General features: G+C 72.4%; 197 protein-coding genes, 1 tRNA gene and 5 pseudogenes (1 of these 203 running past the window's edge). 100 read left to right on the top strand and 103 right to left on the bottom strand.

Annotated elements, in window-relative coordinates:
• Positions 1–107: 107 nt before the first annotated feature.
• From OG245_RS34880 to OG245_RS34855, 6 genes are all read right to left on the bottom strand, one after another.
• Entirely contained in the window at positions 108–1,391 is a 1,284-nt protein-coding gene (locus OG245_RS34880) for an MFS transporter (RefSeq protein ID WP_371627332.1), read from the bottom strand.
• Between the two features lie 6 nt (positions 1,392–1,397).
• Positions 1,398–2,075 carry a pyridoxamine 5'-phosphate oxidase family protein gene (locus OG245_RS34875; protein WP_371627331.1) on the bottom strand — a complete coding sequence of 226 codons (678 nt, stop codon included), beginning with the start codon at positions 2,073–2,075 and terminating at the stop codon, positions 1,398–1,400.
• A 175-nt stretch (positions 2,076–2,250) separates the two neighbouring features.
• Positions 2,251–4,485 (bottom strand): BTAD domain-containing putative transcriptional regulator, encoded by a 2,235-nt coding sequence (locus OG245_RS34870; RefSeq protein WP_371627330.1) that lies wholly within the window; start codon positions 4,483–4,485, stop codon positions 2,251–2,253.
• A gap of 110 nt (positions 4,486–4,595) precedes the next feature.
• Positions 4,596–4,835: a hypothetical protein gene (locus tag OG245_RS34865; RefSeq protein WP_371627329.1), complete on the bottom strand. Its 240-nt coding sequence runs from the start codon at positions 4,833–4,835 to the stop codon at positions 4,596–4,598.
• A complete protein-coding gene (locus OG245_RS34860) occupies positions 4,817–5,005 on the bottom strand; it encodes a hypothetical protein (protein ID WP_371627328.1) in 189 nt (62 codons plus the stop codon). Before OG245_RS34860 ends, OG245_RS34865 begins: the two co-directional genes overlap by 19 nt.
• Positions 5,002–5,961, bottom strand: a complete 960-nt coding sequence (locus OG245_RS34855) for an EamA family transporter (RefSeq protein ID WP_371627327.1) — start codon at positions 5,959–5,961, stop codon at positions 5,002–5,004. Before OG245_RS34855 ends, OG245_RS34860 begins: the two co-directional genes overlap by 4 nt.
• Positions 5,962–6,160: 199 nt before the next feature.
• Between OG245_RS34855 and OG245_RS34850 the strand changes: the two genes are divergently transcribed.
• Together OG245_RS34850 and OG245_RS34845 are read left to right on the top strand one after the other, a co-directional pair.
• Complete coding sequence (locus OG245_RS34850) at positions 6,161–7,036, top strand: LysR family transcriptional regulator (protein ID WP_371627326.1); 876 nt, start codon at positions 6,161–6,163, stop codon at positions 7,034–7,036.
• Between the two features lie 279 nt (positions 7,037–7,315).
• Complete coding sequence (locus OG245_RS34845) at positions 7,316–8,023, top strand: 2-phosphosulfolactate phosphatase (RefSeq protein WP_371627325.1); 708 nt, start codon at positions 7,316–7,318, stop codon at positions 8,021–8,023.
• A gap of 42 nt (positions 8,024–8,065) precedes the next feature.
• Here OG245_RS34845 and OG245_RS34840 read toward each other — a convergent pair whose 3' ends face one another.
• Positions 8,066–8,476, bottom strand: a complete 411-nt coding sequence (locus OG245_RS34840; RefSeq protein WP_371627324.1) for an arsenate reductase ArsC — start codon at positions 8,474–8,476, stop codon at positions 8,066–8,068.
• Positions 8,477–8,580: 104 nt separating this feature from the next.
• Here OG245_RS34840 and OG245_RS34835 point away from each other — a divergent pair, with 104 nt between their 5' ends.
• Complete coding sequence (locus tag OG245_RS34835) at positions 8,581–8,889, top strand: ArsR/SmtB family transcription factor (protein WP_371627323.1); 309 nt, start codon at positions 8,581–8,583, stop codon at positions 8,887–8,889.
• Positions 8,886–10,001 (top strand): ACR3 family arsenite efflux transporter, encoded by a 1,116-nt coding sequence (gene arsB / locus OG245_RS34830; protein ID WP_371627322.1) that lies wholly within the window; start codon positions 8,886–8,888, stop codon positions 9,999–10,001. Before OG245_RS34835 ends, arsB begins: the two co-directional genes overlap by 4 nt.
• Positions 10,002–10,056: 55 nt before the next feature.
• On the opposite strand, the gene OG245_RS34825 is transcribed toward arsB, so the two are convergent.
• Positions 10,057–10,563, bottom strand: coding sequence for an N-acetyltransferase family protein (locus tag OG245_RS34825; RefSeq protein WP_371627321.1), 507 nt, complete (start codon positions 10,561–10,563; stop codon positions 10,057–10,059).
• A gap of 16 nt (positions 10,564–10,579) precedes the next feature.
• Positions 10,580–10,963, bottom strand: a complete 384-nt coding sequence (locus tag OG245_RS34820; protein ID WP_371627320.1) for an ArsR/SmtB family transcription factor — start codon at positions 10,961–10,963, stop codon at positions 10,580–10,582.
• 241 nt (positions 10,964–11,204) lie between these two features.
• On the opposite strand from OG245_RS34820, the gene OG245_RS34815 reads away from it, so the two are divergent.
• Positions 11,205–12,599, top strand: a complete 1,395-nt coding sequence (locus tag OG245_RS34815; protein ID WP_371627319.1) for an NAD(P)-binding domain-containing protein — start codon at positions 11,205–11,207, stop codon at positions 12,597–12,599.
• A 26-nt stretch (positions 12,600–12,625) separates the two neighbouring features.
• Here the strand turns inward: OG245_RS34815 and OG245_RS34810 are convergent.
• Together OG245_RS34810 and OG245_RS34805 are read right to left on the bottom strand one after the other, a co-directional pair.
• Positions 12,626–13,363, bottom strand: a pseudogene (locus tag OG245_RS34810) (APC family permease); the annotation flags it as partial.
• Between the two features lie 45 nt (positions 13,364–13,408).
• Positions 13,409–13,984, bottom strand: a complete 576-nt coding sequence (locus OG245_RS34805; RefSeq protein WP_371627318.1) for a rhodanese-like domain-containing protein — start codon at positions 13,982–13,984, stop codon at positions 13,409–13,411.
• Positions 13,985–14,066: 82 nt separating this feature from the next.
• Here OG245_RS34805 and OG245_RS34800 point away from each other — a divergent pair, with 82 nt between their 5' ends.
• Positions 14,067–14,354 carry a metal-sensitive transcriptional regulator gene (locus OG245_RS34800; RefSeq protein ID WP_371627317.1) on the top strand — a complete coding sequence of 96 codons (288 nt, stop codon included), beginning with the start codon at positions 14,067–14,069 and terminating at the stop codon, positions 14,352–14,354.
• Positions 14,355–14,374: 20 nt separating this feature from the next.
• On the opposite strand, the gene OG245_RS34795 is transcribed toward OG245_RS34800, so the two are convergent.
• The 3 genes from OG245_RS34795 to OG245_RS34785 are packed head-to-tail and all read right to left on the bottom strand — an operon-like array spanning position 14,375 to position 16,859.
• Positions 14,375–15,118: a sulfite exporter TauE/SafE family protein gene (locus tag OG245_RS34795; protein WP_371627316.1), complete on the bottom strand. Its 744-nt coding sequence runs from the start codon at positions 15,116–15,118 to the stop codon at positions 14,375–14,377.
• A complete protein-coding gene (locus OG245_RS34790) occupies positions 15,115–15,486 on the bottom strand; it encodes a rhodanese-like domain-containing protein (protein WP_371628072.1) in 372 nt (123 codons plus the stop codon). Before OG245_RS34790 ends, OG245_RS34795 begins: the two co-directional genes overlap by 4 nt.
• A gap of 8 nt (positions 15,487–15,494) precedes the next feature.
• The gene (locus OG245_RS34785) at positions 15,495–16,859 is read right to left on the bottom strand and encodes a rhodanese-like domain-containing protein (RefSeq protein WP_371627315.1); all 1,365 of its coding nucleotides are present in this window, start codon (positions 16,857–16,859) and stop codon (positions 15,495–15,497) included.
• 271 nt (positions 16,860–17,130) lie between these two features.
• Here OG245_RS34785 and OG245_RS34780 point away from each other — a divergent pair, with 271 nt between their 5' ends.
• Positions 17,131–17,310 (top strand): hypothetical protein, encoded by a 180-nt coding sequence (locus OG245_RS34780; RefSeq protein ID WP_371627314.1) that lies wholly within the window; start codon positions 17,131–17,133, stop codon positions 17,308–17,310.
• Positions 17,311–17,480: 170 nt separating this feature from the next.
• On the opposite strand, the gene OG245_RS34775 is transcribed toward OG245_RS34780, so the two are convergent.
• Complete coding sequence (locus OG245_RS34775) at positions 17,481–18,926, bottom strand: NAD(P)/FAD-dependent oxidoreductase (RefSeq protein WP_371627313.1); 1,446 nt, start codon at positions 18,924–18,926, stop codon at positions 17,481–17,483.
• A 125-nt stretch (positions 18,927–19,051) separates the two neighbouring features.
• Between OG245_RS34775 and trxA the strand changes: the two genes are divergently transcribed.
• Positions 19,052–19,450: a thioredoxin gene (gene trxA / locus OG245_RS34770; protein WP_371627312.1), complete on the top strand. Its 399-nt coding sequence runs from the start codon at positions 19,052–19,054 to the stop codon at positions 19,448–19,450.
• A 142-nt stretch (positions 19,451–19,592) separates the two neighbouring features.
• On the opposite strand, the gene OG245_RS34765 is transcribed toward trxA, so the two are convergent.
• Both OG245_RS34765 and OG245_RS34760 read right to left on the bottom strand, forming a co-directional pair.
• Complete coding sequence (locus tag OG245_RS34765) at positions 19,593–19,865, bottom strand: hypothetical protein (protein ID WP_007451487.1); 273 nt, start codon at positions 19,863–19,865, stop codon at positions 19,593–19,595.
• Positions 19,866–19,920: 55 nt separating this feature from the next.
• Positions 19,921–20,943, bottom strand: coding sequence for a LacI family DNA-binding transcriptional regulator (locus tag OG245_RS34760; protein ID WP_371627311.1), 1,023 nt, complete (start codon positions 20,941–20,943; stop codon positions 19,921–19,923).
• 145 nt (positions 20,944–21,088) lie between these two features.
• Here OG245_RS34760 and OG245_RS34755 point away from each other — a divergent pair, with 145 nt between their 5' ends.
• Entirely contained in the window at positions 21,089–21,556 is a 468-nt protein-coding gene (locus OG245_RS34755; RefSeq protein WP_329162407.1) for a type II toxin-antitoxin system PemK/MazF family toxin, read from the top strand.
• A 30-nt stretch (positions 21,557–21,586) separates the two neighbouring features.
• Here the strand turns inward: OG245_RS34755 and OG245_RS34750 are convergent, their stop codons facing one another.
• Positions 21,587–22,408 carry a TIGR02452 family protein gene (locus tag OG245_RS34750; protein WP_371627310.1) on the bottom strand — a complete coding sequence of 274 codons (822 nt, stop codon included), beginning with the start codon at positions 22,406–22,408 and terminating at the stop codon, positions 21,587–21,589.
• Positions 22,409–22,553: 145 nt separating this feature from the next.
• Here OG245_RS34750 and egtA point away from each other — a divergent pair, with 145 nt between their 5' ends.
• The 4 genes from egtA to egtD are packed head-to-tail and all read left to right on the top strand — an operon-like array spanning position 22,554 to position 27,074.
• Positions 22,554–23,960, top strand: a complete 1,407-nt coding sequence (gene egtA / locus OG245_RS34745; protein ID WP_371627309.1) for an ergothioneine biosynthesis glutamate--cysteine ligase EgtA — start codon at positions 22,554–22,556, stop codon at positions 23,958–23,960.
• Positions 23,957–25,360: an ergothioneine biosynthesis protein EgtB gene (gene egtB, locus OG245_RS34740; protein ID WP_371627308.1), complete on the top strand. Its 1,404-nt coding sequence runs from the start codon at positions 23,957–23,959 to the stop codon at positions 25,358–25,360. Before egtA ends, egtB begins: the two co-directional genes overlap by 4 nt.
• Positions 25,360–26,115: an ergothioneine biosynthesis protein EgtC gene (gene egtC / locus OG245_RS34735; protein WP_371627307.1), complete on the top strand. Its 756-nt coding sequence runs from the start codon at positions 25,360–25,362 to the stop codon at positions 26,113–26,115. Before egtB ends, egtC begins: the two co-directional genes overlap by 1 nt.
• Positions 26,112–27,074 carry an L-histidine N(alpha)-methyltransferase gene (gene egtD / locus OG245_RS34730; RefSeq protein ID WP_371627306.1) on the top strand — a complete coding sequence of 321 codons (963 nt, stop codon included), beginning with the start codon at positions 26,112–26,114 and terminating at the stop codon, positions 27,072–27,074. The genes egtC and egtD overlap by 4 nt, the downstream gene beginning before the upstream one ends.
• Here the strand turns inward: egtD and OG245_RS34725 are convergent.
• The 3 genes from OG245_RS34725 to OG245_RS34715 all read right to left on the bottom strand — a co-directional run bounded on the left by OG245_RS34725 (position 27,017) and on the right by OG245_RS34715 (position 30,246).
• Positions 27,017–27,898 (bottom strand): lysophospholipid acyltransferase family protein, encoded by an 882-nt coding sequence (locus OG245_RS34725; protein WP_371627305.1) that lies wholly within the window; start codon positions 27,896–27,898, stop codon positions 27,017–27,019. The genes egtD and OG245_RS34725 overlap by 58 nt on opposite strands.
• Positions 27,895–28,740, bottom strand: a complete 846-nt coding sequence (locus OG245_RS34720) for a GNAT family N-acetyltransferase (RefSeq protein ID WP_371627304.1) — start codon at positions 28,738–28,740, stop codon at positions 27,895–27,897. The genes OG245_RS34725 and OG245_RS34720 overlap by 4 nt, the downstream gene beginning before the upstream one ends.
• Before the next feature lie 249 nt (positions 28,741–28,989).
• A complete protein-coding gene (locus OG245_RS34715; RefSeq protein ID WP_371627303.1) occupies positions 28,990–30,246 on the bottom strand; it encodes an extracellular solute-binding protein in 1,257 nt (418 codons plus the stop codon).
• 202 nt (positions 30,247–30,448) lie between these two features.
• On the opposite strand from OG245_RS34715, the gene OG245_RS34710 reads away from it, so the two are divergent.
• A complete protein-coding gene (locus OG245_RS34710) occupies positions 30,449–30,664 on the top strand; it encodes a dodecin (protein WP_371627302.1) in 216 nt (71 codons plus the stop codon).
• On the opposite strand, the gene OG245_RS34705 is transcribed toward OG245_RS34710, so the two are convergent.
• Positions 30,665–31,153 (bottom strand): hypothetical protein, encoded by a 489-nt coding sequence (locus OG245_RS34705; RefSeq protein WP_371627301.1) that lies wholly within the window; start codon positions 31,151–31,153, stop codon positions 30,665–30,667. It abuts the gene before it with no gap.
• Positions 31,154–31,289: 136 nt separating this feature from the next.
• Between OG245_RS34705 and OG245_RS34700 the strand changes: the two genes are divergently transcribed.
• Positions 31,290–32,315, top strand: coding sequence for an MsnO8 family LLM class oxidoreductase (locus OG245_RS34700; RefSeq protein ID WP_371627300.1), 1,026 nt, complete (start codon positions 31,290–31,292; stop codon positions 32,313–32,315).
• A gap of 70 nt (positions 32,316–32,385) precedes the next feature.
• The gene (gene uvrA / locus OG245_RS34695; RefSeq protein WP_371627299.1) at positions 32,386–34,800 is read left to right on the top strand and encodes an excinuclease ABC subunit UvrA; all 2,415 of its coding nucleotides are present in this window, start codon (positions 32,386–32,388) and stop codon (positions 34,798–34,800) included.
• A 76-nt stretch (positions 34,801–34,876) separates the two neighbouring features.
• On the opposite strand, the gene OG245_RS34690 is transcribed toward uvrA, so the two are convergent.
• The 3 genes from OG245_RS34690 to OG245_RS34680 are packed head-to-tail and all read right to left on the bottom strand — an operon-like array spanning position 34,877 to position 38,239.
• On the bottom strand, positions 34,877–35,623 hold the full coding sequence (locus OG245_RS34690; protein WP_371627298.1) for a succinate dehydrogenase/fumarate reductase iron-sulfur subunit: 747 nt from the start codon (positions 35,621–35,623) through the stop codon (positions 34,877–34,879).
• A complete protein-coding gene (locus OG245_RS34685; protein ID WP_371627297.1) occupies positions 35,620–37,569 on the bottom strand; it encodes a fumarate reductase/succinate dehydrogenase flavoprotein subunit in 1,950 nt (649 codons plus the stop codon). The genes OG245_RS34690 and OG245_RS34685 overlap by 4 nt, the downstream gene beginning before the upstream one ends.
• Before the next feature lies 1 nt (position 37,570).
• Positions 37,571–38,239, bottom strand: a complete 669-nt coding sequence (locus tag OG245_RS34680; protein ID WP_371628071.1) for a succinate dehydrogenase — start codon at positions 38,237–38,239, stop codon at positions 37,571–37,573.
• A gap of 131 nt (positions 38,240–38,370) precedes the next feature.
• Here OG245_RS34680 and OG245_RS34675 point away from each other — a divergent pair, with 131 nt between their 5' ends.
• The gene (locus tag OG245_RS34675) at positions 38,371–39,267 is read left to right on the top strand and encodes a LysR family transcriptional regulator (protein ID WP_371627296.1); all 897 of its coding nucleotides are present in this window, start codon (positions 38,371–38,373) and stop codon (positions 39,265–39,267) included.
• 101 nt (positions 39,268–39,368) lie between these two features.
• Here OG245_RS34675 and OG245_RS34670 read toward each other — a convergent pair whose 3' ends face one another.
• Both OG245_RS34670 and OG245_RS34665 read right to left on the bottom strand, forming a co-directional pair.
• Positions 39,369–41,543, bottom strand: a complete 2,175-nt coding sequence (locus OG245_RS34670) for a putative bifunctional diguanylate cyclase/phosphodiesterase (protein WP_371627295.1) — start codon at positions 41,541–41,543, stop codon at positions 39,369–39,371.
• Positions 41,540–42,358, bottom strand: a complete 819-nt coding sequence (locus OG245_RS34665; RefSeq protein ID WP_371627294.1) for an SAM-dependent methyltransferase — start codon at positions 42,356–42,358, stop codon at positions 41,540–41,542. The genes OG245_RS34670 and OG245_RS34665 overlap by 4 nt, the downstream gene beginning before the upstream one ends.
• Before the next feature lie 1,277 nt (positions 42,359–43,635).
• Here OG245_RS34665 and OG245_RS34660 point away from each other — a divergent pair.
• Together OG245_RS34660 and OG245_RS34655 are read left to right on the top strand one after the other, a co-directional pair.
• Entirely contained in the window at positions 43,636–44,400 is a 765-nt protein-coding gene (locus tag OG245_RS34660) for a DUF4239 domain-containing protein (protein WP_371627293.1), read from the top strand.
• Between the two features lie 172 nt (positions 44,401–44,572).
• A complete protein-coding gene (locus OG245_RS34655) occupies positions 44,573–45,130 on the top strand; it encodes a hypothetical protein (RefSeq protein WP_371627292.1) in 558 nt (185 codons plus the stop codon).
• Between the two features lie 91 nt (positions 45,131–45,221).
• Here OG245_RS34655 and OG245_RS34650 read toward each other — a convergent pair whose 3' ends face one another.
• Entirely contained in the window at positions 45,222–45,704 is a 483-nt protein-coding gene (locus tag OG245_RS34650; protein WP_371627291.1) for a hypothetical protein, read from the bottom strand.
• 326 nt (positions 45,705–46,030) lie between these two features.
• On the opposite strand from OG245_RS34650, the gene OG245_RS34645 reads away from it, so the two are divergent.
• A complete protein-coding gene (locus OG245_RS34645; protein WP_371627290.1) occupies positions 46,031–46,693 on the top strand; it encodes a class F sortase in 663 nt (220 codons plus the stop codon).
• Positions 46,694–46,782: 89 nt separating this feature from the next.
• On the opposite strand, the gene OG245_RS34640 is transcribed toward OG245_RS34645, so the two are convergent.
• Positions 46,783–47,634 (bottom strand): polysaccharide deacetylase family protein, encoded by an 852-nt coding sequence (locus tag OG245_RS34640; RefSeq protein WP_371627289.1) that lies wholly within the window; start codon positions 47,632–47,634, stop codon positions 46,783–46,785.
• Positions 47,635–47,786: 152 nt separating this feature from the next.
• On the opposite strand from OG245_RS34640, the gene OG245_RS34635 reads away from it, so the two are divergent.
• A complete protein-coding gene (locus tag OG245_RS34635) occupies positions 47,787–48,248 on the top strand; it encodes a universal stress protein (RefSeq protein WP_371627288.1) in 462 nt (153 codons plus the stop codon).
• A gap of 7 nt (positions 48,249–48,255) precedes the next feature.
• Here OG245_RS34635 and OG245_RS34630 read toward each other — a convergent pair whose 3' ends face one another.
• Positions 48,256–49,455 (bottom strand): CapA family protein, encoded by a 1,200-nt coding sequence (locus tag OG245_RS34630; protein ID WP_371627287.1) that lies wholly within the window; start codon positions 49,453–49,455, stop codon positions 48,256–48,258.
• Positions 49,456–49,723: 268 nt separating this feature from the next.
• Between OG245_RS34630 and OG245_RS34625 the strand changes: the two genes are divergently transcribed.
• Positions 49,724–50,296, top strand: a complete 573-nt coding sequence (locus OG245_RS34625) for a sigma-70 family RNA polymerase sigma factor (RefSeq protein WP_371627286.1) — start codon at positions 49,724–49,726, stop codon at positions 50,294–50,296.
• On the opposite strand, the gene OG245_RS34620 is transcribed toward OG245_RS34625, so the two are convergent.
• The gene (locus tag OG245_RS34620; protein ID WP_371627285.1) at positions 50,230–50,427 is read right to left on the bottom strand and encodes a zf-HC2 domain-containing protein; all 198 of its coding nucleotides are present in this window, start codon (positions 50,425–50,427) and stop codon (positions 50,230–50,232) included. The two genes, OG245_RS34625 and OG245_RS34620, sit on opposite strands and share 67 nt — an antisense overlap.
• 112 nt (positions 50,428–50,539) lie before the next feature.
• On the opposite strand from OG245_RS34620, the gene OG245_RS34615 reads away from it, so the two are divergent.
• Positions 50,540–51,055 carry a hypothetical protein gene (locus OG245_RS34615; RefSeq protein ID WP_371627284.1) on the top strand — a complete coding sequence of 172 codons (516 nt, stop codon included), beginning with the start codon at positions 50,540–50,542 and terminating at the stop codon, positions 51,053–51,055.
• Positions 51,056–51,216: 161 nt separating this feature from the next.
• Here OG245_RS34615 and OG245_RS34610 read toward each other — a convergent pair whose 3' ends face one another.
• The 8 genes from OG245_RS34610 to OG245_RS34575 all read right to left on the bottom strand — a co-directional run bounded on the left by OG245_RS34610 (position 51,217) and on the right by OG245_RS34575 (position 60,968).
• Entirely contained in the window at positions 51,217–52,407 is a 1,191-nt protein-coding gene (locus OG245_RS34610) for a sensor histidine kinase (RefSeq protein WP_371627283.1), read from the bottom strand.
• Entirely contained in the window at positions 52,404–53,909 is a 1,506-nt protein-coding gene (locus tag OG245_RS34605) for a cation acetate symporter (protein WP_371627282.1), read from the bottom strand. Before OG245_RS34605 ends, OG245_RS34610 begins: the two co-directional genes overlap by 4 nt.
• Entirely contained in the window at positions 53,906–54,268 is a 363-nt protein-coding gene (locus OG245_RS34600) for a hypothetical protein (RefSeq protein WP_047180039.1), read from the bottom strand. Before OG245_RS34600 ends, OG245_RS34605 begins: the two co-directional genes overlap by 4 nt.
• An 86-nt stretch (positions 54,269–54,354) precedes the next feature.
• Positions 54,355–55,107 carry a LytR/AlgR family response regulator transcription factor gene (locus tag OG245_RS34595; RefSeq protein WP_371627281.1) on the bottom strand — a complete coding sequence of 251 codons (753 nt, stop codon included), beginning with the start codon at positions 55,105–55,107 and terminating at the stop codon, positions 54,355–54,357.
• Between the two features lie 158 nt (positions 55,108–55,265).
• Positions 55,266–56,126 (bottom strand): Fpg/Nei family DNA glycosylase, encoded by an 861-nt coding sequence (locus OG245_RS34590; protein WP_371627280.1) that lies wholly within the window; start codon positions 56,124–56,126, stop codon positions 55,266–55,268.
• 36 nt (positions 56,127–56,162) lie between these two features.
• Positions 56,163–57,530, bottom strand: coding sequence for a wax ester/triacylglycerol synthase family O-acyltransferase (locus OG245_RS34585; RefSeq protein WP_371628070.1), 1,368 nt, complete (start codon positions 57,528–57,530; stop codon positions 56,163–56,165).
• Between the two features lie 123 nt (positions 57,531–57,653).
• Complete coding sequence (locus OG245_RS34580; protein WP_371627279.1) at positions 57,654–59,717, bottom strand: SpoIIE family protein phosphatase; 2,064 nt, start codon at positions 59,715–59,717, stop codon at positions 57,654–57,656.
• A 126-nt stretch (positions 59,718–59,843) separates the two neighbouring features.
• Complete coding sequence (locus OG245_RS34575) at positions 59,844–60,968, bottom strand: DUF6777 domain-containing protein (RefSeq protein ID WP_371627278.1); 1,125 nt, start codon at positions 60,966–60,968, stop codon at positions 59,844–59,846.
• A gap of 163 nt (positions 60,969–61,131) precedes the next feature.
• Between OG245_RS34575 and OG245_RS34570 the strand changes: the two genes are divergently transcribed.
• From OG245_RS34570 to OG245_RS34560, 3 genes are read left to right on the top strand one after another with little or no spacing between them, the layout of a single operon-like run.
• Positions 61,132–61,992 carry a YndJ family protein gene (locus OG245_RS34570; protein WP_371627277.1) on the top strand — a complete coding sequence of 287 codons (861 nt, stop codon included), beginning with the start codon at positions 61,132–61,134 and terminating at the stop codon, positions 61,990–61,992.
• Positions 61,989–62,501, top strand: a complete 513-nt coding sequence (locus OG245_RS34565) for a DUF1990 family protein (RefSeq protein ID WP_371627276.1) — start codon at positions 61,989–61,991, stop codon at positions 62,499–62,501. The genes OG245_RS34570 and OG245_RS34565 overlap by 4 nt, the downstream gene beginning before the upstream one ends.
• A 57-nt stretch (positions 62,502–62,558) precedes the next feature.
• Complete coding sequence (locus OG245_RS34560; protein ID WP_371627275.1) at positions 62,559–64,013, top strand: lipase maturation factor family protein; 1,455 nt, start codon at positions 62,559–62,561, stop codon at positions 64,011–64,013.
• A 4-nt stretch (positions 64,014–64,017) separates the two neighbouring features.
• Here the strand turns inward: OG245_RS34560 and OG245_RS34555 are convergent, their stop codons facing one another.
• Together OG245_RS34555 and OG245_RS34550 are read right to left on the bottom strand one after the other, a co-directional pair.
• Positions 64,018–64,194 (bottom strand): hypothetical protein, encoded by a 177-nt coding sequence (locus OG245_RS34555; protein WP_371627274.1) that lies wholly within the window; start codon positions 64,192–64,194, stop codon positions 64,018–64,020.
• A 358-nt stretch (positions 64,195–64,552) separates the two neighbouring features.
• Entirely contained in the window at positions 64,553–66,037 is a 1,485-nt protein-coding gene (locus tag OG245_RS34550; RefSeq protein WP_371627273.1) for an SDR family NAD(P)-dependent oxidoreductase, read from the bottom strand.
• Positions 66,038–66,284: 247 nt separating this feature from the next.
• Between OG245_RS34550 and OG245_RS34545 the strand changes: the two genes are divergently transcribed.
• The 5 genes from OG245_RS34545 to OG245_RS34525 all read left to right on the top strand — a co-directional run bounded on the left by OG245_RS34545 (position 66,285) and on the right by OG245_RS34525 (position 71,256).
• Positions 66,285–67,181, top strand: a complete 897-nt coding sequence (locus OG245_RS34545) for an RNA polymerase sigma factor SigF (protein ID WP_371627272.1) — start codon at positions 66,285–66,287, stop codon at positions 67,179–67,181.
• Between the two features lie 208 nt (positions 67,182–67,389).
• Positions 67,390–68,625 carry a PP2C family protein-serine/threonine phosphatase gene (locus OG245_RS34540; RefSeq protein ID WP_371627271.1) on the top strand — a complete coding sequence of 412 codons (1,236 nt, stop codon included), beginning with the start codon at positions 67,390–67,392 and terminating at the stop codon, positions 68,623–68,625.
• A gap of 1 nt (position 68,626) precedes the next feature.
• Complete coding sequence (locus OG245_RS34535; RefSeq protein ID WP_371627270.1) at positions 68,627–70,246, top strand: ATP-binding protein; 1,620 nt, start codon at positions 68,627–68,629, stop codon at positions 70,244–70,246.
• Positions 70,243–70,686 (top strand): response regulator, encoded by a 444-nt coding sequence (locus tag OG245_RS34530; RefSeq protein ID WP_371627269.1) that lies wholly within the window; start codon positions 70,243–70,245, stop codon positions 70,684–70,686. Before OG245_RS34535 ends, OG245_RS34530 begins: the two co-directional genes overlap by 4 nt.
• A gap of 96 nt (positions 70,687–70,782) precedes the next feature.
• Positions 70,783–71,256 (top strand): ATP-binding protein, encoded by a 474-nt coding sequence (locus OG245_RS34525; RefSeq protein WP_371628069.1) that lies wholly within the window; start codon positions 70,783–70,785, stop codon positions 71,254–71,256.
• Between the two features lie 16 nt (positions 71,257–71,272).
• Here OG245_RS34525 and OG245_RS34520 read toward each other — a convergent pair whose 3' ends face one another.
• A complete protein-coding gene (locus OG245_RS34520) occupies positions 71,273–71,683 on the bottom strand; it encodes a RidA family protein (protein ID WP_371627268.1) in 411 nt (136 codons plus the stop codon).
• 142 nt (positions 71,684–71,825) lie between these two features.
• Here OG245_RS34520 and OG245_RS34515 point away from each other — a divergent pair, with 142 nt between their 5' ends.
• Positions 71,826–72,209, top strand: a complete 384-nt coding sequence (locus OG245_RS34515) for a winged helix-turn-helix transcriptional regulator (RefSeq protein WP_371627267.1) — start codon at positions 71,826–71,828, stop codon at positions 72,207–72,209.
• Here OG245_RS34515 and OG245_RS34510 read toward each other — a convergent pair.
• Positions 72,206–73,387 (bottom strand): PP2C family protein-serine/threonine phosphatase, encoded by a 1,182-nt coding sequence (locus OG245_RS34510; protein WP_371627266.1) that lies wholly within the window; start codon positions 73,385–73,387, stop codon positions 72,206–72,208. The two genes, OG245_RS34515 and OG245_RS34510, sit on opposite strands and share 4 nt — an antisense overlap.
• A gap of 86 nt (positions 73,388–73,473) precedes the next feature.
• On the opposite strand from OG245_RS34510, the gene OG245_RS34505 reads away from it, so the two are divergent.
• The gene (locus OG245_RS34505) at positions 73,474–73,989 is read left to right on the top strand and encodes a MarR family winged helix-turn-helix transcriptional regulator (RefSeq protein ID WP_371627265.1); all 516 of its coding nucleotides are present in this window, start codon (positions 73,474–73,476) and stop codon (positions 73,987–73,989) included.
• A 224-nt stretch (positions 73,990–74,213) separates the two neighbouring features.
• The gene (locus tag OG245_RS34500; protein ID WP_371627264.1) at positions 74,214–74,576 is read left to right on the top strand and encodes an STAS domain-containing protein; all 363 of its coding nucleotides are present in this window, start codon (positions 74,214–74,216) and stop codon (positions 74,574–74,576) included.
• Positions 74,577–74,603: 27 nt separating this feature from the next.
• Here the strand turns inward: OG245_RS34500 and OG245_RS34495 are convergent, their stop codons facing one another.
• On the bottom strand, positions 74,604–75,308 hold the full coding sequence (locus OG245_RS34495; protein WP_371627263.1) for a (2Fe-2S)-binding protein: 705 nt from the start codon (positions 75,306–75,308) through the stop codon (positions 74,604–74,606).
• Positions 75,309–75,552: 244 nt separating this feature from the next.
• On the opposite strand from OG245_RS34495, the gene OG245_RS34490 reads away from it, so the two are divergent.
• Positions 75,553–76,635, top strand: a complete 1,083-nt coding sequence (locus OG245_RS34490; RefSeq protein WP_371627262.1) for a DMT family transporter — start codon at positions 75,553–75,555, stop codon at positions 76,633–76,635.
• Here OG245_RS34490 and OG245_RS34485 read toward each other — a convergent pair.
• On the bottom strand, positions 76,605–77,969 hold the full coding sequence (locus OG245_RS34485; RefSeq protein WP_371627261.1) for a transglycosylase family protein: 1,365 nt from the start codon (positions 77,967–77,969) through the stop codon (positions 76,605–76,607). The genes OG245_RS34490 and OG245_RS34485 overlap by 31 nt on opposite strands.
• Positions 77,970–78,219: 250 nt before the next feature.
• On the opposite strand from OG245_RS34485, the gene OG245_RS34480 reads away from it, so the two are divergent.
• Positions 78,220–79,380 (top strand): LacI family DNA-binding transcriptional regulator, encoded by a 1,161-nt coding sequence (locus OG245_RS34480; RefSeq protein WP_371627260.1) that lies wholly within the window; start codon positions 78,220–78,222, stop codon positions 79,378–79,380.
• Between the two features lie 205 nt (positions 79,381–79,585).
• Positions 79,586–79,984 carry an NUDIX domain-containing protein gene (locus tag OG245_RS34475; protein ID WP_371627259.1) on the top strand — a complete coding sequence of 133 codons (399 nt, stop codon included), beginning with the start codon at positions 79,586–79,588 and terminating at the stop codon, positions 79,982–79,984.
• A 216-nt stretch (positions 79,985–80,200) separates the two neighbouring features.
• Here OG245_RS34475 and OG245_RS34470 read toward each other — a convergent pair whose 3' ends face one another.
• On the bottom strand, positions 80,201–81,535 hold the full coding sequence (locus OG245_RS34470) for an ROK family protein (protein ID WP_371627258.1): 1,335 nt from the start codon (positions 81,533–81,535) through the stop codon (positions 80,201–80,203).
• A gap of 142 nt (positions 81,536–81,677) precedes the next feature.
• On the opposite strand from OG245_RS34470, the gene OG245_RS34465 reads away from it, so the two are divergent.
• From OG245_RS34465 to OG245_RS34450, 4 genes are read left to right on the top strand one after another with little or no spacing between them, the layout of a single operon-like run.
• Positions 81,678–82,988 (top strand): sugar ABC transporter substrate-binding protein, encoded by a 1,311-nt coding sequence (locus OG245_RS34465; RefSeq protein WP_371627257.1) that lies wholly within the window; start codon positions 81,678–81,680, stop codon positions 82,986–82,988.
• An 11-nt stretch (positions 82,989–82,999) separates the two neighbouring features.
• The gene (locus OG245_RS34460) at positions 83,000–84,013 is read left to right on the top strand and encodes a carbohydrate ABC transporter permease (RefSeq protein WP_371627256.1); all 1,014 of its coding nucleotides are present in this window, start codon (positions 83,000–83,002) and stop codon (positions 84,011–84,013) included.
• Positions 84,006–84,899, top strand: a complete 894-nt coding sequence (locus tag OG245_RS34455) for a carbohydrate ABC transporter permease (protein WP_018955662.1) — start codon at positions 84,006–84,008, stop codon at positions 84,897–84,899. The genes OG245_RS34460 and OG245_RS34455 overlap by 8 nt, the downstream gene beginning before the upstream one ends.
• A gap of 47 nt (positions 84,900–84,946) precedes the next feature.
• Positions 84,947–86,305: a GH1 family beta-glucosidase gene (locus tag OG245_RS34450; RefSeq protein WP_371627255.1), complete on the top strand. Its 1,359-nt coding sequence runs from the start codon at positions 84,947–84,949 to the stop codon at positions 86,303–86,305.
• Positions 86,306–86,518: 213 nt separating this feature from the next.
• Here the strand turns inward: OG245_RS34450 and OG245_RS34445 are convergent, their stop codons facing one another.
• The 6 genes and pseudogenes from OG245_RS34445 to OG245_RS34420 all read right to left on the bottom strand — a co-directional run bounded on the left by OG245_RS34445 (position 86,519) and on the right by OG245_RS34420 (position 93,992).
• Positions 86,519–86,917, bottom strand: a complete 399-nt coding sequence (locus tag OG245_RS34445) for a DUF4344 domain-containing metallopeptidase (RefSeq protein ID WP_371628068.1) — start codon at positions 86,915–86,917, stop codon at positions 86,519–86,521.
• A pseudogene (locus OG245_RS34440) lies at positions 86,832–87,373 on the bottom strand (DUF4344 domain-containing metallopeptidase); the annotation flags it as partial. The gene OG245_RS34445 and the pseudogene OG245_RS34440, both read right to left, overlap by 86 nt.
• Positions 87,374–88,392: 1,019 nt before the next feature.
• Positions 88,393–89,154: an isocitrate lyase/PEP mutase family protein gene (locus tag OG245_RS34435; protein WP_371627254.1), complete on the bottom strand. Its 762-nt coding sequence runs from the start codon at positions 89,152–89,154 to the stop codon at positions 88,393–88,395.
• A 168-nt stretch (positions 89,155–89,322) separates the two neighbouring features.
• On the bottom strand, positions 89,323–91,089 hold the full coding sequence (locus OG245_RS34430; RefSeq protein WP_371627253.1) for a discoidin domain-containing protein: 1,767 nt from the start codon (positions 91,087–91,089) through the stop codon (positions 89,323–89,325).
• Positions 91,090–91,325: 236 nt separating this feature from the next.
• Positions 91,326–92,441 (bottom strand): DUF1996 domain-containing protein, encoded by a 1,116-nt coding sequence (locus tag OG245_RS34425; protein WP_371627252.1) that lies wholly within the window; start codon positions 92,439–92,441, stop codon positions 91,326–91,328.
• A gap of 405 nt (positions 92,442–92,846) precedes the next feature.
• Positions 92,847–93,992, bottom strand: coding sequence for a S1 family peptidase (locus OG245_RS34420; RefSeq protein ID WP_371627251.1), 1,146 nt, complete (start codon positions 93,990–93,992; stop codon positions 92,847–92,849).
• Positions 93,993–94,276: 284 nt separating this feature from the next.
• On the opposite strand from OG245_RS34420, the gene OG245_RS34415 reads away from it, so the two are divergent.
• Both OG245_RS34415 and OG245_RS34410 read left to right on the top strand, forming a co-directional pair.
• Positions 94,277–95,317, top strand: a complete 1,041-nt coding sequence (locus tag OG245_RS34415; RefSeq protein ID WP_371627250.1) for an SCO7460 family lipoprotein — start codon at positions 94,277–94,279, stop codon at positions 95,315–95,317.
• 169 nt (positions 95,318–95,486) lie between these two features.
• Positions 95,487–96,062 (top strand): GNAT family N-acetyltransferase, encoded by a 576-nt coding sequence (locus OG245_RS34410; RefSeq protein WP_371627249.1) that lies wholly within the window; start codon positions 95,487–95,489, stop codon positions 96,060–96,062.
• Between the two features lie 229 nt (positions 96,063–96,291).
• Here OG245_RS34410 and sigJ read toward each other — a convergent pair whose 3' ends face one another.
• Positions 96,292–97,194 (bottom strand): RNA polymerase sigma factor SigJ, encoded by a 903-nt coding sequence (gene sigJ / locus OG245_RS34405; protein ID WP_371627248.1) that lies wholly within the window; start codon positions 97,192–97,194, stop codon positions 96,292–96,294.
• Between the two features lie 96 nt (positions 97,195–97,290).
• Here sigJ and OG245_RS34400 point away from each other — a divergent pair, with 96 nt between their 5' ends.
• From OG245_RS34400 to OG245_RS34380, 5 genes are all read left to right on the top strand, one after another.
• A complete protein-coding gene (locus OG245_RS34400; RefSeq protein ID WP_371627247.1) occupies positions 97,291–97,653 on the top strand; it encodes a hypothetical protein in 363 nt (120 codons plus the stop codon).
• A 146-nt stretch (positions 97,654–97,799) separates the two neighbouring features.
• Entirely contained in the window at positions 97,800–98,618 is an 819-nt protein-coding gene (locus OG245_RS34395; protein WP_371627246.1) for an ABC transporter ATP-binding protein, read from the top strand.
• Between the two features lie 185 nt (positions 98,619–98,803).
• Positions 98,804–99,130: a PadR family transcriptional regulator gene (locus OG245_RS34390; RefSeq protein ID WP_371627245.1), complete on the top strand. Its 327-nt coding sequence runs from the start codon at positions 98,804–98,806 to the stop codon at positions 99,128–99,130.
• Positions 99,127–99,483: a DUF1048 domain-containing protein gene (locus tag OG245_RS34385; protein ID WP_371627244.1), complete on the top strand. Its 357-nt coding sequence runs from the start codon at positions 99,127–99,129 to the stop codon at positions 99,481–99,483. The genes OG245_RS34390 and OG245_RS34385 overlap by 4 nt, the downstream gene beginning before the upstream one ends.
• Before the next feature lies 1 nt (position 99,484).
• Complete coding sequence (locus OG245_RS34380; RefSeq protein ID WP_371627243.1) at positions 99,485–99,811, top strand: DUF1048 domain-containing protein; 327 nt, start codon at positions 99,485–99,487, stop codon at positions 99,809–99,811.
• 262 nt (positions 99,812–100,073) lie between these two features.
• On the opposite strand, the gene OG245_RS34375 is transcribed toward OG245_RS34380, so the two are convergent.
• Complete coding sequence (locus OG245_RS34375; protein ID WP_371627242.1) at positions 100,074–100,409, bottom strand: hypothetical protein; 336 nt, start codon at positions 100,407–100,409, stop codon at positions 100,074–100,076.
• 53 nt (positions 100,410–100,462) lie between these two features.
• On the opposite strand from OG245_RS34375, the gene OG245_RS34370 reads away from it, so the two are divergent.
• Entirely contained in the window at positions 100,463–101,194 is a 732-nt protein-coding gene (locus tag OG245_RS34370; protein ID WP_371627241.1) for a MerR family transcriptional regulator, read from the top strand.
• Positions 101,195–101,244: 50 nt separating this feature from the next.
• Here the strand turns inward: OG245_RS34370 and OG245_RS34365 are convergent, their stop codons facing one another.
• Both OG245_RS34365 and OG245_RS34360 read right to left on the bottom strand, forming a co-directional pair.
• Positions 101,245–102,864 (bottom strand): carboxylesterase/lipase family protein, encoded by a 1,620-nt coding sequence (locus OG245_RS34365; RefSeq protein WP_371627240.1) that lies wholly within the window; start codon positions 102,862–102,864, stop codon positions 101,245–101,247.
• 196 nt (positions 102,865–103,060) lie between these two features.
• The gene (locus OG245_RS34360) at positions 103,061–104,539 is read right to left on the bottom strand and encodes a UDP-N-acetylmuramoyl-L-alanyl-D-glutamate--2,6-diaminopimelate ligase (RefSeq protein WP_371628067.1); all 1,479 of its coding nucleotides are present in this window, start codon (positions 104,537–104,539) and stop codon (positions 103,061–103,063) included.
• Between the two features lie 966 nt (positions 104,540–105,505).
• Between OG245_RS34360 and OG245_RS34355 the strand changes: the two genes are divergently transcribed.
• From OG245_RS34355 to OG245_RS34335, 5 genes are all read left to right on the top strand, one after another.
• On the top strand, positions 105,506–106,045 hold the full coding sequence (locus OG245_RS34355; protein WP_371627239.1) for a DUF5709 domain-containing protein: 540 nt from the start codon (positions 105,506–105,508) through the stop codon (positions 106,043–106,045).
• 183 nt (positions 106,046–106,228) lie between these two features.
• Positions 106,229–107,668 (top strand): NADP-dependent phosphogluconate dehydrogenase, encoded by a 1,440-nt coding sequence (gene gndA / locus OG245_RS34350; RefSeq protein ID WP_371627238.1) that lies wholly within the window; start codon positions 106,229–106,231, stop codon positions 107,666–107,668.
• Positions 107,669–107,826: 158 nt separating this feature from the next.
• Complete coding sequence (locus tag OG245_RS34345; protein ID WP_371627237.1) at positions 107,827–108,900, top strand: Dyp-type peroxidase; 1,074 nt, start codon at positions 107,827–107,829, stop codon at positions 108,898–108,900.
• Positions 108,900–109,697: a family 1 encapsulin nanocompartment shell protein gene (locus OG245_RS34340; protein ID WP_371627236.1), complete on the top strand. Its 798-nt coding sequence runs from the start codon at positions 108,900–108,902 to the stop codon at positions 109,695–109,697. The genes OG245_RS34345 and OG245_RS34340 overlap by 1 nt, the downstream gene beginning before the upstream one ends.
• Before the next feature lie 91 nt (positions 109,698–109,788).
• A complete protein-coding gene (locus tag OG245_RS34335) occupies positions 109,789–111,195 on the top strand; it encodes a diaminopimelate decarboxylase (RefSeq protein WP_371627235.1) in 1,407 nt (468 codons plus the stop codon).
• A 150-nt stretch (positions 111,196–111,345) separates the two neighbouring features.
• Here OG245_RS34335 and OG245_RS34330 read toward each other — a convergent pair whose 3' ends face one another.
• Positions 111,346–111,558, bottom strand: coding sequence for a hypothetical protein (locus OG245_RS34330; protein ID WP_073742529.1), 213 nt, complete (start codon positions 111,556–111,558; stop codon positions 111,346–111,348).
• A gap of 224 nt (positions 111,559–111,782) precedes the next feature.
• Between OG245_RS34330 and OG245_RS34325 the strand changes: the two are divergent.
• Positions 111,783–112,553, top strand: a pseudogene (locus OG245_RS34325) (PIG-L family deacetylase).
• Positions 112,554–112,624: 71 nt separating this feature from the next.
• Here the strand turns inward: OG245_RS34325 and OG245_RS34320 are convergent.
• The 3 genes from OG245_RS34320 to OG245_RS34310 all read right to left on the bottom strand — a co-directional run bounded on the left by OG245_RS34320 (position 112,625) and on the right by OG245_RS34310 (position 115,137).
• Positions 112,625–112,978 (bottom strand): GNAT family N-acetyltransferase, encoded by a 354-nt coding sequence (locus OG245_RS34320; protein ID WP_371627234.1) that lies wholly within the window; start codon positions 112,976–112,978, stop codon positions 112,625–112,627.
• 61 nt (positions 112,979–113,039) lie between these two features.
• Positions 113,040–113,465 carry an aspartate 1-decarboxylase gene (gene panD / locus OG245_RS34315; protein WP_371627233.1) on the bottom strand — a complete coding sequence of 142 codons (426 nt, stop codon included), beginning with the start codon at positions 113,463–113,465 and terminating at the stop codon, positions 113,040–113,042.
• A gap of 331 nt (positions 113,466–113,796) precedes the next feature.
• A complete protein-coding gene (locus OG245_RS34310; protein WP_371627232.1) occupies positions 113,797–115,137 on the bottom strand; it encodes a GH1 family beta-glucosidase in 1,341 nt (446 codons plus the stop codon).
• A 61-nt stretch (positions 115,138–115,198) separates the two neighbouring features.
• Between OG245_RS34310 and OG245_RS34305 the strand changes: the two genes are divergently transcribed.
• The gene (locus tag OG245_RS34305) at positions 115,199–115,819 is read left to right on the top strand and encodes a TetR family transcriptional regulator (RefSeq protein WP_371627231.1); all 621 of its coding nucleotides are present in this window, start codon (positions 115,199–115,201) and stop codon (positions 115,817–115,819) included.
• 26 nt (positions 115,820–115,845) lie between these two features.
• Here the strand turns inward: OG245_RS34305 and OG245_RS34300 are convergent, their stop codons facing one another.
• The 3 genes and pseudogenes from OG245_RS34300 to OG245_RS34290 all read right to left on the bottom strand — a co-directional run bounded on the left by OG245_RS34300 (position 115,846) and on the right by OG245_RS34290 (position 119,931).
• On the bottom strand, positions 115,846–116,274 hold the full coding sequence (locus OG245_RS34300) for an MFS transporter (protein ID WP_371627230.1): 429 nt from the start codon (positions 116,272–116,274) through the stop codon (positions 115,846–115,848).
• A 94-nt stretch (positions 116,275–116,368) separates the two neighbouring features.
• Positions 116,369–117,706, bottom strand: a pseudogene (locus tag OG245_RS34295) (alpha-galactosidase); the annotation flags it as partial.
• A gap of 155 nt (positions 117,707–117,861) precedes the next feature.
• A complete protein-coding gene (locus OG245_RS34290; protein WP_371627229.1) occupies positions 117,862–119,931 on the bottom strand; it encodes a discoidin domain-containing protein in 2,070 nt (689 codons plus the stop codon).
• 794 nt (positions 119,932–120,725) lie between these two features.
• On the opposite strand from OG245_RS34290, the gene OG245_RS34285 reads away from it, so the two are divergent.
• Both OG245_RS34285 and OG245_RS34280 read left to right on the top strand, forming a co-directional pair.
• The gene (locus tag OG245_RS34285; protein ID WP_371627228.1) at positions 120,726–121,382 is read left to right on the top strand and encodes a fasciclin domain-containing protein; all 657 of its coding nucleotides are present in this window, start codon (positions 120,726–120,728) and stop codon (positions 121,380–121,382) included.
• 439 nt (positions 121,383–121,821) lie between these two features.
• Positions 121,822–122,937, top strand: a complete 1,116-nt coding sequence (locus OG245_RS34280; protein WP_371627227.1) for a M23 family metallopeptidase — start codon at positions 121,822–121,824, stop codon at positions 122,935–122,937.
• Positions 122,938–123,065: 128 nt separating this feature from the next.
• Here the strand turns inward: OG245_RS34280 and OG245_RS34275 are convergent, their stop codons facing one another.
• Positions 123,066–124,271: a PP2C family protein-serine/threonine phosphatase gene (locus tag OG245_RS34275; RefSeq protein ID WP_371627226.1), complete on the bottom strand. Its 1,206-nt coding sequence runs from the start codon at positions 124,269–124,271 to the stop codon at positions 123,066–123,068.
• A complete protein-coding gene (locus OG245_RS34270; RefSeq protein WP_371627225.1) occupies positions 124,268–125,875 on the bottom strand; it encodes an ATP-binding protein in 1,608 nt (535 codons plus the stop codon). The genes OG245_RS34275 and OG245_RS34270 overlap by 4 nt, the downstream gene beginning before the upstream one ends.
• Positions 125,876–125,987: 112 nt before the next feature.
• Between OG245_RS34270 and OG245_RS34265 the strand changes: the two genes are divergently transcribed.
• From OG245_RS34265 to OG245_RS34250, 4 genes are all read left to right on the top strand, one after another.
• Complete coding sequence (locus OG245_RS34265; protein WP_371627224.1) at positions 125,988–126,761, top strand: response regulator; 774 nt, start codon at positions 125,988–125,990, stop codon at positions 126,759–126,761.
• Between the two features lie 584 nt (positions 126,762–127,345).
• Positions 127,346–127,666, top strand: coding sequence for a hypothetical protein (locus tag OG245_RS34260; RefSeq protein ID WP_371627223.1), 321 nt, complete (start codon positions 127,346–127,348; stop codon positions 127,664–127,666).
• 388 nt (positions 127,667–128,054) lie between these two features.
• On the top strand, positions 128,055–129,704 hold the full coding sequence (locus tag OG245_RS34255) for a SpoIIE family protein phosphatase (protein ID WP_371627222.1): 1,650 nt from the start codon (positions 128,055–128,057) through the stop codon (positions 129,702–129,704).
• Positions 129,705–129,792: 88 nt separating this feature from the next.
• Positions 129,793–130,602, top strand: coding sequence for an SAM-dependent methyltransferase (locus OG245_RS34250; protein WP_371627221.1), 810 nt, complete (start codon positions 129,793–129,795; stop codon positions 130,600–130,602).
• Positions 130,603–130,973: 371 nt separating this feature from the next.
• On the opposite strand, the pseudogene OG245_RS34245 reads toward OG245_RS34250, so the two are convergent.
• Both OG245_RS34245 and OG245_RS34240 read right to left on the bottom strand, forming a co-directional pair.
• Positions 130,974–132,545: pseudogene (locus OG245_RS34245) on the bottom strand (SulP family inorganic anion transporter); the annotation flags it as partial.
• Between the two features lie 75 nt (positions 132,546–132,620).
• Entirely contained in the window at positions 132,621–133,010 is a 390-nt protein-coding gene (locus tag OG245_RS34240; RefSeq protein ID WP_371627220.1) for a DUF1269 domain-containing protein, read from the bottom strand.
• Between the two features lie 907 nt (positions 133,011–133,917).
• Between OG245_RS34240 and OG245_RS34235 the strand changes: the two genes are divergently transcribed.
• Entirely contained in the window at positions 133,918–135,048 is a 1,131-nt protein-coding gene (locus OG245_RS34235) for an EcsC family protein (RefSeq protein ID WP_371627219.1), read from the top strand.
• Positions 135,049–135,198: 150 nt separating this feature from the next.
• Here OG245_RS34235 and OG245_RS34230 read toward each other — a convergent pair whose 3' ends face one another.
• Complete coding sequence (locus OG245_RS34230) at positions 135,199–136,851, bottom strand: class I SAM-dependent DNA methyltransferase (protein WP_371627218.1); 1,653 nt, start codon at positions 136,849–136,851, stop codon at positions 135,199–135,201.
• Positions 136,852–137,111: 260 nt separating this feature from the next.
• Between OG245_RS34230 and OG245_RS34225 the strand changes: the two genes are divergently transcribed.
• Entirely contained in the window at positions 137,112–138,050 is a 939-nt protein-coding gene (locus tag OG245_RS34225) for an SDR family oxidoreductase (RefSeq protein WP_371627217.1), read from the top strand.
• A gap of 73 nt (positions 138,051–138,123) precedes the next feature.
• On the opposite strand, the gene OG245_RS34220 is transcribed toward OG245_RS34225, so the two are convergent.
• The 7 genes from OG245_RS34220 to OG245_RS34190 all read right to left on the bottom strand — a co-directional run bounded on the left by OG245_RS34220 (position 138,124) and on the right by OG245_RS34190 (position 155,711).
• A complete protein-coding gene (locus OG245_RS34220) occupies positions 138,124–139,401 on the bottom strand; it encodes a pyroglutamyl peptidase (RefSeq protein ID WP_371627216.1) in 1,278 nt (425 codons plus the stop codon).
• A 152-nt stretch (positions 139,402–139,553) separates the two neighbouring features.
• Entirely contained in the window at positions 139,554–140,744 is a 1,191-nt protein-coding gene (locus OG245_RS34215; protein WP_371627215.1) for a cytochrome P450, read from the bottom strand.
• Between the two features lie 64 nt (positions 140,745–140,808).
• Complete coding sequence (locus tag OG245_RS34210) at positions 140,809–141,864, bottom strand: NADP-dependent oxidoreductase (RefSeq protein ID WP_371627214.1); 1,056 nt, start codon at positions 141,862–141,864, stop codon at positions 140,809–140,811.
• Positions 141,861–143,585, bottom strand: coding sequence for a phytoene desaturase family protein (locus OG245_RS34205; RefSeq protein ID WP_371627213.1), 1,725 nt, complete (start codon positions 143,583–143,585; stop codon positions 141,861–141,863). Before OG245_RS34205 ends, OG245_RS34210 begins: the two co-directional genes overlap by 4 nt.
• A complete protein-coding gene (locus OG245_RS34200) occupies positions 143,582–145,264 on the bottom strand; it encodes a phytoene desaturase family protein (protein ID WP_371627212.1) in 1,683 nt (560 codons plus the stop codon). The genes OG245_RS34205 and OG245_RS34200 overlap by 4 nt, the downstream gene beginning before the upstream one ends.
• Positions 145,254–154,712: an amino acid adenylation domain-containing protein gene (locus OG245_RS34195; protein WP_371627211.1), complete on the bottom strand. Its 9,459-nt coding sequence runs from the start codon at positions 154,710–154,712 to the stop codon at positions 145,254–145,256. Before OG245_RS34195 ends, OG245_RS34200 begins: the two co-directional genes overlap by 11 nt.
• A 57-nt stretch (positions 154,713–154,769) precedes the next feature.
• Positions 154,770–155,711: a sterol desaturase family protein gene (locus OG245_RS34190; RefSeq protein ID WP_371627210.1), complete on the bottom strand. Its 942-nt coding sequence runs from the start codon at positions 155,709–155,711 to the stop codon at positions 154,770–154,772.
• A 607-nt stretch (positions 155,712–156,318) separates the two neighbouring features.
• Between OG245_RS34190 and OG245_RS34185 the strand changes: the two genes are divergently transcribed.
• Positions 156,319–157,518 (top strand): cysteine desulfurase-like protein, encoded by a 1,200-nt coding sequence (locus tag OG245_RS34185; protein ID WP_371627209.1) that lies wholly within the window; start codon positions 156,319–156,321, stop codon positions 157,516–157,518.
• Positions 157,519–157,618: 100 nt separating this feature from the next.
• Here OG245_RS34185 and OG245_RS34180 read toward each other — a convergent pair whose 3' ends face one another.
• Positions 157,619–158,590, bottom strand: coding sequence for a MerR family transcriptional regulator (locus tag OG245_RS34180; protein WP_371628066.1), 972 nt, complete (start codon positions 158,588–158,590; stop codon positions 157,619–157,621).
• Between the two features lie 213 nt (positions 158,591–158,803).
• Between OG245_RS34180 and OG245_RS34175 the strand changes: the two genes are divergently transcribed.
• Complete coding sequence (locus OG245_RS34175; protein ID WP_371627208.1) at positions 158,804–159,349, top strand: DUF4383 domain-containing protein; 546 nt, start codon at positions 158,804–158,806, stop codon at positions 159,347–159,349.
• Here the strand turns inward: OG245_RS34175 and OG245_RS34170 are convergent.
• On the bottom strand, positions 159,334–160,176 hold the full coding sequence (locus tag OG245_RS34170) for a DUF1206 domain-containing protein (protein ID WP_371627207.1): 843 nt from the start codon (positions 160,174–160,176) through the stop codon (positions 159,334–159,336). The genes OG245_RS34175 and OG245_RS34170 overlap by 16 nt on opposite strands.
• 153 nt (positions 160,177–160,329) lie before the next feature.
• Between OG245_RS34170 and OG245_RS34165 the strand changes: the two genes are divergently transcribed.
• The 3 genes from OG245_RS34165 to OG245_RS34155 all read left to right on the top strand — a co-directional run bounded on the left by OG245_RS34165 (position 160,330) and on the right by OG245_RS34155 (position 163,816).
• On the top strand, positions 160,330–160,908 hold the full coding sequence (locus OG245_RS34165; protein ID WP_371627206.1) for a fasciclin domain-containing protein: 579 nt from the start codon (positions 160,330–160,332) through the stop codon (positions 160,906–160,908).
• Positions 160,909–161,027: 119 nt separating this feature from the next.
• Complete coding sequence (locus tag OG245_RS34160; RefSeq protein WP_371627205.1) at positions 161,028–161,528, top strand: MarR family winged helix-turn-helix transcriptional regulator; 501 nt, start codon at positions 161,028–161,030, stop codon at positions 161,526–161,528.
• Between the two features lie 143 nt (positions 161,529–161,671).
• Complete coding sequence (locus OG245_RS34155; RefSeq protein WP_371627204.1) at positions 161,672–163,816, top strand: MMPL family transporter; 2,145 nt, start codon at positions 161,672–161,674, stop codon at positions 163,814–163,816.
• Here the strand turns inward: OG245_RS34155 and OG245_RS34150 are convergent.
• Both OG245_RS34150 and OG245_RS34145 read right to left on the bottom strand, forming a co-directional pair.
• The gene (locus OG245_RS34150; RefSeq protein ID WP_371627203.1) at positions 163,762–164,331 is read right to left on the bottom strand and encodes a hypothetical protein; all 570 of its coding nucleotides are present in this window, start codon (positions 164,329–164,331) and stop codon (positions 163,762–163,764) included. The genes OG245_RS34155 and OG245_RS34150 overlap by 55 nt on opposite strands.
• A 43-nt stretch (positions 164,332–164,374) precedes the next feature.
• Positions 164,375–164,902 (bottom strand): DoxX family protein, encoded by a 528-nt coding sequence (locus OG245_RS34145; protein ID WP_371627202.1) that lies wholly within the window; start codon positions 164,900–164,902, stop codon positions 164,375–164,377.
• A 201-nt stretch (positions 164,903–165,103) separates the two neighbouring features.
• Here OG245_RS34145 and OG245_RS34140 point away from each other — a divergent pair, with 201 nt between their 5' ends.
• Together OG245_RS34140 and OG245_RS34135 are read left to right on the top strand one after the other, a co-directional pair.
• Positions 165,104–167,119 carry an FAD-dependent oxidoreductase gene (locus tag OG245_RS34140; protein ID WP_371627201.1) on the top strand — a complete coding sequence of 672 codons (2,016 nt, stop codon included), beginning with the start codon at positions 165,104–165,106 and terminating at the stop codon, positions 167,117–167,119.
• An 88-nt stretch (positions 167,120–167,207) separates the two neighbouring features.
• The gene (locus OG245_RS34135; RefSeq protein ID WP_371627200.1) at positions 167,208–167,738 is read left to right on the top strand and encodes a PadR family transcriptional regulator; all 531 of its coding nucleotides are present in this window, start codon (positions 167,208–167,210) and stop codon (positions 167,736–167,738) included.
• Between the two features lie 74 nt (positions 167,739–167,812).
• On the opposite strand, the gene OG245_RS34130 is transcribed toward OG245_RS34135, so the two are convergent.
• Entirely contained in the window at positions 167,813–168,799 is a 987-nt protein-coding gene (locus tag OG245_RS34130) for a hypothetical protein (RefSeq protein WP_371627199.1), read from the bottom strand.
• Positions 168,796–169,770, bottom strand: coding sequence for a phosphatase PAP2 family protein (locus tag OG245_RS34125; RefSeq protein ID WP_371627198.1), 975 nt, complete (start codon positions 169,768–169,770; stop codon positions 168,796–168,798). Before OG245_RS34125 ends, OG245_RS34130 begins: the two co-directional genes overlap by 4 nt.
• A gap of 160 nt (positions 169,771–169,930) precedes the next feature.
• Here OG245_RS34125 and OG245_RS34120 point away from each other — a divergent pair, with 160 nt between their 5' ends.
• The 11 genes from OG245_RS34120 (at position 169,931) to vph (ending at position 178,579) form a co-directional block, all read left to right on the top strand.
• A complete protein-coding gene (locus OG245_RS34120) occupies positions 169,931–170,560 on the top strand; it encodes a TetR/AcrR family transcriptional regulator (RefSeq protein WP_371627197.1) in 630 nt (209 codons plus the stop codon).
• A 277-nt stretch (positions 170,561–170,837) separates the two neighbouring features.
• The gene (locus OG245_RS34115; RefSeq protein WP_371627196.1) at positions 170,838–171,632 is read left to right on the top strand and encodes an SDR family oxidoreductase; all 795 of its coding nucleotides are present in this window, start codon (positions 170,838–170,840) and stop codon (positions 171,630–171,632) included.
• 57 nt (positions 171,633–171,689) lie between these two features.
• Positions 171,690–172,703, top strand: coding sequence for an SPFH domain-containing protein (locus OG245_RS34110; RefSeq protein ID WP_371627195.1), 1,014 nt, complete (start codon positions 171,690–171,692; stop codon positions 172,701–172,703).
• Positions 172,700–173,599, top strand: a complete 900-nt coding sequence (locus tag OG245_RS34105) for a hypothetical protein (protein ID WP_371627194.1) — start codon at positions 172,700–172,702, stop codon at positions 173,597–173,599. The genes OG245_RS34110 and OG245_RS34105 overlap by 4 nt, the downstream gene beginning before the upstream one ends.
• Positions 173,600–173,700: 101 nt before the next feature.
• Entirely contained in the window at positions 173,701–174,201 is a 501-nt protein-coding gene (locus OG245_RS34100; RefSeq protein WP_371627193.1) for an NUDIX hydrolase, read from the top strand.
• 105 nt (positions 174,202–174,306) lie between these two features.
• The gene (locus OG245_RS34095; RefSeq protein WP_371627192.1) at positions 174,307–174,711 is read left to right on the top strand and encodes an SHOCT domain-containing protein; all 405 of its coding nucleotides are present in this window, start codon (positions 174,307–174,309) and stop codon (positions 174,709–174,711) included.
• Between the two features lie 89 nt (positions 174,712–174,800).
• The gene (locus tag OG245_RS34090; RefSeq protein ID WP_371627191.1) at positions 174,801–175,217 is read left to right on the top strand and encodes a hypothetical protein; all 417 of its coding nucleotides are present in this window, start codon (positions 174,801–174,803) and stop codon (positions 175,215–175,217) included.
• A 130-nt stretch (positions 175,218–175,347) separates the two neighbouring features.
• Positions 175,348–175,881: a hypothetical protein gene (locus tag OG245_RS34085; RefSeq protein WP_371627190.1), complete on the top strand. Its 534-nt coding sequence runs from the start codon at positions 175,348–175,350 to the stop codon at positions 175,879–175,881.
• Positions 175,882–175,940: 59 nt separating this feature from the next.
• The gene (locus OG245_RS34080) at positions 175,941–176,726 is read left to right on the top strand and encodes a DsbA family protein (protein ID WP_371627189.1); all 786 of its coding nucleotides are present in this window, start codon (positions 175,941–175,943) and stop codon (positions 176,724–176,726) included.
• Positions 176,723–177,616, top strand: coding sequence for a cytochrome c biogenesis CcdA family protein (locus OG245_RS34075; RefSeq protein ID WP_371627188.1), 894 nt, complete (start codon positions 176,723–176,725; stop codon positions 177,614–177,616). Before OG245_RS34080 ends, OG245_RS34075 begins: the two co-directional genes overlap by 4 nt.
• A gap of 96 nt (positions 177,617–177,712) precedes the next feature.
• Complete coding sequence (vph, locus tag OG245_RS34070) at positions 177,713–178,579, top strand: viomycin phosphotransferase (protein WP_371628065.1); 867 nt, start codon at positions 177,713–177,715, stop codon at positions 178,577–178,579.
• Positions 178,580–178,711: 132 nt separating this feature from the next.
• Here the strand turns inward: vph and OG245_RS34065 are convergent, their stop codons facing one another.
• The 6 genes from OG245_RS34065 to OG245_RS34040 are packed head-to-tail and all read right to left on the bottom strand — an operon-like array spanning position 178,712 to position 191,762.
• A complete protein-coding gene (locus tag OG245_RS34065; RefSeq protein WP_371627187.1) occupies positions 178,712–179,833 on the bottom strand; it encodes a cytochrome P450 in 1,122 nt (373 codons plus the stop codon).
• Entirely contained in the window at positions 179,830–180,813 is a 984-nt protein-coding gene (locus OG245_RS34060) for a class I SAM-dependent methyltransferase (RefSeq protein ID WP_371627186.1), read from the bottom strand. Before OG245_RS34060 ends, OG245_RS34065 begins: the two co-directional genes overlap by 4 nt.
• A 2-nt stretch (positions 180,814–180,815) precedes the next feature.
• Positions 180,816–188,246, bottom strand: a complete 7,431-nt coding sequence (locus OG245_RS34055) for an amino acid adenylation domain-containing protein (protein WP_371627185.1) — start codon at positions 188,244–188,246, stop codon at positions 180,816–180,818.
• On the bottom strand, positions 188,243–188,815 hold the full coding sequence (locus OG245_RS34050) for a DUF6875 domain-containing protein (protein ID WP_371627184.1): 573 nt from the start codon (positions 188,813–188,815) through the stop codon (positions 188,243–188,245). The genes OG245_RS34055 and OG245_RS34050 overlap by 4 nt, the downstream gene beginning before the upstream one ends.
• The gene (locus OG245_RS34045) at positions 188,809–190,086 is read right to left on the bottom strand and encodes an FAD-dependent oxidoreductase (protein ID WP_371627183.1); all 1,278 of its coding nucleotides are present in this window, start codon (positions 190,084–190,086) and stop codon (positions 188,809–188,811) included. Before OG245_RS34045 ends, OG245_RS34050 begins: the two co-directional genes overlap by 7 nt.
• Positions 190,083–191,762, bottom strand: coding sequence for a non-ribosomal peptide synthetase (locus OG245_RS34040; protein WP_371628064.1), 1,680 nt, complete (start codon positions 191,760–191,762; stop codon positions 190,083–190,085). The genes OG245_RS34045 and OG245_RS34040 overlap by 4 nt, the downstream gene beginning before the upstream one ends.
• A gap of 341 nt (positions 191,763–192,103) precedes the next feature.
• On the opposite strand from OG245_RS34040, the gene OG245_RS34035 reads away from it, so the two are divergent.
• Positions 192,104–193,159, top strand: coding sequence for a ParB N-terminal domain-containing protein (locus OG245_RS34035; protein ID WP_371627182.1), 1,056 nt, complete (start codon positions 192,104–192,106; stop codon positions 193,157–193,159).
• Here the strand turns inward: OG245_RS34035 and OG245_RS34030 are convergent.
• Positions 193,067–194,422, bottom strand: a complete 1,356-nt coding sequence (locus OG245_RS34030) for an MFS transporter (protein WP_371627181.1) — start codon at positions 194,420–194,422, stop codon at positions 193,067–193,069. The two genes, OG245_RS34035 and OG245_RS34030, sit on opposite strands and share 93 nt — an antisense overlap.
• Positions 194,419–195,573, bottom strand: a complete 1,155-nt coding sequence (locus tag OG245_RS34025; protein WP_371627180.1) for a sulfatase — start codon at positions 195,571–195,573, stop codon at positions 194,419–194,421. The genes OG245_RS34030 and OG245_RS34025 overlap by 4 nt, the downstream gene beginning before the upstream one ends.
• Positions 195,574–195,745: 172 nt before the next feature.
• On the opposite strand from OG245_RS34025, the gene OG245_RS34020 reads away from it, so the two are divergent.
• Genes OG245_RS34020 through OG245_RS33990 form a run of 7 tightly spaced genes read left to right on the top strand, consistent with a single transcriptional unit; the run spans position 195,746 to position 203,729 of the window.
• Complete coding sequence (locus OG245_RS34020) at positions 195,746–197,410, top strand: radical SAM protein (RefSeq protein WP_371627179.1); 1,665 nt, start codon at positions 195,746–195,748, stop codon at positions 197,408–197,410.
• 3 nt (positions 197,411–197,413) lie between these two features.
• The gene (locus OG245_RS34015) at positions 197,414–198,433 is read left to right on the top strand and encodes a sulfotransferase (protein ID WP_371627178.1); all 1,020 of its coding nucleotides are present in this window, start codon (positions 197,414–197,416) and stop codon (positions 198,431–198,433) included.
• Positions 198,430–199,173 (top strand): class I SAM-dependent methyltransferase, encoded by a 744-nt coding sequence (locus OG245_RS34010; RefSeq protein WP_371627177.1) that lies wholly within the window; start codon positions 198,430–198,432, stop codon positions 199,171–199,173. The genes OG245_RS34015 and OG245_RS34010 overlap by 4 nt, the downstream gene beginning before the upstream one ends.
• Before the next feature lies 1 nt (position 199,174).
• Positions 199,175–199,627 (top strand): rubrerythrin family protein, encoded by a 453-nt coding sequence (locus tag OG245_RS34005; protein ID WP_371627176.1) that lies wholly within the window; start codon positions 199,175–199,177, stop codon positions 199,625–199,627.
• Positions 199,624–201,555 (top strand): methyltransferase domain-containing protein, encoded by a 1,932-nt coding sequence (locus tag OG245_RS34000; RefSeq protein WP_371627175.1) that lies wholly within the window; start codon positions 199,624–199,626, stop codon positions 201,553–201,555. Before OG245_RS34005 ends, OG245_RS34000 begins: the two co-directional genes overlap by 4 nt.
• Positions 201,548–202,801 (top strand): sulfotransferase, encoded by a 1,254-nt coding sequence (locus tag OG245_RS33995; RefSeq protein ID WP_371627174.1) that lies wholly within the window; start codon positions 201,548–201,550, stop codon positions 202,799–202,801. The genes OG245_RS34000 and OG245_RS33995 overlap by 8 nt, the downstream gene beginning before the upstream one ends.
• Positions 202,802–202,850: 49 nt before the next feature.
• Positions 202,851–203,729 (top strand): dimethylarginine dimethylaminohydrolase family protein, encoded by an 879-nt coding sequence (locus OG245_RS33990; protein ID WP_371627173.1) that lies wholly within the window; start codon positions 202,851–202,853, stop codon positions 203,727–203,729.
• A gap of 67 nt (positions 203,730–203,796) precedes the next feature.
• Here the strand turns inward: OG245_RS33990 and OG245_RS33985 are convergent, their stop codons facing one another.
• Positions 203,797–204,207, bottom strand: a complete 411-nt coding sequence (locus tag OG245_RS33985; RefSeq protein WP_362366954.1) for a DUF6027 family protein — start codon at positions 204,205–204,207, stop codon at positions 203,797–203,799.
• A 74-nt stretch (positions 204,208–204,281) separates the two neighbouring features.
• Here OG245_RS33985 and OG245_RS33980 point away from each other — a divergent pair, with 74 nt between their 5' ends.
• The 3 genes from OG245_RS33980 to OG245_RS33970 all read left to right on the top strand — a co-directional run bounded on the left by OG245_RS33980 (position 204,282) and on the right by OG245_RS33970 (position 206,859).
• Complete coding sequence (locus OG245_RS33980; protein WP_371627172.1) at positions 204,282–204,413, top strand: hypothetical protein; 132 nt, start codon at positions 204,282–204,284, stop codon at positions 204,411–204,413.
• A gap of 129 nt (positions 204,414–204,542) precedes the next feature.
• Complete coding sequence (locus tag OG245_RS33975; RefSeq protein WP_371627171.1) at positions 204,543–204,770, top strand: MbtH family protein; 228 nt, start codon at positions 204,543–204,545, stop codon at positions 204,768–204,770.
• 232 nt (positions 204,771–205,002) lie between these two features.
• Complete coding sequence (locus OG245_RS33970; protein WP_371627170.1) at positions 205,003–206,859, top strand: KedN5 family methylcobalamin-dependent radical SAM C-methyltransferase; 1,857 nt, start codon at positions 205,003–205,005, stop codon at positions 206,857–206,859.
• Positions 206,860–206,998: 139 nt separating this feature from the next.
• Here the strand turns inward: OG245_RS33970 and OG245_RS33965 are convergent.
• Positions 206,999–207,072: transfer RNA gene (locus tag OG245_RS33965), tRNA-Pro, on the bottom strand.
• Positions 207,073–207,122: 50 nt separating this feature from the next.
• On the bottom strand, positions 207,123–209,777 hold the full coding sequence (locus tag OG245_RS33960; RefSeq protein WP_371627169.1) for an AAA family ATPase: 2,655 nt from the start codon (positions 209,775–209,777) through the stop codon (positions 207,123–207,125).
• Positions 209,778–209,887: 110 nt separating this feature from the next.
• On the opposite strand from OG245_RS33960, the gene OG245_RS33955 reads away from it, so the two are divergent.
• Both OG245_RS33955 and OG245_RS33950 read left to right on the top strand, forming a co-directional pair.
• Positions 209,888–210,367: a DUF309 domain-containing protein gene (locus OG245_RS33955; RefSeq protein WP_371627168.1), complete on the top strand. Its 480-nt coding sequence runs from the start codon at positions 209,888–209,890 to the stop codon at positions 210,365–210,367.
• A gap of 99 nt (positions 210,368–210,466) precedes the next feature.
• Positions 210,467–210,937, top strand: a complete 471-nt coding sequence (locus OG245_RS33950) for a hypothetical protein (RefSeq protein WP_371627167.1) — start codon at positions 210,467–210,469, stop codon at positions 210,935–210,937.
• Positions 210,938–210,955: 18 nt separating this feature from the next.
• Here the strand turns inward: OG245_RS33950 and OG245_RS33945 are convergent, their stop codons facing one another.
• Positions 210,956–211,741 carry a sulfite exporter TauE/SafE family protein gene (locus OG245_RS33945; RefSeq protein WP_371627166.1) on the bottom strand — a complete coding sequence of 262 codons (786 nt, stop codon included), beginning with the start codon at positions 211,739–211,741 and terminating at the stop codon, positions 210,956–210,958.
• Positions 211,742–211,885: 144 nt separating this feature from the next.
• On the opposite strand from OG245_RS33945, the gene OG245_RS33940 reads away from it, so the two are divergent.
• On the top strand, positions 211,886–213,811 hold the full coding sequence (locus OG245_RS33940; RefSeq protein ID WP_371627165.1) for a DUF2264 domain-containing protein: 1,926 nt from the start codon (positions 211,886–211,888) through the stop codon (positions 213,809–213,811).
• A 102-nt stretch (positions 213,812–213,913) separates the two neighbouring features.
• Here OG245_RS33940 and OG245_RS33935 read toward each other — a convergent pair whose 3' ends face one another.
• From OG245_RS33935 to OG245_RS33915, 5 genes are all read right to left on the bottom strand, one after another.
• On the bottom strand, positions 213,914–214,546 hold the full coding sequence (locus OG245_RS33935; RefSeq protein WP_371627164.1) for a lactate utilization protein C: 633 nt from the start codon (positions 214,544–214,546) through the stop codon (positions 213,914–213,916).
• Positions 214,543–216,120, bottom strand: a complete 1,578-nt coding sequence (locus OG245_RS33930) for a lactate utilization protein B (RefSeq protein ID WP_371627163.1) — start codon at positions 216,118–216,120, stop codon at positions 214,543–214,545. The genes OG245_RS33935 and OG245_RS33930 overlap by 4 nt, the downstream gene beginning before the upstream one ends.
• On the bottom strand, positions 216,117–216,884 hold the full coding sequence (locus tag OG245_RS33925; RefSeq protein WP_371627162.1) for a (Fe-S)-binding protein: 768 nt from the start codon (positions 216,882–216,884) through the stop codon (positions 216,117–216,119). The genes OG245_RS33930 and OG245_RS33925 overlap by 4 nt, the downstream gene beginning before the upstream one ends.
• Positions 216,885–217,101: 217 nt before the next feature.
• On the bottom strand, positions 217,102–217,833 hold the full coding sequence (locus OG245_RS33920; RefSeq protein ID WP_371627161.1) for a FadR/GntR family transcriptional regulator: 732 nt from the start codon (positions 217,831–217,833) through the stop codon (positions 217,102–217,104).
• A 260-nt stretch (positions 217,834–218,093) separates the two neighbouring features.
• Positions 218,094–218,381, bottom strand: coding sequence for a DUF3040 domain-containing protein (locus OG245_RS33915; protein ID WP_371627160.1), 288 nt, complete (start codon positions 218,379–218,381; stop codon positions 218,094–218,096).
• A 304-nt stretch (positions 218,382–218,685) separates the two neighbouring features.
• On the opposite strand from OG245_RS33915, the gene OG245_RS33910 reads away from it, so the two are divergent.
• The 3 genes from OG245_RS33910 (at position 218,686) to OG245_RS33900 (ending at position 221,316) form a co-directional block, all read left to right on the top strand.
• On the top strand, positions 218,686–219,639 hold the full coding sequence (locus OG245_RS33910) for a HAMP domain-containing sensor histidine kinase (protein ID WP_371627159.1): 954 nt from the start codon (positions 218,686–218,688) through the stop codon (positions 219,637–219,639).
• Positions 219,640–219,641: 2 nt separating this feature from the next.
• A complete protein-coding gene (locus OG245_RS33905; RefSeq protein ID WP_371627158.1) occupies positions 219,642–220,334 on the top strand; it encodes a response regulator in 693 nt (230 codons plus the stop codon).
• 73 nt (positions 220,335–220,407) lie between these two features.
• Complete coding sequence (locus tag OG245_RS33900) at positions 220,408–221,316, top strand: DUF2510 domain-containing protein (RefSeq protein WP_371628063.1); 909 nt, start codon at positions 220,408–220,410, stop codon at positions 221,314–221,316.
• A 93-nt stretch (positions 221,317–221,409) separates the two neighbouring features.
• On the opposite strand, the gene OG245_RS33895 is transcribed toward OG245_RS33900, so the two are convergent.
• Entirely contained in the window at positions 221,410–223,476 is a 2,067-nt protein-coding gene (locus OG245_RS33895) for a phosphocholine-specific phospholipase C (protein WP_371627157.1), read from the bottom strand.
• A 96-nt stretch (positions 223,477–223,572) separates the two neighbouring features.
• Positions 223,573–224,229, bottom strand: a complete 657-nt coding sequence (locus OG245_RS33890) for an alpha/beta hydrolase (protein WP_371628062.1) — start codon at positions 224,227–224,229, stop codon at positions 223,573–223,575.
• A gap of 64 nt (positions 224,230–224,293) precedes the next feature.
• On the opposite strand from OG245_RS33890, the gene OG245_RS33885 reads away from it, so the two are divergent.
• Positions 224,294–225,019 carry a DUF899 domain-containing protein gene (locus OG245_RS33885; protein ID WP_371627156.1) on the top strand — a complete coding sequence of 242 codons (726 nt, stop codon included), beginning with the start codon at positions 224,294–224,296 and terminating at the stop codon, positions 225,017–225,019.
• Here OG245_RS33885 and OG245_RS33880 read toward each other — a convergent pair.
• The 3 genes from OG245_RS33880 to OG245_RS33870 form a co-directional block, all read right to left on the bottom strand.
• On the bottom strand, positions 225,016–225,354 hold the full coding sequence (locus tag OG245_RS33880; RefSeq protein WP_371627155.1) for an NIPSNAP family protein: 339 nt from the start codon (positions 225,352–225,354) through the stop codon (positions 225,016–225,018). The two genes, OG245_RS33885 and OG245_RS33880, sit on opposite strands and share 4 nt — an antisense overlap.
• A 63-nt stretch (positions 225,355–225,417) precedes the next feature.
• Positions 225,418–227,277, bottom strand: coding sequence for a hypothetical protein (locus OG245_RS33875; protein WP_371627154.1), 1,860 nt, complete (start codon positions 227,275–227,277; stop codon positions 225,418–225,420).
• Positions 227,274–229,657, bottom strand: partial view of a DUF5682 family protein gene (locus OG245_RS33870; protein ID WP_371627153.1) — the 3' portion only. The gene runs 1,576 nt beyond the window's last position; the window shows 2,384 of its 3,960 coding nt (coding positions 1,577–3,960); its start codon lies off the right edge, out of view — the gene reads right to left on this strand; it ends in the stop codon at positions 227,274–227,276. The genes OG245_RS33875 and OG245_RS33870 overlap by 4 nt, the downstream gene beginning before the upstream one ends.

Raw genomic sequence — 229,657 nt, 5'->3', positions numbered from 1 at the left:
GTCCGGGCCCCGGCGTGATGCGTGGCGCCGGACCGGTGGGCCGAGCGCGGCTCACCACCCGGACCCCACCTCGGCTGTCCTCACGGCGGACCGCCGGCCGCTCCGCCTCAGCAGCGGTCCGGTACTCGGCGCAGGGAGCGGATCGGGCGGGCGGCCAGCAGAGCGGTGGCGGTGAGGAAGGAGACGACGACGCCGACCAGGAGCACCTGGTCGGTGCCGAACGCGCCGACGGCGGGGCCCGCCAGCGCGCTGCCGATCGGGTACATGCCAACAGAGCCGGCGACCTCGTAGGCGTGGATGCGGTTGAGCATCTCGCCCGGTATCTGGGTCTGCACGCTGGTGGCCCACATGACGCCCCAGACACCGATCCCGGCCCCGACCGCGACCTGGGCGGCGGCGAGCGCCCAGACCGGCAGTCCGAGCACGATGCCCAGCGGGTACAGCGGGTACGCCAGCATCGCCACCGCACCGGCGGCGAGCGGTCGTCGGGGCTTGTAGCGGATCGCCAGCAGGCCACCGATCACGGTTCCGGCGCCCAACGCCGCGTTGAGCAGGCCGAAGGACCGCGCGCCGTGTTCGGGCACGATGGCACCCGCGGCGACCGACAGTTGCGGCCCCCAGGCGAGCACCGCGTAGAACATCCAGATCACGATCACGCCCCAGAGCCAGCTACGGGCGCGGAACTCCCGCCAGCCGACCGCCAGGTTGCGCCACAGGCCCTCGCCCGGCGGCGGGGCGGGGACCGTTCCGAGCCGGAGCGCGAGAAGGCAGACCGCGCTGGTCCCGTAGGCGACGGCGGAGATCGCCATCACCCAGCCGGTGGATCCGAACCCGACGAGGACGCCCGCCAGCGCGGGGCCGCCGAGTCCGGTGATCGCCTCGGAGGTACGCAGCACCCCGTTGGCGCCCTGCACGTCCCGGGATACCAGCGGGACGGTCGAGGAGGCGCCCGGCTGGAACAGTGCGTTGGCGGTCCCGGCCACCACCAGCAACGCGTACAGCTGCCAGAGGTGGTCGATGCCGTGGACGAACAGGAGGGCGAGCATGACGTGGGCGGCGAGGTTGGCCAGATCCGCGATGATCATCATCCGGCGGGCGGTGAACCGGTCGGCGAGCACACCGCCGAACAGCACCAGGCCCGCGAACGGGGCGACCAGGAAAGCCATCGAGTAGCCCGCGGCGTCCAGACCGTACCCGTCGAGGAGCAGACCGGCGGCGACGGCGACCGGCAGCATGGCCCAGCTGAGCAGACCGGCGCTGCGGGCGACGAAGTAGTACCGGAAGTTGCGGGACCAGATCGCGGGCTCCCCCGGTGGCGGTGCCCCGGCGGTCCCGCCGGTCATCGGCGGGGTCGCGACCACCGTGGCGTGTTCTGCCGGGCGTTCTTCCACGGCCGTTCAGCCCTTCCGTCGTCGGTGGTGCTCGTCGGCTCCGCGCGGCGGTGACGAGCGGTGTCGCGCGGCGAGTTCCGCTCGCAGGGCGGCGTTCTCCTCTTCCAGCCTCGCCAGGCGGTCATGGACCGGTCCCAGGGCGTCGGAGAGTTCGCGTCGGGTGAAGCGGGGCGTGATGTGGTTGGGGCAGTTCCAGGCGACGGCCTCGACCCGGACGGTGACGAGTTGTTCGACCCTGCCTTCGGTGCGCGGCGAGTCCAGGCGTTCGGCGAGTACGGGGTTCTCGTCGGCGGGTACGGCGGTGGCGCGGCCGAAGAGTTTGAGGCGGGTCTGCCGGGCGTGGTCGAGGAAGAAGAGCGCGACGCGGTCGTTGCCGCGCACGTTGCCGGTGGTGATGTACTGCCGGTTGCCGCGGACGTCCAGATAGCCGAGGGTGTGCTCGTCCAGGACGTGGACGAAGCCCGGTGGTCCGCCGCGGAACTGGATGTACGGCCAGCCGGTCTCACCGACGCTGGCGAACAGGAAGCCGTCGAGGCTTCGGATGAAGTCGGTCGCGGCGGCGGTCAGGGGCTCCGCCTCTCCGGCCGGCTCCCGCAGGCGGCGGCCGACCGCCGTGGCGCTGCCCATCTCCTGCTGGACCCGACGCACTGCCGAGGTGTGTGCGAGTCGGTCGTACCGGCTCATGCGGGGCTCCTGTCGATCGGCACGTAGGGAGGTTGGTGGTCTCGCGGTGCCGCAACGTTACGATTCCCGCCTGGCCGCGCTCCTCCAGTCCGGCCAGAGGGAGGGGAGCGCCGACGAAACCGGCAGCGACTGAGGAAACCTGCGTTGACCTGCCTGTCTGCCGGTCGTTGCCGACCTAGCCCCGGGAACCGGCAGAAGAGACCGAACTGCCGGAGCAGTTGCCCTCCCCTCTCTCCTGTCTGCGTTCCTGTCCGTCGACGCTCCGGATGAGTTCGCGCGCCCGGGCGTGGTCGAGCCGTCGGCGTGCGGCGTGCGCTTCCTCGCCGCTGGCCAGTTCACGGGCGTAGGCGTGCAGCAGGACGTCCAACTCGAAGCGACCGAACGCCCGTTGACGCACCAGATGGGCGTCCGCCAGGCCCACCAGGACTCGGGCCACCGCGGCCGGTGTCGAGTCCGCCAGGGCCGCGGCGTCCTCCAGGGTGACCTCGTGGCCCGGCAACAGGCCGAGGAGCCGGAACATCCGCCGCGCACCGGCCGGAAGCGCACGGTAGGAGAGGTCGAAGGCGGCCCGCACGGCCGAGCTCCGGTCTCCTTCGATGTGCAGTCGGCCGATGAGGCCCTCGCCCTCCAACTCGGCGCAGTGGTCGGCGATACGGGCGTTGCCGGCCACCAGGTTGGCGGCGGCGATCCGGATGGCCAGGGGCAGACCGCCGCACAGCGCCACGAGCCTGCGGGCCGCCTCCTTCTCGGCCGCGACGTTGCACGCCCCGACGATGCTGCTCAGCAGCCGGCAGGCCTCGTCCGGGCCGAGCGCGTCCAGGGCGATGCGGCGCGCGCCGTCGCCGGAGACCAGCCCGGAGAGCTCACCCCGGCTGGTGATCACCACCGCGCAGCCGCGGGCGCCCGGGATGAGCGGTCTGACCTGCTCGGCGTCGCGCGCGTTGTCCAGCACGACCAGCAGGCGCCGGTCGGCCAGCAGCGTACGGTACAGGGCCGCGGCCTCGTCCTCGTCCTCGGGCAGGTCGTGGGACCGGACTCCGAGTGCCCGGAGGAACTGTGCGAGGACGTCGCCGGGGCGCAGGGCCGGGAGCCGGGAGTATCCCCGCAGATCGATGAACAGTTGTCCGTGCGCGAAGTGTTCGCGACGCGCGTGCGCCCAGTGCGTGGCGAGGGCGGTCTTGCCGATCCCGGGCGCGCCGACCACGACGGCCAGGCGCGAGCGCCGCGCCGGATCGGACAGGACGAGGGTGTCCAACACCCGCGTCTGGGAACGCCGTCCGACGTAGGCGTCGGCCACGGCGGGCAGTTGGCCCGGGATCGGGTGGGCGATCGCCGTCCGTCCGGCCGAGGCCGAGTCGTCGAGGCGCTGCGTGCGCGGCAGTTGCCCGCGCAGCACTCGAAGGTGCGCCTCGCTGACCTCCGGGCCGGGCTCGATGCCGAGTTCCTCGTCGAGCCGGTCGCGCAGACGGCCGAACACGTCGAGCGCGGCGGCCTGTTCCCCGCTGTCGGCGAGGCCGAGGATCAGCCGGGCGTGCAGGCCCTCGTGCAGCGGCTCGGTGTTCACCAGGGCCGCCAGGACCGGGACGGCTTCCCCGGAGCGGCCGAGCAGCAGCGCCGTGTCGGCGTGCAGCAGCGCCGCCCTGACCCGGCGCTCGTCGGCCGCCACCGCGGCCGGATGCCGGCGCAGCACCGGGTCCGCGTCCGCGAGGACGGGGCCCCGCCAGCAGCGCAGTGCCCCCGTCAGCGACGTGAACAGGGCCTCCCGGTCCTGCACCCGGTGCGGCCGCTGCGCCTGGGTCAGCCCTTCGTCGAAATGGCCGAGGTCGATCTGGTTCCGGGACACCTCCAGCCGGTAGCCGGTGGGTGTCCGGGCGATGGCCTGCGGCGGAGCGCTCCGCGGGTCACCCGTGGCCAGCAGCCGGCGGGCCTGGCTGACGTAGGTGTGGATCAGGCTCGGGTGGGAGTGGGGCGGCCCGGACGGCCAGAGGATGTCGGTGATCTCCTGCTGGGTGGCGGACTCGGGGTGCTTGAGGGCGAGCAGCCCGAGGAGGCGGCGCAGCATGGGGCTGGTGACCGGGAGAGAGGTCCGGCCCCGTTGGAGTGCGAGCGGGCCGAGGACCAGCAGTCGCGGCCGGCCGGTGTCGCGCGGTGGCCCGGTGGGGGCGGCCAGCAGGTCCGCCAGCTCCTCGCCGCCCAGTCCCAGCGTCGCGGCCAGGCTTCGGAGCGTGCGCGGCCGGGGCCGCCTGGCCCGGCCGCGCTCGATGTCACGCAGCGCCCTGGTGCTGATCCCGGCCCGTGAGGCGGCGGCCTCCTGGCTCAGCCCGGCCCGCCTGCGGAGCGCTTGGATCCGTGGGCCGACCGCGCCCTGCTCCTCCCGCGGGTCCCCCGTGGCCGACGGCGTATCCGACATGTCATCCCCCCAGTCCGCCCGTGGTCAGTGTGGACTGGACCTCTGCGCCGATCAAGGGAGAAACGTCCGGCGGCCGCCCGCCGCCTCGGGGCATCCGAGCACGTGCGGGGTCAGTTCGCCCGTGCGGTCGTAAGGCGGCCGGTGGCGGCGCCGACGATCACGGCGAGGGCGACCAGCACGATCCCGAACAGGACGACGCTCGTGACGCCCACGTGGTCCGCGAACAGGCCGCCGAGCAGGGCGGTCAGCAGTCGGCGCCGGTCGACGCGCCGGCTCCATGCCACGATGAACGGCGCTCCGAGACCGGCCGCGACGCCCTGCGCCGTGACCATCAGGCCGACCGCGCCCACGGACGCCCCGAGGCTCTCGCCGATCGGGTGAGCAGGCCGATCGGCATCGGTTCCGTCGCGAGGAGGACGAACAGGCCGGCGGTGACGGCGGCTACGCCCGCCCGGCCCCGGACCGGTGGTGCCCGCTCTCCCGAGGCGGCCGGCGGGTTGGTCTCTTCGTGAACGGTCATGTCGTCTCTCCGGATGTGGTCGGGAGTGGTTCGCGGAGGTCGCGCGGCGCCGGCGCCGGCCCGGGAGCCGCGGTGCCGGGCGGGGTGGTGCCCCGGTCCCGCCCCGGCCGCTGGCCGAGGACGACGGCGCCGAGGATGACGGCCATGCCGATGATCTGGAGGACGGACAGTGTCTCGTCCTTGACCAGGTAGCCGAGCAGGGTCGCCACGACCGGACTGGCCAGCGCGAGGAAGGAGACGGCGACCGCGGGCAGGCGTTCGATGCCCCGGAACCAGACGAAGTAGCTCAGGACCGCGCCCAGGGTGATGAGGTGGGCGAACCCGAGGACGTGGGAGCCGGTGAGACGCTCCGGCAGCCCTTCCAGCGACAGCCAGAACGGCAGCAGGACCACTCCGGCCGCGGTGAGTTGCCATCCGGTGAAGGTGAGCAGGCCGACGCCCTCCGGCCTGCCCCACCGCTTCGTCAGTGTGATGCCCAGGGCCATGCACAACGCTCCGCCGACCGCCGCGAGGACTCCGGGGCCGTCCAGCGGCACCGGGCCCCTGAGGACGAGCAACGCCACTCCCCCGGCGCCCATGGCGCAGGCCAGGGCGTGGAGGGCTCGGATCCGGTCGCCGAGGAGGAGAGCGGCGAGGATCACCACGAACACGGGCTGGGCCGACATGATCACGGCGGCGATGCCGCCCGGCAGTCGGTAGGCCGCGAAGAAGAGCAGGAAGTTGAAGGCGCCGAGGTTCAGAACGCCCAGGGCCACCACACGCCACCACCAGACACCGGCGGGAAGTCTCCGGCCGAGTGCCAGCAGCACCAGCCCTCCGGGCAGGGCCCGCACCGTGGTCGCCAGGAGCGGCCGGTCCGGTGGCAGCAGCTCGGTGGCGACCAGATAGGTGCTGCCCCAGACCGCCGGAGCGAGACCGGTCAGGGCGGCTGTGCGTATGTTCTGTCTGCTCGTCATCTCGCCTCGGAGTTCCGGAGGGAATCACAGCGGCTCCGCTGTCGGGCGCGCCGGGAGAAGCCCGGGTCGCGTGGCCGACCGAAGGGGTCGGGCCCGAGGAGGCTCCTGCCGTGTGCGGTCGCCATCAGTCTCGGGCCGGGAGCATCCATGAGTCCAACACATGCTTGTCACGTGATCGATCCGGATTCACGATGGATGCATGGAGCTCCAGCAGATGCGGTACGTGATCGCCGTGGCCGAAACGAACAACTTCACGAGGGCCGCCCAGCGCTGTCTGGTGGTCCAGTCCGCGCTCAGCCACCAGATCGCGCGCCTGGAGAAGGAGTTGGGCGCCAGGCTGTTCGAACGCACCAGCCGCCGGGTCCGGTTGACACCGGCGGGCGCGGCGTTCCTGCCCGCGGCCCGACAGTGCCTGGACGCGGCGGAGCGGGCCGCGGCCGAAGTGGCGGCGACCGTCGGGGAGGTACGCGGGCGCCTCACGGTGGGCCTGATCCCCACCGTGGCCGCCGTGGACCTCCCCTCCGTCCTCCAGGACTTCCACCGGCGCCACCCCGGAGCCCGGGTCAGCCTCGGCGTGGGGGCGAGCGAGGAGCTCGTCGAGCAGGTCAGAAGCGGCGAGACGGAGGTGGCGTTCCTCGGCGTCCCGGTCACGGCCCGGCCCCGGGGTGTCCGGGCCCGGGAGCTGTCCAGGGAGCGGCTGATCGCGGTGGTCTCCCCGGCCCACCCGCTCGCCGGCGCGTCCTCGGTCGACCTTCGCCGGCTGTCGTCGGAGGTGTTCGTGGACCTCCCGGCGAGGACCGCCGGCCGTGCGCAGTCCGATCTCGCCTTCGCCGCCGCCGGCCTCACCCGCGAGGTCGCCTTCGAGGTGACGAACGCCGACTACCTGGCCCGGTTGGTCGGCGCCGGCCTGGGCGTGGCCCTGCTCCCGCCCACGTACGCCGCCGGTCTGCCCGGGGTGACCACGATCGAGGTCACGGACGCGCCGACCCGCGTCGAGTACGTGATCTGGGGCCGCGGCAGGCCGACCCCGGCGGCCGCGGCCTTCCTCGATCTCCTGGGCATCGAGGAGGACTGAGGGCTGTCCCGTGCTCCCTGGTGGATCAGCGTGCGGCGTCAGATGCGGTGCATCGCCAGGCGGAGGGACGTCCGCATACGAGATGTATGCGGACGTTCCGACAACGCGGCGAGGTGCCGTAGCTGCCGTCGCGCGCCCGCCGGGGATCACGGGGCAGCCCTTAGCCGCGGCCGGCGGCGGCCGACCCAGCGCGGCCGCCGGGTTCGCCTTCCGGGACCGCCGCTGTGAACCGCCTCACCTGCCGGGTGCTCCAGGCCGGACGTACGCGATCATGACCGGATGGAAGCTCGTTTCCTCGGCATCGCCGAGCTGACCCGCACTCCGTCCGTGGCGGTCGTGGTCGACGTCATGCGGGCGTTCACGGTGGCCGCCTGGGCGTTCGGCCGGGGCGCGGAGAAGATCGTCCTGGCCGAGTCGCTCACCGACGCCCTTGCGCTCAAGGCACGCCATCCCGATTGGGTGGCCCTCAAGGACGGTCCGCCGGCGCCCGGCTTCGACGCCGTCAACTCACCGGGCCTTCTGCGCTCACTCGACCTCGGCGGACGGACCGTGGTGCAGAAGACCACGGCGGGGACGGTGGGCGCACTCGCGGTCAGGGAGGCGTCGTTGGTGCTGTGCGCCGGCTTCGTGGTGGCGGGCGCGACGGCTCGCCTCCTGCGGCAACGCGGGTGTGAGGCCGTCACCTTCGTGGTCACCGGCGAGGAGGGGCGCGCCGAGGAGGATCTGGCGTGCGCCCAGTACATCGCGCGGAGGACCGAGCGGGGCGGGCCGGACGCGACCGCGTTCCTGCGCCGCGCCGCCGGTTCGCGCGCCGCCGCCGAACTGACGGAAGGCGTACGGCAGGGAGCCCATCCCGATGACGTCAGGCTCTGCCTCGAACTCGACCGGTTCCCCTTCGCCATGGTCGCGTCGTCGGAGGACTCGCTGATGGTCCTCCGCCCGTACACCGTGCCCTCGCCCTCGCCCGCCGACGGAACTTCCGCGTAGGGCACCGCGTCCGGCGGCCTTCGAGGCGGGGCCGCACCTCGATCAGGGTGCGATCTCGGCGATCAGGCCCTCGACGAGGATCTTGATCTCGTCGCGGATCGGGCGGACGGCGGCCACGCCGCGACCGGCCGGGTCATCGAGCTTCCAGTCGAGGTAGCGCTTGCCGGGGAAGACGGGGCAGGTGTCGCCGCAGCCCATCGTGACGCAGACGTCGGACTCACGGACCGCGTCGGCGGTGAGCACCTTCGGCGTCCCGGCCGCGATGTCGATCCCCACTTCGGCCATCGCCTCGACGGCGGCGGGGTTGACGGCGTCTGCGGGGTTCGAGCCCGCGGAGCGGACCTCGACACGGTCCCCGGCCAGGTGGGTCAGCCAGGCGGCGGCCATCTGGGAGCGGCCGGCGTTGTGGACGCAGACGAACAGGACGGACGGCTTCCCGGAGGACTCGGCCATGGTGATCGCTCTCTCCCGTCGTACGGCGGAACCCTGCCGCCGATGACTCCGATGACTTCAGCGCCCACTGGTATCAGTGAGCGCTGATGTGAAAGTATCAGCACATGCTGACTTCAGTCGATCCTGATGTGATGAGGGCGCTGGGCGATCCACTCCGCCTCCGCATCGTGAACCTGCTCGCCCGCGAGACGCTCTGCACGACGCACCTGGTGGAGGAGACCGGAGCCAGGCAGACCAACCTGTCCAACCATCTGAGGGTGCTGCGCGAGGCCGGGCTGGTGGAGACCGAGCCGTGCGGCCGCTTCACCTATTACCGGCTCAGGCCCGACGTCCTGGCCGGGCTGTCCGGGCAGTTCGCCGCGCTGGCCGAGTCCGCGCGTACCGCCGGTGAGAACAGGAGGGCCTGCCCGTGACCTCCACCGAGCCCGCCACCGCCGCCCGGGGCGCCGGCCCGGGCGGGGACGAGTCGATCGTCGGGAAGCTCTCCACCCTCGACCGCTACCTCGCCGTGTGGATCCTGCTCGCCATGGCGGTCGGGCTGGGCCTGGGCCGCGTCGTTCCCTCGATGAACGACGCCCTCGCGAAGATCGAGATCGGCGGGATCTCGCTGCCGATCGCACTCGGCCTGCTGGTCATGATGTACCCGGTGCTGGCCAAGGTCCGTTACGACCGGCTCGACCGCGTGACCGGCGACCGCAGACTGCTGGTCTCCTCGCTGGTCGTCAACTGGGTCGTCGGCCCCGCGGTGATGTTCGCCCTGGCCTGGATCTTCCTGCCGGACCTGCCCGAATACCGCACCGGCCTGATCATCGTGGGCCTGGCCCGCTGCATCGCCATGGTCATCATCTGGAACGACCTCGCCTGCGGCGACCGGGAGGCCGCAGCCGTCCTCGTCGCCCTGAACTCGGTGTTCCAGGTGTTCGCGTTCGGCCTGCTGGGCTGGTTCTACCTCGACCTGCTGCCCCGCTGGATGAACCTCGGGGACGGCCAGGGCCTGGACGTCTCCGTGTGGCACATCGCGCTGAACGTCGTCGTCTTCCTCGGCGTCCCGCTGCTGGCCGGGTTCCTCACCCGCCGCCTCGGAGAGAAGAGGATGGGGCGCGAGCAGTACGAGCAGCGATTCCTGCCGAGGATCGGGCCATGGGCGCTGTACGGCCTGCTGTTCACGATCGTCGTCCTCTTCGCTCTCCAGGGAAGGACGATCACCTCGAATCCGCTCGACGTCGCACGGATCGCCCTGCCCCTGCTGGTCTACTTCGCGATCATGTTCTTCGGGACCTTCCTCCTCGGGAAGAGCCTCGGGCTGGCGTACGACCGCACCACCACGCTCGCCTTCACCGCGGCGGGCAACAACTTCGAACTCGCCATCGCGGTGGCCATCGCCACCTTCGGCGTCACCTCCGGACAGGCCCTGTCCGGTGTCGTCGGCCCGCTCATCGAAGTGCCGGTCCTGATCGGGCTGGTGTACGTCGCGCTCGCCTGGCGGCGCGGATTCGCCTCCGGTGCGGTGACGACGGCACCGTGACGCGTCGCGGGCGCGCGGGGCCGCCGTGCGCGGGACGGCGCGGCCCAAGCGGCCGTCACCCGACGGCGGGGCTGCGGCGTTCGACGAGGACGACGTCGCGCCAGACGCCGCGGTGGCGCCCGATCCGCTCGCGTACGCCGATGACCCGGAAACCCGCCCGCGCGTGGACGGCGAGGCTGGCGGTGTTCTCCGGGAAGATTCCGGCCTGAACGGTCCAGATGCCGGCCCGCTCGGTGGAGTCGACCAGGGCCTTCAGCAAGAGGGCGGCGATCCCCCGGCCCCGCGCCGCGGGATCGACGTACACGGAATGCTCGACGACGCCCGCGTACGCGCACCGCTCCGAGACCCGGCCGGCCGCCACCCAGCCCAGGACCTCACCGAGCCCGCCGAGGGCGACGAAGCGGTGGCCGGGCAGCTTCGCGGCGTCGAAGCTCCGCCAGTCGGGCGGGCCGGTCTCGAAGGTGGCGTTGCCCTCGTCGATGCCCGCCCGATAGATCGCCAGCACCTGCTCGGCGTGGTCCGCGGTCAGCGGCGCGATCACGACTCCCGGCGCTCCGCTCACCACGCGCTCCGTCCCGTCACCCTCCCGGTCGGGCGGCGGGCCGCGTCAGCAGCCTGCCCATCCCGGCCAGCACCGACGGTTCGACCCGGTAGTAGACCCAGGTGCCGCGCCGCTCGGACGTCAGCAGCCCGGCCTCCTTCAGCTTCTTCAAGTGATGGGACACGGTGGGCTGGGAGACCCCGACATCGGAGATGTCGCACACGCAGGCCTCGCCGCCCTCGTGCGAGGCCACGGCGGAGAACAGCCGCAGCCGCACCGGGTCGCCGAGCGCCTTGAACATCCGCGCGGCCGTCTGCGCCTCGTCGGCGGTCATCGGGCGCTCGGTCAGGGGCGGGCAGCACGGCACCACGCCCCGGCCGTCGGCGGGCTCGATCAGCGGCAGCACCTTCGCTTGCGACATACCTCTATGTTGACACACGTCGAATCAGGGCGGCAGAGGTTCATCGCCGCGTAGGGGACGAGGGCGACCGCGAAGGCCGGCGAATCGAGCGGCCGCGCCCGACTGCCCCATCGAGAGCCCGAAGCAGCGCACCGGCGACCCCCTATTTCGACAAACGCCTATGTTGACGCTCATCGATACGAATGCCATCCTGGACGCCACAAGACATCGACAGATATCGAAACACGCGAGGAGTCGCGCCGTGAACGCACCCGCCGCCAACGAACTGCCCGTCGTCGTGATCGGAGCCGGTCCCATCGGGCTGGCCGCCGCGGTCCACCTGATCGACCGGGGCATCGAACCCCTGGTCCTGGAAGCCGGGGCCACCGCGGGCGCGGCGGTGCGCGCCTGGGCGCATGTGCGCCTCTTCTCCCCCTGGGGCGAGGTGGTCGACCCGGCCGCCGAGAAGCTGCTGGCCCCCACCGGCTGGACGCGGCCCGCCCCGGACACGTACCCCTCCGGCGGTGACTGGGCCGAACAGTATCTGCGGCCGCTCGCCGACGCCCTCGGCGACCGGATCCGCCTCGGCGCCCGGGTCACCGGCGTCTCCCGCTCCGGCCGCGACCGGATCGTGGACGCCGACCGCGACCGGCAGCCGTTCGTCGTCCACGTCACCCACGCCGACAGCCGCGAGGAGCGGATCCTCGCCCGCGCCGTCGTCGACGCGTCCGGCACCTGGGCCACACCGTCCCCGGCGGGCGCCGACGGCCTGCCGGCCCTCGGGGAGAAGACCGCGGCCGACCGGATCACCTACCGCGTCCCCGACCTCAAGGACCCGGCTGTCCGCGCCCGTTACGTCGGGCGGCGCACCGCGGTCGTCGGCTCGGGGGCCTCCGCCTTCACCGCGCTCTCCTCGCTCGCCGACCTCGCGAAGTCCGGCGACGGCGCGGGCGCCACCGCCGTGTGGGTCCTGCGCCGGGGCCTCTCCGCCGGCACCTTCGGCGGGGGCGACGCCGACCAGTTGCCCGCCCGCGGGGCTCTCGGACTCGCGGCGAAGGCCGCGGTCGACGAGGGGCACGCGGACGCGGTCACCGGCTTCCGGACCGAAGCGGTGGAACGCGACGCCGAGGGCCGCCTCGTGCTGGTGGGCGAGGACGGACGCCACCTCGACGCGGTCGACGAGGTGATCGTACTGACCGGATTCCGCCCCGACCTCGGCTTCCTGGACGAGCTGCGCCTCGGCCTGGACGAGCGCCTGCAGGCCCCCACCGGACTGGCCCCGCTCATCGACCCCAACCAGCACTCCTGCGGCACCGTCTACCCGCACGGGCACCGCGAGCTGTCCCACCCGGAACCGGGGATCTACCTGGTGGGCATGAAGTCCTACGGCCGCGCCCCGACCTTCCTCGCCATGACCGGCCACGAGCAGGTCCGCTCCGTGGCCGCCGCCCTCGCCGGCGACCTGGAAGCGGCCGACCGGGTCGAACTCACCCTCCCCGAAACGGGTGTCTGCGGCGGGGCGGGCCTCTTCGACGACCCCGCCGCCGCACAGTCCGACCCCGGAGGGCGCTGCGCGACGCCGGAACCAACCGTGGTCCGGCTCGGTGCCGGAGCCCCGGCCGACGGCGAGGCGGCGGGCGGCTGCTGCTCCTCCTGACCGACCTGACGCGGCTCCGCTGCGGGTCAGCGGAGCGAACGGCCGCCCACCGCCTTTCGGATACCGAAGACGGCGGCTCCGAGGACGAGGACCGCGGCGCCGGAGATCACGGCGCCCGCCGGCAGCGCGAAGGCGAGGACCGCGCAGCCGGTCAGGCCGACGGCGGGGACGAGGCGGTTCGGTCGCCCTTCCGCGGGGGTGAGCGTCCACGCGGAGGCGTTGGCGACGGCGTAGTAGGCCAGCACCCCGAAGGAGGAGAACCCGATCGCTCCGCGTACGTCGGAGGTCGGGGCGAGCACGGCGACGACCGCGCCGACGGCGAGTTCGGCTCGGTGCGGGACACCGAAGCGGGGATGGACGGCGGCCAGGACGTGCGGCAGGTGCCGGTCGCGGGCCATGGCCAGGGTGGTACGGGAGACACCGAGGATCAGCGCGAGCAGGGAGCCGAGGGCGGCGACGGCGCCGCCCACACGGACGACGGGCACGATCCGGCCCGCCCCCGCGGCGCGTACGGCATCCGCCAACGGGGCCGCGCTGTCGGCCAGTCCGCCGGGCCCCAGTACGGCCAGGGCGGCGCCCGCGACGAGGGCGTAGACGGTGAGCGCGATCGGGATGGCGCGCGGAAGGGTGCGGGCGGGATCCCGCACCTCCTCGCCGAGGGTGGCGATGCGGGCATACCCGGCGAAGGCGAAGAACAGCAGACCCGCTGCCTGGATCACCCCGCCGACACCGGCGTCCGAGCCGATGCGCAGCCGTGCGGCGTCGCGCGAGCGGGGCCTGCTGCGCCCCGAGGACGGGCCCGCTTCCGGTCAGCGCCCGCGCAGTGCCGCGAGCGTGGCGTCGAGGCCGGCCGCGTCGACGCGGTTGTGGGGCAGCTTGGCGAGCATGGCGGCCATGCCGCAGGTGTTGGTCAGGGCGGAGAAGACCAGCCCGGCCGCGATGCCCGCGGAGAGGAGCTGGAACGCGGGGTGGACGAGGAGGCCGAGGAGCAGCCCGAGGAGGACGAGGGTCCCGGCGGTGAGACGGACCTGCCGCTCCATGCCCCAGGTCGCACGAGGGGTTCCTTGGGGGCGGTGCAGGTCGTGACCGTCGGCCGCCCAGGCGCTGGTGCCACCGTCGAGCGTGGCCGCGGTGACGCCGTTCTCGGCGAGGATCCGGCAGGCGTTCCCCGAGCGGGCGCCGGACGCGCAGACGATCAGGATCTCACCGCGGTCCGCGGCCTGCCGGATGTCGGCGAGGGCCCGCTGGATCCGGTCCAGCGGGATGTTGAGCGCGCCGGGCAGGTGACCGCCGGCGTACTCACCGGGGGTCCGGACATCGATGACGGTCAGCTCGTGCAGGCGGTGGCGGGCCTCGTGGGTGGCGAGTGCGGAGGGCATGGTCATGGCGGGTGTCATCCTTTTCTTTCCGTGGGGTCCCCACCGAGGGGAGTACATTACCCCTGGGGGTATTTCATGAGGAGTGATGATGGAGCTTGATCTGGCGGGAGCGGAGCTCAAGGCGGTCCTGAACCGGCTGCGCCGGGCGCAGGGGCAGATCGCCGGGGTGATCCGGATGATCGAGGAGGGGCGGGACTGCGAGGACGTCGTGACACAGCTGGCGGCGGCGTCGCGGGCGCTGGACCGGGCCGGGTTCGCGATCATCGCCACCGGGCTCCAGCAGTGCCTGACCGAGGTGGAGGACGGCCGGCGTTCCGGTGAGTCCCGGGACGAGATGCGCGCCCGGCTGGAGAAGCTGTTCCTCTCGCTCGCCTGACGCCGGGGCGGCCCACGCGCTCAGACGACCACGTCGATGATCATGAAGGCCGCCACCGCGAACAGCACGTAGGCGAAGACCCGCCGCAGCGTGGCGCCCGCGACCTTCGCCGCCAGCCGTTTGCCGTCCCAGACCCCGAGGATCGCCGCTCCGGCGAACGGGGCGATCACCTCCCATCGGAGGTCGTCGCCGGTTCCCGACCGGGCCACGAGGGCTGCGAGGGAGTTGACGGTGATCACCAGGAGGCTGGTGCCCACGGCCTGCCTCATCCGCAGACCGAGGACGCCGACCAGAGCGGGCACGGCGAGGAATCCGCCCCCCACCCCGAGGAATCCCGTCACGGCGCCGAGACCGGCGCCGGTTCCCGCCGCTCTCACGGGCCGCGCCCCCTCCGTCGGCTCGGCGGCGGAGGGCCGGAGCATCCGCAGCGCCGCCAGGGCGGCGATCACCGCGAACGCCGCCGTGAGAGCCGCTTCGGGCACGTGATCGGTGAGGGCTCCGGCGAGGAACGCCGGGAGGACTCCCGCCGCCGACAGCAACAGCCCGGCTTTCCACGCGACATGGCCGTCTCTGGCGTGCGCGTAGAGCGCGGTCGCCGATGTGGCGGTGACGATGACGAGGCCGGCCGTGGTGGCCGACGCCGTTGAGAAGCCGAGCAGGTAGACCAGTGCCGGAACCGCCAGAACGCCGCCACCGCCACCGAGCGCACCGAGCGCCAGCCCGATCACCGTCCCGGCGACGAGGGCGAGAAGCAGGGTGCTCACGCTATCGAGCCGCCGTCACCGCGCTCGTCGACCACCGGCAGCCCCGCTGCGGCCCACGCGATCATGCCGCCCTCGACGTCCACCGCGTCCGCACCCCGCTCGGTGAGAAGCCGCACGGCCCGCTGCGAGCGGTGTCCGCTGCGGCAGATCACCACCAGCGGCCGTCCCCGGACCGACGCCGGAAGCGCCGCGCCCCCGTCCAGGGCGGTCAGCGGGGCGTGCACCGCGCCGGGAGCGTGGCCGGTTCGCCACTCGGCCTCCTCCCGCACGTCCAGCAGGACGGCCGCGGGCCGCTCCCCGCCGGTCCGGGTGCGCGCCTCGCCGACGGACACGCGTGGTCCACGCCCACGTCTACGGAACAGGAACATCGTCGACGTCACCGCTCTTCGGTGACGACGGTCAGTCCGGCCGCCGTCGCGGCGTCGAAACCGTCGTCCACGGCGACCACGTCCCGTCCCGCCGCGTCCAGCAGCGACGCGGCGATGCCCGCACGCATGCCGCCGGCGCAGTGCACCCAGACCGTGCCGTCGGGCACGTCGTCGATGCGACGGTGGATCCGGTGGATCGGGATGTGGACCGATCCCTCGATCCAGCCCTCCGCCCGTTCGGATGCGCGGCGCACGTCCAGCACGACGATCCGGCCCCTTTCCTGACCTGCCAGCTCGGCGAATGTGGCACGGGGGAAGGACGCGGCACTCTCGCCGGCGCGCATCCAGTCCGCGGGACCGCCGGTCGCGGCGGCGGCCGGTCGGTCGATGCCGACGCGCACCAGCTCCCGCTGGGCTGCGGCGAGTTGTCCGGCCGACTCGGCGAGCAGGGTGACCGGTTTGCCCCAGGGGATCAGCCAGGCGAGGTAGGTGGCGAGCTTGCCGTCCGCCTCGAAGTTGAACGCCCCGGCGACATGTCCCTGGGCGAAGGCGACGCGGTTGCGCAGATCCACCACCCACTCCCCCGCCGCGAGCCGTGCGGCGATGTCGTGGGGGTCGGCCACGGCCGGCGCGGTCAGGTCCACGGGCGCGGGCCCGGCCGCGTTGGCGGGGCTCATGTGCGCGTAGTACGCGGGCACGTCCTCCAGTCCCGCCAGCAGGTCGGCGACAAAGGTGTCCACATCCACGGTGAGAGCCGGATTGACCGTCCTCTCCCTGCCGATCGTGGTCGCCTCCCCGTCGGCCTGGGCGGACGAGCAGAAACTGCCGAACCCGTGCGTCGGCAGCACCTCGGTGTCATCGGGCAGGGCGTCCGCGAGGCGGCGGGCGGAGGCGTGCTGGGCACGGGCCAGCCGCTCCGTGAGCCTCGGCTCCACGAGATCGGGCCGCCCCACCGTACCGATGAGGAGAGAACCCCCGGTGAACGCGGCGACGGGCCTGCCGCCCTCGCTCAGCACGTACGACATGTGGTGTGGCGTATGCCCGGGCGTCGCCACCGCGGCCAGGGTCAGTTCCGCGTCGATGTCCACGGTGTCGCCGTCGGACACGGCGGTCCGGGCGAACGAAACGTGCGCTCCGGCCGGAACGTGGTAGGCGGCTCCGGTGACACGGGCCAGCTCCAGTCCGCCGGTCACGTAGTCGTTGTGGATGTGGGTCTCGACCACATGGGTTATCGCCACACCACGCCGGGCCGCGGCGGCCAGCACCCGGTCGATGTCACGCGGCGGATCCACCGCGACCGCCGCCTGCCGGCCACCGGCCACGTAACTGCGGTTGCCCAGGCCCTCCAGCTCGATGGCCTCAACGAAGAACACGGGATGCTCCTTCCGACGAGAAAATTACCCCCGGGGGTATGCGATTCACCGTAACACTCTTACCCCCGGGGGTATATTTCGAGGTGGGTGGCCGCGGCTTCGCCGTGCGGAACGCGCCGGCAGGCGATACGCCGCCCACGGCTTGTCCGGGCTTCGGGTTTCCCCGGTTCGGAGCTGCTCGGCTTCGGTACCCGGGCACCACCAGCGACACCGCGCTCACCTTGCCGGACCGGCTCCAGGAGCTGAACACGCGCCGAGGTGCCGCGTCCGCGTGCACGCCCGGCTACGCCGGTCGGATCGACCCGAGCACGCGGACAACGGCACCCGGCCGGTCGCGGGCAAGGAGGCGGACCTCGCCGCAACCGGAACGAACGGCGGCACCGCGGCGATCGCCGGGGTGGCCACCGCGCTGATCGTCACCGGCGCCGGCGCCGCCGCCGTGCCGACGTAGGAACCCACCGTCTCGGCGGCATCACCGTGCCCGTGACACCTCGCCCCGGGCGGACAACGTCCTCGGGGGAAGGTCGGCCAGGACGACCGCGTCCATGGGCGACCACTACGCCGGAGGTGATCGCCGAATCCGCCCGTTTTCCGGCCTCAACGGTGCCTCGACGGCGGCGCCTACCCCCTGAGCGTCTCCAGCAGCCTCAGCCACACCTCGCTGATCGTCGGGTACGCCGGGACCGCGTGCCACAGGCGGGCGATGGGGACCTCCCCCGCGACCGCGATCGTCGCCGAGTGCAGGAGCTCTCCGATGCCGGGGCCGACGAAGGTGACGCCGAGCAGGATCTCGCGGTCCAGGTCCACGACCATCCGGGCGCGGCCCCGGTAGCCGTCGGCGTAGAGGCCGGAGCCGGCGACCGCGGCGAGGTCGTGGTCGACGGCGCGTACGCGGTGGCCCGCGCGTTCGGCCTCGGCGAGGGTGAGGCCGACGGACGCGGCCTCCGGGTCGGTGAAGACGACCTGAGGGACGGCCGTGTGGTCGGCGGTGGCCGCGTGGGCGCCCCACGGGTCGGTCTCCAGCGGGCCGTTCCCGGCACGCGCGGCGATCGCCGCGCCCGCGATGCGGGCCTGGTACTTGCCCTGGTGGGTCAGCAGGGCGCGGTGGTTGACGTCCCCGACCGCGTACAGCCAGTCCGTGCCCTCGACGAGGCAGCTGTCGTCCACGGTGAGCCAGGAGCCGGGTTCGAGGCCGATCGTCTCCAGGCCCAGGTCGTCGGTGCGCGGGGCCCGGCCGGTGGCGAAGAGGATCTCGTCGGCCTCGATGCGGTCGCCGTCGTCCAGGTCGACGGTGACCGGGCCGTCCGGTGCGGGGCGGTGGACGGCGGTGACCGAGACGCCCGTACGGATCCGGGCCCCGGCCTCCGTCAGCGCGTCGGCGACCAGCTCGCCCGCGAAGGGCTCCATCTTCGGGAGCAGACCGCCGCCCCGGATCAGCAGGGTCACCTCGGAGCCCAGCGCCTGCCAGACGGTCGCCATCTCCACGCCCACGACTCCCCCGCCGACGATCACGAGCCGGCCGGGTGCCTCCTTGGCGCTGGTGGCTTCGCGGCTGGTCCAGGGGCGGGCCTCCTCGACGCCGGGGAGCGCGGGGACCACGGCCCGGGAGCCGGTGCACACAGCGACGGCGTGCCGGGCCGTGAGCCGGTGCTCCGTGCCGTCGGGCGCGGTGACGGTGACCGTGCGGGGGCCGGTGAGCCGGCCCGTGCCCCGGTGGACGTCCGCCCCGACGCTCTCCAGCCAGGCGACCTGGCCGTCGTCCTTCCAGTGGCTCGTCTCCTCGTCCCGGTGGGCGAGGACCGCCTCCACGTCCAGGGGGCCCAGCACCGCGGCGCTCAGCCCCGGCACCCGGCGGGCGTCGGCGCGGGCGACGACGGGGCGCAGCAGCGCCTTGCTCGGCATGCACGCCCAGTAGGAGCATTCGCCGCCGACCAGCTCGGACTCCACCACCGCTGCGGAGAGCCCGGCGGCGCGGGCCCGGTCCGCCACGTTCTCCCCCACCGGACCTGCGCCGATGACCACTACGTCGTACTCGGAGCGCTCGGAGTTCTTGCCTGCGTCAGTCATGGAAACAGTGTCCTCGCGGGTGTGCGTCCCGGCCACATGGGCAGGCGGAATAGCGCAAGTGCAGTCACCGTTGTGCCGGACAGGTCCCGTCAGGACTCCACCGGCAGAGGAAGAGGTACCCCCGTATGAGCACCGTCGAGCTCACCAAGGAAAACTTCGATCAGGTCGTCAGCGACAACGATTTCGTCCTGATCGACTTCTGGGCTTCGTGGTGCGGCCCCTGCCGGCAGTTCGCGCCGGTCTACGACTCGGCCTCCGAGCGCCACCCCGACCTCGTCTTCGCCAAGGTGGACACCGAGGCGCAGCAGGAGCTGGCGGCGGCCTTCGAGATCCGGTCCATCCCGACGCTGATGATCGTCCGCGACAACGTCGCGGTCTTCTCGCAGCCCGGTGCGCTGCCCGAGGCGGCTCTGGAGGACGTCATCGGGCAGGCCCGGAACCTGGACATGGACGAGGTCCGCAAGTCCGTCGAGGAGCAGAAGCGGGCGGCCGAGGCGGGCCAGGGACAGCCGGAGGCCCCGTAGCCGCCCTGCCCGCGCGCACGACATGCCCAGGGCCCCGACCGGCACCGTGGACACGGTGTACGCGTTCGGGGCCCTCGGTCGTGCCCGGGGCTCGTGCGGCCAGGGCTGTCCCGGTCCTGCCCTCTTCGCCCTCTTCTCGCTCTCAGGACGCCGGGCGCTCTCCCTCGGCCCCGGCGACGCGGACCGACATGCCGTAGTCCAGTTCCTCGCCGTCGATGAGCACGGCCTCCACCGTCCGGGTCTCGGGATCGACGTCGGCCTCCATGCCCTCGCCCGCGTACCGGGGGTAGCCCGAGGCCCCCGTCTCGCCGGTGGCGGCGACGACCGCGGACCGGATCGGCCGGCCGGGGGCTCCGGTCCGCGTCCTGCTGTGGTCGGGGATCAGGAGGAGCTCGTAGCTCTGCGGGTGGCTCATGCCTCCGACGCTAGACATCCGCTGTGCGTGGCGCATGTCGTCGCGCCGGAGGCGGTCAGCTGGATTCCCGGTGTACGGCGCTGGTGCGGAGCAGGTCCTGGTGGACCGGCGGCCCGCCCGGGTGCTGGACCATGCGGTCGATCGTCTCGGCCAGCGGCTGCGGCATGGCGAGTTCCATCCGGACCGTGCTCAGCCGTGGACGTAGCAGCCTGCCGATGAGGGAGTCGTCGGCGCCGATCACCGCCGTGTCGGCGGGCACGGCCACCCCCGCGTCCTGGAGGGCCCGCATCAGCAGCATGGCGTACTCGTCGTTGTACGCGAACACCGCGTCCAGTCCCAGTTCCGGCCAGCGGGCGGCCAGCTCGTGAGCGGACTCCTCCTCGTACCGCAGCGGGAGGGGACACACGCGGGCCCCCGCCGTCTCGGCGACGCGACGGGCCCCGATGAGGCGGGGTTCGGAGAAGGGCACCCGGCCCGGTTCCTGGGGCATGACCACGCCGATGTGGCGACGGCCGCGGGCCAGCAGGTGTTCCACCGCGCTGGCCCCGACCTGGCGTTGGTCCATGACCAGGCCGTGCGCTCCGGGCACCGGGCCGGGGCCCAGGGTGATCACCGCCTTGGCGCCGGAGCGGGTCAGGATGCCCGTGCCGTGCGCCGTCAGCGCGATGCCCGGCGGTACGACGACGGCGACGGGCCGCAGTTCGGCCCAGGCCGTGGCCGCCTCGTCGGCGGTGAGACCGACGCTGCCGTACTGGACGACGGTGTAGTCCAGGCGGCGCAGCCCGGACTGGAGTTCCTCGAAGAAGTACTGGTGCAGTGGTCCCGCCGGTATGTGGCCGGAGGGCAACAGGACCATGCGGCTGTGTCCGGCGCGCAGGCTGCGGGCAGCCGCGTGCGGAACGTAACCGAGCTGGAGGGCGGCCTCCCTGACCCGGCGTCGGGTGGGTTCGCTGATCCGGACGGTGGCGTTGTTGTTCAGTACGTACGACACGGTGGCCCGGGACACTCCGGCGAGGCGCGCGACATCGGCGCTGGTCGGAACGGAGACTTCGGCGGGCTGCTTGGGTAACTGGCTCATGGCGTCGGGCAGTCTTCCAGACCTGCGGGAGCGGGTTTCGGCCCGGGGCCCGCAGGTCCGGTCACGGTGGCCGGAAGGCCGCCCCGCGGTCGCGGCCCGACGCCCCGCTCCCGGGATCGGGCGGTGAAGGTTCTACGGTGTTCCGATGACCTTCCACGACAGCGCGTACCGTTCCGACAACCCCTTTGACGTGCCCGGGAGCAGCGGGCCGACCGCCACGGCGCAGGCCGATCCCGACGATGTGGGCCCCGTGCGTACCTCCTACGCCCCTGATCGCGACGGCGATCCCGACCCGGGTGAGATCGTCTGGACCTGGGTGCCCTTCGAGGAGAACGACGGGCGGGGCAAGGACCGGCCGGTGCTCGTCGTGGCCCGTGAGGAAGCGGGCACACTGCTCGCCGTCCAGCTCTCCAGCAAGCAGCACGACCGGGAACACGAGTGGGTGGCGCTGGGCGCGGGCCCCTGGGACAGCTCGGGGCGGCCGTCCTGGGCCGGTCTCGACCGGGTCCTGCGGGTCCACGAGGACGGGATGCGCCGGGAGGCGTGCGCCCTGGACCGGGAGCGGTTCGACCGGGTCGCCGGGCGGCTGCGCGAGCGGTACGGCTGGAGCTGAGCGGCGGCGCGTCGGGGGCGGCGGGAAGGGCTACCCGAAGGTCCGGGCGAAGGCGGCCCGGACGGCGGAATCGGGGTCACGGTCCAGGATCCCGAAGACGATCTGCTCGAAGTGCCCGCCGAACCGGCCGCCCACGCCCAGCAGGGCCGCGAACGCCTCCGCCACCTGTGCCGGATCGTTCTGGAAGACCCCGCAGCCCCAGGCGCCCAGGACCAGCCTGCGGTAGCCCCGTACGGCCGCGACCTCCAGCACCCGTTCGGCGCGGGAGGCCAGTGCCGCCGGGATGCGGTGGGCCTCCTCGGGGGTCTGCCGCTGGATCACCCCGGCGTTGGGCGCGGGCGAGGTGAGGAATCCGACGGTGTGGGGGGCGTCCAGGAACGCGCCGCGGTCGTCGCGGAAGACCGGCACCCCGGGCGAGTGGATCACCCGGTCGGTGTAGAAGGCGCTGCGTTCGGCTCGGTGGTGCGCGTAGTACTCGGGTGCGCGCAGAAGGGTCGCGTGGAGGGCCGAGCCGCGGCACAGGGCCTCTTCCTGGGCCTGCGCGCCGTTGAGGTAGCCGCCGCCGGGGTTGCGGGCCGAGGCGTAGCTGAGGACGGCGACCCGGCCGGGGGCCTCGCCGGTCATCCGGCGGGCCGCGGCGAGGCTGCTCTCGCCGGTGACCTCGACGTGCGGGGTGCGGTCGGTGTCCAGGGCCGCGACGGGCACCGGGTCCGGCCCGTAGAGCCTGGTGCCGGACAGCGCCGCGGTCACGGCCCGTTCGATGGACACGTCCTGACCTGCCGCGTTGCGGTAGCTCCCGGCCGCGACGACCGCTTCTGTCCCGCGCGCGATGCCGCGCAGCCGCGCGCTCACCGGCGCTCCCCCGTGTGGTGCATACGGGGCATGCTGACGGGGAACCCGGCCTGGGTGCAACCGTATTCTCCTGGCCCGGGGGCACCCTTGTGCGATCTCCGGGTACGGGTTTGGCTGGTAGGTACGCGGCTGAGAAGGAGGCCCCATGGGCTTGGACATTCCCGGCGCAACCGGCTCGCGCCCGGACGCCGCCCCCCTCGACGAGAGCGGGGCAGAGGATTTACTGCGCGGCATATGTTTCAAGACGGGCCCGCCCCGAACCGTCGGGGTGGAACTCGAATGGCTCATCCACGACCGGGCACGGCCTGACCTTCCGGTCGGGCAGGAACGACTCGACCGTGCCGTCGAGGCGGTCCGCGCGCTGCCGCTGAGCGCGGCGCTGACGTTCGAGCCGGGCGGGCAGCTGGAGCTCAGCTCGCAGCCGGCCGGCTCCCTCATGGAGTGCGTCGACACCACCGCGGCCGATCTGGCGGCGGTCCGCGCCACGCTCGGCGCGGCGGGGCTCGCACCGGTCGGGCTCGGCGTCGACCCGTGGCAGGTGCCGAACCGCAGGCTGCGGGAGCCCCGCTACGAGGCGATGGAGGCCGCGCTGGACCGTTCGGGTCCGGCGGGGCGGGCGATGATGTGCACCTCCGCGTCGGTCCAGGTCTGCCTGGACGCGGGTGAGGAGGAGCCGGGGCCGCTCGGTTACGGACGGCGCTGGCAGCTCGCGCACCTGCTGGGCGCGGTGCTGGTGGCCGCGTTCGCGAATTCGCCGTTCCAGCAGGGCCGCCGGACCGGCTGGCGCTCCACCCGGCAGTCGCTGTGGGCCGATCTGGACCCGGGCCGGACCCTCGCGCCGGGCTCCGGGCGGCCCCCGCGCGAGGCCTGGGCCGCGCACGTGCTGGACACGACCGTGCTGTGCATCCGGTGCGAGGAAGGCCCCTGGGACGTGCCGGAAGGGCTCACCTTCCGGGAGTGGATCCGTACCGGGTCGCCCCGGCCGCCGGTGCGGGCCGATCTCGACTACCACCTCACCACGGTGTTCCCGCCCATCCGGCCGCGCGGTCATCTCGAACTGCGCATGATCGACGCGCAGAGCGGGCCCGACGGGTGGCTGGTGCCGCTCGCCGTCGCCACGGCGCTGTTCGACGACCCGGAGGCCGCCGAGACCGTGTACCGCACCGTGAAGCCGCTCGCGGAGACCGCCGGAGCACCGGTGGCGCCGCGCAACGCGCTCTGGACGGCGGCCGCCCGCGAGGGGCTCGCCGACCCGGAGCTGCGGGCCGCGGCGACCGTCTGTTTCGGGGCGGCGCTCCCGGCGCTGGAGCGGATGGGAGCGAGCGGGGCGGTGCTCGACACCGTGGCCGCCTTCACCGACCGCTACGTCGCCCGGGGCCGATGTCCGGCCGACGACCTGCCCGAGCCCGGCGAGCTGAAAGCACTGGGCGAACTGACGGATCAGAGCCTGTCGGCCGATCGGAGCCTGCTGACCGGGCCGAGCCCGCTGAGCGGTCCGAGCCTGCTGGGCGATCACCTCCCGCCGCGCCCCGGAAAGGCGGCTTCCGCATGACCGAGCACCGTGAAGACACCCTGCACCGCGAGCACTCCGACGCCTTCGATCCGGCCGGCTCCACCGCGTCGACCGGCTTCCCCGTCGTGCCCGGCACCGATCCGGAGGCCCTGCGGCGGCGTGCCCTCGCCGCGCTGCTGTCCGCGCGCGAGCGCACCGCCCTGCTCACCGACAGCGTGGACGACGGTGAACTGACCTCTCAGCACTCTCCGTTGATGTCGCCGCTGGTCTGGGACCTGGCGCACATCGGCAATCAGGAGGAGCAGTGGCTGCTGCGCGCCGTCGGCGGCCGGGAGGCGCTGCGCCCGGAGATCGACGGACTCTACAACGCCTTCGAACACTCCCGCGCCTCGCGTCCCTCGCTGCCGCTGCTGGCCCCCGCCGAGGCCAGGACGTACGCCTCCGACGTACGGGGGCGGGCACTGGACCTGCTGGAGGGCGCACCGCTGCACGAGGGCGGACGACCGCTGGAGCGGGCCGGATTCGCCTTCGGCATGATCGCCCAGCACGAACAGCAGCACGACGAGACGATGCTGATCACCCATCAGCTGCGCGCGGGCCCCGCGGCGCTCACCGCACCCGCACCGCCGCCGCCCGTCGATGCCGAGGCGCTCGCGGACGACGTCCTGATTCCCGGGGGCCCGTTCACGATGGGGACCTCCGCCGAGCCGTGGGCCCTGGACAACGAGCGGCCCGCGCACCGGCGCGACGTGGCGGCGTTCCACCTGGACACCTCGCCCGTCGCCTGTGGCGCCTACCTCCGATTCATCGAGGACGGCGGGTACGGGGACAGCCGGTGGTGGGCGCCCGAGGGCTGGGCGATGGTCCGCGAACACGACCTGACCGCACCGCTGTTCTGGCGGCGGGAGGCGGGACAGTGGCTGCGCCGCCGGTTCGGGGTGACCGAGGCGGTGCCGGAGGACGAGCCGGTGCTGCACGTCAGCTGGTACGAGGCGGACGCGTACGCCCGCTGGGCGGGGCGCAGGCTGCCCACGGAGAGCGAGTGGGAGAAGGCCGCCCGCCACGATCCCGCCTCCGGCCGTTCCCTGCGCTACCCGTGGGGCGACGAGGACCCGACGCCGGAGCGGGCCAACCTGGGGCAGCGCCACCTGCGTCCCGCACGGTCCGGGGCGTATCCGGCGGGACGATCGCCCTCCGGGGCGGGGCAGTTGATCGGCGACGTGTGGGAGTGGACCTCCAGCGACTTCCTGCCCTATCCGGGGTTCGTGGCGTTTCCCTACCGGGAGTACTCGGAGGTGTTCTTCGGTCCGGGGCACAAGGTGCTGCGCGGCGGCTCGTTCGCCGTGGGCGAGGTCGCCTGCCGGGGCACCTTCCGCAACTGGGACCTTCCGGTACGGCGGCAGATCTTCTCCGGTTTCCGCACCGCGAGGGACGCCTGATGTGCCGTCACATCGCCTATGTGGGCGAGCCGGTGACGCTGGGCGATATCCTGCTGCGGCCTCCGCACGCCTTGGTGCGGCAGTCCTGGGCGCCGCGTCACCAGCGCTACGGCACGGTGAACGCGGACGGTTTCGGAGTCGGTTGGTACGCAGACGGCGATCCGGTGCCCGGACGCTACCGCCGCCAGGGCCCGATATGGGGCGACGAGACCTTCACCGACCTGGCCCGGGTGGTCCGCAGCACCGCGCTGCTCGCCGCTGTACGGGATGCCACCGAGGCGGGTGCGGACGGGGAGGCCGCGGCCGCGCCGTACACCGCCGGGCGGCAGTTGTTCAGCCACAACGGGATGGTGCGGGGCTGGCCCGGCTCACTCGCCGACGCGGCCGCCGCCCTGCCCGCCGAGAGGCTCCTGGCGCTGGCCGCCCGTAACGACTCGGCGCTGGTCTGGGCGCTGATCCGCCACCGGACCGACGCCGGGGACGATGTGCCGCGCGCCGTCGCGGAAACCGTGCGGGAGGTCGCGGCCGCCGCGCCCGGCTCCCGGCTGAATCTGCTCCTCACCGACGGGGAGACGATCACGGCGACCGCCTGGGGCGACACCCTCTGGTACCTCACGACGCCGGGCCGCCGCACCGCGGTCGCCTCGGAGCCGTACGACGACGACCCGCTCTGGCGCGAGGTCCCCGACCGCACGCTGCTGGTCGCGACCTCCACGGACGTCCTGCTCACCCCGCTCAAGGAGCCCACCGCGTGAGTCCCTTCCTGCTGACCCGCACCCTGCCGGTGGACGCGACGGACGCGGCGCTGCGCGCCGACGTCCTCAGCGGCCTGACCCGGCACCCCAAGACGCTGCCGCCGAAGTGGTTCTACGACGCCCGCGGCAGCGAGCTGTTCGAGGAGATCACCCGGCTGCCGGAGTACTACCCGACCCGCGCGGAGCGGGAGATCCTCCAGGCGCGTGCCGAGGAGATCGCCGCCGCTTCGGGCGCCCGGACCGTGATCGAGCTGGGCTCGGGCTCCTCCGAGAAGACCCGCCATCTGCTGGACGCGCTCCCCGAGTTGCACAGTTACGTCCCCGTGGACGTGAGCGAGAGCGCGCTGACCGGGGCGGCCGAGTCGCTGCTCGCCGAGCACCCGGGGCTGTCCGTCCACGCGCTGATCGCGGACTTCACCGGGGGCCTGGCCCTGCCGGGGACACCGGGGCCCCGGCTGGTGGTGTTCCTGGGAGGCACGATCGGCAATCTGCTGCCGGAGGAGCGGGCGACGTTCCTGCGGTCGGTGCGCTCACTGCTCTCGCCCGGTGACGCGCTGCTCCTCGGCACGGACCTGGTGAAGGACGAGGAGACGCTGGTGGCCGCGTACGACGACGCGGCCGGGGTGACGGCGGCCTTCAACAAGAACGTCCTGAACGTCGTCAACCGTGAGCTGGGAGCCGACTTCCCGCTCGACGACTTCGATCACCTCGCGGTGTGGAATCCGCGGGACCGGTGGATCGAGATGCGGCTGCGGGCCCGCCGGGCGCTGAGCGTCAAGATCCGGGAGCTGGAGCTCGTGGTGCCGTTCGAGGCCGGTGAGGAGCTGCGTACGGAGGTGTCGGCGAAGTTCCGGCGCGAGGACGTCGGCGAGGAGCTTGCCGCCGCCGGTATGCGGCTTACTCAGTGGTGGACGGACGCGGCGGGGCGGTTCGCCCTGTCGCTGGCCACCGTGGTCTGACGGGGCGGGAGGCGGGCTCCGGGTCCGAGGACGGCCGCCCGTGCTCTGCGGGCCAGGGCGCGGCGGCCGCCCTCGCCGTACGCGGGGATCGGCGCGAGGACGTCGACCCGGGCGGTGAGCCCGGCCGCCCGTACCACCCGCCACAGGGAGGCGGCGAGCGGGTCGGACCCGACGAACGCGACGGCGCCGGCGGCCGGTCCGCAGTGGTGCTCCGCGGTGCGGTAGGCGATGCGGACCGGCCGGACCGTCGCGCCGGCGTCGATCGCCGCCTGGAACACGGCGGGCCGGAAGGCGCCGGCGTCCCGGCCGCACCAGGTGCTGCCCTCGGGGAAGACCACGACCCGGGAGCCGGAGCGCAGGGCCGTGGCGACGGTCGACACGGCGGCGGGCAGAGCGCGCAGCCGGTCGCGTTCGATGAACAGGGTGCCGCCGAGCGCGGCGAGGGGCCCGAGCAGGGGCCAGCGCCGGATCTCACTCTTGGCGACCGTCCGGCCGGGCAGCACGGAGGCGATCAGCGGGATGTCGAGCCAGGAGATGTGGTTGGCGACGACGAGTTCGCCGCCCGCGGCGGGCTCCGGAGCATGCCGCCGCACGGTGACGCGTACGCCGAAGGCCCGGGGGACGGAGCGCGCCCAGCGCCGGGTCAGGCGGCGGCGCGGACCGGCCCCGAGCAGCCGTACGAACGGGACGCAGACCACCCCCAGCAGGACCAGTGCGCAGCCGGCCAGCAGCAGGAGCGCGGCGGGCAGCGGGGCGCGTACGGCTCCGGAGTGCCGGGCGCAGCCGTCCGGGGTGCACGGGGCGACGGGCAGCCAGACGCTCATCGCAGCGGGGCCAGGGAGAGGAAGTGGCGCAGGTAGCGCGGGTCGGTGCGGCGCAGCGAGAGCAGGACGTACAGGTCGGCGACGTTGAAGTCGGGGTCGTGGGCGGGGGCTCCGCAGACCTGGGCGCCGAGCCGGAGGTAGCCGCGCAGCAGGGGCGGGAGGTCCGCCCGGGAGCCGGCTTCCGGGCCGTGCGCGGAGGAGTCCCAGAGGCGGTGCGGGGTGACCCAGTGCTTCTCGGGCGCGAGGTGGCTCGCGCGTACGGTGTTCCAGCTCCGGGCGGCGCTCGCGCCGCCGTCGGCCAGCGGGAGGGAGCAGCAGCCCGCGATCCAGGTGTGGCCGGTGCGCTCCATGTAGCGGGCGAGTCCGGCCCAGACGAGGGCGATGACCGCGCCGTCGCGGTGCGCGGGGTGGACGCAGGAGCGGCCGGCCTCGACGAGGTCGTCGCGGATCGGGGCGAGCCGGGTGAGGTCGAACTCGCTCTCCGCGTAGAGGCGTCCGGCGATCCTGGCCCGGTCCGGCGGCAGCAGCCGATAGGTGGCGACGACCTCCCCGGTGGCGGTCTCACGGACCAGCAGGTGGTCGCAGTACGCGTCGAAGGCGTCGCTGTCCAGGCCGGGTTCGGGCCCGTCCAGCCGGGCCCCCAGCTCCCCGGCGAACACGAGGTGGCGCAGGCGCTGGGCCGCGGTGACGTCTTCCTGGCAGGTGGCGAGGGAGACCCGGTAGGCCGGTTCCGGGGCGCCGACGGGATCAGGGGCCGGAACGGCCGCCGGGGCGGGGGCGGAGGCGCGAACGGACGTGGGGGCGGGGGCGGCGGGCAGCGGGGCGACGGGCAGCACGGTCATGGCGGTCTCCGGGGACGGAAGAGGCGAGGGGCGCTGCCGGGCTGTCGCGGGGTGCGACGGCCCGGCCCCTTACTTCTTCCGTCACCGGCTGGATTCGACGTGACCGCTGTGGGGAGCGGGGATGTGCGACGGCTGAATCCCCAGGGACACCGTGCCTCAGGGACGCTGGGCCTCAGGGCCCGGGGACTCTCCCTCGCGTGCACTCGTGCCCCGGGGACTCCGCCCCGCGTCGATGCCGTCCGGGTGGGATCAGCCGCTGCCGGCGAGCATGGCGGTGATCCGCTCGGAGGCGGCCTTGGCCTCGCGGGCCGGGTCGCCGCCTTCGAGCACGGCCGTCATGTAGGGCTTGATCGGGTTCTCCGCCTCGACCCGGGCCCACTGGGACGAGTTGGGGGTGGCCCGGCCGCGGGTGGCGCCTTCGGCCATCGCGGCGGTGCCCTCGTCGCCCTCGATGACATGGGCGAGGCTCGGCTTGTTGGGGACGTAGCTCATGCCCCGGGCGAGCTCCGTCTGCCACTTCTCGCTAGCCAGTGCCTTGACGACGGCGATGCCCGCGGTGCGTTCGTCGGCGTTCTTCGGGACGATGAGGTCGGAACCGCCGGTGAACACCGAGCCGGGGGCTTTCGAGGACTTGCCGGGAATGGGGAAGTAGCCGAGCTTGCCCTTGAGTTCGGGATTCTTCTGCTCGATGAGCGCGGCGCTGCCCGGAGTCGAGATGATCTGCGCGACGTCGCCCTTGGCGAAGACGTCGGTCTGCGGGGGCTTCTCCTCGTCGGCGTCCGTCGGGCCGTCGCCGAGCGCCTGGAGCTTCTGGTAGAACTTCATGCCCGCCAGGGCTTCCGGCGTGTCCAGGGCGCCCTGCCAGTCGCCGCCGTTCTCGTCCGCGAGTTCGCCGCCCTCGTCCCAGATGAAGCCGGCGAGCACGTACCAGTTCTGGCCGGCCAGGTAGATGCCCTGGTTGCCCGCGCTGTTGAGCTTCTCGGAGGCGGCGATCCACTCCTCGCGCGTCTTCGGGACGGAGTCGATGCCCGCCTCCTCGAAGATCTCCTTGTTGTAGATCACCACCCGGTTGGCCGCGTACCAGGGGATGCCGTACTGCACGCCGTTGATGCTGCCGGGCTGGGCCAGGCCGGGCAGCCAGTCCTCGCTGCCCAGGTCGCGCATCGATTCGAGGGTCAGATCGCGCAGACCGCCGCTCTCCGCGTACTGCGCGACCTGGGTGTTCCCGACCTCGATCACGTCCGGGGCGTCGTCGCCCTCCAGCGCGGAAAGGACCTTGGGGCCGATGCCGCTCCACTCCTGGATCTTGAAGTCCAGCTCGATCGAGGGGTTCTCCTCCTCGTACGAGCGGGTGAACTTGTCCAGGAAGCCGGGCGAGACGCTGTCCTTCATCAGCCAGACCGTCACCGTGCGGTCACCGCTGCCCGAGCCCGGTATGAAGCCGCATCCGCCGAGTGCGACGGACGAGACAAGCGCGATGGCTCCGGCCAGTATGCGGTTCTTCACGTGGTCACCTTCTGCGAAACGGCTCAACGAAATCGGGACCCGGTGTGGGGGGATTGCGGGCGGCGCTCGCACGGGTGATGGCTGAATTTTGGTATGGACCATTCAGTAGGTCAAGGCGGGTGCTCGTCCCGATTCGCCCCACCCTCCCCCTCGCGGCAGACCTCGGATTGGGGCACCGTGGTCTCAGGAGAGGAGACAAACAATGCCGAATCACACTTATCGGGTCACCGAGATCGTAGGAACCTCCGAGGAAGGCATCGACGAGGCGATCCGGAACGGCGTCGCAAGAGCGGCGGAAACGTTGCACAATCTCGATTGGTTCGAGATTAACCAAGTTCGGGGCCATATCGAGGATGGCCGAATCGCGCACTATCAGGTCGGCCTGAAGGTGGGCTTCCGACTTGACGAAAGCGCCTGATCAGGTACGCCCCTCACGTTCCTGGGCATCCTTCAGCGCCGCCGACGGGTCGGCCCAGCGGGCACGCACCACAGCAAATCCGGCCACCTGGGCCGCGTCGCAGACCAGCTCGTCGTCGTCCACGAGCATGCGCACCTGCCCCTTCCGCCCCAGCCGCCGCAGAACGTCCAGCTTCGTCCGGCGCGCGGGGCGCCGGTCGTCGTTGCGCCGCATGAACAGCGTGCCCTCGGGCAGCCCCTGACGGCTCAGCCAGCGCACGGTGTCACGACGGCACCGCTCGGGCCGTCCGGTCAGATAGACGATGGCGCACTCCTCGGCGCTCGCGAGCACCATCCGTACGCCCTCCGCCAGCGGCGGATCCTCCACCGCCGCGGCGAAGAAGCCGGCCCAGTCACGCTTCGGGCCCTCCAGGAAGTGCTGCCGGTGGGCGGTGTCCGCGAGTGTGCCGTCCAGGTCGAATACGGCCAGCGGCCGTGCGTCGTTGTCCACTCCCCCAGTTTAGAAAGCCCGTAGCGCCCGGCGTCGGCGCTCGCGCGCGCATCCTGGCAGAGCCGCGGCGTTCACGGGAAGCCGAGCGGTGCGGGAATCCTGGGGGAGCGCCGGTGTTGAAGGGAGCGTGAGCTCTGTGATCGCTTCGACCCGCTTCTCCGTCCTGGACCGCTCCCGCACCCGTGAGGGGCACGACGCCCCCGGGGCGCTGCGCGAGACCGTGGACCTGGCCCGGGAGGCGGAGGCGCTCGGCTTCCACCGCTTCTGGGTCTCCGAGCACCACGGCGTGCCCGGGGTCGCGGGGTCCGCTCCGACGGTGCTGGCCGCCGCCGTCGCCGCCGCGACCTCCACCATCCGGGTCGGCACCGGCGGAGTGATGCTGCCCAACCACCGGCCGCTGGTCGTCGCGGAGCAGTTCGGGGTGCTCGCCTCCCTCTTTCCCGGCCGGATCGACATGGGGCTCGGACGCTCCGTGGGGTTCACCGACGGCGTCCGCCGGGCGCTCGGCCACGGCAAGGAGGACGCCGAGGACTTCCCCGGGCGGCTCACCGAACTGCTCGGCTGGATCGACGGCGACCAGCGGGCCCACCCCGGGGTGCACGCGCATCCGGCGGAGAGACTGCGCATCCCCGCGTACGTCCTGGCGACCGGGGAGGGCGCGTCGGTCGCCGCGGCCGCCGGACTCCCCCTCGTCATCGGCGATCTGCGCGGCCGGGAGAAGGTGCTGCGCGCCATCGAGGTCTACCGCCGCGACTTCCGCCCCTCCGCCCGCGCCGAGCGGCCCGAGGTGATCGTCGCGGGCACGGTGGCCGTGGCCGGCACCGAGGAGGCGGCCCGTCGGCTGCTCGTACCGGAGGCGTGGGCGATGGCGTACTCCCGTACGCACGGGGACTTTCCGCCCCTGGCTCCGGCCGAGCGCGTCGAGGCCCTCGCCATGACGGCCAAGGAGCGGATGCTGTACGAGCGGGGGCTCGACGGTCATGTCCACGGCACCGAGGAGCAGGTGGCCGGTCAGCTGGAGCGGGCGATCGAGGAGACCGGCGCGGACGAGGTGCTCGTCACGACCAGCACGTACGACCGGGAGGGGCTGGTGGACTCGCTGCGGCGGCTCGCCCGGATCGCACGCCGGTCCCGGAGGCCCGCCACCGGCGAAGACACCTAGAATCGGACTGTTTGTCCCTTCAGGTTGTCCCTTCAGGCGCCAGAACCCCACCCGTACGGAGCCGAGCCCCATGCACTCCCCCCACGATCCGTACGTCCGGGTGCGCGACGCCCGCGAGCACAACCTCAAGAACGTCCGGGTCGACATCCCCCGCGACACCCTGACCGTGTTCACGGGCGTGTCGGGGTCCGGGAAGTCCTCGCTCGCCTTCGGGACCATCTACGCGGAGGCCCAGCGCCGCTACTTCGAGTCCGTGGCCCCGTACGCCCGGCGGCTGATCCACCAGGTGGGCGCGCCCGCGGTCGGGGAGATCACCGGGCTGCCGCCCGCCGTCTCGCTGGAGCAGCGGCGCTCCGCCCCGGGGGCCCGGTCGTCCGTCGGGACGGTGACGACGCTCTCCAACTCGCTGCGCATGCTGTTCTCCCGCGCGGGCGACTATCCGCCGGGCGCCGAGCGCCTCGACTCCGACTCCTTCTCCCCCAACACCGCCGTCGGAGCGTGCCCGGAGTGCCACGGGCTGGGGCGCATCCACCGGACGGACGAGGAGCTGCTCGTCCCGGACCCCTCGCTGTCGATCCGGGAGGGGGCGATCGCCGCGTGGCCGGGGGCGTGGCAGGGCAAGAACCTCCGCGATGTGCTGGACGCGCTGGGCCACGACGTCGACCGGCCGTGGCGCGAGCTGCCCGAGCGGGACCGGGAGTGGATCCTGTTCACCGACGAGCAGCCGGTGGTGACGGTGCATCCGGTGCGGGACGCGGGCCGGATCCAACGCCCGTACCAGGGCACGTACATGAGTGCGCGGCGCTATGTGCTGCACACCTTCGCGGACACCAAGAGCAGGTCCCTGCGGGCGAAGGCGGAGCGCTTCTTGACCAGCGCCCCGTGCCCGGTGTGCGGCGGGAGCCGGCTGCGGCCCGAGGCGATGGAGGTGACCTTCGCGGGGCGGACCATCGCCGAGCTGGCCGGGCTGCCGTTGTCCGCGCTGGCCGAGGTGCTGTCCGGTGCGGGGTCGGGCGGCGAGGAGACGGCCCGGGTGCTGACCGGTGACCTGCTGGCGCGGATCGGGACGGTGACGGAGCTGGGGCTCGGCTATCTGAGCCTGGACCGGACGGCCCCGACGCTGTCCTCGGGGGAGCTGCAACGGCTGCGGCTGGCCACGCAGTTGCGGTCGGGCCTCTTCGGCGTCGTCTACGTCCTGGACGAGCCGTCGGCCGGGCTGCACCCGGCGGACACCGAGGCGCTGCTCGGAGTGCTGGGCCGGCTGAAGGAGGCCGGCAACTCGGTCTTCGTGGTGGAGCACCAGATGGACGTGGTGCGGCGGGCGGACTGGCTGGTGGACGTGGGCCCGCTGGCCGGCGAGCACGGCGGGCGGGTGCTGCACAGCGGGCCGCCCGAAGGACTGGCCCGGGTGCCGGAGTCGGCGACGCGGCGGTTCCTGTTCGAGGAGGGGCCCGCGCCCGTGCGGGAGCCGCGCACGCCGACCGGGTGGATCGGGCTCACCGGCGTGGAGCGGCACAATGTGCGGGGCGTGGACGCGGCGTTCCCGCTCGGGGTGTTCACGGCGGTGACCGGGGTGTCCGGCTCGGGCAAGTCGACCCTGGTCGGGCAGGTGCTCGCCGGGGTGCTGGCGGACCGGCAGGCTGGCGAGGAGGCCGGGCCGGGTGAGCGGTTCTGCGCGGCGGCCACCGGTCTGGAGGCGGTGGACCGGCTGGTCCAGGTCGACCAGAAGCCCATCGGCCGTACGCCCCGGTCCAATCTGGCCACGTACACCGGTCTCTTCGACGCCGTGCGGAAGCTGTTCGCGCGGACGGAGACGGCGCGGGAGCGCGGCTACGGCGCGGGGCGCTTCTCGTTCAACGTGAGCGGCGGTCGGTGCGAGACCTGCCAGGGCGAGGGGTTCGTCTCGGTGGAGCTGCTGTTCCTTCCGAGCACCTACGCGCCGTGCCCGGACTGCCACGGCGCGCGGTACAACCCGGAGACCCTGGAGGTCACCCTCGACGGGCTGACGATCGCTCAGGTCCTGGATCTGACCGTGGAGTCGGCGGCGTCCTTCTTCGCCGGGACACCGGCCGCCGAACGTGCGCTGACCACCCTGCTGGATGTGGGCCTCGGCTATCTGCGGCTCGGTCAGCCCGCCACGGAGCTGTCCGGCGGCGAGGCGCAGCGCATCAAGCTGGCGGCGGAGCTCCAGCGCACCCGGCGCGGGCACACGCTGTATCTGCTGGACGAGCCGACGACGGGGCTGCACCCGGCGGATGTGGAGGTGCTGATGCGGCAGTTGCACTCCCTGGTCGACGCCGGGAGCACGGTGGTGGTCGTGGAGCACGACATGGCCGTGGTGGCGGGCGCGGACCACGTCGTCGACCTGGGGCCCGAGGGCGGTGACCGGGGCGGCCGGATCGTCGCGGCGGGCACCCCGGCGGAGGTGGCGGGCGTCGCGGGGAGCCGTACGGCGCCGTATCTGGCGAAGGCGCTGCGGCGCTGATCCGGCGGCGGGCATCGCGTCGATCCCGTACGGCTCCGGAACCGTACGGGATCGACGCCGGGGATCAGCTCCCGTGTCAGCGGCGGACCTTGCGGGTCGCCCGCAGCCACTCCTTGTTCATCGCGGCGATGGAGGGCAGCGGGATGCCCTTGGGGCAGGCCGTGGCGCACTCGCCGGTCAGGGTGCAGCCGCCGAAGCCCTCGTCGTCCATCTGGGCCACCATGTCCAGGACGCGGGTCTCACGCTCGGGGGCGCCCTGCGGCAGGACGTTGAGGTGGTTGACCTTCGCCGAGGTGAACAGCATCGCCGAGCCGTTGGGGCAGGCGGCGACGCAGGCTCCGCAGCCGATGCACTCGGCGTGCTCGAAGGCGAAGTCGGCGTCCGGCTTGGGCACCGGGGTGGCGTGGGCGTCCGGGGCGGTTCCGGTGGCGGCGGAGATGTAGCCGCCGGACTGGATGATCCGGTCGAACGAGGAGCGGTCCACGACCAGGTCCTTGATGACCGGGAAGGCGGAGGCCCGCCAGGGCTCGATGTCGATCGTGTCGCCGTCGTCGAAGGACCGCATGTGGAGCTGGCAGGTGGTCGTGCGCTCCGGGCCGTGGGCGTCGCCGTTGATGACGAGGCTGCACGCGCCGCAGATGCCCTCACGGCAGTCGTGGTCGAAGGCGACGGGCTCGTCCCCGGCGAGGGTGAGTTCCTCGTTGAGGGTGTCGAGCATCTCCAGGAACGACATGTCGGCGGAGATTCCGTCGACCTCGTAGGTGGCCATGGCGCCGGGCGTCTCGGGGTTCTGCTGGCGCCAGACGCGCAGGGTGAGCTTCATGCGTAGCTCCGCTGGGTGGGGTGGACGTCACTGAAGACGAGGTCTTCCTTGTGCAGGACAGGGGCGCCGCCCGTGGCGGTGAACTCCCAGGCGGCGGCGTAGGAGAACTCCTCGTCGCGCCGCTCGGCCTCGCCGTCCGGGGTCTGGGACTCGGCGCGGAAGTGGCCGCCGCAGGACTCGGCGCGGTGCAGGGCGTCGAGGCACATGAGCTCGGCGAGCTCCAGGTAGTCGACGATGCGGTTCGCCTTCTCCAGTGACTGGTTGAACTGTTCGCCGGTGCCGGGGACCTTGATGCGGCGCCAGAACTCCTCGCGGATCTCCGGGATCTTCGCGAGCGCCTTGCGCAGACCGTCCTCGGTGCGGGCCATCCCGCAGTACTCCCACATGAGTTCACCGATCTCGCGGTGGAAGGAGTCGGGGGTGCGGTCGCCGTCGACGGAGAGCAGCAGGTTGATCCGGTCCTCGGTCTCCGCCACGGCCTCCGCGACGGCGGGGTGTGCCTCGTCCACGGTGTCGGTGTGCGGGTTGCGGGCGAGGTAGTCGTTGATCGTTGAGGGCAGGACGAAGTAGCCGTCGGCGAGGCCCTGCATCAGCGCGGAGGCGCCGAGGCGGTTGGCCCCGTGGTCGGAGAAGTTCGCCTCGCCGATGGCGAAGAGGCCGGGGATGGTGGTGGAGAGGTCGTAGTCGACCCAGAGGCCGCCCATCGTGTAGTGCACGGCGGGGTAGATCCGCATGGGGACCGTGTAGGGGTCCTCGTCGGTGATCCGCTGGTACATGTCGAAGAGGTTGCCGTACTTGGCTTCGACGGCGTTGCGGCCCATCCGGCCGATGGCCTCGGCGAAGTCCAGGTAGACCCCTTGTCCGCCGGGGCCGACGCCGCGCCCCTCGTCGCAGACGTTCTTGGCGGCGCGGGAGGCGATGTCCCGGGGCACCAGGTTCCCGAAGGCGGGGTAGATCCGCTCCAGGTAGTAGTCGCGCTCGTCCTCGGGGATCTTGTTGGCCGGGCGGTCGTCGCCCTTGGCCCTGGGGACCCAGATGCGGCCGTCGTTGCGCAGCGACTCGCTCATCAGCGTGAGCTTGGACTGGTGGTCGCCGGTGCGCGGGATGCAGGTGGGGTGGATCTGGGTGAAGCAGGGGTTGGCGAAGTACGCGCCGCGCCGGTGCGCCCGCCAGACGGCGGTGGCGTTGGAGTTCATGGCGTTGGTCGACAGGTAGAAGACGTTGCCGTAGCCGCCGGTGGCCAGGACGACCGCGTCGGCGAAGTAGGTGTCGATCTTCCCGGTGACCAGGTCGCGGGCGACGATGCCGCGCGCCTTGCCGTCGACCACGATCAGGTCCAGCATCTCGGTGCGGGCGTGGAGTTCGACGCCGCCCGACGCGATCTGCCGGGACAGTGCCTGGTAGGCGCCGAGGAGGAGTTGCTGTCCGGTCTGGCCGCGCGCGTAGAACGTACGGGAGACCTGGACGCCGCCGAAGGAGCGGTTGTCGAGGAGGCCGCCGTACTCGCGGGCGAAGGGGACGCCCTGGGCGACGCACTGGTCGATGATCTCGACGGAGATCTGGGCGAGCCGGTGGACGTTGGACTCCCGGGCGCGGAAGTCGCCGCCCTTGACGGTGTCGTAGAACAGCCGGTGGATGGAGTCGCCGTCGTTGCGGTAGTTCTTCGCGGCGTTGATGCCGCCCTGGGCGGCGACCGAGTGGGCCCGCCGGGGCGAGTCCTGGAAGCAGAACTGGACGACGTGGTAGCCCTGTTCGGCGAGCGTGGCCCCCGCCGCTCCGCCGGCCAGCCCGGTGCCGACGACGATGACGGTGTGTTTGCGCCGGTTGGCGGGGTTCACGAGTTTCGCTTGGAAGCGGCGGGTGTCCCAGCGTTCGGCGACGGGGCCCTCGGGGGCCTTCGTGTCGGCGAGGGGCTCGCCCGTGGCGTACTGCGTGTAGTCGGGCATGTCAGCTCACCACTCCGGTCATGACGGCGACGGGTACGGAGATGAAGCCCACGGTCAGCACTGCCGCGAGGAGGTTGGCGAGGGTCTTCAGGATGCGGTCGCGGGTCGCGTTGCCGACGCCCAGGGTCTGCGCGGCGCTCCAGAAGCCGTGCTGGACGTGCAGGCCCATGGCGAGCACCGCGACGATGTAGATGACGTTGCCGTACCAGGTCGAGAAGGTGTCGATGACGTTCTGGTAGGGGTGCCCGGCCTCGAAGCCGGTGTGCACGGTGCCGGTCGTCAGGTCGAGGATGTGCCAGACGATGAAGAGCGCGAGGATGACGCCGCCCCAGCGCATGGTCCGGGTGGCGTAGCTCGACCGGGGCTTCTTGTGGACGTACTTGGCCGGGCGCGCCCGGATGTCGCGGCGGCTCAGCTGGTACGCGGAGACGCCGTGCAGCACGACGGCGGCCACCAGTCCCACCCGGACGATCCAGAGCGCCCACTCGTAGTGCAGTACCGGTTCGCCCATGGTGCGCAGCCAGTGGGCGTACCCGTCGAACTCACCGGGTCCGAAGAAGATCTTCAGGTTGCCCACCATGTGGGCGACGAGATATCCGAGCATGACCAGACCGGTCACGGCCATGATCGTCTTCTTGCCGACGGTCGAGTCCCAGAGCGTACGCGTCATCGACGGCCGTCGGTCCGTCCGCGTTGCCAATGCCATGGACACGACGGTAGGGGCGAAGGTCCGATCAGTCCAACACATGGAGCGGCTGATCTCCATAGTCGTTGACTATCGACAAAGGTTATGGTCGGCTTATGCACTTCCAGCAGCTCACCTACTTCGTGGCCGTCGCCGAGGCCCGGCACTTCACCCGGGCCGCCGAGGCGGTGCACGTGTCGCAGCCCTCGCTCTCCCAGCAGATCCGGGCGCTGGAGACGGAGCTGGGCGCTGATCTGTTCAGCCGGGCCCGGGGCAACATCGCCCTCACCGACGCGGGTGAGGCCCTGCTGCCGCTCGCCCGGCGGATCCTCGCCGACGCGGAGACGGCACGGCAGGAGGTCCAGGAGCTGGTCTCGCTGCGCAGCGGCCGGGTGCGGCTGGGAGCGACGCCGAGCCTGTGCACCGGGCTGCTGCCGGACATGCTGCGCGCCTTCCACGACCGGCATCCGGGGGTGCGGCTGCTGCTGGAGGAGGGCGGCTCGCACGACCTCGTGCGTCAGCTGGCGCGGGGAGCGCTCGATCTGGCGCTGGTGGTGCTGCCCCTGCCGGCCGCCTCTCCGGCGCTGACCACGGTGGAACTGCTGCACGAGGACCTGGTGGTGGTGTCCTCCCCCGAGGAGCCGGCCCCGGGGCGGGGCGGCCGGATCCGGATCGCGGATCTGGAGGGGGCGCCGCTGGTGATGTTCCGGCATGGGTACAACCTGCGGGAGCTGACGCTGGCCGCGTGCCGCGCGGAGGGCTTCGAGCCCACGTTCACCGTCGAGGGCGGCGAGATGGACGCGGTGCTCGGTTTCGTACGGGCGGGGCTCGGCATCGCCGTGGTGCCGAGCATGGCCGCCGCCCGGGCGGGCCACGACCTGCGGAGGACTCCGCTGGCCGGCGCCGGGCTGCGGCGCACGATCGCCCTCGCGCACCGCAGCGACGTGGCCCCGCCCCGGGCCGCGCGCGAACTCCAGCGGATGCTGCTGGAGCACCGGCCGGCCTCCAGCTGACCGGCCGGCCTCCGGCTGACCGGCTGACACCTCCGGCTGACGGGCCGACGCCTCCCGCTGACCGGCCGGGGCACGAAGGACCCTCCGCGCACCGGCCGGGCTCAGACCGCGTCCGCCAGCAGCAGGGAGTGGATGCGGTCCGGGGCCCCTGGGCGGGCGTAGTACCAGCCCTGGGCGGTGTCGCAGCCCAGCAGCCGCAGCTGCTCGGCCTGCGCGCCCGTCTCCACGCCCTCCACCGTGACGGCCAGCTCCAGGCTGTGGGCCAGCGACACGATGCCCTCGACGATCTTCAGATCGACCGGGTCCGCCGGGTGCTGCTGCATGCCCCGGGTGAAGGAACGATCCAGCTTGAGCACGCTCACCGGCAGCCTGCGCAGGTTCGCCAGGTTCGAGTAGCCCGTGCCGAAGTCGTCGAGCGCGATGTCGACGCCCATCTCCGCGAGCTGCCGCAGCGGCTTGAGGAGATCGTCGTCGGCGCCGATCAGGGCGGACTCGGTCACCTCCAGGCAGAGCGCTCCCGGTTCGAGACCGGACCGTTCCAGCACGTCGACCGTCTCGGCGACGAGACGGGGGTGGTGCAGCTGGGTCGGCGAGAGGTTGACGTTGATCCGCAGCGGTCCTCCGTCGCTGTGCCGCTCCTGCCAGAAGTTCGCCTGCCGTACGGACTCCTCCAGCACCCAGCGCCCGAGCGGCACGATGAGCCCGGTGTGCTCGGCGAGCGGGATGAACCGGTCGGGGCCGAGCACCCCGTGCTGCGGATGGCACCACCGTACGAGCGCCTCGGCGCCGTGCACCGTGCCGTCGTCCAGGTGCACGAGCGGCTGGTACTCGATGAAGAACTCGCCCCGGTCCAGGGCGGCCGGGAGCGCGGTGGTCAGCCCGTGCCGGGTGATGGCACGCGCGTCGGCCTCGGCGTCGGCGAGCTGGTAGCGGTTGCCGCCCGCCGCCTTGGCCCGGTACATCGTGATGTCGGCGCTGCGCAGCACCTCGGCGGCGCTGCGCTCCCCGGAGGGCCCCTCGACGACGCCGATCGAGCCGCGGACGGTCAGCTCGCGGCCATCGAGGCGGATGGGGGAGGCGAGCGCGTTCAGGATGCGGCCGGCCAGCTCGTCCACCTCGTCGGCGGTGTCCGGTCCCGTGGTCAGCGCCACGAACTCGTCGCCGCCGAGCCGGGCGACCATCTCGCCGGGCGCGGTGGCGCAGCTCTGGAGCCGGTCGGCGACCTCGACCAGGAGGCGGTCTCCGGCGGCGTGGCCGAGGCTGTCGTTGATGGCCTTGAAGCCGTCGAGGTCCAGATAGCAGAGCCCGAAGCGGATCCCCTCCTGGGCGGCGAGCGCCTTCTCCAGGCGCTCGAAGAACAGGGTCCGGTTGGGCAGCCCGGTGAGCGCGTCGTGGGTGGCCTCGTAGCGCAGGCGCAGATTGAGCAGCCGCCGCTCGGTGGTGTCCTCCATCAGCGCGAGCTGGTACTCGGGACGGCCCTCGGAGTCCCGCAGCAGCGAGACGGTGAGGTTGGTCCACAGGACGGTGCCGTCGTTGCGGTAGTACGCCTTCTCGACCCGGTAGTGGTCGCGTTCGCCGCGTACCAGCTCGTCGTAGAACTTCCACACCTGCGGCGAGTCCTCGGGGTGGACCCACTCGTTCACCTTGTGGCTGCGGACGTGGTGCTCCAGCCCGCCGAACATCTTGGTGAGGGTGTCGTTGATCTCCAGGATGTTGCCGTCCAGGTCGGCGACGCCGATGCCGATGGCGGCGTCCTTGAAGACCGCGCGGAACCGGGCCTCCGTCGCGTGCAGGGCCTGTTCGGCGTCCGAGCGGGCGGTCAGCGCCGAGCGGGCGATGGCCTCCTGCTCGGCGAGCGTGCGCTCGCGCAGGGCCCCGGTGAAGCCGGCGGCGAGGGTGTGCTGGATGCGGGCGCAGCGGGCCCTGCCGTCCTCGGTGGACAGCACGCCGGGCCCGTTGCCGCCGCAGTACAGGACGAGGTAGGAGTCGACGACGCCGAGCGTGGAGCTGAGGGCGTCCGGGTCGGTGCAGTGCGCGTCGATCAGCGCCTCGCCGATCCGCTGGGCGGGCGAGGCGTCGAAGGGATGCGCGTGCAGGATGCCGTTCAGCTCGCGTGCCAGGGGCAGCAGATGCTGTTCGAACTCCGGCCGGGTGAGTGAGGTGGCCGTCAGGGGGAAGATGGCCCGGCTCCAGATTCTCGCGAATCTCCGGAGACGGCCTTCCGGACCGTCGGGTTCCGCGTCCGGTTCCCCGGACGCCTGGGCGGGAATGGTCACGCCTTGCGCCCGACCCCTGCGAAGCCCGAGAAGGCGTACGGGTCTTCCTCCTCCGGCGCCTGCGGGGTGTCGGGCCGCCATTCCGGCATCGACACGAGGCCCGGCTCGACCATCTCGTACCCCTCGAAGAACTGGCCGATCTCCTCGCGCGAGCGCATGATCAGCGGGCTGCGGATGTTCCGGTAGACGCCGACCGTGCCGGCCGCGTCCTCCTTGGGCAGCGGGATGCCCTCGTACGAGGCGTGGGTCAGGACGATCAGGCTGCCGGGGGCCAGTGACTCGCGCAGTTCGGCGACCGCGGCGCGCGGGTCGTCGGCGTCCTCGACGAAGTGGAGCACGGCGACCAGCAGCAGGGCCACCGGCCGGTCCAGGTCGAGCAGTCCGGTGATCTCCGGGTGCGCCAGGATCTCCTTGGGGCGGCGCAGGTCGGCGGCTGCGATGACCGCGCGGTCGTTGCCCTCCAGGACGGCCTGGCTGTGGGCGACGGCGACCGGGTCGTGGTCGACGTAGGCCACCTTGGCCGCCGGGTCGGCGGCCTGCGCGACCTCGTGGACGTTGCCGAAGGTCGGAATGCCGGAGCCGATGTCCAGGAACTGGTCGATGCCGATGTCGACGGCATGGCGGACGGCCCGGCGCATGAAGGCGCGATTGGCCTGCATGATCTTGGGAAGGCCCGGGAGGAACTCCATGGCCTTGCGCGCGGCTTCCCGGTCCACCTCGAAATTGTGCGATCCGCCCAGATAGAAGTCGTACATGCGAGACACGCTCGGCACCGAAATGTCAATGCCCTGCGGTGCCCAGGCGGGACGCTCCATCGATGTCTCCAACAAGTCGCCACGGCGATCCGGCCATGTTCATGGTCAGTATTGACCAGAGGCTACTGATCCGCCGCCAAGAGAGCGAGTGGAAACGGAAATTAGCGATCCGTTATTGGTCACACTCAGGTGGCATCCACAGCCGGTCCGTCGCTGCGCGTATGCGTACAGCGACGGACCGGCGTTCCGGACGCCGTTTCCCGGCGGTTCGGGGCCACTTGGGGCTCCTGGGCGACGGTCCACCACACCCGATTACCGAGCAGCGCCGACCAGTTCGGAATCGGGGAAACGGCCTACCGGGTGCCGCCGGCCCCCGCCCGTTCGTCCGGCCCGGAGCGGCGTCCTGCGCGCACCGGCACATCGGCCCCTCGTCGACGGCGAGTTGACTCGTGCCGGTGGCGCGGGTGACCTCTCCGTGCAGCTCGGATCCGGTACCGGGCAGCGGCGGTGAACGCGAGCGAGGCGTTGCGCCAGGTGTTCACGTCGACTCCCGCGATGCGCCTTCGGACCGCTTTCGGCGCCGGCGCGGGACCGGTCCGTTCATGACCCCTGGATGCGGGACGCGGACGGGTTCGCGTTCAAAGGAGGGCCAGGAGGAATTCGGCGAATCGGGGATCGGGGCGCAAACACGAATGGCCCATTAACCGCACGATCAGGCGAATCACCCGCGGGTACCGCGTGTTCCCCGCCGGCCTGGATCATGCTCCCCGTCGTGCACGGATCACGCATCGCGCGGCTCACCGCGGCCGCCGCACTTCTCTGGCTGACAGCCGTACCGCTGCCCGCGACCGCCGACAACTGCGCGGTGGCCTCGATCGGGCAGGGCGGCGGTTCCTCGGTCGCCGTGGCGGGGGACGGGGGCTGCGTCGCGGTCTCCGAGCCGCCGCCACCGCCACCGCCACCGCCCGAACCGCCACCCCCACCACCACCTCCTCCTCCACCTCCTCCTCCTCCGCCCCCACCTCCTCCTCCCCCGCCACCACCACCGGTGATCGCGGAACCGCCGCCTCCGCCACCACCCCCTCCCCCGCCCTCTCCGCCGCCCCCCGCACCCGCACCCGCACCGCCGCCGAAGCCCTCACCCTCACCGAAGCCGCCGGAGCGCACCGAGCCGCCGCGCCCCCGGCCCGTCGCGCTGCCGGCGTACCGCAAACCGACCCGCAAACAGCCGCGGAATGGACCGTCGCTGGTGTCCCTGACGCTGCTCATCACCGCCCCGGCGGTGTTCGCCGTCGCCGTGCTGCGGCCGCGATCTTCCCGCTGACCAGGAGAGATGCATGTCCGAATGGCTCGTACTGAGCATTGCCATGGCGTCCGCCTGCGCGGTCGTCCTCACCATCGCGGTCCTGAACAACCGGCGGCTCGGGGATGACGACGACCCGTCCGAGACGCCGGACGTCATCGAGTACATGACGATGATGATCGGCGTGGTCTACGCAATCGTCCTGGGGCTCGCCATCGCCGGGGTCTGGGAGGGGCGCAGCGCCGCCCAGGAGTCCGTACGCATCGAGGCGCAGGCGCTGCACGAGGTGCGGGCGAGGTCGTCCGTCTATCCGGTGGAGGTCCGCGACCGCATCCGGGCGGACGTCGACGCCTACGTCGACCACGTGGTGCACGACGAGTGGAAGGTGATGTCCGAACGCAACACGCTCACCGAGCGCGGCACCGAGTTGCTGGACAAGGTACGGGCGGACGTCACCGACTACGTGCCCAGGACCGATCACGAGGGGCAGGCCTATCAGCCGCTGGTCGACCAGGTGGCGGCGGCGGACGACGCCCGCAGCACGCGCGGGCAGAACGCCGGGGCGACGATGCCGGGGGTGGTCTGGTTCGGGCTGATCATCGGGGCCCTGGTCACCGTGGGGCTGATCTTCACGCTCCAGATCCGCAGAACGTTCCGCGAGCTGCTCCTGGCCGGCCTGTTCAGCGCGTTGATCGCCTTCCTGCTCTTTCTGATCTGGGACTTCGACGCGCCCTTCGGCCGGGGCATCTCGGCCACCGCGGACCCGTTCCTCGACATGTTCCCGGGGGCCGCCCGCTGAGGCCCGCTCCCCCGGGCGGTGAGCCGGGCGGGGGACACCGCTGACCCATTCGCCGGACCCCGATCGCGTGCCGGGAGGACCACTTCTAGCGTGTCGGGCATCGAGGTGCATTTTTCCTGCTATGTGGAAATTCGTTCCGCAGCTGCCCCTCGGGGAACCCGGAGGATCCACCATGCGCGCGATACGTGTCGCACCGCTCGCCCTGCTCGGCGCCAGTGCCCTGACGCTGCTGGCCCCGTCCGCCGCCCACGCCGCGCCGGACGGGGCGACCAGCACGTTCAATCCGACGATCACCCCGTCGGTCATCGCGCCGGGAGGCCGGGTCACCCTCGGCGCCGGCGGCTGCACGGGCGAGACGACCGTCACCTCGGGCGTCTTCGACACCACCACCATCCCGAGCGGCTCCACCACGGCCACCGCCACCATCGACACGGACGCCCGCCGGGGTGCCGTGTACGCGGCGACGTTCGCGTGCGGCTCCACCGGCACCTCCCGGAACGTCAACCTGACGATCACCGGCGGCGCCACGAGCACCCCCACCCCGACGCCCACCACCGTTCCGACCGCCAGCTCGACGGCCCTCGTCCCGGGCGGGGTGCGCGGCGGCCTCGGCGGGAGCTCCGCCTCCACCGACACGGTGGAGGTCGCCGCCGGAGGGGCCCTGGTGGTCACGGCCGCCGCGGGCGCCCTCTACTTCGCACGCCGCCGTAGCGCCGACCGCCGCCACTGACCGCGAGCATGCGGCGCACGGCAGTCGCCCCGGGTCCTGGTCCAGGACTCGGGGCGACGGGCGTATCGGGCCGGGCGGGAGGTTCGACGCCTTAGAACGCCGCATGGCTCGTCTGCCGGCGCCGGACGAGGAAGACCGCGCCGCCGACGGCCGCCGCGGCCACCAGACCGCCGCCGACCTGCATCTCCACGGAGCTCGGCCCCATCGAGCCGCCGAGCCCGCCCTGCGCGCCGTTGCCGGCGAGCACGGTGAACTTCTGCGTCGCGATCCGGTCGTTGTCGCTGCACTTCACGGAGAGGTGGTACTGACCCGGCGTGGTGTTGTTCCGGACCCGGGCATGGGCGAAGTTGGTACCGTCGCCCGGCGAGAGGGTGGTCGTCGGGAACGCGTTCGACCAGACCTTGCCACCGTGACCGCAGCCCTGCGCGGTGATCTTCAGCGTGCCGCCCTGGTGGACGGACTGAGGATTGACGGCGACGTTGACCGGGCCGTTGGTGGCGGCGGCCATGGGGGCCGCGAGCCCGACGGCCGCGAAGGCGGTCGCGGTGACCGCGAGAGCGCGTGAAACACGCATCGTGTGAACCTCCAGCGGGAAACGCCCCCGGGGGCTTGTCCCCCGGGCTGGATCGACGAGAACGCCTCCCATGACGAACACTCACCAGCGAGACGACGCATCGCACTTCGGCGTTGCTCCACCCCGGTGACGCGACACGCCGTACGAAAACCGCCGGACCTGACGGAGTCGCAGGTCACAGACCGTCAGAACTTTTATCTGCTCATTACTCCGATGGGCAGGCATCCGGTGGGGCGCCGGCCCCGCCGCCACCCGTTCGCCTCTCCCTGATCGCCGCCCGGACACAGCGCCCTTAGCGTTCACAACGTCGCGACGAAGGGAGAGCCATGGGCCGGGACTACGCTGGCGCCGAGCGGACCAGACGTGTGCCGTGGGGTGCGGTCGCCCTGGTGCTGCTCAGCGGCCTCGCCCTCATGCGCAACGGCACGGAGTTCGGGGAGGCGGGCCCTCCGCAGCCCGCGGCGGCCGCCTCGCTGGACCTGGGCACGGACGCCGCGGGGCCGCCGGTGGAGGGCGAACCGGTGCAGCCCCTGCCGTACGCGCCCGCCTCGCGCGTGAAGATCGGCTCCATCGACGTGGACGCTCCCGTCATCGACGTCAACCTGGACGCCAACGGATGGATCGACGCCCCGCCCGCCGAGGACCCCAACCTCGCCGGCTGGTACCAGAACGGCATCGCCCCCGGCCAGCGCGGCACCGCCGTGGTCGTCGGTCACGTCGACAACATGTCCGGGCCAGCGGTCTTCTACGGCCTCGGCTCGCTCCAGAAGGGGCACCGGGTCGAGGTCGCCCGCTACGACGGCCGGGTCGGGATCTTCGAGGTGTACGGGGTGGAGGTCTTCTCCAAGAACGACTTCCCCGGCCCCCGGGTCTACGGCGACACCGGCCACGCGGAGCTGCGGGTCATCACCTGCGGCGGGGGCTACTCCAAGGCGGGCGGCTACGACGGCAACGTGGTGGTCTTCGCCCGGCTCGTGGACACCCGCTGACAGCGGCGCTCCCCCGCACGGCGGCGTCCCGGCGGCCACGGATCCTCGTGGCCGCCGGGACGCCGCCGTGCGCGCACGCGTTCCGCGGCTCAGAGGCGGCGCGGCACCGTGATGCGGTAGCCGGAGTCCAGCAGCCGGGGAAGATAGCGGCGCAGGGCCGCGACGCTCTGCGAGCGGTCGCCGCCCGCGTCGTGCGAGAGGACGACGACGCCGGGCGCCGCTCCGTCCAGCACCCGGCGGACGATCGTGCCGGTGCCCGGCGTCTTCCAGTCGAGCGTGTCCACGGTCCAGGCCATCGGCTCCATGCCCAAATCGGCCCCGATCTCGAAGGAGTTGCGGTTCCACGCACCGTAGGGGGCGCGGTACCAGAGCGGCGGGGCCCCGAGCGCCCGGTCCACCACCTCGCTGGTGCGCCCCAGTTCGTCGCGGATCGCGGTCCGGGAGAGCTTCGGGATCAGCGGGTGCGACCAGGAGTGGTTGCCCACCACATGGCCGTCGTCGGCCATCTCGCGCAGCAGGTCCGGGTTGCCGTCGGCCATCTCCCCGCAGACGAAGAACATCGCGCGGACCCGGTGCTCGCGCAGGGTGGCCAGGATCTCCGGGGTGTAGAGCGGGTCGGGGCCGTCGTCGAAGCTGAGGACCATCGAGTGCCCGATGCCGGGGAGGTGCTCGATGGGCCGGACGCGCACGGGCGGCCTGGCCGGTGCGAAGCGGGGCGGGGTGTTGGCCGTCATGGGTTCGAGCCGGTACGGGGCGGGTCGGCCGCGGACGTGTCCCGGAGGTCCCGCGGCGGCGGCGGGCGGGGTGTCCGCGGCCCGTACGGGGCGGCTGGGCGTCGACGCCGGATCGGCGGCGATCAGATGCACGGCGGTGGCGGCTCCGAGGCCGAGGGCGCCCCTCAGCAGGGTGCGGCGCCCGGTTCCTGTGTGATCACTTCTCATGGCCAACTGCTCGCACGGCCGGACGTCCGCTCCGGCCGCCGACACCGCATGTCGACCGTTTTGTACACGATCGACGCAGTATGTTCATCTCCATGCGGTTCGGCCGACGGCCCGCGGCTTCCCCTCCGGGACGAGCCGATAGCCTCGGAGCCGTGACAGAGCAGCAGCCTCATCGGTTCGAACGCGGTACGGACGGCCCCAAGGTGATCGTCGCGGGGCTCGACGGCTCCGATTCGTCGATGCGCGCGGCGGCCTACGCCGCCGGACTGGCCCGTCGGCAGAACGCCATGCTGGCCCTGGTGTACGTCCAGCCCGTCATGACGGCGGGCGCGGCGCTGGGCGTACCGGTGGGCGACGCCACGGGCGAGGTCGCGGAGGACCTGGTCTCCGAGATCCGCGCGGCGACCGAGCGCTTCAGCGACGCGTGGGACATGCGCTGGGAGTTCCACACCTTCCGGGGCGACCCCTACAACGGGCTGGTGACGGCCGCCGACGAGCTGAAGGCGGACGCGGTGGTGGTCGGGGCGTCGGAGTCGGCCGGGCACCGCTTCGTCGGTTCGGTGGCGGTGCGCCTGGTGAAGGCGGGGCGGTGGCCGGTCACCGTGGTGCCGTGAGGGACGTTCACCGGCCCATGACGAGCCCGTCCTCGTCCGCTCCCCGGCCGAGGACCACGGTACGGATGCGGTCGCGGACCTCGCGGAGGTGCTCGGCCCCGTCGTCGAGGGAGGCGTTGAGGTTGACGGCGCGTCCGGTGGCGGTGTCGTACCACTGCGGGACGAACTCCGCCTTCTTCACCGTCCAGCGCTCGCCGGGTTTCGCGGGCGGCGCGAAGGTGAAGCGGCCCATCGAGCTCTGGTTGCCGCGCGGATCCTGGACGCCCTCGTAGTTGATCATCGCTCCGGCGATCTGGTCGCCCATGCCGTAGACGACCCAGGTGCCGTTGACCTTCTCGTACGCCTGGGGCACATGGGCGTGTGTGCCGGCGAGCAGGTCGATGTCGGGGCGTCCGCCGTCGGCGGACGCGGTGAGCCGCTCGGCCAGCTCCAACTGCCGGGCGTCGGGCTCGTCCTGCCATTCGGTGCCCCAGTGGATGGAGAGGACGACGACGTCCGCGCCGGCCCGCCGGGCCGCCCTGGCCTCCTCGATGATCTTCCGCTCGTCGGTCACGTTGACCGTCCAGGGCTGGTCGGCGGGCACCGGGATGTCGTTGGTGCCGTAGGTGTAGGCCAGGTGGGCGACCTTGGCCGCGCCCTTTCCGGGTCCGGCGGGCAGGAGGGTGGGCCGGGCGGCCTCGGCGGCGGAACGGGCGGAGCCGGCGTGCCGGATGCCCGCCTCGTCCAGTGCGCCGAGCGTGCGCGAGACCCCCTCGGCCCCGTCGTCGAGGGTGTGGTTGGAGGCGGTGGAGCAGGAGTCGAACCCGGTGGTGCGCAGGGCGGCGGCGACCTCGGGCGGCGACTTGAAGCTCGGGTAGCCGGTGTAGGGGCCGCCCTCCTCGCCGTACACCGTCTCCATGTGGCAGAACGCCAGGTCCGCGGCGGAGACGACCGGGGCGACGCCCGCCAGCATCGGGGCGAAGTCGTGGCCGGCGCCGCCCGCGTCGGCGGCGGCCCGGTCGATCACGGAGGAGTGCGGAAGGATGTCGCCCGCGGTGAGGAGCGTGAACGGGCGGGGCCCTTCGGCGTCCTGGCCGCCGGCGCCCCGGGCGGCGGTGGGGGGTCCGCCCTGGGCGGGGGCCGTGGGCTGCTGCCCGGTGCAGCCGGTGGCCGCGGCGAGCAGGAGGGCGATGGCGGCCACGGTGCCCGGTCGGATGCGCTGCGTCATCTGCTCGACTCCATGTTCGGATGATTACGACCATCCGACTACATAGATTTTCATACCGGATAAGCAAGGATCATTGCCGCACACCTAGCTGAACTGGTCGTACCGGCCGACCCTGACGGCCCCTCGACCGTTCACCGCACCATTCGCCGCACTGAGCGACCGCTCGTCGCACGCCTCGGCGCACCGCCTGTTCCCGCGCCGCCGAATGCGTTCGTATACGCCAAGTCGGCAACGAGGCCGCCAGGGGCCGCGGCGGGAGAGGGCGTTCATGAAGACCACCACGACGACCGATGAGCGGACCCTCGCCGCGTTGCAGAGGGAACACGGCCCCGCGCTGTTCCACTTCCTCCTCGGCCTGACCTTCGGGGACCGGCAGCGGGCCGAGGACCTGGTGCAGGAGACCCTGGTACGCGCCTGGCAGCATCCCGAGGCCTTCGACGCGCCCTACGACTCGATGCGGCCGTGGCTGTTCACCGTGGGACGCCGCCTCGCCATCGACGCGCGGCGCTCCCGGCAGGCCCGCCCCGTCGAGGTCAGCGACACCGTGCTGGAGAGCACCCCGGACGCCCTGGACACCGCGGACTGCGCCGTCCGCGCCCTGGACGTCCGCGAGGCGGTCCGCACCCTCAGCCCCGAACACCGCGCCGTACTGGTGCAGATCTACTTCCGCGGGCTGAGCGTCGGCGAGACGGCCGAGGTGCTCGGCATCCCCGCCGGGACCGTCAAGTCCCGCTCGTACTACGCCCTGCGGGTCCTCGCGCGGACACTGCCCGGCTACTCCCGCAGGTCCTCCGCCCGGAGCAGCGCCAGCAGGGCGGAGGCCTCGGCCACCTCCACGTAGATCCGGGCGCACGCGTCGCACCCCCGGAGGTGGCGGGCGACCTTGCGGGTCTCCTCGGCGTCCAGGGCGTCCAGGACGTACGCGCCCAGCAGCAGGCGCACATGCGGGTCGTCGCCGGGGTCGACACTCATTCACTGCCTCGCATCTCCTGGGCGATCCTCCCCTTCTGCCCACGCGGGGCGCCCGCCCCCGGTTCAATGCTGCGTGAAGCCCGGCACCGAGCAAGGAAAGAGGCGAGACGGGATGCGTCCCGAGGATACGAATGGGACCGGTGGGAACGGTCTGCGGGTACCGATGACCTGGCTGTCCACCGAGTACCTCGCCGACGACCTGTTACGGACCGGCGATCTGATGGAGCCGACGACCCTGGAGTTCCGGGCGGGGCGCGACGCCCTCGCGCTGACGATGTTCCTGTGCGGAACTCCCCGCGACACCCCCGCTCCGCGGCCCCTGCCCGAGCCGCGGGTCGACGAGCTGCGGGTGCTCACGGCGTACGAGTGCACCTGGCGCGCCTGGATCTGCGAGCGGCTGGCGGAGGCGGCGCGGAGCGCCGAGCCGGGCGACCCCGATCTGGCGCTGGCGCGGGCGGCCTGGCGGTGGCTGGAGGAGACCGAACTGCTCGCGGCGGACCTGGACGCGATCGGCCCCGCACCGTGGGACGCCCCGGCCGGCCGGCCGGACGATCAGGAGGGGCGCGTCTGGACGCCCGCCTGGCAGCTGGGGCTGCCGCTGGGCCATCTGGCCGTCCATCTGTGCTAGGTCCTTTCGTTTCGATCAGGGAGCGGGGCCCGGTGCGTGCGACGGCAAGGCGGAGGAGGGAGTCACCGCGGAGCACGGGCGACCGACGACAACGCCGCAGGTGCGCGTGCCGGGCCCCGCGGGCCCGACCTGATCCGAACGAGATGTTCTGGCCCCCGGCTTCAGGAACCGTGCACCCCGGCACGGTACTTGGGCAGCCGCAGCATGATCTTCATCCCGGCCCCGACGCCTGTCTCGATGACCAGGCCGTAGTCGTCGCCGTAGACCTGGCGCAGCCGCTCGTCCACGTTGAGCAGGCCGATGCCGGTGGAGGCGCCGCCCTCGCCGCGCAGGATCTGCCGCAGCCGTTCGGGGTCCATGCCGGTCCCGTCGTCCTCGACGACCACCTCGGCCTCCGAGCCGGCGTCCAGGGCGCTGATGCTGATGCGGCTGCGGGTGACCGCCCCTTCGAGGCCGTGCTTGACAGCGTTCTCGACCAGCGGCTGGAGACACAGGAACGGCAGCGCGACCGGCAGCACCTCGGGGGCGACCTGGAGGGTCACGGAGAGGCGTTCACCGAACCGGGCGCGGACGAGGGCCAGATACTGGTCGATGGAGTGCAGTTCATCCGCGAGCGTGGTGAACTCCCCGTGCCTGCGGAACGAGTAGCGGGTGAAGTCGGCGAACTCCAGCAGCAGTTCGCGGGCCTGCTCGGGGTCGGTCCGGACGAACGAGGCGATGGCGGCGAGTGAGTTGAAGATGAAGTGCGGGGAGATCTGCGCCCGCAGGGCCTTGATCTCGGCCTCGATGAGCTGGGTGCGGGAGCGGTCCAGCTCGGCCAGCTCCAACTGGACGCAGACCCAGCGCGCCACCTCCCCCGCGGCCCGGGCCAGCACCGCCGATTCGCGCGGGGAGTAGGCGACGAGCGCGCCCAGCACCCGGTTCTCGACGGTGAGGGGGACGGCGACGGCCCAGCGCAACGGGCAGTCGAGGTCGGCGCAGCCGCTGTCGAAGGCGGTGCGGCGGCCGTTGTCCAGCAGCGCCTTCAGGTGCTCCATGACGTCCTTGCCGTGATGGTGCCCGGCGCCGTCCCAGACCAGCACCCGGTCCCGGTCGGTGAGGCAGAGGGCGTCGGTGCCGAGGAGGGAGCGCAGCCGGCGGGCGGCGCGCCGGGCGCTCTCCTCGGTGAGGCCGGCCCGCAGCGGCGGGGCGGCCAGCGACGCGGTGTGCAGGGTCTCGAACGTGGCGTGCTCGACGGGCGTGCCGACATCGCTGGGGCGCAGCGGCCGGGCGGTGCGCCGGCCCACCAGATATCCGGTGCCCAGAAGCAGCGCGGCCGTCACGACGAGAACGGCGATCGCGGCCCCGGTCATCGTTCCCGCCCCACGGCGGAGCGCGGCGAGGAGAGCGCCTCGGGGAGGTGGAAGCGGGTCATGGCTGCGTTGGTGCCCGGGGGTATCCGCCCCGGGGTGGCGAGCGAGACGAGGATCATCGCGAGGAACCCCACGGGGACGGACCAGACGGCGGGCCAGGCGAGCAGGGCGTGCGGCCAGCCCGGCGGGCGTACGGCTCCGCTGACGGTGATGGCCACCGCGAGGAGCGCGGAGCCGCCGCCCAGCAGGAGCCCCGCGACGGCCCCGGGCGGAGTGAGCCGCCGCCACCAGATGCCGAGGACGAGCAACGGGCAGAAGGAGGAGGCGGAGACGGCGAAGGCCATGCCCACCGCGTCGGCCACCGGCACCCGGCTCATCAGCAGGGACCCGGCGAGCGGTACGGCGATGGCGAGGACGGTGGCGAGCCGGAAGTGGCGTACCCCGCGTGCGGGCAGGACGTCCTGGGTGATGACTCCGGCGACGGCCATGGTGAGCCCGGAGGCGGTGGACAGGAACGCGGCGAACGCCCCGCCGGCGATCAGCGCCCCGAGGAGGTCGCCGCCGAGTCCGCCGATGAGCCGGGCGGGCAGCAGCAGGACGGCGGCGTCCGCGTCTCCTCCGTGGCGCAGTTCGGGGGTGTAGAGCCGGCCGAGCGCGCCGTAGATCGGCGGGAGCAGGTAGAAGAGTCCGACCAGGGCGAGGACGGCGACGGTGGTGCGGCGGGCGTCGCGGCCGTTGGGGCTGGTGTAGAAGCGGACGACGACGTGCGGCAGGCCCATGGTGCCGAGGAAGGTCGCCACGATCAGCCCGTAGGTGGCGTACAGCGGATGGTCGGCGCGGAAGACGGCGAGCTGGTCGTCGAAGCTGACCCGGGGCCGGCCGTCGCCCTGCCAGGCGAGGACCAGGAAGAGTGCGGGGACCAGGAGGGCGGTGAGCTTGAGCCAGTACTGGAAGACCTGGACGAAGGTGATGGAGCGCATGCCGCCCGCGGCGACGGCGGCGGTCACGACGGTGGCGACGAGGACGTCGCCGAGCCAGCCGGGAGCGCCCGTGAGGATCTTGAGGGTGAGTCCGGCGCCCTGGAGCTGCGGCACGAGGTAGAGCCAGCCCGCGCCGACGACGAGCGCGCTGACCAGCCGGCGGACCTGCCGTGATTCGAGGCGCCCCTCCGCGAAGTCCGGCAGGGTGTACGCCCCCGAGCGGCGCAGCGGGGCGGCGACGAAGACCAGGAGCACCAGGTATCCGGCGGTGTAGCCGACCGGATACCAGAGCATGTCGGGGCCGTGGACGAGGACGAGTCCGGCGACGCCGAGGAAGGAGGCGGCGGAGAGGTACTCGCCGCTGATCGCGGCGGCGTTGAGGCGGGGCCGCACGGTGCGCGAGGCGACGTAGAAGTCGGAGGTCGTCCGGGAGATGCGCAGGCCGAAGCCGCCGACGAGGACGGTGGCGAGGACGACGAGGGCGACCGCCACCCAGGACGCCGTGTGGTCGGGGGTGCTCACGGGGCGGGGCGGCCCTCCACCAGCCGGGCGAAGTCGCGTTCGTTGCGCTCGGCCCTGCGGACGTACCACCAGGCGGCCAGGGTGAGCGGCGGGTAGGTGGCGAAGCCGAGGACCGCCCAGACGAGGGCGGAGCTGTTCAGCGCGGCGAAGAGCAGCGGCAGGGTGCCCGCGACGAGGGCGAGGACACCGAAGACGGTGAGCCCGGCGCGCAGTTGGCCGCGCATCAGCGACCGGACGTAGGCGCCGCCGAGGGCGGTCTGCTCGTCGATCTCCGACTGGGTGCGGTAACGGGGCAGCGGGCGCACCCGCCGCGGCTCCCCCGTGACCACTTCGCGCCGGGGCGATGGCTCTGCGGACATGGGCTCGGAGTCTAGGCGTCGGCGGGCCGTGCTGGGAAGGGTCTGCCGAAGGACTCCCCAGGTCAGCGGCGGCCTCACGGCTGTGGTCAGCGGCCGCCCTGGCGCATCAGGAGATCGCGCAGGGCGCGGGTGTGACGGCGGCTGACGGCCAGCTCGGCCGCCCCGATGCGCACGCTCATGCTGCCCGCGTCCAGGCGCAGCTCGTCGATCCGGCCGAGCGCCACGAGGTGGCGGCGGTGGATGCGGACGAAGCCCCGGGAGCGCCAGCGTTCCTCCAGGGTGGTGAGCGGGATGCGGACGAGGTGGCTGCCGGTGGCGGTGTGCAGCCGGGCGTAGTCGCCCTGCGCCTCGGCGTACGCGATCTCGTCGATGGGGACGAAGCGGATGACGCCGCCCAGCTCGACCGGGATCTGGTCGCCGGCGTTGTCGTGGACGGGTGCGGACCGGTCCCCCACCTGCTCGGCGACCCGGCGGACGGCCTCGGCGAGGCGTTCGCGGCGGACCGGTTTCAGGACGTAGTCGACGGCCTTGAGGTCGAAGGCGTGGACGGCGAAGCCCTCGTGCGCGGTGACGAAGACGATGAGCGGGGGCGCGGCGAATCCGGCGAGGAGCTGGGCGACGTCGAGTCCGGTGAGACCGGCCATGTGGATGTCGAGGAAGACCACGTCGATCGCGGACGGATCGTCGGGGCCCGCGTCGACCGCCCCGCCGATGCGGCGCAGTGCCTCGGTCGCGCCGGTGGCACCCTCGGCGCTGCGGACACGGGGGTCGGCGCGCAGGAGGTAGAGGAGTTCCTCCAGGGCGGGTTGTTCGTCGTCGACGGCGAGTACGCGCAGCATGAGGCCGGAGTCTAGGGGGCGCGGGGGCCGATGGCTCGGGTGGTGCGTGGCTTGTTCCCGTACCGCAGTACGGGCGGACGACCGCACCCCCGTCCGGGTGCGGCCCGGCGGGCCCGGCGGTGGGCGGTCCCGCGCCGGTGGCCGGGATGCGCGCCCTCTCACTTCAGGAACTTGGAGAGCCTCCGGTCGGCCAGCGGTCTGCCGCCGGTCTGACAGGTGGGGCAGTACTGGAGCGAGGAGTCGCTGAAGGAGACCTCCAGGATGGTGTCCCCGCAGACCGGGCAGGCCTCTCCGGTACGCCCGTGGACCCGCATCCCGGTCTTCTTCTCGGCCTTGAGCTTCCCCGCCTCCACCCCGCCGGAGCGGGCGACGGCGTCCTGGAGCGTGGTGCGCAGGGCGGTGTACAGGCGGGTGACGTCGTCCTCGTCGAGGTCGGCGGTCCGTTTGAACGGGGACATCTTCGCGACGTGCAGGATCTCGTCGCTGTAGGCGTTGCCGATGCCCGCGATGAGCGACTGGTCGCGCAACGCGCCCTTGATCTGCCGGCGCTCCCCGGCGAGCAGCGCGGCGAACGCGTCGCGGTCGAAGGCGTCGGCGAGGGGGTCCGGGCCGAGGCGGGCGATTCCGGGGACGTCCAGGGGGTCATGGACGAGGTGGACCGAGAGGCGCTTCCTGGTGCCCATCTCGGTGAGGTCGAAGCCGTCGCCGTCGACGGTCACCAGGCGCAGGGCGAGGGGGCCTTTGCCGGGGCGGGGCGGAGCGGCCGGGAAGGAGTCCTTCCAACGGAGCCAGCCGGCCCGGGCGAGGTGGGTGCACAGGTGGAGCCCGCCCGCCTCGATGTCGAGGAACTTGCCGTGCCGGGCGACGGAGGCGACGGTCGCGCCCTCCAGGGCGGTCAGCGGCGGGTCGTACGTCTTCAGGACGCTGATCGCCAGCGGGAGGACGCGGGCGATCTCCTTGCCGACGAGGTGGTCGTCGAGGAAGACCCGCAGGGCTTCGACTTCGGGCAGTTCGGGCATGGTCCCAGACTGCCGCAGCCGCTGGGCGGCTGCCTGTCAGGACACTGGTGTGCGGTCCGTGCCGGTGATGACGGCATACAGCTCCGTGAACTCCTCCTCGACCGCGGCGGCGAGCCGGTCGAGGTCGGGCAGCGCCTTGCCGTCGGCCACCAGCCCCACGTGCACCCGCCCGCCGTAGGTGGTCAGGGCCACCGCCAGGGACTGGCCCCGGGCCAGCGGGGCCATGGGGTAGAGGGCGGTCAGCGGGCAGCCGTCCAACGAGAGCGCGGAGCGGGGCAGCGGCACGCTGGTGACCAGCACGTCGAACAGCACGCGGGCTGCGTTGGCCGCCAGGGGGGCGCCGAACCGGTGTGCCAGCGGCGGCAGTTGGTCGGCCAGTACGGCGACGGCACCCGCGCCCTTCAGGGGGCCGTCCGCCTTGTTGCGGTCCATCGCCGTGCGGACCGCCCGGAGCCGCTCGCGCGGGTCGGCCGCGGTGACCGGCAGGCCGAGCAGGTAGGCGGAGAGCCGGTTGCCGGTGGCGGAGGCGCCACCTGGCCGGCGACGGGAGACGGGAACCAGGGCCCGCGGGTCGTCGGCGGGCAGCGGCTCGCCGCGCCCGGCCATCCAGCGGCGCAGAGCCCCGGCGACGACGGCGAGGAGGACGTCGTTGGCGGTGCCGCCCTCGGCCCGCCGGATCCGCTGGAGGTCCCCGGCGTCGAGGTCGGCGGTGGCCAGGCGGCGGGTGCCGCTGGAGGGCGCGGTGAAGGCGGTCGTGGCGCGCAGGTCGAGGCGGCCGGCGCGGACGAGCGAGGCGCCCACGCCGAGTGCCCTGCCGACCTCGCCGATCCGGCCGAGGGCCATGCCCGCCATCTCCCGGGGGTCGGGCAGCCAGGAGCGGGGCGGGACGGCGGGGCGGCCGCGGGCAGCGGTGCGGGCGCTGGTGACGGCGGCGATCTCGTCGAAGATCCCGGCCCCGATGGCGACCGCCCGCATTCCGTCGGCCAGGGCGTGGTGCAGTTTGACCAGGACGGCGAAGCGTCCGCCCGCCGCGCCGCCGATGAGGTACATCCGCCAGGGCGGCAGGCCGCGCCCCAGCGGTCGCTCCATCAGTTCGCCGGCCAGTCGTCCGGCCCCGGCCATGAAGTCGTCGTCGTCCACGACGACGTGGCTGACGTGCCGGTGCACGTCGAAGTCCTTGTCCACCGTCCAGGCCTTGCCCCCGACCGGCAGCAGGACGTCCCGTACGCACATGCGCAGCCGGGGGATCGCGGAGGCGCGGGTCCCGAGCAGGTCGAGGATCCGCCCCGGAGCGGCGCCGGGCGCCGGTGCGAACACGGCGAGCGCGCCGAGGTGCATCGGATGGGCGTCCGATTCGAGGTGCCAGAAAGCGAGATCGAGCGGGGCGAGGAGCTCGGTACCCAACGGGGGCCTCATGTCGTCGAAGGCGGCGGGGCCGGGGTGCGGCCGGTCCCCCGCAGTCAATCCCTTGCGGTCGATAACGGTCAAGCACTGACATGTTACGTACTGTTACGCCACGGTGGGGAATCAGCGGGCCGGAATGAGGAACTCGCACCACACGCATTTGCCGCTGCCACGGGATTCCACGCCCCAGACGTCGGCCAGCCGGTCGACCAGCATCAGGCCGCGCCCCGACACCCCCGACTCCCCCGCGTCGCGGCGTCGGGGCAGTGCGCTGGACCGGTCCTCGACGTCGACGCGGAGCCGTCGCTCGGTTCCGGCGAGCACCCGGATCGTCACGACGGCGCCGCCGTCGGTGTGCATGAGCGCGTTGGTGATCAGCTCGTCGGCCGCGAGCTCGATCTCGTCGGCCCGGTCCTTCGCTCCCCAGGCCCGGACCGCGGCCCGGATCATGTGCCGGGACGAACTCAGCGCCTCGGGGTCGTTCTGGGCGACGTGCTGCTGGAGCCGCCCGCCCGGCTGCGGGGCGTGCGCGGCCCGGCGACGCAGCAGCAGGACCGCGACATCGTCCTGTCCGCCGCGCTCGTCGACGGCGTCACAGAGCTGGTCGGCCAGCTTCTGAAGGTCCTGGGGGCCGTTGGTGACGAAGCCGGTGAGCAGTTGCATGCCTTCGTCGAGGTCGGAGCCCGGCAGCTCGACGAGACCGTCGGTGAACAGGATCATCGTCTGGCCGGGGTCCAGCTCGACCGTGCCGACCGGGTACTCCAGCCGGCCGAACTCCGCCGAGAGGCCGAGCGGCAGGCCGCCCTCCGACGGCATCCTGCGGCAGCTCCCGTCCACGTCCCGCACCAGCGGGTCGACGTGTCCGGCGCGGACCACCTGGACGACGCCGGTGGTGAGGTCGACCTCGGCGTAGGTGCAGGTGGCGAAGCGGTCGGTGTCCAGCTCGTGGAGGAAGACGGAGGCGCGCGCCATGACCGTGGCGGGGCTGTGCCCCTCGGCGGCGTACGCGCGCAGGACGATCCGGAGCTGCCCCATGACGGCGGCGGCGTGGGTGTCGTGCCCCTGGACGTCCCCGATGACGGCGCCGACCCTGCCGCCGGGCAGCGGGATCAGGTCGTACCAGTCGCCGCCGATGTCGCGGCCGAGGCGGGCCGAGCGGTAGCGGACGGCGACCTGCGCCCCGGGTACGGCGGGGATCCGGCGCGGCAGCATCGCCTGCTGGAGGCCCTCGGCGAGGTCGTGCTCCTGTTCGTAGAGCATCGCGCGCTGGAGGCTCTGGGCGATCGAGGTGCCGAGCGCCATCAGCAGATTGCGTTCGTCGGCGGTGAAGCCCCCCTTGTCCCGGTAGAGGAGGCCGAGTGCGCCGATCGGTCGGGCCTGGGCGATCAGCGGCATGTAGGCGGCGGAGGTGATCCCGAGGTGGCTGATGTCGGGCCACAGGATCGGGTAGGAGGCGGCGAAGTCGTCGGCGGACTCGATGAAGCGGGGTGCCAGGGTGCGGACCACTTCGCTCATCGGGTACTGCTCGTCCACGCGGGTGTACCGGGTGCCGGGGACGTACGCCCCTTCGGGGCCGTCGGCCACCAGGTGGATGCGGCCGGACTCCAGCAGGCCCACGACGAGGCTGGTGGCCCCGAGGTGGGCGAGCCCCTGGGAGTTCTTGAGGACGGCGATGACGTCCTTGACCGTACGGGCGTGGGCGAGCGCGGCGGTGGTGCCCTCGACCAGGCTGGTGCGCCGGCGGCGCTCCTGATCCAGCTCGCGCCGGGCGGTGGAGTCGGCCAGTTCCTGGGTGGCGTCGCGGACGATCCCGATGATGCGGCGCGGGCGGCCGGTGCCGTCCCGGCGGACGAAGCCCTGGGTGTGGGTCCAGCGCAGCGTGCCGTCCCGCCGCTGGATGCGGAAGTACGCGCCGTAGTTGCTGCGCCCGCTCTTCAGTGCCTGCGAGACCATCCCGTCCAGACGCTGGGCCTCGTCCGTCGGCACGCGCGGCGCCAGCGAGGCGGGCCGGTCGTCGTACTCGTCCTCGGTCAGGTCGAACACGTCGAGGGCGGCCTGGTCCATGTGCATGAGGCCGCTGTCGAGATCCCAGTCGAAGCTGCCCATACGGTTCAGGGCGAGGCTGAGATCCGGGTGGGCGGGCCAGTCGTCGGGGAGTGACAGGGCACCCGCTACCCGCTCATCCATGTGGGCCACTCTGCCACCATTTATCCGATTCCTCTTGTCCGATTCCTTGATCGGTCCGCAGGGCGCCGGGGCGGCGCCGTACGGGATTCCGCGGTCGGGGCGAGGGCCCCTGGCGTCCGGTGGGGGTCAGCCGGCGAACACGTCCTCAAGGCCCGCCTCCATGGGCTCGTCCGGCCCGGTGGGCTCGTCCGGCCCGGTGGGGTCATCGGGTCCGGTGGGCCCGTCCGGCTCGGCGGGAAAGACCTGGGTCGGCTCGGGTGCGATGTCCGGATCGCTCTCCTCCTCGTACTCCCACGGGCCCTCCGGCGGGGTGTCACCGAAGTCGTCGGACGGCTCCGGAGGCCCGGGGTCCGTGGGCTCCCGCGGCTCGGAGGGAGCCGGGCCGGACGGGGTGGGGTCCGGGGGCGCGGGTTCGGAGGGGCGGCCCGGCGACGGGAAGAGCAGGTCGGCGTCGGGCTCGAACGGCGGCGGGTCCTCCGGAGTGCGGTCGCGGCCGCCGCTGTCGCCCATGGCCCGCTCGATCCAGCTGTTGTCGTCGACGTCCACGATGATCAGGCTGGTGGCCGGCTTGACGCCGGGCTCGATCGCCACGATGCGCGCGGGGTCGTAGCCGGGCCAGCGCTCCCCCCGGTGGGCGACCTTCCCGTCGGCGACCACGGGCGGGCCCAGCGGGTTGCCGCAGACGCAGCGGACGCGGGGCATCCCCCGGCTGTCGACCAGGACGGCGGTGCCCGCCTGGAGCACGGCCTGGAAGGCGGTGGCCGAGCCGGCGCTGTAGCCGTGATTGGCGACCTGGGCATCGGCGCGCAGGACGACCGGGGTGAGGGACTTCAGGTAGCCCGGGATCTGCACGGCCTCGATGCCGGACGCCTCCGCGAAGGCGCGCGCCTTGTCCTCGTCGTCGGCCAGGAGGGTGGCCTGCTGTTCGACGTCGCAGTCGGCGACCGACCGGGTTCCGCCGTACAGCCCGGGGACGACGCCGGAGACCGGATGGACCGTCCGGGTGGCGGAGGTCGGCTCGGCGTCCGGCGCCCCCGTGGAGGACGGGGAGGCCGCCCGCGCCGTGGACGCGGTGAACGGACCGGGGCCGGGAGACGCGAGCGGCTGGAGGAGGACGTCCTTGGCCTCCGCGGTGCCCGTGGTGCCCTTCGCCGTACGGTCGCCGCCCTCGCCGCAGCCGGCGACGGCGAACAGCACCGCGGCGGACAGCGCGGCGAGCGCGGTACGCCGGATACGTCCTGGTGAGCACACAGAGCTCTCCTGCCTGTCCCTGGGAACGGATGGGTGTCACCATCTGTGCCGCACCGAGCACGGCCCCGCAAGCGGACAGCCGTCCACCACCCCGCCTTGAACGCGTTCAATAAACCCTCTACTCTCACCCCTAGGACTTGAACACGTTCAAGAAGGGGGGATCGTGTCCGCACTGGTCAACGCCATCGTGATGCTGGGCATGCTCGTCGTCGTGCCGGCCGGGCTGCGGCTGACCGGACAGCAGGAGCTGGACGGGATCCGGCGGCTCTGGCCCCTGTTCGCCGTGCCGGGCGCCGTCGCCCTCTGGCTGCCGCGCTCCCCCGCGGCCGCGGCGCTCGCCTGCTGCTACGCACTGGGAACCGTCCTGCTCGCCCTGCACGCCCCGCGCCGGGCGGCCCGCGGCCGGGACCTCGACCCGGCGGGGATCGCGCTGCTCACCGCGCTGGTCACCCCGGCCGTCGCCGCGGTCGCCCTGGTCGCCGAACGGTCGGGGCACGAGCTGTTCGGGTTCGACCTGGGCATCCTCGCGCTGACCGTGCCGCACTTCCACTTCGCGGGATTCGCCGCCGCCCTGATCGCCGGGCTGGTCTGCCGGGTCTCGGACGGCCCGGCGGGCCGCTTCGCCGCGCTGAGCGTGCCGCTGGGCACCCTGCTGGTCCTCGTCGGGTACTTCGTCGGCGACCGGGCCGAGCTGGCCGGGGCCCTCGTCCTCACCGCCGGCATGTGGACGGTCGGCCTGCTGACCTGGCGCCTGGGGCGCGCCGACGGCCGGGACCGGACGACGCGGCTCCTGTTGCTCGCCTCCGCCGCCGTCCTGGTGGCGACGATGCTGCTGGCGCTGAGCTGGGCGCTCGGCGAGGCGACCGGACTCCCCCACCCCACCCTGACCTGGATGGCCGCCACCCATGGCCTGGGCAACGCGCTGGGCTTCGCGCTCTGCTCGCTGCTGGCCTGGCGGCGCATCCGCACCGAGGAACCCGACCGCACCGAAGGACCCGACCGCACCGGAGGCAGGACCGCATGAGCACCCTCACCTACCCGGAGGTCGGCGCGACCCGCCTCGGCCCGCTCCCCCGGGGCTACCACCACCTCCACCACCGCACCCGGATCGGCCGGGGCGCGGCGGACTTCGCGGCCGCCGGGGCGGCGGTGACCGAGTGGCGGATGCACCGCGCCGCGGGCGCGCGGGTGGAGGCCCCGGCGCGGCGCGCCGAGCCCGGCGGCAGCGTCCGGGTCTCCCTGGGCCTCGGGCCGCTGCGCTTCACGGCACCCTGCGAGGTGATCTGGGCGGCGTACGAGGAGGACGGCCGCACCGGCTTCGGCTACGGCACCCTCGCCGGGCATCCGGAACGCGGCGAGGAGTGCTTCGTGGTGGACCTCGCGGACGACGGCGCCGTGTGGTTCACGGTGCTGGCGTTCTCGCGCCCCGCCTCCTGGTACGCCCGGCTCGCCGGACCGCTGGTGCCGCTCGTGCAGCACTGGTACGCCCGCAGGCTCGGCCGTACGCTGCGCCGGATCGTCGCCGCGGGCTGACCCGCCCGGTCACGACCGGCAGGGCCCCGGACCCCGCCCTGGCCGATACTGGCAGGGATGGAATGGTTCACCGCGGACGGCTACTGGCTGAGCCGGCTGATCTTCCAGCGGGCTCTGGCGGTGGTCTATCTGGTCGCCTTCCTCTCCGCCGCGCTCCAGTTCCGGGCGCTGATCGGCGAGCGCGGCATGCTGCCCGTCGCCGAGCTGCTGCGGCGCACGCCCTGGCGCGCCGCCCCGGGGCTCTTCCGGCTGCACTACTCGGACCGCTTCTTCGCCGTCGTCGCCTGGAGCGGCTGCGCCGTCTCGGTGGCCCTGGTCGCCGGTCTCGACGGTCTGCTGCCGCTGTGGGGCGGCATGCTGCTCTGGGCGCTGCCGTGGGTGCTGTACCTGTCGATCGTCCAGGTCGGACAGGTCTGGTACGGATTCGGCTGGGAGTCGCTGCTGCTGGAGACGGGGTTCCTGGCGGTCTTCCTCGGCACCGGGGACACGGCCGCGCCGGTGCTGGTGCTGTGGCTGCTGCGGTGGCTGCTGTTCCGGGTGGAGTTCGGCGCGGGGCTGATCAAGATGCGCGGGGACGCGTGCTGGCGGAAGCTGACCTGTCTGGACTTCCACCACGAGACGCAGCCGATGCCGGGACCGCTGAGCTGGTTCTTCCACCATCTGCCGGGACCCGTGCACCGGGTGGAGGTCGCCGCCAACCACCTCACCCAGCTGCTGGTGCCCTTCCTGCTGTTCACCCCGCAGCCGGTGGCGAGCGCGGCGGCCGGTCTGATGGTCCTCACCCAGCTCTGGCTGGTCCTGTCGGGGAACTTCGCGTGGCTGAACTGGCTCACCATCACGCTGGCGCTCTCCGCGATCGACTGGACTTCCCTGGCCGGGCCGCCACCGGAGCAGGCCGCACCGCCCCTCTGGTACGAGGCGGTCGTCCTGGCGGTCACCGCGCTGGTGCTGGTGCTCAGCTACCGCCCGGCGCGCAATCTCCTCTCGCGGCGGCAGGCGATGAACCGGTCCTACGATCCGCTGCACCTGGTCAACACCTACGGGGCGTTCGGCTCCATCAGCCGGATGCGGCTGGAGGTCGTGGTGGAGGGCAGCGCCGATCCGGTGGGGCACGAGGGGGCCGGGTGGCGGGAGTACGGCTTCCGCGGCAAGCCGGGCGATCCGCGCCGGATGCCGCGCCAGTACGCCCCGTACCATCTGCGGCTCGACTGGATGATGTGGTTCGCGGCGCTCTCCCCCGCCTACGCCCGCTCCTGGTTCGGGCCCTTCGCCGAGCGGCTGCTCGACGGTGACCGGGACACGCTGCGGCTGCTCGGCCACAACCCGTTCCCCGACGGGCCGCCCCGGCAGGTGCGCGCCCGGGTGTTCCACTACCGGTTCACCGGGCTCCGGGAGCTGCGGGCCACCGGATGCTGGTGGCACCGCACCTACGTCCGGGAATTCCTGCGGCCCGTCTCCCGGCCGCCGCTGCCGGAGCGGGAGGGCGGGGAGACGGGCCGCGGAAGGCGCTGAGCGGTCAGTCGATGCCGGGCAGGATGTGCGGCTCGGCGAGGTCGTCCTCGTATCCGGCGAGCCTGATCGGGGCGGACCTGGCCCAGACCTCGATGTTCCGCAGCTTCTCGGGGCGGCCGGGCCGCCCCGGGTTCCGTTCGGCGGGGCGCATGTCGCGCTCGGTCAGTTCCGGTGTCGTCACCGCGCACTCCTTCGTGTCGCGTCGCCCGGGGCGTCGTCGTCGCTCCGGCGGCGATGCCGGGGCGCGACCGCCCCGCGCTGGGCAGGGGTTGGGACATGTCGGTCGCGGTGGCGCCGGTTCGGGGCGGAACAGCGGCCGGGTTACCGACCATGTCCCAGGACGGTCGGGGAACCTTCGTGGGCTCCTCGATGGCGTCCGTTCGCCTCAGCGTAACCAAATGAGCGCTGCCGCGCTCGATAGACCGTGTGCAGTAGGTCACTTTCGGCCACCGGGTACAGCGAGAACCCGGCCCAGGAAACATCCTGGGCCGGGTTCTCGGCCGCCGCACGGGGCCGTCGGGCCGTTTGAGCCGTTCGGGTTACCAGTTGGCGGGGGCGTAGTCCTTGAGGAAGCAGCCGTAGAGGGCCTCGCCGCCCTCGCCGCGCACGATCGGGTCGTAGACCCGGGCCGCGCCGTCGACCAGGTCGAGGGGCGCGTGGAAGCCCTCCTCGGCGAGGCGCATCTTGTCCGGGTGCGGACGCTCGTCCGTGATCCAGCCGGTGTCCACGGCCGTCATCAGGATGCCGTCCTTCTCGAACATCTCCTGGGCGCTGGTGCGCGTCAGCATGTTGAGCGCGGCCTTGGCCATGTTGGTGTGCGGGTGGCCCGCGCCCTTGTAGCCGCGGCTGAAGACGCCTTCCATCGCCGAGACGTTGACGACGTACGCGTGCTGCGCGGCGGTCGCCGCCATCGCCGGGCGCAACCGGCTGATCAGGATGAACGGCGCGGTGGAGTTGCAGAGCTGGACTTCGAGGAGCTCGATCGGCTCGACGTCCTCGACCGTCTGGACCCAGCTGTTGGTGTCGTGCAGGTCGGGCACGAGGCCGCCCGCGTCGATCGCGGTGCCCGCGGCGATCCGGGCCGGCGAGGCGGAGCCGGTGACCAGGGCGAGGCCGGTGACCTCCTGGGCGCTGAGCGACTCCTTGCGGGCGGCGGGCAGGGCCGCGACCCGGTCGACGGTGCCGCTGCCGAAGGTGCCGATGACCTCGGCGACGGGCAGTTCGCCCGCGGGCAGCGGGGCCGACTCGGCGTTGACCAGCTCGCTGTAGGCGCCCGGGGAGCGGCGGACCGTCTGGGCCGCGTTGTTGATCAGGATGTCCAGCGGCCCCTCGGCGGCGACCGAGTCGGCCAGCGCGACGACCTGCGCCGGGTCGCGGAGGTCGATGCCGACGATCTTCAGCCGGTGGATCCACTCGTCGCTGTCCTCCATCGCCTTGAAGCGGCGGATCGCGTCGTTGGGGAAGCGGGTGGTGATGGTGGTGTGCGCGCCGTCGCGCAGCAGCCGCAGCGCGATGTACATGCCGATCTTCGCCCGGCCGCCGGTGAGCAGCGCGCGGCGTCCGGTCAGATCGGTACGGGCGTCGCGGCGCGAGCGGTTCTCCTTGGCGCACGGCTGGCAGAGCTGGTGGTAGAACGCGTCGACCTCGACGTACCGCGTCTTGCAGATGTAGCAGGACCGGGGCCGCTGGAGGATGCCCGCGATCTCGGCCTGGGCGGAGGAGGAGGGCAGCACGCCCTGCGTCTCGTCGTCGATGCGCTCGGCCGAGCCGGTCGCCGTCGCCTCGGTGACGGCCCGGTCGTGGGCGGTCTTCGCCGCGCGGCGCTCCTGGCGGCGGCGCTGCTTCACGGTCCGGTAGATCCCGGCGGTGGCCCGGCGGACGGCGATGGCGTCCGGGTGGTCCACCTCGATCCGGTCCAGCTCGTCGAGCACGCTCAGGCAGACGGCCAGCCGTTCCGGGTCGATACCGGCACCGAACTCCTCGATTCCGGGAGCGAGCTCCGGGCTGTCCTCTGTCACCGTCATTGCCGTTCCTCTGTCATCTTCTCGCCGCGGGTGATCGATCACCCGCGGCCGCCGTACCCGGATCAAGTTTGCCATGGGCGGGTCACTGCTCCGTTCGGGCGAGGAAGGGGGCCAGGAAAGGCCGGAAGACGGGGGCGGAGGAGGTGCCGGGGAAGTCGATCGAAGAAATCCGAAAAAGAAGTGCATGACTTCTCGAAGGCCGGGCAGACGACCGTCCGACACACTGGGTAGCAGGGAGGGCGACACCATGACGACCATGTCGGCGCGAGCCACCGGAACCACGACGCCGCTGAGCGACGGCCGGATCGGCACGCAGGCCGCGGACGTCTCCCGCGAGCTGCCCTGGATCGAGGACGCCGGGAAGGTCGCCCCGCAGGACGCCCGGGCCCTCTCCAAGATCTTCTTCGACCGCCTCCAGACGCTGGAGGAGGGCACCCACGAGCACCAGTACGCACGCAACACCCTGATCGAGATGAACCTCTCCCTGGTGCGCTTCGCCGCGTCGCGGTTCCGCAATCGCGGCGGCGACGACACCGAGGACATCATCCAGGTCGGCACGATCGGCCTGATCAAGGCGATCGACCGGTTCGACCTGTCCCGCGAGGTCGAGTTCGCCACCTTCGCGGTGCCCTACATCGTCGGGGAGATCAAGCGCTTCTTCCGCGACACCACCTGGTCGGTGCATGTGCCGCGGCGGCTCCAGGAGCTGCGGGTGGACCTCGCCAAGGCGAAGGAGCAGCTCTCCGCGGAGCTCGACCGCGACCCCACCGTCAAGGAGCTGGCCGCCCACCTCGACCTCCCCGAGGAGGAGATCATCGAGGGCCTCGTGGCCGCCAACGGCTACTCGGCCGGTTCGCTCGACACCCCCTCGGCGGAAAGCGACTCCGGCCAGGAGCAGCGGGCGTACGCCGACGTCCTCGGCGAGGCCGACCCGGGCATGGAGACGGTCGAGAACCTGCACACCCTGGCCCCGCTGCTGGAACAGCTCGACGACCGGGAGCGCCGGATCGTGCAGATGCGGTTCGGGGCCGAGATGACGCAGTCGCAGATCGGCGCCGAGCTCGGTGTGTCCCAGATGCATGTGTCGCGTCTGCTCAGCAGGATCGTGCAGCAGCTGCGCAAGGGTATGAGTGTCGAGGCGTGAGACCCCGCGAACCATTCGGGTCCCGTCCCGAATCCGAAGCCGTCCGCCCTTCCGGGCGGGCGGCTTCGTGCCGTCAGCTCACGGGGCCCGTCACCGACCGGCCTCGTCGCTCGCCTATGATTTATGACGATCAGGCCGGACGCACCGTGCCGTGGCACGAGAGGGTGAAGGCTTGACCGAGTCACCCGTGGGCACATCTCCGAGTCCTGTGGGCATTCCCAGCATCCCCACCCAACAGGTCGGCGTCCCCCACCACCCCGAACCACTGCTGTGGAACCTCGACGCGACGATCCTCCTGGTGGAGGACGACGCGGGTGACGCGCTGCTCGTCGAGGAGATGCTCGCGGACAGCGAGCTGGATTCCGCCCTCACCTGGTGCAAGACGCTGGGCGAGGCCCGTACGTTCCTGCGCACCTCCACCGCACCGGTGTGCGTGCTCCTCGACCTGCATCTGCCCGACGTCCACGGCCTGGACGCCGTGCGCCAGATCCTGGAGACCGACCGCGAGGCCGCTATCGTCGTCCTCACCGGTCTGGAGGACTCGGGCACCGGACTCCGTGCGGTCGCCGGAGGCGCCCAGGACTACCTGGTCAAGGGCCGCCTGGGCCCCGAGATCCTCGCGCGCGCGATTCGCTACGCCCTGCAGCGCAAGGAAGTGGAGCGGGCCGCCGCGGCGTTGCGTGCCAACCAGCTGATGGCTCAGGAGAACGCCCGGCTGGAGCGCGGGCTGCTGCCCGTCCCCCTACTGAGGGACGACCTGTTCCGGGCCCGCGCCCGGTACGAGCCGGGGCGGGTGCACGGGCTGCTGAGCGGTGACTTCTACGACGTCGTGCAGACCTCGGACGGCACCGTCCACGCGGTGATCGGCGATGTGTCCGGGCACGGCGCAGCCGAGGCGGCACTCGGCGTATGCCTGCGGGTGGCCTGGCGTACCGCCGTGCTGTGCGGTACGTCACAGCCGGAGCAGATAGCTCTGCTGGAGGAGATCCTGGTAGCCGAGCGCTCGGACTCGCACGTGTTCGCCACCGTCACCTCGCTGGTGTTCCCGCCCGGACAACGGCACGCGCAGATCCTGCGGGCCGGTCATCCCGGCCTGCTGCTGCGTGAGGGCACGGACGTGAGCTGGGTCGAGCCCGAGGGCGGCATGGCGCTCGGGCTGCTGCCCGGGGCCGGCCGGTGGCCCACGGTCGACATCCCGCTGACGCCCGGCGCGGGTCTCGTACTCTTCACGGACGGGCTCTTCGAGGGGCGCGACGGGCCGGACAGCCGTCTCGGCGAGGAAGGGCTGCTCGCGATGGCACGGGCCAACGGCCACCTGCCGGCCCGTTCGTTCGTCGACGCCCTGGTTGCCGGGGCCGCGGAGGGGGCCGCCCCCTACGGCGGCCTCGCGGACGATGTGGCCGTTCTGCATCTGGGCTGGGGATCGGAATCCGATGAGCGGTGACATGACGGAACAAGCGGCTCCGGGCGGCCTCGCATCGCGGCTGTCGGTGCAGAACTGGGTCCATCTCATACTCGGCGGATTCATCGTGGTGGTCTGCGCCTGTCTGGTGATCGGCGGGCTCGTGCTGGCCCGGATCTCCGACCGCACGACAGAGCTGGTGGACCGCATCCAGCCCGCGAGGTCCGCGTCCTTCCAGCTCCAGAACTCCCTGCTGGACCAGGAGACCGGGATCAGGGGATTCGCGCTGACCGGCGACGACTCCTTCCTCGAACCGTACGAGGCGGGGAAAGCCGCCGAGCAGGAGCGCCTCGCGCAGGTGCGGCGCCTGGTGGGCCCCGGCAGCCAGTACGCCGACGACCTCGACGCCATCGCCTCCGCCGCCGAGAAGTGGCGGCGGACCAAGGCCGAGCCGCTGATCGCGACGGTCCGGGAGCAGGGGCCGAGCGAGGCCACCACCTCCGCCCAGTTGCAGCGCAGCAAGGCGGACTTCGACCAGCTGCGGCAGGCGTACGGCGCCCAGCAGGGGCATCTCGCCGAGGCGCGTGACCAGGCGCGAACCGACCTCGGCTCGGCGCGGACCACCCGCGACCGGGTGGTGATCGCCCTGGTCGCCGTCTTCGTGCTGACCGTGGTGGCGCTGAGCCTGCTGCTCCACCGCGTGGTCGGCGTCCCGCTCAACCGGCTGCGCGACGCCTCCGACCGCGTCAGGTCGGGGGCCTTCGGGACGCGCATCGAGATCAAGGGGCCCTCCGACGTACAGTCCGTGGCCTGGGCCGTGGAGGAGATGCGGGGGCGGCTGGCGGACGAACTGGCCGAGGCGCAGAACCGCGAGGCCCTGCTGGCGGAGCAGACACAGGAGCTGCGGCGTTCCAATGCGGAGCTGGAGCAGTTCGCGTACGTCGCCTCGCACGATCTCCAGGAGCCCCTACGCAAGATCGCCTCCTTCTGTCAGCTCCTGGAGAAGCGGTACGGCAAGGAGCTCGACGACCGGGGCAAGCAGTACATCGCCTTCGCGGTGGACGGCGCCAAGCGGATGCAGGTCCTCATCAACGACCTGTTGACGTTCTCGCGGGTGGGCCGGGTGCAGGAGAGCTGGAAGCCGGTCGATCTGGGCCGGGCCCTGGACCGCGCCCTGGGCAATCTGACCCTCGCGATCGAGGAGTCGGGAACCGTGATCGAGCGGCCGGACTCCCTGCCCGAACTGCTCGGGGACCCGACCGCGCTCACCATGGTCTGGCAGAACCTCGTCGGCAACGCGGTGAAGTTCCGCCGGGAGGACGTCCCGTGCCGGATCTCGGTCACCTGCGTACAGGAGGGCGAGGACTGGCACCTGACGGTGTCGGACAACGGGATCGGGATCGCGCCCGAGTTCGCGGACAAGGTGTTCGTCATCTTCCAGCGACTGCACGCCCGTGACGAGTACGACGGCACGGGCATCGGCCTCGCGCTCTGCCGGAAGATCATCGAGTTCCACGGTGGCCGGATCTGGCTGGAGCCCGAACCGGGCGAAGGCACCCGTTTCCACTTCACCCTGCCCGTGGCGCCCGAGGCGCCCACGCACACCGCGGCGGAGCTGCTCGCTCCCGCCCTGCTCACCAGCCAGCCGGGAGAACCTTCGTGAACACCCCTGTCCAGCCCATCGAGGTCCTGCTCGTCGAGGACGACCCCGGCGACGAGCTGATGACCCGTGAGGCCTTCGAGGACAACAAGATCCGCAACACCCTGCACGTCGTGCGCGACGGACAGGAGGCGCTGGACTTCCTCTACCGGCGGGGCGAGTACGGCGACGCCCCCCGCCCGGACCTGGTACTGCTGGACCTGAACCTGCCCAAGTACGACGGCCGGCAGGTGCTGGAACAGATCAAGGGCGACCCCGAGCTCGCCCTCATCCCCGTGGTCGTGCTTACCACGTCCTCCGCCGAGGAGGACATCCTGCGCAGCTACAAGCTCCACGCCAACGCGTACGTGACGAAGCCGGTGGACCTCGATCAGTTCATCGCGGCGGTGCGCCAGATCGACGAATTCTTCGTGACCGTGGTGCGGCTGCCCGGACGTGCGTAGGATCGGTCCGGATCTCCTGGAGTGGGATCGTTCGCCAGGGGTAGACGAATGGCGGAAAAGGTCTCCGACCTCACTGCGGCGCCCTGGCTGGAGCACATGAACGAACAGGTCACCTCCCCACCGGAAGACCCGGGACAGGGGCTGGCTGCCGCCGAGGTACCGCCTTCCGCCGAGGTACTGCTGAGCGCCGAGGTCTTCGACGGCGAGCCGGGCTGCATCGCGCAGGCCCGTGCGCTCGCCGACCGCTTCCTGACGCGGCTCGCGGTGGAGTGCCTCGCCCCGATCGGCGAGCACACGCGCAGCGACCTGATGCTGGCCGTGAGCGAGCTGGTCACCAACGCCGACCGCTACAGCCACGGCCCCTACCTCCTGGAGCTGGAGGGCACCGCGCAGCTCATCAGCGTCACGGTCTACGACAGCAGCACCGCGATGCCCGTGCTGTACGCCCCCGACCCGTCCCGCCTCGGCGGTCACGGCATGGAGATCGTGGTGGCCCTGTGCGACCGGCTCACGGCCGAGCGGGTGCCGGTGGGCAAGCGGATCCGGGCGGAGTTCCAGCTCAGCACCTGAGCCCGGCCGGCGCCCCTCAGGCGTCGAGCACGGCGGTGGCCTCGACCTCCACCAGGTGTCCGGGGAGGTCCAGGGCCGCGACGCCCACCAGGGTGCCGGGCGCTTCGGGCGTGACGCCCAGCCTCGCGGCGGCCCGGGACACACCCTCCAGGAACGCGGGCATCTTCCCGGGCGTCCAGTCCACGACGTACACGGTCAGCTTCGCCACGTCGTCGAAGGTACCGCCGACAGCGGCGAGGGCCGTGCCGACGTTCACGTAAGCCTGCTCGACCTGGGCGGCGAGGTCGCCCTCGCCGACGGTGGTCCCCTCCGCGTCCCAGGCGACCTGCCCGGCAACGAAGACCAGCTTCGATCCGGTCGCGACCGACACCTGCCGGTAGGCGCCGATCTCCGGCAGTCCGCTCGGGTTCACCAGGGTGATGGCCATGCTGCCCGCCTCCTCGTCCTGGGGGCCGTGCCCCCTTTTTTCCACCGACCGGCCGACCGCCGGTCACTTGTGGTTACTCGGGAACCGTAGGAGAGTGGCCGCTGACATGGAAGAACGCACTTTTCGGTGACGGGGGAACCTGATGGTGACCAAGCAGTTCGGCGGCTCGCCCGAGGACGCGGACCTGCGGCGCGCGGACTCGCTGGCGCGGGAGATCTTCTCCGACGTCGCCAACAAGTGGGCGCTCCTGATCATCGAGGCCCTGGGCGAGGGCACCCTCCGCTTCACCGAGCTGCGGGGCGCGGTCGAGGGCATCAGCCACAAGATGCTCACCCAGAACCTGCGGATGCTGGAGCGCTACGGACTGGTCGAGCGGTGTGTGCACCCCACCGTGCCCCCGCGGGTCGAGTACACCCTCACCGAGCCGGGGCAGGGCCTGCGCCGGACGGTCCATGTGATGTGCGACTGGACGCATGAGCACATCGGCCACATCGAGGCCTCGCGCCGCGCCTTCGACACGGCTTAGGCCGCGCCCCGGCCGTCCGGCCGGCCGAACCAGTCCAGGCACAGCACCAGCGCGTCGTCGAGCGTCTCCGTGCCCCGGTACTCCGCCAGTTCGCCGAGCATCGCGCGCGGCACCGTGGCGGCCGGAAGGAGCCGTGTCGACTGGATCGCGCGGGCCAGCGCGCGTTCCCCGTACGCCTCGCCGAGCGGGGACACCGCCTCGTAGACGCCGTCGCTGAGCAGCAGCAGCCGGTCGCCGGGCTCCACCTGGAACTCCTGGACCGTGTACTGCGACTCCTCGAACATGCCGAGCGGCAGCTGCGCCTCCAGCTCGATCCGGCGCACCTCCCGGCCGCGCTGCATCCACAGCTGCGGCGACCCCGCGTCGACGACGCCGACCCGCCCCGTCGCCAGCTCGAAGCGGAGCAGCAGAGTGGAGACGTGGGACGCGCCGCGGTGCTGGTCGTAGAGGGCCTGGTCGGCGAGGGCCGCCTGGTCCGCGATGCCGATGCCGGCCCGGCGGGCGTTGCGCAGGGCGTTGACGGCGAGATTGGTGAGGAGGGAGGCCTGTATGCCCTCGCCCATGCCGTTGGTCACCGCGAGGGTCAGCTCGTCGGCGTCGGCGGCCCAGTCGAAGTTGTCGCCGTGGATGGCGTACGCGGGCTCCAGCTGGGCCCCGATGGCGAACTCGGCGGCGGTGCAGGCGCGGGCGGGCAGCAGCTGCCACTGCATCTCGGCGGCGAGGGTGAGGCGGGTGGTGCGCCGGGCCCGCTGGTAGAGGTCGGTGTCCCGCTCGGCGACGAGGATCTCGTGGCCCAGCAGATCCGCCACGTGGGCCAGCTCGCCGATCAGCTCCGGGGTGGACAGGGCCTGGGGCAGCCGGACGGTGAGGATGCCGAGCCGTTCGCCCCGTACGGTCACGGGCAGGTGGTGGTCGACGGCGTCGTCGTGCCGGACCTGCTGTTCGCGGGGCTCCTGGCTGCCGAATGCCCGGCCCTCGGGGCTGTTGTGGAGGGACAGCGGCTCGCTCTCGTCGTCGGGCCGGTCCAGGGATTTGAGGGCCCGCAGGCTGTAGTCGGCGAGGTGGAGCTCGACCGCCAGGGCCCCGTAGGCGCTGCTGAGCTCGGTCCGCAGGGTGGCCAGCAGCGCGTGCGGTGCTGCGGCCCGCACAGCGGCCTCGATGTCCGTTCGTCTGTTCACGGTCTCTCGCGCATTCTTCGTCCTACGACGTAGTAGGGGACGGGGGCGGGCTGACAAGCGGGCCCGACGGGTGACACAGTGGCTGAATGCCCCACCGAGGATTTCGCCCGAGCAGTCGCGAACAGGCGTCCGCCGACGCCGTCGCCGCCTCGGAGCTGCTGGAGGTGCTGTGGGGCCGGGGCCAGGAATCGGCCGCGTCCGGAACCGTATCGCCCTCCCAGCTCCGTGCCCTGCTGGTGGTCGAGAAGCAGGAGGGCACCAATCTGCGGGCCTTGGGTGAGGCCCTGGGCTCGCGTGCCCCCTCCGTCAGCAGGCTCTGCGACCGGATGGAGGCGATGGGGCTCGTCCAGCGGGCGCCCAGCCCGACCAGCCGTCGCGAAGTGGAACTGCGGCTGAGCCTGCGTGGCCGCGCCCTCCTGGAAGAGTACCGGGCCCTGCGCGCGGGCGAACTGAACGCCGTGCTGAGGCGGATGGATCCTGCCGCCCTCGCCGCCCTCGCCGAGGGCCTCTCGGCCTTCCACGCCGCCGCTTCGGAGCGCCTTTCCCCGCAAAGGGATACGGCCGCCTCCCCACTGCGCGATGATGTCGCGGACAGCGCCTAGCTCCATCAAGCTCCTGCTTCCGCGTCCATCGGTTCTCAGCCCTTCGGCAGGCCGGCCGAGCAGCCGTCGGGGATCAGATTGTTACCCAATGGAGAATGTTGTCAAATGGCAACTGTTACTTCTATCGTTATCCCGTTACCCCGCCGCGACCAGGGACGGAACCATGCCGACCCGTCCGGCGACACGGCTCTCCGCCCCTTCCGATTCCGCCTGAGGTGCCTTCCGTGCTTTCATCGCCCAACGAAGACAGAGCCGTCAGAATCACCACCCGGCAGGAGCGGGACGCATCGGTCCTCGCCGTGTCGGGTGACCTCGATATCGACAGCGTCGCCCCGTTGGGCCTCGCCCTGACCGAGGCGGCCGGCAACGGCTCCGGCCCGGTCGTCGTGGACCTCTCCGGCGTAGGCTTCGCGGACTCGACGACGGTGAACGTGCTTCTCCAGGGACACACCGCGCTGGGCGGTCGGCTGCGGCTCGCCGCCCCGTCCCCGTTCATGCGCCGCCTGATCGGGATGATCGGCCTCGACAGCGCCCTGCCCGTCCTGCCGTCCGTGGACGCCGCCATCGACGCCGTACTGCCTTCCTGACGGTCCCCGACCGGGCGCGGCGGACGGCTACCGTCCCTTCGCACCCTGTCCGGGCGCCCGGTCGAACACACAGTCCCCGCACAGCCCGCCGCCCGGGCAGCGGTAGTACAGGCAGCAGCTGCGCCGCCGGAACGCGGGCCCGTGCGGGGCCCCGGTGCCGCGCAGCGCCTCGTCGTCGAAGAGCTCGGCCGCCAGCGCCCGGGCCCGTACGGCCACGTCCGGCCGGTCGTGGGCGCGCGCGAAGGCGACGAGTTCGCGCACGGCTCCGGCGAGCGCGGACCCCGCGTTGCCCCGCAGCAGCTGCGGGGAGATCGTGCAGTCGCGCCGGAACGCCTCGGACAGCGGGTCGAGATGCCCGTACTGGACCTCCTCGCGGATGTGTGCCGCCGTGCCGGGGAGCTCGGCCGTCCCCGCTAGCCACAGGTCGTCCGGCGAGGTGGCCGCGGGGTCCCAGTGGAGGGCGCCGGGCGTCAGGGCGGGGATCCGCCCGAAGAGCGCGGCCGGGCCCAGCGCGAGGGACCAGAGCCGGGCGGCGAGGCCGAGGTGGGCGATGGAGGCGGCGACCCTGCGCTCGGGGGCCGCGAGGCGTGCCGCGACCTTGTCGACGCGCGCGGCGAGAGGACCGCCGTCCCCCGCGTACAACCGCTCCAGCGGACGGTGCCCGCCGCCCGGCACCGGAGTGGTCCGCAGCGCGAAGAATCCCCCGACCGACGCCAGTAGCACCAGGTCCATGCCCTGCTCCCCCTCGGTTCCCGGCCCGCCTCCGGGCCGCTCAGGTGACCGGCCGTGCGGACACCGGCGGTGTCGCCTTCGCGGCTCACCGTATCCGCCGGGCGACAACTTCTGACGGCTGGGGGCGAGAGGACTACCGTCGGGAGGAGGACGTCGGTGCGTCGGGCGTACTACTGGGGCAGTAGGCCGAAGTGCAGTCTCAAGGACGACGACGTGGGGCCCCGGACGGGACATCGTGGTGTACATGAGTTCCCTTGCGCTGTCGGTGCTGCTGTCACTGGTCTCCGCGGTCGCCTACGCGGCCGGGGCGATCATCCAGGAGCGCGTGGCCGCGACCGGCGACAACGCGTGGCAGACCCTGCTGCGCAACGGCGTGTGGTGGGCCGCCGTCCTCCTCAACGGGACCGGGGCGGTCCTGCACGTGGTGGCGCTCGCCTACGGCCCGCTCAGCCTGGTCCAGCCGCTCGGCGCGCTGACGATCGTCTTCGCCCTGCCGATGGCGGCCCTGTTCGTCGGGCGGAGGGCGGGGGCGACGGCCTGGCGCGGCGCCCTGATGGCGACGGCCGGTCTCGGCGGGCTGCTCGCGCTCACGGGGAACGCCGAGCCGCACACCCTGAACGGCCCCGAGCAGGCGCTGCTCGCCTCGGTGACGTTCGGGGCCGTCGGCGCGCTCGTCGTGCTCGCCCGTACGCTGCGCCGGCCGGTCCTGCGCAGCATCGTGCTGGCCACGGGCGCGGGCGCGGCGTTCGGCATGGCCTCGGTGTTCACCAAGACCGTGGCCGTGGAGTGGACGTCCGGTTCGCTGCGCTCGGGCGCACTGCCGCTGCTGGTGATCGCCGGGCTCGCGGCGGCGGGCCTGTTCCTGTCCCAGGCCGCCTACCGGGGCGCGGGCCTCACGGCTCCGCTCGCGACGGTGACGGTGGTCAACCCGGTGGTGGCCGCCGCGATCGGCATCACGCTGTTCGGCGAGCACTTCCGTCTCGGCGTCCCGGGCACCGTACTGGCCCTCTCCTGCGGGGCGCTGGCCGCCGGCGGCCTGATCATGCTGACGCGGGAGCGGCTGCGCACGGAGCACGGCGAGGAGCCGCGTACGGACGCCGGGGCGGAGGCTGCCCCCTCGCCGTCACCGGTCGTGCCGGAACCGGCGTCGGGCCGGATGCCCGTGCCGCAGTCGCCGTCGCCCCTGCCGCCGGGGCAAGCGGTCCCGCAGGTGGAGTTCGGCGCGCCGGGCCCGCTCGCGCAGCAGCGACGGCGCGGCGGAGCCACCCTGCGTCGCCCACGCTCCGACCGGACGGTTCAGACCCTGACGCCGCCTGCGCGGAGGTAGGCGAGCGGGTCGACGTCCGAGCCGTAGCCGGGGCCCGTGCGGATCTCGAAGTGCAGGTGCGGGCCCGTGCTGTTGCCCGTGGAGCCGGAGCGGGCGATGCGCTGTCCGCCGGAGACCGACTGCCCCGCGCGCACGTGGAGCGCGGAGAGATGGGCGTACTGGCTGTACTTGCCGTCGCTGTGCCGGATGACGACCTCGTAGCCGTACGCTCCGGCCCAGCCGGCCGAGACGACGCGGCCCGGAGCCACCGACTTCACCGATGTCCCGGTGGGCACGGGGAAGTCCACTCCGGTGTGATAGCCGCTGGACCAGCCGCCGGCCTGCCGGTAGGGGGTACCGGTGCCGGCGGAGACCGGGGCGCTGAAACCGGAGTGCTTCACGGCGCGCTCCGGAGCGGGACGCTCCTTCGGCGCTTCCCTCTTCGGCACTTCCTTCTTGGGCGCCTGCTGCTTCGGGGCCGTCTTCTCAGGGGCCCGCTGTTTCGGGGCTTCCTTCTTCGGCGCGGCCTGCGCGGGCGCTTCCTTCTTCGGCTCGGCCTTGCGCTGGTCCGTCTTCTTCGCCTCGGGCGTCGCCGCCGGGGGCTTCGGGGCGGTCTTCCGCGCGGGCTGCCCGGAGCTCTTCCCCTCCCCCGCCTTCGATGCCCGGCTCTGGTCGAGGCTCAGCCGCTGCCCGGGGAAGATCAGGTCCGGGTCGCCCCCGACGACGGTGCGGTTGGCCGCGTAGAGGCCCTGCCAGCCGCCGCGCACCCGCTGGGCGGACGCGATCCCGGAGAGGGAGTCGCCGCTCGCGACGGTGTACGAGTCGCGCTTGCCCGGCACATGGGTGGGCGTCGCCTCGGCGGGGCGGGTCACCGGCCGGCGGGGCGGCGCGCTCTGCGGCGCCGCGGCCCGCACCGGCCGGCTTCCCGCGCTCTGCGTGTCGGTCTCCGCCTCCGGGGCGGCCCCTGGCGCGTCCCCGCCCCGGGTGAGCCCCGCCCGTACGGAACAGGTGGGCCAGGCGCCGGGGCCCTGGCCGTCCAGCACCTTTTCGGCGACGGCGATCTGCTGGTCCCGGGTGGCGAGGTCGGCGCGCGGCGCGTACTGCGTGCCGCCGAAGGCCGACCAGGTGGAGCCGCTGAACTGGAGGCCGCCGTAATAGCCGTTGCCGGTGTTGACGTCCCAATTGCCGCTGGACTCGCAGGCGGCGACCTTCTCCCAGACCTCGACCGGCGCGGCCCCCGCCGACGCCGCGGTGATGAGCGGGAGGGCGATGCCCGCACCGCTCGCCGTCACCGTGAGCGAGGCACGGTTGATCCGGCTCGGCTGGTATCTGCGGTGCCGTCCGTTCGCGGCCATACGTGGCTCCCCCACTGGCTTCGGGTCATGTCGCAAAGGGCAACGTAGGTCCGCACAGTGACTGATCACAAGCAAAACGTGATACTCGGCCGCCGCCGCGCCGGTGCGTGGCCGGATTCCGACCCCCGGCCGCCCGGCAGTCCTCCCGGCCTCCCGATCTCCCGACCGGTGCCGAACTCCGCCCCGCCTGGCCGCGTTCCTCTGCCCGGCGCGATGGAGAGCGCTCTCCGGGGGTGCTATAAAGGCGCTCATGACGGATGATCCGCGCTCGGCCGGAGCGCCCACCCTGGAGGACGTGGCGCGGGCGGCCGGCGTCTCGCGCGCCACCGTCTCCCGGGTCGTGAACGGGGTGCGCAATGTGGACCCGGTGATCCAGGAGGCCGTGCGGCAGGCGGTCTCCGTGACGGGCTACACCCCGAACCGGGCGGCCAGGTCCCTGGTGACCCGGCGGGCCGACGCCATCGCCCTGGTGGTCTCGGGCGCGGGCGTCGAGCCGGAGGCGGCCCGGCAGGACTCCGCGACCGGAGCGTCGGGGGACGGGAACGAGGACGGGAACGAGGATGAGGACAGGGGCGGGGCGTCCGGGAAGGACCGGGCCGGCAGCGGCAGTTCCGGGTCCTTCACCGCGCAGGTGTTCGCCGACCCGTTCTTCGGCCGGGTGGTGACCGGGGTGGTCGACTACCTGCGTCCGCGCGGGATGCACCCGGTGCTGATGTTCGCGGAGACCTCACGGGCGCGCGAGGAGGTGGTGGCGTACCTGAGGCAGGGCAGTGCGGACGGGGCCCTGGTCGTCTCGACGCACGCCGAGGATCCGCTGCCCGCCCTGATCGCGGACGCCGGCCTGGCGGCCGTCCTGTACGCGCGCCCGGCGCGGCCGGTCCCGGTCAGTTATGTCGACCTCGCACACCAGGACGGGGCCCGGCTGGCGGCCGAGCACCTCCTGGGCCGGGGCTGTCGCCGGATCGCGACGATCAGCGGTCCGCTGGACGTACCGGCGGGCCAGGCCCGTCTGACGGGCTTCCGGGACACCATGGCGCGCCACGGGCATCCGTACATCCCCATCGCCGAGGGGCGGTTCACCCAGGAGAGCGGGGAGGCGGCGATGGAACGGCTGCTGGCGGAGCATCCGGACGTGGACGGGGTCTTCGCCGCCAACGACCTGATGGCCCTCGGCGCCTGCCACGTCCTGCGGGAGCACGGCCGCTCGATTCCGGGAGACGTGGCGGTGGTGGGCTTCGACGACAGCAGCGCGGCCCTGGCCTGCCGCCCTCCGCTGACCACGGTCCGCCAGCCGGTGGAGGGGATGGCCGCCGAGATGACGCGCCTGCTGCTGGACCGGATGGCCCGGCCGGACGGTCCGGTGACCTCCGTGATCTTCGAACCGGAGCTGGTGGTACGGGGATCGGCCTGATCCGGGGGGATGCCCGCGAGGCAGGTCCCGCACGGCCGCCCGGCCCGGCGGGCGCGGCCGCCCGTCCCGGCGGGCGCGGGTACGCGGCCCGGCGGGCGCGGGTACGCGGCCCGGCGGGCGCGGGTACGCGGCCCGGCGGGCGCGGGCGAGGATGCCCCGCATGACCTCACCCCCGACCGGCCCACGCCTCCCGGTCGCCGCCTAGGTGATCCGGCGTCACCCCTTCCCCGCTCTGCTGGTGTTCGACCATGCGGACGTTCCCGAGGCGGGTACCCAGGTACCGGCGGGCGGCGTCGTGCCGAGCGAGGATCCGGAGCGGGCCGTCCTGCGCGAGGTCACCGAGGAGACCGGGCTGACGGGCGCCCGCGTGGTCCGGCGGATCGCGGTGGACGCCCGGCCCCATCCCGAGACCGGGCAGCCCGGGCTGACCACCCTCCTCCTGCTCAACGCCCCGCCGGTCGGGCCGCCTTCGGCGTGGGAGCACCGGGTCGGCGGCGACGGAGCCGACGCGGGGATCCGGTTCGCGCCGCTCCCCCTGGAGCACCCGCCGGCCGACGCCCAGGACGCGTGGCTGGGCCTGGTCGATCCGCACTGGTCCGCGTAGGACGGCGCGGCCGGGCGCCCTGGCCCCGCGCGGGACACGGCCCGCTGAAGCGCGGCAGCGACGACGCACGACCGGCCGACGCCCCGGCGGGCGCACGGGCAGCCGCGCGACGCGGCCAGACGCGGCGCGTGAGCCGACGCGGCGCGTCTGGCCGCGTCGCGCGTGAGCACCCCCGGACCCCGGTCCCGGTCCCGGTCCGCCGGTCCCGGTCCGCGCTCAGTTCATCGCCGTGCGGTGTCGTTCCCGGACCGCCTGGACCGGAGTACGGGGCGGCACGCCGGCGCCGCCCGGCCCGGGGCGGCTGCCGCCCCGGGTGAGGAAGTCGGCGAGCGGGAGCGTCGCCGCGCCCACGGTGACCGCGTCCGGGCCGAGGCGGCCCATCTCGATGGTGGTGCGGGCCGCCGCGTGGCGCAGGGCGTACTCGTTCGCGTACCGGCGGATGTCGGGGAGCAGGCGGGGGCCGATGAGCAGGCCCGCCCAGCCGCCGATCAGGATCCGCTCGGGCAGGAAGAGGTTGATCAGGTCGGCGAGGGCCGCGCCGAGGCATTCGGCCGTCTCGTCGAGCAGCGAGAGCGCCACCGGGTCCGGGGCGGGGCCCTGGCCCTCCGGGTAGGCGGCGGCGAGCAGGGCGGCGAGCGCCGTCTCGTCGTCGGCGTCCTCGGGCAGCGGGCCACCCGCCTCGCGCCAGCGCTCGCGCAGGGCTTGCGCGCCCGCGTACGCCTCCAGGCAGCCGATGGAGCCGCAGCGGCACCTCCGGCCGCGCAACTGGACGGTGGTGTGCCCCCATTCGAGGGCGAGGCTCATGCGGTCCTCGTCGAGGATGTCGCCGTGGTCGACGCACGCACCCACGCCGGAGCCGATCAGGGCGATGGCGGCGGCGCCCGCGCCCCTGCCGCCGCCGAACCACATCTCGGCCTGGCCGAGCGTCTTGGCGCCGTTGTCGATGAACAGCGGCACCTCGGGCGGCACGTCGACCGCCTCGCGCAGCAACTGCTCGAAGGGGACCGCGCGCCAGCCGATGGTCTGGCCGTGGACCACCGCGCTCCGGGAGCCGTCGGGCCCCTCGGGTCCGTCGCGCTCGATGATGCCGGGGACCCCGATGCCGATGCCGAGGAGCCGGCCCGGGTCGGCGCCCGCGTCGCGCAGCACATCCGCGACGCCGGTGCGGACATGGGCGACGATGCGGTCGACGTCGTAGCCGTGCTGGGCCAGCAGCCTTTCGGTGCGGGCCAGTTCGGTCAGGGAGAGGTCGAACAGCTCGACGCGGACCCGGGTCTCGCCGATGTCGATGCCGACGAGCAGCCCGCCGTCCGGGGCGACGCGCAGCAGCGTACGGGGGCGGCCACCGTCGGAGTCGACGACGCCGGCCTCCTCCAGGAGTCCCTCGGCGGAGAGTTCCGCAACGACGTTGCTGATGGAACCTGAACTCAGCCCCGTGACCGGTCCGAGCTCCTGGCGGCTCAGCGGGCCGTCGAAATACAACCGTTGCAATACCCTCGCCCGATTGCCCCTTCGCAGGTCACGCACGGTCCGTCTGTTGCGCTCGGCCATGTTGCTCCTTCCCGTCCAGGAACATACCCCGGCCCCAGGCCTTGACGCGACCTTCTCTCACCTCTTAAATCATGGCATAAAATAAGTCATGGAGGCCGTTCGGTTCCCGAACGCAGCCATCCCCGGAAAGGGGCCACCTCACATGCGTCACGTCAGAGCCGCAAGCGCCGCCACCCTCGCCCTCGCCATCGCCGTAGCCGCCACCGGCTGCGGTGGCGGGACCACCTCGGGCGGCAGCAACGAGTCGCCGAAGACCCTCACCTACTGGGCGTCCAACCAGGGCCCCAGCATCGAGGCCGACAAGAAGATCCTCACTCCCGAACTCAAGAAGTTCGAGAAGGAGACCGGGATCAAGGTGAAGCTGGAGGTCGTGCCGTGGGCCGACCTGCTGAACCGGATCCTCGCCGCCACCAGCTCCGGCCAGGGCCCGGACGTGCTGAACATCGGCAACACCTGGTCGGCCTCGCTCCAGGCGACCGGAGCGCTCCTGCCGTGGGACGAGAAGAACTTCGAGGCCATCGGCGGCCGGGACCGCTTCGTGGACTCGGCGGTCGCCTCGGCCGGCAAGGAGGGCGAGCCGCCCGCCGCGGTGCCGCTGTACTCACTGGCGTACGCCCTCTACTACAACAAGAAGATGTTCGCCGAGGCGGGCGTCGAGAAGCCCCCGGCCACCTGGGACGAGCTGGTCGCGGCGGGCAAGAAGATATCCAAGGACGGCAAGTGGGGGCTGGGCGCCGAGGGCGGCAACCTCTCCAACAACATCCACCAGACCTTCGTCCTGGGCCAGCAGCACGGCGCCGACTTCTTCGACCAGGACGGCAAGGCGACGTTCACCTCCGACGGTGCGGTCGCGGCGGTGAAGCAGTACATCGACTTCATGGCCGAGGACAAGATCATCGCTCCGGGCAACGCGGAGTACGCCCAGAACCAGTCGCTCACCGACTTCGCCAAGGGCAAGACGGCCATGGTGCTGTGGCAGGCCGCCGCCTCCACCTTCGCCGCCCAGGGCATGAAGCCCGAGGACTGGGGCGCGGCCCCGGTGCCGGTCCCCTCGGGCGCACCGGGTGCGGGCAAGCAGACCAACTCCATGGTCGCGGGCATCAACATGGCCGTCTTCAAGAACACGAAGAACATCGACGGCGCGAAGAAGTTCGTGAAGTTCATGACGAGCGACGCCGAGCAGAAGCTGCTCAACCAGACCTACGGCTCGATCCCGCCGGTCAAGGCCGCACAGGCCGATGCCGCCTTCGGGGCCCCCGACCTCAAGGTCCTGCGCGACACCCTCGCCACCAGCGCCGCCCCGCTCCCCCAGGTCCCGAACGAGTCGCAGTTCGAGACGGCCGTGGGTACGGCCGTCAAGGAACTGTGGGCGGACGCCGCGGCCGGACGCCCCGTGACCGAGGAATCCGTCAAGGCGCGCCTGGAAAAGGCCCAGCAGACGATGCAGCAGTGAGGCCCTGATCCATGACCGCCACCGTCACCACGGACCCCGAGGTCGACAAGTCGACCGACATGGGTACGAGCCGGGGCACCGGGGGTGCGCGCAGGAGACTGCCGCGCATCCCCGACCGGATCCGCCAAGGCGGACTGCCCTATCTGCTGCTCCTGCCCGCCGTCCTGCTCGAACTCCTCATCCACATCATCCCGATGGTCATCGGGATCGTGATGAGCTTCCGGCAGCTCACGCAGTTCTTCATCAACAACTGGGGCGCTGCGCCCTGGACGGGCCTCGACAACTACAGCATCGCCGTCGACTTCGACGCGCCGATCGGTGAGGCCCTGCTCCACTCGTTCTTCGTCACCTGCGTCTTCACGTTCTTCTCGGTCGGGTTCGCCTGGCTTTTCGGCACCGCGGCGGCGATCCTCCTCCAGGAGAGCTTCCGGGGCCGGGGCTTCCTGCGCGCCGTCTTCCTCGTCCCGTACGCCCTGCCGGTCTACGCGGCCGTCATCACCTGGGCGTTCATGTTCCAGCGGGACAACGGGCTGATCAACCACGTGCTGCACGACCAGCTCGGCATCACCGACGAGCCGTCCTTCTGGCTGATCGGCGACAACAGCATCTACACCCTGATCATCGTCTCGGTGTGGAAGGGCTGGCCGTTCGCCTTCCTCATGCTGATGGCCGGGCTCCAGAACATCCCGCGCGAGCTGTACGAGGCCGCCTCGATCGACGGCGCCGGCATCTGGCAGCAGATCCGCCGGATCACGCTGCCCTCGCTGCGCCCGGTCAACCAGGTCCTGGTCCTGGTGCTCTTCCTGTGGACGTTCAACGACTTCAACACCCCGTACGTCCTGTTCGGGAAATCGGCCCCGGAGAGCGCGGACCTGATCTCGATCCACATCTACCAGTCGTCGTTCGTCACCTGGAACTTCGGCACCGGATCCGCGATGTCGGTCCTGCTGCTGCTCTTCCTGCTGGTCGTGACGGCCGTCTACCTGTTCCTCACCTCGCGCGGAAGGAAGGGCGCCGATGTCTAGCCTCACGCGGCCGACCCGCACCACCCGGTCGCGGGCCCGCTCGCCGATGGCCGCGCCGCAGTCCTTCCTCTGGACCCGTCGCATCGTCCTGACCCTGCTCGCCGGCTTCGTCCTGCTGCCCGTCTACGTGATGGTCAGCAGCTCGCTGAAGCCGCTCCAGGACGTGTCGGGGAAGTTCCAGTGGATCCCGTCGACGCTGACGATCCAGCCGTACTTCGACATCTGGGAGACCGTTCCGCTCGCCAAGTACTTCGTCAACTCGCTGATCGTGGCGGGCTCGGCGACGGTGCTGTCGGTGACCATCGCGGTGTTCTCCGCCTACGCGGTGAGCCGCTACCGGTTCCGGGGCAAGCGGGTCTTCACCGTCACGGTGCTGTCCACACAGATGTTCCCGGGGATCCTCTTCCTGCTCCCGCTGTTCCTCATCTTCGTCAACATCGGCAACAGCACCGGCGTCGCGCTGTACGGCTCGCGCGGCGGGCTCATCCTCACGTACCTGACGTTCTCGCTGCCGTTCTCCATCTGGATGCTGATCGGGTACTTCGACTCCATCCCCCGGGACCTCGACGAAGCGGCCCTGGTCGACGGCTGCGGTCCCGTCCGTGCCCTCTTCCAGGTCGTCGTGCCGGCCGCCGTCCCGGGCATCGTGGCGGTGTCGGTCTACTCCTTCATGACGGCCTGGGGCGAGGTCCTCTTCGCCTCCGTCATGACCAACGACGCCACCCGGACCCTCTCCGTCGGTCTCCAGGGCTACGCCACGCAGAACGACGTGTACTGGAACCAGGTGATGGCCGCGTCCCTCGTCGTCAGCGTCCCGATCGTCGCCGGGTTCCTGCTCCTCCAGCGCTATCTGGTCGCCGGTCTCACCGCGGGAGCCGTCAAGTGACCCCGACCGGCGAGAGCCGTCCGTCGCCCCCGACCGAAAGGCAGCTCGTGTCCGACCTGAACGCCCTCCCGCCGGACTTCACCTGGGGCGTCGCCACCGCCGCGTACCAGATCGAGGGAGCCGTGGCCGAGGACGGCCGCTCCCCCTCGATCTGGGACACGTTCTCGCACACCCCCGGCACGATCGACAACGGCGACACGGGCGATGTGGCCTGTGACCACTACCACCGGGTTCCCGAGGACATCGGCCTGATCAAGCAGCTCGGCGCGGACGCGTACCGCTTCTCGGTCGCCTGGCCGCGCGTCGTGCCGGGCGGCGACGGGCCGGTCAACAAGGCGGGGCTGGACTTCTACGACCGGCTCGTGGACGGTCTGCTGGAGGCCGGCGTCACCCCGTTCGCCACCCTCTACCACTGGGACCTGCCGCAGGGGCTCCAGGACCGGGGCGGCTGGACCGTACGGGAGACCTCGGAGCACTTCGCGGCGTACGCCTCCCACGTGGTGGAGCGCCTCGGCGACCGGGTGAAGGACTGGGCGACGCTGAACGAGCCGCTGTGCTCTGCCTGGATCGGTCACCTGGAGGGCCGGATGGCGCCGGGACTCACCGACCTGACCGCCGCCGTGCGGGCCTCCTACCACCTGCACCTGGGCCATGGCCTGGCCGTACGGGCGATCCGGGCAGCCTCATCGGACGCCCGGGTCGGCATCGTCAACAACCTCAGCCCGATCGAGCCGGCGAGCACGGGCGCACCCGACCTCGCCGCGGCCCGCCGCGCCGACGGCCACATCAACCGCTGGTGGCTGGACCCGATCCTGGGCCGCGGCTACCCGCAGGACATGGTGGAGCTGTACGGGGTCGAACTCCCGGTCCGGCCGGGCGACCTGGAGACGATCGCCGCACCACTCGACTGGCTGGGCTTGAACTACTACTTCCGGCAGATCGTCTCCGCCGACCCCGACGGGCCCGCACCGCACGCCCAGCAGGTCTCCGTCCCCGGCGCGCGTCTCACGCACATGGACTGGGAGGTCCACGCGGAGGGGCTCGAACAGCTGCTGCTGCGCCTGACCGGGGAGTACGGCGTTCAGCGGATCTACGTCACCGAGAACGGCTCGGCGTACGAGGATGCCGTCGCGGCGGACGGCTCGGTGCACGACCCGGAACGCGTCCGCTATCTGGAGGAGCACCTCGCCGCCTGCGCCCGCGCGGTCGCCAAGGGCGCGCCGCTGGCCGGGTACTTCGCCTGGTCCCTGTTGGACAACTTCGAGTGGGCCTACGGCTACGACAAGCGGTTCGGCCTGGTCCACGTGGACTACGCGACCCAACGTCGTACGGTCAAGAGCAGCGGCCGCCGGTACGCGGAGCTGGTCCGGGAACACGCGGAACGAAGCGCCCGCCCGGCCGCCTGACCGGACACCCCTTCCGCCCTCTCCTCCCACCGCCCCCCTCCCCCCCTTCCGGCCGCCCTCCGGCCGCGGCGCGTCGCTCGCCGCGGCCGAAGGTTTTCACGTCAGCAGTACGGCGCCTCCACGTGAAGCGGAGGAACAGGCGTGTCGGCGACTCGCCGGGGCTCCGAGGCGGTGCGGACCGGGCCGTGTGCCGGGCCTGCTCGGGTCATTGCTTCATGTAGGGGTCCAGCAGCGTGCCCCAGGACTTGGCGATCTGGTTGTACTCCTGCGGGCACTGTGCCGCGCGTTCTTGGGGCAGAGCACCGTCGGGGTTGTCGGGGTTCTGGGGACGGACTCGTAGGCGTCCGGGTCGGAACCGTAGAGCCGGCATGCCCAGTTGTAGAAGCGCTGGACGCTGAGGGAGTGCTCGTCGGCGTACTGGTCGACGGGGAGCTTTCCCTCGGTCTCGGCCTCCCGAGAGGCCGCCCCAGGCGTTGACGGTGCTGACCGCGTACTCCTCGTGCTTCTCGTCACCGGTGGACAGGAGCAGCGTCGACAACTGGTCGACGGCGTCCTCTTCCTTGCCGGTGATCGGCAGGTCGTACATGGCCACCAGGCCGTGCCCGAGTTCATGGAAGAGCACGCCGTTGCTGAGGCCGACGAGATCGGTGTTCACCGCGGCGGCGCGCTGTTCTGCCGTGCCGGTGGTGTCCTGCTTCTGGTAGACGGGCTTCAGCGCGTTGAGGAACTCGTAGCAGTAGCTGATGTCCTCGTCTCCGAACTCCAGAAGGTGTTCGGCGTGCCGCAGCTGCGGCCGCGCAGCGGTACGTCCTGCGGCAGGGCGATGGTTTCGTCGGCGTAGGCCGCGACGTCCTCCAGGACCCGGTTCTTCTTGAGGAAGGCCTCCGCCTCCCGGCCGGCGGCCGTCTTGCCCTTCTCGTACGTGACGACAAGGCGCCCCTTCCCCTGGGCGGCGGAGGGCGAGACCGAGGGCGCAGCCACAGCCCGGGCCCCGTCCGCCTGCCCCTGATCCTCTCCGCGGGGCGTCGACCGCCCGCTGTCCCCGGACGAGCAGCCGGTGCCGGCCATGATCAGGGCCGAGGCGGCGAAGGCCGCGGCGGCACCGGTCCACGTCTTCCGTCCGCCGGTCGTTCGGCTCGCCCGCGTCATGTGGTCACCTCATTGATCCGCCGATCGATCACCACCCAAGTCTGGGCGTGGGGCACGACGAGCCGCACGGCCACACCGCCAGGGGCTCCCGGCCGGAGGACTTCCGACGCCGCTGCTTCCCGGTGTGGAGTGGGCGGAGGGCGGCCGTCGCGCGGTAGACCGATGGAGTGAGCGCGACCAGGGAGCCACGGCAGGAGTCTCGGGGGAAGGCTGAGAGCGTGGTTCCCATCGGCGTCTTCGTCTGCCCCGGGGACGGGCTCGTGGGGCTGGTCCCGTTCGGAGAGACCGACGGGCGCCCTGCGGCGGGTCCGTCAGAAGGCTTCGAGGCCGGAGATGAGGGTGCCGTCGCCGTCCGGGAGCGGGGCGATATCGCAGGTGCCTAGGCCCCGCCTCTCCGATCACGGGAGTTGGACCGGGCCGGGGCCGGCCGGCCCCAGCCGAGCTCAACCGACCGGCGGCATCGGGCGGGTTCGTCTCCTGCGCCGGTGAACAGTGCGGTCAGCATAGGTACACCGTGAGCCAGCGCCAGGTGCGGCGGGGGGCTCTAGGGCGTGTTTCGAAAGTCCCGCCTGCCCGGCGACGCCTGGCACGCACGCTCGCCGCGTTGTCGGGACCACCCCGATACATCCAGTATCGGGGCGACCCTCCGCCTTGCGATCGCACGCACCAGACTCCGCCGAGCCCGCCCTCCGGGCGGACGGCGCTACTTTCGGAACACGCCCTAGCCGCAGCACCGCGATGCCGCACGGCCTCCTGGAGGGGGCGGCACCCCGGGCGAAGCCCTCGGCCGGGGTGCCGCAGCGGCCTGACCACCAGGATGCGCATCGCAGCGGGCGGAAGTGGCCACCCGCCGGAACAAGCACGGAGATGTCTATCTCAGCACTGTCACCGCTACCGCACTCCTCATCTGCCTCGGGGCGTGATCGCCCGGACCCGTCCTAAGGGGTCCACGGCTCGAGCATGCCCTTCATCGCGTCCGTCATCGCGCTTTGCAGCAGCGGGCCGTAGGTGATCCGGCGGACGCCGAGGCGGCGGAAGCGCTCAAGGTCGTGCTTGACCGGATGGGCCGTGGAGTTCACCGGCACGGAGACGGCGGCCGTCACCGCCGCGAGCAGTTCGTCGTTGTCCTGGATGCGCACCGGGTAGACGCTGTCGGCGCCCGCCTGCTCCAGGGCCCGCAGGCGCTCGATCGCCTCGTCGAGGACGGCGGCGGCGTCCTCCGCGTGCACGAACAGGTCCGTGCGCCCGTTGACCCAGACCGGTACTCCCGCGTCGTCGGCAGCCGCGCGCAGTCCGGCGACGTAGTTCGCGTGCTCCTGCGTACTGCGCACGCGCCCGCCCTCGGAGTGGACGGTGTCCTCGATGTTGAGGCCGACGCCGCCGACCTCGATGAGACCGGCGACGAGGTCCGCGGGCTTTTGCCCGTAGCCGGCCTCCAGGTCCACGGAGACGGGGATGCCGACCGCCGCGATGATCGGGCCGACGGCGGCGAGCACCTCCTCGAAGGTCTGCCCCTCCTGGTCCGCGGCCCCCCGGGAATCGGCGAGCGGATGGCTGCCGATCGTCAGGGCGGGGAACCCGGCGTCGGCCGCTGTCCTCGCTGACCAGACGTCCCAGACGGTCGGCAGCACGAGGGGCCTGTGCTCGGCGTGCAGTTGCTTGAGTCGTTGAGCGCGCTCAACGGTGGTACGAAGGTCCATGCCGAGCACGCTACCCCCGGATCGCCGCCCGGAACGTGCCGGCGGGCGTCACCGGGTGCGCGAACGCGACGGTCCCGCGGCGGTCACGGAGATCCGTGACCGCCGCGGGCTCCCTCCGCGCCGACAGCGGGGATGGGACGGCGCCGAGGGCTTGCCGGCCCTGCCGGATCAGCTCCGGTAGACGCCGAACTCGTAGAGCGAGTAGCCCCACGGGGTGCCGCGCTCGGTGGTGCTCACACGGACGTAGCGGGCGTTGCCCGCGACCTCGATGTCATCGATGCCGCCGTTGCCCGCCGTCTGGGTGTGGACGGTGGTCCAGTCCTGCCCGTTGTCCGACGTCTGGACCGTGTACGCCTTGGCGTAGGCCGCCTCCCAGGCCAGCTGGACATGGTCGAAGGAAGTGGTCGCTCCCAGGTCGACCTGGATCCACTGCCGGTCGGCCCAGTCGCTGGCCCAGCGGGTGTCGAAGGAGCCGTCGACGGCGTTGGCCGCCGGGCAGGGGCAGCCGACGCTCTCCGGCTGGAAGGACGACGCCTCGGCGGGCTTCCCGGAGGCCAGGTTCACCCCGTCGACCTTGGGCGGCACCACCTTGAAGGACTTCGTCTCGATGCCGACGTTGCCCTTGCCGTCGGTCGACTTGAGGTAGACCTTCCAGACGCCGAGCCTGTCCGGTGCGGTGACCTCGAACGTGCCGTCACCCCGGTCGGTGAAAACCGCTTCCGTCAACTGCCCTCCGTTGTCGATGTACTTGGAGTTGACCAGCACCTGATGGGTGAGCGGGTCACCGTCCGGGTCGGAGACGGACGCCTTGAACGTGAACGGCTTGCCCGCCTGGACCGCGGAGGCGTCGTCGACGGCCATCCCGCTGATGACCGGCGGGGTGTTGTCGCCGGAGGTGTCCGCGCCGAACGCCTCCTTCACCGCGTAGTAGGAGAGCCGCTTCTGGCCCGCGGGGAGCAGGTTGAACCAGACGCCGCCGAAGTCGTACTCGGTCCCGTAGTGGAACAGCGTGGCGCCGAGCGACACCCCCTCGTGCCCGTCGACGCAGTCCCAGGCCCGCTGGTAGCCCTCGGCCTTCGCCACGTCGCTCGGCTCGTCCGGTACGCCGTTGGCGTCGTCCGGCACCTCCCACTCACCGGCGGGCCCGCCCTCGGTGACGATGTAGGGCTTGTCGTAACCGCCGCTCTCCCAGGTCTCCTTGATGTCGCAGACGGCGTCGTAGGAGTTCACGGCGTACAGGTCGAGGTCGGGCGCGTTCTTCTTGTAGTACGGCCAGGCCCCGGTCCACGCGTCGGTCGAGGTGACCGGGTGGTTCGGGTCGACCGCGTGGATCTTCTTGGCGACCTCGTTGACGAACGTGGTGTAGGCGTCGCGCTGCTGCTCCAGCGCGTCGCCGCTGTAGCAGTTCTGCAGACCGAGCACCGACTCGTTGCCGACGTTCCACATCAGGACGCCTTCATGGTCCTTGTAGGTCTCGACCCACTTCGGGAATTCGGCGAGCATGTCGTTCTTGTACGCGGTATCCGTCAGGTAGTTCACACAGCCACCGCTGCCGGGACCGCCGCCCGGTTGCAGCCAGAACCCGGCGATCACCTTGATGCCGTTCGCCGCCGCGGTGTCCAGCAGGGGCTTCGTGGTGGCGTCGGTGCCCCACGTTCGGATCGTGTTGACACCCATCGACTTCACGTCGGGCATGTACCGCCCGGCGTCCGCGACGGACGGACCCCAGGTCAGGCCCTTCACGGTGTACGGGGCGCCGTTCACGGTCAGCTGCCAGGCGCCCTGGGAGCCGGTCACCTTCACCACACTGCCGGCGGCCTGAGCGGCGGGCACCGGAAGCGTGGCCGCGGCGGCGGCCAGCAGTGCGGCGACGGCGAGGCGTGCGGTGGTTCGGCCCCGGGCGCGGGCCGGACGTCGGAATCGGGACGTGATCATGGGGGGAGGAGCTCCTCACGGGAGTGCGGGTGGGGTGGGACAGGTGGAATAGCTGGGACAGGTGGGGAGAGTGGGCCAGGAGGCCGGAGACGACGGGCAGGACAGAGCGCGCGGGCAGGGAGATCACGGAGAGCCGGGAGAGCACCGAGCCTGCAAGGGAGAGCGCGGAGTCCGTACGGGAGAGCGCTCTCCCTCATGGGTGCGGTGCGCCCATGAGGGAGACGCGACGGGCAGGGTCAGGGCAGTTCGTAGTTCTCGTCCAGAACCGCGCCCTCACCCGGGTTGTTCTCGTCGTAGCCACGGGCGTTGCACTGGAGAGCACCGACGATGCAGTGGTCGACCAGGGCGTCGAGCGTGGCGCCGTCCCAGGCGTTGAAGAAGTCGTAGTGGAAGGAGTGGCCGGTGCCGCTGGCCAGTCTCACCTGCGACATGTCACCGTTGACCGGCCACGCCATCTTGAACTCGATCATCGGCAGGGCCACCGGGTGGCTCGTCGGGCAGACGTCCTGGTTGGCCCCCATCACGACCGGATAGGCCATGTGGGCCTTGTGGTCGGGAGTGTCCAGGTGCTTGCCGTCCCAGCAACTGGGCGCCTGCATACGCAGGTTGAGCTGAGTGTCCCGGCTGGTCGGGCAGGCGGCCGGGAAGTCGTAGTTGTGGTAGCTCTCGCCGCACTCGTACCCCTCGACCATGCCGGGGTGGTCGCGGAACTCCTGGGCGGTCTGGGTGGGGCTGCCGACGACGAACCGCAGCCCTTTGGGGAAGGGGCGCACGGTGCGGTAGTCGGTGACTCCGGCCTTGTAGTAGATGGTCTGGGGGCCGACCGGGCGGATCTCCTCGTTCCCGTTGTAGAGGGTGGGCATCCAGTAGGCGGACAGGTCGCCGGGCGCGAGGCAGGCGGTTCCGCCCGCGCTCAGGGACGCGGTGGTGCTGTTCGCGTCCGTGGTGTCGTTGCCCATGAACGTGTGGTCGTGCGAGGCGCCGGCCTGGCCCGGGTAGACGATCGGGTCGTCCGGGGCGGTGTGGCTGACCGAGCAGTTGGCCTGGAACTCGTGGAAGTAGCGGTGCGGCGGGATCTCGTCGGACGGCTCCACTCCTGTGACCGGCGGGTCCGCCGGTATGTAGCCGTCGCCGTCGGGGTCGTCCCCGAAGGCGACGGGCTTCGCCGGCGCCATCCGGTGGCCCTGCATGACGTGCGAGGCCGCCGCGGGCTTGCCGGACGCGGGCGGGGCCGCCTCGGCGGCGGTCGCCCCGGCGTTCGTGATCGCGGTGAGCCCGAGCGCGACCAGCGCCAGGGCGGTCGCCACGATCAGGGCGGACACCAGGGTCGTTCTGTTGAGTCTTGTCACCATAGGGACCTCCATGCCGCTCTTCATCCCTGCACATCGGGTGCACGGTGGGGGGAAAGGGTGAGCTGGACGGTGCAGCCGGGAAGAGACTCCGCCCTGCGCGTCACGAGGCCGGCGGACCGCGGGATCTGGGAGAGCGCTCTCCAAGGCGGTGCCAGTGTTGCGCCGGTGTCGAGAGGGTGTCAATAGCTGGTGAACGATGCACTGGGCAGCGGCTGTTGGGGGGTCGGGAAAACGCTCTCCCGGAAGCACGCACAGGGAAGCGGCCCCGCCACGCCGGCGGGGCCGCTCACAGTGCCTTCACTGAGCCGATGGGATCCGGGCGTCCCGGACCGCTTCCGGCCCGGCACCCTCACCTGTCGGCGGGAGCCGCACCGCCGGGGAGGACGACGGGACGGCTCCCCCGGATCACGCGGTGTGCAGGGTCAGCCCGTAACGGTTGAGGATCTCGTTGACCGGCTGGTACCAGGTCTCCCCGCCGCCGGAGCAGTTGCCCCAGCCGCCGGAGGTGACACCCTGGGCCTGGTCGCCGCTGATGAACGAGCCGCCGGAGTCGCCCCCTTCGGCGCAGACGCTCGTCTTGGTCATCTGGCGCACGGCGCCCTGGCTGTAGTTGACGGTCTCGTTCTTGGCGAGGACGTTGCCGCAGTGCCAGCGCGTGGTGGAGCCGGAGCGGCAGATCGAGGCGCCGATCGGCGCCTCGTTCGAACCGCGGACGAGCTGGTCGGAGACGGTGCCCCAGCCGAGGACGACCGGCACGGTCCACCAGCCGTTGGCCACGTTCACCCAGGCGTAGTCGTCGCCGGGGAAGGACGAGCCCTGGAAGTTGCCGATGGCCGAGCCGTCCCAGCCGCGCACGGACTGGCCCGTGCCGCCGCAGTGCCCGGCGGTGACGAAGCCGCCGTGGACGGAGAAGCCGATCGAGCAGCGCACGTTGCCCGTGTAGTACGGGTCGCCTCCGACCGTTCCCGCCGCGAAGGTCCGCGGCGCTTCGGCGGTCGTCTCGACGGTCACGGGCCCGGCCTCGCGCGCCTTGGCGACGAAGGTTCGGACATCGTTGTCACGCTGCTCGGAGGCGACGACGTTGACGACGACGCGGCTGGCCGCCGGGTCGACGTGCCAGCTGCTCACGCCAGACGGTGCGGGCAGGGCGTCGATGCGGGCCTTCGTCGCGTCGAGCCGCTTCGCCGAGTGCTCGACGAGCCGGGTTTCGGCACCGGCGGCCCGTACGGCCTCCGCGGTGTCGGCATGCGTGACGGCGACGACCAGCTTGCCGGTCTTCGCGTCGAACCAGGAGCCACCGAAAGCGGCGCCCGCGGCGCGGCGCACCGTCGGCTCCAGGGCGGTGGCCGCCTTCTCGTCGGCGAGCCTCGCGACGGCTTCGCCCTCGGTGAGGCCGAAGTCGCGCTGCATCGCGGTGAGGAGGGCGGCGGAGGCAGGGGCTTCCGCGGAATCGGTGGGGGCGGCGGAGGCGGTCGACGGGCCGGCGGCGGCCCATGCACCGAGGAGCAGGAGTGCGGACAGACCGGTCCGCAGCACGGTTGCGTGTCTCAAGGGAGTGGCCCTTCCTGTTGTTCCAACGACGTGGGGGTGGAACGGGAGGCGTCCGGGAGCGCATGCCGATCTCGACGCTTTGAGAGCGCTCTCAGATATGCCGTCCCGGACTGTAGCGGAGTTACGTAGTCAGGTCCATGCCAATAGCGGCGATGGGGCGACGGGCTGGAAGGAGGTGCGCGAGGACGCCGTGCACCGGGCTGAGTAGGCGTACTCATCCGGCCCGCAGGCGCTCGTCCTACTGTCACAGGAACAAGGGGCGGGGCCAGGTGGAGGAGCTGATCATGACCGGATCACACCGAAGGCGGTGGAGGGCCGCGCTGACCGGCACGCTGGCGGGTTCGCTGGTCGTGCTGCTGGGCGCGTGCGGAGTGGTCGCCACCGATGACGACCGCCGGGCGGCGGAGGAACTGGCCGAGAAGCACTTCCCGGGGCAGCTCAAGGCGATCGGAGCGCGCACGCTCTTCCCGGGCTCCGGCGGCTCGGAGGTCACGTTCGCGGTGACCGACGACCGCGACGCCGTGGTCCGGCTCCGCATCGACACGGACAAGGCCGACGAGGGCACGTGCGACCGCAAGGACTGCGCGGGCGTCCTGGCCGAGGCCGTGGAGCGCGGGCGACAGCAGGCCGAGGACTTCCGTACGCTCAAGGGCGCCTTCGACGCCTGCGGTTACGAGGTCGTCGCCCTGGGCCCGACCGGCACCCCGCCCTACGTCGTGGCCGAGCTGACGAACGCCACCGTCGCGAAGGTGCTCGGCGAGATCGGGGAGTGCGTCCAACGCTGGGTCACGGCGAGCGGGGCCGACAGCGCGTTGGCGAAGGCTCGGGGGTCGTACGTGAACGTGGTCTCCCCGCCCGTCGCCGACCGGCGTGCCCGGGGCAAGGATTCCTGGCCCACCGTGATGCGGCTGACCCGGCAGGACCTCCTGGCGTCGCTCACCGGGCAGGCCTATTTCTCGGCCAGTTACGAGATCGGGGCGGGCCGGGTCGACACGACGGGCAGCGCCCGGGTCGTCCGCCCGTTCGGGGAGCGCCAGAAGTTCGGCGACACGGTGCAGAAGGCGGTGAAGGAGCAACTGCGCGCCACCTACCCCCGGGTGGTCATGAGCACCTATCAGTGGATCTGGCGGCTGGAGCCGGGCCGCGTCGACCGGCAGACCGGCTACGTACTGTTCTGCCCCGAGCCGGACGCGCGCGGGCGGTGCCTCAACAGCGATGACGCGGCACTGGTGACCACGGACGAGCACGGCAGTCCGGTGGGGAAGATCCGGCTCGTGCACGACGTACGCGAGGGCACCGGGGCGCTGCGGCTTCCGCCGTACTGAGGACAGGGTCCCCGGGCACCCCGGGGCGCCTGTTGTCCGTGTCTGCCGCGGGCACCCGTGACCCCAGCCGTTCGGGCCCGGAGCGGGCGGGACACCTCCGGACCTCGGCCGGTTCGCTTGTCGACGCTCCCCGCGGGCGTCACCGGGTGTGTCATGGCATCGTGGCGCCATGACCATCGCCGTTCGCCCGGCTTCGGCATTCGAGGACGTCCGTACCCTGGTCGGCCCGAAGTCCCCCGAGGCCAACGTCTGTTGGTGCCTGAGCTACCGGATTCCGTCCAAGCTCAACACCGAGCTCCGCGGTCCGGCCCGCGGCGAGTACGTCGCCGGGCTCTGCCGCGCGGAGCCTCCGCCGGGTGTGCTCGCCTACGACGGCGACGAGCCGGTCGGCTGGGCCGCTGTGGCGCCGCGCTCGGACACCGCCTTCGCCCGCAGCCGAAAGATCCCGCACGTCGACGACCTGCCGGTCTGGTCCCTGTGGTGCATCCGGGTTCGCCCCGGCCATCGCGGGAAAGGGATCTCGCGCGAGCTGATCTCCGGCGCGGTCGCGTTCGCCCGCGCCCAGGGCGCGCCGGCGATCGAGGCGTACCCACTCGACAGCGGTGACGCCAAGGTCGACCTGACGATGGCGTACCCCGGCATCCGGAAGAACTTCGAGCGCGCCGGGTTCACCCACGCCGCCGACACCACCTCGGTGCTGTCCGGTCACCCGCGCGTACTGATGCGGCTCGACCTGCGCCGGTAGAGCCGACCTGCCCACGCCCCCACGACTGTGTGCCCGCGTGCCTGCATGCATGACGCCGTGCCCCTGTGCCTCCGTGACTTCGCAGGCTCCGTGACTTCGTAGGGTCCGTGACTTCGTAGGGTCCGTGGCCGATGGAGGCCGACCGAGTTCGATCCCTCAGCAGGCATCACCGCTCAGGGGCATCGCAGCGGTCAGCGACCCCGAGCCACCTAGGACCTCCTCGTCGTCGTCACGCCCGCGGGGTGGCCCACGGCCCCAGCTTCTCCGGGTTGCGGACCACCCAGACCCGGGCGACACGGCCCTCGGCCACGTCGAACGAGGCCACGGTCACGACGACACCGTCCCGTAGCGCCACCAGGCCCGGCGCACCATTGACCGACCGCTCCCGCAGCACCAGCCCCGGGGCCCGGTCGGCGATGGCGACCATGTACGAGGCGATGCGCGCGTCACCTTCGATCGGGTGCAGCGCGGCACCGACCAGGCCGCCGCCGTCGGCGGTCATCACGGCGGTCGGGTCGAGGAGGTCGACGAGGGCCGCGATGTCCTTGCTCTCCCACGCCTCCTTGACCCGCCGCACCACCTCGGTCCGCGCGTCCGCCGCCACCGGAGCCCCGGCGCCGGGCACCCGCCGCCGGGCGGAGGACGCGAGTTGTTTGCAGGCGGCCGGCGTCCGGCCGAGGACGTCGGCGATCTCGGCGAAGGGGTAGCGGAAGACATCGTGCAGGACGAACGACACGCGCTCGGCGGGGGTCATCGTCTCCAGGACGACGAGGAAGGCCATGGTCACCGACTCGTCCAGAACCATCCGGTCGGCGGGGTCGGAGCCCCGGCCGTCGCCGCGTTCGACCGGGTCGGGCAGTGGATCGGGCAGCCACGCGCCGACGTAGCGTTCGCGCCGGACCCGCGCCGAGCCGAGCACGTCCAGGCAGATGCGGCCGGTCACCGTCGTCAGCCAGGCGCCGGGCGACACGATCTCGTCCCGCCGGCTCCGCGGCAACGCGTACCAGCGCGCGAAGGCCTCCTGCACGGCGTCCTCGGACTCGGCGAGCGATCCGAGCAACCGGTAGGCCACGTTGATCAGTCGGCCGCGCTCACCAGCTGTCACCTCGGCGCGCACCCCCTCCGCCTCCATGCTCCCGGCCTCCTCGCCTTACCTTTCGCCGGCCCGCGTCGTCGGGTTGGTGAGACCTTATCGATCGACTGCCCACGGGCGGAAAAGGGGCGTGGCATGGCCACTCCGGTGACGACACAGCGCGCGTTCCCGTTTCTGCGGATCGCGATCGCCCTCCAGACACTGACCATCTTCCTTCAGGCGGTCTCCTCCGGGCTGCTGATGACCTCGTCCTACGGGGAAACGCTGCACAGCGTCGGCGCGCGCGTGATGTACGGAGCGTCGATGCTGTACGTCCTCGCGGCGGTACTGGCCTGGAAGCCGGGTGGCGGCTCGCCCCGGCCCATCCTGTACGCGTCCGGCTTCCTGGTCCTGGCCTCGGTCCAGGTCGCGGTCGGCATCGCGCACCTTCCGTCGGTCCATCTCCCCCTCGGAGTACTGATGTTCGGACTGAGCCTGCTCGCCCTGGCCCGGCGCTGAGGTCCGCCACGACGGGACACCGGGAGGGCGTCCAGGACACCGGTCCGTGTCCGCCATGCAGTCACCCACGCCGATAAATGCCGCCTACAGCTACCCTCCGTGCGACAGACGGGGTACTCACCGACACGAAGGGGCCGGACGACGGCATGGACGGGAACACCGGCAACAGCCACGGGCGCGTCGTCGCCGCCCTCGACGGCGTGAGCATGCGCCGCCACACCACCGGCCAGGTCATCCTCGACAGCGTCGGCTGGACCGTCCGGGCCGGCGAGCACTGGGCGCTGCTCGGCCCCAACGGAGCGGGCAAGACCAGCGTCCTGCGGCTCGTCGGCGCCACCGCTTTCCCCACCACCGGCACGGTGGACGTCCTCGGCCACCGGCTCGGCCGCGTCGACGTGCGGGAGCTGCGCGCCCGCATCGGCCACGTCTCCACCTCGCAGCGCGTGCCCGGGGACCTGACCGGCCACACCACCGTCCTCACCGGCCACTCCGGCACCGTCCAGCCGCTGTGGAAGTCGTACGACGACGAGGTGCGCGAGCGTGCCCGCGGATTGCTCGCCGAACTCCGGATCAAGGACCTCGCCGACCGACCCTATGGCGCCTGCTCGGGCGGCCAGCGCGCCCGGATCCTCATCGCCCGCGCCCTCATGGCGGATCCCGCCCTGTTGCTGCTCGACGAACCGTTCAACGCGCTCGATCTGCCCTCGCGCGAGGACCTCATCGACACCATGCGCCATCTCGCTCTGCATAGGCCCGAGTTGTCGACGGTGACTGTCACCCACCACCTGGAGGAACTCTCCCCGGCGATCAGTCATGCCCTGCTCCTGCGTGAGGGGCGTGTGCTCGCGGCAGGGGTGGTCGAGGAGGTCCTCACGGAGGAGCGCATGACCGCCTGCTTCGGTCGCCCCATCGAGGTGTCACGGCACGCGGGCCGCTGGCTGGCCCGCTCGGGCGGCTTCACGTAGGGGTGAGCCCCGGCGTCGGTTCCATCTCGGCACATGGCGCAGGCAGCGGGAGCCCCGAACCTGCGGAAGCGGAAGCGGACCGCCACGGCGACGGCGGTGTATTCACTCCCCCTACCCACTACTCGGTGATACCGTGTAGTGGTACTCGGCGCTACGTAGTACCACGAGGTTGAGGAGGACTCGCGATGGACGACCTGACAGAGATGCTGAAGGGCACGCTCGAAGGGTGCGTGCTCGAAATCATCGGCAGCGAGGAGACCTACGGGTACGCCATCACCCGCCGGCTGAACGAACTCGGCTTCACCGACGTCGTCGAGGGGACGGTGTACACCATCTTGCTGCGACTGGAGAGGAACAAGCTCGTCCAGGTGACGAAACGGCCGTCCGGGGTGGGCCCGCCGCGCAAGTTCTACGCGCTCAACGACACCGGGCGCGAGGAGCTCGCGAAGTTCTGGACGAAATGGCAGTACGTCTCATCACGCATCGACAAGCTCAAGGAGGGCGGGAGATGAACTTCTGGGAGACCATCACGGGCAGCGATCTCACCAGGGACTGGAAGGCGTTCGAGGCACGGGCCGAGGCCCTGCCCGAGGACCACCGGGCCGCCTGGGAACAGATCAAGGCCCACCTCACTCCCCACGGGGACTTCACCGGCCGCAATCTGATGCCGATCCTCGACGCCACCCTGGGACTGCTCGAAGAAACGGCGGCGGACGGGCAGAGCGCCCACCAGGTCCTCGGCGACGACATCCGAGGCTTCTGCACGGCGCTGGCCGGCGGAGAAGGCGCACCCACCTATCGCGACCGGTGGCGTGAGCAGCTGAACAGCAACGTCGCAAGGAAACTGAACCGGCTGGGAGGCTGACGTGGGCATCCAGGACATCATCGAGGGCAAGAAGCAGTGGCGGGCGCACACGGCCCGGGTCAAGGCGCTCCCGCCGGACTACCGGATCGTCTACAAGGAGATGCAGAAGTACCTGTTCAAGGTCGGACCGGTCGACCTGCCCGACGGGCCGCTGCTCCCCGGGATCGTCGACTTCTTCGAGGAAGGCGTCGCCGCGGACAAAGGGGTCGTGGAACTGATCGGCATGGACGTCGCCGCGTTCTGCGACGATCTGATCAAGGACTCCCCCACCCACGCGGACGCCTACCAGGAGTCCATCAGCCCCACAGCCGGCACGGCCGAGAAGTAGCCCCCGCGCTCCGTACCCGCGGGCGCGGCAGCCGGCGGGCGCACCAGCCCGCACACACGGTTCGTTCGCTCCGGCGCAGCACGAGGTGCGAGCCGACCGGACACCGGAAGCCGTCGGTCTGACAGCGCTCGGCTACCGCTGGTCGACGGCGCACTTCAACCGCGACCCCAAGTAATCGAGCCCGACCGCGCGAGCGCCTCCGCGGCGGCTGCCGGCAAGCCAGTTGTCGGCAGCCAGTTGTCGGCTGTCGGCTGTCGGCCGCTCAGTCCCGATGCTCGTCGGTCGGCGCCTTCAGCAGCCGGTCCAGCTCACTTCCGGCCTCGTCGTACCCGGCGTCGGAGATCCGTTGCAGCTCACGCAGGTCGCCGGTCGAGGACGCGCGCCGGGTGAGCAGGAACCCTGCGCGCAGGGATCCCTCGTCCAACAACTCCCTCAGCTCTTCGAGGTCACCCGTAGCACCCGCGAGGTCGGCCAGCCGGTCCAGAGCCGCCTCACTGCCCTCATCGGCCAGCTCGCGCAGGATCTCCCGATCGATGCCCATGTCCGTGTCCGTGTCCGTGTCCGTGTCCGTGTCCGTGCTCATGTTCGTGTTCGCCATGGCGCCATCGTGCAGCCCTGCCCCAAGGGAAAGGCAAGTGGGACGATGTCCGAGTGATCACCATCGGGCAGCTGGCCAGGTACGCCGGAGTGTCGATCAAGACCATCCGCGTCTACCACGACAAGGGCCTGCTCCCCGAACCCGACCGTGATGCGTCCGGCTACCGCCGGTACGGCGCGGACGACGCGATCGCCCTGATCAAGATCCGCACCCTCGCGGAGGCCGGCGTTCCCCTGGCCCGCATCCGGGATCTGCGATCGGCGACCGAGGAGGAGTTCCAGCGGGCGCTGAGCGAGATCGACCGGGATCTCACCGCCCGCGTCCGTACGCTGCGGGAGGCGCAGGGACGCCTGCGCCGGCTCGCAGCCGGACATCCGGCACCACTGCCCACCGAGGTCGGCACCCACCTGGAAGCCCTGGCCCGCTGGGGATTCACGCCTCGATGGGTGGACCTGCAACGCGACCTCTGGGTCCTCGTATTCGCCAGCCACCCGGATCGTGCGATCACACTGTTCCGCGACCAGGCCGAGACCCTGGCCGACCCGGCACTGCGGCAGCTCTTCCGCGACTACGACCAGGCACACGACCTCGACGCCGATGACCCCCGCGTCGACGCCCTCGCCGGCCGGATCACCGAAGCGACCCGGAAACGCTATGGAACCGGCGAACCGCCCCAGCTGGACACGGCATCCGAGATCCCCGCCCTCATCCAGGGCACGGTCAACGCCTCGTCGCCGGCATGGCAGCGACTCGACACCCTCATCCGTGCGCACCTGAACCCATGACGCGACACACACGGCTCTCCGGGACGCGACAGGGAGGACGGCGGTGCGCCTCAGGGTGCCAGCAGCGGCAGTCCGGCCGCACGCCACAGGTCACGAAACCCGTGCTCCGCCCCGTCTTCCTCCGCCGCCGTACGCCAGATCTGTACCGTCGCCCCGCTCTCGGCGGGCCCGTCAAGGGCTGCCCAGCCCGGGTCGCCGTGGGCGGCGAACTCGGCCCAGGCGCGGGTCATGCGCCGGGAGAGCTCCTCGTCGGCGGCTCCGGGCGGGCCGCCGAGGAGGAAGTGGACGCTCTCCTCGTGGAGGTTGCCGAAGGCGAAGGGGATGTCCGCGCAGTGCCAGGCGCGCACCCGCTGCCCCGCAGGGTCCCGGCGGCGGTCGAAGCGGGCGAGGAAGGCCCGGCCGCCCGCCAGGGCGTGGGCCTCGGCGAGGCGCGTGCTGTATTCGGCGAACAGCAGTCCGGAGTAGAGGGAAAGGTAGACATCGAGGAGGGGCGCGTCCGGCAGGCGCTCCCGGTGGCCCTCGACGAGCGATGCCGGTAGTCCGAAGTCAGCCGCGAAGAGGGCCAGTTGCTCCTCCGATGTGATCTTCGCGCTGCTGCCGACCGCGTCCAGGAGCCACTGCTCCTCCGTGGTGTGGCAGACCAGCAGCTCCACCGCGCCGCCCGCTCCGGCCGCCAGGGCCTCCAGCGGGTCCGCGGTCAGGAGGGCGCCGTCGGCGACCGGGCCGTAGATCGCCGGGTCGTAGTGGCGCTGCCCCGAGCCGGGGTCCTGCGCGTACCGCTCGCAGACCCGGTCCGTCGCGGCGACGAGGAGCTCGGGCGGGGCGGCGAGCAGCCCCGCGCGGGTGGCGGGCACCCCGGCGGCCTCCGCGACCTCGGCAGTCGTGCGGGCCGCCTGCTCCATGGTGGCGAAGGCGTTGACGGCGCTGTGCAGGACGGCGCGGCGGAACAGGCCCCGCGCCCGGTCGGCCACCGTCAGGCAGGCCACGGAGGTGGCGCCCGACGACTGTCCGGCCAGGGTGACCCGGTCGGGCGAACCGCCGAAGGCGGAGATGTTGTCGCGGACCCACTCCAGGGCGGCTATCTGGTCGAGGAGGCCCCGGTTGTCGGGGAAGGCCGCTGCGCCGGCGTCGGCGCCGGGCACGCGTATGGTCCTGCCCGGCAACGGCATACCCTTACCGGTCCCGTCCATGCTGTCGCCAGGCACGTGCACGCCGTTGTCGGCGTCCAGAGGTTCCGGCACGTGGCCGAACCCCTCGAAGCCGAGGCGGCTGTTGAGGGTGACGACGACGAGCCCACGGCCCGCCGGTGCGGTGCCGTCGAAGTCGGGCTGGGCCGAGGACCCGAAGACGTACGCCCCGCCGTGGACCCAGACCAGCACGGGCAGGTCGCCGGGCCCGTCGGCGGGCGTCCAGACGTTCACGGTGAGGATGTCCTCGTCACCGGGCGACCAGCTCGGCGCGCCGGGCAGTTCGGCCGACTGGGGGGCCACCGGCCCGAACGCGGTGCAGTCCCGCACGCCGTCCCACGGTTCCGCCGGCTGCGGCTCCCGGAACCGGCGGGCGCCGAACGGCGGTGCCGCGTACGGGACTCCGCGTACGGCGACGATGCCGCGGTCCCGAGCGGCGCGTCGCCCCCGTACCCTCCCGGACTTCGTCGTGAACACGTCCATGGCTCCCGCTCCCCCGCTCGTGCCCCGTCCGGCGCTCGGCGCGGCCGGGCCAGCATGCCGGACCGCCCGGTGCCACCACCACCGGATTGATCTTGTCCTGCCGTCCCGCTCCCCCGCGCTCTCGCTCTCCTACACCTCGGCCCGCGTGCGCGTCCGCCCGCATATCCGCCATCCGCTGTCCGGTACCCGATATCCGCTATCCACCGACCAGTTCGCGCACGGTGGCCATGTCGCTGAACGGCAGCAGTTCGCCCCGGATGCTCTGGTGCGGTTCGCTGCCCTTGCCCGCGATGAGCACGATGTCGGCCGGCCCCGCCTCCGCCAGCGCGGCGGCAATGGCCAGGCGGCGGTCGGTGATCCGCTCGAACGGCGTTCCGGTCGACGCGATACCGGGGGCGATCTCGTCGAGGATGGCCTCGGGGTCCTCGTAGCGGGGATTGTCGGAGGTGAGGACGCACAGGTCGGAATGGTCGCCCGCGATGGCGCCCATCTCGGCGCGCTTGGTGGTGTCGCGGTCCCCACCACAGCCGAAGACGGTGATGACCCGGCCGCGGGCGAAGCCCCGGATCGTGGTGAGCACCTTGCTGAGGGAGTCCGGCGAGTGGGCGTAGTCCACGATCACCGAGGTGCCGCCGGGAGTGTGGAGGCGTTCGAAGCGGCCGGGGATCTGAGGCATCACCTCCAGCGCGTCGACCAGCCCGGCCAGATCGTGGCCGAGGAGGTGGCAGGCCGCCACCGTGGCCAGCGCGTTGGAGACCGAGAAGCGGCCCGGCGAGGGGATCGCCGCCGGGTACTTCCGGCCGTCGTGGTGCAGCGTGAACCGGGTGCCCGAGGCGTCCACGGTGAGATCGCTCGCGCGGTAGTCCGCGTCGCCGTCCAGCGCGTACGTGGTCACGGCGTCGGGCATCAGCTTCCGGATCCCGGCGCCCACCGGGTCGTCGGCGTTGACCACGGCGCGGCGGCACAGCCCCTGGAAGAGGCGGAGTTTGGCATCCCGGTAGTTCTCCATCGTGCCGTGGTCGTCGAGGTGGTCCTGGGTGAGGTTGGTGAAGACGCCCACGTCGATGAACGTACGGTCCAAACGGTGCGTCAGCAGCCCCATCGAAGTGGCCTCCAGGACGACGCTGCCGGTGGCGCGGTCGCGCATGTGTCCCAGCAGATACTGCAGATCAGGCGATTCCGGGGTGGTGAGCACCGAGGGGGGCATCGGGATGGGCTCGTCCCCGATGCGGCTGCCAGCGGTGCCGATCACCCCGACCCGGGCCCCTTCGGCGATCCGCAGCACCGACTCGGTCATGTACGAGACGGAGGTCTTGCCGTTGGTGCCGGTGATGGCGATCAGGTCCATCGCCCGGCCCGGTTCGCCGAAGTAGCGTGAGGCGAGGACCGCTGCGGCCTTGCGGACGTCGGGGACGCGTAGTACGGCGCACGCGTCGCCCAGCGCGGCGGGCAGCGGCGGCGCCTGTTCGTCGACGAGTACGGCGACCGCTCCGCGGGCGACCGCCGGGCCGACGGCTTCCGGGCCGCCGGCGGCGTGGCCGGGCACCGCGGCGAAGACGGAGCCGGGGGTGACCCGGTCCGCGTCGAACGTCGCGCCGGCGGTGACATCCGTGCGGGCAGGGGTTCCCCGCAGCACGTGGTGGTCCTGCCCGGCCATGAGGTCGCTCAGCTTCACGATGATCCCTTCGAGTGCGGCGACGGGCCACGTGGTGCGGCCGTCGCCGGGAAGCGGCACGGCGGGTGCGCCGTGGGCCGCGTGGTGCTGTGGAGCCGATCGTGACGCTCGCGTCCTGCGAGCGCCGGAGGCGAGGGTGAGCTCCGGCGCTCAGCGGGCCGGAGTGGTGGGTGTGGCGGTGTGGTCGTGGTGCGGGTGAGGAGGCGGCGGGCCGGGGCGGTCGCGCCGTGGCCGGGAACGCCGGATGCCGCTGTCGGGAACTGCCGCGTGGACCGCTAGCCGTGGCCGTGCAGTGCGGTACGGCCCGTTCCGGGCGCCGCGTCCGCGGGCGCCGGGGGCTCAGCCGCGCGGGAGGCGGCCGGAGGCAGCGCGGAGGCGGCCCGGTGCGGGCATCTCCTCGGTTCCGCGCTGCGTCCCATGGGCCGAGTGTACGTGCGGTGGGAAGGCCCCGGTCCGCCGCAGGACCGCCCCGACCGGGAAGAACGCCCGGAACGGAGTCCCGGGCTGGCCTCCTCGCCACGCTCCCGGTGATGGCGCTCCTCGTGGTGGACGGCCTCGCCACTCCGGTGGTGACCTGCTCCTCCGACGGCTGGGCGTAGCTTCCGCAGACCCGCAGGTGGGCGTTCTCACGGCCCGCTCCGGCGATGCCGCGGGCGTCGGGCTCACCCCGGGCGCCCGCGGCGGCGGCCGGGGGCTGCCTCCTGGGTGCCGACGCCGAGCATCAGGAACCCGGTGTTCCCGGCATCACGGTGGTGGGCGCGACGACGGCGAGGACCGCGCTCCGGCCAGAACGCGCCCGGCTCTCCGGATGCGCGGCGAACGGGCCTCGACCTGCGTACGGACCGGTCCGCGATGCCCGCCCCGGGCGCCGACATCCGATCTTCCCTTTGCGGCGGGAGCGGGACCGGAGTGGAATTGCGTACAGGGGACAGTGGTATTCGGTACTCCCGGAGGAAAGGACGCGCCATGAGCGACACCGACTGGGGGGACGATGTCTACCAGCCCCAGGAACCCGAGGCTTCCGACCCCGGCGAACAGCTCGACGCCGGGGACACGCTCATGGATCCGTCCGGCACCGGCGACCCGCTGGACGAGGGCTACGCACCTCCGGACCGGCCCTGGGTGGTCGACGGCCTCGGCACCACGGCCAACGAGCGGCACACCGGCGAGTCCCTCGAAGCCCGGCTGACCAGGGAAGTGCCCGAGCCGGACGGTTCCACCGGCGACGGCGTGGGCGATCTGGCGGACGGCGACGGCGAGCCCTGGGACGACGAGGTCGGCGTCTCCCGCGCCGGCCGGCTGACCCAGCAGGCGGACGGAAGCGTCCCGGCCACCCTCACCGCCAGCGACGTGGGCATCGACGGGGCTGCGGCGTCGGCCGAGGAGGCCGCGATGCACGTGATCCCCGAGCCCGGGGACGACGAAGCGCTCCTGGAGGCCGGTCCGGCCACCGGCACCGGCACCGGCCCGGCCACCGGTGGCACGGCCGCCCCGTCCTCGCCCTGAGCGGGCCGTGGGCAACCGCTCTCCCCTTGAACACGGCTGTCCCCGGGCCCGTACGCCCTGCCCGAAGCACACCACACCGCCGAACGCACCCCGCGACTCCGACCGTACGGAACACACGGAACGCATACGACGCACGCAACGCACACGACGCACCGACGTCCTCGGATCTCCAGGAGCACACAGATGAGCGGCACTGCTCAGATCGGCGTCACCGGACTCGCCGTCATGGGACGCAACCTGGCCCGGAACTTCGCCCGTAACGGATACACCGTCGCTCTGCACAACCGCACAGCGTCACGCATCCATGAACTCGTCGAAGAGTTCGGCGATGAGGGTGATTTCGTCGCCGCCGAACGTGCCGAGGAGTTCGTGGCGGCCCTGGAGAGGCCGCGACGCCTGGTCGTCATGGTGAAGGCCGGGGAGGCCACGGACGCGGTGATCGCGGAGTTCGCGCCTCTCCTGGACACCGGCGACGTCATCATCGACGGAGGCAACGCGCACTTCGAGGACACACGCCGCCGGGAGCGCGAACTGCGCGAGCAGGGAATCCACTTCGTCGGCACCGGCATCTCCGGCGGTGAGGAAGGCGCGCTCGACGGACCGAGCATCATGCCGGGCGGCAGCAAGGAGTCGTACGACTCACTGGGGCCGATGCTGGAGAAGATCTCCGCGAAGGCCAAGGACGGCGCTCCGTGCGTCACGCACATCGGGCCGGACGGGGCCGGGCACTTCGTGAAAATGACGCACAACGGCATCGAGTACGCGGACATGCAGCTGATCGCCGAGGCGTACCAGCTGCTCCGCGACGTGGCCGGGTACTCCCCCGCGCAGATCGCGGACATCTTCCGCACCTGGAACACCGGACGCCTGGAGTCCTACCTCATCGAGATCACCGCGGAAGTGCTCTCGCATGTCGACGCGGCGACCGGGAAACCCTTCGTGGACGTCGTGCTCGACCAGGCGGAGCAGAAGGGCACCGGCCGCTGGACCGTGCAGATCGCCCTCGATCTGGGTGTTCCCGTCTCCGGGATCGCCGAAGCCGTCTTCGCCCGCTCCGTCTCCGGCCACGCCGACCTCCGCGACGCCTCGCGCCACCTGGCGGGACCGACCGCCCGGACGCTCGGCGAGGACGAGGCGGCGGCATTCGCCGACCAGGTCGAGCAGGCGCTGTACGCCTCGAAGATCGTCGCCTACACCCAGGGCTTCCACGAGATCGCGGCCGGCAGCGAGCAGTACGGCTGGAACATCGACCTCGGCGCGGTCGCCTCGATCTGGCGCGGCGGATGCATCATCCGGGCCGCGTTCCTCGACAGGATCACCGGCGCCTACGCATCCCGGCCCCGGATGCCGAGCCTCCTCGCCGATGAGAGTTTCGCGGAGGAGATCGCCGCCGCACAGGGCGACTGGCGCACCGTGATCGCCACCGCCGTCACCCAGGGCGTCCCCACCCCGGCCTTCGCCGCCACCCTCGCCTACTACGACTCGCTGCGTGCCGAACGCCTCCCCGCCGCCCTCACCCAGGGCCAGCGCGACTACTTCGGCGCACACACCTACCGCCGCACCGACCGCGACGGCACGTTCCACACCCGCTGGGGCGGCGACAGGACCGAAGCCGACGCCTGAGACCGGGTGGGCGAGGTGCCGCCCGGCGTCCGCGCGCTCCCCGGCCGGGCGCTCCCGGCGTGCGGACAGGGACGGGACGTGGGTTAGTGGCTGCGAACCCTGTTCATCGCCACCGGTGATCCACCGCCGTCCGTACACCGTCCCAGTGGAGTGCGCGCATGCCCGACGCCGTGCCTGACCCCGTCTCCGTACAGCCCGTCGTGGCGCCGTTGACCAGCGCGGCGCTGTTCCTGGTCGGCACGATCGAGCCGGGCGGCGAGAGCGCGGTGCGCGACGTGCTGCCGGATCTCGCGGCCGTCGCCCGGTCGCTCGGCTTCCGCTACCCGGACTCCGGCCTCGCCTGTGTCGCGGGCTTCGCCTCCACCGCCTGGGACCGGCTGTTCGCCGGGCCGCGCCCGGCTCACCTCCACCCGTTCCCGGAGCTGCGAGGACCTCTTCACCACGCCCCGGCGACCCCCGGCGACGTGCTGCTGCACATCCGGGCCGAGCGGATGGACGTCTGCTACGCGTGGGCGGCCCAGCTGCTCGACAAGCTCGGCGGAGCCCTGCGGATCGTCGACGAGACGCACGGATTCCGCTATCTGGACCACCGGGACCTGCTCGGCTTCGTGGACGGTACGGAGAACCCGGTGGGCGACGACGCCCGTTCGGCGGCGCTGGTCGCGGCGGAGGACGACCAGGAGTTCGAGGGCGGCAGCTACGTCGTCGTACAGAAGTACCTGCACGACCTGACGTCCTGGAACGCGCTCTCCGTGGAGGAGCAGGAACGCGTCATCGGCCGCACCAAGCTGGACGACGTCGAGTTCCCCGACGACGAGAAGCCCGCCGACTCCCACCTCGCGCTCAACACGATCACCGACCCGGACGGCACCGAACGGGACATCCTGCGGGCGAACATGCCGTTCGGGAACTTCGGGAAGGGCGAGTTCGGTACGTACTTCATCGGGTACGCCGCCGATCCCGACGTGACCGAGCGGATGCTCCGCAACATGTTCCTCGGTGATCCGCCCGGGACGCACGACCGCATCCTCGACTTCTCCACGGCGGTCACCGGCACCCTCTTCTTCGCCCCTCGCGCCGACTTCCTCGACGCTCCGCCGCCCCCGCCCGCCCCGGCCCGCTCCGGGGACCGGCCGGAACCCGTGCCCGCACCGGTCCGGCGGGATCCCCTCGCGGCCGGGGAGGACCACGGATCGCTGCGCATCGGCAGCCTGCAAGAAAGCGCCCAGTGATGAACAATCTGCACCGCGAACTCGCGCCGGTCACCCCGTCCGCCTGGGACGAGATCGAGGAGGAGGCCCGGCGCACCTTCCGCCGTCATGTCGCCGGCCGCCGTGTCGTCGACGTGTCCGATCCGGCGGGTCCGACGCTCGCCGCTGTCGGCGACGGCCATCTGACCGACATCGATCCGCCCACCCCGGACGTGGCGGCCCGGGCCCGCACATCGACGCCGGTCATCGAGTGGCGGGTGCCGTTCACGGTGACCCGCCAGGCCGTGGACGACGTGGAGCGCGGCTCCGCCGACAGCGACTGGCAGCCCGTCAAGGACGCGGCGCGTACCTGTGCGTTCGCCGAGGACATGGCGATCATCGACGGGTACGGGGCAGCCGGGATCACCGGCCTGCGGGACGGCTCCTCGCACGATCCCCTCCCGCTGCCCGCCGACGCGCGGGACTATCCGGTGGCGGTCAGCCAGGCCGTGACGCGGCTGCGGCTGGCCGGTGTCGACGGACCGTACCGGCTGCTGCTCGGCGCGGACGCGTTCACCGAGGCGGCCGAGACCTCCGACCACGGGTATCCCGTCAAAACGCATCTGAGCCGTCTGGTGGACGACGAGATCCTGTGGGCGCCCGCGGTCAAGGGGGGCGTGCTGCTGTCCACCCGGGGCGGAGACTTCGAGCTCTGCCTGGGCCAGGACCTGTCGATCGGCTACGCGGACCACGACGCCACCAGCGTCCACCTCTACTTCCAACAGGCCTTCACCTTCCGGATGCTGACGCCGGAGGCCGTGGTCGGTCTGATCGCCTGACCTCCGGGGGCGCTCACCGGCGCGTTGCCGGGCGACCGAGCGCCCCCGTTCCGCCGAAGACCTGGGGGCAGCCATCAGGGACTCTGGCCGTATGACGCAGACGACTTCCGCGCACCACGAGGGCGGCACGGCACCGCCGGCCGCCCGCTTCGACGCCGTCGTCCGGGCGGCCGTGGGACAGGGGCTGCTGGGCGAGGGCAGCCCGGTCGCCGGATTCATCGACACGGAGGGCGTGCGCGCCTCCGTCGAGGCCCTGCACGACGCCTTCGCCGCACCGCCCGGGGTGCTGCACACCTTCGCGGCCAAGGCCTGCTCCCTCGTCCCGGTGCTGAGGCTGCTCGCCGACTGCGGGATGGGGTGCGAGGTGGCGAGCCCCGGCGAACTGCGGCTGGCCGTGGAGGCCGGGTTCGCCGCGTCCCGTATCGTCCTGGACTCCCCCGCCAAGACGCGCGAGGAGATCCGGCTGGCGCTCGCCCTCGGCGTCGCCGTCAACGCCGACAGCCTCGACGAACTGCGCCGCATCGACGCCCTCCGCCACCCGGGCACCGCCTCGGTCCTCGGACTGCGGATCAACCCCCAGGTGGGCGGCGGCTCGATCGGGCCGATGAGCACGGCGACGGACACCTCGAAGTTCGGCGTCGCGCTCCGCGACCCGGGGGCCCGGGATGCGATCGTCGAAGCCTTCCGGGAGCGACCGTGGCTGACCCGGCTGCACGCCCATGTGGGCTCCCAGGGCTGCCCGTTGAAGCTGATCGCGGACGGGGTGGCGCGGACGTACGAGCTGGCCGAGGAGATCAACGCGACGCTGGGCGTCCGGCAGGTCACCAGCCTGGACATCGGCGGCGGCCTGCCGGTCAACTTCGCCGACGAGACCGTGCACCCCAGCTACACGGACTATGTGGCGGCCCTGACGGAGGCCGCCCCCGGCCTCTTCTCCGGCCGCTTCTCCCTGGTCACGGAGTTCGGCCGGTCGCTGCTCGCGAAGAACGGGTTCATCGGGGCCCGGGTGGAGTACACGAAGGACGCGGGGGGCCGCCGGATCGCCCTCACCCACGCGGGAGCCCAGACCGCCACCCGTACCGTCCTCATGCCCGAGGCCTGGCCCTTGCGGATCGGGGCGTTCGGCCCGGACGGCGCCCCCAAGAGCGGGCCGTCGCTGGCACAGGACATCGCGGGGCCGTGCTGCTTCGCGGGGGACGTGGTGGCGTACGGCAGGGAGCTGCCGGAGCTGGCCGAGGACGATGTGGTCGTGCTGTACGACACGGGGGCGTACTACTTCTCCACCCCGTGGGCGTACAACAGCCTGCCCCGTCCCGCGGTGTACGGCTTCCGGACGGGGCCGGAGGACGGTTCACGGCACGGCGGTTCACCGCACGGTGGTCCGGGGCACGACGCACCGGTGACGTTCGTGACCGTGCGGGACGCGCAGTCGCTGGACGACATCGCGGCGGAGAGCGGCCTGGCGCACGCGGACGCGCTGATCGAGCGGAACGGCTGAACCGGCGGGCCGACCGAACGGGCGGGCCGAACGGGCGGGCCGAACGGGCGGGCCGAACGGGCGGGCCGAACGGGCGGGCCGAACGGGCGGGCCGAACGGGCGGGCCGGGCCCCGGCACCGGTCGGAACCGGCCCCGGACCCGGCCCCCGATCACGTCCCGGCGGGCTGCGGCTCGGGCTCCGGATCCGGTACGGGGTCCGGGCCCGGCGCGGGCGGCTGCGGGATCGGGTCGGGCGCGGGCCCGGGCGGCACCGGACCGGGACCCGGCGGCACGGGCGGCGGACCGGGCACCGGAGTGGGCGGGCCCGGTACGGGCGGAGGCGTCGGCGAGGGCGGTACGGGGTCGGGGTACGGGTGGGTCATCGCGATCCTCCAGAACGGCACGAAATGGTCAGATGAAGCTTTCCTCCACCGTCTCCCGGAGCGGCTGCCCGCGCCTGCCGAGTCCACACCTGGCACCGGGCGGCAGCGGCGCGGGCCCGTGGGCGCCGGGCCGTACCGAGTGGGCAGGATCCGGCGAAGTGCCCGGACCCCGCCGGATCCTGCCGGTTCCACGACCGGCGCCGTCGACGCGAAAGGTGTCCCTCATGCCCCTGCCGAGCCTTCTCGCCGTCCACGCCCATCCGGACGACGAGTCCCTGTTCTGCGGAGGCGTCCTCGCCCAGCACGCGGCCGCCGGCGCCCGGACCGCGGTGGTCACGGCGACCTAGGCGGCGGACACCCGCCGAGCCGCCGAACTCGCCGAGGCCCTCGACGCCCTGGGCGCGGGCGCCCCACGCCTCCTCGGCTACGCGGACGCCCGCGTGCCTGAGTCGGCACCTGGCCGCCCCCGGTTCCTCGACGCTCCGCTGGACGAGGCCGTGGAGGCAGTCGTCGGCCATATCCGTGACGTCCGGCCGGAGATCGTGATCACGACGGACGCCTACGGAGGCATGACCGGCCACCCCGACCACGTGCACGCCCACCGGATCACCGCACTGGCGGTCCGGGCGGCCGGCCTCCCCCTCTACCGTCCCGGCTCCGGTGATCCCTGGCAGCCGAGCGCCCTTCACCTCGCCACGCACCCCCGCTCGGCGGCCGTCCCGGTGGGCGGCCGGCTGGCCCGGCCGGGAACCCCGACCGACGCGCTGTACTGCTCGGAGGACGCCTGGATCACCACGACCGTCGACGTCGGTCCCTGGCTTCCGCAGAAGCTGGCCGCGATCCTCGCGCACCGCAGCGAGGTGGAACGAGGAGCCGCGCCCGGCCGGATCGCCGCTCTGCCTCCGGCGGTTCAGCGCGAGGTGCTGGGCACCGAGTGGTACATCCGCCACGACCTCGCGCCCAGGAGCGGGGCGGCCACGGAACTGAGCGCGTGACGGGAAGCGAGGGACGGCGGACGGCGGACTCTCCCGAACGCCGCCCGCCGCGTCCGCGCCGGCCGTGGACCTCAGAACAGCTCGGGGTGGCTCCTGAGCTGCCGCTCCGCCTCCTCGACGAGCTCGGCCGACGCTTCGGGAGCCTCCTCCGGGTGACGCTGCGCCCACTTCGCCGCGTACGGGCACAGCGGAACGACGGGGACTCCCTCGCGGGCGGCCATGGTGTAGAACTCCCGGACGAGCGCCCCCGCGATGCCCTTGCCCTCGTGTTCGGGCCGGACGACGGTGTGGACGGCCACCAGCGCGCCGGGAGCCGGGTCCATGACGAAGTACGCGATGGTCCCGGCCGGCTTGCCGTCCTCGTACGCCACGAGACCGCCGTGCTCCCGGTCGTCCCTGATCTCTACCGCTGCTTTCTCGGCCATGGCTCCTGCTTTCTCGTTCGTGAACATGGACGGTGCTCGCCCGGGAACACGGACGGCGACATCAGCCGCCCGCGACGACGGCCTGCGGGCTCCGCTCCGTACGGGTCCCGGGAACCGGCGCCGAGGCATCGGAGCCGAGCGCCACGATCCGGTTGTCCGCGTCCACGTGCACGACCCGCGGCACGAAGGTCCGGGCCTCCGCGTCGTCGACCTGTGCGTAGCTGATCAGGATGACCAGGTCTCCGGGGTGCACGAGGTGCGCTGCCGCGCCGTTGATCCCGATGACACCGGAGCCGCGCTCTCCTTCGATGACGTACGTCTCCAGGCGGGCACCGTTGTCGATGTCAACGATATGGACCAGCTCACCGGGCAGCAGGTCGGCGGCCTCCATCAGGGCGGCGTCGACCGTCACGGAACCGACGTAGTGCAGGTCGGCCTGGGTGACGGTGGCCCGGTGGATCTTGGACTTGAACAGAGTGCGCAGCATTCGGGACTCCTCGAAGACGGCTCCCTGCCTGCTTTGTGCAGGTCAAGGGCGTTCTCGACCTTACACCGACACCCCCGTTCGATATCGGTGAGGAACATCGCTCCGGCCGGGCGAGGCGGCTTTCTACCTGGGCTGTCCCTTCGCACCGGCGCCTGTTGGGACAATCGCCCGGAACGCGCGGGAACTCCTCCTGACCGGATCCCGACTTGCCTGATGAGCCATCAGGCACGCGGGAGGTCGCGCCCTCCCGCCCTCGCCCTCGCCCTCGCCCTCGCCCAGTGTCGGCTGACGCTTCTGGCGCTGCCCGGAGCCCCCGCCCGTGGAAGCCCCTCTAACCCCGTTGGGCGCGGATGAGGTCGCGATACCAGGCGAAGGACGCCTTCGGGGTGCGGACCTGCGTCTCGTGGTCCACGTGGACCAGGCCGAAGCGCTGGTGGTAGCCCTCGGCCCATTCGAAGTTGTCGAGGAGGGTCCAGGTGAAGTAGCCGCGTACGTCCACACCCTGGGCTACCGCGGTGTCGACGGCCTGGAGGTGGGTTTCCAGGTAGTCGATGCGGTCCGGGTCGAGGATCTTTCCGTCAGGGGTGAGGACGTCTTCGGTTGAGCAGCCGTTCTCTGTGATGTAGAGGGGCGGGAGGGTGGTCGGGTAGCGGTCCTTGAGGGTGACGAGGAGCTCTCGTAGGCCGTCGGGGACCACCGGCCAGTCGAAGGCTGTGCGGCGGTAGCCCTCGATGGGGGCCTCCTCGAAAGGGAGGCCGTCAGGAGTCGCCGGAGCCTGGATGCGCGTGGGGTTGTAGTAGTTGACGCCCAGGGCGTCCAGGGGGGCCGATATGAGGTCCAGGTCGCCGTCCTGGATCCAGGCGTCGAGGGAGGTGTTCGCGCCGAAGGCCGTCAGGTCGGGGTACGTGCCCGTGAGGATCGGGTCGTTGAAGAGGCGGTTGTGCAGGTTGTCGTAGGCCTGCGCGGCGGCGTGGTCGGCCGGGGCGTCAGAGGCGGGCCGGACCGGGGTGCAGTTGTTGGAGATCATCGCCCGCAGCCCGCGGCCGCGCAGCTCCCGCAGTGCCAGGCCGTGGCCGAGCAGTTGGTGGTGGGCGACCGGCAGGCAGTCCAGGAACAGGGTGCGGCCGGGCGCGTGGGTGCCCAGGCCGTAGCCCCAGACCATATGGATGAACGGTTCGTTGAGCGTGATCCAGGTACGGACGCGGTCGCCGAGCCGGTCGGCCGCGATCGCGGCGTACTCGGCGAAGCGGTACGCCGTGTCGCGGTTCAGCCAGCCTCCCTCGTCCTCCAGGGCTTGCGGGAGGTCCCAGTGGAAGAGGGTCGGGACGGGTTCGACGCCGCGGGACAGCAGGCCGTCGACCAGACGGTCGTAGAAGTCCAGGCCCTTGATGTTGGCCTCGCCCCTGCCGGTGGGCTGGATCCGCGGCCAGGCGATGGAGAAGCGGTAGCCGGTGAGGCCCGCCTCGGCCATCAGGTCGAGGTCCTGCTCGTACCGGTGGTAGTGATCGCAGGCCACCTCGCCGGTGTGGCCGTCGCGGATCACGCCCGGGCGGGCGGTGAAGGTGTCCCAGACCGATGGTCCGCGACCGTCCTCCTGGGTGGCGCCCTCGATCTGGTACGACGCCGTCGAAGCGCCCCAGACGAAGTCCGCGGGCAGATGGTTCAGTGTCACGCACAACCCCCTCAAACATGAGTCGTGCTCATGTTAATCGGTTCGATGGGATGATGGAAGCGTGAACCAAGACCGCACTACAGGGACGCCGCGTCGGCTGCCGGTCCAGAAGCGCAGCCTCGAACGCTTCGAACGGCTCCTTGACGCCTGCGCCGAACTCCTCGACGAGGTCGGCTACTCCGCGCTGACCACCAAGGAGGTGGCGCGCCGGGCCGGAGTGCCGATCGGTACGCTCTACCAGTTCTTCTCCGACCGGGAGGGGCTGGTCGGCGCGCTGGCCGCCCGCAACCTGGAGTCCTTCCTGGGGCGGGTCACCGAGCGCCTCGAGCGCGAGGCGCCCGACGGGGTCGCGGGGATGGTGGAGGTGACCGTCGACGAGTTCGTGGCCATGCGGCGCACGATCACCGGGTTCGGCGTGGTCGACTTCGGCGCGGTGGGCCAGGACCACACCCTGGAGCCGGGCCGGGACAACAACACCGCGGTCGCCGGACAGTTGCGCGCGCTGACCGCCTCCCTGACCGGCGTCGAGGACGACGCCGAACTGGAACTCGCCCTGCGGGTGGCCCTGGAGTGCGCGGACGGCGTGCTGCAACTGGCCTTCCGCAGCGACCCGCAGGGCGACCCCCAGCTGATCGCCGAGTGCAAGCGCGTCCTCAACTGCTACTTGAGCGACCGGCTCTAGATAGTGACTTACCGCCAGCAGGGCCTTCAGCGGATGGACTTGACTCGCCAGACCAGCACCGCGCCGAGCGCCGACATGGCCGCCGAGCACAGGAACAGCGAGCTGTAGCCGCCCGGGCCTTCGAGCACGAGCGAGGCGATCGGGGGGACGAGCACGTACGGCAGGGACGTCATCAGGTTGGCGAGGGCCATGTCCTTGCCGCGGTCCGCCGACGCCGGGAGCACCTCGGTGACCAGGGCGGTGTCGACGGCCAGGTAGACGCCGTAGCCGAGGCCCAGGATGACGGCCGCGATGAGCGTCATGGTCCACGTGGGCGACAGGGCGAGCGGAACAGCGGCGACGGCCATCGTCAGGCCGCCGAGGAAGACCAGCATGCGTCGTCTGCCGAGCCGGTCGGAGAGCCAGCCGCTGAGGACGACCGTGGAGATCGTGGCCACGCTGTTGACGCCGATCACGATGAGCAGGCCGTCCTCGGTGCTCGATCCACACACGGTCGGGGTCGGTGGCGCCGGGCTGCCCCGCCTCGCTGAAGGGCCGGTTCATGTCCCATTTCAGGAAGACCACGTCCAGCTCGGTGACGGTCCTGACCAGCCATTCGACCGCCCACTCACGGACGTCGCGCCGGGCGAAGTTCAGCACGTGCTGGTTGCGGCGCTGCGTGCGGGTGCGGCCGTCCTGACTCAGGATCCGGTCGGGGTGGTTGCGGAAGAGGTCGCTGTCGGGGTTGACCGCCTCGGGCTCGACCCACAGTCCGAAGCCCATGCCCAGGGCGCGTACACGGTCGGCGAGCGGGCCGAGGCCCTGGGGGAACCGGTCGGGGTTGGGCCACCAGTCGCCCAGCCCGGCCGCATCGCCGGTACGCGCGCCGAACCAGGCGTCGTCCACGACGAACACCTCGACGCCGAGGCCCGCGGCCAGGCCGGCCAGTTGTCTCTGCTGCTTCTCACCGATGTCGAACCCGGTCGCCTCCCACGAGTTGAAGATCAGCGGGCGTTCGGCCGGACGGGCCGGCAGCACCTCCCCTTCGACGAAGGCGTGCCAGCGGCGGCTGGTGCCGCCGAAGCCGTCGGGGGCGTAGAGGCCGGTGAAGACAGGGGTCTCCAGGTGCTCGCCGGCGGCCAGCTTCCAGACCAGACCCTCGTGGCCGAACCCGCCGGTCCAGGAGGCACGGCCGTACGGATCGCGGCGCACGGTGATGCGGCGGCTGCCGCTCCAGGCGAGAGCCGCGCTCCACACCTCGCCGTGTTCCTCGGCGGCGTCCCCCGCGTCGAGCATCAGCCAGGGCCCCGCGTGCTGGCCCGTGATGCCCAGGCGGCTGGTGAACACGCTCTCCCCGACCGGCACATGGTCGCGCCGGAGCTGGAACTCCCGGCCCCACTCCCCCACCACGTGGCTGACCCGGTAGTCGTCGCGGGCGGGCAGCGTCCAGGCGGCGGAGTCGAGGCGCAGGACGTCCACCTGCTCGCCCGCGGTGAGGACGGCCCACCGCTCGATCTGGTCGTGGCCGTCCCGGATCCGGTAGTTCAGGTCGAGGGAGAGGCAGCGGACGCGGTCGGTGAAGGAGAGCGTGAGCCGGCCGTCCTCGACCGCGTGCGAGACGAACCGCCACGCGAAGCCGCGGACCCCGTCGGCGAACCGGACGGTCAGCGACGGCGCCCCGAAGCGCAGGCCGCCCTCGACCGCGAACTCCTCGCCCCCCGGGTCGTCGCCGCCGGGATCCTCGGCGGGCAGGTCGGCCGCGACGGCGACGGCCTGCTCCAGGCTCAGCGGACGGCCCCAGTGCACGTGCCGGGGGACGTCGTCGGCGTCGAGGCGGAAGGCGTAGGCGGTGCCGGGCGTGCACAGCAGCCAGAGGCGGGCGGCGGAGTCGTAGGTGATCACGCGCATCCTCGAAGGTGAGGGGGTCCGGCCGGTCGTCGACGGCGCGCCGGCGCCGGGCGGATTATGCAGGAGCCGCCGCGACCGGGCGGATCAGGCAGAGGTCGCCGCGACCGGCCGGATTACGCAGGCGCGCTGATCCGGCCGGCCTGTGCTGTACCGCCTCAGCCGGCGGCGTGGACGGCGACCTCGCGCAGCGAGTAGCCCCACTGGGTGCCGCGCGTCAGCCCCTTCACGCGTACGTAGCGTGCCTGGGCCGTGGCGAAGCGGGCCGTGTCCAGACCGCCGTCACCGACGTCGGTGGACCACACCGTCTTCCAGTCGGAACCGTCGTCCGACAGTTCGACGCGGTACGACTTCGCGTACGCCCCCTCCCAGTCGACGGTGACGCGCCCGACCGGCTTCGCCGATCCGAGGTCGATCCGCAGCCACTGGTCGTCCTTCCACTCGCTGGCCCAGCGGGTGCCCGTGTCGCCGTCCACCGCCCTGTCGGGCTTGAAGCTCTCGAAGGGGTTCCACCACTCCGAGGAGGACGCCGTGGCGGATGCCCCCTTGGCGAGGTTCGCCCCGGGCCTGTACGCCTCGGAACCGGCCCAGGTGCGCAGGTAGGACTCGGCACCCGTGAACAGCTCGTCGACGACCTTCCGGCCGCCGACCCTCCGGATGTCCTCGATCCAGTCCGGGACCATGCCGTAGTGCGCGCCACCGGCGGTGTTGAAGTCCCACGTGCGCGATCCGGTGGTCAGCTTGTCGACGACCGAGCCGCCGTCCGTGCCGCGGAAGGGGTACGTCACCGGGTTCGGGGCGTCCGCGCCGCGCGGGGCCGGCCAGCCGCCGACGCCGTTCATGTCGGTGCCGTAGCCGTAGCCAACCTTGTACTTCTCGCGCAGCGCCCGCGTGCGCTCGGCCTCCTCGATGAACCCCTCGGAGGCACCCATGTACTGCGCGGCGAACCCGCCGAGCCTGTAGAGGCGTTCGGTCCAGCCCAGGTCCATCCAGCTGTGCGAGGAGATGACACCCGGGTACGCCTCGGACTCCAGGATGTCGAAGGCCTGGCCTGCGGCCCTGACGCTCATGTGGTCGAGCTCCAGCATCATGCCGCGCTTCATCATGCCGCGCACCGCGTACGCGCCCAGGTCGGTCAGCCCGCGGGTGTTGCACTGCGCGTCCGCGTCGTACGAGGGGACGTCCACGCCCTGCGGGAGCTGCTTCTCCGCCTGCGGCGCGGCCGCGTTGCCGATGGGGTTGTCGTGCTGCGGTCCGCGACAGGTCTCCGTCTTCCAGAACGTGCCCGTCGACAGGAACTGGCCCACGTTGATGGCCGTGCCGAGCGCACCGGAGTCGTAGCGCACGCCGCACAGGGCGTTGTCGAACTTGTGGCACAGGAACATGCTGCTGACGCCCAGTTCCTTCAGCTCGTCCAGGCCCTTGTCGATGTCCGCCCTGCTGCACTGCGCGACGTCCAGGATCTGCTTGCAGCCGAACGGCTCGGAGGTCTCCACTCCCAGGACGACGGCCAACTTGCCCTGCTCGACGACCTGTCGGGCCTGCGCGCTGCTGGTGACGATGCGGAAGAATCCCTTGCCCGGGCCGCCGTACAGCGTGTCGATGTAGTCCTGCATCGCGTACGTCTTCTTCGCCTCGAGACGGATGGCGTCCATCTCGTCGCAGCCGCGGTCCTTGAAGAAGTACACCGAGCAGATCACGCCGTTGGTGACCAGGTCGTTGACCAACACGCGCTGGCCGCCGCGCCAGGCCCGCTCGATCCAGGCGTAGTAGTTCTGCTGGTGGGTCAGCGAGTCGTGGGCGGGCCAGTCCTTGAACGTGGGCCATCCGACGGGGTCGTGCCTGCCGTCGCCGCCCTTGGTGATCATGTCGAAGACGGCGAGGGAGCCGTCGGGGTAGTGCTCGGGGCAGTCCTTGAGCGCGTCGGCCACGCCCCGCTCCGAGTACGGCTTGCCGCAGATCAGCCGGCCGCCGAAGCCCTCGTTGGACATGATGTGGTCGTGGGCGTCGACGAAGCCCCGGACGCGGCCCTGTGCGTCGGTGCCCTTGAAGGGCTCGCCCGTGACACCGATCTGCGAGTCGGGGGCGGGCCGCGTCGTCGGCTCCCACCAGTTGGACTGTGCCGCGGAGCTGGGCACCGGCCCGAGCACCAGGGCCAGCACGGCGAGCAGCAGCGACACGACCGTGACGGAACCGAGTCTGCGCCGCAAGGGTTGAACGATGGCCATCGCGTGCTCCTTAAAGGTGAGCCGGGCTCATATTCTGCTCTCAAGGTAGGGACGCGAGGCCGCGACGCCAAGACCCTGACGGGAGGACACCGAAGATCCCCACATCGAGGTGCGGTCACAACGGGACGAAGCGGGATACGGCCCCGGGTCCGCCGCGGCACGACGCGGAGCAACATGGTCAGCACCGGGGGCGCCACGCCTGGCGGCCGCCAGGCGGCAGCGGCGTACGCGATCCCGTGCCCGCTCTGCGGTCGATCCCCCGCACCGGACGGCCCTCTGCTCACGGAGAGGACCGTCGCGGGGCGCCCAGGAGAGTGACGCCCCGCGACAGCAGTCCCCCACGGGCCTTCCGCCGCGGGGAACGGGTGAGGCATCCATCCCCGACGGAAGCCTCGGCGTGTGCGGCGCTTCCTCCGAACAGCCGCCCACATGGGGCATTCGCCACCGCCGACGCGCCGGATTGGCCGGCCTCGCGCATGACACCCGGACGGCCCAGGACTGCCCCGGGCTCAAACTTCCTCACCCTCGGACCAATCCGATGGCCCGGCAGCCCCGAACAGCAGACATGACGACCGAGGCGGCACCGGCACAGCGCGAGATTCCCTGTCCGCGCACCGCACGGTCGATCGCGCTGGCCGTCGCCGCCGCGCCCCGACGCCTGACGAGACCGCCCGACGCCTGACGCCCGACCCGACACCCGACCTGACATCAGCGCTCGCCATACCCGAGCGACGCCACACCCACACCCCCGACCGACACCCAGCGCAACCGACCGACCACACAGGAGATTCTCCGTGAACGCCTTCCGCTTCCGCCGCGCCGCCATCGCCGTCACCGCCGCCGCCGTCCTGCCCCTCACGCTCACCGCCTGCGGCGGGGACGACAGCTCCTCCGACACGGCCACCGACAAGGCGAACAGCTCCGCCCCCGCCGACGACAAGTCGAGCCCCGCGACCGACGGAGCCGCCGCCGCGGACGGCCCGTTCGGCCCGGCCTGCGCCTCCGTCCCCCAGGACGGCGCGGGCTCCTTCGACGGCATGGCCCAGGACCCGGTCGCCACCGCCGCCTCCAACAACCCGGCCCTCTCCACCCTCGTCACCGCCGTCAAGAAGGCCGGCCTCGTCGACACCCTCAACAACGCCCAGAACATCACCGTCTTCGCACCCACCAACGAAGCGTTCGCCAAGATCCCCAAGGCCGACCTCGACAAGGTCCTGGCCGACAAGGACATGCTCACCAGCGTCCTCACCTACCACGTCGTCGGCGAGAAGCTCTCCCCCGGACAGCTGGAGAACGGAACCTACGACACCCTCCAGAAGTCCACCCTCACCACCAAGGGCTCCGGCGAGAACTACACCGTCAACGACACCTCCAAGGTCGTCTGCGGCAACGTCCCCACCGCCAACGCCACCGTCCACATCGTCGACACCGTCCTCATGCCCAAGGCCTGACCACCCCCACAGCCAGTACCGCCAGTACGACCAGCCCGGCCCGCGCAGTACCGAGCCCCGAGTCACCTCCACCGACTCGGGGCTCACCCCGTACCAACCCGTGCTGACAGCGAGCGGACCTTCCGGCCGCAGAACCACCCGTCGCCGTCGGACCTGGAGCCCGATCCCGCTGAACGCCACAGCGACGCGACACCGACGCCAGGGCGTGGTGCCGGCCTCGACGGCCGACGGTCGACTGCGACACCTTGGCCGCCTTCGCGTTGCGGGCCCTTCCGGACGCACCCTGTTCCGGTGACTCGATGGTCCGTAAGCTACGCGCATAGATTTGGCGCAGACATGACAGGCCCTGGTTGCCCTGATGTCCTGACGTGGCCGCGCGCTCCATACAGCTCTCGCTCCTGTCTGCCTGTCAGGCCCCTCCTCCAGAAGGGACACCACCATGCTCTCCAAGCTGTCCGCGAGAACCGCCGTCGCCGCCGTCGCCGCCCTCGGCCTCCTCGCCACCGCACCCTCGGCGACAGCGGCTTTCCGCGACTCGGCCGCAAGGTCCGCAGAGGCCCCGGCGGCCCCCGCGGCCCCCGCCCAGGCGCCTTCCCTCGATGTCACCGTGAAAATGCCGTCTGCGGTGGCCAACCGCCTCGGCACCGGGCGGCAGGCACTGATAGACGCCGTCTCCACGGACGTCCTCTCCCGGTCCGACGACGCCAAGGGGCTCACCCCGAAAGCCGCCTTCAGCAAACTCGCCGACGAGAACCGGGAGGTGGTCGTCGATGTCCGTACCGTCTCGGCCGACTGGGCCCGTGGCGTCGCGTACATCGAAGCGCCCCGCACCCACCACGGGGAGCCGGAGGGCTGGCTCTACATCGCTCACCGCAAGGACGGGCAATGGATCCCGGGCCTTGAGGGCGACCGCGAATTCGCCGATCACGTGGCCACGTCTCCGCTGGTCGGCGAGGCGGAGCGGCGGACCATGACGGCGTACGCCCAGCGCAGGGCGACCCCGCAGCAGGAGACGCCGTCGGTGGGGACCACGGCTGCCAACACCGGCGGATTGCTGCTGCCCTGGATGCCCGACTACTACATGACGCTCACCGGCGGAGCGCACTCCCACACCGGCTCGACGGGCTACTGGAGCAGCCTCGACTTCGCGGGAGGCAACGCCAGCGGTCGGGTCCGCTCGTCCCGGGAGGGAACGGCGACCTCGATGTGCGGTGCCGGCGGCGGCTGGACCCGAGTGATCCACCCCGGCGGTTTCTCGACGGACTACTACCACATGTGGAACACCACTTACTACAACGGAACATCGATCGCCCGCAGCGCCCTGCTCGGCACCATCGGCATCGACACCTGCGCCGGCGGAGCCGCGACCGGAGCCCACGTGCACTGGAGCCTGCGCACGTACGACGCCAACTACAACGGCCAGTACACCTGGCTGAACGGCCGCACCATCGGCGGCTGGGCCTGGTGGAACGGCTCCGGCCAGTACACCGGGTGCGCGACCCGTTCGGGTGTCACCGCCTGCCCCGGCACAGCGATCTACAACCGCACCAGCTGACCACTGCCCTGTGCCTTGCCTGCGCCCCGGGACAGCAGTCCGGGGCGCAGGCACAGGCCTGGACGGGCGGTGGGGTCACCACCGCCGGTCTCGACGTACCGCGCCGCTACGCCCTGCGCTCCCGACCCTCAGGACGGGGAGGACAGGTTGCCCCAGTCGAGGCGGAGCACTGCCAGATCGTCACTGTGCCGGCCGGCGTTCAGCCGGTGGGTTTCCTGGATGAGCCGGTCCACATGGGCACCCGGGTCCGCCGGTGGCAGGCTCCCGATCAGCGTGAGGAGACCTTCCACGCCGAGTCGCTCGTGGTCTGCGCCGCTGTGGCCTTCGGTCAGGCCGTCCGTATAGAGGGTGAGGGCTCCGTCGGGCGGGAGCGGGACGGTGGTGGAGGGCCAGGAGCGGAGCCCAGGGACGATCCCGAGCGCGATGCCGTGAGCTGCGGTCACTTCACGCGTCCCCTCCACTGTGGTCAGCAGGGGCTCGTGGTGGCCTGCCAGGTGGAGGGTGACGGTGCCGGCTCGCTGGTCCAGTACGAGGAGGGTGCACGTGGCGAACAGGGAGTGACTGGCCCGCTCGGCGATCAGGATGCGCTCCATCAGGTGGAGCAGTTCCTCGCCGCGGTGTCCGCCGAGCACGAGGGAGCGCCACGCGATCCGCAGGAAGACACCGAGCGCGGCAGCGTCGGGTCCGTGGCCGCTGACATCGCCCACGACCGCGTGGAGCCGGCCGTCGTCGCCCTCCACCACGTCCAGGAAGTCCCCGCCCAGCAGCGCCATGGCGGCGCCGGGCAGGTAGCGGGAGGTCACCTGGACCGAGGAGGTGTCGAGGATGGGCTGCGGGAGCAGGCCGCGTTCCAGCCGGGCGTTCTCCTCCGCGCGCTGCCGGGCCGCCTGGGCCTCGGCGTTGGCGCGTTCGGTCCGGCTGCGGTAGACGGCGTAGCGAACGGTGCGGTGGAGAAGGTCCGCTTCGACCTTGCCCTTGACGAGGTAGTCCTGAGCACCGGCAGCCATGGCCTCGGTGCCTGCCTGGGCTTCGGAGAGACCGGTCAGGACGATCACAGCCGTGTGCGGGGCCAGCGTTCGAACGGCGGTGAGCGCGGCGATGCCCGACACGTCCGGCAGGTGCAGGTCGAGGAGAACGCAGTCGGCCCGGCCGGTGACCAGTTCGGTGCGGGCGTCGGCCAGCGTGGTGCGAGTCGTCAGCTCGAAGCGCAGCCCGGTGTCGTGGAGGAGTTCCTCGACGAGCAGAGCATCGCCCAAGTCGTCCTCGACGAGGAGAATGCGGTACTGGGTCGGGCCCGGTGGCACATGAGGAGTGTGCTCCGCGGCCTCGGTCACAGCGCCGGCTCCGCGTTCGCGCGAGTGGCCTCCGGCAGGGCGGACAGGGCGGGACTCTGCGGCGGCTCGGGGGCCAGGGTGAACATCATCCGGGTCCCGTTCCGGTAGTCCGGGTCGATGGTGATGGTGCCGCCGTGGAATTCGACGATCTTCTTGCACATCGCCAGGCCGATGCCGCTGCCGCTGTAGGTGTCCTTCGTGTGCAGCCGCTGGAAGATGACGAAGATCTTCTCGGCGTACTCGGGAGGGATACCGATGCCGTTGTCGGTGACCGTGAAATGCCACAGTCCGGCCTCCTGGACCGCCGTGACGTGAATCCTCGGGCTCTCCCCCGGGCGGTGGAACTTGATGGCGTTGCCGATCAGATTCTGCCAGAGCATGACCATCTGGCTCGGGTCGGCGACCAGGCTGGGCAGGCGATCGTGAGTGATCGTCGCACCGGTCTCCTCGACGGACACGCTCAGCGCCGCCAGGGCCTCGTCCAGCACCGTGTCCAGGTCGACGCTCTGCTGGGCGTTGTGCACCCTGCCCACGCGGGAGAAGTTGAGCAGATCGCTGATGAGGATCTGCATACGGTTCGCCCCGTCGACGGCGAAGTCGATGTACTGGTCGGCCCGTTCGTCGAGCTGCCCTCCGTAGCGCCGCTGCAGCAGCTGGGTGAAGCTGGATACCTTGCGCAGCGGTTCCTGGAGGTCGTGGGAGGCGACGTACGCGAACTGTTCCAGTTCGGCGTTGGAGCGCTGGAGGTCCGCGGACTGCGCGTCCAGACGCAGCCGTGCCTCCTCCGTGAAGGCCAGTTCCCGTACGAGGCGTCGGCGCATGAAATCGATCTCACCGCTCAGACGCCGCAGGTCGGCCGGGCCGGTCGGGGTGATGGGGTGGTCGAAGTCGCCTGCGGCGATGATGCGGGCGTCGGCTCCGAGGCTCTCCAGCGGTCTGTTGATGCCACGGCGCAACCCTTCGAAGACGAGAGCGGCGAGCGCGATCATGACCAGTGCGATGGCGCCGAACACCCAGTTCCGCAAGCTCATCATGGACTGCAGGTCCGCTCGGGCCTGAACGCGGTCCGCGCGCAGCTTCTCCTGCTGGTTCTCCAGGGCGACACGGACTTCATCGAAGGCGGCCTTGCCGTTGGCCACCCGCTCCGCGGCCAGCGGGGAGGGTGAGCCGGGCGGTGCGGCGGCCACGGGCTCGGCGATGTCCTCCTGCCACCTGTCCACGGCGTCCTGGACCGCTGCGAGGTCGTTCGTCCGGGCGGGATCGCCTTGGAGCAGTTCCTCGATCGACCGGATATGCGCCTTCTGGTCCACGATCCCCTGCCGGTAGGGGGCCAGGAATTCCGGTATGCCGGTCAGGCCGTACCCGCGGATGCCGGTCTCCTGGTTGACCATGGCCGTTTCCAGGCGGAACGCCGTGGACAGCGAGGGAGAGCGCACGTCCGTGAGGTCGTTGCTGATCGACTGCGTCCGCCCCAGAACCCATGTCCCCGCCACCCCGAGAAGGGTGAGCACGACCAAGGACGCGGCGACCCCTACCCGGAGCCAGCGACGGGTCGTCCATGAGGACAGTCTTCGACTGCGTGGTTGCTGCACATCGCCGGTCATCCTGAGCGCTCCTCGCTGGGGAAGCCGCCCTCGTGGAATGCGGCCAGCACACTCTAAGCCCATCCGACAACGCATGTTGTCGTTGGGCCGTTCGGGGGCCTACAGTGCCGGTATGCCAGGCAAGAACTTCGCATTGCGGACCACCCCTCAGGAGACAGCCGCCATCGCGGACGCGAGGATCAGCGATCTCGCGCAGCGCCTGGCCCACCAACTGCGGGAGGCGCCACCGGCATCGTCCGTGACCGGCGACCCGGCGTACCCGCTGACCCTGCTCCACGTCCTGGACCAGCTGCAGCAGGCCACCGAGAGGCTTCAGCGGCAGGCGGCCACCGACGCCGCACGCGCGGGCGCCGGTTACCCGCAGATCGGCGCCGCCTGTGACATGACCCGGCAGGGGGCCCGGCGCCGCTGGCCGGGGCTCTTCCACCACTCGAACGAAAAACCCACGGAGCAACCGACGATGACCACGCCCGCCCGCCCCTTCGACGTCCTGCTCGTCGAGGACGACATCGCCGACGCCATGCTCATCGAAGAAGCCCTCTCCGAGCGCGGGACCCGCAACCTGGTCCAGGTCACCGACGGCGTCGCCGCTCTGGAACACCTTCGCTCTCCCGACTCGGCCCGGCCCGACCTCATCGTCCTCGACCTGAACATGCCCCGCATGAACGGCCACGACCTGCTGAAGGTACTGAAGAGCGATACCGACCTGCAGTCCATCCCCGTGGTCGTACTCACCACATCGACCGCCCCGGACGACGTCACCGGCGCGTACACCAGCCACGCGAACGCCTACGTGACCAAGCCCGTCAACCTGGATGCCTTCGAGCAGGCCGTCCAGAGCATCGACGCGTTCTACCTCGACACCGCCACCCGGCCCCGCCCGTAGCCGACGGGCTTCTCCCGCAGCGCCTGGTCCGGCTGTCACCACCAGGCGCGGGGAGCGCCGTACCGATGTTCCCGGGCGGCGGCGTGACAGCGCGCCCCGGGACTCCGGCCGGGCGAGCAGACGGGGCGGCTTTCGCAGGGTCGGCAGGGTCGGCCTCGGCGCGCCTGCCACTGGATTCGGGCTCGGAGTCCCCGATGGACCGCGGCCCTGCGGAAGCCTGCCGAGGTTCACCCCCCCGCCGCCCGTTTGCTCAGCAGTACGCGCGCCCGGGCAGCGACTTCGACAGAGACGGGCGCATCGCGATGCGAGCGGCGCAGTCGTGGGCCTGCGGCAAGCCCTTTCGGCTTCCGCACGCCCCCGGCGCATGCCTGTGCGCCACCGGCACGGCACCCCCTCCCCTTCCAGCAATGACACCATGTAGCCAAGCGGGCACTCCTTGGAGTCGCCTGGGAGGTGAAGGTGCAGGGTTCCGGGGAGACATCGTCGGCGGCCGGGCCGACGTCCGGATCCACGGTGACTATCTGGAGGACCACCTCTGACGGGCAACACAACCGCACGCAACAGCCCAACCGGGAAGGCACCTCGTGAACACCAAGCGCACAGCCGTGACGACCGCCGCCGTGCTGACGCTCCTGGGGACACTCTTCGCATCCCCGGCCGCCGCCGCGCCGCCCCAGGGCGACTTCACCGCCACCGGCGTGAAGATCCGGTCCAGCTACCACACCGACTCGTCCGTCCGGGGACACGGCAATCCCGGCGACGGATACACCTGGATGGGCGGGCAGAGCAACGCGGAAGCGGTTCACTGCCCGGACGGCAGCGTCAAGGACCACTGGACGTACGTGCACAACAACCGCACCGGTGTCGAGGGCTACGTCTCCGACTGCTTCATCAGGGAGTTCTGACCTCTGACCTCTGGCCTCTGGCCTCTGGCCGAGCACCCGAACGGAGCGGGGCGAGGGCCGGGGGGTCACCTGGATGGGGAACTCGCGGTCGGTCGCCCACCTTCCTCTCGGGCAGGTGCGGGGTGTGGCCGTCGGCCGGTCCGCCCGCCGGACGGGCCGGACGCCGGTCATGCACTCCCGTGAACCCTGCTGGGGGCCCGTGGTCGTGCGAAGCGCCCGGGTGTGCTGATGTCCCGGATGCGAGAGATCATCGGAGCATGAGTGGTGATGATCCACTGACGCCGTCCGGAGAACAGGGCGGGCGGAGCCGATCAGGGCCGCCGGCAGGGGATGCTGTGCCGCCGGCCCGGCCCTCGTGCTTGTCGGCCCGGCGGCGGAGGGGGCGGCCGTGAACGAGAAGCGTCTCCTCAGGCGGTACCAGGCGCTCATGGGGGCCGTGCCGCAGTCGGTGTGGGTGATGTCGCCCGGCGGTGTCGTCACCGTGTTGTCCGGGGGCGGGGTCGCCGAGAAGCTGTGGACCCCCGACGCCGACACCACGTGGATGGACGCCGTGCATCCCAAGGACCGGGACTGGTTCCAGCGCGCGTGGCGCAGGGCCACGCAGCAGCAGTCCCCTCTCGACACGATCGTCAGGGTGCGGCTCGACGGGGCAGCCGACCGTTTCCGCCACGTCAAGATCATCGCCGCGCCCGTTGTCGACGAGAACGGTGAGATCGAGTTCGTCGGAACGGCCACCGACGCGGAGGAGAACTGGCGAACCCGTATGCGGGAGAAGTTGCTGGCCCGCATGGCGGCGGTGCCCGCGGCCCACGATCTTTCGGAGGCCTTTCTGACGACGGCGGCGGCCGTGGTGCCCGAACTCGCCGACGCGGTGGCCATCTTCCGCGTGGTGGACGGCGTCGAGGCCGGTGTGCGGCCCGCCGACGCACCGGCCTCAATGTCTCCGGAGCGCGTGGGGCTTGCCCCCGGGCTGCCTTCCCTGCCCCCGCTGGACGTCGATTTCATGCTCGGTCCGGTGGCCCAGCGGGCCATCGAGAACCAGGAGGCCCGGCTGCTGGTCTTCCCGCCCGACGGGCCCCCCGGGGACGGGCTGTCGGACGTCTCCGTGCGGTGGCTGCGGGAAGCCGGGGCGACGGGCGTGGCCCTGCTGCCCGTGGTGGTGGACGGCCGGACCGTCGCACTGGCGACCATCGCGACCTGTCGGGGCAACCCGCCCCCGGACGAGGCCGACCTCTCGCTGCTGCGGGATGTCTTCCAGCAGATGAGCGGGCCGCTGCGCCGGACGATGGAGTTGCAGAGCATCCGTGGCAAGGCGCTCGCGCTGCAGCAGTCGTTCCTGGCGGCCCCGCCGTCCGTCGAAGGGCTCACGATCGCCGCGCTCTACCATCCGGCCGACTCGGCGGCGGAGGTCGGCGGGGACTGGTACGACGCCGTCCGGCTCTCCGCCGACGCCCTCGCCCTGTCAATCGGTGACATCGCGGGGCACGACCTCGACGCGGCCATGGCCATGGGACGCGTCAACAGCCTCCTGAGGGGGCTCGCGTACGACAGCGGGCCGGCCGGCAGTCCGGCGGTCACCCTGAGGCGGCTCGACCGCATCGTGCAGGCGCTCGACAGTCCGTCGATGGTGACGGCGGTGCACGCCGTGCTGCGCCGGCGGACGCACGGCGGCTGGCACTTCGCCCTGTCCAACGCCGGGCACCCGCCGCCCCTGCTGATCCCGGCGGACGCGCCGTCGCGGTATCTGCACGGCCTCACGGCCCCGGACCCGCCGCTGTGCGTCATCGACGACCTCGCCCGCACCACCCTCCACGCGGACCTGCGTGAGGGTGACACCCTGATGTTCTACACCGACGGGCTGGTGGAGACACCGAACACGGACATCGGCGACAACCTCCGCCGGCTGCGGACACGCACCGACGCCCTGGCACGCCGGAGCCCGCCGCTGCCTTCCCTGATCCGCGGCCTTCTGCCACCTCTGCACCACCGCCGGGACGACATCGCCATCATCGCCCTGCAAGCCCGCCCGGACTCGTGACCGCCCCTGTCGGAACCTCATCGTTTGCGCCCGGATCAGCGCCTCTATACCGTCGAGAAGGCCCGTCCCCGGACGAAAGAGGCTCCGCATGAACACGCCGAACGACCATCAGGGCGGACTGGCGACCTCACGGGCCCACTCCGCCCGGGTGTACGACTACATCCTGGGCGGCAAGGACCACTACCCCGTGGACGTCGAGGCGGGCGACGCCATGGCCCGGCACTGGCCCGCCCTGCCCGTGCACATGCTGGAGAACCGCCGGTTCATGCACCGCACCGCGCGCTTCCTGGCACAGGAACGGGGCATCCGCCAGTTCCTCGACGTCGGTACCGGACTTCCGACGTCGCCGAACCTGCACGAGATCGTGCAGGAGGTGGCGCAGGAATCCCACGTGGTCTACGTCGACAACGACCCCATCGTCCTCGCTCACGCCCGCGCCCTGCTCCAGTCCTCGCCCGAGGGCGCGACCGCGTACGTGGACGCGAACATGCACGACCCCGACGCCATCCTGGGCAGTGCCGAGTTCCGCGAGCTCATCGACCTGAACCGGCCCGTCGGCCTCATGGTGATCGGCATCATGCACTTCATCCTGCCCCCGGACGACCGGCGGCTGGTCCAACGGCTGCTGGACCCGCTGGCCTCCGGAAGCTATCTGGCGATGACCATCGGCACCGCGGACTTCGCTCCCGAGGAGGTCAACCGGGTCGCCCAGGAGTACCGCGAGCAGGGCATGCCCTTCGTCCTGCGCGATCTCGCCACCGCCACCTCGCTCTTCGACGGCCTGGTGCTGCAGGAGCCGGGGGTCACCCAGGTGCACTCCTGGCGGCCGGGCCCGGAACAGAGCGGCATCGACGGCCGCGACATCGCCATGTACGGGGCGGTCGCCAGGAAGCCCTGACGAGCCGGGAGCCACCTGGTGTCCTGTGTCGGTACAGGCCCGCCCGGCGTGCGGTGTCCTCGCCGTGCTGCATGCGCCTGCGGGCCTGGTCGGCCCGTGGACGCTCCCGGCCCGCGGCCTCGGGGGTTCGCTGTAGCGTGCCCCTCCCTGATCCCGTGACCGGGTGGAGTGGCCCGGTGATGGTCAGCCGGCGCGGCCCCGACGCCGAGCCTCAACGCCGGGCGGCGGGGTGAGCCGGGAGGCCGGGGCTGTTCGGGTGAGTGGGCGGACGCCCATCGACGAGCGTCGTCGAGAGCGGCGTCGAGGGGACCGAACAGGTCGGGGGCCGCGGGTACGATCCCGCCGTCACCCAGCCGGGCGGCGACTCCGGACCGCTCCAGGAGCCGTACGAGCGAGGGGTGGACCCCGCACAGGACCAGGCGGCCGCCCCGGTCCGCGAGGGCGTTCGCGTACCGGTCGAGGAGACCCAGCATGGCGGAGGACGGCACGTCGGGCAGCGTCCGGACGACGAGGACCAGGACTGCCCCGCGGGCCTCGTCCATGGCGGGCAGTCGCGTCTCGATCCGGGGCAGTTCGGCGAAGAACGACGAGCCGGCGTAGTCGAGGACGGTGACCGTGCCGGGTGCGAGGGCCTTCGGCGGTTCGGCGGTCTCCCACCGGCCGCTGTCCCGCCGCACGAGAGCGACGAGCTTCGCCTGGCGGGCGGACTGCGCGCAGTACAGCAGCAGGGACAGGACGGCGCAGAGGACGATGGCCTGCTGGAGCGGGAGCTGGGTCGTGGCGAGGAAGGTCAGCACCATCGCACCGGCCGACATCCACGACGTGCGGAACACCAGCAGGATGTCGTGCCGCTTGCCCCGGACCAGCTCACCTCCCACCACCAGGATCAGGCCGCCGAGCACCGGCATCGGGATGCGTTCGGCGAGCGAGCCGCACAACAGCACGACCAGGGCGAGGAAGACGCCGGAGACGATGCCGGCCCAGCGGGTACGAGCACCGGCGGAGACCGCCACGCCCGTACGGGACATGGAGCCGCCGGACGGCAGGGCCTGGAAGAGGCCGCCGGCGAGGTTGGCGTAACCCTGCGAGCGGAAGTCGCCGTTGATGTCGGAGCGCGTGCCGTCCGGATTGGGCATGGACGGGGCGATGCCGGCGGCCTGGGCGAGGGCGACGAGCGCGACCGAGACCGTGCCCCACGCGAGGTCGGGGACGGCGGAGAGGCCGGGTGCGGTGAAGGAGGGCAGGGCGGCCGGGGTGGAGGCGATGTCCCTGACCGATTCCACGTCCGTGCCGAACAGGACGACGCCCGCGGTGACCGCGACCATCGCGATCAGGAGCGCCACCGGTCGCAGCCGCTTCACGGTCCGGGCGAGTGCCCAGACGGCGATGGTGGCGAGGGCGGTGAGGGTGGCGGCGAGCTGCCAGTCGCCGATGTGCCACAGCCAGTCGCCGAGTTGGTGGAGCTTGTTGTGTCCACGGGGTCCGTAGCCGGTGGCGTCCTTGAGGACACCGGCGATGATCTGCAGGGCGATGCCGGTGGAGAAGCCGGTCATCACGGCGTTGGAGACGAAGCTCATCACCGCACCGAGCCGCAGCGCCCGCATCAGCAGCATCACCACGCCGACCATGACCGTCAGCAGGGCGACGTTCCCGGCGTCCTTCGGATCGAGGCCGGCCTCCGACAGGACGCTCTGCGAGGTCAGGGCGATGGCGCTGGTCAGCGTCGTGACCACGAGGACCGTACGGGAGGTGAGCGAGCCGACGATCGCCGGTACGACGCCCGCGTACAGGCCGGCCACCGGGTTGAACCCGGCGATAGACGCGTACGCCATCCCTTCCGGGATCGAGAAGAGTCCGGTCACCGCACCCGAGCCGAGATCCGAAGGCTTCGGCTTCCCCAGCCGGCGGGCCCCGCGCCGCAGCGCCGTCCATGGTCCGGGCACGCGGCCCCCCTTTCCGAAGCCAGGGCCCGCCGTGCGTCACCTCGCACGGCGGGCTCACGGGATGGCGGACGGGGGTCAGTCGGCGAAGACCTCGCGGAGCTTGGCCTCCTTCTCACGGTCCAGGTTCGACTGGATCAGCTCGGCGTGACCATCGGGGAACGCCGCACGCACCCGGTCGACCACGGCGTCCTGCGACAGGAGGAAGAGCGCGGACGTGCCGGGCGTGACCTTCGACTTGACCGATTCGATGAAGTCGTCGTCGATCCCCACGTCGGACAGCTTGCCGCCGAGCGCGCCCGCCGCCGCGCCGACCGCGGCGCCGAGCAGCGGCACGAAGAAGAGCAGGCCGAAGAGCATGCCCCAGAAGGTGCCGGAGAGCGCTCCGACGCCCGTGAGGTTCCTCAGCTGCTTCGTCTTCGGCTTGACCGCGTCGGCCGGCCAGCTGACCGTGGCCGCGTCGAGCACCTTGATCAGTCCTGCTTCTGCAGGTCCAGGAGCGAGCTCTCGACACCGGTGGCGCTTTCGGGTGAGTCGAACTTCCAGACGGTCAGCGTGGCCATGGATCCTCCGCGGGACGCGAACAGACAGGGACGCCGGAGACGGCGTCCGGACAGCGCCCATTCAAGGCCGGACGACCGCATCGCGCACCCTGGGAGGAAAACCGGCACGTCATCCGTTTCGCCCCGGTCACTCGTTCGGCCTCCAGCGCGGGCCCGGCACCGGAACGCCGACCAGGATCGGCGCACCGAAGCCGTATGTCCGCTGTCCGCGGCAGCCGGGAGGACACGGATGAACCGGCTCCGCCCGAGGACCGACACCGCCACGCCGAACCACGTCCTGGCGGTCGGGGCGCCGTGTCCATCGCCGACTCCACCGCCACGGCCGGCCGCAGGACCGTCGCCGCCGGCCTCATGGTGCTGATCGCCTCGCTGTGCGCGCTGCTCCCGCTCGGCGTCTACTCGTCGGCGGTACGAGGTCGGCGCAGGTGCTCGGCGACCGGAAGGCGTGGACGGACGGAACATTGCAACCTTTTCCTCATACGGACGGTCACCGTCTGCATGCGCCACCGCACCCGGGACGGGTGGCCCGAGTTCGACCGGCTCCACTCGCGCGCAACCGTGACCCGTTGACGCTGTCAACGGACTGAATTCCCGCTGCTGCCATGGCAGTTCGTGTACAGTTGCGGTGACCGGTCTTCCGCTCCGCACCACTGAGCGCGGTGTTCTGGAGGACCCGCTGATCGACGGCGAGAGTCCTGCCTCCGCCCTCACCGTCTCCGGGCCACAGCCTCCGCCACCCCGCCCGACAGCTCTCGACGCACCACCTGCCGGGTCACCACCCGCGCATCACCATCCACGTCCCAGGGGGGACCATGAGCAACCGGCAGTCCGATCAGCTGCCCTCGGACTACGAACTCGACGCCTGGCGCGCGGTCCAGGAGTCCAAGGGCCGGCCTCTGTCCCGAGCCATGAGGAACGCCGGCGAGCACGTGGCCAACGGCGTCTCGCACCTCGGCAAGCGTGCCGCGAAGCAGCTGGAGAACCTGCCTCGGGCGAAGGCCGCGCTCTCACGTGGGCAGGGAATCGTCGCCAAGGGCGCACAGAAGGTCGGTGCCGGGGCACGCGTGGCCGCCGACGCCCTCCCGGACTGGAGCGGCACCGCCGCCCAATCCCTGCGTCAGACAGTGGGGCGGGCCTCACGGGCGGGCCTCTCACCCAAGCGCGTGGTGACGCTCCACCAGAAGCGCGGGCACGACGTCGACTCGCTGCGGGACCTGCGCCGTCTCGACCTCGAACAGGTCGACGCGGTCCGCGGGCGGGCGGCCGGCTGGTACTTTCCGGCGGCGGCCGCACCCTCGGGAGCGGGTGCGGGGCTGGTGATCTCCGGAGGAGAGCTCGTCATCGCCGCCTCCGCCGGCGCCGCGGCGGCCCCCTCGGGAGGAGCGATCGCGGGCGCTTTCGTCGCCGATACGGCAGTCGTCCTCGGACTCGCGTCCCGCGCGGTCGGACAGGTCTCCCTGTTCTACGGCTACGACCCCGAGGAGCCTGCCGAGAAGCTCTTCGTGATGTCGGTCGTCAACGTCGGGACGGCGAGTTCGGCCACCGCCAAGAACGCCGCGATGGCCGATATCTCGCGGCTCACGCAAGCACTCTTCCGCGGCAAGACGTGGGAGGTCCTGAACGAAGCGGTGGTCGCCAAGGTCTCCCAGCAGTTCGCGAAGGCGTTCGGCTTCCGCCTCACGAAGAAGGGGCTCGGCAAGGCGGTTCCCGCCTTCGGAATCGTCGTCGGAGGCACCCTCAACTGGACCACGCTGGAGGGGATCGTCGACGCCGCCGACATGGCGTACCGGCGGCGGTTCCTCCTGGAGAAGTACCCGCAGCTCGCCGACGACGAGACCTCCGGATCATTTCCCGGCACCGGCCCGGACACCCCGGACGACGCCGACGAGGACATCAGCCTGCTCACCGAACTGGCCGAGGCGGGCGGCCCCGACCTCCGTTGACCTGACGTCCCGGCGGTGAGCGTCATCACGCGACCGCCGGGAAGAAAAGGGCCCCCGCCGCTGCGGTTCCCGGCCGACCCGGCGGCCGATGCCGTTCAGGGCGACCCGAACGGGATCGGCCGCCGGGAGCAGGCGGCAGGGCGCTCCCCATCAGCTGTCCGGGGCGAGCGCGCCGTTGCCGAGTCCGTCCCTGGCCAGTGCCACCGCGTCCCGGCTCAGCTCCGCCACTCTCCGCGCCCGCTCCTCGAACTCCTGGAGCGCCCGGAAAGCCGCCCCGTATCGTCGTTGCCCGGTGATGTCCATCCGCGGGATGCGGGCGCCCCTGCCGTCGAGGCGCAACGTGCCGCCGGCGCTCGTGGAGCGTCGGGGGCCGGCCGCGCCGCGCAGGAAGCCCTGGAAGTAGTCGGTGTCGAGCCGGTCGCTGATCGAGACCGGTTCCGGATCGCCGTACTCCACGAGTCCCGCGCGCGCGAGGTCGGCGACGCTGACGGCGGGCCCGTCCAGCGGGCTCGGACCGTCACCCGCGAGCAGCGTCGGCAGTAGCTCTGCCAACAGCCCTACCCGTTCGGCCAGTTCGCGTCGCAGGGTCTCGTACTCGACCGCGTAGTCACGATGGACATCCTTGACATGACGGCCGGGCGTGAGGTCGACGGCATCATCGAGCAGATCGATCAGGGGGACGTTCGCCGTCCGGTCGGGGGCCGGCTCCAGGGAACCGTCCGGGTCGCTCGCCGACAGATCCACCATACGGACGCCGGTGAGGGCGTCCCGCGGTGTCCGCGGCCGACGGAGCTGCCAGAGGTGGACGGGAAGCGCATGCGAGGCCGCCGTGCCCGACGGCAGGGCGATGACCTGCTCGACGACGCCCCGCCGCACGAGCTCGGCCCTGATCCGGCGGCCGGCCTTGCGGTAGGCGACCGAGGCGGGCAGAACGATCAGGAGGCGACCGCCGGGCGCGGTGTGCGCGTAGGCGTGCTGCAACCAGGCGAGTTCGCCTTCGGCACGGGACGGGGTGCCGAACTCCCAGCGCGAGTCGAGCAGCAGATCCTCGCGGCCCCAGTCGGGTTCGCCGACCGGAGGGTCGCAGACGACCAGGTCGGCGGTGAGGTCCGCCCATTGGTCGTCGCGCAGGGAGTCCCCCGCGACGACGCGCAGGCCGGTGCGCCCGGTGAGGTCGGCCCGAAGTCGCGCGAACTCGGCCCTGACGGCGTCGGACTCCTGCCCACAGCGCCGCGGGCCGCTCTCGGGGCCGACGGCGAGCAGGAGGGAGCCGATACCGCAGGCCGGGTCGAAGATGGTCGCGTCACGTGTCACCTCGCCGACGAAGTGGTGGACGGCACGCAGGACACGGGGCGAGGTGACCTGGTCCGACCCGGCCCGGCGCACGGAGTCGGTGAAACGCTCCGAGAGAGCCGTCACGGCGGCTCCGGCGCCCTCGGCCTCCGCCAAACTCCGTGCCAGCCGGACGATGTCCGGCGGCAGCCGCTCAGGCGCCTCTCCCCCGGCGAGGAGACGAGCGGTCTCCAGAAGTCCGCCCAGCATGTCGTCGCCGTACCCGCCGCGCAGCGCCTGCCACAGCCGCACCTCCACGGAGACTTCCCGCCCCTTGCGCTGCCCGTCGAGCCACGCCCGCACCTCCGCCAGGTCGAACAGCGGGCTGCCGGCACCTCCGCCGGCGGGCCCGGGGAAGTCCTCGTGGCGTCGCCGCCAGTTCGAGACGGCGGCACGGGTGACGCCCGCCAGCCTCGCGATCTCGGCCCCGGTGACCAGGGGACCGGCTTCTCGGGCAGGGGTGTCCGTCATACGCGTAACCGTACACAGCGCGGCTTCCGCCATCAACGCGAAGGTTCGTTGACGGCGTTCACACCATCGAGAGGGGGCGCGGAGGCCGGGGGACGAGCGGGGCCCGCGACGGGTACGGCGCGTCCCGTCCTGAGCCGGATCCGTACCCGGCCCCGCCGCCGCCCGGCGCACCGGCCCGGTTGCGGCGGAGGGCGGGTGGCCTGACGGTGGGGCGGAGGCCGCAGCCCGTGGCGGGCGCGGCCAGGAAGCGAGGAGAGCCGATGCACGACAACCCGGGCGGGCGCGGGGCACGCCGCGCTCCCGCCCGTCCACCGCACGGGCGGGTCGCGGTCGTCACCGGCGCCGCTCGCGGCGTCGGCGAGGCACTCGCCCGTAGCCTCTCCGACGCCGGGATGCAGGTCGCCCTGCTCGGCCGGGAGAAGGCGACCCTGCTGGAGACCGCCGCGTCCCTCCCCGGCCCGAGCATCTGCGTCGAGTGCGACATCACCGACCGGGCGACGCTGGCCGAAGCGGCGCGCCGTGTGGAGAGGGAACTCGGGGCCGCGAGCGTGGTCGTGGCCAACGCCGGGATCGCGGTGAGCGGTCCGTTCGACCGTACCGCGGCCGAACTCTGGCAACGCGTCATCGATGTCAACCTCATCGGATCCGCCAACACCGCCCGCGCCTTCCTGCCCCAACTCGCCGCGACCCGCGGATACCTCCTCCAGATCGCCTCCACCGCCGCCTTCGGCGCCGCACCCATGATGAGCGCGTACTGCGCCTCCAAAGCGGGAGCGGAGTCGTTCGCCCTCTCCCTGCGCGGCGAGGTCGAACCGGACGGCATCCAGGTCGGCATCGCCTATCTCCACTGGACCGGCACCGACATGCTCACCGGCCTCGACGACGACCCCGTGCTCCAGGCCCTGCGCCGCAACCAGCCCCGCCCCGCCCGCCGCGTCCACAGCGCCGCCCAGGTCGCCGAATGGCTGACCCGGGGCATCGCCCGCCGCAGCCGTCAGGTCTACGCACCGCCGTGGCTCCGCTGGTGCCAGCCTCTCCGGCCCCTGTTCCCGGTACTCGTCGCCCGGACCGCCCGGCGCGAACTACGGGCCCGCCCCAGCGTGAGGCTGTCCTCCCGCGGCGAGGTCCTGGGCACCGGAGGGCGAGCCGACTGGGGCGCCCACCAGGAGTCCCGCACCACTCCCCCGTCCGGCCGGTAGGACCGTTCGGCCGGACCGGCAGGGTGAGGCGATGTCCACGGTGAGGACGGTGGGTGTCCTCCACCTGGCGGGGTTACGGGCGCGGGGCCGGGTTTCCCACCGCCGTCCTCACCAACTCCCGTACCTGGTCGACGATGTCGGAGCGGTTGCGTTCGAAGTCCGGGTCGGTGACGGCACCCGTCCGCGGGTTCGTGTTCTCCGCGCCGAACTGGAGGACCGGCGTGTGGAGATGGCCGCCCGGCAGCCGCGGCAGCCCCAGCCGGTCGCGCAGCAGGGTGGCCCGGTAGGCGATCTCGTTGGAGAGGTAGTCGCCGCCGCCTCCGGCCCGCGCCGCCGAGCCGGGCGTGGGGCCTTCCGGCCTGGTCACCGGTTGCGCGCCGCCCGCCGGGATCTCGGTGACCTCGGTGTTGTCGTACACCGGGAAACGACCCGTGTCCGCTGCGGCGAGCTGGCGGTACGGGAGTGTGGTGGTCGTCCACTGCGGCTGCGTGCCGGGGTCGTCGACGGGGACGGTCCCGGTGCTCACCGCGTTCTCGTTGTCGGGGAAACCGCCGCGCCAGGCGCCGTTGGTGCGCTCCACGTCGAAGCGGCCCGGACGCCCCTGGCTGACGGTGGTGAACAGGTCCAGGCGGGGCAGTTGCCGGGCGAGGACCCGCTCGACGGCTCCCTCCGCGAAGTCCGCCCAGCGCACCGGGAAGACGACCGTCTCGATCCGGGCCGGACCGTCGGCGGTCCGCACTGTGGTGCCGTCCAGGGCGAGCGCACTCGCGCCCGAGGGATTGCCGATCCGGGTGTCCCTGTCCAGCGTGAACGGGTCGAAGCCGGTGAGGAGGACCCGCTTCACCCGGTGGCCCGGGAAGCGCAGGTCGTCCTGGCCGCGCGAGGAGGTCTCCAAGGCGGTGTGCAGCGCCCTGCGCCGCTCGTCGGTCAACCCGAACCGTGGTGTCCACGCGCGCAGTTCGCGACTGAGCGCGAGGCGGGCCCAGTACAGCGGGCGGTCGTCGCCCCGGCTCAGATCGCCCGTGGCGGGCCCTCGGCCCTGGGCGCGGTCGACGGCGCGCCGCCACAGCGCCGAGGCGTGGCGGGTCACCGTTCGCTCGGCCTGCGCGTAGCCGTCGGAGCCCCGCAGGGCGCGCTCGAAACGCGGGGCGAGGGTGTCGAATCCGCTGCGCCGCAGGATCTCCCGCGGCGCCGCCCGATCGAGACGCTGCTCCTCGACGGTCGCCGCCGCGGAGGTGCGGGCGGTGTCCGCCGGGTACGCGGCGGCGTGCGTCGCGGGGCTCGCGAGGACGAGCAGGAGCGCCACGCCGCCGAGGCCGAGCCGGGTGGTCGCGGAGAAATGGTGCGTCACGTGGGTCCTTTCGGGTCAACGACTCGTCGCAGTATCGCGGCACCTCCGGAGGCGAAGCCATAGGGCAGGACCCGTGCAAGCACGTGGAGAAGGGGACGGAGCACACGAAAACACCAGCTGTTCACCGGCGGAGCGGCCGGCCCACGGCGGCCCTACCATCGGACGCCGAGCCACTGGGGGCTGCGGGAGGTCGTCCCGGTCCGCCACACGACCGTGTCCATGGGTGTGGCCAGGCGCAGGTCCGGGAAGCGGGCGGCGAGGCGGTGCAGGGCGAGCTGCAGCTCCGTGCGGGCCAGCCAGGCGCCGAGGCAGTAGTGGGGGCCGGCGCCGAAGGAGAGCGTGGGGGCTTCCAGCGGGGCGAACAGGTCGTGGAGGGTGGTGGGCGGGAAGATTTCCGGGTCGCGGTTGGCCATGCCGCAGTCGGCGAGCACGATCGCGCCTGCCGGGATCGTCACCCCGCCGACCTCGACGTCCTCATCGGCATGGCGGGTGCTGCCCCGGTCGTCGCCCAGCGGGACGAGGTGGACGAGACGGTCCACGAGGCGTCCGGCGGCCTCCTCGTCGGCGCCGAGGCGGGACCAGACCTCGCGGCGTTCGCCCAGCAGGTAGAGCAGCGAGTTGCCGAGCATGGTCATGGTGCTGTCGTGTCCGCCGACGACCAGGCCGCACACGAGGCTGACCAACTGGGCCTCGGGGACGCCTCCTTCCTCGTCGGCCGCGGCGACCAGACTGCTGATCAGGTCCTCTCCCCGCGTCCGGCGCCGCTCGGCGAGCAGGTCCGCGCCGAACGCGCTGAACTCCTTGAGGACCGACGCCACCTGCTCGCCCTCATGGGTGCCGTCGGAGAAGGCGTGTTCGCTCCAGTGCCGCATCCGGTCCCACGCGGACTCGTCGAGCCCCATGAGCCGGCTGACCACCGCCACCGGCAGGGGAAGGGCGAACTCAGCGACGATGTCGGCCGGTTGGGGCCGGGTCTCCAGCCGGTCGAGGAGCTCCTCCACCATCGCGCCGATCCAGGGCCGCCAGCGGGCGACGGCCCTCGGGGTGAACGCGCGCCGCAGGGTGCGGCGCAGCCGCAGATGGTCGAGGCCGTCCTGGTTGAACATCAGGTCGGGGTTGTTCACGAGGTCGGGTACGCCGGAGAGGGCGGGCGCGTCGGGGGCGTACAGCCGGGCCCGGCCGAACCGCGGGTCGGAGAGCACCTGGCGGACGTCCTCGTACCGGCTGACCAGCCAGGCGGGGCCGCCGTCCGGCAGCTCGGCCGGACGGGGCGGCCCGGGTTCCTCGAAGAACAGGCGGTGCATCGGCTCCGGGGCCGGTCGCGTGGGGTCGATGGTGGTCAACGTGCCTCCTGGGCAGGGACGTTGGATCGGGAGAGGGCGAGGGAGAGGGGCAGAGCGGCCGTGTTCAGAGTTCGACGAGGACCTTGCCCCGGTTGGTCGCCCGGTCGCCGTAGAGGCTGCCGTAGGCGGCGGGGATGCTGTCGAAGCCGTGGTGCAGGGTGTGGTCGCAGACGACCTCGCCCCGCCGGACGCGGCCGCCCAGGTCGGTGTGGAGGTCCTGCCAGTTCTGTTCGGTGAACCACTCCAGGGAGAAGATGCCGCGGACGGTGGCGCGCGGGAACATCAGGTAGGGCAGGAGCCGGGGCCCGGTGCCCTCGTTGCCGACCTGGGTCGCCCACTGCCAGCACACCGCCACCTGACTCCCGATGTTGAGCATGGAGAACACGGCGTCGGTGACCGCGCCGCCGAGGTTGTCGAAGTAGCGGTCGACGCCGTCGGGTGCGGCCCGGACGAGTGCGTCGCGGACGGTGTCCGCGCCGTCCCCGTGGCGGTAGACGATCACGGCGTCGAACCCGAGCCCGGTGAGGTAGTCCGCCTTCTCCGGGGACGAGGTGGTGCCGATCACCCGGGCGCCGGCGCGCGCGGCGAGCTGGCCGACGAGGGCGCCCACCGAGCCGGAGGCCCCGCTGATGACGAGGGTCTCACCGGGGCTGATCGTCATGTACTTGGTCAGGGTCCCCCAGGCGGTCATGCCGGGGCCGCCCATCACGCTGAGGGCGGTCGGCAGCGGCAGGGCGTCGTCGTACCACCGGGGGTCGAGCCTGCGGTAGGCGGGGAAGACCATGGGGAACGTGCCGGTCTGCCAGAGTTCGGGGACGCCGGTGCTGATCACGTGGGTGCGCCAGCCGCCGAAGCCCTGGACGAGGTCGCCGACGCGGTGGGCGGCGCGCGGTCCCGCCTCCACCACCTCCATGATCGAGTCGGCGCCCATGTGCCGGCCGATCGGGGTGTCGAGCGCGATGCCCTGGAGGTAGGGGTCGACGGAGACGTACAGCGTGCGCAGGAGCATCTCGTCGGGGGCGAGGGTGACGTCGACGTTCTCCACGACCTTCTCGTAGACGCGGTCCACGTCGGGGACTCCTTCGACGTGTTCGCGGACCACCCATTTTTCGATCTTCATGGTTTCCTCTCGGTCGGTGCGGCGGGGCGGACGGGCACGGGGATGACCCGGTGGGTCGGTGGTGGGGCGGTGCGGTCGAGCGACGCGGTGAAGGGCCGGTCGTCGTCGCGGCAGACGAACTGCATGACGTGGCGTCCGGCGGCGGCGGCGCGGATGAGCCCGCCCGTGGTGGCCCAGACGCCGGACTGGTAGAAGTCGCGCAGCCCGGGGAGCCCCGGGCCGTGCTTCTTGATCAGCTCTTCGAGGGTCTCGCCGCTCTCGACGAAGGGCTGCCAGCCGAGGACGGTGCCGTCGTAGTTGCCGGTGTAGCGGACCTGGGTGAGGGGGCTGGAGACGTCACGGACGACGATCGCGTCCCGCAGTCCGGGGTAGCGCTGTTCCAGGAAGCCGACGAGTGTCTCGCGGGCCCGCCGTTTCGCCACGTAGTAGCCGCGCCCGTGCCGTACGGGCAGGGTGTGCAGCTCCTGGCCGCCGCGGGTGCGGGTGATCTGTTCGGGGCCCTCGTCCAGGGCGCGCCAGGGGGCGATGTCGCAGAAGTAGGTGGCGTAGACGACGGTGGTGCCGTCCGGGGACAGTTCGGGGTAGTGGCGGCTGCGGAACTGGACGTTGATGCTGGGGTGGCGGATGCCGGTCAGCTCGGCGGCCGTGGCCTCGTCGAGGAGGTAGGTGGTGCAGGGGTCGCCCTCGGGGAAGGGGCGGGAGAGGCCGAGGAAGAGTGTGAAGTAGCCGGGGAAGACCATGCCGGGTTCGTGGATGGTCTCGGTGTAGAGCTTGCGGTAGTCCTCGCCCAGGTACCTGCCCTCCAGGAACTTCATGGTCGTGGTGTAGCCGTCGCAGGCCGACACGACGATGTCGGCGCGCAGTTCCCCACCGTCGCTGAGGCGGACGCCCACCGCCCGGTCGTCCTCGACGATCACCGTCTCGACCTTGGTGTTGTAGGAGACCTCGCCGCCGAGCCGGCGGTAGCGCGCCTCGATCGACTCGGCGAGACCGAGGGAGCCGCCCTCGGGGACTCCGGCGGAGAGGTTGGCGTGCGAGGCGAGCTGGAAGTGGAAGGGGAGGACGGGGAAGGCCGGGTGCTTCTCGTACAGGATGAAGTTGAAGGCCTCCTGGAGGAGGGGGTCCTTGAACTTCTTGGAGAAGTCGCTCATCAGGACGGTGATCGTGGTGCGGACGGCGTTGAAGTACGGCAGGAACGAGGCGAGCATCCGCCAGCGCTCCCGGCGTCCCATCAGTCCGACGGGCTTGAGGAAGGGGTAGACCGCGAGTGCCTTGCGGAAGCTGCGCAGTTGCGCGCAGAACTTCCGTACGAGGCGGGCGTCGGCGGGCGAGAGGTCGATGAGGTGGGCTTCGAGGCGGTCGGGGTCGGAGTAGAAGTGGACGGCCCGGCCGTCCGTGCCGCGCACGATGTTGAAGACGTCGAAGTGGCGGATCTCCTTGCCCTGGAGGGCGCCGAGCTCCAGCCAGATCTGGTGCATCTCGTTGCCGGGGCCGCTGCCGAGGAGCCAGCTGACGCAGGCGTCCAGGGTGAAGCCGCCGCGCTCCCAGGCGGTGCAGCAGCCGCCGGGGATCTCGTGCATCTCCAGGATGCGGGTGCGGTAGCCGTTCATCTGGGCGTAGCAGCCGGTGGAGAGCCCGCCGAGGCCGGCCCCGATGATGATCATCGTCTCCCGGGGGCGGCGGGCGCCGCCGGCCCGGGGCCCGTTCGTGTCGCCGCTCATGAGCCCTCGCTCTCCCGTGCGGACCACCGGTCGAGCTGGGGCAGGTGCCCGAGCTTCCCGGGGTGCCAGGGTTCGGCGCCCTTGCTCTCCCAGGCCCGGAATTCCAGGCCCAGGTCGCGGCAGAGGTACTGGACGGCGAAGCGGCCGGTGGAGGCGGCGCGGATCAGGCCTCCCATGCCGACCCACTGTCCGGCCATGGAGAAGTTGCCCAGTCCGGGCAGCCGCATCCGGTCCCTGCCGACGAGGCGTGCCGCGACGTCGTCGGCGTCGGAGAACGCCTTCCAGGCGAGGATGGAGCCGCCGAGGTTGCCGGTGTAGCGGTGGGTCGTGGCGGGCGTGGCGACCTCGACGATCTCGATGCGGTCCGCGAGGCCGGGGGTGCGGCGCTCCAGGAAGTCGCGGACGAAGTGGGCCACTTCGCGCTTGCGCCGGCGGTACTCCTTGCGGTCCCTGGTGCGCAGGTCCTTCCAGTGGGCGTAGTCGCTGAAGTAGGTGCAGTGCAGGACGGAGTGGCCCGGCGGTGCGAAGCCGCCGGAGTAGCGGGATCGGGCCTGCACGACGAGGCTGTCCTGGAGTGCCCCGGGGAGGTGGGCCGCGTCGTCCGGTCCGAGGAGGTGGGTGGTGCTGTGCGCCTCCTCGGGGTCCAGGTCGCCGCGCAGGCCGACGAAGGCGGAGACGACGGCGGGGAAGAGGGTGCCGGGGCGGTGGAGGAGGTCGGTGTAGAGCTTGTCGATCCGGGGGCCGGTGTACCGGCCGCCCAGGAGTCCGTAGACGGTGGTGTGGCCGTCGCAGGCGGAGACGATGTGCTCGGCGAAGTACCTCCTGCCGTTGCGGAGTTCGATGCCGATCGCCCGGTCGTTCTCGACCAGGACGCGTTCGGTGCGGGCCCGGTAGGTGACCGTTCCGCCCAGGCTCTTGTAGCGCTCCTCGACGGAGCGGGCGAGGCCGAGCGAACCGCCCTGCGGGAAGCCCGCGTTGCCGTGGTGGGCGGCCGCCATGTTGAAGAGGTACGGCAGCATCGGGAAGCCCTCGGGGTCCTGGAAGAAGATGTTGCGGAACGCCTTGCGCAGCAGCGGGTCCTGGAACCGGTCGGCGAACACGTGCATCGGGGTGGCCGCGGTCCGCCAGAACAGCCGGAACGCGGGGAGCACCGTGCGCAGGGTCTGGGCGCGCTCCCTCACGGTCCTGAGCGCGGGCGCGGTCAGGAACGGGTACAGCTCGATGTCGATGAAGCGCCGCAGGTCCCGGGTGAAGGCCCGGATGAGCGGGGCGTCGGCGGGTGAGATCTCCAGGAGGTGGGCCTCCAGACGGTCGGGGTCGTTGTAGAACGTCACGGACCGGCCCGAGGCGTCCTCGACCTTGTTGAACAGTTCGAAGTTGGTGACCGTCTTGCCGTCGAGCGCGCCGAGTTCGCTCCACACCCGGTGGGCGTCGTTGCCCGGGGCGGTGCCGATGAGCCATTCGATGCAGTAGTCGAAGAGGAACCCGTCGCGGGACCAGGCGGTGCAGCAGCCGCCGGGGAGCACGTGCTTCTCGAAGATGCGGGTCCTGGCTCCGCTCATCTGCGCGTAGACACCGGTGGAGAGTCCGGCCACCCCCGCGCCGATGACGATGACGCGGGGCGGGGTGCCCGGGGTGCGTTCCCTGCTGGTCCAGTCGGTTCCGTCGTCATCCGCCATGGGCCGCGTCTCCCCTCAGGACGGAGCGCACCAGCTCGGCGTTGCGGGGCAGGTGTTTGGCGTCGAGCATGTCGGCGTGGACGCCGGATCCGCGCAGTACGGCGGTGGCCCCGGTGGAGCTGCCGTGCCAGGTGCCGTGCTCCCCGGCTGCGTAGAGGGCGGTCTTCTCCTCGTCGGTGATCACGCTCACCGTCGCGGCGACCGTGCCGGTGTTGGGGGTGCGCCCGCAGAAGGCGAGGTATTCGGCCGCGTGGGCGAGGGTCTCGCGGGCGACGGCCTCGGAGCCGGTGTGCTTGCGTACGTGGTCGGCGAGTTCGCTCTCGAAGGCGGCGATGCCCGTGGCGTCCGGTTCGTAGGCGGCGAGGATGCGGCGGGAGTCGAGGATGACGACGTGGGCGACCTGGCGGCCGCGCCGCTCCAGCTCCTTGGCCGTCTCGAAGGCGAGGTTGCCGCCGAGGGAGTAGCCCAGGAGCAGATGGGGGCCGTCGGGCCCGGCGGCCTCGATCAGGTCGGCGTACCGGCTGACCTTGTCGTCGCCGGGGAGGTAGTTGAAGCCGGTGACGGAGTAGTCGGGGAGCTGTGCGGCCAGGCCCCGGTAGACCAGCCCGTGGCCGCCGGCGGGCGGGAAGCAGAAGAGGGCGGGGGCCTGTCCGGCGTTGAAGGTGAGGCTGGGCAGTTCGTCGGCGGTGGTGCCGAGCAGGACGTCCTCCACGGTGGCGGCCATGCCGTGCAGCGTGGTGACCTGGTAGAGCCTGCTGACGGGGACGCCGACGCCGAACTCGGTGCGCAGGTGGTGGAGGAGTTCGATGAGCTTGATCGAGCTGCCGCCGAGTTCGAAGAAGTCGTCCTCCAGGCCGATCTGTTCGCGGCCGAGCAGGGTCTTCCAGTGGCGGGCGACGCTGACCTCGTACAGCGTCACGGGTTCCTCGTGCGGCCGGTCGCCCGCCTCGGCCCGGGGTGCGGGCAGGGCGGCCGTGTCGACCTTGCCGTTCGCCGTCAGCGGCAGGGCGGACAGCTCGGTGAAGTGGGACGGGATCATGTACGAGGGCAGCGAGCGCGCCAGGTGGCGGCGGAGGGCCCGGACGTCCAGTGCGGCGCCGGGCTCCGGTACGCAGTAGGCGCAGAGCGCCGCGTCTCCCCCGGTGTCGGCGCGTACGGTGACGACGGCCCGGGCGAGCGGGGGCCACTGGGCGAGCTGCGCCTCGATCTCGCCGATCTCGATGCGGTGGCCGCGCAGCTTGACCTGTCCGTCGGTGCGGCCGAGCAGGTGGACCCGGCCGTGCGCGTCCCAGCGGGCGATGTCGCCGGTGCGGTAGAGCCGTTCGGGCCGGGCGCCGGCGGTGCGGCCGAGCGTCCGGGTGACGAAGCGCTCCTCGGTCTGTTCGGGGTCTCCGGCGTAGCCGAGGGCGACGCCGTCGCCGCCGATCCAGAGTTCGCCGGGCACGCCGGGCGGGACGGGTTCGCCGTGGGAGTCGAGGACGTGGAGGGTGCTGTTGGGCAGGGGCCGGCCGATCGGGACCATCGCGCCGGGCTCCAGGTCGTCGACGGGCCCCTCGAAGAGCGCGCTGTCGATGGTGGCCTCGGTGAGGCCGTAGGAGTTGACGAGGCGGGTGCCCGGTCCGCACAGCTCGGCCAGCCGGCGGTACTCCCCCACGCTCCAGGCGTCGGAGCCGACCACCAGCAGTCGCAGGAAGTCCAGCCGCAGCCCTTCCCGTGCACAGTGGTCCATCAGTCCGCGGACGACGGCGGGGACGAACTCCGCGCAGTCGACGCGTTCCTGACGCATCGTCCGGTAGAGCCGGGTGGTGTCGAAGAGGAGGTCGCGGTCGGCCAGGACGAGGGTGCCGCCGGAGCACAGGGCGCGCACCAGGTCGCCGGTGAACACGTCGAAGGACGGTTCGGCCATCTGGAGGTGGGTCCGCACGTCGGTGTCCAGCCGGTACTCCTGGCGCCACGCGGCGTGGGCGGAGGCGAGGTTGCGGTGGCTGACGCGGACGGCCTTGGGGCGGCCGGTGGATCCGGAGGTGGTGATGACGTACGCGGGCGAGTCGGGGTCCGCCTCGGCCGGGGGGCCTTCCGGGTGCGGTTCGGTGCGTCCGAGCGCGGCGAGGGTGAGCGTCGGAACGGTCAGGGCTCCGGTCTGCTCCGGTGTCGCGTCGTCCGCGACGAGGACGAGTGCCGCGCCGGTGGCCGTGACGAGGTGGGCGAGCCGGTCGGCGGGCTGGTCGGGCCGGAGCGGGAGGTAGGCGGCGCCCGCCTTGAGCACGCCGAGCAGGGCGACGATCAGCTCGGGCGACTTGTCCAGGCACAGCACGACCACCGAGCCCGCGCCGACGCCGAGCGCCCGCAGCCGGGCGGCGGTGCCGTCCGCCCACCGGTCCAGCTCCGCGTAGGTCAGCCGGTGCGCCCCGCCGTGGGCGGTGGGCAGGGTGACGGCGACGGCCGCGGGGTGTTCGGCGGCGACGCGGCCGATCAGCGTCTGGACCGGGGTGAACGGCTCCGCCCCGGGTCCGGCGGACGGCAGGGCCGGGCGGCTCCACTCCGCGACGAGCCGTTCCCGCTCGCGGTCGCCGAGCATCTCCAGCCGGGAGGCGGGCTGTTCGCCCGGCACCCGGGTCATCCGGTCGAGGAGCCGGGTGTAGTGGGCGGCCATGCGGCGCATGGTCTCGGGGAGGAAGAGGTCGGTGTTGTACTTGAACACGCAGTGGAAGCGGCCTTCGGCCTCGTCCTCGTAGGCGGAGAGCGTTATGTCGAACTGCCCCTCTTCTTCCGGTAGTTCGATGTACTCCAGGCGGTAGCCGTACTGCTCGGTGGCCACCTTGTGGGTGAGGAGGATGAACATCGCCTGGAAGACGGCGGAGCGGCTGGGGTCGTGCTGGAGGCCCAGCTCCTCGACGAGGAGGACGAAGGGGTACTCCTGGTTGTCCAGGCCGCCGAGCACGGTCCGCCGGACCTGTTGCAGCAGTTCGGCGACGGTCGGGTCCTCGGACAGGTCGGCGTGCAGGGGCAGCGGGTTGACGAAGTAGCCGTAGACGGAGGCGAAGTCCTGCCGGGTGCGGCCGGTGACCGGGCTGCCGACGACGACGTGGTCCTGCCCGGAGTAGCGGTGCAGCAGGAGGTAGTAGGCGCTCAGCAGCACCATGAACGGCGTGACGCCGTGGGCGCGGGCCAGTGCGTGGACGCGGGCGCTGAGGGCGTCGTCCAGGACGAAGAACTCGGAGGCCCCGTTGTGGGTCTGGACCGCCGGGCGCGGCTTGTCGACGGGCAGGTCCAGGAGCGGGACCTCGGCCGGCAGGTGGGCGCGCCAGTAGTCGAGCATGCCCGCCGCCTCCGGTCCGGCCAGGAAGGCGTTCTGCTGGTTGAGGAAGTCGAGGTAGCGGGCCTCGATCGGCGGGAGCTGGGGTTCCTGGTTGCGGCGCAGCGCCTCGTAGACGGCGAGGAGCTCCTCGATGAAGGTGAAGGTGGAGATGGCGTCGGAGACGATGTGGTGGACGGCCTTCATGATGATCCAGCGGTCCGGGCCCCGCTTGAAGAGCCGGAAGCGGACCAGCGGGTCCTGGGCGAGGTCGTAGGGCTTGCGGTACTCCTGGACGATCGTCGCGTGGATGGACTCCCAGTCCTCGCCCTGGACGTCGAAGAGGGCGAGGTCCGTCGCGGCGTTCTCGGAGACCCGTTGCACGGCCTGCCCGTCCACCAGGAGGAAGTTGGTGCGGAGTGCGGGGTGCCGGGCGATGAGCCGGCGGACGGCCTCGAACATCAGGTCCGGTTCGAGCGTGACGTTCACCTCGACGGCTCCGCCGATGTTGTACGCGTAGCCGTCCGGGTTGAGGTGCTTGAGGAACCAGAGCGCTTTCTGGTTCTGGGTCAGCGGGTACTGCCGCTCGTCGCTGTGGAGTTCCACCGCGCCCGGGGCTCCGTCGGAGGCGTCGGCCGAGGCCAGCGCGGTGAGGCCGTCGTGGAGCTGGGCGGCCAGCTCTCCGGCCGGGGTGCCGCTGAGCAGGGCGACCACGGGCAGGGCGACGCCGAGTTCGGCGTGGATCCGGGCCCGTAGCTCCATGGCGAGGAGCGAGTCGAGGCCGAGTTCGCCGAGTCCGGTGGCGGGGTCGATGCGGTCGGTGCCGGTGCGCAGGACGGCGGCGGAGAGCGCGGCGAACCGCTCGGCGACCAGGGTGCGGCGGTTCTGCTCGTCGGCCGCGCGGAAGGTGTCGAGGAAGCCGTTGCCGGCGGCGGCGTCCGCCGGCGGGGCGGCGGCTGCCGCGAGGTCGGCGACCAGGGGCGGCGGGGACGGGTACCAGGCGAGGAAGACGGGCCAGTCGACGACTGTGGCGACGACCAGTTGGGCGTGGTCCTGGCCGATGACGCGTTCCAGGACGGCCATGCCGGCGTCCGGGGACAGCGAGCTCATGCCGCGGCTGTGCAGATAGTGGTCGACGAGGCCGAGTTCCTCGATCATGCCGGTGGCCCAGGGGCCCCAGTCCAGGCTGAGCGCGGGCAGTCCCCGGGCGCGGCGGTGATGTGCGAGGGCGTCCAGGAAGGCGTTGCCCGCGGCGTAGTTGGTCTGTCCAGCCGTGGTCAGCAGCGAGGCGATCGAGGCGAAGAGCACGAAGTGTTCGAGGGGTTCGTCCCGCAGGTGCCGGTGCAGGAGGTGGGCGCCGACGGTCTTGGGGTCGTGGACGGCGTCGAAGGCGGCCCGGTCCAGGTCGGCGACGAGCGTGTCGCGGACCTGTCCCGCGAGGTGGAACACCCCGCGTACGGGTGGTGCTCCGCTGTGCCGGTGGGCGTCGAGCCAGCCGGCGAGGGCGTCCTCGTCGGTGATGTCGAGGGTCGCGAGGACGGGCTGCGCGCCGAGCGCCTCCAGCTCGCGGAGCAGGGCCACGGCCCGGCCCTCGGCGGTGGCGGGGTCGGTGCCGGCCCACTTCTCGCGGGCCGGGACGGGGGTGCGTCCGACCAGGATGATCCGGCGGGCCCCGCGGCGTACGAGGGTGCGGCACAGCAGTCGGCCGAGCGCGCCGAACGCGCCGGTGACCAGATAGCTTCCGTCCGCCCGCAGGCGCAGCGGCAGCGGCCGGGTCAGGTCCTCGGCGGGGCGGAGGCGGCTGGTGCGGCGGCCGCCGTCGCGCAGGGCGATCTCCTCCTCGTCGTCGCTGAGAACCTCGCGCAGGAGTGCTTCGGCCTCGGCCCGGTCGCCGTCGGGGCCCGGCTGCCGCCGGGGGTCGAGGTCGATGAGTTTGCCGGGGTGTTCGGTCAGTTCCTGGTGCCGCAGCACGCGTCCGATGCCCCAGGCGGGAGCGCCGAGAGGTTCGGGCCCCTCGCCGGGCAGGGCGGGCTGGGCGCCGCGGGTGACGATGTGCAGACGGCCCCCGGCGTCGCGGGCGGACAGGAGCCGGGCCAGGGCGATCAGTGAGTAGGCGCCCGCGCCGGTGTGGTCGGTCAGGGAGGTGCGGTCGCAGGCGGCGAGGGCGGGCGCGTCGAGGTTCCACAGGTGCAGGACGGCCCCCCTGAAGGGTCCCCCGTCGCGGTCCAGGTCGGCGAGGAGGCGGCGCAGGTCGCCGTCGGACGCGGGGTCGACGGTGAAGGTGGCTCCGTCGCCGGAGGCCGTGTAGGCCGCGCCCCGGCGCACCAGGCGGCAGCGTTCGCCCCGGGCGGCGGCGAGGGCGGCGAAGGCGTCCGCGACGCCCCCGGTGTCGGCGAGGACCAGCCAGTCGTGGTCGCGTGCCGCTGTCGCGGGCACCGGCCGGCGATCGGGATCGCTCCCCGGTTCGCCGCGTACGCCGGCGTCGTTGACGCCCCCGGACAGGCTGCCGGCGTCCTCGGCGGGCAGCGGCGGGCAGTCGGTCCAGACGGGTTCGGCGAGCCAGGAGTCGATCGTGGTCCGGGCGACCGCGGTGGCCGCCTTCTCCACGTCGGCCGCGCGGAAGCCGAGGACACGGCCGAGCGGCGCCCCGTCGTCGGCGTACAGGGCGATGTTCCCGAGGGTGGTGTCGGCGTCGCCGGGGAGCAGGGTGGCATGGGACCAGAACGGCTGGTCGCCGATGGGTTCGAGGGCGATCTCGTCCAGGGAGAGCGGCAGCCTGATCCCGGTGTCCGGTGCGGGATCCTCGGGGGTCGGCGGGATCAGCGAGGTCAGGAGCGACTGGAAGCAGGCGTCGAGGAGGACGGGGTGGAGGTGGTGGCCGGCGGCGTCGTCGCCGATCGCCAGGGGCGGGCGGATCCGGGCGAGGACCTCTCCGGCGCCGATCCAGACCTCCTCGATGGCCTGGAAGGCGGGGCCGTAGTGGTAGCCGAGGGCGGCCAGCGCGGCGTAGCAGTCGGGGCCTTCGAGGCGTCGGAGGGACCTGGCCCTGATCGCGGGGGCGTCGAGCGGCGGGGCGGTGCGGCGGCGTTGCCCGGTGCGGACGATTCCGCTCGCGTGCACGGCCCGTTCCCCGTCGTCCCCGGTCGGGGAGGCGATCGTGAAGGCGGCGTTCTCCAGGGAGAGCGACACCTCCACGGTCCGGTCCTCGCCGTCGGGCAGGAAGAGGGCCTTGCGCAGATCGATGTCGGCGAGGACGGCGGTGGTGCCGCCGGTGAGCCGCAGGACGGCCTGGGCGGCCATTTCCAGATAGCCGGCGGCGGGGAGGACCACGGTGTCCTGGATGCGGTGGTCGGCGAGGTACGGCAGGGCCTCGGTGTCCAGGCGGGCCTGCCAGGTGGGCTCCGTACGGTCGGTGCGGCGGCCCAGCAGGGGATGGTCGCGGTGGCCGAGCCGGACCTGGGCGACCGACCGGGGTTCGGTCCAGTGGCGGTCGCGCCGGAAGGGGTGGCGGGGCAGGGTGACCGGCCGGCCGGCCGGCTGGAGGACGCTCCAGTCGACGGCGGCGCCCAGGGTGTGGAGCGAGCCGAGAGAGGCGGCGAAGCGCTCGCTCTCGTTCTCCCGGCGGCGGATCGAGGGCAGGGTGAGTCCGCTCGTCCCGCCCGCGTCGAGACATTCGCGGATCGCGTGGCCGAGGACCGGATGCGGGCCGATCTCCAGGAACACGTGGTGGCCGTCGTCGGCGATGCGGTCGACGGCGGAGCGGAAGCGCACCCGCTCGCGGACGTTCTTCCACCAGTAGGCGGCGTCCAGTTCCTCGCCCCGGGCGGTGCCCTCGGCACCCGTCAGGTACAGCGGGACCTGGGCCGCACGTGGCTCCAACGGAGCCAGTTCCGCCAGCAGTTCGTCCTTGATCCGCTCCATGACGACGCTGTGGTAGGGCACTTCGACGGTGAGGAACTTCGCGAACTGCTGCTCGGCCCGCAGCTCCTCGGCCAGCAGGGTCAGCGCGGCCTCGTCCCCGGCCAGGGTGATCGCGGTGGGGCTGTTGACGGCGGCGATGGAGATCCGGTCGCTGTAGGGGCGCACCCGGCGCTCCGCCTCGTCCTCCGAGAGGCTGACGGCGAGCATGGCGCCGGTGCCGGCCAGGGTCTGCTGGAGGCGGCTGCGGTGCACGACGATCCTGGCCGCGTCCCGCAGGGAGTAGACGCCCGCCGCGTGGAAGGCGGCGATCTCCCCGGTGCTGTGGCCGACCACGGCGTCCGGGCGCACTCCGTGGGACCGCCACAGGGCCGCCAGGGCGACCTGCACGGCGAAGTTCGCGGGCTGGGCGAGCCAGGTCTCCCCCATCCGGGAGACGGACTCGTCGGCGGTCATCTCCTCGGTGAGGGACCAGTCGGCGAACTCCCGCAGCGCCCGGTCGCACGCGGCGATCGCGTCACGGAAGACCGGCTCCTCGGCGAGCAGTTGGCGGCCCATGCCCCACCACTGGGGGCCCATGCCGGTGAAGACCCAGACCAGCCGCCGGTCGGCGGCGTCCCGGGCGCGGCCGTGGACGACCCGGGGGTGGGCCTCGCCGCGCGCGTGCGCGGCCAGGGCCTCGTCGAGGGAGGCGCGCGAGGTGTAGGCGACGGACAGCCGCTCGGGGAGGTGCTGGCGGCGGTGCGCCAGGGTGTGGCCGAGGTCGTCGAGGGCCACGGCGGGGCCGTTGTCGCCCGCCAGCTCGCCCCGGATCCCGGCCGCCATTTCCGTCAGGGCGTCGGGGTTGCGGGCGCTGAGCGGCAGGATGCTCCAGCGTCGCCCGGCGGGCGTGGCGGGGCGGAGGTCCGGCTGGGGCGCGGGGGCCTCCTCCAGGACGACATGGGCGTTGGTGCCGCCGAACCCGAAGGAGTTGACCCCGGCGCGGGCGGGCCCTTCGTGCTCGGGCCAGGCGGTGGGCCGGGTGGGGATCTCGTAGGGCAGGGTCGCCGGGTCGATGGCGGGGTTGAGGTTCTCCAGGTTGATGTGGGGCGGGATCGTGCGGTGCTTGATGCTCAGGACGGTCTTGATCAGCCCGGCGACCCCGGCGGCGGATTCGGTGTGGCCGATGTTCGTCTTGACCGAGCCGACGTAGGCGCGGGCTCCCGGGGCCCGTCCGATGGCCAGCGCGCGTGCCAGGGCGTTGGCCTCGATCGGGTCGCCGACCGGGGTCGAGGTGCCGTGTGCCTCCATGTACTGGAGCGCCCCGGGGGTGATGCCCGCCTCGGCGCAGACCCGGCGGATGAGGTCGACCTGGGCGTCGGCGTTGGGCACGGTGATGCCGTTGGTGTGGCCGTCCTGGTTGACGCCGCTGCCGGAGATCACGGCGTGGATGCGGTCCCCGTCCCGTACGGCGTCCTCCAGCCGCTTCAGCGCGACCAGGCCGACGCCTTCGGCCCGCACGTAGCCGTCGGCGGCGGCGTCGAACGTACGGGAGCGGCCCTCGGGCGACAGGAACCCGCCCTTGGTCTCCGCGACGGTGTACTGCGGGGCCATGTGCAGCAGGGTGCCGCCGGCCAGCGCGAGGTCGCTCTCGCCGTTGTTCAGCGCCTGGCACGCCAGGTGAACGGCGACCAGGGAGGAGCTGCACGCGGTGTCGATGGACAGGCTGGGGCCGCGGAAGTCGAAGCAGTACGAGATGCGGTTCGACACCATCGTCATCATGGTGCCGGTCGCGGTGTGGGCGGCCAGCGAGGTGAAGCCCAGGTCGGCGAATTGCAGGATCTTGTAGTCGAGGGTGAACGCGCCGACGTAGACGGCGACGTTGCCGCCGGCGAGGTCGGCGGGCCGCTGGCCCCCGTCCTCCAGGGCCTCCCACGCCACTTCGAGGAGCTTTCGCTGCTGCGGGTCCATGTGGTCGGCCTCGCGGGGGCTGATGCCGAAGAACGCGGGGTCGAACTCGTCGAAGCCGTCGATGTATCCACCGCGGCCGCCGACGAGGCGTCCCGGTTTGTCACGGAACCGGCTGCCGAGCGTGCCGACGTCGTACCGGTCGGGCGGGGTGGGCGTGATGCAGTCCTTGCCGTCCACCAGATTGCGCCAGTACGTGCGGTGGTCCGAGGCGCCGCCGGGCAGGCGGCAGCCCATCCCGATGATCGCCACCTTGTTCCGTAACGCCCGGTTGTTCGCGTCGGCCATGTCGAACTCCTCAAGTCGTGGTGGAGCAAGTCGTGGTGGAGCGTCGGGAGGCGGTGGTCACTCCGGCCGGGAGGCCCGTGCCGGTCGGCGTCGCCAGGGATGGGTGAACGCGGCGAGGATCTCGCCGGTGCCGGGGAACGACGTGGGGTCGTGCAGGCCCACGGCGGCGGGCTCGCGGCCGGGGTACCAGGTGAAGCTGCCGAAGAGGTGGTCCCAGCACGACAGGTCGGAGCCGTAGTGGCCGGCTTCGGACAGATCGGTGCTGTGGTGCAGACGGTGCTGCTCGGGACTGGCCAGAAGGTGGTTGAGCCGTCCGATGCGGACATCGATGTTGGCGTGGACGAAATAGCCCTGGGCGGCGACGAAGAGCCCGACCGCCAGCACCGCGGGGCGGGAGAATCCCACGAACGCCAGGGTCAGCTGGACGAGGGCCTGCGCCAGGACGATGTCCAGCACATGGTTGACCCCGTTGTTGGCGACGTTGACCTTCTCCGGCACGTGATGCACGCCGTGCAGGCGCCAGAGCAGGGCGTTCCGGTGGCCCAGCCGGTGCACCGCGTAGCTGACGAGCGATCCGGCGAGGAGCGCGCCCGGGATCTCGACCCCGAGAGGGCGGGCCGACTCCGCGGGCGAGATCAGGCCGACGGCCAGCGCGACCAGTAGTTGCGCCAGTCCGCTTCCGGCCATGGTGAGCAGGAAGTAGATGCCGTACCAACGCCATTCGGCCTTTCCGGGGTGCCAGTTCCGGTCATAGGGAATCAGCCGTTCGAGGAGAGCCAGATAGGCGATTACCCCGACCACGAAAAGCGAACTGACCCAGGCCGGATCCCACTGCAGCCGCAATGCGCCCACACCCACGGATACGACCGAGAGGAGGAGAACCGGGTACGCAGCGGCGCGAAGAAGCCGCGCAACGGAATTACCGGCCCGCCCCTTCCGGCCGACCGAATCACCGGCCGAATAGATTCCGCCATCGGCGGAGTGCTCGCGCTCGTCCATCCGTGACCCTCCACGAGTGACAGTGACGGGGAGAGAGACCATCGCATCGCATCAGAGCAGGCCAGAGCCCCCACGACGTGACAGGAAACCCCGGGCGGCGGCCACGGCCCCGCACTGGCGACTTTCGGACACCCGGCCCCGAGAGAATTCGGCCGCGGTGTGAACTGATGCCCCCTACCCCATCAGCCCAGATCATCTATTTCCCGTTCCCATCGCTTTAATCACGCCCGACTCGCAGAAATCATCCGGCGCATTTATCCGTGCCGAGAATGCGAGAAGGATCGCACAACCGAGGCGAGTTCATTTGTGCGAAGGATTCTTTCGTAGGATCATCGCGACGCTTGAGGACGGCGCATTCCGGTGCGCCGGTCGCCGCAGCCCCACGCTCGGGCGCGCAAATGGATGCGGAGCGGTGCGCCCGCGCGAAACCCGCTCCGCCGAAAGCGCCCCCGAAGCAGGGACTCGGAGCGGGGCACCGAAGCAGGGCCTGGAAGCGGGCCTCGGGGCGGGGATCCGCCGGCAGGCTCCCACTCCTTCCACCGGAGGACACCGCCCTGCGATGATCACAAGGAGATCCGGCAGCACATCAGCGAATCGAGGAGCCTCCTTGTCGTACGACGTCGGCGCGGTGCGCGCACAGTTCCCCGCCCTGCGGTCCGGCACGGCGCACTTCGACGGGCCGGGCGGCACCCAGACTCCGGCCTCCGTCATCGCCGCGATCGGCGAGGCGATGAGCGGGCCCCTGTCGATCCGGGGCGCCGCCCTGCCCGGAGAGGTGAACGCGGAGCAGATCGTCCGCGGTTTCCGGCAGGCCATGGCGGACCTGCTGGGCGCGGACCCGGGCGGGATCGTGTACGGCCGAAGCGCCACCCAGCTCACGTACGACTTCTCGCGCACCCTCTCCAGGACCTGGCGCCCGGGGGACGAGGTGGTGGTCAGCCGACTGGACCACGATGCCAACATCCGGCCGTGGGTGCACGCGGCCGAGCGGGCGGGGGCGGTCGTGCGGTGGGCCGACTTCGATCCGTCGACCGGCGAGCTGTCCCCCGGGACCGTCGGCGCACAGATCACCGGTCGGACCCGGCTGGTCGCGGTGACCGGCGCGTCCAACCTCATCGGTACCCGGCCCGACGTCCCGGCCATCGCCGAACTCGCCCACCGGGCCGGCGCACTGCTATACGTGGACGGGGTCCATCTGACGGCCCACCACCCGGTGGACGTGGAGCGGCTCGGGGCGGACTTCTTCGTCTGCTCCCCGTACAAGTTCTTCGGGCCCCATCACGGGGTGCTCGCCGCCCGTCCCGAACTGCTCGACACCCTCCACCCGGACAAGCTGGCGCCTTCCACCGACGACGTGCCGGAACGCTTCGAACTCGGCACGCTCCCCTACGAGTCGATGGCGGGCACCCGGGCGGCGGTGGACTTCCTGGCGGGGCTGGGCACCGGCGCGGGCGGCCGGCGGGAGCGGCTGCGGTCGGCGTACGCGGCGATCGGCGCCCACGAGACGGAGTTGCGGGAGAGCATCGAGAAGGCGGTGCGCGAACTGGGCGGTGTGACGGTCCACTCCCGTGCCGCCGTACGCACACCCACCCTGCTGCTCACCTTCGAGGGCCGGGACGCGTCGGACGCCTACCGCTCCCTCGCCCGCTCCGGGGTGCACGCGCCCGCCGGCTCCTTCTACGCCCTGGAGGCCTCCCGGCACCTGGGGCTCGGCGACGGCGGTGGCCTGCGCGTCGGGCTCTGCGCGTACAACGACGCGGACGACGTGGAGCGCCTCCTGACGGGATTGTCGGACTGGCTGCGGTGACGCCGGGGACCGCGACGGCGGTGACGCCGGGCACCGCGACCGCGCCCGCGGTGACGCCGCCAACCGCGGCCGCGGCCACCGACCGGTGTGGCGGCCGTGGTCACCGCGCACCGAGTGTGGCCAGTGCGTCCACCGCGTCGGCGAGCCCGTGCGGGTGGCGGGTCCCCGGGGGCTGCCGCCCGGCCCAGCCCGGCCCGACGGTGAAGACGACGGGCCGCCTGCGCGCACCCCGTACGCCCCACTCGACCGCCCCCACCCGGGCCGCGAGCGCGTGGCTCGCCGTGTCGCGCGACTGCGCCCAGAGCACCACCGCGTCGGGTCCGGTGCGACGGACCGCCTCCTCCAGGGCCTCGACGGGCAGGGCGGCGCCGAACATACGGACCGGCAGACCGTGCTGGGTGAGCGTGGCGGCCAGTGCCTCCAGGGCCAGTGTGTGGGTCTCTCCGGGTGCGCAGGCCAGCAGCGAGAGGCCCGCGCCGGGCACGGGAGGCCGGGCGGCCGAGACGCCGCGCAGCGCGCCCGAGACGTGCCAGGACAGCAGGTGCTCGACCTCGATGTACCGCTCCCCCGCGCTCTCCCACCTGCGTCCCACCGCGTGCAGCGCCGGCACCATCACCTCGTCCCAGGCGGCCGGCAGCCCGTAGCGGTCGAGCACCTCCGTGAGCAGTTCCTCCATGACCGGCGCGTCCAGGCGGAGCGCCGCCCGTGCGAGGCCGCGGCACTCCCGGCGGGCGCTGCCGAGCGGAGGCTCCCCGAGGCCCCGGGAGGTGCGCCCCGGTTCCGGCGCGGCCGTGGCGCGGGGTCCGGCCAGGACGGCGCGAGCGGCCTCGGCAGGCGGCAGGCCCGCGCTCGTCAGGCGGCACATGTTCCGCAGAGCGGCGATGTCGGCCCCGGTCCAGCGACGGTGCCGCCCGTCCTCCCGTGCGGCCGGGCCGATGCCGTAGCGGCGGTCCCACGAGCGCAGTGTCGTCGGCGCGACCCCCAGGAGACGGGCCACCGCACCCGTGGTCAGGCCCCCGTCGGCCGCCGCTCCCGGGGACCGGCCGCCGGTGCGGGGGCCCGAAGGGCCCATCGCCGAGTCCGCCGCGGGTTCCATCACCGGGTCCATCACGGAGTTCTTCACCGGGTCCACGAATCCCACCATACGATGCAAAACCGATGCATGTTGCCCGGTCCGCCCGCACGCGGTTCGCTGGAGGCACCGGGGCCATGCTCGATGCCCTCGTCCCCCACCCACACCCACACCGCCCCGGCCCGGCCGCGGCAGGACGGACAGGAGACGGCCATGAGACTGAGCGAAGAACTCCCCGTCGATCACCGGCTGGCGAAGGTGTACCGGATCGGCGCGGGCCTCTGCGGCGCCATCCTGCTGGTCTTCGGCATCCTCGGCTTCACGAGTCGGCTGAGCTTCTTCGACACCAGCGGCGAACACATCGCCGGGATGTCGACCAACGGGCTGCTGAGCCTGATCTCGGTGGTCGTCGGCGTGCTGCTGATCGCCGGGGCCGCCGTGGGCGGAAACGTCGCGTCCACCCTGAACATGACGATCGGCACGCTCTTCCTGCTCAGTGGCTTCGGCCACCTCTTCATCCTGGACCGGGGCGCGAACATCCTGGACTTCGGCATGCCGAACGTCGTCTTCAGCTTCGTGATGGGGCTGCTGATCCTCACGTTCGGCATGTACGGACGCGTGACGGGCGGTCTGCCGCACGACAATCCGTACTGGCGCAGCCGCCACCCGGAGCAGGCGGACCGCGAGGCCGCCGCCGCTCGCAGGAGTGCGGCGGCGGGCGGACAGCTCGGGCGGAGTGGCACTCAGACCTTGCGGTAGCGGGCGTTGAACCAGGAGAAGACGCCGAAGGCGATCAGCCCGACGGCGATGGCCACCAGGAGCCACGGGCCGACGGGGGTGTCGGTGAACGAGCGCAGGGTGTCGTCCATGCCCTTGGACTGGTCCGGCTGGTGCTTGACCGCCGCCGCCACCGCGAATCCGCCCGCCGTGGCGAACACGATGCCGCGCGCCGTACCGCCGAAGACGCCGGTGAAGTCGACCGCCTGGCGGACCCGCTTGGACATCTCGGACAGCTTCAGGTGCTTGTGGTACTTCCGCAGGAGGGCTCGGACCGCGATCCAGAGACCGGCGCAGGCCACGCCCACGCCCGCGATCCCGACGATCCACTGGCCTCCGGGCCAGGCGAGCGCCTTGGCGGTGATGTCCTTGGACTGCTGGTCCGACGATCCGCCCCCGCTGCCCGAGTCACCGGCGGCGAAGGACAGCACGGAGTAGGCGACGAACCCGTAGAAGACGGCACGGCCCGCCGCCATGGCCCGCTTGGTGGCCTTGCGGCTGTCGGGGCCCACCCCGCCGAACAGGGCCTCGGAAAGGCGCCAGAGCGCCATCCCCACCAGGGCGATGCCCAGCACCCACAGCAGGATCTTCCCGAAGGGCTTCTCGGCTATCTCTCCGATCGCGCCGCCCCGGTCGGCCTGCTTCCCACCGCCTCCGGACAGCGCGACCTGCAGGGCGAGGGCGCCCACCAGAACGTAGATCACCCCACGGGCCACGAAGCCCGCGCGGGCTCCCGCCTCCATCGCGGTGCTGTTCGCGGCTCTTCTCGCCTGGCCGCGTCCCTGCGCTGTTACTGAACGGGTATTCATGCATCCCGGTTGCCCCGGTCCGGCGGATCAATGTCATGAGCGCGGCGGAGGGTGGTTTTCGACGCAGAAACGACGCGGCGAGCGGTCCGGGCGGAGGCGCGTCAGCGTGGGAGAGAAGGAGAAGACCCACCCCCGCCGGCCGGAGGAGACATCATGACGATCACCCGTCTGCAGCGCACCGCGGCGGCTGCCGCGGCACTGGCCCTTCCCGCCTCTCTGGCGTTCCTCGCTCCGCAGGCCCAGGCCGAGACACCTGCCGAACCGTACGGTCCCGCCTGTTCCTCCGTGCCGAAGGAGGGCGCGGGCAGCCTGGAGGGCATGGCGAAGGACCCGGTCGCCACCGCCGCGTCCAACAACCCCGAACTCTCCACCCTCGTCAGCGCGGTGAAGAAGGCAGGTCTGGTCGACACGCTCAACAACGCGAAGAACATCACGGTGTTCGCGCCGACCAACGCCGCCTTCGAGAAGATCCCGCAGGCCGATCTGGACGCTCTCCTCAACAACAAGGCCGAACTCACCAAGGTGCTGACGTACCACGTGGTGGGCGAGAAGGTCACGACCCAGCAGATGGAGAACGGCACCTTCAAGACACTGGAGGGCAGCAACCTCACGACGAAGGGCTCGGGCACCGAGTTCACGGTGAACGACTCCTCGAAGATCGTCTGCGGCAACGTGCCGACGGCCAACGCGACGGTGAACCTGGTCGACACCGTGCTCATGCCGCCGTCGTAGCGACGGTCGCACCGCCGCCTCCGCGCACAGCGGATCCCGTGCCCGGACCGCGCGACGGTCCGGGCACGGCACGACGGTCCGGGGGCGGCCCCGGCGCGTCCGTTCTATACGCTGAGGGCGTGACCAGCGCCGACGACCGACCGACCCGCAGCGGCGCCTCGGAACGCGAGGCGCCGCTCGCGGACCTCCAGGCGTTCGCGGTCGAGCTCCGCCGGATGAACGGCGAGATCAACCGGATGACCCACGGTTTCGCGGCGCACCAGCAGCTGCACCCCACGGACGTGAGCGCGCTCGCGGCCATTCTCGACGCGCCCTCACCCCTCACTCCGGGGGCGCTGCGCGAACATCTGGGCCTCACCTCCGGCGCGGTGACCGCCTGCCTGGACCGGCTGGAGCGGGCGGGCCATGTCCGCCGGGCCCGGGAGAGCACCGACCGACGGGTGGTGCACGTGTACTACGAGGCGAGCGCCCGGACGGCCGCCCGCGACTACTTCATGCCGCTCGCCGAGGCCACGGCACGGGCCAGGGCACGCTTCAGCGAGACGGAGCTGAGCACCGTCCTGCGCTTCCTCGCCGCCATGAACGAGGAGCTGGGCGAGGTTCCCCCGGCGCGTCGCTGAGCATGTCCCCGGCCGTGTGCCTCCATGAGAGGACGGCATGCCGCTGAATCCACCCCCTGCGGTAGCCCGCGCGAGCGGTCCCGTAATGTATTTCAACGATTGAGATTGTTCACCACTGAGATATCTCCACCCCCGGGAGAGACATGTCCACCCCTGCACGGTCGATCCGCTGGCTGATCCCCGTCGTGCTGCTGATCGCGTGGCTCGGCATCGGCGGCGGGCTCGGCCCGTACGCCGGGAAACTCGGCGAGGTCGCCACCAACGACCAGGCCGCCTTCCTGCCCCAGAACGCCGAGTCCACCCGAGTCATCGACGCGCAGAAGGCGTTCCAGCAGAACGAGACCCTGCCGGCCATCGTCGTCTGGACGTCGGCGGAGCAGGACGCGCCGGTGACCGACGAGCAGCGGGAGGCCGCCACCGGTGCCCTCGCCTCGCTCGCCGGGAGCGACGGCGTCGTCGGTACGCCTTCCCCCGCACTGCCCTCGAAGGACGGCCTCGCGCTCCAGGGCATCGTGCAGTTGAGCCCCTCTCTCGGGGACGAACTGCCGACGGTGCTGGAGAGGATCGATGAGGCGGGTGCGTCCGTGCCCGGCGCGACGGTCCAGCTGGCGGGGCCGGCGGCGAGCCAGGCCGACCTGTCCGACGCCTTCGCGGGCATCGACGGGCTGCTGCTCGGAGTCGCCCTGATCACGGTGCTCGTCATCCTGCTGCTGGTCTACCGCAGTGTGCTGCTGCCCTTCGTCATCATCCTGGGCGCCGTGTTCGCCCTGGCCCTGTCCTGTGCGATCGTCTACGTCCTCGCCGACCACGACATCGTGCGCGTGGACGGTCAGGTGCAGGGCATCCTGTCGATCCTGGTGATCGGCGCGGCGACGGACTACGCCCTGCTGCTCACCGCCCGGTTCCGGGAGGAACTCGCCGTCCACGGCGACCGGTTCACCGCGATGCGCGTCGCGCTGCGCGAGTCCTTCGGCCCGATCACGGCCAGCGCCGCGACGGTGGCCGCGGGGCTGCTCGCCCTGCTGCTCAGCGACCTCACCAACAACCGGGCCCTCGGACCGGTGGGCGCGATCGGCATCGTCTGCTCGGTCCTCAGCGCCCTCACCTTCCTGCCCGCCGCCCTGGTGCTGCTCGGCCGGAAGGCCTATTGGCCGGCGAAGCCCAAGCCCGCCGACGACAAGGTGTCCGGCGGCCACGGCATCTGGCACAAGGTCGCGGCTCTCGTCGACCGGGCGCCCCGCAAGGTGTGGGCGATCACCCTGGCGGCCCTGATCGCCTGTGCCGCGTTCGCCCCCACGCTCACCTCCAAGGGGGTTCCGCTCGACGAGATCTTCGTCAACGACGCCCCGTCCGTGGCCGCCCAGGAGACGCTGAGCGAGCACTTCCCCGGCGGTTCGGGCAATCCCGCGGTGATCATCGCCGCGGCGGACCGCCTGCCCGAGGTCACCGAGGCCGCCGAGCGCACCGAGGGAGTGGCCTCGGTCGCACCGGTGAGCGCGGGCGGGCGGCCGGGCGGCGAACCCCTCGTCGTCGACGGCAGGGTCCGCGTCGACGCGACCCTCAAGGACGCGGCCGACAGCGACGGAGCCAAGGAGGCGGTGGCCACGCTGCGCACCGCGGTCCACGCCGTGCCCGGTTCGGACGCCCTCGTCGGCGGCTACACCGCCCAGCAGTACGACACCCAGCGGACGGCGGAGGACGACCGCATGCTGATCGTGCCGGTGGTGCTGGCGATCATCCTGGTGATCCTGGTCTTCCTCCTGCGCTCACTGCTGATGCCGGTGCTGCTCGTGGCGACCGTGGCGCTGAACTTCCTCGCCACGCTGGGCATCTCCTCGCTGGTCTTCACCCATGTGTTCGGCTTCAGCGGCACGGATTCGTCGGTGCCGCTGTACGGGTTCGTGTTCCTGGTCGCCCTGGGCGTCGACTACAACATCTTCCTGATGTCCCGGGTCCGGGAGGAGTCGCTGCGCCACGGCACCAGGGAGGGCATCCTGCGCGGGCTCACCACGACCGGCGGGGTCATCACGTCGGCGGGCGTCGTCCTGGCGGCCACCTTCGCCGCGCTGGGCGTGATCCCGCTGGCGTTCCTGCTCCAGATCGCGTTCATCGTGGCCTTCGGCGTCCTGCTGGACACGCTGGTCGTCCGGTCGCTCCTCGTCCCGGCCCTGGTGCGGGACATCGGGCCGAAGGCGTGGTGGCCGGGCGCCCTGAGCCGGGAAGGGGCGGACGGTCAGCGCGGCACGGCCGTGGAAGCCGGGTCCGGGTCCGGGTCCGCGTCCCGGTAGGCGGCCAGGGCCCAGATGACGAAGATGTCCAGGGCGATGACGATCACCGACCAAAGGGGCGCGTACGGCAGGAAGAGGAAGTGCGCGAAGACGCTCAGGGAGGCGAAGAGGATGCCGGCCACCCGCGCCCAGCCCGCCCCCTTGAGCAGCGCGGCCCCGGTGACGGCCACGCAGACGCCGAGCACCAGGTGGATCCAGCCCCAGCCGGTGAGGCTGATCCGGTAGAGGTACTCGCCGACGTCGCCGTAGACGTCCCCGTCGGCGAGGGCCGCGACGCCCTCCAGGGCCGCCACCACGCCCTGGCAGACCATCAGGATCCCGGCGAAGAGCACACCGCCGGTCACCCAGAGGCTGTCCGGATCGGGCACCGGTGCGGGGCCGGCCGGGCCGTCGGCGCGCTGCCACGGCGCGTCCCCCTGCCCGGGTCCGGTCCGGGGCGCCTGCCCGAGGCCGGCCGGTGGGGGCGGGGTGTCGGGGCCGGACGGGTCGGCGGCACGGGAGGGGTCCTCGCTCATCGGGACTCCTCCCGCAGCCCGTCGGAGGAGAGGGCCTCGCTCATCAGGACTCCTCCTGCGGCCGGTCGGACTGCGCCTTCGTCCGCTTGCCGACGACCGCGGCCGCGGCGACCGCACTGCCCGCGAAGGCCAGCGCGACCATCCAGGCACGGTCGAAGACATGGCAGGTGGCGTGGTCCACGGAGTAGCGCCCGGGACCGGTCAGCCCGATGGCCGCCGCGGTGAAGCCGAGGAACGCCGGGTACTCGTAGCCGCCGCCCTGGGCGAAGAAGCCCGCCGGGGCGTGCACGGCCACCGCCCCGGCCATCGCGCCGGCGGCCGCCGCGCCCGCCGCCGGGGTGGCGAGGCCCAGGGCCAGCAGGACGCCGCCGCCCGCCTCGCCGAGCCCGGCGGCCACGGCGCTGTGCTTGGGCGGGTGGAATCCCATCGCCTCCATCGCGGCCGTGGTGCCCTGGATGCCTCCGCCGCCGAACCAGCCCGCCAGCTTCTGGCTACCGTGGGCGGCGAGCACCGCGCCGGTGCCGACGCGCAGGGCGAGCAGACCGAGATCACGCCGGTTGACGCAGACCATGAGGACTCCCGGGGTGAGGGGTTTCGGGTACGGACCCACTCTCGTCCGCGGGTGGCGGTCGGGCGCGGCCGAGTACGCCGTCCGTGGCACGGGCCGGGCGCCCCAAGGGAGGGGTGCGACACAGATCATTGTGCAACTTGTTGCATAAGCGCTCGGCGGTGGTCTACAACTGACCCGACGACCCTGTGCGGAGGAGACCCCATGAGCCTGTACCCGACCCTGCTGAGCCCCTTGGACCTCGGGTTCACGACCCTGCCCAACCGGGTGCTCATGGGATCGATGCACATCGGACTGGAGGAGGCCGAACGCGGCTTCGAGCGGATGGCCGCGTTCTACGCCGAGCGCGCCCGGGGCGGCGTCGGCCTCATGGTCACCGGCGGCATCGCCCCCAGCGAGCGGGCCTGTTCCTTTCCCGGCGGGGCCAAGATGACGACCGAGGCGGAGGCGGAGCAGCACCGGGAGATCACCTCGGCGGTGCACGCGGCGGGCGGCCGGATCGCCATGCAGATCCTGCACTTCGGGCGGTACGCGCACCACCCCGACCTGGTGGCGCCGAGCGCGCTCAAGGCCCCGATCAGCGGTTTCACCCCGAACGCGCTCACCGACGACCAGGTCGAGGAGACCATCGAGGAGTTCGTGCGCGCGGCCGGTCTCGCCCGCCTCGCGGGCTACGACGGCGTCGAGATCATGGGCTCCGAGGGCTATCTGATCAACGAGTTCATCGTCTCCGCGACCAATCACCGCACCGACCGCTGGGGCGGTAGCTACGAGAACCGCATGCGCCTGCCCGTCGAGATCGTGCGCCGGGTCCGCGAGCGGGTCGGCGACGACTTCATCCTGATCTACCGGCTCTCCATGCTGGACCTGGTGCCGGGCGGCTCGACGCTGGAGGAGGTCGTGACGCTGGCGAAGGAGATCGAGGCGGCGGGCGCGACGATCATCAACACCGGCATCGGCTGGCACGAGGCGCGGATCCCGACCATCGCCACCTCCGTGCCGCGCGGCGCGTTCAGCTGGGTCACCGAGAAGGTGCGCGGCGCGGTCTCCGTACCGCTGGTGACGAGCAACCGCATCAACACCCCCGAGGTCGCCGAGGAGATCCTCGCCTCCGGCCGGGCGGACCTGGTGTCGATGGCCCGCCCGTTCCTGGCCGACCCGGAGTTCGTCGCGAAGGCGGCGGCGGGCCGGGCGGACGCCATCAACACCTGCATCGGCTGCAACCAGGCCTGCCTGGACCACATCTTCAGCCTCCGGATCACCTCCTGTCTGGTCAATCCGCGCGCCTGCCACGAGACCGAGCTGGTCCTGAGCCCGACCCGGACCCGTAAGCGCGTCGCCGTGGTCGGCGCCGGCCCGGCGGGGCTCGCGTGCTCCGTGACGGCGGCCGAGCGGGGGCACGCGGTGACCCTGTTCGACACGGCGGACGAGATCGGCGGGCAGCTGAACGTGGCGCGCCGGGTGCCGGGCAAGGAGGAGTTCGACGAGACGCTGCGCTACTTCCGTACGCGGCTGGCCGAGCTGGACGTCGAGGTCCGCCTGTCCACCCGGGCCGACACCGGGACCCTGGACGGTTACGACGAGATCGTGCTCGCCACCGGCGTCGAGCCGCGCACCCCGGCGATCCCCGGCACGGACCACCCGAACGTCGTCAGCTATCTGGACGTGCTGCGCGACGGGGCGCCGGTCGGCGACCGGGTCGCGATCGTCGGCGCGGGCGGCATCGGCTTCGACGTCGCGGAGTTCCTGACCGACGGCGGTGACGGTGCGAGCCTGGACGCGGACACGTTCTTCCGCCAGTGGGGCGTCGACACCTCCTACGCGGAGCGCGGCGGGCTGCGCACGCCCGAGCGCCCCAGGTCGCCGCGCACGGTCCACCTGGTCCAGCGCAGGACCACCAAGGTCGGCGCGGGGCTCGGCAAGACGACGGGGTGGATCCACCGCACCGAACTGCGCCACCGGGGCGTCGAGATGATCGCCGGAGCCTCCTACGACCTCATCGACGACGAGGGCCTCCACCTCACCGTGGACGGCGAGCGCCGGGTGCTGCCGGTCGACACGGTGGTGCTGTGCGCGGGCCAGGAACCGCGCCGCGAGCTGTACGAGGAGCTGCGCGCGGGAGCCGTCCCGGTCCATCTGATCGGCGGCGCGGACGTGGCGGCCGAGCTGGACGCGAAGCGGGCCATCCGCCAGGGCACGGAGCTGGCCGCCGCGCTGTGAGCGACCGGGGTCCGGGGCGCCCGGGGTCCCGGACCCCGGCGAAAGGCCAGGCGCGCCCCGGTCTCCGTACGTCCTTAGGATGCACCCCATGTCACTGCCGCACGCCATTCTGACCGCTCTGCTGGAGAAGCCGTCCTCGGGTCTGGAACTGACCCGCAGGTTCGACCGGTCGATCGGCTACTTCTGGTCGTCGACCCACCAGCAGATCTATCGCGAGCTGGGAAAACTGGAGCAGGCCGGGCGGATCAGGGCGCTGCCCGCGGCGGTGCCGGCCCGGGGGCAGAAGAAGGAGTACGAGGTGCTGCCCGCGGGCCGCGAGGAACTGGCGGCGTGGGTGGCCCTCCCCGAGGATCCCCGGCCGGTCCGCGACCCGCTCCTGCTGCGGATGCGGGCGGCGGCAGTGGTCGGCGCGGATGGCATGGGCGCGGAACTGCGCCGCCATCTCGCGCTGCACGAAAGCCAGTTGGCTGAGTATCGGGAGATCGAGCGGCGGAACTTCACTCCAGCGCCGACGACCGACGAGGACCGGCTGCGGTATCTGGTGCTGCGCGGCGGCATCGACCTGGAGACGTTCTGGATCAGCTGGCTGACCCGGGCCATCGCCGACCTCGACGGCTGATCGGCCGAGCCGGACGGCCCGGTCGCCCCCGCTCCGCAGGGCGGCCCGGCCGACCGCTTCCGCTCCGCCGGCGGTCAGCCGCTCGCGTGCGCCGGGACCGACGCGGGGACGGGTGCGGGTTCCGGGACGCCCGCCGGGGGTGCGGGGTCCGCGCGCCGGGGGCTGCCGATGACGACCCGGGAGGGAACCCGGTCTCCCGGCACGGGAACCCCGGGCGGGGCGGCCGGGTCCGTGTTCCGCGCCTGGGCCCGGCTGAGGAGGATCACCCCGCGCACGGCCGCCGCCGCACCGAGGAGGGCGAGCACCAGGCTGACCGGCCCGCCCTGGAGACGCTCGCCGAGCAGGGCCAGGCCGATCGCGGCGGCGGCGACCGGGTTGGCGAGGGTGACCACGGCGAGCGGTGCGCCGAGCCCGCCCCGGTACGCGGTCTGGGACAGCAGCAGGCCGCCCATCGCGAAGGCGGAGACGAGCAGCGCCACCGTGAGCAGCCGCCAGCTGAACAGCGGGCCGCCGGAGTGGTCGGTGACCGCGACGGTGAGGGTCTGGGTGAGCGCGGACGCGACCCCGGAGGTGATCCCGGAGGCCGCCGCGTGCCGCAGCCCCGGGCGGGCCCCGGGCCTGCCGAGGCCGGCGACGACCGCCATGGTCGCCGCGCCCACGCCCAGCGCCTCGGGAAGGCTGAGGGTCTCGTGGGGCGCGGAGCCGCCCGCGGTCAGGAGCAGCGCGCCGAGGCCGAGCAGGGTCAGGGCCGTGCCGCGCCACTCGGCGCGGCCGACCCGGCGCCCGGCGGCGCGCGCCCCGAGCGGGACGGCGACGACGAGGGTGAGCGCGCCCAGTGGCTGGACGAGGGTGAGCGGGCCGTAGTTGAGCGCGGCGACGTGCAGCAGCGCTCCCCCGGCGTTGAGGCCGACCGCCGACCACCAGGCGCCACGGCCCAGCAGGCGCAGGACTCCGGTGGACGGGTCGGTGCGGCCGGCGAGCCGGGACTGCGCCACGGCGGCGGCCGCGTAGGCGCCGGCCGAGACGAGGGAGAGCGCGACGGCGAGCAGCGTGGCGTTCATCGCACCGCTCCGGCCCGGGCGGGCGCCCGTGATCCGGCATCCGCGCCGGTGGTGGCGGGCCCGGAGGCCCCGAAGGACGGCGGCACACCGGCCGCCGCGAAGCTCCCGGGCCCGGTGACGGACCCGGCGGACCCCGCCGGGACGGCCGAAGCGACGTCCCTGGGCCTCGCGCCACCCGCGTACGCCGGTACGGCAGACCCGTCGTCGCTCCCCCACCCCAGCGGCCGGGCGGGATCGGTCCGGGCGGACAGCGGCAGCCGGAAGACGGCGAGGGCGACGGCGAGCATCGCCGCGACGACGATCGCGTCGAGCCAGTAGTGGTTGGCCGTGCCCACGACGACGAGCAGCGTCAGCGCCGGGTGCAGCAGCCACAGCAGGCGCCACCGGGAACGGGTGGCGAGGATCAGCCCGACCGCGACCATCACGGCCCATCCGACGTGCAGCGAGGGCATCGCGGCGAACTGGTTCGCCATCGTGTCGGTCGCGGGCGTCTGTCCGTACACCGTCGGGCCGTAGAGCTGGCCGGTGTCGACGAGTCCGGCGACCGGCAGCATCCGGGGCGGGGCCAGCGGGAACAGCAGGTGCAGGGCCAGGGCGGCGGCGGTGAGCGCGGCGAGCACGCGGCGCGACCGGACGTAGTGGCGGGGCCGGCGCCAGTAGAGCCAGACCAGGAAGAGGGCCGTGGCCGGGAAGTGCACGGCGGCGTAGTAGGTGTTCGCCGCGTGGATCAGGGGCTGGCTGTGCAGCAGCAGCCCCTGGACCGCGCCCTCGCCGGGAAGGTGCAGGGCGCGTTCGAGGTCCCAGACGTTCCCCGCGTTGCGGAACGCCTCCTCGACATGACCGTTGGCGGCGCGGCGGCCGAACTTGTAGGCCAGGAAGAGTCCGGCCACGAGAAGGAACTCGCGGACGAGGGGCGGTCGGGCACGTATGTCCGGCTCCTGGTCCGTGGGCTCGGTGCGGGCGTAGGTCACCCGGTGCCCCCTTGGATGCGAAGCGGTGCAGGGACGGCCCGGTCAGATCCACGCCGTATCGATACGCCAGTGTACCGATACGGCGACGTATCGGTACACGCGCGTATCGGTACACTGGCGTATCGAGAACCTCACCGCACCGCCGCAGGAGGTACAGCCCATGCCGTCGCCCGATTCCGCGCAGGAGTCAGCCCTCACGTCCCGCCGGTCGAAAATCACACCGGAGCGGGCGCAGGAGCTCTACGCGGCGGTGCTGGAGCTGCTGCGGGAGAGCGGTTACGAATCGCTGACCATGGAGGGCGTCGCCTCCCGCACCCGGTGCGGGAAGTCGACGCTGTACCGGCAGTGGGGCTCCAAGCCGGAGCTGGTCGTGGCCGCGCTGCACGGCACCCGGCGGATGCGGCTCCCGAACATCGACACCGGGACGCTGGCCGGGGACCTACTGGAGGCCGCGCGGACGATCGGCGAGGCCTCGGGGAGCGACACGCCGCTGATGCACGCCCTCAGCCACGCCGCGCTCCAGAGCCCGGAGCTGCTGTGCGCGCTGCGCGAGGCGCTGATCCTGCCGGAGATCGCGGCGATCGACACGATGGTCCGGCGGGGCCAGGAGCGCGGCGAGATCGCGGCGGACCTCCCGGGGGCGGAGTTCGTCGCGGCCCAGCTGCTCGGCGTGATGCGCGCCCGGCCACTGCTGGAGGGGCGTTACGCCGACGCGGCCTATCTGACCCGGTTCGTCGAGATGGCGATCCTCCCGAGCCTCGGACTCACGGCGGGAGCGCCGGAGTCCTGACAGACGTGGACCGCCCGCCCCAGCGGATGGGCGGCGGCCCACCCGCGCCGCACCGTGGGGACGGGGGCGGCGCACCGCCCGGCCGGCCGGTGACCTCTGCGGAGGCCACCGGCCGCCCGTGTGTCCGGACCTCCGTCCGCGCGCCCGCCCCTCACGGTCCGCCCCCCTTCTCCACGGCCCACCCCCTGGTCGATCTAACAAGCGCTTGGTAGATTTCGACGGGCGGGCACGGGGGCGCGCCCCGGCGAAGCTCCGGAAGCAGGGCGAAGGGCGGACCATGGACCAGTCCCACGCGATGGACCTCACCGGGCGGGCGGTCCTGGTCACCGGCGGCACCAGGGGCCTCGGGGCCGCGCTGGCGAGAGCCTTCCTCGCGAGCGGCGCGGACGTCATGATCTGCGGGCGCGGCACCCCGGACGCACCGCCGTCGACGGGCGGGCGCGCCGCCTCGTTCCGGGCCGCGGACCTGCGGGATCCCGCGGCGGCGGCGGATCTCGTCCGTGCGACCGCCGAGCGGTTCGGCCGGCTGGACGTGCTCGTGAACAACGCGGGCGGCTCCCCGGACGCCGACGCGGCGACCGTTTCGCCGCGCTTCGTCGAGAAGGTGGTCGCGCTCAACCTCCTCGCGCCCTTCTACACGGCCCAGGCGGCGAACCTGGTGATGCGGGAGCAGCCGGACGGCGGGTGCGTGATCAACATCGGCAGCGTCTCCGCCCACGACCCGCAACCGGGCACCGCCGCCTACACCGCGGCCAAGGCGGGACTCTTGGGGCTGACCCGGGCGCTGGCCCTCGAATGGGCGCCGCGGGTCCGGGTCAACCACATCACCGCGGGCCCCATCCGCACCGAGAACGCCACCGCGCTGTACGGCGACGACGACGGGGCCGCGGTGGCGGAGACCGTCCCGATGGGGCGACTGGCGGAACCGGACGACGTGGCACGGGCCTGCCTCTGGCTGGCCTGCGGCCTCTCCTCGTACGTCAACGGCGCCGACCTCGCCGTGCACGGGGGCGGCGGGATCCCGGCCAGGCATGCGACCCGCCGGACCCGAGCCCCCTTTTCGTCACCTTGACTCTATTGGCCCCGATCCCTTATCGTCGCAATGACGAGATCCAAGGGGGTTCCCATCATGGCCGACATCACCCGGCGCTTCGGCTGGCGCCATCTGCGCTCCGCGCCCACCGCCCACATCCGCCACCACAAGCGCGGCCGGCTCGCCCACGACGGCCAGGGGCTCAGCTTCTGGTACCGGTCGCTGTCGGCGGCGCTCTCCGAAGTGCCGGTCGACGACCGGGAGCTGGCCATGGCGTTCCACGCCCGTACGGCCGACTTCCAGGACGTCACCGTCCAGGCCACCGTCACCTACCGGATCAGCGATCCGGCCGAGGCGGCGAACCGGCTCGACTTCTCCGTGGACCCGGACACCGGGAGCTGGCGCGGCGCGCCGCTGGAACAGATCGCCACCCTCCTCACCGAGACCGCGCAGCAGCACACACTGGACGTGCTGGCCCGCACCCCGCTCGCGGCGGCCCTGGTCGACGGCGTCGCGTCCGTACGCGAACGGGTCGCCACCGGTCTCACCGCCGAGCCCCGCCTCCCGGCCACCGGCATCGACGTGGTGGCCGTGCGCGTCGTCGCGATCCGCCCCGAGGCCGAGGTCGAGCGTGCCCTGCGCACCCCGGCCCGCGAGCAGATCCAGCAGGAGGCGGACCGGGCCACCTACGAACGCCGGGCCGTGGCCGTCGAGCGCGAACGCGCCATCGCCGAGAACGAGCTGGCCAGCCAGATCGAACTGGCCCGCCGCGAGGAGCAGTTGGTCGAGCAGCGCGGCACGAACGCCCGCCGCGAGGCCGAGGAGAAGGCCGCGGCCGACGGCGTACGGACCGAGGCGGAGGCGGCCCGCACGGTGCGGCTGGCCCGCGCGGAGGCCGAGGCGGCGCGCGGGACGGGCGCGGCGCGGGCCGAGGCCCAGGCCGCCTGGCTGCGGGTGCACGGCGAGGCCGATCCGGCCACGCTGCACGCCCTGGCGGCGACCCGGCTCGCGGAGAACCTGCCGCGCGTCGAGAGCATCACCCTCTCCCCCGACGTCCTCACCGGCCTGCTCGCCAGGCTCGGCCGCCCCGAGGGCGGGGCGGGCGCGTGAGCCTGGCGCCCCGGGCGGTGCTCGTCCACCGGCGGACGGAGTACGAGGAACTGCTCGCCCGGCACGGGACGCACGGACAGGCCGCGTTCTTCCTGTCCAGCCGGGGTCGCTCGATCGACGAGGTGGCCCGCCGGCACGAGGACACCCGGCAGGCGCTGCGGGAGGTGGCGGCGGCGGTGCCGCTCACCTGGCGCAGCTCCCGGGTGGAGCGGGCGGACCTGGACCGCTTCCTGTTCGCCCCGGAGGACGTGGTGGTCGTGGTCGGTCAGGACGGGCTGGTCGCCAACACCGCGAAGTACCTGTCCGGGCAGCCGGTGGTGGGCATCGACACCGACCCGGGGCGCAACCCCGGCGTCCTGGTCCGTCACCGTCACGCCGACGCGGCAGGGCTGCTGCGCGCCGCGACCGCCGCGGGAGGGAGTGCCGAGGAGCTGACGATGGTCGAGGCCGTGGCCGACGACACGCAGCGACTCGTCGCCCTGAACGAGATCTACCTCGGGCCGCCCGGCCACCAGACGGCCCGCTACCGCCTGGGCCCCGACGGCGAGAGCGACCCGGGCGAGGCCCAGGCCTCCTCCGGGGTGCTGGTCGGCACCGGCACGGGCGCCACCGGCTGGCTGCGTTCGCTGTGGCTGGAGCGCGGCGGCGCCCTGCCGCTGCCCGCGCCGTGCGACCCGCGCCTCCTGTGGTTCGTCCGCGAGGCCTGGCCCTCCCCGGCCACCGGGACGTCCAGGGTGGCGGGCGACCTGGGGCGCGGGCAGGGGCTGCGGCTGACCGTGGAGTCGGACCGGGTCGTGGTCTTCGGGGACGGGATGGAGTCCGACGCCCTGGAGCTGACCTGGGGTCAGAGCGTACGGCTCGGCATCGCGCAGAGGTCGCTGCGCCTGGTGACGTGAGCACGCCCGTCCCACCGCACCGGCCCACGGCCACCGCGGGCGCCCCGGCGGCTTCGCTACGGTGGTCCGCACCCGGCACCGGAGAGCGGAGAACCAGCACCATGTCAGCCGAACCTGTCACCGAGCCCGCCCGCAACACCCGTCCGCCCACGGCGCAGGCGGCCCTCGGGGTCGGCGTGATCGTCGAGGACGGCCGGGGCCGCGTGCTGCTGGGCCGGCACCACAGCGGCACGTGGGAGCTGCCGGGCGGGAAGGTCGACGCGACGCACGAGTCGATCGCCGCGGCGGCCGCCCGGGAGCTGCGCGAGGAGACGGGCCTGGTGGTCGACGAGAGGGCCGTGGACGTCGTCGCGATGGTCCACGACGTGATCGGCGGGATCAACCGCGTCAGCATGGCGGCCGTCGTCCGGCTCGCCTCCGGCGTCCCCGAGGTGACCGAACCGCACCTGATCAGCGCCTGGCGGTGGACCGCGCCCGAGGAACTGCCGGCCCCGCTGTTCGACCCGTCGGCACAGATCCTCGCGGCGTGGCGACCGGAACTGGGCATCACCCACCCGCCCGCGCACATGCTGCGGATCGCCCCGGACGGGAACCGCGCCTGACGGACCGCCCCCGCGCCGGCACGCGCCTCCCTCACACGTACGGATGCGGACCAATCGGACCCAATGTATGAATGAGGGACCATCCGTGCGATAGGGAGTAGGCCCATGGACGACTACCCGCTCCTGGAAGTCTTTCTGACCATGCTGTACCTGTTCCTCTGGGTCATGTGGTTCTTCCTGCTGTTCAAGGTCGTCACCGACCTGTTCCGGGACCACTCGCTGAACGGCTGGGCCAAGGCGGGCTGGCTGGTCCTCGTCATCCTGCTGCCGTACCTGGGCGTACTGATCTACCTGATCGTCCGCGGTCGCAGCATGCACGAACGCGACGAGAAGCTGGCCAAGGACTCGGAGGCCGCGTTCCGCAACTACGTGCGCGAGGCCGCGGCGAGCCAGGGCGGATCCGGTGGCAGCGACCACGTGAAGGATCTGGCGAAACTCGCCGAACTCAGGGACAAGGGCGCGCTCAACCCCGAGGAGTACGAGCGGGCGAAGGCGAAGCTGCTCGCCTGAGGCCCTGCTCCGGCCCTCCCTCTCGCCTTTCAGCCTCGGACGAGGGCGAGGGTGAGGGCCGGAGTGCTGCTCGGGTGTTCTATCGTGGGGTGACCTTCGAGGAAGAGCAGGCGCACATGAGGCGAGCGACGACCCCCGCGGCGGCCACCGTCGCGCAGCGCGGTCTGCTCGTGCTCCTGGTGGCCGTGGTCGGCCTGCTCTGTCTGCTCGGCCGCCCCTCGTCGCAGGACGCGCCCCCTTCCGACCGGACGTCCGTGTCGCAGGCGGCCGCGGCTACCGCCCTCCAGCCCTCGGCCGACGAGGGTTCCACTCCGTGCGGCAAGAAACTGGTGGTCGCCGAGGACGTCGCGCCGCGCTCCGACGCTGCCGCGGGGTCCCTCCCGGCGGCCGGTTCGCAGCAGTGGACGGACGGCCCCGTGCCGACGGCCGGCTCGGGCGCCTCGTTCTGCCGCGGCGGCCCCGCGCCACCTCATCCCGTCACCACGTTCTCCATTCTGCGGATGTAGGCCGGCCCCAGGGCTGTCCGACCACTCCCGCCTGCCTCAGGGACGCCCTGCGGGCGACGACGGGACCGGTCGGACAGGCCCTGGCGGTCGCGTCCTTGATCTCTTCCCTTCCGGAAACGGAGACTTCCGCATGTCCTCTTCCCGGCGTTCCTTGAGCCGGGCGGGTGAGGCGCTGCGCGCGTGGCGGACCAGGCAGTGGCTGGTGGCGGGGCTCGGCGCCCTGGCCACGGCCGTCGCCGTCGGCGTGCCCACCGATGTGGTGCCCACCCCCCTGTTCGGCCGCTCGGTCCCGGTGCAGTGGTGGAACTATCCCGCCCTCGCCCTCACCGCTGTCCTGGCCGGCCTCGTGCTGAGCACGTACGTCCGCCCGCCGGCCCCGGCCCCGGCCCCGACCGCTTCCCCGGCCCTGCCCCCGGCCACGCAACCTCCCGGGACCGTCCGGGACGGCCGTATGGGGGCCGTCGGCGGTGTGCTGTCGTTCTTCGCCGTGGGCTGCCCCGTGTGCAACAAGCTCGTGCTCGTCCTCCTCGGGTCGTCCGGTGCGCTGAGCTACTGGGCGCCCCTGCAGCCGCTGATCGCCGTCGCCTCCGTCGCCCTGCTCGCGGAAGCGGCGCTGCGCCGCCTCTCCGCCCAGAGCCGGTGCGCGGTCACGGCCTCCGCCTGACCTCCGCGGCCGGCTCCCTCTCCCTTCCTCGCCCGTCTCATCACCACCAGAGGCATTCCATGACCGCATCACCGACCGCATCACCCTCCTCGCCCTCCCGCCGCACCCGCCTCGCCCGCCTCGCCCGCCGCACCCGCCGAAAGACCTACGCGGCCGGAGCACTCCTTCTGGCCGCCGTGGCCACCGCGGCCTTCGCGCTGACGCTCGACGGCTCCGACGACGACCGCGATCCCGGCGCGCGGGGAGACACCTCGGTGGAGTCCGCCGCCGTACCCGGCCCCGCACCGGCCGACGAGAGCCTGCTCGCGCTCGCCCGACGGGACGCGTCCGACGCGCTCGCGGTCGGCCGGGCCGACGCGCCGGTGGTGATGATCGAGTACTCGGACTTCCAGTGCCCCTTCTGCGGCCGGTTCGCCCGCGAGACCAAGCCCGAACTGCTGCGCCACTACGTCGACAAGGGCATCCTGCGCATCGAGTGGCGCAACTTCCCCGTCTTCGGCGAGGAGTCCCGGCAGGCGGCGCTGGCCGGATGGGCCGCCGGCCGCCAGAAGAAGTTCTGGGAGTTCCACGACGTGGTCTACGCCGAGCCCCGGGAGCGTAACTCCGGCGAGTTCAGCGCTGACCGGCTGGCCGCCATGGCACGCGAGGCCGGAGTCCCGGACCTCGCGAAGTTCCGCTCGGACATGGCGTCCGACCAGGCGCGCGAAGCCGTCGAGAAGGACCAGGACGAAGGATTCGGCCTGGGCGTCAGCAGCACGCCCGCCTTCCTCGTGAACGGCAAGCCCATTCTGGGAGCCCAGCCGACGGACACCTTCAAGGACGCCGTCGAGGCGGCGGCGCGATGAGCGACGTCGGCCTGGCCATGGCGTTCCTCGGCGGGCTGCTGGCCCTGCTCAGCCCGTGCAGCGCACTGCTGCTGCCGGCGTTCTTCGCCTACTCGTTCACCAGCCGTACGCGGCTGGTGGCGAGGACCGGCGTGTTCTACGCCGGCCTGTGCACGACGCTGGTCCCTCTCGGGGTGGCCGGTTCGTTCGCCAGCCGCCTCTTCTACGGGCACCGCGACGTGCTGGTCGCGGTGGGCGGGTGGACGCTGATCGTACTCGGCGTCGCGCAGGTCGCCGGCTTCGGGTTCGGCTCCCGGCGGCTGGCGCGGGCGGCGGGGAAGCGGCGCTCGGGCTCGTCCCTGTCCGTGTTCGCGCTGGGGGCGGTGTACGGGCTGGCGGGTTTCTGCGCGGGGCCGATCCTCGGCGGCATCCTGACCGTCGCGGCCGTGGACGGCGACCCCGTGCACGGCGGCGTGCTGCTCGCGGTGTACGCCCTCGGCATGGCGGTCCCCGTGTTCGCGCTGGCCCTGTTGTGGGACCGATTCGACCTCGGGCGCAGGCGTTGGCCGCGGGGCCGGGTGTTCAGGGCGGGCCCGCTGTCGCTGCACAGCACGACGACCGTGGGCGGAGCCCTGTTCGTGGTCCTCGGGGTGGTCTTCCTGGCGTTCGACGGCACGTCGGCGCTGCCCTCGCTGCTGAGCACCGAGACCGAGTTCGCGTGGGAGGAACGCCTGTCCGCGCTCGGCGGGACGGTCTCCGACCGCCTGCTGCTGCTGGTGCTGGCCGGGGTGGCCGCCCTCGTCGCGGCCGTCGTGCTGGTACGCGGCACGTCGCGTCGGCGGGATGCGGAGGAGCAGGAGGAACATGAGGAGGCGGTGCCGCCCGATCCGGAGCCGACGGCGACCCGCTGACGGTGACGGGACCGCACACAGAAGGAGAGGGCGCGGTGCCTGCAAGAACACCTGCGTCGAGAGCCCGCGAAAGCCTGAGAAGGGGAGAGTTCGCCCATCATGGAGATCATGGAGACGCACCGCGACCTGTTGGCCCGCCTGCTGCCCGATGACAAGGAGGACGAACTCGCGCTCCATCAGGGACAGTTCCACCACGTGGTCGTCGGCTCGGAGCGCGTGGTGTGCTTCGCCCGCACCGAGGCCGCCGCGGCGCGGCTGCCCGCGCGGGCAGCCGTCCTGCACGCCCTCGCCGGGCTCGACCTCGGCTTCCGCACTCCGCGCCCGCTCGCCCGGGGCGGTGACCCTGACGCGGACGAACCGCCCCACCTGGTGCTGAGCCGGATCCCCGGGGCGCCCTTGGAGGACGATGCGCTGGAGCGCCCCGAGGTCGCCGAGGCGGCGGCCGAACAGTACGCCGGACTCCTCTCCGGGCTCATCGCCGCGGGCACGGACGAGAGCGTCCGGGCCGCGCTGCCGGCGGCACCGGAGAACCAGTGGCAGACCTTCGCGGCGGATGTGCGCGCCGAGCTGTTCCCGCTGATGTCCGACCACGGCCGCGAGCGCGCCGGGCGTGAACTCGCCGCGCTCGACGGCCTTCCCCCGCTCACCTCCGCAGTGGTGCACGGCGACCTCGGCGGCGAGAACGTCCTGTGGGAGCTCTCCGACGGTGTGCCGCGCGTCAGCGGCGTCATCGACTGGGACGAGGTCGCTCTGGGCGACCCCGCCGAGGATCTGGCGGCCGTAGAAGCCAGCTACGGGGAGGAGTTGCTGAACCGGGTGCTGACGCTCGGCGGTTGGAACGACGGTCCGACGGCCCGGCGGATCACCGCGATCCGCGGCACCTTCGCCCTCCAGCAGGCCCTCTACGCCCAGCGTGACGGCGACGAGGAGGAGTTGACGGACGGCCTCGTCGGCTACCGGTAGATCCGGCTCTCCGGGGACCACCTCTTCCCGGACAGGGTGGACAACGGATCGTGGAAGGGGCGGCGCGGAGTGACGTAACCGAGCGGACAGCCCATGATCGCGTACCGGAGCTCCTGCGCCTCGTGAGCCGGCTCATCGAGGGGTGAAGGTGACCGGGAGGGCCCGGGGGCCGCGGAACGTCGGGGCGTAGTCCCAGTCGACCTCGGCGCTCGGGAGCTCCAGGGTCAGGTCCGGCAGGCGGCCGAACAACGTGGTGATCGCGATCTCCGTCTCCAGCCTCACCAGATGGCTGCCCAGGCAGGTGTGCGCGCCGTGGCCGAACGCCAGGTGCGGGCGGGCGTCACGGGTGAGGTCCAGGGCGCCGGGGTCGGGGAACCGGTTCGGGTCGCGGTTCGCCGCCGCCAGCGACAGGAGCACCACGTCGCCCTCTTCCACGCGGGCGTCCGCGATCGTCATGTCCTCGCGTGCGTACCGGTACTCCGCCACGTGCGACGGCGAGTCCAGGCGCAGCAGCTCGTTGATCGCCCGGGACCAGTCGAGGTCGCCGCCGAGCAGGGCGGCTCGCCGGCCGGGGTCGCCGAGCAGGTGCAGGGCGGTGGTGCCGAGGAACTGGATCGTGGTGATGTGACCGGCGCCGATCAGCGTCATGACCATCACCTCCAGCTCGTCGCCGGTCAGCGCGCCCGACTCGATCAACCGGGTCGGCAGGTCGTCCCCCGGGTGCGTCCGCTTGTAGGCCACCAGCCTGCGGACGTAACCCAGCACCTCGGCCAGTTTCGCCTCGTCACGCGGCTGCTGGAACTTCGCGCGGTACCACATGTCCAGCACGTCGGCGGCGGGCGCCCGCTCGGCTTCCGGGACGCCGAGCAGGTCGTGCATGACGGCGACCGGGACCTCCCGGGTGTATTCGGCGACGAGGTCCGCGCGCCCCCGCCCGGCGAACGACTCGACGGCGCGGGCGCAGGTCCGGGCGGTGCGGTCGCGCAGGCGGGACACCGCGGCGGGGGTGAACGCCGCGGCGACGAGCCGGCGCAGCCGGGTGTGTCCGGGATCGTCCAGGTTGGACAGACCGGGCGGACGCGGGTCGGGGCCGACCGGGGCGCGGCTGCCCAGGCGGCGGTCCGCGAGGCAGGCGCGGACGTCGTCGTACCGGGTCACCAGCCACATCCGGCCCGGGACGTGCGGGCCGTCGACCGGGCAGACCGGGTCGTGCTCGCGCAGCCAGGCGTAGCCCGGGTACGGGTCGGCGGTCACGATGGCCGGCCGGCGATCAGCAGCTTCTCCAGCGGGGACGCGGCGAGCGGCACGACCCGCGACTCGGTGAGCCCGGCCTCGCCCAGCCAGGCCGCGAGGTCGGTGTAGCGGTGCACGCCGCCGGCGTGGCCCTGCCACAGGGTCAGGTCGAACATGCCGAGGAACCCGGTCGCGGCCGGGCCCAGCCCGGCCGGCGGTTCCCGGTCGTGGTCGAGGATGGCGATGCTTCCCGTGGGGGACAGCGATCGCGCCGCTCGCCGGAACAGCTCGCGGCACTCCTCGGGGCGGTGGCCGTGCAGGACGTTGAACAGCAGCACCAGGTCGTGCCCGGAGCCCAGGTCGTCGGTGAGGTAGTCGCCCGCCCGCACCGTGACCCGGTCCGGCGGGGCGTCCTCACGGAGGGCGGTGATCGTCTCGGGCAGGTCGAAGACGGTGACCCGCACCTCCGGGCGACGGCGGCACAGTTCGACGGTGTGGTCGCCGTGGCCGCCTCCGATGTCCAGGACGGTCGCCGCGGGAGGCAGCGCGGCGGCGATGTCGTCGGCCAGGTCCGCGGCGGCGCCGGCGAGCATCCGGCGCAGCCGGGCCGCGGTGGCGGGGCGCTCGCGCAGCCAGGTGTAGAAGCCGCGGCGGGGCGTGCCGGTACGGATGGTGTCCTCGATGTCGGCCCAGTGCTCGAACAGGACCTCGTGCCAGAACAGTTCGGCGTCCACCGGGCCGGGCGGCGCGGCGGTCGTGACCCCGTCCTCGTCGTGCCGCAGGTAGCCGAAGGTCACCAGGACGTTCACCAGGCTGCGCACCCCCGCCGGGTCACCGCCGATCGTGGTGGCCAGCTCCTCGACGGAGCGCGGGCCGGCTTCCAGCGCGGTGAACACCCCGAGCCGGACACCGGCGATCATGGCCCGGTACCCGGCCGCGCCGAGCCGGTCCAGTACCGGAGCCGGGACACCGGAGAGTTCTTGGGGCAAGGGCAAGGGCATGGTCATCCACTTCCGGTAAGCGCGCCGGCACCGGTGAGGAAGTCCAGGTGCCTGCGCAGCATGCGCTCGTCGGCCGGGGGGAACCCCACCCCCGCCCCGGCCGCGGCGGCCCAGGTGCGGGAGCAGTCGAACCGCGGGTGCGGGCGGGGGCGTTCGGGCAGGGAGAAGGCGAGCGGGGCGAAGGGCCCGGCCGGGTCGGCGAGCATCCGCTCCCGCCATCGGTGGTACGGGACCACCTCGGTCGGGTGACCGGCCGAGGTGAGGGCGGCGGCGAGCGCGGCACGGGTGAGGCCGCCGTCGCCGTGGTAGTGGTGGTCCCGGCCGAGGTGGTTCGGGGCCGGTGAACCGAGGTCGTCCGGGGCGTGCGAACCGAGGTGGTTCGGGGCCTGGGAGAGGGCGACGATCGCGGCGGCCACCGTGTCCACCGGCACCATGTCCAGCACCTCGGCGGTGTCCGGGACGGCGCCGGCGGCGACGCATCCGGTGAGCCAGCGGCTGAACGCGGAGCGCGGGTCGGCGGCTCCGGTGGCGGTGTCGCCGACGATGGCGGCGATGCGGTGGATCGAGACGGGCAGGCCGTGACCGCGGGCGGCGACGGCCATGGCGTCGGCCGCCCATTTGCTGAGGTCGTAGCCGCTGGTGAGGCCGGTCGGGTCGGTGGGGACGTCGGCCTCGGTGACGACGCGTCCGTCGTAGGCGTCACCGAGGAAGACGCCCAGGGTGGAGATCAGGTGCAGCGGGGCGCCGCTGTCGCCGGCCAGGCACAGGATCGCGGCGGTCGCGTCGACGTGGGCGGGTCTGAGCGCATCGTAGGACGCGGCGAAGTGCGGAACGGCGGCGTTGTGGTAGATCGCGTCCACGGTCCTGAGGGTGTCGTGATCCTCCGCGGACAGACCGAGGCCGGGTGCGGACAGGTCGCCCGGGACCGGGACCACGCGGTCGGTGACCGGCAGCCGGTCGATCGAGCCCTGGCGGACGAGGCAGTGGATCCGGGCGTCGGTCCGGGCCAGGAGCTGGTCGAGGAGGTGACGGCCGAGGAAGCCGGTGGCGCCGGTGAGCAGGATCCTGCGCGGGGCGCCGACCGGGGGGACGCCGGGTGCGCGGACGGTGCGGAGCCGCATTCCGGGTGGGGGGACGGCGTCGGCCCGCAACCGGTCGACCGTCGGCAGGCCGGCCGGGGCGCCGTCGTCGATGGCTGCCGCGAACGCCGCCACGGTGGATGCGGTGAACAGGGTGCGCATCGACACCGTGACACCGAGGCCGTCGCGGACGGCGGCGAGGACGTGGGCGGCGATGAGGGAGTGTCCGCCGATGGCGAAGAAGTCCGCGGTGCGGTCGATGTCGGACCGGTCGAGAACGGCGGCCCAGATGGCGGCGACGGCTCGCTCGGTGGCGGTCCGGGGCGGATCCGCCGGAACGGAGTGGGTGGTGGAGGTGGTGGGAGGTTCGGGGAGGGCGGTGGTGTCGACCTTGCCGGAGCTCCGGGTGGGCAGGGCGTCGAGGACGACCACGGTGTCCGGCACGAGATGCGCGGGCAGGCGGTCGGCGCAGAAGGCGCGCAGGCCGGGACCGTCCGGGACGGCGACCCGCGATCCAGGGGTGGCCGCCGGGGCGCCGACGTAGCCGATGAGGCGGTCGCCCCTGGCCACCACCGCGGCCTCCGCGACGGCCGGGTGGGCGGCGAGCACGGCCGCCACCTCCCCCGGCTCCACCCGGTTGCCGCGGATCTTGACCTGGTCGTCGGCCCGGCCGACGAACTCCAGCGTGCCGTGCCGGTTCAGCCTGGCGAGGTCGCCGGTCCGGTACATGCGGGCGCCGGGACGGTCGCCGTACGGGTCGGCGAGGAACGCCCCGGCGGTCGCGGCCGGGTTTCCCCGGTACCCCCGGGCGGGCGCCGTCCCTCCGATGTAGACCTCACCGACCACGCCGACGGGCACCCGGCGCAGAGCCCGGTCGAGGAGGCGGACGCGGACGTTCCGCAACGGGCGGCCGATCGGCAGTCGCGTGGATTGCTCGCGGCCGTCGACGGTGCGATGGCTGGTCGCGCAGACGGTGGCTTCCGTCGGGCCGTAGTGGTTGTGGAGGGGGATGCCGTGCTTCGCCCACGCGCGGACGGCCGCCGCCGGGACGATGTCGCCGCCGACCATCATGAGCTCCAACGGGAGGCGTTTCCCGGCGAGATCGGCCACCCAGCGCTGCCAGAGGGGAGCCGCCGTGTCCACCGCGGAGAGGCGGTGCTCGACGCAGAGATCGAGGAGGTCCGGTCCGGTGAGGCCGCCCGGGTCGGGGTGGATGACCAGGGTGGCTCCGGCCGCGAGGACCGGGAAGATGTCGCCGAACGCGGCGTCGAAGTGCGGGGGCGGGACCATGAGGAGGCGGTGCGCGGCGGTGAGGCCGTGTTCGGCGATGAACGCGGTGGTGAGGTTGAGGAGCGTGTCGTGCTGCACCTCGACGCCCTTGGGTTCGCCGGTGGAACCGGAGGTGTGGACGACGTAGGCGAGCTGGGACGGGTGGACGGGCGTTGGTTCGTGGTGGCCGGTGGCGGGGAGGGCGTCGCGGGTCAGGACGGTCCTCGCACCGGCGGCGGTGATCAGGGCCTGTTGGCGGGAGGGCGGCTGGGCGGGGTCGATGGGAACGAAGCATCCGCCCGCCTTGAGCACACCGAGGATCGCGACGATCGCGTCGGCTCCGGACGGGATGGCGATCGCGACCGGGTCCTCGCTCCGGATGCCGGCCTCGCGCAGATGGTGGGCGACGGCCGAGGATCTGCGGTCCAGGTCGCGGTAGGTGAGAGGGGCGGCGGCCAGGTCGAGGACGGCTGTGGCGTCAGGGGTCCGGGCGGTGTGGGCCGCGATCAGGTCCACGACGGTCGTGGCCGCCTGCCCGGTGGGGACGGCCGGGCCGGTGGACGGCGTGTCCGGTCCGCCGGGGGAGGCCGGCTCGGACCGGACGTCGAGGGCGGTGTGGACGGCGCTGTCGGCCGGGGACAACAGGTCCAGGTGTGACAGGGGAAGACCGGGGTGGCGGACCACGGCCGCCATGACCGCCAGCACCTGGTCGGCGATCCTGCTGATCGTGTCCGCCGCGTACCGGTCGGTGCGGTAGTCGATGAGGGCGGGCCAGTCGCCCTCGCGTTCCCTGATGTGGAGGGTGAGGTCGAAGCGGCTGGTGGCACGGTCGATCGGCAGCGGGGTGGTGGTCAGGCCGGTGAAGGCGACGGGGGCCGTCTCGCGGTTGAGCACCAGCATCGTCCGGAACAGGGGGTGGCCCTCCCTTGAGGTGGGGACCGCGGTGAGGATGTCGGCCAGGGAGATGTCGGCGTGGTCCACCGCGTCGGCCACCACCCCGGTGGCGTCGGCGAGCAGGTCGCGGGGGGTGGCTCGACGGTCCGTACGGAGGCGGAGCGGGAGGGTCGTGACGAACATGCCGATCACGTCGTCCCACCCGGCCGGGCGGGTGCTGACCGGGGCACCGACGACGAGGTCCACGCCGCCGTCCCGGGTGGAGGAGACGATGGCGAGGACGGCGAGGAGACCGGCGAAGGTGGTGGCCCGCTCGCCCCGGCACCAGGTGGCGAAGCGGCGGGCGAGGCCGGCCGGGACGGTGAACCGGTGAGTGGCACCGGGGGCGGGGCCGGGGGTGACACCGTGGGCGGCGCCCGCGCGGCGGGGGTGAGCCGGGCCAGGTCCGGACCCCGGGTGCTGTCCGGACTCGGCGTGCAGTCCGGACTCCGGGTCCGGTGCGGATTCCCTGTGCGGCGGTCCGCCCGGTGTGGGAGCCCCGGCCGTGCCGTACGGGTGGTCCGGCGAGGGGCCGGAGGCAGGCGGGGCGTCACGGAGTGCTTCGGCCCAGTATTCGGTGGTTCGTCGCCGGGGGCCCACGGCGGCCGGCGCGTGGACCGGTGGACCCGGTGCGCCGGTCCTCGTGCCGGGCGCGGTCCTCGGTCCCTGGATGTCCGTGGCACCGGGCAGGGGCGAGGAGGCCGGATCCGCGGTGGTCAGGGTCGTCAGCAGGATCGACATCGATGTGTCGTCGCAGATGATGTGGTGGGCGGTGATCGTCAGGAGGTGCGTCGTGGGGGCGGTTCTGATCAGGTGGGCCCGCACCAACGGGCGCCGGGTCAGATCGAAGGGGTGGTCGGCGTCCCGGGCGGCCAGGCGTTCGGCCTCCGGCCACGGGTCCGTGTGAGCGCTCAGGTCGGTGGTGCGCCAGGCCCTCGCCGGCCACGCGTCCGTCCAGGGCGCCACGCTCAGCCGCGGGGTGTCGTCATGGACGACGATCGCGGACCGCAGGACAGGATGGGCGGCCAGGGTGTGGGCGAACCTGGCCCGCAGGTCCGCCTCGTCGAGCGCACCCTCCAGCCGGACCGCGGCGTGCACGACGTAGGCGCCGTCGTCCTGGCCGGCCTGGTGGATGATCCACAGCCCGTGCTGCGGGCCGGACAGCGCTCCTGGTGGAGCGGGCACCGCCCCGGGGTCGTCCTGGTCGTCCGGAGTACCGGGATCGCCCGGGCCCGCATGGTCAGGAGTACGGGGATCGCCCCGGCCCGCGTCGACCGCGGCGGCCAGGGCGGCGACGGTGGGATGGGCGAACAGGGTTCTGATCGTCACCTCCACGCCGGCCGACGCCCCGATCCTGGCGACGGCCTTCACCGCCGCCAGGGAGTGTCCGCCGGACAGGAAGAAGTCGTCGTCGCGGTCGACCGGGCGGCCCAGCAGACCCGCGAAGACCTCCGCGACAGTGGTCTCCAGCCCCGGACGGGGAGCAGCGGCGGCGGCATCCACCACCGGTGGAGGCAGCGCGCGTACGTTCAGCTTTCCGGAGCCGGTCAACGGGAACGCGTCCACGGACACCATCACCGACGGCACCAGGTAGGCGGGGAGGACACGGCTCAGCCGCTCCCGCACCCCCGGCCAGCGGGCCCGCCCGGCGGCCGGGATCACGTAGGCCACCAAGCGGTCACCGTCACCGGTCACGCGGGCGTCGGCGACCTCCGGGTCCGCCCGCAGCGCCGCCTCCACCTCGGCCGGTTCCACCCGGTGGCCGCGCACCTTGAGCTGCGCGTCGACCCGTCCGACGAACTCCACGACACCGCCCGGGCGGCGCCGCGCCAGGTCGCCCGTCGCGTACATGCGCGCGCCGGGGACCGGTGAGAACGGGTCGGCGACGAACCTGGTCGCCGACCGGCCGGGCGCGCCGGGATAGCCGCGCGCCAGTGGGAAACCACCCAGGTAGACCTCGCCGACCACGTCGTCGTCGACCGGTCGCAGGCCCGCGTTCAGCAGGTGCACGGCCACGCCGTCGAGCGGGTCGCCGATGCCGAACCGGCCGCCTCGGCGCACCCGTTCGGCGGTCGACCAGATCGTCGTCTCGGTCGGGCCGTACGCGTTCCACAGCTCGGCCCCGCCCAGCGACCCGGCCAGCTCCGGCGTCAGCACCTCCCCGATCGACACCCGGACCCGCACGCACTCCGGCACGCCCCCGGCCGCCGCCAGCACCGCCCACACCGAGGGAGTGACCTGGACGACCGTGACCGCCTCGGCGCGCAGGCGCCGCGCCAGCGCGGGACCGTCCACCACGATCTCCGGGGGCACGGGTGCCACCCGGGCGCCCACCGTCAGCGGCGCCACCAGCTCCCACACCGAGATGTCGAACGCCGGGGAGGTCAGGGCCGCCACCACGTCCCCGGCGGCCAGCCCCACCAACGCCGTCGACCGGGCCAGCATCCCGGCCACCGCGCGGTGCGGCACGCCCACCGCCTTCGGGCGGCCGGTCGACCCGGACGTGTGGAACACGTACGCCAGTGACTCGGGGGCGATCGCGGGATCGACCCGCTCGAACTCCTCCGGCAGCTCCGGGATCCCGGTCAGCACGATGCGGGCGGCCCCGGTGACGGCCCGGCGCCTCGGCTCGGGCCACAGCGGCTCCACCGGCACGTACACCGCGCCCGCCCGCCAGATTCCGAGGATGGCCACCACCAGGTCCGGGCCACGCGGCAGGTCCACCGCGACCCACGCCTCCGGCCCGGCGCCCTCCGCCCGCAGCACCGAGGCCAGAGCAGCCGAACGGCGCTCCAGCTCGGCGTAGGACAGCTCCCCCACCGCGAGGCGGTCCGCACCGAACCGGATCATCTCCAGCACGGTCGACGGCGCCGGGGCACCGGCAGGACCGGCGACCGGCCCGGCCACCACCGAAGTCCCTGCCGTCAGCGCCGACAACCGGCGGTCGGGGTCGGCGCACGCACGGTCCAGCAAGGCCAGCAGCCGCGCGGCGACACCGTCGACCGTCGCCCCGTCGAACAGGTCCGTGTCGTGCTCGGTGACCACGGCCATCTCCGCGCCGCCGGACTCCACCATCACGGTGAGGTCGACGTCGGCCGTGCCCGTGTCCGGCAGCATCCGGTCGGCCCGTACTCCGGGGAGCGCCACCTCGGGTGGGTCCTGCATCACGAGGTGCGCCTGGCACAGCGGCGCGTGGCTCGGGTCGCGGGAGGCGCCGACCGCCTCGACGATCCGGTCGAACGGGACCGCCGCGCCGCCGAGTCCCGCCGCGACCGCGCGTCGGGCCCTGGCCACCAGCTCGCGGAACGTCGGATCGCCGCCGATCCCCACCCGCAGCGGCACCGGGTTCACGAACATCCCGACGACACCGGCGTACTCCGGCCCCGGCCGCCCGGACACCAGGGTGGCGACCACCACGTCGTCCTGACCCGCCGTCGTGCCCAACGTGGCGGCGTACGCGGCCTGCAGCACGACGAACGGGGTGGCGCGCGTGGCGCGGGCGAGCGCGTCGATCCGCGCGGTGAGCCCCTCGGGGACGGTGTGGCGGCGCAGTTCTCCCCGGAAGGCGCGCATCCGGGGGCGGGGCCGGTCGGTGGGCAGGGTGAGCAGGTCCGGCACACCGTCCAGATCGGACGCCCGGCGGGACGGGTCGTGGTCGATGACGCCCGGCGGCGCTCCGGGACCCGGCAGCGGCCTGGCCGGGTCGGCGTACAGGATGCTGATCTCCTCGCACAGCACCGACAGCGACCTGCCGTCGACGACCGCGTGATGCGTATTGATCACCAGGATGTGGTCGGTCGGCGTGATCCGGCCCAGACGGATCCGGAACAGCGGCCCGGTGCGCAGGTCGAACGGCTCCCGTGCGGCCCGCACGGCGAACGCCTCGGCGTCCGCGGCGGGCACCGTCAGCACCACGACATCCGCGGCGCCCACCGGCCCCACCCGTCCGGCCGGCTCTCCGTCGACCTCGTCGAACGTGGTGCGCAGCGCCGGGTGGCGGGCCACCACCAGATCCGCCGCACGCCGGAGCGCGTCCACCGACACGGGGCCGGCGAGCCGGAACACCGCCGGGTTGTTGTGCAGGGGTGCGCCATCGGCGAACGCCTCAAGGAACCACAGCCGTCGGGCCCCGGGCGGGAGCGGAGCCGTCATCGGTTGGCACCCCGGTCCCCGAACCGGCGCCGGTAGGCAGCCAGATGCTCCGGGTCCGCCCGCAGGAACGGCGCGTCGGCGGCCACCATGTGCCGCACCGCCAGCAACGGCAGCGGGCTGCGCATCGGCCGGAAGTCCGCGTTCCACAGGCCGGGCGCGGACGGCGGCCCCGGGTGGAACTCACCGATCATCAGGCCGCGTTCCACGAATCCGTGCTTCAACTCCCGCTGTGCGCGGTCGATCTCCCCGGGCGTGGCGTCCGGCAGCACCACCAGGACCGTCCGGTATCTGGCCCCCGGCCCCTCACGCGGCGGCAGGTCGGGGAACCAGTCGCGGTAGGCGGTCAGTACGGCCCACAGGTCCGGCCGTCCGGGGTGTACGGCGAGGAAGAGCCCGCCCCGTTCCAGCGAGACGGCCGTGTACGGGCAGACGTCGCCGCCCCTCCCCAGCTCGGGGTGGGGTCGGCACAGGTAGGACCGCGCCCACGCCAGCACCACAGCGGCGGCGGCCGGCAGGTCCGGGTGATCCGGCTCGAACAGCGTGACGTCGCCCGCCGGGTGCCTCAGCATCGCCCGCTCCGCTTCCGCCGCGCCGCGGCGAGCAACGTGAGCCCACCGAGCCCGCCGAGTCCGGCGAGTCCGCCGAGGAGGCGGTCCTGGCGGCGGGCCCGGGCGAGCGCGTCGCCGTACGGGAGGCTGCTGTGGCTGACCATCGCGTACAGCGTCCGCCACCCCGGTATCAGACGGGCGAGCACGAAGTCGATCCGCTTGCGGGCCAGGAACACCGGTGACCGCACCCGGTCGCGCAGCTCCACGAAGTTGCGCGCGGACAACTCGGCGAGCACGTCGGTGTGCGGACGGCGGCGGGCCTCGAACGCGGCGAGCGCGTCGCCCGGGGCGTGCTCGGCGAGACACGCGTCGAGCACCGCGCAGTCCTCGAACGCGGCGTTCATCCCCTGGCCGTAGAACGGGAACACGGCGTGCGCGGCGTCGCCGACGAGGACGACACGGTCGTGCTGCCACGGCGCGGTACGCACCGACACCAGGCTGCCCGGTTCGTGCGCGAGGAACTGCGTGACCAGGTCCGGCACCAGGTCGGCCAGGTCGCCGAACTCCTCGGCCAGGAACGCCCCGGCCCGCGCCGGGTCGCGCAGCCCGGAGAACCCGGTGGCGCCGTCGAACGGCAGGAACACCGTGCCGGTCAGCGAGCCGTCCGGGTTGGGGTGCGCCACCACCAGGCCCCGCCGGCTCGGCCACACGTGCAACGCCTCCGGTCGGTCGACGGCCGGGATGGTGAACTCCCGGTAGCCCCAGTCCAGGTGCGTCAGGTGGAACTCGGCGCGCACCCGGCGGTGCAGATGCGTACGCACGGTCGAGTACGCGCCGTCCGCGCCCACCACGAGATCCGCCCGGAACGTCCGGTCCGGGGTCCGCACCTCGGTACCGGCCAGGCCGGTGACGCGCTGCCCGAACCACAGCCGCACCCGGGGAGCCGATGCGGCGGCGTCGAGCAGGGCGATGTTGAGGTCGTGGCGGCGGACCGCGTGCAGCACCTCGGTGTCGTCCGCGCCGTAGGGCTGGTGGGTGACCCGGCCGCCGACGTGGACGGTCCGCCCGCGCATGGGAACCGCTTCGGCCAGGGCCTCCTCCAGGAGGCCGATGTCGCGCAACGCCGCCCGCCCGCGTTCGGACAGCCCGACACTGATCGACGCGGCTTCCGGGCCGCTCCTGCCGCGCGGGTCGCCGCGCCGCTCCACCACGTCCACCCGGTGGCCGCGGCGGGCCAGCCGGATCGCCAGCATGGTGCCGGCCATGCCCGCCCCGACGATGACGACGTTCATGTCCGGCCCCGGGCCGAGTCGACCGGGTCCGGCGCGTCGGCCGGGTCCGTCGGGCCGTTCGTGGACAGGGCTTCGGCGAGATCGGCGGGTGTGGAGGCGTCGAACACGCCGGCCACGGACGCGTCCACGGCCAGTTCGACCCGGATCCGGCTGACCAGCGCGGTGGCCGTGAGCGAGGTACCGCCGAGAGCGAAGAAGTCGTCGTCCGGCGCGACCGCGTCCACCGACAGCACCTCGGCGAACAACCGGGCCAGGTCATCGACGAGCGCGCCCGACGCCCGCGGCGCGGGGGCGGCGAACGCGGCCCGGTCCAGCTTCCCGTTGGGGGTGGACGGGAAGTGCCCGACCACCTCGATCAGGTCCGGGACGAGGTGGGCCGGCAGCCGCTCGGCGAGGTGCGCGCGCAGGTCCGGCACGCTCACCCCGCGCGGCAGCACGTAGCCCACCAGGTAGGCGCCGAGCGGACCGGAACGGGCGACGACCGCCGCCCGCGCCACCGCCGGGTGAGCGCCGAGCACGGCCTCCACCTCGGCCGGTTCGACCCGGTGGCCGCGGATCTTCACCTGGTCGTCGGCCCGGCCGAGGAACAGCAGTTCACCGCCCGGCAGCACGCGGACCAGGTCACCGGTGCGGAACATGCGCGACCCGGGCGGACCCCACGGGTCGGCGACGAACCGCTCCGCGGTCGGCCCGGGACGGCCCAGATAGCCGCGCGCGACCCCGGCGCCGCCGATGTACAGCTCGCCCTCGGCGGCCGGGGCGCACGTCTCGTCCAGCACCCGTAGGCCGGTGCCGGGGATCGCCGTCCCGATCGGCACCACCGGGCCGTCGGCGAGCGGCGCGCTCATGGTGGCGCACGCGGTCGTCTCGGTCGGGCCGTAGGCGTTGATCATCCGGCGGCCGGCGGACCACCGGGCGACGAGGTCCGGGCCCAGCGCCTCCCCCGCGACGATCAGGCAGGCGACCGAGGGCAGCGCCAGGTCCGGCTGGGCGGCGAGTGCGCTCGGTGGCATGCACACATGGGTGACGCCGTGCTCGGCGATGAACCGGGCGAACGGTTCGCCGGGCGGAAGGCCCTCGGGCGGCGCGAGAACGAGCGTGGCCCCGGTGAGCAGCGCCATGCACAGGTCGGCGACGGCCACGTCGAAGCCGACCGACGCGTACTGCAGCACCCGGGCGCCCGGTCGGACGTCGAAGCGTTCCCGTTGCGCCGCGACGAGATGAACGATCCCCGCATGGGGAACGACCACGCCCTTGGGCTTTCCGGTCGAGCCGGAGGTGTGGATGACGTAGGCGGCGCACGCCGGATCGGGTTCCGCCACCGGGGCGGGGGACGCCGTCGCGGCCTCCAGCGCCCGCAGCTCCCCCGCTGTCAGCACCAGGGCGGGGCAGGCGTCGGCGAGCACGGCGGCCACCCGGTCCCGCGGTTGGGCGGAGTCGACCGGCAGGTACGCGGCTCCGGCGGCGAGGACGGCGACGACGGCCACCACCATGTCCGCTCCGCGCGGGATCGCGACGGCCACGAGGTCGTCCGGCCCGATCCCGCGGTCCCGCAGCACTCCCGCCACCGCACGAGCGCGGGCGTCGAGTTCACCGTAGGAGAGCGTGCCGTCGGCGGCGACCACCGCGACCGCCTCCGGGGCCCGGGCGACCTGGCTCCGGAACATCCCCACCATCGTCCCGGCCGGAAAGGAATTCACCGTATCTATTCGCGCGTCCACTGCCGTTTCACACTCCGTGACCCACGGAAATCCATTGGAGGAACAAGGGAACTCTGTCTCATCCATCAGATCGATGTCAACGAGGGTGACGAGGTACTTACTCGGACGCTCACCCGATGCGCCGACCACCGGGCAATCATGAGAACTTACTAAGGGAAACTTTGTCTCGCCGGTCTGTTCGGTGCCATAACCTGGCCAGTATCTTGTAGCCGCTTCCCGAGATCTGATCGGTTACGCGCCGCCGAGCGCGACCACGTCGCGCCCGGAAATGGGTTGGCCCATCTGGAGGAGTTCGGATGAGCGGGACATCGCCGGGTACGCGACCGGGGGACACGCCACCGACGACGTTCGCGCCGGTCGACCAGCCGACCGACACATGTCTCGTGCCGGTCGACCAGTTGACCGAAACGTGTCTCGTGCGGGTCGCCGGCTCCTGTCCCGACCACGTCAGCACGCTCGCGCAGTGCCCGGACGCCCTCCCGCCGATCCTCGTGCACCGGCCGACCATGCGGGTGGTCGACGGCGAGCACCGCCTGCGTGCGGCCAGGCTGCGCGGGGACGCCACCATCGGTGCGCGGTTCGTCGACGGCACCGAGGAGGACGCGTTCGTCCTGGCCGTGAGCGCCAACGTGGGCCAGGGGTTGCCGCTGACGCTGGCCGACCGCACCGCGGCCGCCTCCCGGATCCTCTCGTCGCATCCGCACTTCTCGGACCGCCTGATCGCGGCGACGGCCGGATTGTCCACCAAGACGGTGGCCGCGATCCGGCAGCGTACAACCGGGGAAACGACTCAGTTGCACACCCGCCTCGGCCGCGACGGGAAAGTGCGGCCACTCGACGCCTCGCACGGACGCATGACGGCGAGTCGGGCGATCTCGAACAATCCAGATCTTTCGTTGCGGGCGGTCGCCCGCATCGCCGGAATATCGGTCGGCACCGCCCGGGATGTCCGGGAAAGAATGCGCCGCGGCGAGAATCCCATTCCATCGCGGCATCGCCTTTCCGCCGAGCACCGCACGGAAAGCGAGCTACCGGAAAACAGCACACCGGGAAACGACGCACCGGGCGACGGCGTCGGCGGTGACCACGGTGCCAACGGCACGTCTCGCGCCGAACGGGAGCGGTTCCTGCTGTCGCTGCGCACCGATCCGTCGTTGCGGTTCTCCGAGATCGGCCGCGCGCTCCTGCGGCTGCTCGACGCCAACACCCTCGACGCCGCGCAGTGGGACCGCCTCGCCGCCGCCGTCCCCGAGCGCTGGTCACCGGTGGTCGCGGACCTCGCCAGGGACTGCGCGGCCGACTGGTCGGCCCTCGCCTGCCGGGTCCGCGACCAGGTCCGCGCCGGCGCGTGAGTCGGGCGCGCACGCCACGGCGATCGCCGCCACCGTCTGGACCACCGCGAAGAGCGCGACCACCGGAAGCAGCGACGACGAGCCGCCGGTGACCGCGACCGCGACGAGCGGCCAGAAGCTGGAGATGGTGACGCCCACCTGGTAGGTCACGGCGATGGCGGAGAACCGCACCATGGTCGGGAACAGGTCCACCAGGAACGCCGCCAGCCCACCGTAGATCGCGCCGTGTGCGATGGTCAGCGCGGGGACGAGCACCAGGGCGATCAGCGTCGGATCGCCCGAGGACAGCCAGGCGCCCGCCGGGACCATCGCCGCCACCGCGACCACGTAGCCGAAGATCATGACCTTCCGGCGGCCGAACCGGTCGGACAGCGCGCCGAACACGGGCAGTGTCACGCACTCCCCCAGGGCCGCGATCATCAGCCCGGTCAGCACGGCCGACCGCACCTCGGGGCCCGCCTTCGCCGCGTGCGCCACCAGGAACACGGTGAACATCGCGATCACCGACCCGGTGCCGAGCGAGGCGAGAATGCCGATCACCACGCGGCGCGGCCACTGCCGCAGCACCATGATCACCGGCACCCGGGCGGCGCGGTTCTCCGCCCGGCCGCGCACGAACTCCGGTGTCTCCTCGATCCCCAGCCGGACCCAGATGCCGATGCCGACCAGGACGACCGACCCCAGGAACGGCAGCCGCCACCCCCAGGTCAGGAAGTCCTCCTCGGGCAGCCCGGAGATCAGCACGAAGGTCAGGTTGCTGCCGAACAACGCCAGCGCGAAGCCCATCGCCGGCCAGCTGCTGAAGAAGCCCCTGCGTGTGGGCGGGCCGTGTTCGGTGCTGAGCAGCACCGCGCTCCCCCATTCGCCGCCGATGCCGATGCCCTGGGCGACGCGCAACGTCACCAGCAGGACCGGCGCGAGCACACCCGCCGTGTCGTAGGTGGGCAGCAGGCCGACGCCGAACGTGGCGATGCCCATGACGAGCAGCGTCCACACCATCATCGACTTGCGGCCCACCCGGTCGCCGAAGTGGCCGAACAGCAGGCCGCCCAGCGGGCGCGCGACGAACCCGGCCGCGTAGGTGGCGAACGACGCGAGCACACCGCCGGCGGCCGACGACCCCGGGAAGAACAGCGGGCCGAACACCAGCGCGGACGCCGTCGCGTACAGGTAGAAGTCGTACCACTCGATGGCGGTGCCGATCGTGCTCGCGATCAGCACCCGCCGGACCGAGCGGGGCTCCGAGGTCCCCCCTGGCTTCACGCGTCCTCGTCGGACACGAGGACCCGCCCGCCGAGCTCGTGGGGATCGGCGGCGAGGTCGTAGGCCCACACCTGGCGCCCGTCCGCCTCCCAGATCACCTTCCGCCCGTCCGCCCGCACCGCGTGCAGCGCCTTCAGGTCCGGGTACTCGTCCGAGGCGGCGGCCCGCTCCTGCGGGAAGTAGGTCTCCGCGTACGCCTCGCGGGACGCCCCGGTACCGTCCGCGAAGAACTCGGTCAGCGAGGCGCCGTCCGACGGCAGCGGGTCCAGCCCGAGATGGTCGAGCACCGTCGGCATGATGTCGACGAGCCGCACCTGGCTGTCCACGCTCGTCCCCACCGGCACCCCGGGCCCGCTGATGACCAGCGGCACATGCTGGGTCGCGTCGAACAGCAGGCAGCCGTGGCCCTCCTCGTACGGGTGGCCGAGGTCGCCGGCGTGGTCGTTGGGGTACCACCCGGCCAGGTCCTCGCCGTGATCGGAGAAGCACACCACCAGCGTCGACTCGATGTCGTGGCCCATCCCGGCGATGCGGCGCAGCAGGAGCTGGACGTAGTGGTCGGTGTAGGCGATCTCGCCTTCGTACGGGTTCGCCACCTCGACGCCGACGTCCTCCGGCGGCTCGTACGGCCAGTGCGCGTCGAAGAAGTGCGCGAACAGGAAGAACGGACGGTCGCCGTCCAGCGACCGGAGCCAGTGGGTGGCGCGTTCGACCACCAGCGGCGCGCGCTTGAGCGCCAGCCCGCGCAGCTTCACGTCGCCGACCGACAGCGGGTCCCGGCCGTCCGGCAGCAGCGGGATCTCGTCGTCGTAGAGGTCGAAGCCGCGGTCCATCCCGTACCACTGGTTCAGGCCGGGGCAGGACACCACCGCGCCGGTCGCGTACCCGGCCGCCGAGAGGCGCTCCGCCAGCGTCGGCACCCGCTGGTCCAGTGCTTCGCGGAACAGGTGCCTGACCCCGTGGCGGGGCGGCTGGAGCCCGGTGAACACCGTGGCGTGGCTGACCGGTGTCAGGGGGCACGACGAGATCGCCTGCGTGAAGCTGACCCCGCTCGCGCGCAGTCGCTCGATGCCCGGGTACTTCCCCGAATAGGCCACGTCGGCGCGCACGGTGTCCAGGGAGATGAACAGGATGTTCGGCTGTGTGGTCACCGGGATTCCTCGGCATTCCTCTGTCGACGCCAGCGGCCCCGAAGGCTAGCAACGGGCTTCCCGCGTACGACAACGACGAACTGCGCGGCCTGAACACCGGTGCTGAACAGCGCGCCCCGCTCCTACAGTTACGCGGCGGAGCCTCCACGACGTGAAGCGAGGGAGCATTCACATGGCGCGCAAGTTGTCCCTGGCCCTGGAGCTGTATGCCGACGCGAACGGCACCGTCGACCAGCGCTACATCGAGCAGATGCGCAACCAGGACGCCGAACCCGTGCCGGTCGATCCCGTGCTGCCGAGGTTCACCCTCGTCGTCGGGCCCTCGCCGTTCACTATGCCGCGCGGCTGGGAGTTCTTCCTCACCTCGCCCTACGAGGGCGCGACGTACATCTCGACCGTGCTCCACAACGCCGGCTATCCGGTGCGCATCGTCGACGTCCGCTTCACCCCGAACCCGCTGCAGGCGGCGTACGAGCAGATCATCGAAGGCACCGACGTGCTCGGCGTGTGCACGTTCGAGGACAACTTCCCGTTCTGCCGCGCCCTGATGGCGATGGTCCGCGCCTCGCACCCGGACATACCGATCATCTGCGGCGGCTCGCTGGTCACGTCCGTTCCGTCGATCTTCATGTCGGACACCGACTGCGACATCGCGGTGATCAGCGAGGGCGAGATCACCATCCTGGAGCTGATGGAGAGTTACACCCGCGGCTCGTGGCAGCGGGACCTCCCGACCGTCAAGGGCATCTGCTACCGGGACGAGAAGGGGAACGCGCGCCGCACGGCGGCGCGCGGCCAGATGATGGATCTCGACGCGCTGCCCAGGATGCGGCTCGACCTGTGGCCCCAGTCGCGGTCGCCGCTCGGCATGCAGCCGCAGGTGATCGCGTCCTACAGCCGCGGCTGCAAGATGGACTGCTCGTTCTGCTACCGCACCACCCCGCAGGTGCGGGCGAAGTCGCCGGAGAAGATGGACCGCGACCTCGACTGGCTGAAGACCCAGTACGGCGTGGAGTTCTGCTTCTTCGTCGACCTCACGTTCAGCTCGCACCGCGGCCAGACCATCGAGATGTGCGACGTGATCTCCCAGCACGATCTGCGGTGGACCTGTCTCACCCGGTGCGCCGACATGGACGTGCCGCGCATCGACGCGATGCGGGAGGCGGGTGCGGACATCATCCTGTACGGCGTCGAGTCGCTCGGCCGCGAGGTGTTGCGCGAGGCCCGCAAGGGCAGCAGCGAGAACCTGACCGTCCGCGCGATGCGCACCACGTTCGAGGGCGGCGTGCGGTTCGGCTCGCTGCTCATCGTCGGTCTGCCGAACGAGACCGAGGAGTCCCTCTCGGACATGGTGCGGTTCGCCGAGCAGTACAACCACGTGACCCGGGTGAAGTACCTGTCGGCCATGCCCGGCACGACGGTGTACCAGGACGCGGTGCGGAACAAGGTGATTCGCACCGAGATCGACCACCTGAACTGGCTGTCGGTCGAACAGGCGCTGCACGAGGACGAGTTCCTGAATGTGAGCGGACTGCCCGAGCAGGTCTGCCGGGACGCGTACAAGCGGGTGTACGACGCCTACCAGCCCGGCCCGGTGATGGACTTCCGGCACTGGCCGGAGCACTTCCAGTACTTCCACCCGCAGCCGGCCGACGGCACCGAGCGGTCGACGTCGTACGCCGGGACCGGCTGGCGTGCGGAGTGGAGCTCCGCCGCCGCGCCCCTGGTTCCCGGTTCCGAGCAGTACACCTTGGACAAGGTGGCCGACCCGGAGGTGGCCGCGGTCGGGAGCACGCTGATGGACTGCGGCGCGAAGAAGCTCGCGGTGGGGGGCTGACGGGTGTCCCGCCAGGACGGCCCGATCCTGATCATCGGGACCGAACGCTCCGGGTCGAACCTGCTGCGGCTGGTGCTCGACGCGCACGCGCGGATCGCGGTCCCGCACCCGCCGCACTTCATGCGGTACCTGTCCGGCATCCCGTACGACGGTGACGTCGACGCGATGGTGGGCGACGCGATGCGGTTGCTGCGCGACCACATCCACCCGTGGCCGCACGTGATCGACCGGGCCGCGGTGACCCGGGCGGCCGGCCCGTCGCTGTTCGGGGTGGTGTCGGCGATCTACGACCAGTACCGCGTCGCGGAGGGCGCGGCCCGGTGGGGGTGCAAGAGCACGTTCATGGTCGAGCACGTCGACGAGGTGCTCGACCAACTCCCCGACGCGCGGTTCCTGTGGCTGGTGCGCGATCCCCGCGATGTGGTCGCGTCGGCGAAGCGGGCCGTGTTCGGCCACTGCCACCCGTACCGCATGGCGCTGCGGTGGGCGGCCGAACAGGAGCTGGCCCGCGCGGCCCTGGAGCGGTGGGGGCCGTCGGTGGTGCACCTGGTGCGGTACGAGGACCTGGTGTCCGCGCCCGAACGGGAGATCCGGGCGATCTGCGACTTCGTCGGTGAGGCGTTCGAGCCGGCGATGCTGGCGCACCATCTCAGCGGCAACGCCCGGGTGACCGCGTCGCTGTCGGCGTCCTGGCGCACGGCGGGCGACCCGATCACCACGGCCCGGATCGGCGCCCACCGGCGGGGCCTGTCCGACCGGGAGCGGCGGCAGGTGGAGAGCGTGACCGCGCGGGCGATGGAGACGCTTCGCTACCCGTTCGACCGGGCCTCGCTGGACGAACCGGCTCCCGGCCCGCTCGGCGTCGCGCTGCGCGGGTTCGCGCTGCGGCTCGCGGTGGAGGCGCGATCGCTGCGCACGGACCGCAACCACTTCCGGCGGTGGCGGCGCGACGCCACCGTCCACCGACTGCGCCGCCGCGCGAAGCAGCGCCGCGCCCCGGTTCCGGCAGGAGAGAGCAGATGAACGAAACGGCACACGTCCGCACGCACTTCGCCGACCGTGCGGGCACCTACGACCGGTCCAGTTCGTGGTGCACCGACGGCGCGCTCGGCGAGCTGATGCTGTCCGCGGCCGCGCCCCGGCCGGGCGACGCGATCCTCGACGTGGCCTGCGGCACCGGACTGGTGTCGAGGCTGTTCGCCGGACGGGGGCGGCGGCTCGTCGGCGTGGACATCACGCCGGAGATGGCCGTGCGGGCGCGCGACGTACTGGACGAGCTGGTGATCGCCCCGGCGGAGGAACTGCCGTTCGGTGACGGCACGTTCGACGTCGTGGTGTGCCGTCAGGGGCTCCAGTTCATGACGCTGCCGGACGCGGTGCGGGAGATGGTGCGGGTGACCCGGCCGGGCGGCCGGATCGTACTGGCCCACCTGTGCGCCTACGGGGCCGACGACCTCGACGAGTACGTCGAGATCCTGCGGCTGCGCAATCCGGCCCGGCGGCACTTCTTCCGGCCCGGCGATGTCGAGACCCTGCTCGTCGGCGCGGGGTGCGACCCGGTGCGGTCGGAGCGGTACGTGTCGGTGGAGGACGTGGACGTGTGGTCGGACAACGGCGCGATCGGCGAGGACGCCCGGGAGGCCATCCGGGACCGCTACACAAGGGCCTCACCCGCCTTCCGCGCACGGCACGCGGTGGCCGGGACGGACGGGCGGCTCACCGACCGGATGCTGTTCGTCGTCGCCTCGGGAACGAGGGTCTGACATGGAACCGGACCAGTCCCCCGCCGACGGCGTGCGGGCCGCGTTCCTCGCCGAGGCGGCCACCGCGGCGCGGTACACCTACTTCGCGCAGGTCGCCGGGATCGAGGGTCACACCGAGGCGGCCCGGGTGTTCGGAGAGCTCGCCGAGAGCGTGGCCTGCGCCGCCCACGGTCATCTGGATGTGCTGGGCGACCTGCTGGGCGGCGACGATCCGGGCTCCGGCCTCGTGCCCGGCGACACCCGCGGCAATCTCGCCTCGGCGATCAGCGGCGACCTCGGGGCGGCCACGGAACGCTACCCCGGCCTGGCGGCGCGGGCGCACCTGGACGGCGTGGCCGATCTGGCGAGCTGGCTGGAGACGCTGTGCACGTTGAAGAAGACGCACGTGGACCGGCTGGAGCGGGCCCTCACCGGGCTGACCGAGCCGCGGTCCGCCGGGAACGGAGCACCATGACCACCGACTACAACGCCGAGGCGATCACCGTCCACTCCGGGCTGGAGGCGGTGCGCCGCAACCCGTCGATGTACGTCGGTTCGACCGGCTCCGACGGCGCCCACCACCTGGTGCTCGAACTGGTCGACAACGCCGTGGACGAGGCCGCCGCCTGGCACTGCGGCACGATCTCGGTGGAGCTGCACGACGACGGCTCCTGCTCGGTCACCGACGACGGCCGGGGCATCCCCACCGACCCGCACCCGGAGACCGGGATCCCGGCGTGCGAGCTCGTGCTCACCACGCTGCACTCGGGGGGCAAGTTCGACCGCTCCTCGTACGCGACCTCTGCCGGGCTGCACGGTGTCGGCCTGGCCTGCGTGAACGCGTTGTCGGAGTGGTTGCGGCTGGACGTGTGGCGCGACGGCGCGCACCACAGCGAGTCGTTCGCCCGGGGCTCGGTCGAGACCCCGCTGGGGCGGGTCGGCGACAGCGGCCGCCGCGGCACCCGGGTGCGGTTCCGCCCGGACCCGGAGATCTTCTCCTCCTGTGTGCTCGACGCGGACCTGCTGCACGCCCGGCTGCTCGACATCGCGTACCTGCACCCGGGCCTGCGGGTCGAACTCGTCGACCACCGCACCGGGCGGAACGAGTCGCTGTGCGAGATGACCGGGGTGCGGGGCCTGCTCGCCCACCGCGCCCGCGACGCCGAGAAGGTGCACGCCGAGCCGACCGTCATCACCTGGGTCGGGGACGGGTGCGTGATCGACGCAGCCGTCCAGTGGACCGAGGGGTACGCGGAGCAGATCTTCGCTTACGTCAACACCATCCGGACCGACCTGGGCGGGTCCCATGTGGACGCCCTGCGCGGCGCGCTGGCCGGGGTGGTGGCCGACCATCTCGGCCCCGCCGCGGACAGGATGACCGTGGTCGACATCCTGGAGGGGCTGACCGCGGTGATCGCGATCCGGATCCCGGACGCGCGGTTCGACGGCCAGACCAAGCGCACCCTGCGCAACGACGAGGCGGGCGCCCGCGTGTTCGACGTCGTCACCGAGCAGGCGCGGCGGGCGCTGGCGGCCGACCCGGAGCTGGCCCGCCGCATCGCCGAACGGGCCGTCGACGCGAGCCGGGCCCGGCTCGCCGCGCGGCTGGCCGGGCGGACGGCCCGCTCCCGGACCCGGGCCGTCGAGGTCGACTACGCGGTCTACCAGCGGCAGTTCGGGATCCGCTCGAAGGACTGGCACGACTCGTGCGCCTGGCTCACGGACGAGGACCTGCTCGGCAAGCACGCGGAGTTGTGCGCGGTGCCGCCGGACGCGCGGATGCTGGACGTGTGCTGTGGCAGCGGTGTCGTCGGCGGCGCGTTCCGCGGCCGGGTCGGCGAGACGGTCGGGCTGGACCTCACCCCGGAGATGACCGCGCTCGCCGCCGACCGGCTGGACGTCGTACACCAGGGCACCGTCTACGACCTGCCGTTCCCCGACGCCAGTTTCGACCTCGTGGTCACCCGGGAGGTACTGCATCTGCTGCCCCGGCCGGAGCGGCCGGTGTCGGAGATCTTCCGTGTGCTGCGACCGGGCGGGCAGTTCATCGTCGGGCAGATCGTGCCGTACGCGGACGTGGACGCGTTCTGGATGTTCCGCGTGTTCAAGAAGAAGCAGCCACTGCTCTTCCAGATGTTCCGCGAGGAGGACTTCCGGGCGTTGCTCACCGGCGGCGGGTTCACCGACGTGCGGATGGAGGAGTACTTCCTGTGGGAGTCGATCGACCGGTGGATCGACACCCACGAGACGACACCGGCGAAGCGGCAGGAGATCTACCGCCTCTACTACGACGCTCCGCGCGAGGTCCGCGACGTACACCCGTTCGAGGTACTGCCGGACGGCTCGGTGCGGGACCGGTGGCGGTGGTGCGTGTACTCGGTGCGGAAACCCGATCATGCCTAGCCGCGCCGTGGACCGCCCGGTCGCCGAGGTCGTGCGCGGGCTGGAGGTCCTGCGGCCGCTGCGGGGCACGCCGGTGCCGCACTTCCGCACGAAGGTGCGCGATCTCGTCGTGGTCGCGTCGAGCTCGCGGGGCGGGTCGAGCATGCTCGCCGAGCTGCTGCGGTCCTCGCCGCACCTGCTGCACCTGCGCGGTGAGCTGAATCCGTTGCTGAGGCTGGCCGGCCTCGACCACCCGCACAGCGGGACCGGGTCCGACGCGCTGGACGCGGCGCACTGGCACGGGCTGCCACCGGGGGCGCGGGAACTGTTCGAGGCCGAACTGTCCCTGGACGCGGGCTCTCCCGGTACCGGCGTGGAGAACCTGGCGGTGGACGCGGCGTGGCGGCTGGTCGTGCAGTGGCCGGGGCGGGGCCTCGACCCCGTCGGCCTGGTGCGGACCGCCGAGGCGGTACTGGACCGTGATCTCCCCCGGTTCGCGCGGGCGCTGATCGGCAGGGCCGGCGTGAACCCGTGGTACTACGACCTTCCGGGGCAGCCACCGGGACCACGGCCGGCCGGGCCGCCCGGTGACGTGCTGCTCGAAGAGCCGCCCTTCGTCCTCCCCCGGCCGTGGCGGCCCGCGGACGCCTACGACCTCGCCACGAAACCACTGGTGATCAAGACGCCGGGCAACGCCTACCGGCTCGGTTTCCTGCGGGCCGTCTTCCCCCACGCGCGTCTGCGGGTCCTGCACCTGACCAGGAACCCCGCCGCGTCGATCAACGGCCTGGTCGACGGGTGGCTGCACCACGGGTTCCACGCGTACCGGCTGGACGAACCGCTGCGCATCGCCGGATACGCCGACGTACGGCCGGCCGACCGGCACTGGTGGAAGTTCGACCTGCCACCCGGCTGGCCCGCGTACACCGCCGCCGCCCTGCCCCGGGTCTGCGCCCACCAGTGGTGGTCGAGCCACCGGGCGGTGCTCGCGCACGGGGCGGATCACACGGTGCGGTTCGAGGACCTGATCAGCGGTCCGCGGGAGCGCGCGGACGCCGTCGAGCGGATCGCGGACTGGCTGGGGATCCCGTACGACGGGCCGCTGAAGCGCGCCGCGACCGACGGTATCGCCGCCACCGTGTCCACCGCCGCACCACGCCCCGGGCGGTGGCGGGCGCGGGAGGGGGAAGTCAGGTCCGCGCTGAGCGCCGACGTACTCGCGATGGCGGAGAGGCTCGGTTATGCCCGTGACGACCACTGGATCTGAACCGAGCACCCACGGCGGCCCGGGGTGGGTCCCCCGCTCGGCGTCGCATGTGGACGAAGTCGCGGCCGGGGAGGTGTGGGCGCCGTGCGGGTACCGGTCGGAGACGGCCGCGCTGCGGTCGGTGCTGCTGGTCCGCCCGCCGGACAGCATCGCCGCGGTGCGACGGCCGGGGGCCTCGCTCATGCTCGGGCCGGTGGATCTCCCGGCGATGCGGGCGCAGTGCGACGCGCTGGCCGACCGCTTGCGGGACAACGGGGTCGAGGTACACCTGACGTCCCCCGAGGCGACGCCGAACGCGGTGTTCGCGCGGGACCTGTTCTGGATGACCCCGGCCGGGGCGGTGCTGGCGCGGATGGCGTCGGCGCAGCGTGCCGGCGAGGAACGGCATGCCGCGCTCGCGCTGGCCGGGGCCGGGTTCCCGATCCTGCGCACGGTGTCCGGCACCGCCGTGTTCGAGGGCGCCGACGCGCTGTGGATCGACCCGTCGACGGTGCTCGTCGGCACCGGATTCCGTACGAACGCGGCCGGCGCCGCCGAGGTCGCCTCGGCGGTCGCGGGGCTGGGGGCGCGGGTGGTGACGGTGCCGCTGGTGCCGGGCGTCCAGCACCTGCTGGGGACCGTGGTGTTCCTCGACGCGTCCACCGCCGTCATCCACCGGGCGGCGAGCCCACCGGAGTTGGTGACGCTGCTCCGCGCGCACGGCTATCGGGTGCTCGCGCTGCCGCCGGACGAGGAACTGCTGGTGCGGCGCGGGATGAACCTGCTGGTGCTCGCGCCGGGGCGGGTGCTGATGCCCGCGGGCTGCCCGGGAATCCGCCGGACGCTGGAGCGGGCGGGCGTGGACGTCGACGAGATCGACATCGGCGCGTACCTGCGGGCGGCCGGCGGGATCGGCTGTGTGACCGGGGTGGTGCGCCGTGAACACTGAGAGCTTGTCACTCGGCAGATCACCGGACCGATCGCCGGAGGGCTCACCGGTCAGGTCACCGGTCCGCTCACTGGGCCGGGTACACCGTGGGGTCGTCCAGCGGCACCTTCAGCCAGGAGATCATCTGCCGGAGCTGGTGGTACGCCGCGAGCCGCTGCTCGTCGGAATCGGCCTCCTCCGCCGCCGCGATCGGCTCCCACAGGCGCGGCACCATCACCGGCCCGAGTTCGAGCAGGCCGCCGCTGCCGCCGGTGGCCCACTTCGCCAGCACGTACCGGACGATCGCGCCGACCGGGATGTCCAGGTTCCGGGACATGCCGCGCACGGTCTCCAGCGGATCGAGGAGCCCGTAGTCGACCACCTCGGCCTTGAAGTTGGCGTGCGGGTCGTCCGGTGCCCAGCACCGTTCCCACTGGCGCAGCCGAACCGCCGGCGTACCGGTCGCGTCGTAGGCCAGGTCATCCATGTCGCCATCCATGCCGCCACCCTAGGGCGGCACCGAGCTTGTCCGACCGGGCAGGGATGAACACCGACGTCAGGAAAGGAGAACCAGTGAACGAGAACCTTCGTGAGGAGCGAGTCGCCCTCGCTCCGGCCGACTCGGGCGCCGCGACCAGCGGCACCGCCACGGCCGACGACGAGGCGATCCGTCAGCAGCTGCGCAGCCTCGGCTACCGCATCTGACCGAACACCGCCCCGGCCCTCCCGCACGGGCGGGTCGGGGCGTCCCCGCGTGGCGGGGTCACCATGCTGGAGGGCGGGAGTGTTGACCACCCGACGGCGCGTTGTAGCGTGCGGCGACCTGGAGGCGGCATGGCTGAGACGACCAACCCGTTCGACGACGACAACGCACCGTTCCGGGTGCTGCGCAACGACGAGGACCAGCACTCGCTGTGGCCGGAGTTCGCTCCGGTGCCCGCCGGGTGGCACGTGGTGCACGGCCCGGACGGCCGGGCGGCGTGCCTGGCCTACGTCGAGGAGCACTGGACCGATCTGCGTCCGGCCTCCCTGCGCCGCGCCATGGACGACGCGACCGGGTGAGCCACCGGACGGGGGCACGGTCTTCACCGTGCCGGCGGCGATGGAGCGCCGCGTCACCTGCATCGCCCACGGGAACCCGGCGGCATCGGGTCCCAGCGGCACAGGGGCATGGCGGCATAAGGGCATGGCGGCACAGGGGCATAGGGGCAGAACAGTGAGTCAGTCCACACTTCCGTTACCGCGACCACGACCGCGACCACGTTCACGGGAGAAGCGCGGGTCCGCGCTGATCGTGCAACAGGGCGCCTGGGACATGCCCAAGGAGTCGATGCCGCTCGCCGCCGGTTATCTGACGGCCGCGGCCCGGGCCGATCCCGTGGTGGGACCCGAGTTCGAGGTGGGAATCCAGAACTTCCGCGGTGGAGCATCGCTCGGCTCGATGGCACGCACGATCTTCTCCGGGGTCGTGCCGGACGTGCTGGCGTTCTCGGTCCTCGGCTGGAACCTCAACCAGTTCGGCGCGCTCGCCGAGACCTACAAGTCGGTGCGCCCGGACGGCTTGGTCGTCTTCGGCGGAACGCACGTCGCCCACCAGGCGGAACGCGTCTTCCGACGCTTCCCCGAGGTCGACGTCGTCGCCAACGGCGAGGGCGAGTTCACCTTCCGCGACCTGCTGCGCGCCGTCCTGGAGGAGAAGTCGCCGCACGATCTCGCGCAGGTGCCGGGAATCTCCTACCGCGACGAGGAAGGCACGATCCACACCACGGCCGAGGCGCCGCGCATCGACGACCTGGACATCATTCCGTCGCCGTTTCTCACCGGGGCCATCCCGCTGCTCGACCACCATGGCCGGTTCCCCTACGACGTGGCGCTGATGGAGACCAACCGCGGCTGTCCGTACAAGTGCTCGTTCTGCTACTGGGGTGGCGCGGTCGGCCAGAGGATGCGCGACTTCTCCCGCGAGCGGCTGCGCGCGGAACTCGACCTCTTCGGCTACCACCGGATTCCGACGGTGGTGCTGTGCGACTCGAACTTCGGCATGCGCCAGCAGGACGCGGAGTTCGTCGAGGACCTCGTCAGGACACGCGAGAAGTACGGGTTCCCGCAGTCGTTGGAGACGTCGTGGGCGAAGAACAAGTCCAAGACGTTCCACAACATCATCCGTCGGATGAAGGCCGAGGGGTTCCAGAGCTCGTTCACCGTGGCGCTGCAGACACTGGACGACACGGCCCTGCGTGACATGGGCAGAAGCAACATGCGGCTCAACGAGTGGAAGGAGCTGGCGGCCTGGCTCGCGGCGGAGGGGCTCGACGCCTACGCGGAGCTGATCTGGGGCGCGCCCGGTGAGACGGTCGACTCCTTCCTGACGGGCTACGACCGGCTGTCCGCACACGTGTCACGCATCGCCGTCTACCCCCTGTTGCTGCTGCCCAACACGAGCTACGCGGAGAACCGCGAGGAGCACGGCTTCGTCACCGTGCGCGGCGACAACGACGACTTCGAGTACGTACTCGCCCACCGCACCGTCACGGTCGCGGAGAACACCATGATGCAGCGGTTCATGTTCTGGGCCCGGATGCTGAGCGAGAACATGTACTTCCGGCACATCTGGGTGCCACTGCGGGAGCTCGCCGGGCTCACCCAGAGCGCCGTACTGCTGATCCTGTCGGACTGGTTCCAGGACTCGGCCGATCCCGCCGTGGCCGAGCTGCTCGGCCACGGCCGCGAGTTCACCGACTCCGGCCTGGTCGTCGAGTCGCTCCACAAGCTCTACGCCGACCCGCGGTTCGCGCCGGTCTTCCAGCGGTGGTGGGACGAGGCGATCCTGCCGAAGGTGCCCGAGCGGCACAGGCCGCTGCTGAACGAGATCTTCCGCTACGACGGTGCGACCCGCCCGATCTACTCCGGAGCGGGTGCCGAGGACGCCGAGGTGCGCAGCATCGACGGTCTGCCGCACTACGTCCGCAGCGGCCTGCGGTTCCAGTACGCGATGCCCCACGTTCTCGACGCCATCCGGGCGAGCCGGCCGTTCGACGACGAGCCGTCGCCGGTCGAACTGACGCTCGCGCATCGCGTCGGGTTCGACGACTACCTCGACAACCACGAACTCGCGACCTACTACGCGGGCCGCTGCCTGGAGATCAGGTAGCCGTCGGCACAGCGGACGAACACGGCAGACGGCAACACGTCCACACCCCGACCCTGCCTGCTCGCATTCCGGCTCAGAAATGATCGAAGGCCGGTTTCGGATACCTCCGAAACCGGCCCTGACCTGCGACTGTCTCCAGTCGGGACGACAGGATTTGAACCTGCGACCCCTTGACCCCCAGTCAAGTGCGCTACCAAGCTGCGCCACGTCCCGCCGCGTTCTCCCCCGGTTGCCCCGGGTGACCGCGCAGGACAAACATTACCTCACTCCGAGGACCGTATCGACGCCCGTGCCTGTTGGGCGCGGGCGGCCAGCCCCTCGGCTCCGCAGGCCATCGCCTGCTTCTGGGCGCGGGCGAGCTCGCGGTGCGAACCGATCGCGATGCCGTAGTCGACCCGGGCGAGGGCGTGCTCGTAGGCGGAGGAGGACTTCTCCAGGTGTCCCACCGCTTCGGCCAGCAGCTGCGCGGACCGCTCCGGGGGCGCGAAGAGGGCGACGCAGCGCAGCGCCTCGCCCATGGCGGTGGGTGTGCCGAACCTTTCGGCGTGCACCCGGTTCCGGGCTGCGAGGTGGGCCGCGCGGGCCGGGTCGTCCTCGGCCAGGGCGCGCGCCAGGTCTCCCGCCCAGGGAGCCCAGATGCCGTTGAAGCGTTCGCGCGACTCCAGAGCGGCGCCCGCCGCTTCGAGCTCGGCGATCGCGTCCTGCTTGCGGCCCTCCGCCAGCAGCAGGCGGCCCCGCATGCTCGGTCCGTCGGGCAGCACCATGGCGCTGGGATAGGGCGGGCCGAAGTCGTAGCGGTCGGCGATGCGGCGGGCCTCCTCGGTGCGTCCGCGGGCCAGCAGGGTGTCGATGAGCAGGCAGGCCGCGTCCCAGTGCACGGGGAGGCCGGAGCCGACGCGGTCGGCGAGGCGGAGCCCTTCGCGCAGGAATCCCTCGGCCTCGGCGAGGCGGCCGCGACGGCGGTGGACCATCCCGAGCAGGGTGTGGGCGAACGCCAGGTGGGCGCCGCTCCAGCCGGAGATCTCGAAGGCCCGGACCGCCTCGCCGAAGAGGCTCTCGGCGCGGTCCAGCTGGTCGACGAACGTGTAGGCGATGCCGACCATGGTGGGGAGTTCGAAGCCCCACTCGGAGTCGGTCCAGCCGAGGCCCCGGGCGGGACTTCCGTCGATCAGGGCGCGTTCGCACAGGTCGACGATGAGCTGGGCGTTCTCGCCGCGCACCATGGCGTCGAAGGCCCGCAGCGTGAGCAGCGCCCGCTCCGCGTTGTCGCGGCCCTTGAGGTGGTCGGCGTTGCGGGTGAGCCGCCGGGAGCGGGCCGGTCCGTCGTCCTCGGTGGCCTGCATGCCCTCCCACATGAAGTGCGCGGCCTGCAGCCGCATCAGCCCGGGGCCGGGTGCGGTGCGCGCGGCCTCGGCGGCCAGCGAGAGCGCCGCGTCCTTGAGCTGGTTGTTGTGGGCGAGGGCGGCGGCGAGCCGGAAGGTGGCGTCGACCCGCAGCCCGTCGTCGAGCCCCGGCATGTCCAGGGCGGCGCGGAGGTGCTGGACCGTGGTGGGAGGGGAGCTCAGCAGTGTCGCGCAGCCCAGCTCGTACAGCAGGACGGCCCGGTCCTTGGGGCGTGGCGGCTCCTCGATCGCCCGTTCCAGGCAGCGCCGGGCCGCTTCGGGCGCGCCGACCGCGAGGTGCTGGCCGGCGGCTTCCCGCAGTTGTGCGACCAGTTCCTGGTCGTCGTCCGGGTGGACCTCCAACAGGTGCCGGGAGGCCGCGGCGGCCCCGAGGCCTGCCCGGGTGATCGCCCAGGCGGCGCGCCCGTGCATGGCGGTGCGGGTGGCCGGCGGGATCGAGCGGTAGACCGCCGTCGCGATCAGCGGGTGGACGAACTCCAGCGGGTCGAAGCCGCTGACGATACGGGCGTCGCGCAGCCGGGCCGTGCAGTCGGCGGCCTCCGCCGAGCTCATGCCGGCGAGGGTGGCGGCCAGTTCCTGCGAGATGTCGGTGCCGAGCACCGCGGCGGCCCAGGCGAACCGGTTGGCGTTCGTGCCGAGCCGCTCCAGCCGGGCGACGAGCCCGCTGCCCCTGGCGGAAGCGCCGAGCTCGCGCAGTTCGCCCGCGGATTCCTCCACCGGCGGCAGTTCGCGGTCCTGGACCTTGGCGACCAGCTCGACCGCCTCGTACGGATTGCCTCCGGTGACGGCCCACACCTCGCGGCAGAACGGGTCGTCGGCGTGATCGCCGAGGCCCGCGCGGACCAGCACGGCGGTGGCGTCCGGGGTCAGCGCCCGCAGGGCGACCCGGGTCATCGTGCCCTTGCTGCCGGAGCTCCGCTCGGCCTCACGGTCGGCGATGTAGTTGGCGTCGCGCTCGGCCAGCTCCTGCGGGCGGTGGGCCTGCACCACCAGGACCGGCAGTTCACCGAGGCGGGCGGTGAACGAGGCCAGCCAGGCCAGGGATTCGCCGTCCGCCCAGTGCGCGTCGTCCACGATGAGCAGTAACGGTCGGTGGCTGAGCCGGGACGCGAGCCGGCCGACGACGAAGTCCAGGCCGTCGCGCACACCCTGCGGGTCGGGTTGCAGGCCGCTCGGCTCGGCGAGCCCCAGGGCCGGGGCGGTCGTCTCGTACCAGTCGCCGAACAGGGCGCGGGTCTCGTCGGGCGGGAACTGGTCGAGTGCGGGCTGGAGCAACTGCCGTACGACGTGGAACGGTACGGAGGTGACCGTCTCGCCTCCCCGGGCGGACCAGACGGTGCAGCGCTCGGCGGCCATCTTCCGGATCTCCGCGAGCAGTGCGGTCTTGCCGATCCCCGCCTCTCCGCTGAATACCAGGAGTCCGCCGACGGCCTGGGCACCGCACAGGGCGTCCACCGCCTCCGCGGCGGCGGCGAGTTCCGGTTCACGCTCGTACAACGGTTGGGACGGCTTCATGCCCACCCTTCCCACAGAGGCAGTCTTCTCGACGGTCGAGCCTAGTCGTGCGCGGGTGCTCGCCGACAGGGTTCGCGGGATTCTCCGCAGGTGCGGGGCACAATCGAGTAGTGAACGAGACGCGCAGAGACCGTGATGCCGAGGGCCGGGCGCGCAACGCGCGCCCCCGTGACGGACTGGGACGCCCCCTGCCGTACGGGACACCGGGCGTCGAACGACAGCCGGAGGGGGTCGTCCGTACTCCCGCGGAGACGCTTCGGGAGGCGCAGCGGCTGCTGGACGCGGGGATGCCGTTCCACGCGCACGAGGTCTTCGAGGACGCCTGGAAGTCGGGTCCGGAGGACGAACGGGAGCTCTGGCGGGGGCTGGCCCAGCTCGCGGTGGGGCTGACCCATTCCGCTCGGGGCAACACCGCGGGCGGGGCGCGGCTGCTGCGCCGGGGCGCTGGGGCGCTCGCTCCGTTCGCCGGGTCCGGGCCGCACGGGATCGCGGTCGCCGGACTGGTCGGCTGGGCGCGGGAGTTGGCGGACCGGGTGGAGGCAGGCCCGACGGTAGACGCGGCTGCGGAGGCACCCCTCCTGCGGGGGTAGTCCGAGGGCAGGTGCCGGGGCCGGTCCCGGGGCGCGGCCAGGAGCGGAAGAACCGGGTCCGCGGGTCCCGGCTCCGTACAGCTACTACGATCCGGCTCTATGAGCACTTCTGACCAGGATCAGGACCAGCACCGGGACCAGCGCGAGAAGGACGGGGGCACCGACTCCCCGATAGCCGACGCCGCCGCGGAGACGGAAGCGGCCACGGAGACGGCTACGGCTACGGCTACGGCTACGGCTACGGTCGAAGCCGACGTTCCCGGTGGTGAGAACCGTGAGGACGGTCAGGACGGCCAGGACGGTCGGGACGGGAAGAGACTCACCCCGCGCCAGGCCCGGCGGCTGCGCATCGTGCTCTCCTCCGTGGGCATGGCGGCGATGGCTCTCGTGCTCGGGCTGCGCATCGCGAGCCGGTCTTCGGTACTCGTCGTCGGCGTCTACGGGCTCGCGCTCATCCTGTGCGGCGTGGTGATCGAGCTGAGCAGGAACGGACGCACCCGGCTGGCCAGCTGGCTGCTGGGGACAGGGCTGCTGGCCGCCGTGGGAGCGGACTGGCTGCTGCTTCCCTGAGGTGGCGGTCCGGCCGCATCAGATCAACAGCAGTTGCAGTCCGCCGATCACGGTCGCGCCGATGACGATCCGGTCGAAGACCTTCTGGTTGATCCGGTCGACGCACACCCGCCCCAGGTAGGCGCCGGGCAGGACGAACAGCAGCAGACAGGCGTCGAGCAGCAGGGAGCGGGCGTCGATCAGGCCGAGGCCCACGCTGAACGGCACCTTGGACACGTTCAGGATCAGGAAGAACCAGGCCGAGGTGCCGAGGAAGCCGAGCTTGCGGAAGCCGGCCGAGAGCAGATACAGCGACATCACCGGTCCGCCGGCGTTGGCGACCATCGTGGTGAACCCGCCGAGTACCCCGTAGCCGCGCGCGGCGGTCCGACCGGTGCCGGTGACGGCTTCGTCGTCCGTGGCGGTCCCGGCGCCCGCCTCCGTCCCGGTCTCCTTCTCCGCGACCCGGCGGCGCCACAGGGTCACACCCGTCATGAACAGCAGGATCGCGCCGATGGAGGTGCGGACCGCCGCGTCGTCGGCCCACAGCAGGAACAGGGTGCCCGCCACGACGCCCACGGCGACGGCGGGGAACAGCCGGAGCAGGGTGGGCCAGTGGGCGTGGCGGCGGTAGACGCGTACGGCGAGGAGGTCGCCGACGATGAGGATCGGGAGCAGCACTCCGGTCGATTCGCGGGCCGGGAGAACGGCCGCGAAGACCGCGAGACTGATCGTATTGGCACCGCTCACAGCCGTCTTGGAGAAGCCGACGAGAGTGGATGCCGCCGCGAGTGCGGCCAGTTGCCAGAGGCTGATGGTGTCCATGTCGGGAAAGATGGTAAGCGCACCGGTTTTCCGGCCGGAGGCACGAGCCTCTCGCCCCTGCCCCCCCCCGTGAGCGTTTGATCGATTCAGCTCGCTTGCGATCGGTCTCTTGACCCTCTTCGATCATTCGCTCAGGATCCCCGCATGACCGTCTCGCTTGGTGCCCCCTTCGACCTGCCCCCGGAAGACCGCGCGTCGAGCCCGTACACCGGATACACCCGCGCCCACTGGGAGGCGGCAGCCGACGGAATGCTGGAGGCCGCGTGGAAGTGGGCCACGCCGGGTGGCGCCCGGCTCGACCTGCCCGGTCCCCCGTCGCACTCGGGCGTCCGCTCCGATGGGCTGGAGGGGTACGCGCGCACGTTCCTGGCGGCCGGTTTCCGGGTGGCGGGGGCGGGCGGCAAGGACCCGAACGGCCTGCTGGAACGGTACGCGGAGGGGCTCGACGCCGGTACGCGGACACCGGGCGGGGACGACGCGGAGTCCTGGCCGCTGATCCTGGACCACGACGTGCAGGGGCAGCCCATGGTGGAGTCCGCCTCGGTGGCCCTCGGTCTGCGGCTCACCCGGCCCTGGCTCTGGGACCGGCTGACGCCCGACGTACGGGACCGGGCGGAGCACTGGCTGCGGGGCGCGCTACGGCACGTCCCGTCGGGCAACAACTGGTACCTCTTCCCCTACACCGTCGCCGGGTTCCTGGAGTCGGTGGGCCGGGGCGACGCGGAGACGGCACGGGCCCGGGAGCGGGCGCTGGAGCTGCTGGAGCGCTGGTACCGGGGTGACGGCTGGTACGCCGACGGGGACGGGCGCGCCTTCGACCACTACAACGGCTGGGCGCTGCACCTGTATCCGCTGCTCGACGCCCATCTGTCGGGCGACGCGCGGGAGTCGGCGCGGCACGGGGCGCGGTTGCGCGAACATCTGGAGAGCCTCTCGCTGATGTTCGGCGGTGACGGGGCGCCGCTGTACTTCGGGCGCTCGCTGACCTATCGCTTCGCCGCGAGCGCGGGTGTGGGTCTGGGCGCGGTGACCGGGCACACGCCGCTCGCCCCGGGAGCGTCCCGGCGGGTGGTCAGCGGGGCGCTGCGGTACTTCCTGGAGCGGGGCGCGGTCGACGGGAGCGGTCTGTTGGGCCTCGGCTGGCACGGCCCGCACGCGGCGACGCTGCAGACCTACTCCGGTCCCGCGTCTCCTTATTGGGCGTCGAAGGCGTTCGTGTCGCTGTTGGCTCCCGCCGAGCATCCTTTGTGGTCGTCGCCGGAGGAGGCCGCCCCGAGCGAGGGTCCCGACCGGGTGCTGTCCGTGCCGGCCGCGGGCTTCCTGGTGCAGTCGACGCGGGCGGACGGTGTGGTGCGGCTGCACAACCACGGCAGCGACCATGTCCGCCCGGACGAGGGTGAGTCCGCCGCCGACGAGGACCCGCACTACGCGCGGCTCGCGTACTCCACCGTGACCGGGCCGACCTCGGCGGCGAACACCGCGGACAACCATCTGTCGGTGACGGTCGGCGGGGCGCGCAGCGCACGGCGGCGCATCCATCCGCTCGGGTCGGGGCATGGCGACGGCTGGGGCTGGGCGGCCTCCTGGCACCTGCCGGTGTTTCCGGCGGGCCCGTCCACCGTCCCCGGGCTGCGGGTGGAGAGCGTGATCGTGGCGCGGGGCTGCCATGAGCTGCGGGTGCACCGGGTGGTGGGCGCGCCGGACGGGGCGCGGGCCGAGCTGACGGGCTGGGCGACCGGCCCCGGTGGCACGGTTCGCTCGCGGTTGCGGGGGCTGTACGGCTGGGAAGGCGCCGAGGACGTACGGGCCCCGCAGGGAACGGCGTTCACTCCTTGGGCGACCGTGCCCCGGCTCGCCGCCGAGGTGACCGGCACGGTGGTCCTGGTCGCCGTGGCCTCCCTCACCGCCGATCCGGAAGCCGCCCCGGAGCCCGCCGAGGCCGTGGGCGGGGTGGTGGTGTCCGGCTCCACGGTCGAGGTCCGCTGGGCGCAGGACGGGGCGCGGACGCGGATCACCTTCGGCGGTGCGGCGGTGACGGTGGATCACGGGCCGCCGGGCACCGCCGCCTGAGGCCGTCGTTCGGATCGGATCGGGCCCGCCGGACCTTTGGCCGGACCGGGCCGGACCGGGCCGGACCGGGGGGCCCGGCTTGATCCGACGAGAGGCCCGGCGCTACGCGTCCGTACGGATCACCACCACCAGGGTCCGGGGACCGTGCACGCCCTCCACCCGCTCCAGCTCGATGTCGGAAGTGGCGGACGGGCCGCTGATCAGCGTCGTCGGCCGTTCGGGCACCAGGCGCGCCACCGCCTCGGGCACACCCACCTCGACGGTGGAGAGGTCAACGACGCAGAGGTGCAGATCGGGGACGAGGGACAGCGCCCGGCGGCCCTGGCCGGGCGAGCCGTCCAGGAAGATCGTGCCGGTCTCGGCACAGGCGGCGGCCGACGCCGTCACCACCGCGTCCAGTTCGTCCAGTCGTGAGGGCGGGACGGCGGCGTCGTCCTGCCGCACCTCGCCGTCGTACCGGGCGAGCCAGCGCGCGTCCAGCCCGGCGGGCACCCCGATCCGGCGGACGCCGTACTCCCTCAGGAGGTCGCCGACGCCCTCGGCGGTGCGGTCGGCCGTACAGGGGTGCACCCGCGCCCTGTAGTCGAGGAGCCGGTCGGTGAACAGGGCGAGGCGTTCCGCGTCGGGCAGGGTGCGGCCGGTGCGGTAGTCGCGCGGGACGACGGCGGCGGGCGTCGGGGCCAGCGCGAGGGCGTCGCGGATCCGGCCCAGCACGGTGTCGCGGGCCTGCGTCATGTCGCGTCCTCCTCGTCGTGGTCGCCGCCGGGGGCTGTGGTGCCGTGTCCGCCGCGGGTCGCGGCGTCGTGTTCGGCCGCGGCGGCCCGCAGGGCGGCCGTGCCCTCCTCGGAGGCGAACCAGGAGCGGAAGGTCTCCCGGGGCGGGGCCGCGGTGTCGCGGCTGTCGCTCCAGCCGCTGAGGGGCGGGGGCAGCCGGGAGATCGTCCCGTCGCGCCCCGCGATGACGCGGCCGAGCCCGGACGCCTTCTGCGCGGCGGTGTACAGGGCCGGGCGGCGCATCACGGCGGCGGCCGCCCTCATCGCCAGTCTCTCCGGTGTGACGCCGGTCCGTTCCGTGTGCTGGTGGCGCAGCTCCACCAGCAGCGAGGGAATGTCGATCTTCACGGGGCAGGCGTCGAAGCAGGCCCCGCAGAGGCTGGAGGCATACGGCAGGGAGTTGTTCGGGTCGTCCTTCGCCGCGTGCATTCCGGCCAGTTGCGGCGTGAGGACGGCGCCGATGGGCCCGGGGTAGGTCGAACCGTAGGCGTGGCCGCCGGTCCGCTCGTAGACCGGGCAGACGTTGAGGCAGGCGGAGCAGCGGATGCAGTTGAGGGCCGCGCGTCCGATGGCGTCGGCGAGGGCGGCGGTGCGGCCGTTGTCGAGGAGGACCAGGTGGAAGTCGCGCGGACCGTCGCCGGGCGTCACTCCGGTCCACAGCGAGGTGTAGGGGTTCATCCGCTCCCCTGTGGAGGAGCGGGGCAGGAGCTGGAGGAAGACCTCCAGGTCCTGGTAGCGCGGGATCACCTTCTCGATGCCCATCACGGTGATGAGCGTCTCGGGCAGGGTCAGACACATGCGTCCGTTGCCCTCCGACTCGACGACGGCGAGCGTGCCGGTCTCGGCGACACCGAAGTTGGCGCCGGAGACGGCGACCTTCGCCGTGAGGAACTTCTCGCGGAGGTAGCGGCGGGCTGCGGCGGCGAGGTGGGCGGGGACGTTGTCCAGGCCGGGGTCGACGCCGGGGATCCGGTCGAGGAAGATCTGCCGGATCTCGTCCCGGTTGCGGTGGATCGCGGGCACCAGGATGTGTGAGGGCCTGTCGTGGGCGAGCTGCACGATGAGCTCGGCGAGGTCGGTCTCGTACGGGGTGATGCCGACGGACTCCAGGTGCTCGTTGAGCCCGGTCTCCTGGGTGGCCATCGACTTGACCTTGATGACCTCGTCGCTGCCCGTGGCCCGCACGAGCCGGGCGACGATCTCGTTGGCCTCGTCGGCGTCGCGCGCCCAGTGCACGGTGCCGCCGCGCTCGGTGACCTCGCGCTCCAGTTGTTCGAGGAGTTCGGGCAGCCGGTTCATGGCGTCGGTCTTGATGGCGGAGCCGGCCTCCCGCAGGGCCTCCCAGTCGGGCAGTTCGCCGGTGACGTCCAGGCGTTTGGCACGGATGGTGCCGGTGGCACGGCCGAGGTTGCGGCGGAGTTGGCCGTTGCCCAGTCCGTCGTGGGCGGCGCGGGGGAAGGCCCGGTCGCCGCGGAGGTTGCCGGTGCCGTACGGGGAGCGGGGCGGCGGGGCGGGCATGCCGAGGAACGTGCTCATGCGGTGGCCTCCGTCAGGACGTCGGGCGTGGTGCGGGTCGCGGCCAGGATCCGGGCGAGGTGCAGGGTGCGGGTCCCGGACCTGATCCGGGAGAGCCCGCCGCCGATGTGCATCAGGCAGGAGGAGTCCCCCGCTGTGCACACCTCCGCCCCGGTGGCCGCGATGCTCGCCGTCTTGTCGTGGAGCATCGCCGTGGACGTCTCGGCGTTCTTCAGCGCGAAGGTGCCGCCGAATCCGCAGCAGGAGTCGGCCCCCGGCAGCTCGACGAGGTCGATGCCCTCGACCGCGCGCAGGAGCCGGAGGGGCTTGTCGCCGACCCGGAGCATCCGCAGGGAGTGGCAGGTGGGGTGGTACGTCACCCGGTGCGGGAAGTACGCGCCGACCCGGGTGACGCCGAGGACGTCCACGAGGAGTTCGGAGAGCTCGTACGTCTTCGCGGCGACGGCGTCCACCCCGGCGCGGAGCGCGGCGTCACCGTAGCGGTCGGCGACCATCCGGTGCTGGTGCCGGACGGAACCGGCGCACGAGCCCGAGGGCATCACGACCGCCTCGATCGAGGCGTCGCCGAACCCGTCCGCGAAGCCACGCACCAGGGGCACCGGTTCGCGCTGGTAGCCGGTGTTGATGTGCATCTGCCCGCAGCAGGTCTGGTCCGGTGGGAACACCACGTCGTGGCCCAGGCGCGTGAGCAGGATCGCGGTGGCCTTCACCGCGTCGGGGAAGAGCGTGTCTCCCAGACAGGTGGCGAAGAGTCCGATGCGCATGGAGCCTCCCCGGTCGGGTTCTCCGCGGCGGATCGGCCGCGACTGTCGGCCGCCACGGTCGGTGTCCGTCGCGTTTCACTATGAGGTTTCTATGGTCGGACCATACTAGGCGCGGGCCTTTGAAAGGAACTCCGCGTTGCGTGTCGTCCGGTACAGCGCGCGACGCGCGCGACGCCGTGGGCCGTGGGCCGTGGGCCGTGCGGAGCCGGCACGGCTCCTAGACGGCGCCGGGGCCCTCCACGAGAGTCCCGTGCAGTCCCCGGATGTGCCGCTCCACCAGGTCCGCGGCTTCTCCGCCCCGCTCCTCCCCCACCAGAGCGAGGAGGGCTCCGTGCTCGGCGTTGAGAGCGCGAGCGGTGGCCGGCCAGTCCTCGGCGGCTTCCAGGGCGCGCAGGATGAGCGGCCGCACGGACTCGCGTACGGCGGAGGTGAGCGTGGAGGTCAGGGCGTTGCCGGAACTGCGGGCGATGAGCACGTGGAAGCGGGTGTCGAGGTCGTTGAAGCCGCTCACCCCGATGCCCGGCTCCGCCATGCCCGCCACCAGCTCCGCCGCCTCGTCGAGGTCCTCGGCCGGTGCGTGGCAGGCGGCGGCCTCGAAGCTGGACCGCTCCAGGACCACTCGGGCCTCCAGGACGTCCTGGAGGCTGTAGCTGCCGAGGGCGAAGTGGAGACGGAGCAGCCGGCCCAGGGCGTCGTCCGGGTTGCGCACGATGCGGGCCCCGGCGTCGGGTCCCCGGCCGGGCTGGGCCACCAGGACGCCGATGGTCTCCAGCACCCGGAGCGCCTCGCGCAGGGCGGAGCGGCTGACGCCGAGCACCGGAGCCAGTTCGCGTTCGGGCGGCAGCCGGTCACCGGCGCGGAGCTCTCCGGCGAAGACCCGTTCCTCGATGCTGCGGAGCACGAGCTCATGGGTGCGGGACTGTCGCACGGGCTGCCATTCGACGGGCATCCGTCACTCCCTGCCTCGGCCGGTTCCGGACATGCAGCCTATGTCACACGAAGCATGTGGTCGGACCTCAGCCGGTGGTCAGACCTGAACGTGTGGTCAGACCTCACCGCGTTGACCGGACCGCTGTCCGTACGGTCCGACCTCACGGGCAGCGCTCCTCCCTCCCGTACGCGCGAAAGCCCCGCCGGAGGTCCCGGGTGAAGGGCGGTGGAGGGCGGGGCGGTGCATGCGGGACACCGCCCCGGAGCGGGGGGCGCGGGTCAGCGCGTGCCGGGGATGTCCCGCCCGTGCAGGCGTCCGCGCTGCGGGTCGAAGAGCTGGGCCGCCGCTCCGGACACGACCAGACCGGCGGCGATCAGGAGACCGTGGCCCACGGCGATGCCGGTGCCCAGTGCGGCGAGCCCGACGGCGAGCCACAGCCAGGCGTTGCGGCGGCGGTACTCGCGCGGGGTGCGCGGGGTGCCGCCGGACATCGCCTCGGCGAACTCGGGATCGTCGTGACGCAGCTGCTCCTCCAGATCACGCAGCCGCTCGTCGTACGTGGGCATGGTGTCTCCCTCCCGGTACGGAAACCCTCTCGCCTCCTGAAGGCCCGGCCCCCGCGGTGCGACACGGGGCAGGGCCCCTGGGGCCCTGGGCCTCATGATCGTCCGGCGAGGGCTCGGGGGACCATCGGGGGCAGCACCCATATCCGGGGGTGCGCACCATGCAGACCGGGCGCGCGCGGGGCGTCGGAGTGGCAGGTCCGGGCGGCGACGGCCCCGGCCCACCCGCGCAGCGGGGATAGTGGAGGCTGTCGGCACGGCTGTCAGCCCGCCCGTGCGACCCGACCTCCCGAGGAGCCGTTCGACCTTGTCCCTGTTCTGGCGGATCTTCCTGCTCAACGCCGCCGTGCTCGTGGCGGCCGGCGCCCTGCTGCTGCTCGGGCCGATCACCGTCTCCACGCCGGTCCTGCTGACCGAGGCCATGATCCTGACCGGCGGCATCGCCTTCATGCTCGCCGCCAACGCGGCGCTGCTCCGGCTCGGCCTCTTCCCGCTCCAGCGGGTCACCCGTGCGATGACGACCACCGACCTGCTGCGCCCGAGCCCACGGCCCGAGGTCGCGGGGCACGGTGAGATCGCCGCGCTGATCGAGACGTTCAACACGATGCTGGACCGGCTGGAGGCCGAGCGGGCCACCAGCAGCGCCCGCGCGCTCTCCGCGCAGGAGGCCGAGCGCCGCCGCGTGGCGCAGGAGCTGCACGACGAGGTCGGGCAGACGCTGACCGCGGTCCTGCTGGAGTTGAAGCGGGTCGCCGACCAGGCCCCGGAGCCGCTGCGCGGCGAGTTGCGCCAGGTCCAGGAGATCACCCGGGGGTCGCTCGACGAGATCCGCCGGATCGCGCGCCGGCTGCGGCCCGGGGTGCTGGAGGAACTGGGCCTGGTGAGCGCGCTGACGGCGCTGATCACCGAGACCCCGACGCCGGACGGGCTGACGATCCGCCGCCGGATGGGAAAGGACCTGCCCGAGTTGGGCGCCGAGGCCGAACTGGTCGTCTACCGGATCGCGCAGGAAGCCCTCACCAACACGGTCCGGCACGCCCGCGCCACCCGGCTCGACCTCTCGCTGGGGCGCAACCCCGGTGGAGTGGAACTGCTCATCCGCGACGACGGCCGCGGCCTCGGGGACGCCCCGGAGGGGGCCGGCCTGCGCGGTATGCGCGAACGCGCCCTGCTGATCGGGGCCGAGGTCTTCCTCGGTCCGGGTCCGCGGGGCGGCACCGAAGTACGTCTCGACGTGCCCGTCCCGAACGGAAGCAAGTGACCATGCCCACCTCGCCGTCCATCGCCACGCCTACCAGGGGCGCGACCGCTCCGACCCGCATCCTGCTGGCCGACGACCACGCGCTCGTGCGTCGCGGCGTCCGGCTGATCCTCGACGGCGAACCGGACCTGTCGGTCGTCGCCGAGGCCGGTGACGGCGCCGAGGCCATCGAGATGGCCCGCGCCGAACGGCCCGACCTGGTCATTCTGGATATCGCGATGCCCCGCCTGACCGGGCTCCAGGCGGCGCGCGAGCTGTCCCGGGTCATGCCGGGCGTGCGCATCCTGATGCTCACGATGTACGACAACGAGCAGTATTTCTTCGAGGCGTTGAGGGCGGGGGCGGCGGGGTACGTCCTGAAGTCGGTCGCGGACCGGGACCTGGTGGAGGCCTGCCGGGCGGCCATGCGCGACGAGCCGTTCCTCTACCCGGGCGCGGTGACCGCCCTCATCCGCAATTTCCTCGACCGGGTCAAGGACGGCGAGGACCTGCCGGCACGGACCATCACGGAGCGCGAGGAGGAGATCCTCAAGCTGGTCGCCGAGGGGCACTCCTCCAAGGAGATCGCCGAGTTGCTCGTCATCAGCGTCAAGACCGTGGAGCGGCACCGCGCCAACCTGCTCCAGAAGCTCGGCCTGCGCGACCGCCTGGAACTCACCCGTTACGCGATCCGCGCCGGCCTGATCGAGCCCTGACCTCACAGGACCGCGAGCGCGGGCAGTTCATGTGATTCTCAGCCGATCCGCATAGGGTGCCCCCGTGACCCAGATGACCCCGCCCGGCTGGCATCCAGACCCCGGGCACTCAGGCAATGGCCCCGCCCAGGAACGCTGGTGGGACGGAACGCAGTGGACCGGCCACGTCCGCGCGTCGCCCGGCGCGGCGCGCCGTCGCGGGATCCGCATCGGCGTCGGTGTGACGGTCGGCGCGGTGGTGCTCGCCGCCATCGGAGGCGGTGTGTACCTGCTGGGCGAGGACGACGACGGTCGGCCCGGCACGGCGGCCTCCTCGCCGTCCGCCGTCCCCGATCCACCGGGCGCGCCGGACGACGGCGAGAAGAACGGCCAGGAGGGCGACGGCGGGAACGGCGGGGGGAACGAAGACGGTCAGGGACCCGGTGACGGGCTCCCGCCGACCGAGCCGGGCTTCGCCACGGACCTGGCGGCGGGGATCAGCCTTCCGGTGCCCAAGGGGTGGAAGGGCACCTCCGGGGCGGTCGGCGCCGGACTGACGACGGGTGAACACCCGTGCCCCGGCGACACCGCCGAGACCTGCGTGCGCGGCGGGGTGTTCTCCGCCCCGGCGGCTGCGATGAAGCTCACCGCGGGGACGCCCGAGGAGGCGGCCAAGAAGGACATCGCCCTCAACGCCCGGGAGTCCTACGGCGGCAAGAGCTACGGAAAGATCTCCTCGCACGAGGAGCTGAAGTCCGAGGCCGTCACGGTGGCGGGCGGCAAGGGCTACGTCGTGCGCTGGAAGGTGGTGACGGAGAAGGGCGACGACGGCTACGTCGAATCGCTGGTGTTCCCCTCCCCCGCCTCCAAGGACATGCTCGTCGTGGTCCGGTCCGGGTTCGACGTCGACGAGGACGCGCCGAAGCTGTCCGTGCTGGACGAGATCACCCGCGGGATCAAGGTCGCGTCCGGTGCCGGAGGCGGAGGCGGCGGAGCCGTCTGAACGGATCAGCCCGGCCGGCGTGACCGGCGGAGGGGCCCGGACCGAGGACCGTCCGGGCCCCTCCGCCGTTTCGCTGCCCGGTCCTGCGTGTCGTCAGCCCGTGGCCGTTGCCGGGTCGCTGACCCCGGTGGCCCCCGTCTCGACGTGACCGGCGAAGCGGCGCAGGAAGGCCGGGTCGCCCTCGGCCGTGACGGACACGTCGTACCAGCGCCTGCCCGCCCTCAGGTCCATGGTGCGCGACACCGTGGCGCCGGGCCTCACCCTGACCGAGCGCTTCGCTCCCCCGTAGGCGTCCGCGTTGGAGAGGGTGAGGCGGACCTCGGTGTCGCCGGGGTTGGTGAGGGTCAGGTCGAGGTTGCCGCTCCCGTCGTTGTGGCGGGCGGTGACCTCGGGACCGACGGTGGAACCCGGGCTCCTGAACGTACGGAGGAAGCCGTTGGGGCCATGGACGGTGAGGTCGTGGGCGCCGCCGGAGTAGGCGGAGTTCCAGGCGTCCGACACCGTCCGGCCGGCCTCGGCGGTGTACGTCCACGGGGCGTCGGTCCGGTTCCCGGAGGTGACGTAGAACTGCGCGCCGGCCGCCGTCCCCGGGCTGAAGGTGAGCGCGATCTTCCCGGTGCCCGCGTCGACGGCGCCGTCGACGTACGGGGCGTACGGGAGCGGCCTGGCGGGTCGGCTGCCCGGTTCCTGCTTCGGCAGGGATCCGACGGCGGGCGGGGTGGGCCGGTAGTCGGGGTGCCGCTCGCGGTCCGGGGGCTCGTAGGCGGAGGTGTCCGGCAGGTCGCCGGGGGCGGGTTCGGTGCGGGCGAAGTCGAAGGCGGAGGTCAGGTCGCCGCAGACGGCGCGCCGCCACGGTGAGATGTTCGGCTCGCGCACGCCGAAGCGCTGCTCCATGAACCGCAGCACCGAGGTGTGGTCGAAGGTCTCGGAGCAGACGTAGCCGCCGGTGCTCCAGGGCGAGACGACCAGCATCGGGACGCGCGGCCCGAGTCCGTAGGCACCGGGGCCGTACGAGGCGCCGCCCGCGTACACCTCCGTCGAGGTGTCGGCCGTGGACAGGCCCCGGTCGGCGGAGGTCGGCGGATGGGGCGGTACGACGTGGTCGAAGAAGCCGTCGTTCTCGTCGTAGGTGATGAAGAGGGCGGTCCGGCTCCACACCTCGGGGTCGGACGTCAGCGCGTCCAGCAGCCGTGCGATGTACCAGGCGCCGTAGTTGGAGGGGAAGTTGGAGTGCTCGGTGAAGGCCTCCGGTGCGGCGACCCAGGAGATCTGCGGGAGGGTCCCGGCCCGGACGTCGGCGGCGATGCCGTCGAAGTAGTCGTCGCCGCCGGCCACGTTCGTACCGGTGCGCGCCTTGTCGTACAGCGGGTTCCCGGGCTGGGCGTTGCGGTACGCGTCGAAGTAGAGCAGCGAGTTGTCACCGTAGTTGCCCCGGTAGGCGTCGTCGATCCAGCCCCAGCCTCCGGGGCCGTCCAGGCCGTCGCCGATGTCCTGGTAGATCTTCCAGGAGACTCCGGCTTCCTCCAGCCGTTCGGGGTACGTCGTCCAGCCGTAGCCGCGCTCCTCGTTGCCGAGGACGGGCCCGCCGCCGGCGCCGTCGTTGCCGGTGTACCCCGACCAGAGGTAGTAGCGGTTGGGGTCGGTGGCCCCGATGAACGAGCAGTGGTAGGCGTCGCACACGGTGAACCGGTCGGCGAGGGCGTAGTGGAAGGGGATGTCGTCCCGGGTCAGATGGGCCATCGTCGTCGGCGTCTTGGCCGGGATCCAGCGGTCGTACCGCCCGTCGTTGTACGCCCGGTGGCCGCCCGCCCAGTCATGGTTGAGGCCCTGGAGGAACTGCATCCCCAGGTCGTCGGCGGTCGGGTGGAACGGCAGGGTCACCTTGCCCGTCGCGTCGGCCTGATGCCATACGGACTTCCCGCTCGGCAGTGTCACGGGCCGCGGGTCCCCGAACCCGCGCACGCCTTTCAGCGCCCCGAAGTAGTGGTCGAAGGAACGGTTCTCCTGCATCAGGACGACGATGTGCTCGACATCCCGGAGCGTTCCGGAAGCCCGGTGGGCGGGGATGGCGGCGGCGCGGTCGATGCTGCCCGACAGCGCGGCGAATCCCGCCGTCGCACCGGCTATCTGGAAGAAGCGGCGCCGATTCATATCAGCCATGAGTGAGGGGCCTCTTGGAGTGTGGGGAACGGGAACAGAAGCGAACAGGATGTTCCAAGAGAACCGAACAGAACGGAAGAGGCCGTGACGGACCGGTTAACGCCGTATGAGTTCCTCCAGGAGTTCGACGAGGAGGCCGGGGCGCCCCACGAACGGGGAGTGGCCCGTCCGCCACTCGCGTGCCCCGGTGCAGCGCGCGGCCATCCTCCGTTGCAGGGCGGGGTCGATGGCCCGGTCCCGGTCGCAGACGACGTAGGTGGAGGGCGTGTCCTTCCAGCCGTGGTGGAGCGGGACTCCTCGTCCGCAGCCGGGGGCCTGCGGACGGAGCAGGTCCACCGCCCAGGCGGCGAGGGACGCGGAGCAGTCGTCGTAGAGGACCTCGGCGGCCGGCTCGGGACGCAGGGTGGTCGACCCGTCGGGCCCGGGGTCGATCGCCTCCTGGAGCCGCGGCGACGCCCCGCCCAGGGTGGCCGCGCTTTCGCCGGTGTCCGGCACGAAGGCCGCCAGATAGACCAGATGTCCCGCTCCGCGCACTCCGGTGATCACCGACCCGCCGTAGGAGTGGCCGAGCAGGAGCGGAGGCCCCGCCAGCGAGTCGACGGCGGCCTGGACCGCCGCGGTGTCGGCGGACAGCGAGCCTCGGTGGAGCTCGGGAACGACGGTCTCGATTCCCGCGGCCCGCAGGCGTTCCGCCACCCTGCCGAAATGCTCCGGACGGTGGTACAGGCCGTGGACGAGCACGACGGCAGACAGAGCGCCCGCCTCCTCACGTAGGGTTTCGGCTGCTGGAAACGTACGACGACGGTGAGGACCGAGAATGAACAGTCCGGCGATCGTATCGAGAGAAGAATGGTTGGCGGCCCGGAAGGAACTGCTCGCGCGGGAGAAGCAGTTCGACCGGGAGCGGGACGCGCTCAGCGCGCGGCGGCGGGCCCTGCCGATGGTGGAGGTCACCGAACCGTACGTCTTCGACGGTCCGGACGGCCCGGCGAGCCTCCTCGATCTGTTCGACGGTCGTCGTCAGCTCATCGTCTACCACTTCATGCTGGCGCCCGATTGGGAGGCCGGCTGTACCGGGTGCTCGCTCCTCGCCGACAACATCGGCCACTTGGCGCATCTGCACGCGGCCCGGACCTCGTTCGCGGCGGTCTCGCGCGCGCCTCTCGCGCGGATCACGAAGTTCCGCGAACGCATGGAGTGGACCTTCCCCTGGTTCTCCTCCCACGGGACGTCGTTCAACTACGACTTCCACGTCACCATGGATGAATCCGTGACGCCCGTCCTCTTCAACTTCCGTACGGTGGACGAGTTGCGTGAGGCCGGAATCGGGTCCTGGGCCGAGAGCGGCGAGCAGCACGGCCTGAGCGTCTTCCTCCGCGAGGACGACCGCGTGTTCCACACCTACTCGACGTACTCGCGTGGCACCGATCTCCTCAACGGCACCTTCAACTACCTGGACCTGACCCCTCTCGGGCGGCAGGAGGAGGCCGGAATCATGGACTGGGTCCGCCACCACGACGGCTACGACGGCCACGACGGCTAGACGCCCCCCTCTGGGGGCCCGTCCTGGGGCAGTCCGTCGAGCGGTCGGAGGAAGCGGCGTTCGTACCGCTTGATGCAGCGGGTGTCACGGGCCAGTTGGAACGCCTCCTGGCACTCCGGGTCGGACATGCTGTCCGTGCGGTACTGCTCGTAGGCGGCCAGGCCGGGAAAGGAGAAGAGGGCGTAGGCGATGTCGCTGTCGCCCTCGCTGGGCAGGAAGTAGCCGTGGTGCGTTCCGCCGAAACGGTTGACGAGCCGGACCCAGCGGCGGCCGTACTCCTCGAAGTCCTCGATCTTGTCCGCGTCGATCTCGTACTTCAGGTGAATGGTGATCATGCCTGCATGATGCCGTGTGGCGGTTCGGACCCCGTGAGGCGGGGCGGCCGGGATCAGCAGCGCCTACCGGACGCCCTCCTGCGCCGGTTGCCAGGCCGCCGAGCACAGGGATTCGGCCACGGCGGCCGTGTAGCGGGCGGCGGCCAGCCAGTGGATGGCGAAGCCGTCGGTGTCGGCGGGGAGCAGCCGGCCGAACAGATCGCGGTCGCGTCGGGCCGCCGAGGCGCACAGGGCGGTGAGGAGTCCGGCGGCCGTGGGGAGACCCGCGCGGCGGATCCGGCGGGTCTCTGCGGTGACGTCGCCGAGCATGCCGAGGGCGGCGCGGCCCGCAGGGACCGTCTGTTCCACCCGGCGCTCCAGGAGGTACAGGGGCGCGTGCGCGCCGGACCCTCCGTGCTCGGGCGGAGCCGGGTACACGGGGGCGTTCGGGTCCGGCAGGTCGGCACGGCGCAGGCGGTCGAGGCCGAGGTCGATCGTGCCCGCGCCGGAGGGGTGCGAGCAGGCGAGGAGGGTGAGCCGGGGATGAGGGGCGGGCACCAGGCGGCCGATGATCCTCAGCCGTGCCCCCGGCGCCGCGGCCAGCAGCATCATGTTGTCGCGGTGGGCCAGCGCGGGGTCGTCGTCGGCGACGGTGAGCCGGACCCGGCCGCCTCCCTCGCACCGTGCGAGCAGGCAGGCGCCACCCGACTCCCCTAGCGCGCCGAGGATTTCGACGTCCAGGAAGAGCAGGTCGCTGCCGCCGCCGTCGGGGTCCGCGTAGCGCGAGACGGACCGCAGGGCGCGGGCGGCCTGTTCGGACGGCGGAGTCTCCCACAGGGCCGCGAGCGGCGGCTCCGTCCACGCCGCACCCCCGGCGGTGACGGCCTTGACGCCCTTCCCCGCGCCCAGTCTGCCGTCCGGCGAGACCGTAGCCCCGGAGACGGCCAGGCCGGCCCTGCCCAACTCCCGGTGGGTGAGCGCGCTGTCCCCCAGGCGGACCGCCCGGTCGGCCACGCCCAGGGCGCGCCCGACGCCTCCCGGCGCCACGTCGCCGACCGTGAAGAGGCGGCCGTCGGATCCGGCGACCCAGGTGCGGACGCCGCCGTGGCCCGAGTCGGTGACCACGGGTTCGGTGAACAGGCCGTACAGGCGCAGCGAGCCGTCCGGGCTGTACGGGCGGCGCGCGCGGCCCCGGACCGCGGCCAGCTCCGGCCCGGACGCCGTCCTCACCCGGTGCGCGGTGCCCAGGAGTTCGGCCAGGGCCGTGACGAGGTCGGCGGTGCGGTAGGACGGGTCACCGGCGCGGGCCGCGCGCAGCAGCGTGACGACGGACAGCGCGGCGCCGGCGGCACGCGGCAGCCGCCGGAGCCGGGCGGTGTGCGCCGCGCGGAGGAGGGCCGACTGGGCGACGGCACCGGCCCCGTCGACGCCGGCCTCCAGCACGGCCGCGCCCGCCGCCCACAGCGTCTCGGCGGCGGCTCGCTGATCCGGGCTCGCCACCTCGGGCGGGGAGGCGGAGTCGGGGGCGGGCTCGGGATCGGGGACGAGATCGGGCCCGGTGACGAAGGCGGGGCCGCTCGCGGAGGCGAAGTCCGTTACGGAGGCGGGTTCGGGGGCCGCCGCGGAGGGCTGGTCGGCGAGCTCCGGGGGCGCCTGTGCCGCGGGGGCGGCACAGGCGGCGGCCGCGCGGTGGACGCAGGCCGGGGCGAGGAGGCAACCGCAGGTGATGGCGTCCGTCGTCGCCACCACGCCGCTCGGAGCGTGCAGGCGCAGCTCGGTCTCGTCGTCGACCTCGATCGTCACCGTGTCCGCTTCGCGGTGCGTCGGGCGGGCGCAGAGCTTGGTGACCGCCGCGTCCAGCCGCTTGCGCAGCCGCGGCGAGAGGTTCTCCACGAGCGTGGCCGTGACCTCCGGCGCGACGGGCGGCAACCGGTCCTCGTTCATGCGGTCTTCTCCCCTATCCAGCGGGCCAGTTCGAGTGGGCTGAGGGCTGCCACGGGCATACCGGCGGCCACGAGCTGCCCGGCGACGCCCGTCGAGTAGCGGGGCCGGCCGGCGTCGTCGAGGCTCGCGCACCCGAGGACGTGACATCCGGTGTTCACGAGTGCCCGCACCTCGGCCAGCAGTCCGGCGAGCGGTGCGCCCTCCTCGAAGTCGCTGATGACGACGACGAGGGTGCGGCTGGGCACCTCGATCAGGCTGCGGGCGTGCCGCAGCCCGGCGGCGATGTGCGTGCCCCCGCCCACACTCACCTCCAGCAGGAGGGAGAGGGGATCGTGCACATGGCCGGTGAGATCGACGACCTCCGTGGAGAAGGCCAGGAAATGCGTGCTCAGCGTCGGCACCCCGGCGAGCACGGAGGCGGTCAGCGCGGACCAGATCGTGGACGACTCCATGGATCCGGAGACATCGGTGACCAGGATCAGGCGCCAGTCGGCCGACCGGCGGGCGCGACTGCGGAACACCGGCTTCTCCGGGACCACCTGGATCGTGCCGTCGGCCGTCCGGCGGGCGGTGGCCAGGTTGGCGCGCAGGGTGCGCGGCAGGTCCAGCCTCCCGCCGGGGCGGCGGGTGGGCCGGGCCGACATCGTGCCGGTGAGGGCGGGGCGCAGCCGGGTGGCGAGCCGGCGGGTCAGTTCGTCGACCAGGTGGCGGACCAGGGGCCGGAGCGCCGCGAGGCGGGCTTCGGGGAGCCCGCCCGCGTACCGCAGGATCGTCCGGAGCAGTTCCACGGAGGGAGTGGCGGCCGCCGGGTCGAGTTCGGCGAGGACGTCCTGCCGTCCTGTCACGGCCGCGGCGGCGAGGACCTCCTCGCGGACGCCGGGGCCGAACAGCGCGGCCAGTTCCTCGGACCACTCGCGGACGCCGGGGAACGACGGCTCCCGGCCGCCGCGCGGTCCGGAGCCACCGTGACCTGGCAGGCCGCCGCGGGACCCCTCGCCGTGCCCCGCGCCGTAGAGCTCGTCGAGAGCGGTCGCCAGGCGGGCGGCCCCGGAGGGCAGCTGGTCGGCACGCCGGCCGAGTACGAGCCGCCAGCGGTCGGCGGGCGCGAGCGTACGCGCGGGGGCCGTCTCGGCGGAGCGCCCGGGGGCGGGCGCGGCCTCGGTGAAGGGTGCGGTCCCGGTGTCGGGTACGGGTGCGGTGTCGGGTGCGGCCTCGGTGTCGGGTACGGAAGCGGCCTCGCGTACGGCGGTGGGGCTGCTGGGCGGCGATGGGATCCGGTCGTCCCGCGCGGGTGGGGGGACGGGCAGGCCGAGGCCGGTCAGGAGCTCGCGGGCCGCGAGGTCGGCTGTCGTCCGGCCGGCCAGCTCGGCCGGGTCGTCGGAGTCGAGCGTGTCCACCCGTTCGCCGAGCCGCTCCTCCACGGTGTCCAGCAGCCGGTCCCGGGCGGCCGGGCTCAGGGTGTCGAAGCCACCGCGCAGGGCAGGCAGCCGGGCCAGGAACGCGGTGTCGTCCAGCTCGACGACCCGGCGCAGCAGCGGGTCCAGGGCGCCGACGCCGACGGTCAGGAGTGGGCCCGCCACCGTCAGGACACCGGTGAGGCGGGCGGTGAGCGCGGCCCTGGAAACGCTGTCCACGGCTCCGTCCACCCAGGAGGCCACGCGTCCCCCGAAGGAGTCCGCCGCTTCGTGGCCCGTGAGCACCCTCACCGCTCCGGCGGCGGCGGCGATCAACGGGGTCCCGTCGGCGGCCAGTCGGGCGAGGGCGTCGGTGAGCCGGATGCCGCCCACCCGGTCGGCCCGCTGGGCCAGTTCGAGCAGCGCCCGGGCGTCCTCGGGGTCCTCGGAGCCGGTCAGGCCGTCGACCTGGCGTACCGCGGCCGAGGTCAGGAGTTCCGCCGCGTGCGCGGTGCGGGCGGCACGGGCGGTGGCGTCCGGCGCGGAGGATCCGTCCGGCGCGGCCAGGCCCGGCAGGTGGCCGGCGTCGACGCGGTCCAGCAGGTCGAGCCCGGCGAGGAGTTCGGGAAGGGTAGCGCTCGCGGGGAGCACGGCGGCGAGTTCCGCCAGGCGTTCGTCGGCGAGGGCGGGGAGCCCGCACTCGGCGGCCTCCGCCAGGCCGCCGACGACCTGGGCGGCCGTCGGGCCGCCCTCCGCACGCTCGGCCGCGAGCCGCTGACGCAGCACGCCCTCGGCCGCCTGGGCCGGAGTGACGCCGCGAGCCCCGGCCGCGGTGAGCACCGCGGCCGTCGCCGGGGTCCACCGGACCTGCCAGCGCGTCGTGAGCCCTTCACCGCCCGCCGCACCGGCCACCTCCTGCTCCTGCGCGTAGGGGATGCCGCACACCTTCAGCCTGCGCAGCAGCAGTTCGCGGCGTCGGTCCAGGG

Source organism: Streptomyces sp. NBC_01116, assembly GCF_041435495.1.
Taxonomy (GTDB): domain Bacteria; phylum Actinomycetota; class Actinomycetes; order Streptomycetales; family Streptomycetaceae; genus Streptomyces.
Note: the sequence above shows the minus strand (reverse complement) of the source record. Positions and strands in the feature narration are given on the sequence as shown.

Coding starts and splice junctions, on each gene's coding strand:
- OG245_RS34875 (WP_371627331.1), bottom strand. CDS start 2,075: ATGAGCCGGTACGACCGACTCGCACACACCTCGGCAGTGCGTCGGGTC.
- OG245_RS33885 (WP_371627156.1), top strand. CDS start 224,294: ATGAACAGTCCGGCGATCGTATCGAGAGAAGAATGGTTGGCGGCCCGG.
- OG245_RS34480 (WP_371627260.1), top strand. CDS start 78,220: ATGACGGATGATCCGCGCTCGGCCGGAGCGCCCACCCTGGAGGACGTG.
- OG245_RS34665 (WP_371627294.1), bottom strand. CDS start 42,358: ATGGAGCGTCCCGCCTGGGCACCGCAGGGCATTGACATTTCGGTGCCG.
- OG245_RS34115 (WP_371627196.1), top strand. CDS start 170,838: ATGGACCAGTCCCACGCGATGGACCTCACCGGGCGGGCGGTCCTGGTC.
- OG245_RS34225 (WP_371627217.1), top strand. CDS start 137,112: ATGCACGACAACCCGGGCGGGCGCGGGGCACGCCGCGCTCCCGCCCGT.
- OG245_RS34040 (WP_371628064.1), bottom strand. CDS start 191,762: ATGGTGGGGATGTTCCGGAGCCAGGTCGCCCGGGCCCCGGAGGCGGTC.
- OG245_RS34535 (WP_371627270.1), top strand. CDS start 68,627: ATGACGGAACAAGCGGCTCCGGGCGGCCTCGCATCGCGGCTGTCGGTG.
- OG245_RS34755 (WP_329162407.1), top strand. CDS start 21,089: ATGACCTTCCACGACAGCGCGTACCGTTCCGACAACCCCTTTGACGTG.
- OG245_RS34490 (WP_371627262.1), top strand. CDS start 75,553: ATGAGTTCCCTTGCGCTGTCGGTGCTGCTGTCACTGGTCTCCGCGGTC.
- OG245_RS34630 (WP_371627287.1), bottom strand. CDS start 49,455: ATGACGCAGCGCATCCGACCGGGCACCGTGGCCGCCATCGCCCTCCTG.
- OG245_RS33925 (WP_371627162.1), bottom strand. CDS start 216,884: ATGCGCATCGGACTCTTCGCCACCTGTCTGGGAGACACGCTCTTCCCC.
- OG245_RS34690 (WP_371627298.1), bottom strand. CDS start 35,623: ATGAAGCTCACCCTGCGCGTCTGGCGCCAGCAGAACCCCGAGACGCCC.
- OG245_RS34145 (WP_371627202.1), bottom strand. CDS start 164,902: ATGGTCTGCGTCAACCGGCGTGATCTCGGTCTGCTCGCCCTGCGCGTC.
- OG245_RS34175 (WP_371627208.1), top strand. CDS start 158,804: ATGAGACTGAGCGAAGAACTCCCCGTCGATCACCGGCTGGCGAAGGTG.
- OG245_RS34855 (WP_371627327.1), bottom strand. CDS start 5,961: ATGACGAGCAGACAGAACATACGCACAGCCGCCCTGACCGGTCTCGCT.
- OG245_RS34195 (WP_371627211.1), bottom strand. CDS start 154,712: ATGGCCGACGCGAACAACCGGGCGTTACGGAACAAGGTGGCGATCATC.
- OG245_RS34650 (WP_371627291.1), bottom strand. CDS start 45,704: ATGCGTGTTTCACGCGCTCTCGCGGTCACCGCGACCGCCTTCGCGGCC.
- OG245_RS34655 (WP_371627292.1), top strand. CDS start 44,573: ATGCGCGCGATACGTGTCGCACCGCTCGCCCTGCTCGGCGCCAGTGCC.
- OG245_RS34205 (WP_371627213.1), bottom strand. CDS start 143,585: ATGAGCGGCGACACGAACGGGCCCCGGGCCGGCGGCGCCCGCCGCCCC.
- sigJ (WP_371627248.1), bottom strand. CDS start 97,194: ATGGAGGCGGAGGGGGTGCGCGCCGAGGTGACAGCTGGTGAGCGCGGC.
- OG245_RS34800 (WP_371627317.1), top strand. CDS start 14,067: ATGGAGCTTGATCTGGCGGGAGCGGAGCTCAAGGCGGTCCTGAACCGG.
- OG245_RS34375 (WP_371627242.1), bottom strand. CDS start 100,409: ATGGCGAACACGAACATGAGCACGGACACGGACACGGACACGGACACG.
- OG245_RS34625 (WP_371627286.1), top strand. CDS start 49,724: ATGAAGACCACCACGACGACCGATGAGCGGACCCTCGCCGCGTTGCAG.
- OG245_RS34460 (WP_371627256.1), top strand. CDS start 83,000: ATGACCGCCACCGTCACCACGGACCCCGAGGTCGACAAGTCGACCGAC.
- trxA (WP_371627312.1), top strand. CDS start 19,052: ATGAGCACCGTCGAGCTCACCAAGGAAAACTTCGATCAGGTCGTCAGC.
- OG245_RS34235 (WP_371627219.1), top strand. CDS start 133,918: ATGAGCAACCGGCAGTCCGATCAGCTGCCCTCGGACTACGAACTCGAC.
- OG245_RS34035 (WP_371627182.1), top strand. CDS start 192,104: ATGAGCGGGACATCGCCGGGTACGCGACCGGGGGACACGCCACCGACG.
- OG245_RS34565 (WP_371627276.1), top strand. CDS start 61,989: ATGAGCACCCTCACCTACCCGGAGGTCGGCGCGACCCGCCTCGGCCCG.
- OG245_RS34430 (WP_371627253.1), bottom strand. CDS start 91,089: ATGATCACGTCCCGATTCCGACGTCCGGCCCGCGCCCGGGGCCGAACC.
- OG245_RS34590 (WP_371627280.1), bottom strand. CDS start 56,126: ATGCCCGAACTGCCCGAAGTCGAAGCCCTGCGGGTCTTCCTCGACGAC.
- OG245_RS34095 (WP_371627192.1), top strand. CDS start 174,307: ATGGACGACTACCCGCTCCTGGAAGTCTTTCTGACCATGCTGTACCTG.
- OG245_RS34415 (WP_371627250.1), top strand. CDS start 94,277: ATGACCGGATCACACCGAAGGCGGTGGAGGGCCGCGCTGACCGGCACG.
- OG245_RS34675 (WP_371627296.1), top strand. CDS start 38,371: ATGCACTTCCAGCAGCTCACCTACTTCGTGGCCGTCGCCGAGGCCCGG.
- OG245_RS34505 (WP_371627265.1), top strand. CDS start 73,474: ATGCCCCACCGAGGATTTCGCCCGAGCAGTCGCGAACAGGCGTCCGCC.
- OG245_RS34425 (WP_371627252.1), bottom strand. CDS start 92,441: ATGGTGACAAGACTCAACAGAACGACCCTGGTGTCCGCCCTGATCGTG.
- OG245_RS34400 (WP_371627247.1), top strand. CDS start 97,291: ATGGCCACTCCGGTGACGACACAGCGCGCGTTCCCGTTTCTGCGGATC.
- OG245_RS34545 (WP_371627272.1), top strand. CDS start 66,285: ATGACGACCATGTCGGCGCGAGCCACCGGAACCACGACGCCGCTGAGC.
- OG245_RS34355 (WP_371627239.1), top strand. CDS start 105,506: ATGAGCGACACCGACTGGGGGGACGATGTCTACCAGCCCCAGGAACCC.
- OG245_RS34470 (WP_371627258.1), bottom strand. CDS start 81,535: ATGGCCGAGCGCAACAGACGGACCGTGCGTGACCTGCGAAGGGGCAAT.
- OG245_RS33940 (WP_371627165.1), top strand. CDS start 211,886: ATGACCGTCTCGCTTGGTGCCCCCTTCGACCTGCCCCCGGAAGACCGC.
- OG245_RS34495 (WP_371627263.1), bottom strand. CDS start 75,308: ATGGACCTGGTGCTACTGGCGTCGGTCGGGGGATTCTTCGCGCTGCGG.
- OG245_RS34155 (WP_371627204.1), top strand. CDS start 161,672: ATGTCCACCCCTGCACGGTCGATCCGCTGGCTGATCCCCGTCGTGCTG.
- OG245_RS33900 (WP_371628063.1), top strand. CDS start 220,408: ATGACCCCGCCCGGCTGGCATCCAGACCCCGGGCACTCAGGCAATGGC.
- egtA (WP_371627309.1), top strand. CDS start 22,554: ATGGGCTTGGACATTCCCGGCGCAACCGGCTCGCGCCCGGACGCCGCC.
- OG245_RS34835 (WP_371627323.1), top strand. CDS start 8,581: ATGCTGACTTCAGTCGATCCTGATGTGATGAGGGCGCTGGGCGATCCA.
- OG245_RS33880 (WP_371627155.1), bottom strand. CDS start 225,354: ATGATCACCATTCACCTGAAGTACGAGATCGACGCGGACAAGATCGAG.
- OG245_RS34615 (WP_371627284.1), top strand. CDS start 50,540: ATGCGTCCCGAGGATACGAATGGGACCGGTGGGAACGGTCTGCGGGTA.
- OG245_RS34060 (WP_371627186.1), bottom strand. CDS start 180,813: ATGCCCTTGCCCTTGCCCCAAGAACTCTCCGGTGTCCCGGCTCCGGTA.
- OG245_RS34365 (WP_371627240.1), bottom strand. CDS start 102,864: ATGGACGTGTTCACGACGAAGTCCGGGAGGGTACGGGGGCGACGCGCC.
- OG245_RS33930 (WP_371627163.1), bottom strand. CDS start 216,120: ATGAGCACGTTCCTCGGCATGCCCGCCCCGCCGCCCCGCTCCCCGTAC.
- OG245_RS33915 (WP_371627160.1), bottom strand. CDS start 218,381: ATGCCCACGTACGACGAGCGGCTGCGTGATCTGGAGGAGCAGCTGCGT.
- OG245_RS34445 (WP_371628068.1), bottom strand. CDS start 86,917: ATGAACTCGGGCACGGCCTGGTGGCCATGTACGACCTGCCGATCACCG.
- OG245_RS33920 (WP_371627161.1), bottom strand. CDS start 217,833: ATGCCCGTCGAATGGCAGCCCGTGCGACAGTCCCGCACCCATGAGCTC.
- gndA (WP_371627238.1), top strand. CDS start 106,229: ATGAGCGGCACTGCTCAGATCGGCGTCACCGGACTCGCCGTCATGGGA.
- OG245_RS34385 (WP_371627244.1), top strand. CDS start 99,127: ATGAACTTCTGGGAGACCATCACGGGCAGCGATCTCACCAGGGACTGG.
- OG245_RS34645 (WP_371627290.1), top strand. CDS start 46,031: ATGGGCCGGGACTACGCTGGCGCCGAGCGGACCAGACGTGTGCCGTGG.
- OG245_RS34340 (WP_371627236.1), top strand. CDS start 108,900: ATGAACAATCTGCACCGCGAACTCGCGCCGGTCACCCCGTCCGCCTGG.
- OG245_RS34050 (WP_371627184.1), bottom strand. CDS start 188,815: ATGCTGAGGCACCCGGCGGGCGACGTCACGCTGTTCGAGCCGGATCAC.
- OG245_RS34020 (WP_371627179.1), top strand. CDS start 195,746: ATGGCGCGCAAGTTGTCCCTGGCCCTGGAGCTGTATGCCGACGCGAAC.
- OG245_RS34600 (WP_047180039.1), bottom strand. CDS start 54,268: ATGTCCGCAGAGCCATCGCCCCGGCGCGAAGTGGTCACGGGGGAGCCG.
- OG245_RS34190 (WP_371627210.1), bottom strand. CDS start 155,711: ATGGACGAGCGCGAGCACTCCGCCGATGGCGGAATCTATTCGGCCGGT.
- OG245_RS34820 (WP_371627320.1), bottom strand. CDS start 10,963: ATGTCGCAAGCGAAGGTGCTGCCGCTGATCGAGCCCGCCGACGGCCGG.
- OG245_RS34710 (WP_371627302.1), top strand. CDS start 30,449: ATGCCGAATCACACTTATCGGGTCACCGAGATCGTAGGAACCTCCGAG.
- OG245_RS34465 (WP_371627257.1), top strand. CDS start 81,678: ATGCGTCACGTCAGAGCCGCAAGCGCCGCCACCCTCGCCCTCGCCATC.
- OG245_RS34485 (WP_371627261.1), bottom strand. CDS start 77,969: ATGGCCGCGAACGGACGGCACCGCAGATACCAGCCGAGCCGGATCAAC.
- OG245_RS34610 (WP_371627283.1), bottom strand. CDS start 52,407: ATGACCGGGGCCGCGATCGCCGTTCTCGTCGTGACGGCCGCGCTGCTT.
- OG245_RS33975 (WP_371627171.1), top strand. CDS start 204,543: ATGGCTGAGACGACCAACCCGTTCGACGACGACAACGCACCGTTCCGG.
- OG245_RS34120 (WP_371627197.1), top strand. CDS start 169,931: ATGCCGTCGCCCGATTCCGCGCAGGAGTCAGCCCTCACGTCCCGCCGG.
- OG245_RS34805 (WP_371627318.1), bottom strand. CDS start 13,984: ATGACCATGCCCTCCGCACTCGCCACCCACGAGGCCCGCCACCGCCTG.
- OG245_RS34210 (WP_371627214.1), bottom strand. CDS start 141,864: ATGAAGATCGAAAAATGGGTGGTCCGCGAACACGTCGAAGGAGTCCCC.
- OG245_RS34725 (WP_371627305.1), bottom strand. CDS start 27,898: ATGAGCGTCTGGCTGCCCGTCGCCCCGTGCACCCCGGACGGCTGCGCC.
- OG245_RS33895 (WP_371627157.1), bottom strand. CDS start 223,476: ATGGCTGATATGAATCGGCGCCGCTTCTTCCAGATAGCCGGTGCGACG.
- OG245_RS34845 (WP_371627325.1), top strand. CDS start 7,316: ATGGAAGCTCGTTTCCTCGGCATCGCCGAGCTGACCCGCACTCCGTCC.
- OG245_RS33875 (WP_371627154.1), bottom strand. CDS start 227,277: ATGAACGAGGACCGGTTGCCGCCCGTCGCGCCGGAGGTCACGGCCACG.
- OG245_RS34170 (WP_371627207.1), bottom strand. CDS start 160,176: ATGAATACCCGTTCAGTAACAGCGCAGGGACGCGGCCAGGCGAGAAGA.
- OG245_RS34520 (WP_371627268.1), bottom strand. CDS start 71,683: ATGGCCATCACCCTGGTGAACCCGAGCGGACTGCCGGAGATCGGCGCC.
- OG245_RS33945 (WP_371627166.1), bottom strand. CDS start 211,741: ATGGACACCATCAGCCTCTGGCAACTGGCCGCACTCGCGGCGGCATCC.
- OG245_RS33935 (WP_371627164.1), bottom strand. CDS start 214,546: ATGACGCAGGCCCGCGACACCGTGCTGGGCCGGATCCGCGACGCCCTC.
- OG245_RS34005 (WP_371627176.1), top strand. CDS start 199,175: ATGGAACCGGACCAGTCCCCCGCCGACGGCGTGCGGGCCGCGTTCCTC.
- OG245_RS33950 (WP_371627167.1), top strand. CDS start 210,467: ATGAGCACTTCTGACCAGGATCAGGACCAGCACCGGGACCAGCGCGAG.
- OG245_RS34775 (WP_371627313.1), bottom strand. CDS start 18,926: ATGACTGACGCAGGCAAGAACTCCGAGCGCTCCGAGTACGACGTAGTG.
- OG245_RS34435 (WP_371627254.1), bottom strand. CDS start 89,154: ATGGACCTTCGTACCACCGTTGAGCGCGCTCAACGACTCAAGCAACTG.
- egtB (WP_371627308.1), top strand. CDS start 23,957: ATGACCGAGCACCGTGAAGACACCCTGCACCGCGAGCACTCCGACGCC.
- OG245_RS34525 (WP_371628069.1), top strand. CDS start 70,783: ATGAACGAACAGGTCACCTCCCCACCGGAAGACCCGGGACAGGGGCTG.
- OG245_RS33985 (WP_362366954.1), bottom strand. CDS start 204,207: ATGGATGGCGACATGGATGACCTGGCCTACGACGCGACCGGTACGCCG.
- OG245_RS34290 (WP_371627229.1), bottom strand. CDS start 119,931: ATGGCCATCGTTCAACCCTTGCGGCGCAGACTCGGTTCCGTCACGGTC.
- OG245_RS34165 (WP_371627206.1), top strand. CDS start 160,330: ATGACGATCACCCGTCTGCAGCGCACCGCGGCGGCTGCCGCGGCACTG.
- OG245_RS34000 (WP_371627175.1), top strand. CDS start 199,624: ATGACCACCGACTACAACGCCGAGGCGATCACCGTCCACTCCGGGCTG.
- OG245_RS34200 (WP_371627212.1), bottom strand. CDS start 145,264: ATGGCGGATGACGACGGAACCGACTGGACCAGCAGGGAACGCACCCCG.
- OG245_RS34150 (WP_371627203.1), bottom strand. CDS start 164,331: ATGAGCGAGGACCCCTCCCGTGCCGCCGACCCGTCCGGCCCCGACACC.
- OG245_RS34640 (WP_371627289.1), bottom strand. CDS start 47,634: ATGAGAAGTGATCACACAGGAACCGGGCGCCGCACCCTGCTGAGGGGC.
- OG245_RS34720 (WP_371627304.1), bottom strand. CDS start 28,740: ATGACCGTGCTGCCCGTCGCCCCGCTGCCCGCCGCCCCCGCCCCCACG.
- OG245_RS34550 (WP_371627273.1), bottom strand. CDS start 66,037: ATGACGGTGACAGAGGACAGCCCGGAGCTCGCTCCCGGAATCGAGGAG.
- OG245_RS34685 (WP_371627297.1), bottom strand. CDS start 37,569: ATGCCCGACTACACGCAGTACGCCACGGGCGAGCCCCTCGCCGACACG.
- OG245_RS34110 (WP_371627195.1), top strand. CDS start 171,690: ATGGCCGACATCACCCGGCGCTTCGGCTGGCGCCATCTGCGCTCCGCG.
- OG245_RS34320 (WP_371627234.1), bottom strand. CDS start 112,978: ATGGCCGAGAAAGCAGCGGTAGAGATCAGGGACGACCGGGAGCACGGC.
- OG245_RS34760 (WP_371627311.1), bottom strand. CDS start 20,943: ATGAGCCAGTTACCCAAGCAGCCCGCCGAAGTCTCCGTTCCGACCAGC.
- OG245_RS33960 (WP_371627169.1), bottom strand. CDS start 209,777: ATGAAGCCGTCCCAACCGTTGTACGAGCGTGAACCGGAACTCGCCGCC.
- OG245_RS34265 (WP_371627224.1), top strand. CDS start 125,988: ATGCCAGGCAAGAACTTCGCATTGCGGACCACCCCTCAGGAGACAGCC.
- OG245_RS34250 (WP_371627221.1), top strand. CDS start 129,793: ATGAACACGCCGAACGACCATCAGGGCGGACTGGCGACCTCACGGGCC.
- OG245_RS34840 (WP_371627324.1), bottom strand. CDS start 8,476: ATGGCCGAGTCCTCCGGGAAGCCGTCCGTCCTGTTCGTCTGCGTCCAC.
- OG245_RS33905 (WP_371627158.1), top strand. CDS start 219,642: ATGCCCACCTCGCCGTCCATCGCCACGCCTACCAGGGGCGCGACCGCT.
- OG245_RS34395 (WP_371627246.1), top strand. CDS start 97,800: ATGGACGGGAACACCGGCAACAGCCACGGGCGCGTCGTCGCCGCCCTC.
- OG245_RS34345 (WP_371627237.1), top strand. CDS start 107,827: ATGCCCGACGCCGTGCCTGACCCCGTCTCCGTACAGCCCGTCGTGGCG.
- OG245_RS34790 (WP_371628072.1), bottom strand. CDS start 15,486: ATGTTCCTGTTCCGTAGACGTGGGCGTGGACCACGCGTGTCCGTCGGC.
- OG245_RS34515 (WP_371627267.1), top strand. CDS start 71,826: ATGGTGACCAAGCAGTTCGGCGGCTCGCCCGAGGACGCGGACCTGCGG.
- OG245_RS34055 (WP_371627185.1), bottom strand. CDS start 188,246: ATGACGGCTCCGCTCCCGCCCGGGGCCCGACGGCTGTGGTTCCTTGAG.
- OG245_RS34330 (WP_073742529.1), bottom strand. CDS start 111,558: ATGACCCACCCGTACCCCGACCCCGTACCGCCCTCGCCGACGCCTCCG.
- OG245_RS34135 (WP_371627200.1), top strand. CDS start 167,208: ATGTCACTGCCGCACGCCATTCTGACCGCTCTGCTGGAGAAGCCGTCC.
- OG245_RS34765 (WP_007451487.1), bottom strand. CDS start 19,865: ATGAGCCACCCGCAGAGCTACGAGCTCCTCCTGATCCCCGACCACAGC.
- OG245_RS34080 (WP_371627189.1), top strand. CDS start 175,941: ATGACCGCATCACCGACCGCATCACCCTCCTCGCCCTCCCGCCGCACC.
- OG245_RS34860 (WP_371627328.1), bottom strand. CDS start 5,005: ATGACCGTTCACGAAGAGACCAACCCGCCGGCCGCCTCGGGAGAGCGG.
- OG245_RS34010 (WP_371627177.1), top strand. CDS start 198,430: ATGAACGAAACGGCACACGTCCGCACGCACTTCGCCGACCGTGCGGGC.
- OG245_RS34045 (WP_371627183.1), bottom strand. CDS start 190,086: ATGAACGTCGTCATCGTCGGGGCGGGCATGGCCGGCACCATGCTGGCG.
- OG245_RS34270 (WP_371627225.1), bottom strand. CDS start 125,875: ATGACCGGCGATGTGCAGCAACCACGCAGTCGAAGACTGTCCTCATGG.
- OG245_RS33995 (WP_371627174.1), top strand. CDS start 201,548: ATGCCTAGCCGCGCCGTGGACCGCCCGGTCGCCGAGGTCGTGCGCGGG.
- OG245_RS34580 (WP_371627279.1), bottom strand. CDS start 59,717: ATGGATGAGCGGGTAGCGGGTGCCCTGTCACTCCCCGACGACTGGCCC.
- OG245_RS34455 (WP_018955662.1), top strand. CDS start 84,006: ATGTCTAGCCTCACGCGGCCGACCCGCACCACCCGGTCGCGGGCCCGC.
- OG245_RS34130 (WP_371627199.1), bottom strand. CDS start 168,799: ATGAACGCCACGCTGCTCGCCGTCGCGCTCTCCCTCGTCTCGGCCGGC.
- OG245_RS34100 (WP_371627193.1), top strand. CDS start 173,701: ATGTCAGCCGAACCTGTCACCGAGCCCGCCCGCAACACCCGTCCGCCC.
- OG245_RS34230 (WP_371627218.1), bottom strand. CDS start 136,851: ATGACGGACACCCCTGCCCGAGAAGCCGGTCCCCTGGTCACCGGGGCC.
- OG245_RS34335 (WP_371627235.1), top strand. CDS start 109,789: ATGACGCAGACGACTTCCGCGCACCACGAGGGCGGCACGGCACCGCCG.
- OG245_RS34410 (WP_371627249.1), top strand. CDS start 95,487: ATGACCATCGCCGTTCGCCCGGCTTCGGCATTCGAGGACGTCCGTACC.
- OG245_RS34180 (WP_371628066.1), bottom strand. CDS start 158,590: ATGGGCCCTTCGGGCCCCCGCACCGGCGGCCGGTCCCCGGGAGCGGCG.
- OG245_RS34085 (WP_371627190.1), top strand. CDS start 175,348: ATGTCCTCTTCCCGGCGTTCCTTGAGCCGGGCGGGTGAGGCGCTGCGC.
- uvrA (WP_371627299.1), top strand. CDS start 32,386: ATGCACTCCCCCCACGATCCGTACGTCCGGGTGCGCGACGCCCGCGAG.
- OG245_RS34680 (WP_371628071.1), bottom strand. CDS start 38,239: ATGACGCGTACGCTCTGGGACTCGACCGTCGGCAAGAAGACGATCATG.
- OG245_RS34560 (WP_371627275.1), top strand. CDS start 62,559: ATGGAATGGTTCACCGCGGACGGCTACTGGCTGAGCCGGCTGATCTTC.
- OG245_RS34595 (WP_371627281.1), bottom strand. CDS start 55,107: ATGCTGCGCGTACTCGCCGTCGACGACGAACAACCCGCCCTGGAGGAA.
- OG245_RS34620 (WP_371627285.1), bottom strand. CDS start 50,427: ATGAGTGTCGACCCCGGCGACGACCCGCATGTGCGCCTGCTGCTGGGC.
- egtC (WP_371627307.1), top strand. CDS start 25,360: ATGTGCCGTCACATCGCCTATGTGGGCGAGCCGGTGACGCTGGGCGAT.
- OG245_RS34280 (WP_371627227.1), top strand. CDS start 121,822: ATGCTCTCCAAGCTGTCCGCGAGAACCGCCGTCGCCGCCGTCGCCGCC.
- OG245_RS34660 (WP_371627293.1), top strand. CDS start 43,636: ATGTCCGAATGGCTCGTACTGAGCATTGCCATGGCGTCCGCCTGCGCG.
- OG245_RS34075 (WP_371627188.1), top strand. CDS start 176,723: ATGAGCGACGTCGGCCTGGCCATGGCGTTCCTCGGCGGGCTGCTGGCC.
- OG245_RS34390 (WP_371627245.1), top strand. CDS start 98,804: ATGGACGACCTGACAGAGATGCTGAAGGGCACGCTCGAAGGGTGCGTG.
- OG245_RS34850 (WP_371627326.1), top strand. CDS start 6,161: ATGGAGCTCCAGCAGATGCGGTACGTGATCGCCGTGGCCGAAACGAAC.
- OG245_RS34140 (WP_371627201.1), top strand. CDS start 165,104: ATGAGCCTGTACCCGACCCTGCTGAGCCCCTTGGACCTCGGGTTCACG.
- OG245_RS34870 (WP_371627330.1), bottom strand. CDS start 4,485: ATGTCGGATACGCCGTCGGCCACGGGGGACCCGCGGGAGGAGCAGGGC.
- panD (WP_371627233.1), bottom strand. CDS start 113,465: ATGCTGCGCACTCTGTTCAAGTCCAAGATCCACCGGGCCACCGTCACC.